Annotated in this window: 203 protein-coding genes, 9 tRNA genes, 3 rRNA genes, 1 other RNA gene, 5 pseudogenes and 1 other annotated feature (2 of these 222 cut by a window edge); of the genes and pseudogenes, 119 read left to right on the top strand and 102 right to left on the bottom strand. The window is 56.9% G+C overall.

Annotated features, from left to right (window positions below):
* The 3 genes from BFV67_RS17725 to BFV67_RS17715 form a co-directional block, all read right to left on the bottom strand.
* A tRNA-Met gene (locus BFV67_RS17725) sits at positions 1–10 on the bottom strand; it reaches 67 nt to the left of the window's first position.
* A gap of 44 nt (positions 11–54) precedes the next feature.
* Positions 55–131: transfer RNA gene (locus BFV67_RS17720), tRNA-Met, on the bottom strand.
* Positions 132–175: 44 nt separating this feature from the next.
* Positions 176–252, bottom strand: a tRNA-Met gene (locus BFV67_RS17715).
* Between the two features lie 208 nt (positions 253–460).
* On the opposite strand from BFV67_RS17715, the gene mltA reads away from it, so the two are divergent.
* Positions 461–1,558: a murein transglycosylase A gene (gene mltA / locus BFV67_RS17710; RefSeq protein ID WP_069598742.1), complete on the top strand. Its 1,098-nt coding sequence runs from the start codon at positions 461–463 to the stop codon at positions 1,556–1,558.
* Between the two features lie 75 nt (positions 1,559–1,633).
* Entirely contained in the window at positions 1,634–2,440 is an 807-nt protein-coding gene (gene tcdA / locus BFV67_RS17705; protein WP_008499651.1) for a tRNA cyclic N6-threonylcarbamoyladenosine(37) synthase TcdA, read from the top strand.
* Here tcdA and csdE read toward each other — a convergent pair.
* Complete coding sequence (csdE, locus tag BFV67_RS17700; RefSeq protein ID WP_069598741.1) at positions 2,431–2,877, bottom strand: cysteine desulfurase sulfur acceptor subunit CsdE; 447 nt, start codon at positions 2,875–2,877, stop codon at positions 2,431–2,433. The two genes, tcdA and csdE, sit on opposite strands and share 10 nt — an antisense overlap.
* On the bottom strand, positions 2,877–4,082 hold the full coding sequence (csdA, locus tag BFV67_RS17695; protein WP_069598740.1) for a cysteine desulfurase CsdA: 1,206 nt from the start codon (positions 4,080–4,082) through the stop codon (positions 2,877–2,879). Before csdA ends, csdE begins: the two co-directional genes overlap by 1 nt.
* Before the next feature lie 192 nt (positions 4,083–4,274).
* Between csdA and BFV67_RS17690 the strand changes: the two genes are divergently transcribed.
* The 4 genes and pseudogenes from BFV67_RS17690 (at position 4,275) to rlmM (ending at position 7,296) form a co-directional block, all read left to right on the top strand.
* Positions 4,275–4,502, top strand: a complete 228-nt coding sequence (locus tag BFV67_RS17690; RefSeq protein WP_008499648.1) for a YgdI/YgdR family lipoprotein — start codon at positions 4,275–4,277, stop codon at positions 4,500–4,502.
* 349 nt (positions 4,503–4,851) lie between these two features.
* A pseudogene (gene gcvA / locus BFV67_RS17685) lies at positions 4,852–5,768 on the top strand (glycine cleavage system transcriptional regulator GcvA).
* Between the two features lie 39 nt (positions 5,769–5,807).
* Positions 5,808–6,203: a DUF423 domain-containing protein gene (locus tag BFV67_RS17680; protein WP_008499646.1), complete on the top strand. Its 396-nt coding sequence runs from the start codon at positions 5,808–5,810 to the stop codon at positions 6,201–6,203.
* Positions 6,196–7,296 carry a 23S rRNA (cytidine(2498)-2'-O)-methyltransferase RlmM gene (rlmM, locus tag BFV67_RS17675; RefSeq protein ID WP_023344824.1) on the top strand — a complete coding sequence of 367 codons (1,101 nt, stop codon included), beginning with the start codon at positions 6,196–6,198 and terminating at the stop codon, positions 7,294–7,296. Before BFV67_RS17680 ends, rlmM begins: the two co-directional genes overlap by 8 nt.
* A 63-nt stretch (positions 7,297–7,359) precedes the next feature.
* Here rlmM and xni read toward each other — a convergent pair whose 3' ends face one another.
* The 5 genes from xni to queF all read right to left on the bottom strand — a co-directional run bounded on the left by xni (position 7,360) and on the right by queF (position 13,795).
* Positions 7,360–8,115 carry a flap endonuclease Xni gene (gene xni / locus BFV67_RS17670; RefSeq protein ID WP_021241892.1) on the bottom strand — a complete coding sequence of 252 codons (756 nt, stop codon included), beginning with the start codon at positions 8,113–8,115 and terminating at the stop codon, positions 7,360–7,362.
* A gap of 112 nt (positions 8,116–8,227) precedes the next feature.
* Positions 8,228–9,595 carry an L-serine ammonia-lyase II gene (gene sdaB / locus BFV67_RS17665; protein WP_069598738.1) on the bottom strand — a complete coding sequence of 456 codons (1,368 nt, stop codon included), beginning with the start codon at positions 9,593–9,595 and terminating at the stop codon, positions 8,228–8,230.
* 65 nt (positions 9,596–9,660) lie between these two features.
* Entirely contained in the window at positions 9,661–10,956 is a 1,296-nt protein-coding gene (locus BFV67_RS17660; RefSeq protein ID WP_008499642.1) for an HAAAP family serine/threonine permease, read from the bottom strand.
* Positions 10,957–11,471: 515 nt separating this feature from the next.
* The gene (gene ppnN, locus BFV67_RS17655; protein WP_008499641.1) at positions 11,472–12,836 is read right to left on the bottom strand and encodes a nucleotide 5'-monophosphate nucleosidase PpnN; all 1,365 of its coding nucleotides are present in this window, start codon (positions 12,834–12,836) and stop codon (positions 11,472–11,474) included.
* Positions 12,837–12,952: 116 nt separating this feature from the next.
* Positions 12,953–13,795: an NADPH-dependent 7-cyano-7-deazaguanine reductase QueF gene (gene queF / locus BFV67_RS17650; protein ID WP_021241894.1), complete on the bottom strand. Its 843-nt coding sequence runs from the start codon at positions 13,793–13,795 to the stop codon at positions 12,953–12,955.
* A 69-nt stretch (positions 13,796–13,864) separates the two neighbouring features.
* Between queF and syd the strand changes: the two genes are divergently transcribed.
* The 8 genes from syd (at position 13,865) to BFV67_RS17610 (ending at position 22,219) form a co-directional block, all read left to right on the top strand.
* Positions 13,865–14,410, top strand: a complete 546-nt coding sequence (gene syd, locus BFV67_RS17645; RefSeq protein ID WP_069598737.1) for a SecY-interacting protein — start codon at positions 13,865–13,867, stop codon at positions 14,408–14,410.
* 632 nt (positions 14,411–15,042) lie between these two features.
* Complete coding sequence (locus BFV67_RS17640) at positions 15,043–15,372, top strand: YqcC family protein (RefSeq protein ID WP_046091902.1); 330 nt, start codon at positions 15,043–15,045, stop codon at positions 15,370–15,372.
* Positions 15,369–16,145: a tRNA pseudouridine(65) synthase TruC gene (truC, locus tag BFV67_RS17635; protein WP_023344820.1), complete on the top strand. Its 777-nt coding sequence runs from the start codon at positions 15,369–15,371 to the stop codon at positions 16,143–16,145. Before BFV67_RS17640 ends, truC begins: the two co-directional genes overlap by 4 nt.
* A gap of 24 nt (positions 16,146–16,169) precedes the next feature.
* A complete protein-coding gene (locus BFV67_RS17630; RefSeq protein WP_008499636.1) occupies positions 16,170–16,619 on the top strand; it encodes a flavodoxin in 450 nt (149 codons plus the stop codon).
* A gap of 334 nt (positions 16,620–16,953) precedes the next feature.
* Entirely contained in the window at positions 16,954–18,309 is a 1,356-nt protein-coding gene (gene gudP / locus BFV67_RS17625) for a galactarate/glucarate/glycerate transporter GudP (RefSeq protein ID WP_008499635.1), read from the top strand.
* Positions 18,309–19,649, top strand: a complete 1,341-nt coding sequence (locus tag BFV67_RS17620; protein WP_069598736.1) for an enolase C-terminal domain-like protein — start codon at positions 18,309–18,311, stop codon at positions 19,647–19,649. Before gudP ends, BFV67_RS17620 begins: the two co-directional genes overlap by 1 nt.
* Positions 19,650–19,664: 15 nt before the next feature.
* Positions 19,665–21,002, top strand: a complete 1,338-nt coding sequence (gudD, locus tag BFV67_RS17615) for a glucarate dehydratase (RefSeq protein WP_069598735.1) — start codon at positions 19,665–19,667, stop codon at positions 21,000–21,002.
* Positions 21,003–21,079: 77 nt separating this feature from the next.
* Complete coding sequence (locus BFV67_RS17610; RefSeq protein WP_025912402.1) at positions 21,080–22,219, top strand: glycerate kinase; 1,140 nt, start codon at positions 21,080–21,082, stop codon at positions 22,217–22,219.
* 89 nt (positions 22,220–22,308) lie between these two features.
* On the opposite strand, the gene barA is transcribed toward BFV67_RS17610, so the two are convergent.
* Positions 22,309–25,068 (bottom strand): two-component sensor histidine kinase BarA, encoded by a 2,760-nt coding sequence (gene barA / locus BFV67_RS17605; RefSeq protein ID WP_021241900.1) that lies wholly within the window; start codon positions 25,066–25,068, stop codon positions 22,309–22,311.
* Positions 25,069–25,125: 57 nt separating this feature from the next.
* On the opposite strand from barA, the gene rlmD reads away from it, so the two are divergent.
* From rlmD to eno, 5 genes are all read left to right on the top strand, one after another.
* Entirely contained in the window at positions 25,126–26,424 is a 1,299-nt protein-coding gene (gene rlmD / locus BFV67_RS17600; protein ID WP_039265525.1) for a 23S rRNA (uracil(1939)-C(5))-methyltransferase RlmD, read from the top strand.
* Positions 26,425–26,475: 51 nt separating this feature from the next.
* Complete coding sequence (relA, locus tag BFV67_RS17595) at positions 26,476–28,707, top strand: GTP diphosphokinase (protein WP_008499628.1); 2,232 nt, start codon at positions 26,476–26,478, stop codon at positions 28,705–28,707.
* Between the two features lie 66 nt (positions 28,708–28,773).
* Positions 28,774–29,565: a nucleoside triphosphate pyrophosphohydrolase gene (gene mazG / locus BFV67_RS17590; protein ID WP_008499627.1), complete on the top strand. Its 792-nt coding sequence runs from the start codon at positions 28,774–28,776 to the stop codon at positions 29,563–29,565.
* A 223-nt stretch (positions 29,566–29,788) separates the two neighbouring features.
* Positions 29,789–31,426, top strand: coding sequence for a glutamine hydrolyzing CTP synthase (gene pyrG / locus BFV67_RS17585; protein ID WP_008499626.1), 1,638 nt, complete (start codon positions 29,789–29,791; stop codon positions 31,424–31,426).
* Positions 31,427–31,508: 82 nt separating this feature from the next.
* The gene (eno, locus tag BFV67_RS17580; protein WP_003862715.1) at positions 31,509–32,807 is read left to right on the top strand and encodes a phosphopyruvate hydratase; all 1,299 of its coding nucleotides are present in this window, start codon (positions 31,509–31,511) and stop codon (positions 32,805–32,807) included.
* Between the two features lie 53 nt (positions 32,808–32,860).
* On the opposite strand, the gene BFV67_RS17575 is transcribed toward eno, so the two are convergent.
* Together BFV67_RS17575 and BFV67_RS17570 are read right to left on the bottom strand one after the other, a co-directional pair.
* Positions 32,861–33,970, bottom strand: coding sequence for an SDR family oxidoreductase (locus BFV67_RS17575; protein WP_032653198.1), 1,110 nt, complete (start codon positions 33,968–33,970; stop codon positions 32,861–32,863).
* 358 nt (positions 33,971–34,328) lie between these two features.
* A complete protein-coding gene (locus BFV67_RS17570) occupies positions 34,329–35,153 on the bottom strand; it encodes a MurR/RpiR family transcriptional regulator (RefSeq protein ID WP_069598734.1) in 825 nt (274 codons plus the stop codon).
* Between the two features lie 164 nt (positions 35,154–35,317).
* Here BFV67_RS17570 and BFV67_RS17565 point away from each other — a divergent pair, with 164 nt between their 5' ends.
* The 3 genes from BFV67_RS17565 to queE all read left to right on the top strand — a co-directional run bounded on the left by BFV67_RS17565 (position 35,318) and on the right by queE (position 38,310).
* Complete coding sequence (locus BFV67_RS17565; protein ID WP_023294452.1) at positions 35,318–36,877, top strand: PTS transporter subunit EIIC; 1,560 nt, start codon at positions 35,318–35,320, stop codon at positions 36,875–36,877.
* Complete coding sequence (locus BFV67_RS17560) at positions 36,877–37,566, top strand: N-acetylmannosamine-6-phosphate 2-epimerase (RefSeq protein ID WP_039024132.1); 690 nt, start codon at positions 36,877–36,879, stop codon at positions 37,564–37,566. Before BFV67_RS17565 ends, BFV67_RS17560 begins: the two co-directional genes overlap by 1 nt.
* 72 nt (positions 37,567–37,638) lie before the next feature.
* Entirely contained in the window at positions 37,639–38,310 is a 672-nt protein-coding gene (gene queE, locus BFV67_RS17555) for a 7-carboxy-7-deazaguanine synthase QueE (RefSeq protein ID WP_021241905.1), read from the top strand.
* Positions 38,311–38,398: 88 nt separating this feature from the next.
* On the opposite strand, the gene queD is transcribed toward queE, so the two are convergent.
* Complete coding sequence (gene queD, locus BFV67_RS17550) at positions 38,399–38,761, bottom strand: 6-carboxytetrahydropterin synthase QueD (protein WP_023294450.1); 363 nt, start codon at positions 38,759–38,761, stop codon at positions 38,399–38,401.
* A gap of 306 nt (positions 38,762–39,067) precedes the next feature.
* On the opposite strand from queD, the gene cysJ reads away from it, so the two are divergent.
* Genes cysJ through cysH form a run of 3 tightly spaced genes read left to right on the top strand, consistent with a single transcriptional unit; the run spans position 39,068 to position 43,335 of the window.
* Positions 39,068–40,873, top strand: coding sequence for an NADPH-dependent assimilatory sulfite reductase flavoprotein subunit (cysJ, locus tag BFV67_RS17545; protein WP_044597721.1), 1,806 nt, complete (start codon positions 39,068–39,070; stop codon positions 40,871–40,873).
* Positions 40,873–42,585, top strand: coding sequence for an assimilatory sulfite reductase (NADPH) hemoprotein subunit (gene cysI / locus BFV67_RS17540; RefSeq protein WP_008499617.1), 1,713 nt, complete (start codon positions 40,873–40,875; stop codon positions 42,583–42,585). Before cysJ ends, cysI begins: the two co-directional genes overlap by 1 nt.
* Positions 42,586–42,600: 15 nt before the next feature.
* Positions 42,601–43,335 (top strand): phosphoadenosine phosphosulfate reductase, encoded by a 735-nt coding sequence (gene cysH / locus BFV67_RS17535; RefSeq protein WP_008499616.1) that lies wholly within the window; start codon positions 42,601–42,603, stop codon positions 43,333–43,335.
* Positions 43,336–43,413: 78 nt separating this feature from the next.
* On the opposite strand, the gene BFV67_RS17530 is transcribed toward cysH, so the two are convergent.
* Positions 43,414–44,547 (bottom strand): integrase core domain-containing protein, encoded by a 1,134-nt coding sequence (locus BFV67_RS17530; RefSeq protein ID WP_235610606.1) that lies wholly within the window; start codon positions 44,545–44,547, stop codon positions 43,414–43,416.
* Between the two features lie 183 nt (positions 44,548–44,730).
* Entirely contained in the window at positions 44,731–45,774 is a 1,044-nt protein-coding gene (locus tag BFV67_RS17525; protein WP_008499615.1) for an aminopeptidase, read from the bottom strand.
* Between the two features lie 237 nt (positions 45,775–46,011).
* Between BFV67_RS17525 and cysG the strand changes: the two genes are divergently transcribed.
* The 13 genes from cysG (at position 46,012) to rpoS (ending at position 57,100) form a co-directional block, all read left to right on the top strand.
* Positions 46,012–47,370, top strand: a complete 1,359-nt coding sequence (cysG, locus tag BFV67_RS17520) for a siroheme synthase CysG (protein ID WP_025912399.1) — start codon at positions 46,012–46,014, stop codon at positions 47,368–47,370.
* Between the two features lie 9 nt (positions 47,371–47,379).
* Positions 47,380–48,288: a sulfate adenylyltransferase subunit CysD gene (gene cysD, locus BFV67_RS17515; RefSeq protein ID WP_006811770.1), complete on the top strand. Its 909-nt coding sequence runs from the start codon at positions 47,380–47,382 to the stop codon at positions 48,286–48,288.
* 9 nt (positions 48,289–48,297) lie between these two features.
* On the top strand, positions 48,298–49,722 hold the full coding sequence (gene cysN, locus BFV67_RS17510; RefSeq protein ID WP_023344812.1) for a sulfate adenylyltransferase subunit CysN: 1,425 nt from the start codon (positions 48,298–48,300) through the stop codon (positions 49,720–49,722).
* Complete coding sequence (cysC, locus tag BFV67_RS17505) at positions 49,722–50,327, top strand: adenylyl-sulfate kinase (protein ID WP_021241908.1); 606 nt, start codon at positions 49,722–49,724, stop codon at positions 50,325–50,327. Before cysN ends, cysC begins: the two co-directional genes overlap by 1 nt.
* Before the next feature lie 58 nt (positions 50,328–50,385).
* Positions 50,386–50,712, top strand: coding sequence for a DUF3561 family protein (locus BFV67_RS17500; protein WP_008499610.1), 327 nt, complete (start codon positions 50,386–50,388; stop codon positions 50,710–50,712).
* A gap of 166 nt (positions 50,713–50,878) precedes the next feature.
* A complete protein-coding gene (gene ftsB, locus BFV67_RS17495; RefSeq protein WP_008499609.1) occupies positions 50,879–51,190 on the top strand; it encodes a cell division protein FtsB in 312 nt (103 codons plus the stop codon).
* 19 nt (positions 51,191–51,209) lie between these two features.
* Positions 51,210–51,920: a 2-C-methyl-D-erythritol 4-phosphate cytidylyltransferase gene (gene ispD / locus BFV67_RS17490; protein WP_023616744.1), complete on the top strand. Its 711-nt coding sequence runs from the start codon at positions 51,210–51,212 to the stop codon at positions 51,918–51,920.
* Complete coding sequence (ispF, locus tag BFV67_RS17485) at positions 51,920–52,399, top strand: 2-C-methyl-D-erythritol 2,4-cyclodiphosphate synthase (RefSeq protein ID WP_008499607.1); 480 nt, start codon at positions 51,920–51,922, stop codon at positions 52,397–52,399. Before ispD ends, ispF begins: the two co-directional genes overlap by 1 nt.
* Positions 52,396–53,445, top strand: a complete 1,050-nt coding sequence (gene truD, locus BFV67_RS17480) for a tRNA pseudouridine(13) synthase TruD (protein ID WP_063453298.1) — start codon at positions 52,396–52,398, stop codon at positions 53,443–53,445. The genes ispF and truD overlap by 4 nt, the downstream gene beginning before the upstream one ends.
* Positions 53,426–54,187, top strand: coding sequence for a 5'/3'-nucleotidase SurE (surE, locus tag BFV67_RS17475; RefSeq protein WP_021241911.1), 762 nt, complete (start codon positions 53,426–53,428; stop codon positions 54,185–54,187). Before truD ends, surE begins: the two co-directional genes overlap by 20 nt.
* Positions 54,181–54,807: a protein-L-isoaspartate(D-aspartate) O-methyltransferase gene (locus BFV67_RS17470; protein ID WP_008499604.1), complete on the top strand. Its 627-nt coding sequence runs from the start codon at positions 54,181–54,183 to the stop codon at positions 54,805–54,807. The genes surE and BFV67_RS17470 overlap by 7 nt, the downstream gene beginning before the upstream one ends.
* Positions 54,808–54,923: 116 nt before the next feature.
* Positions 54,924–56,048, top strand: coding sequence for a murein hydrolase activator NlpD (gene nlpD / locus BFV67_RS17465; protein WP_023325976.1), 1,125 nt, complete (start codon positions 54,924–54,926; stop codon positions 56,046–56,048).
* A 59-nt stretch (positions 56,049–56,107) separates the two neighbouring features.
* Positions 56,108–57,100, top strand: a complete 993-nt coding sequence (gene rpoS / locus BFV67_RS17460) for an RNA polymerase sigma factor RpoS (RefSeq protein ID WP_008499600.1) — start codon at positions 56,108–56,110, stop codon at positions 57,098–57,100.
* 52 nt (positions 57,101–57,152) lie between these two features.
* Here the strand turns inward: rpoS and BFV67_RS17455 are convergent, their stop codons facing one another.
* Complete coding sequence (locus tag BFV67_RS17455; RefSeq protein ID WP_032675421.1) at positions 57,153–57,533, bottom strand: DUF4440 domain-containing protein; 381 nt, start codon at positions 57,531–57,533, stop codon at positions 57,153–57,155.
* Complete coding sequence (locus tag BFV67_RS17450) at positions 57,530–58,732, bottom strand: MFS transporter (RefSeq protein ID WP_069598733.1); 1,203 nt, start codon at positions 58,730–58,732, stop codon at positions 57,530–57,532. The genes BFV67_RS17455 and BFV67_RS17450 overlap by 4 nt, the downstream gene beginning before the upstream one ends.
* Before the next feature lie 108 nt (positions 58,733–58,840).
* On the opposite strand from BFV67_RS17450, the gene BFV67_RS17445 reads away from it, so the two are divergent.
* A complete protein-coding gene (locus BFV67_RS17445; protein WP_039024141.1) occupies positions 58,841–59,728 on the top strand; it encodes a LysR family transcriptional regulator in 888 nt (295 codons plus the stop codon).
* On the opposite strand, the gene BFV67_RS17440 is transcribed toward BFV67_RS17445, so the two are convergent.
* Positions 59,725–60,132 (bottom strand): MarR family winged helix-turn-helix transcriptional regulator, encoded by a 408-nt coding sequence (locus BFV67_RS17440; RefSeq protein WP_008499596.1) that lies wholly within the window; start codon positions 60,130–60,132, stop codon positions 59,725–59,727. The genes BFV67_RS17445 and BFV67_RS17440 overlap by 4 nt on opposite strands.
* Before the next feature lie 172 nt (positions 60,133–60,304).
* Here BFV67_RS17440 and BFV67_RS17435 point away from each other — a divergent pair, with 172 nt between their 5' ends.
* From BFV67_RS17435 to BFV67_RS17425, 3 genes are read left to right on the top strand one after another with little or no spacing between them, the layout of a single operon-like run.
* Positions 60,305–60,907 (top strand): non-oxidative hydroxyarylic acid decarboxylases subunit B, encoded by a 603-nt coding sequence (locus tag BFV67_RS17435; RefSeq protein ID WP_008499595.1) that lies wholly within the window; start codon positions 60,305–60,307, stop codon positions 60,905–60,907.
* Positions 60,897–62,324: a non-oxidative hydroxyarylic acid decarboxylases subunit C gene (locus tag BFV67_RS17430; RefSeq protein WP_069598732.1), complete on the top strand. Its 1,428-nt coding sequence runs from the start codon at positions 60,897–60,899 to the stop codon at positions 62,322–62,324. Before BFV67_RS17435 ends, BFV67_RS17430 begins: the two co-directional genes overlap by 11 nt.
* Before the next feature lie 10 nt (positions 62,325–62,334).
* Positions 62,335–62,556 carry a non-oxidative hydroxyarylic acid decarboxylases subunit D gene (locus BFV67_RS17425; protein WP_003862116.1) on the top strand — a complete coding sequence of 74 codons (222 nt, stop codon included), beginning with the start codon at positions 62,335–62,337 and terminating at the stop codon, positions 62,554–62,556.
* Between the two features lie 138 nt (positions 62,557–62,694).
* Here the strand turns inward: BFV67_RS17425 and mutS are convergent, their stop codons facing one another.
* Both mutS and BFV67_RS17415 read right to left on the bottom strand, forming a co-directional pair.
* The gene (mutS, locus tag BFV67_RS17420) at positions 62,695–65,256 is read right to left on the bottom strand and encodes a DNA mismatch repair protein MutS (protein ID WP_069598731.1); all 2,562 of its coding nucleotides are present in this window, start codon (positions 65,254–65,256) and stop codon (positions 62,695–62,697) included.
* Positions 65,257–65,369: 113 nt separating this feature from the next.
* Positions 65,370–65,600: a SymE family type I addiction module toxin gene (locus BFV67_RS17415; protein WP_044597727.1), complete on the bottom strand. Its 231-nt coding sequence runs from the start codon at positions 65,598–65,600 to the stop codon at positions 65,370–65,372.
* Between the two features lie 175 nt (positions 65,601–65,775).
* Here BFV67_RS17415 and BFV67_RS17410 point away from each other — a divergent pair, with 175 nt between their 5' ends.
* Positions 65,776–66,120 (top strand): nitrous oxide-stimulated promoter family protein, encoded by a 345-nt coding sequence (locus tag BFV67_RS17410; protein ID WP_008499590.1) that lies wholly within the window; start codon positions 65,776–65,778, stop codon positions 66,118–66,120.
* Between the two features lie 5 nt (positions 66,121–66,125).
* Here the strand turns inward: BFV67_RS17410 and BFV67_RS17405 are convergent, their stop codons facing one another.
* The 10 genes from BFV67_RS17405 to hypA all read right to left on the bottom strand — a co-directional run bounded on the left by BFV67_RS17405 (position 66,126) and on the right by hypA (position 76,060).
* Entirely contained in the window at positions 66,126–67,346 is a 1,221-nt protein-coding gene (locus BFV67_RS17405) for an MDR family MFS transporter (protein ID WP_008499589.1), read from the bottom strand.
* 16 nt (positions 67,347–67,362) lie between these two features.
* On the bottom strand, positions 67,363–68,124 hold the full coding sequence (gene eitC / locus BFV67_RS17400) for a siderophore ABC transporter ATP-binding protein EitC (protein WP_008499588.1): 762 nt from the start codon (positions 68,122–68,124) through the stop codon (positions 67,363–67,365).
* Positions 68,124–69,161, bottom strand: a complete 1,038-nt coding sequence (locus tag BFV67_RS17395; protein ID WP_069598730.1) for a FecCD family ABC transporter permease — start codon at positions 69,159–69,161, stop codon at positions 68,124–68,126. Before BFV67_RS17395 ends, eitC begins: the two co-directional genes overlap by 1 nt.
* A complete protein-coding gene (eitA, locus tag BFV67_RS17390; protein WP_023344804.1) occupies positions 69,161–70,159 on the bottom strand; it encodes a siderophore ABC transporter substrate-binding protein EitA in 999 nt (332 codons plus the stop codon). Before eitA ends, BFV67_RS17395 begins: the two co-directional genes overlap by 1 nt.
* A 152-nt stretch (positions 70,160–70,311) precedes the next feature.
* Entirely contained in the window at positions 70,312–72,384 is a 2,073-nt protein-coding gene (flhA, locus tag BFV67_RS17385; RefSeq protein ID WP_069598729.1) for a formate hydrogenlyase transcriptional activator FlhA, read from the bottom strand.
* A gap of 64 nt (positions 72,385–72,448) precedes the next feature.
* Positions 72,449–73,459 carry a hydrogenase expression/formation protein HypE gene (gene hypE / locus BFV67_RS17380; protein ID WP_045418277.1) on the bottom strand — a complete coding sequence of 337 codons (1,011 nt, stop codon included), beginning with the start codon at positions 73,457–73,459 and terminating at the stop codon, positions 72,449–72,451.
* Positions 73,456–74,577 carry a hydrogenase formation protein HypD gene (gene hypD, locus BFV67_RS17375; protein WP_063418087.1) on the bottom strand — a complete coding sequence of 374 codons (1,122 nt, stop codon included), beginning with the start codon at positions 74,575–74,577 and terminating at the stop codon, positions 73,456–73,458. Before hypD ends, hypE begins: the two co-directional genes overlap by 4 nt.
* A gap of 2 nt (positions 74,578–74,579) precedes the next feature.
* Positions 74,580–74,852 (bottom strand): HypC/HybG/HupF family hydrogenase formation chaperone, encoded by a 273-nt coding sequence (locus BFV67_RS17370; RefSeq protein WP_008499582.1) that lies wholly within the window; start codon positions 74,850–74,852, stop codon positions 74,580–74,582.
* The gene (gene hypB, locus BFV67_RS17365) at positions 74,843–75,706 is read right to left on the bottom strand and encodes a hydrogenase nickel incorporation protein HypB (RefSeq protein ID WP_039265545.1); all 864 of its coding nucleotides are present in this window, start codon (positions 75,704–75,706) and stop codon (positions 74,843–74,845) included. The genes BFV67_RS17370 and hypB overlap by 10 nt, the downstream gene beginning before the upstream one ends.
* Before the next feature lie 3 nt (positions 75,707–75,709).
* The gene (gene hypA / locus BFV67_RS17360; protein WP_008499580.1) at positions 75,710–76,060 is read right to left on the bottom strand and encodes a hydrogenase maturation nickel metallochaperone HypA; all 351 of its coding nucleotides are present in this window, start codon (positions 76,058–76,060) and stop codon (positions 75,710–75,712) included.
* Positions 76,061–76,270: 210 nt separating this feature from the next.
* Here hypA and hycA point away from each other — a divergent pair, with 210 nt between their 5' ends.
* The 9 genes from hycA (at position 76,271) to hycI (ending at position 84,050) form a co-directional block, all read left to right on the top strand.
* On the top strand, positions 76,271–76,735 hold the full coding sequence (gene hycA, locus BFV67_RS17355) for a formate hydrogenlyase regulator HycA (RefSeq protein ID WP_008499579.1): 465 nt from the start codon (positions 76,271–76,273) through the stop codon (positions 76,733–76,735).
* Between the two features lie 71 nt (positions 76,736–76,806).
* Positions 76,807–77,415, top strand: a complete 609-nt coding sequence (locus BFV67_RS17350; protein WP_023294427.1) for a 4Fe-4S dicluster domain-containing protein — start codon at positions 76,807–76,809, stop codon at positions 77,413–77,415.
* Positions 77,412–79,226: a formate hydrogenlyase subunit 3 gene (hycC, locus tag BFV67_RS17345; protein ID WP_063436626.1), complete on the top strand. Its 1,815-nt coding sequence runs from the start codon at positions 77,412–77,414 to the stop codon at positions 79,224–79,226. The genes BFV67_RS17350 and hycC overlap by 4 nt, the downstream gene beginning before the upstream one ends.
* Before the next feature lies 1 nt (position 79,227).
* Positions 79,228–80,151: a respiratory chain complex I subunit 1 family protein gene (locus BFV67_RS17340; protein ID WP_023294425.1), complete on the top strand. Its 924-nt coding sequence runs from the start codon at positions 79,228–79,230 to the stop codon at positions 80,149–80,151.
* Positions 80,152–80,166: 15 nt separating this feature from the next.
* On the top strand, positions 80,167–81,876 hold the full coding sequence (gene hycE / locus BFV67_RS17335; protein WP_025912384.1) for a formate hydrogenlyase subunit HycE: 1,710 nt from the start codon (positions 80,167–80,169) through the stop codon (positions 81,874–81,876).
* A 9-nt stretch (positions 81,877–81,885) separates the two neighbouring features.
* The gene (locus tag BFV67_RS17330; protein ID WP_008499573.1) at positions 81,886–82,428 is read left to right on the top strand and encodes a formate hydrogenlyase complex iron-sulfur subunit; all 543 of its coding nucleotides are present in this window, start codon (positions 81,886–81,888) and stop codon (positions 82,426–82,428) included.
* Entirely contained in the window at positions 82,428–83,195 is a 768-nt protein-coding gene (locus BFV67_RS17325; protein WP_069598728.1) for an NADH-quinone oxidoreductase subunit B family protein, read from the top strand. Before BFV67_RS17330 ends, BFV67_RS17325 begins: the two co-directional genes overlap by 1 nt.
* Positions 83,192–83,602, top strand: coding sequence for a formate hydrogenlyase maturation HycH family protein (locus BFV67_RS17320; protein ID WP_023294422.1), 411 nt, complete (start codon positions 83,192–83,194; stop codon positions 83,600–83,602). Before BFV67_RS17325 ends, BFV67_RS17320 begins: the two co-directional genes overlap by 4 nt.
* Positions 83,595–84,050 carry a hydrogenase maturation peptidase HycI gene (gene hycI, locus BFV67_RS17315; RefSeq protein ID WP_069598727.1) on the top strand — a complete coding sequence of 152 codons (456 nt, stop codon included), beginning with the start codon at positions 83,595–83,597 and terminating at the stop codon, positions 84,048–84,050. The genes BFV67_RS17320 and hycI overlap by 8 nt, the downstream gene beginning before the upstream one ends.
* Positions 84,051–84,131: 81 nt before the next feature.
* On the opposite strand, the gene BFV67_RS17310 is transcribed toward hycI, so the two are convergent.
* On the bottom strand, positions 84,132–85,556 hold the full coding sequence (locus tag BFV67_RS17310; RefSeq protein ID WP_069598726.1) for a 6-phospho-beta-glucosidase: 1,425 nt from the start codon (positions 85,554–85,556) through the stop codon (positions 84,132–84,134).
* Positions 85,557–85,574: 18 nt separating this feature from the next.
* Positions 85,575–87,026, bottom strand: coding sequence for a PTS cellobiose/arbutin/salicin transporter subunit IIBC (ascF, locus tag BFV67_RS17305; protein WP_008499568.1), 1,452 nt, complete (start codon positions 87,024–87,026; stop codon positions 85,575–85,577).
* Positions 87,027–87,239: 213 nt separating this feature from the next.
* On the opposite strand from ascF, the gene BFV67_RS17300 reads away from it, so the two are divergent.
* The 4 genes from BFV67_RS17300 (at position 87,240) to BFV67_RS17285 (ending at position 92,179) form a co-directional block, all read left to right on the top strand.
* A complete protein-coding gene (locus BFV67_RS17300; protein ID WP_023325960.1) occupies positions 87,240–88,253 on the top strand; it encodes a LacI family DNA-binding transcriptional regulator in 1,014 nt (337 codons plus the stop codon).
* Positions 88,254–88,387: 134 nt separating this feature from the next.
* A complete protein-coding gene (gene hydN / locus BFV67_RS17295) occupies positions 88,388–88,933 on the top strand; it encodes an electron transport protein HydN (protein WP_008499565.1) in 546 nt (181 codons plus the stop codon).
* Between the two features lie 5 nt (positions 88,934–88,938).
* Positions 88,939–91,179 (top strand): carbamoyltransferase HypF, encoded by a 2,241-nt coding sequence (gene hypF, locus BFV67_RS17290; protein WP_069598725.1) that lies wholly within the window; start codon positions 88,939–88,941, stop codon positions 91,177–91,179.
* A complete protein-coding gene (locus BFV67_RS17285; RefSeq protein WP_021241944.1) occupies positions 91,157–92,179 on the top strand; it encodes a HoxN/HupN/NixA family nickel/cobalt transporter in 1,023 nt (340 codons plus the stop codon). The genes hypF and BFV67_RS17285 overlap by 23 nt, the downstream gene beginning before the upstream one ends.
* An 81-nt stretch (positions 92,180–92,260) precedes the next feature.
* Here BFV67_RS17285 and norW read toward each other — a convergent pair whose 3' ends face one another.
* Both norW and norV read right to left on the bottom strand, forming a co-directional pair.
* Entirely contained in the window at positions 92,261–93,394 is a 1,134-nt protein-coding gene (norW, locus tag BFV67_RS17280; protein WP_069598724.1) for an NADH:flavorubredoxin reductase NorW, read from the bottom strand.
* Positions 93,391–94,833 (bottom strand): anaerobic nitric oxide reductase flavorubredoxin, encoded by a 1,443-nt coding sequence (gene norV, locus BFV67_RS17275; RefSeq protein ID WP_069598723.1) that lies wholly within the window; start codon positions 94,831–94,833, stop codon positions 93,391–93,393. The genes norW and norV overlap by 4 nt, the downstream gene beginning before the upstream one ends.
* Before the next feature lie 188 nt (positions 94,834–95,021).
* Between norV and norR the strand changes: the two genes are divergently transcribed.
* A complete protein-coding gene (gene norR, locus BFV67_RS17270) occupies positions 95,022–96,536 on the top strand; it encodes a nitric oxide reductase transcriptional regulator NorR (protein ID WP_069598722.1) in 1,515 nt (504 codons plus the stop codon).
* On the opposite strand, the gene gutQ is transcribed toward norR, so the two are convergent.
* The 7 genes from gutQ to srlA all read right to left on the bottom strand — a co-directional run bounded on the left by gutQ (position 96,533) and on the right by srlA (position 101,468).
* Entirely contained in the window at positions 96,533–97,498 is a 966-nt protein-coding gene (gutQ, locus tag BFV67_RS17265; RefSeq protein ID WP_048962866.1) for an arabinose-5-phosphate isomerase GutQ, read from the bottom strand. The two genes, norR and gutQ, sit on opposite strands and share 4 nt — an antisense overlap.
* The gene (gene srlR, locus BFV67_RS17260; protein WP_008499558.1) at positions 97,491–98,264 is read right to left on the bottom strand and encodes a glucitol operon DNA-binding transcriptional repressor SrlR; all 774 of its coding nucleotides are present in this window, start codon (positions 98,262–98,264) and stop codon (positions 97,491–97,493) included. Before srlR ends, gutQ begins: the two co-directional genes overlap by 8 nt.
* A 63-nt stretch (positions 98,265–98,327) precedes the next feature.
* Entirely contained in the window at positions 98,328–98,687 is a 360-nt protein-coding gene (gutM, locus tag BFV67_RS17255) for a transcriptional regulator GutM (protein ID WP_032653148.1), read from the bottom strand.
* 92 nt (positions 98,688–98,779) lie between these two features.
* The gene (gene srlD, locus BFV67_RS17250; RefSeq protein WP_044597742.1) at positions 98,780–99,559 is read right to left on the bottom strand and encodes a sorbitol-6-phosphate dehydrogenase; all 780 of its coding nucleotides are present in this window, start codon (positions 99,557–99,559) and stop codon (positions 98,780–98,782) included.
* 14 nt (positions 99,560–99,573) lie between these two features.
* Complete coding sequence (gene srlB / locus BFV67_RS17245; protein WP_008499554.1) at positions 99,574–99,936, bottom strand: PTS glucitol/sorbitol transporter subunit IIA; 363 nt, start codon at positions 99,934–99,936, stop codon at positions 99,574–99,576.
* A gap of 12 nt (positions 99,937–99,948) precedes the next feature.
* Entirely contained in the window at positions 99,949–100,908 is a 960-nt protein-coding gene (srlE, locus tag BFV67_RS17240; protein ID WP_059363625.1) for a PTS glucitol/sorbitol transporter subunit IIB, read from the bottom strand.
* Positions 100,905–101,468 (bottom strand): PTS glucitol/sorbitol transporter subunit IIC, encoded by a 564-nt coding sequence (gene srlA / locus BFV67_RS17235; RefSeq protein WP_003862164.1) that lies wholly within the window; start codon positions 101,466–101,468, stop codon positions 100,905–100,907. Before srlA ends, srlE begins: the two co-directional genes overlap by 4 nt.
* Positions 101,469–101,719: 251 nt before the next feature.
* On the opposite strand from srlA, the gene mltB reads away from it, so the two are divergent.
* From mltB to BFV67_RS17140, 19 genes are all read left to right on the top strand, one after another.
* Positions 101,720–102,820 (top strand): lytic murein transglycosylase B, encoded by a 1,101-nt coding sequence (gene mltB, locus BFV67_RS17230; protein WP_008499552.1) that lies wholly within the window; start codon positions 101,720–101,722, stop codon positions 102,818–102,820.
* A 300-nt stretch (positions 102,821–103,120) separates the two neighbouring features.
* Positions 103,121–103,774, top strand: a complete 654-nt coding sequence (locus BFV67_RS17225) for a metal ABC transporter ATP-binding protein (RefSeq protein WP_069598721.1) — start codon at positions 103,121–103,123, stop codon at positions 103,772–103,774.
* Positions 103,771–104,631 carry a metal ABC transporter permease gene (locus BFV67_RS17220; protein WP_021241951.1) on the top strand — a complete coding sequence of 287 codons (861 nt, stop codon included), beginning with the start codon at positions 103,771–103,773 and terminating at the stop codon, positions 104,629–104,631. The genes BFV67_RS17225 and BFV67_RS17220 overlap by 4 nt, the downstream gene beginning before the upstream one ends.
* Before the next feature lie 14 nt (positions 104,632–104,645).
* Positions 104,646–105,530 (top strand): metal ABC transporter substrate-binding protein, encoded by an 885-nt coding sequence (locus BFV67_RS17215; protein ID WP_069598720.1) that lies wholly within the window; start codon positions 104,646–104,648, stop codon positions 105,528–105,530.
* 130 nt (positions 105,531–105,660) lie between these two features.
* Positions 105,661–106,158: a nicotinamide-nucleotide amidase gene (gene pncC / locus BFV67_RS17210; RefSeq protein WP_008499547.1), complete on the top strand. Its 498-nt coding sequence runs from the start codon at positions 105,661–105,663 to the stop codon at positions 106,156–106,158.
* Positions 106,159–106,247: 89 nt separating this feature from the next.
* Entirely contained in the window at positions 106,248–107,306 is a 1,059-nt protein-coding gene (gene recA / locus BFV67_RS17205; protein WP_008499546.1) for a recombinase RecA, read from the top strand.
* A gap of 68 nt (positions 107,307–107,374) precedes the next feature.
* Positions 107,375–107,875, top strand: a complete 501-nt coding sequence (gene recX, locus BFV67_RS17200; RefSeq protein WP_021241953.1) for a recombination regulator RecX — start codon at positions 107,375–107,377, stop codon at positions 107,873–107,875.
* A 131-nt stretch (positions 107,876–108,006) separates the two neighbouring features.
* Positions 108,007–110,634 carry an alanine--tRNA ligase gene (gene alaS / locus BFV67_RS17195; RefSeq protein WP_023325950.1) on the top strand — a complete coding sequence of 876 codons (2,628 nt, stop codon included), beginning with the start codon at positions 108,007–108,009 and terminating at the stop codon, positions 110,632–110,634.
* Positions 110,635–110,875: 241 nt separating this feature from the next.
* Complete coding sequence (gene csrA, locus BFV67_RS17190; RefSeq protein WP_000906486.1) at positions 110,876–111,061, top strand: carbon storage regulator CsrA; 186 nt, start codon at positions 110,876–110,878, stop codon at positions 111,059–111,061.
* 342 nt (positions 111,062–111,403) lie between these two features.
* Positions 111,404–111,496: transfer RNA gene (locus BFV67_RS17185), tRNA-Ser, on the top strand.
* Positions 111,497–111,500: 4 nt separating this feature from the next.
* Positions 111,501–111,577: transfer RNA gene (locus BFV67_RS17180), tRNA-Arg, on the top strand.
* A gap of 64 nt (positions 111,578–111,641) precedes the next feature.
* Positions 111,642–111,718 (top strand) — tRNA-Arg (locus BFV67_RS17175).
* A 29-nt stretch (positions 111,719–111,747) separates the two neighbouring features.
* Positions 111,748–111,824, top strand: a tRNA-Arg gene (locus tag BFV67_RS17170).
* Positions 111,825–111,888: 64 nt separating this feature from the next.
* Positions 111,889–111,965: transfer RNA gene (locus BFV67_RS17165), tRNA-Arg, on the top strand.
* A gap of 125 nt (positions 111,966–112,090) precedes the next feature.
* Complete coding sequence (gene yqaB, locus BFV67_RS17160) at positions 112,091–112,657, top strand: fructose-1-phosphate/6-phosphogluconate phosphatase (RefSeq protein WP_008499542.1); 567 nt, start codon at positions 112,091–112,093, stop codon at positions 112,655–112,657.
* Positions 112,654–113,082, top strand: a complete 429-nt coding sequence (locus BFV67_RS17155; protein ID WP_021241956.1) for a YqaA family protein — start codon at positions 112,654–112,656, stop codon at positions 113,080–113,082. Before yqaB ends, BFV67_RS17155 begins: the two co-directional genes overlap by 4 nt.
* Before the next feature lie 83 nt (positions 113,083–113,165).
* Positions 113,166–114,710, top strand: coding sequence for a glutamate--cysteine ligase (gene gshA, locus BFV67_RS17150; protein ID WP_069598719.1), 1,545 nt, complete (start codon positions 113,166–113,168; stop codon positions 114,708–114,710).
* Between the two features lie 153 nt (positions 114,711–114,863).
* Positions 114,864–115,379: an S-ribosylhomocysteine lyase gene (gene luxS / locus BFV67_RS17145; protein ID WP_008499539.1), complete on the top strand. Its 516-nt coding sequence runs from the start codon at positions 114,864–114,866 to the stop codon at positions 115,377–115,379.
* 64 nt (positions 115,380–115,443) lie between these two features.
* Positions 115,444–116,208, top strand: coding sequence for an AraC family transcriptional regulator (locus tag BFV67_RS17140; RefSeq protein ID WP_069598718.1), 765 nt, complete (start codon positions 115,444–115,446; stop codon positions 116,206–116,208).
* Here BFV67_RS17140 and leuA read toward each other — a convergent pair.
* From leuA to BFV67_RS17075, 13 genes are all read right to left on the bottom strand, one after another.
* Entirely contained in the window at positions 116,195–117,850 is a 1,656-nt protein-coding gene (leuA, locus tag BFV67_RS17135) for a 2-isopropylmalate synthase (protein WP_039265555.1), read from the bottom strand. The genes BFV67_RS17140 and leuA overlap by 14 nt on opposite strands.
* A 195-nt stretch (positions 117,851–118,045) precedes the next feature.
* Positions 118,046–119,593, bottom strand: coding sequence for a multidrug efflux MFS transporter permease subunit EmrB (gene emrB, locus BFV67_RS17130; RefSeq protein WP_008502580.1), 1,548 nt, complete (start codon positions 119,591–119,593; stop codon positions 118,046–118,048).
* Positions 119,594–119,609: 16 nt separating this feature from the next.
* On the bottom strand, positions 119,610–120,782 hold the full coding sequence (gene emrA, locus BFV67_RS17125; RefSeq protein WP_021241959.1) for a multidrug efflux MFS transporter periplasmic adaptor subunit EmrA: 1,173 nt from the start codon (positions 120,780–120,782) through the stop codon (positions 119,610–119,612).
* A gap of 128 nt (positions 120,783–120,910) precedes the next feature.
* Entirely contained in the window at positions 120,911–121,441 is a 531-nt protein-coding gene (gene mprA, locus BFV67_RS17120; protein WP_008502578.1) for a transcriptional repressor MprA, read from the bottom strand.
* A gap of 314 nt (positions 121,442–121,755) precedes the next feature.
* Positions 121,756–122,940, bottom strand: coding sequence for an MFS transporter (locus tag BFV67_RS17115; RefSeq protein ID WP_008502577.1), 1,185 nt, complete (start codon positions 122,938–122,940; stop codon positions 121,756–121,758).
* Between the two features lie 184 nt (positions 122,941–123,124).
* Positions 123,125–124,120 carry a glycine betaine/L-proline ABC transporter substrate-binding protein ProX gene (proX, locus tag BFV67_RS17110; RefSeq protein ID WP_021241961.1) on the bottom strand — a complete coding sequence of 332 codons (996 nt, stop codon included), beginning with the start codon at positions 124,118–124,120 and terminating at the stop codon, positions 123,125–123,127.
* A gap of 9 nt (positions 124,121–124,129) precedes the next feature.
* Positions 124,130–125,194, bottom strand: coding sequence for a glycine betaine/L-proline ABC transporter permease ProW (proW, locus tag BFV67_RS17105; RefSeq protein WP_069598717.1), 1,065 nt, complete (start codon positions 125,192–125,194; stop codon positions 124,130–124,132).
* The gene (gene proV, locus BFV67_RS17100) at positions 125,187–126,389 is read right to left on the bottom strand and encodes a glycine betaine/L-proline ABC transporter ATP-binding protein ProV (protein ID WP_069598716.1); all 1,203 of its coding nucleotides are present in this window, start codon (positions 126,387–126,389) and stop codon (positions 125,187–125,189) included. Before proV ends, proW begins: the two co-directional genes overlap by 8 nt.
* A gap of 330 nt (positions 126,390–126,719) precedes the next feature.
* Positions 126,720–127,679, bottom strand: coding sequence for a class 1b ribonucleoside-diphosphate reductase subunit beta (gene nrdF / locus BFV67_RS17095; protein ID WP_069598715.1), 960 nt, complete (start codon positions 127,677–127,679; stop codon positions 126,720–126,722).
* A gap of 9 nt (positions 127,680–127,688) precedes the next feature.
* Positions 127,689–129,833 (bottom strand): class 1b ribonucleoside-diphosphate reductase subunit alpha, encoded by a 2,145-nt coding sequence (gene nrdE, locus BFV67_RS17090; protein WP_045336633.1) that lies wholly within the window; start codon positions 129,831–129,833, stop codon positions 127,689–127,691.
* Positions 129,806–130,216, bottom strand: a complete 411-nt coding sequence (gene nrdI, locus BFV67_RS17085; RefSeq protein WP_023617657.1) for a class Ib ribonucleoside-diphosphate reductase assembly flavoprotein NrdI — start codon at positions 130,214–130,216, stop codon at positions 129,806–129,808. The genes nrdE and nrdI overlap by 28 nt, the downstream gene beginning before the upstream one ends.
* Positions 130,213–130,452, bottom strand: coding sequence for a glutaredoxin-like protein NrdH (gene nrdH, locus BFV67_RS17080; RefSeq protein WP_008502570.1), 240 nt, complete (start codon positions 130,450–130,452; stop codon positions 130,213–130,215). Before nrdH ends, nrdI begins: the two co-directional genes overlap by 4 nt.
* A gap of 243 nt (positions 130,453–130,695) precedes the next feature.
* Positions 130,696–131,022, bottom strand: coding sequence for an ElaB/YgaM/YqjD family protein (locus BFV67_RS17075; RefSeq protein ID WP_008502569.1), 327 nt, complete (start codon positions 131,020–131,022; stop codon positions 130,696–130,698).
* A 160-nt stretch (positions 131,023–131,182) separates the two neighbouring features.
* On the opposite strand from BFV67_RS17075, the gene BFV67_RS17070 reads away from it, so the two are divergent.
* Entirely contained in the window at positions 131,183–131,527 is a 345-nt protein-coding gene (locus tag BFV67_RS17070; protein ID WP_008502568.1) for a DUF2002 family protein, read from the top strand.
* A 32-nt stretch (positions 131,528–131,559) separates the two neighbouring features.
* On the opposite strand, the gene alaE is transcribed toward BFV67_RS17070, so the two are convergent.
* Positions 131,560–132,009 carry an L-alanine exporter AlaE gene (alaE, locus tag BFV67_RS17065; protein ID WP_023294397.1) on the bottom strand — a complete coding sequence of 150 codons (450 nt, stop codon included), beginning with the start codon at positions 132,007–132,009 and terminating at the stop codon, positions 131,560–131,562.
* Between the two features lie 494 nt (positions 132,010–132,503).
* On the opposite strand from alaE, the gene stpA reads away from it, so the two are divergent.
* Positions 132,504–132,908: a DNA-binding protein StpA gene (gene stpA, locus BFV67_RS17060; protein ID WP_008502566.1), complete on the top strand. Its 405-nt coding sequence runs from the start codon at positions 132,504–132,506 to the stop codon at positions 132,906–132,908.
* 38 nt (positions 132,909–132,946) lie between these two features.
* Here the strand turns inward: stpA and BFV67_RS17055 are convergent, their stop codons facing one another.
* From BFV67_RS17055 to BFV67_RS17045, 3 genes are all read right to left on the bottom strand, one after another.
* Positions 132,947–133,126, bottom strand: coding sequence for a hypothetical protein (locus BFV67_RS17055; protein WP_008502565.1), 180 nt, complete (start codon positions 133,124–133,126; stop codon positions 132,947–132,949).
* A gap of 79 nt (positions 133,127–133,205) precedes the next feature.
* Positions 133,206–133,727 (bottom strand): rhodanese family protein, encoded by a 522-nt coding sequence (locus BFV67_RS17050; protein WP_021241967.1) that lies wholly within the window; start codon positions 133,725–133,727, stop codon positions 133,206–133,208.
* A gap of 9 nt (positions 133,728–133,736) precedes the next feature.
* A complete protein-coding gene (locus tag BFV67_RS17045; protein ID WP_008502563.1) occupies positions 133,737–134,036 on the bottom strand; it encodes an ArsR/SmtB family transcription factor in 300 nt (99 codons plus the stop codon).
* A gap of 181 nt (positions 134,037–134,217) precedes the next feature.
* Here BFV67_RS17045 and BFV67_RS17040 point away from each other — a divergent pair, with 181 nt between their 5' ends.
* Complete coding sequence (locus BFV67_RS17040; RefSeq protein ID WP_008502562.1) at positions 134,218–134,376, top strand: YqaE/Pmp3 family membrane protein; 159 nt, start codon at positions 134,218–134,220, stop codon at positions 134,374–134,376.
* On the opposite strand, the gene BFV67_RS17035 is transcribed toward BFV67_RS17040, so the two are convergent.
* Positions 134,373–135,302: a LysR substrate-binding domain-containing protein gene (locus tag BFV67_RS17035; RefSeq protein ID WP_008502561.1), complete on the bottom strand. Its 930-nt coding sequence runs from the start codon at positions 135,300–135,302 to the stop codon at positions 134,373–134,375. The genes BFV67_RS17040 and BFV67_RS17035 overlap by 4 nt on opposite strands.
* 319 nt (positions 135,303–135,621) lie before the next feature.
* Here BFV67_RS17035 and BFV67_RS17030 point away from each other — a divergent pair, with 319 nt between their 5' ends.
* From BFV67_RS17030 to BFV67_RS17000, 7 genes are all read left to right on the top strand, one after another.
* Entirely contained in the window at positions 135,622–136,227 is a 606-nt protein-coding gene (locus tag BFV67_RS17030; RefSeq protein ID WP_008502560.1) for an ankyrin repeat domain-containing protein, read from the top strand.
* 108 nt (positions 136,228–136,335) lie between these two features.
* Positions 136,336–137,877 (top strand): acyl-CoA synthetase FdrA, encoded by a 1,542-nt coding sequence (gene fdrA / locus BFV67_RS17025; RefSeq protein WP_069598714.1) that lies wholly within the window; start codon positions 136,336–136,338, stop codon positions 137,875–137,877.
* On the top strand, positions 137,877–139,292 hold the full coding sequence (locus BFV67_RS17020; RefSeq protein WP_069598713.1) for a YlbE family protein: 1,416 nt from the start codon (positions 137,877–137,879) through the stop codon (positions 139,290–139,292). The genes fdrA and BFV67_RS17020 overlap by 1 nt, the downstream gene beginning before the upstream one ends.
* Before the next feature lie 11 nt (positions 139,293–139,303).
* On the top strand, positions 139,304–140,857 hold the full coding sequence (locus BFV67_RS17015; RefSeq protein WP_008502557.1) for a hypothetical protein: 1,554 nt from the start codon (positions 139,304–139,306) through the stop codon (positions 140,855–140,857).
* Positions 140,854–141,810, top strand: a complete 957-nt coding sequence (locus BFV67_RS17010) for a carbamate kinase family protein (protein WP_069598712.1) — start codon at positions 140,854–140,856, stop codon at positions 141,808–141,810. The genes BFV67_RS17015 and BFV67_RS17010 overlap by 4 nt, the downstream gene beginning before the upstream one ends.
* A 1-nt stretch (position 141,811) precedes the next feature.
* On the top strand, positions 141,812–143,191 hold the full coding sequence (locus tag BFV67_RS17005; protein WP_065101547.1) for an amidohydrolase family protein: 1,380 nt from the start codon (positions 141,812–141,814) through the stop codon (positions 143,189–143,191).
* 126 nt (positions 143,192–143,317) lie between these two features.
* Positions 143,318–144,052 carry a class I SAM-dependent methyltransferase gene (locus tag BFV67_RS17000; protein ID WP_069598711.1) on the top strand — a complete coding sequence of 245 codons (735 nt, stop codon included), beginning with the start codon at positions 143,318–143,320 and terminating at the stop codon, positions 144,050–144,052.
* Here the strand turns inward: BFV67_RS17000 and BFV67_RS16995 are convergent.
* On the bottom strand, positions 144,046–144,648 hold the full coding sequence (locus BFV67_RS16995; protein ID WP_044597759.1) for a short chain dehydrogenase: 603 nt from the start codon (positions 144,646–144,648) through the stop codon (positions 144,046–144,048). The genes BFV67_RS17000 and BFV67_RS16995 overlap by 7 nt on opposite strands.
* 97 nt (positions 144,649–144,745) lie before the next feature.
* Here BFV67_RS16995 and BFV67_RS16990 point away from each other — a divergent pair, with 97 nt between their 5' ends.
* The 3 genes from BFV67_RS16990 (at position 144,746) to BFV67_RS16980 (ending at position 147,429) form a co-directional block, all read left to right on the top strand.
* On the top strand, positions 144,746–145,633 hold the full coding sequence (locus BFV67_RS16990) for a LysR family transcriptional regulator (RefSeq protein ID WP_063452664.1): 888 nt from the start codon (positions 144,746–144,748) through the stop codon (positions 145,631–145,633).
* A gap of 19 nt (positions 145,634–145,652) precedes the next feature.
* Positions 145,653–146,834, top strand: a complete 1,182-nt coding sequence (locus BFV67_RS16985; RefSeq protein WP_069598710.1) for an aminotransferase-like domain-containing protein — start codon at positions 145,653–145,655, stop codon at positions 146,832–146,834.
* A gap of 85 nt (positions 146,835–146,919) precedes the next feature.
* On the top strand, positions 146,920–147,429 hold the full coding sequence (locus BFV67_RS16980) for a DUF6622 family protein (RefSeq protein WP_069598709.1): 510 nt from the start codon (positions 146,920–146,922) through the stop codon (positions 147,427–147,429).
* Between the two features lie 83 nt (positions 147,430–147,512).
* Here BFV67_RS16980 and BFV67_RS16975 read toward each other — a convergent pair whose 3' ends face one another.
* The 4 genes from BFV67_RS16975 to BFV67_RS16960 form a co-directional block, all read right to left on the bottom strand.
* Entirely contained in the window at positions 147,513–148,682 is a 1,170-nt protein-coding gene (locus tag BFV67_RS16975) for a beta-barrel domain-containing protein (protein ID WP_157888834.1), read from the bottom strand.
* A 10-nt stretch (positions 148,683–148,692) separates the two neighbouring features.
* Positions 148,693–150,885 (bottom strand): type I secretion system permease/ATPase, encoded by a 2,193-nt coding sequence (locus tag BFV67_RS16970; protein ID WP_069598707.1) that lies wholly within the window; start codon positions 150,883–150,885, stop codon positions 148,693–148,695.
* Positions 150,882–152,285, bottom strand: coding sequence for a TolC family outer membrane protein (locus BFV67_RS16965; protein ID WP_069598706.1), 1,404 nt, complete (start codon positions 152,283–152,285; stop codon positions 150,882–150,884). Before BFV67_RS16965 ends, BFV67_RS16970 begins: the two co-directional genes overlap by 4 nt.
* A gap of 80 nt (positions 152,286–152,365) precedes the next feature.
* The gene (locus BFV67_RS16960; protein WP_069598705.1) at positions 152,366–162,430 is read right to left on the bottom strand and encodes a BapA/Bap/LapF family large adhesin; all 10,065 of its coding nucleotides are present in this window, start codon (positions 162,428–162,430) and stop codon (positions 152,366–152,368) included.
* 758 nt (positions 162,431–163,188) lie between these two features.
* Between BFV67_RS16960 and BFV67_RS16955 the strand changes: the two genes are divergently transcribed.
* The 3 genes from BFV67_RS16955 to BFV67_RS16945 are packed head-to-tail and all read left to right on the top strand — an operon-like array spanning position 163,189 to position 165,041.
* Positions 163,189–163,716: a tetratricopeptide repeat protein gene (locus tag BFV67_RS16955; RefSeq protein ID WP_008502544.1), complete on the top strand. Its 528-nt coding sequence runs from the start codon at positions 163,189–163,191 to the stop codon at positions 163,714–163,716.
* Positions 163,697–164,236 (top strand): RNA polymerase sigma factor, encoded by a 540-nt coding sequence (locus BFV67_RS16950; RefSeq protein WP_069598704.1) that lies wholly within the window; start codon positions 163,697–163,699, stop codon positions 164,234–164,236. The genes BFV67_RS16955 and BFV67_RS16950 overlap by 20 nt, the downstream gene beginning before the upstream one ends.
* Before the next feature lie 13 nt (positions 164,237–164,249).
* The gene (locus BFV67_RS16945) at positions 164,250–165,041 is read left to right on the top strand and encodes an anti-sigma factor family protein (protein ID WP_069598703.1); all 792 of its coding nucleotides are present in this window, start codon (positions 164,250–164,252) and stop codon (positions 165,039–165,041) included.
* On the opposite strand, the gene BFV67_RS16940 is transcribed toward BFV67_RS16945, so the two are convergent.
* Positions 165,033–165,593, bottom strand: a complete 561-nt coding sequence (locus BFV67_RS16940) for a YceI family protein (RefSeq protein ID WP_069598702.1) — start codon at positions 165,591–165,593, stop codon at positions 165,033–165,035. The genes BFV67_RS16945 and BFV67_RS16940 overlap by 9 nt on opposite strands.
* 105 nt (positions 165,594–165,698) lie before the next feature.
* The gene (locus BFV67_RS16935) at positions 165,699–166,055 is read right to left on the bottom strand and encodes a hypothetical protein (RefSeq protein WP_008502540.1); all 357 of its coding nucleotides are present in this window, start codon (positions 166,053–166,055) and stop codon (positions 165,699–165,701) included.
* Between the two features lie 386 nt (positions 166,056–166,441).
* On the opposite strand from BFV67_RS16935, the pseudogene BFV67_RS23485 reads away from it, so the two are divergent.
* The 3 genes and pseudogenes from BFV67_RS23485 to BFV67_RS16920 form a co-directional block, all read left to right on the top strand.
* Positions 166,442–166,639 (top strand): annotated as a pseudogene (locus BFV67_RS23485) (nucleotidyltransferase domain-containing protein); the annotation flags it as partial.
* Between the two features lie 157 nt (positions 166,640–166,796).
* On the top strand, positions 166,797–167,573 hold the full coding sequence (locus BFV67_RS16925) for an isocitrate lyase/PEP mutase family protein (RefSeq protein ID WP_069598700.1): 777 nt from the start codon (positions 166,797–166,799) through the stop codon (positions 167,571–167,573).
* Positions 167,557–168,603, top strand: coding sequence for a bifunctional transcriptional activator/DNA repair enzyme AdaA (locus BFV67_RS16920; RefSeq protein ID WP_069598699.1), 1,047 nt, complete (start codon positions 167,557–167,559; stop codon positions 168,601–168,603). Before BFV67_RS16925 ends, BFV67_RS16920 begins: the two co-directional genes overlap by 17 nt.
* 1,005 nt (positions 168,604–169,608) lie before the next feature.
* Here the strand turns inward: BFV67_RS16920 and BFV67_RS24280 are convergent.
* From BFV67_RS24280 to BFV67_RS16870, 12 genes and pseudogenes are all read right to left on the bottom strand, one after another.
* Positions 169,609–170,295, bottom strand: a complete 687-nt coding sequence (locus BFV67_RS24280; protein WP_126307388.1) for an HNH endonuclease — start codon at positions 170,293–170,295, stop codon at positions 169,609–169,611.
* Entirely contained in the window at positions 170,292–171,398 is a 1,107-nt protein-coding gene (locus tag BFV67_RS16915) for an AAA family ATPase (RefSeq protein ID WP_071965107.1), read from the bottom strand. Before BFV67_RS16915 ends, BFV67_RS24280 begins: the two co-directional genes overlap by 4 nt.
* A 489-nt stretch (positions 171,399–171,887) precedes the next feature.
* The gene (locus tag BFV67_RS16910) at positions 171,888–173,195 is read right to left on the bottom strand and encodes an McrC family protein (protein ID WP_069598697.1); all 1,308 of its coding nucleotides are present in this window, start codon (positions 173,193–173,195) and stop codon (positions 171,888–171,890) included.
* Positions 173,192–175,348 carry an AAA family ATPase gene (locus BFV67_RS16905; protein WP_069598696.1) on the bottom strand — a complete coding sequence of 719 codons (2,157 nt, stop codon included), beginning with the start codon at positions 175,346–175,348 and terminating at the stop codon, positions 173,192–173,194. The genes BFV67_RS16910 and BFV67_RS16905 overlap by 4 nt, the downstream gene beginning before the upstream one ends.
* Positions 175,349–175,933: 585 nt before the next feature.
* A pseudogene (locus BFV67_RS24275) lies at positions 175,934–176,287 on the bottom strand (SgrR family transcriptional regulator); the annotation flags it as partial.
* Positions 176,287–176,499, bottom strand: a pseudogene (locus BFV67_RS24670) (S-type pyocin domain-containing protein); the annotation flags it as partial. The pseudogenes BFV67_RS24275 and BFV67_RS24670, both read right to left, overlap by 1 nt.
* A 63-nt stretch (positions 176,500–176,562) precedes the next feature.
* A complete protein-coding gene (locus BFV67_RS16895) occupies positions 176,563–176,892 on the bottom strand; it encodes a hypothetical protein (protein ID WP_069598694.1) in 330 nt (109 codons plus the stop codon).
* Positions 176,889–180,371 carry a type VI secretion system tip protein VgrG gene (gene vgrG, locus BFV67_RS24665; RefSeq protein ID WP_167352774.1) on the bottom strand — a complete coding sequence of 1,161 codons (3,483 nt, stop codon included), beginning with the start codon at positions 180,369–180,371 and terminating at the stop codon, positions 176,889–176,891. Before vgrG ends, BFV67_RS16895 begins: the two co-directional genes overlap by 4 nt.
* A gap of 533 nt (positions 180,372–180,904) precedes the next feature.
* A pseudogene (locus tag BFV67_RS16885) lies at positions 180,905–182,978 on the bottom strand (DUF927 domain-containing protein).
* Positions 182,979–183,013: 35 nt separating this feature from the next.
* Positions 183,014–183,229: an AlpA family transcriptional regulator gene (locus BFV67_RS16880; RefSeq protein WP_069598693.1), complete on the bottom strand. Its 216-nt coding sequence runs from the start codon at positions 183,227–183,229 to the stop codon at positions 183,014–183,016.
* A 334-nt stretch (positions 183,230–183,563) separates the two neighbouring features.
* Entirely contained in the window at positions 183,564–183,926 is a 363-nt protein-coding gene (locus tag BFV67_RS16875; protein WP_224110749.1) for a helix-hairpin-helix domain-containing protein, read from the bottom strand.
* 229 nt (positions 183,927–184,155) lie between these two features.
* A complete protein-coding gene (locus BFV67_RS16870; RefSeq protein ID WP_069598692.1) occupies positions 184,156–184,704 on the bottom strand; it encodes a hypothetical protein in 549 nt (182 codons plus the stop codon).
* A 451-nt stretch (positions 184,705–185,155) separates the two neighbouring features.
* Here BFV67_RS16870 and BFV67_RS16865 point away from each other — a divergent pair, with 451 nt between their 5' ends.
* A complete protein-coding gene (locus BFV67_RS16865) occupies positions 185,156–186,328 on the top strand; it encodes a hypothetical protein (RefSeq protein WP_000362947.1) in 1,173 nt (390 codons plus the stop codon).
* 349 nt (positions 186,329–186,677) lie between these two features.
* On the opposite strand, the gene BFV67_RS16860 is transcribed toward BFV67_RS16865, so the two are convergent.
* The 4 genes from BFV67_RS16860 to smpB form a co-directional block, all read right to left on the bottom strand.
* Positions 186,678–187,322: a hypothetical protein gene (locus BFV67_RS16860; RefSeq protein WP_069598691.1), complete on the bottom strand. Its 645-nt coding sequence runs from the start codon at positions 187,320–187,322 to the stop codon at positions 186,678–186,680.
* 1 nt (position 187,323) lies between these two features.
* Positions 187,324–188,571, bottom strand: a complete 1,248-nt coding sequence (locus BFV67_RS16855) for an integrase domain-containing protein (RefSeq protein ID WP_069598690.1) — start codon at positions 188,569–188,571, stop codon at positions 187,324–187,326.
* Positions 188,572–188,737: 166 nt separating this feature from the next.
* Positions 188,738–189,101, bottom strand: a transfer-messenger RNA (tmRNA) gene (gene ssrA, locus BFV67_RS16850).
* Between the two features lie 89 nt (positions 189,102–189,190).
* Positions 189,191–189,673 (bottom strand): SsrA-binding protein SmpB, encoded by a 483-nt coding sequence (smpB, locus tag BFV67_RS16845; protein WP_008502505.1) that lies wholly within the window; start codon positions 189,671–189,673, stop codon positions 189,191–189,193.
* A 156-nt stretch (positions 189,674–189,829) separates the two neighbouring features.
* Here smpB and BFV67_RS16840 point away from each other — a divergent pair, with 156 nt between their 5' ends.
* Positions 189,830–190,267, top strand: a complete 438-nt coding sequence (locus BFV67_RS16840) for a type II toxin-antitoxin system RatA family toxin (protein ID WP_008502504.1) — start codon at positions 189,830–189,832, stop codon at positions 190,265–190,267.
* Entirely contained in the window at positions 190,257–190,544 is a 288-nt protein-coding gene (locus tag BFV67_RS16835; protein WP_008502503.1) for an RnfH family protein, read from the top strand. The genes BFV67_RS16840 and BFV67_RS16835 overlap by 11 nt, the downstream gene beginning before the upstream one ends.
* A 108-nt stretch (positions 190,545–190,652) precedes the next feature.
* Here BFV67_RS16835 and bamE read toward each other — a convergent pair whose 3' ends face one another.
* The 3 genes from bamE to nadK all read right to left on the bottom strand — a co-directional run bounded on the left by bamE (position 190,653) and on the right by nadK (position 193,755).
* Positions 190,653–190,991 carry an outer membrane protein assembly factor BamE gene (gene bamE / locus BFV67_RS16830; protein WP_008502502.1) on the bottom strand — a complete coding sequence of 113 codons (339 nt, stop codon included), beginning with the start codon at positions 190,989–190,991 and terminating at the stop codon, positions 190,653–190,655.
* Between the two features lie 138 nt (positions 190,992–191,129).
* The gene (gene recN, locus BFV67_RS16825) at positions 191,130–192,791 is read right to left on the bottom strand and encodes a DNA repair protein RecN (RefSeq protein WP_023325902.1); all 1,662 of its coding nucleotides are present in this window, start codon (positions 192,789–192,791) and stop codon (positions 191,130–191,132) included.
* An 85-nt stretch (positions 192,792–192,876) separates the two neighbouring features.
* Positions 192,877–193,755 (bottom strand): NAD(+) kinase, encoded by an 879-nt coding sequence (gene nadK, locus BFV67_RS16820; protein ID WP_008502500.1) that lies wholly within the window; start codon positions 193,753–193,755, stop codon positions 192,877–192,879.
* A gap of 122 nt (positions 193,756–193,877) precedes the next feature.
* Between nadK and grpE the strand changes: the two genes are divergently transcribed.
* Positions 193,878–194,471, top strand: coding sequence for a nucleotide exchange factor GrpE (grpE, locus tag BFV67_RS16810; RefSeq protein WP_008502499.1), 594 nt, complete (start codon positions 193,878–193,880; stop codon positions 194,469–194,471).
* 52 nt (positions 194,472–194,523) lie between these two features.
* Here grpE and BFV67_RS16805 read toward each other — a convergent pair whose 3' ends face one another.
* Entirely contained in the window at positions 194,524–195,810 is a 1,287-nt protein-coding gene (locus BFV67_RS16805; RefSeq protein ID WP_025759264.1) for an HlyC/CorC family transporter, read from the bottom strand.
* A gap of 18 nt (positions 195,811–195,828) precedes the next feature.
* Complete coding sequence (locus BFV67_RS16800) at positions 195,829–196,620, bottom strand: cytochrome C assembly family protein (RefSeq protein ID WP_032623031.1); 792 nt, start codon at positions 196,618–196,620, stop codon at positions 195,829–195,831.
* A gap of 166 nt (positions 196,621–196,786) precedes the next feature.
* On the opposite strand from BFV67_RS16800, the gene ffh reads away from it, so the two are divergent.
* The 7 genes from ffh (at position 196,787) to BFV67_RS16765 (ending at position 202,202) form a co-directional block, all read left to right on the top strand.
* A complete protein-coding gene (gene ffh, locus BFV67_RS16795) occupies positions 196,787–198,148 on the top strand; it encodes a signal recognition particle protein (RefSeq protein WP_014884878.1) in 1,362 nt (453 codons plus the stop codon).
* Between the two features lie 116 nt (positions 198,149–198,264).
* A complete protein-coding gene (rpsP, locus tag BFV67_RS16790; RefSeq protein ID WP_003863133.1) occupies positions 198,265–198,513 on the top strand; it encodes a 30S ribosomal protein S16 in 249 nt (82 codons plus the stop codon).
* Between the two features lie 15 nt (positions 198,514–198,528).
* Positions 198,529–199,068, top strand: a complete 540-nt coding sequence (rimM, locus tag BFV67_RS16785; RefSeq protein WP_021241995.1) for a ribosome maturation factor RimM — start codon at positions 198,529–198,531, stop codon at positions 199,066–199,068.
* 31 nt (positions 199,069–199,099) lie between these two features.
* On the top strand, positions 199,100–199,867 hold the full coding sequence (gene trmD, locus BFV67_RS16780; RefSeq protein ID WP_008502493.1) for a tRNA (guanosine(37)-N1)-methyltransferase TrmD: 768 nt from the start codon (positions 199,100–199,102) through the stop codon (positions 199,865–199,867).
* 43 nt (positions 199,868–199,910) lie between these two features.
* A complete protein-coding gene (rplS, locus tag BFV67_RS16775) occupies positions 199,911–200,258 on the top strand; it encodes a 50S ribosomal protein L19 (RefSeq protein WP_002914145.1) in 348 nt (115 codons plus the stop codon).
* Positions 200,259–200,390: 132 nt separating this feature from the next.
* Positions 200,391–200,795: a DUF2946 domain-containing protein gene (locus BFV67_RS16770; protein WP_039025344.1), complete on the top strand. Its 405-nt coding sequence runs from the start codon at positions 200,391–200,393 to the stop codon at positions 200,793–200,795.
* Positions 200,796–200,831: 36 nt separating this feature from the next.
* Positions 200,832–202,202 (top strand): PepSY-associated TM helix domain-containing protein, encoded by a 1,371-nt coding sequence (locus tag BFV67_RS16765; protein ID WP_069598689.1) that lies wholly within the window; start codon positions 200,832–200,834, stop codon positions 202,200–202,202.
* Between the two features lie 2 nt (positions 202,203–202,204).
* Here BFV67_RS16765 and BFV67_RS16760 read toward each other — a convergent pair whose 3' ends face one another.
* The 4 genes from BFV67_RS16760 to BFV67_RS16745 all read right to left on the bottom strand — a co-directional run bounded on the left by BFV67_RS16760 (position 202,205) and on the right by BFV67_RS16745 (position 204,980).
* The gene (locus BFV67_RS16760; protein ID WP_008502478.1) at positions 202,205–202,690 is read right to left on the bottom strand and encodes an OmpA family protein; all 486 of its coding nucleotides are present in this window, start codon (positions 202,688–202,690) and stop codon (positions 202,205–202,207) included.
* Between the two features lie 12 nt (positions 202,691–202,702).
* Complete coding sequence (gene dgcN, locus BFV67_RS16755) at positions 202,703–203,923, bottom strand: diguanylate cyclase DgcN/YfiN (RefSeq protein WP_021241998.1); 1,221 nt, start codon at positions 203,921–203,923, stop codon at positions 202,703–202,705.
* Positions 203,916–204,467 carry a regulatory sequestration protein YfiR gene (yfiR, locus tag BFV67_RS16750; protein WP_021241999.1) on the bottom strand — a complete coding sequence of 184 codons (552 nt, stop codon included), beginning with the start codon at positions 204,465–204,467 and terminating at the stop codon, positions 203,916–203,918. The genes dgcN and yfiR overlap by 8 nt, the downstream gene beginning before the upstream one ends.
* 138 nt (positions 204,468–204,605) lie before the next feature.
* Complete coding sequence (locus BFV67_RS16745) at positions 204,606–204,980, bottom strand: DUF2799 domain-containing protein (RefSeq protein WP_008502475.1); 375 nt, start codon at positions 204,978–204,980, stop codon at positions 204,606–204,608.
* Positions 204,981–205,194: 214 nt separating this feature from the next.
* Between BFV67_RS16745 and aroF the strand changes: the two genes are divergently transcribed.
* From aroF to BFV67_RS16730, 3 genes are read left to right on the top strand one after another with little or no spacing between them, the layout of a single operon-like run.
* Entirely contained in the window at positions 205,195–206,265 is a 1,071-nt protein-coding gene (gene aroF / locus BFV67_RS16740; protein WP_069598688.1) for a 3-deoxy-7-phosphoheptulonate synthase AroF, read from the top strand.
* A gap of 10 nt (positions 206,266–206,275) precedes the next feature.
* Positions 206,276–207,397, top strand: a complete 1,122-nt coding sequence (gene tyrA, locus BFV67_RS16735; RefSeq protein WP_008502473.1) for a bifunctional chorismate mutase/prephenate dehydrogenase — start codon at positions 206,276–206,278, stop codon at positions 207,395–207,397.
* A gap of 60 nt (positions 207,398–207,457) precedes the next feature.
* Positions 207,458–208,330 carry an SMP-30/gluconolactonase/LRE family protein gene (locus tag BFV67_RS16730; RefSeq protein WP_069598687.1) on the top strand — a complete coding sequence of 291 codons (873 nt, stop codon included), beginning with the start codon at positions 207,458–207,460 and terminating at the stop codon, positions 208,328–208,330.
* On the opposite strand, the gene pheA is transcribed toward BFV67_RS16730, so the two are convergent.
* From pheA to bamD, 4 genes are all read right to left on the bottom strand, one after another.
* Positions 208,327–209,487 (bottom strand): bifunctional chorismate mutase/prephenate dehydratase, encoded by a 1,161-nt coding sequence (gene pheA, locus BFV67_RS16725; protein ID WP_021242003.1) that lies wholly within the window; start codon positions 209,485–209,487, stop codon positions 208,327–208,329. The two genes, BFV67_RS16730 and pheA, sit on opposite strands and share 4 nt — an antisense overlap.
* Before the next feature lie 30 nt (positions 209,488–209,517).
* Positions 209,518–209,643: a sequence feature (Phe leader region), on the bottom strand.
* Positions 209,595–209,642, bottom strand: coding sequence for a pheA operon leader peptide PheL (gene pheL, locus BFV67_RS24260; RefSeq protein ID WP_100249759.1), 48 nt, complete (start codon positions 209,640–209,642; stop codon positions 209,595–209,597). It overlaps the preceding feature by 48 nt.
* A gap of 110 nt (positions 209,644–209,753) precedes the next feature.
* Complete coding sequence (gene raiA / locus BFV67_RS16720; RefSeq protein WP_008502470.1) at positions 209,754–210,095, bottom strand: ribosome-associated translation inhibitor RaiA; 342 nt, start codon at positions 210,093–210,095, stop codon at positions 209,754–209,756.
* 268 nt (positions 210,096–210,363) lie between these two features.
* A complete protein-coding gene (gene bamD, locus BFV67_RS16715) occupies positions 210,364–211,101 on the bottom strand; it encodes an outer membrane protein assembly factor BamD (protein WP_008502469.1) in 738 nt (245 codons plus the stop codon).
* Between the two features lie 131 nt (positions 211,102–211,232).
* Here bamD and rluD point away from each other — a divergent pair, with 131 nt between their 5' ends.
* The 8 genes from rluD to BFV67_RS16670 all read left to right on the top strand — a co-directional run bounded on the left by rluD (position 211,233) and on the right by BFV67_RS16670 (position 222,544).
* Positions 211,233–212,213 carry a 23S rRNA pseudouridine(1911/1915/1917) synthase RluD gene (rluD, locus tag BFV67_RS16710; protein WP_008502468.1) on the top strand — a complete coding sequence of 327 codons (981 nt, stop codon included), beginning with the start codon at positions 211,233–211,235 and terminating at the stop codon, positions 212,211–212,213.
* On the top strand, positions 212,210–212,941 hold the full coding sequence (gene yfiH, locus BFV67_RS16705) for a purine nucleoside phosphorylase YfiH (protein ID WP_069598686.1): 732 nt from the start codon (positions 212,210–212,212) through the stop codon (positions 212,939–212,941). Before rluD ends, yfiH begins: the two co-directional genes overlap by 4 nt.
* Positions 212,942–213,070: 129 nt before the next feature.
* The gene (gene clpB / locus BFV67_RS16700) at positions 213,071–215,644 is read left to right on the top strand and encodes an ATP-dependent chaperone ClpB (RefSeq protein ID WP_069598685.1); all 2,574 of its coding nucleotides are present in this window, start codon (positions 213,071–213,073) and stop codon (positions 215,642–215,644) included.
* Between the two features lie 427 nt (positions 215,645–216,071).
* Positions 216,072–217,613: ribosomal RNA gene (locus BFV67_RS16690) — 16S ribosomal RNA — on the top strand.
* A gap of 85 nt (positions 217,614–217,698) precedes the next feature.
* Positions 217,699–217,774: transfer RNA gene (locus BFV67_RS16685), tRNA-Glu, on the top strand.
* 182 nt (positions 217,775–217,956) lie between these two features.
* Positions 217,957–220,861 (top strand): 23S ribosomal RNA (locus BFV67_RS16680).
* A gap of 65 nt (positions 220,862–220,926) precedes the next feature.
* Positions 220,927–221,042 (top strand): 5S ribosomal RNA (rrf, locus tag BFV67_RS16675).
* Together the 16S, 23S and 5S rRNA genes with 1 tRNA gene alongside form the textbook arrangement of a ribosomal RNA operon.
* 206 nt (positions 221,043–221,248) lie before the next feature.
* The gene (locus BFV67_RS16670; protein WP_008502198.1) at positions 221,249–222,544 is read left to right on the top strand and encodes an MFS transporter; all 1,296 of its coding nucleotides are present in this window, start codon (positions 221,249–221,251) and stop codon (positions 222,542–222,544) included.
* Here BFV67_RS16670 and BFV67_RS16665 read toward each other — a convergent pair.
* The 5 genes from BFV67_RS16665 to trxC all read right to left on the bottom strand — a co-directional run bounded on the left by BFV67_RS16665 (position 222,541) and on the right by trxC (position 228,262).
* A complete protein-coding gene (locus tag BFV67_RS16665) occupies positions 222,541–222,864 on the bottom strand; it encodes a YfiM family lipoprotein (RefSeq protein WP_008502197.1) in 324 nt (107 codons plus the stop codon). The two genes, BFV67_RS16670 and BFV67_RS16665, sit on opposite strands and share 4 nt — an antisense overlap.
* A gap of 45 nt (positions 222,865–222,909) precedes the next feature.
* Complete coding sequence (pssA, locus tag BFV67_RS16660; RefSeq protein ID WP_023294337.1) at positions 222,910–224,265, bottom strand: CDP-diacylglycerol--serine O-phosphatidyltransferase; 1,356 nt, start codon at positions 224,263–224,265, stop codon at positions 222,910–222,912.
* Between the two features lie 110 nt (positions 224,266–224,375).
* The gene (locus tag BFV67_RS16655) at positions 224,376–227,039 is read right to left on the bottom strand and encodes a bifunctional acetate--CoA ligase family protein/GNAT family N-acetyltransferase (RefSeq protein WP_069598684.1); all 2,664 of its coding nucleotides are present in this window, start codon (positions 227,037–227,039) and stop codon (positions 224,376–224,378) included.
* Between the two features lie 35 nt (positions 227,040–227,074).
* On the bottom strand, positions 227,075–227,773 hold the full coding sequence (gene tapT, locus BFV67_RS16650; RefSeq protein WP_023325890.1) for a tRNA-uridine aminocarboxypropyltransferase: 699 nt from the start codon (positions 227,771–227,773) through the stop codon (positions 227,075–227,077).
* 69 nt (positions 227,774–227,842) lie between these two features.
* Positions 227,843–228,262, bottom strand: a complete 420-nt coding sequence (gene trxC / locus BFV67_RS16645; RefSeq protein WP_021241886.1) for a thioredoxin TrxC — start codon at positions 228,260–228,262, stop codon at positions 227,843–227,845.
* A 204-nt stretch (positions 228,263–228,466) separates the two neighbouring features.
* Here trxC and BFV67_RS16640 point away from each other — a divergent pair, with 204 nt between their 5' ends.
* Positions 228,467–229,567 (top strand): tRNA/rRNA methyltransferase, encoded by a 1,101-nt coding sequence (locus tag BFV67_RS16640; protein WP_008502192.1) that lies wholly within the window; start codon positions 228,467–228,469, stop codon positions 229,565–229,567.
* 40 nt (positions 229,568–229,607) lie between these two features.
* Here BFV67_RS16640 and ung read toward each other — a convergent pair whose 3' ends face one another.
* Entirely contained in the window at positions 229,608–230,297 is a 690-nt protein-coding gene (gene ung / locus BFV67_RS16635) for a uracil-DNA glycosylase (protein WP_032675353.1), read from the bottom strand.
* A gap of 314 nt (positions 230,298–230,611) precedes the next feature.
* Here ung and grcA point away from each other — a divergent pair, with 314 nt between their 5' ends.
* Positions 230,612–230,686: the beginning of an autonomous glycyl radical cofactor GrcA gene (grcA, locus tag BFV67_RS16630; RefSeq protein WP_008502190.1), read on the top strand. The gene runs 309 nt beyond the window's last position; only the first 75 of its 384 coding nucleotides appear in the window; the start codon lies at positions 230,612–230,614; its stop codon lies off the right edge, out of view.

The following is a 230,686-nucleotide window of genomic DNA, read 5'->3' as shown; positions in this document are numbered from 1 at the left end:
CCACCCCGCGTCCGTCTTTCTACTCTCGCAGAAACTTACTTCTTCAAATTTGATTGGTTGCGGGGGCCGGATTTGAACCGACGACCTTCGGGTTATGAGCCCGACGAGCTACCAGGCTGCTCCACCCCGCGTCCGTCTTTCTACAGTCGTAGAAGATACTTCATCAAATTTTAATTGGTTGCGGGGGCCGGATTTGAACCGACGACCTTCGGGTTATGAGCCCGACGAGCTACCAGGCTGCTCCACCCCGCGTCCGTGGATGCGCACTATACTCGGATAGACTTGTGATGCAACCCCTTTTTCACATTTATCATGATTTTGTATGCAAATTGAACGACATGGCGCGGTTTGGACTATTTTTTGCGCAAAATTTGCCAAAGGGCATGCGATCGCATTTCATTAGCCCTGGCGGTTTGTTATCTTCATCACGCGGAAATGGGCAACTTAAAGACGAGACAGAATGAAAGGACGTTGGGCGAAGTATCTGATGGCGGGCGCAATGGTAGCGATTCTTGCGGCCTGTTCTTCCAAACCGACCGATCGCGGTCAACAGTATAAAGACGGGAAGTTATCCCAGCCTTTCTCTTTAGTTAATCAGCCTGATGCGGTCGGCGCACCGATCAATGCCGGTGATTTCTCCGAGCAGGTCTACCAGATCCGCAACGCGTCACCGCGTCTGTACAGCGCACAGAACAACGTTTATAGCGCGGTGCAGGACTGGCTGCGCGCGGGCGGCGATACGCGCAACATGCGCCAGTTTGGTATCGACGCCTGGCAGATGGAAGGGGCCGATAACTACGGCAACGTTCAGTTTACCGGCTACTACACCCCGGTTATCCAGGCGCGACACACGCGTCAGGGAGAGTTCCAGTACCCTATCTACCGTATGCCGCCAAAACGCGGCCGTCTGCCGTCGCGCGCTGAGATCTACGCCGGTGCGCTAAGCGAAAACTACGTTCTTGCTTACAGCAACTCCCTGATGGACAACTTCATCATGGACGTTCAGGGCAGCGGCTATATTGATTTTGGCGACGGCTCGCCGCTTAACTTCTTCAGCTATTCCGGTAAAAACGGCCACGCCTATCGCAGTATTGGCAAGGTGCTGATCGACCGCGGCGAAGTGAAGAAAGAAGACATGTCGATGCAGGCGATCCGCGAGTGGGGCGAAAAGCACAGCGAAGCCGAGGTGCGTGAGCTGCTGGAGCAGAACCCGTCGTTTGTCTTCTTTAAACCGCAAAACTTCGCGCCGGTGAAAGGGGCGAGCTCGGTACCGCTGATTGGCCGTGCGTCGGTGGCATCGGATCGTTCGATTATTCCTGCGGGCACCACGCTGCTGGCTGAGGTCCCGTTACTGGACAACAACGGCAAGTTCAACGGCCAGTATGAGCTGCGTCTGATGGTGGCGCTGGACGTTGGCGGCGCGATCAAAGGGCAGCACTTCGATATCTATCAGGGCATTGGCCCGGATGCAGGCCACCGCGCAGGCTGGTATAACCACTACGGACGCGTGTGGGTGCTTAAGGCGGCACCGGGTGCCGGAAACGTATTCAGCGGCTGATTGTGGTATTCTGAGCGCAATACGGATTACTGTTCAGGGTGAGGAGAACCTCACCCTTTTTACATCTGAGGTGTTATGTCTGTGGTAATCAGCGATGCCTGGCGCCAGCGTTTTGGCGGCACGGCACGTCTCTATGGTGAAAAAGCCCTGCAGCTGTTTGCGGATGCGCACGTCTGCGTCGTGGGCATTGGTGGTGTGGGGTCGTGGGCCGCAGAAGCGCTGGCGAGAACCGGTATTGGCGCAATCACGCTGATTGATATGGATGACGTGTGCGTCACCAACACCAACCGTCAAATTCACGCCCTGCGTGATAGCGTCGGCCTGGCAAAATCGGAGGTCATGGCGGAACGTATCCGCCTGATTAACCCGGAATGTCGGGTCACGGTGATTGATGATTTTGTGACGGCAGATAACGTCGCCGAATACATGAGCAAAGGCTACAGCTATGTGATTGACGCCATCGACAGCGTGCGTCCAAAAGCGGCGCTGATCGCCTACTGTCGTCGTTACAAGGTTCCCCTGGTGACGACCGGCGGCGCGGGCGGGCAAATCGACCCTACGCAGATTCAGGTGGCCGATCTGGCGAAAACCATTCAGGATCCACTGGCCGCCAAGCTGCGTGAACGCCTGAAGAGCGACTTCAACGTGGTGAAGAACAGCAAGGGCAAGCTGGGCGTAGACTGCGTGTTCTCGACCGAAGCGCTGGTCTACCCGCAGGCCGATGGTTCCGTGTGTGCGATGAAAAGCACGGCGGAAGGGCCAAAAAGAATGGATTGCGCCTCAGGCTTTGGCGCGGCCACCATGGTGACCGCTTCCTTCGGCTTTGTGGCGGTGTCTCACGCCCTGAAGAAGATGATGGCGAAGGCGGAACGTCAGGCCTGAGCCTGACGAGCGGCGTCCAGTACCGCCTCGTTGAGTGCGATCAACCCCTGACCGCGCGAGGCGCTGAGCTGCGCGCGCAGCCCCAGCTCATCAAATAACCCCAGCGGCGAATGCGCCAGCAGTTCCGCCGCGCTTTTCCCTTCCACTGCGGTCAACAATACGGCCAACAGGCCCCGGACGATGCGGCCTTCGCTGTCGCCGAAGAAGTGCAGCTTCTCACCGGAAACGCTCACGCCCAGCCAGACGCGATTTTCACAGCCTGCAATCTCTTTCGCCTGCGCCTTGAGATCGTCAGAGAGGGTCGGTAACTGCTTACCGAGAAGAATCAGCTGGCGATATTTATCTTCCCACTGTGAAAGCGGGGCAAAGGTCTGTTTTAACGTCTCTTCAGTGATGACGGTGCCAAACGGATGTCCGGCTAAAGCAGCGTGAGTCATTAATCCACCAGTATTTCAAGCGCGCGGTCAACGGCAGCGACCAGCGCGTCAACATCGCTTTGTGTGTTATAGGGCGCGAACGAGGCGCGCAGCGTGCCGCTCACGCCGAGCGCCGCCAGCAGCGGCTGCGCGCAGTGCTGCCCGGCGCGCAGGGCGATGCCATACCCCGCCAGCAGCGTCACCATGTCGCTGTGATGCACGCCCACAAAATCAAAGGCGAGCAGGCTTGAGTCCTGAACGCGGAACGAGCGGAAACCCGGGCGCTTTTTCAGTTCTTCCTCTGCCAGCGTCGCCAGCCCCCGGCTCCAGCTTTCAGCCTGCACAACGTCTGTTTCTGCCAGCCACTCCAGCGCCGCGCTTAGGCCAATCACACCCGCCACGTTCGGCGTACCGGCCTCCAGGCGATAGGGAACATCCTGCGTTTTGAAGCCATCGAACGACACTTCAGCGATCATCTTACCGCCCCCGAGCCACGGGGTCATTTTTGCCAGAAGTTCCGGCTTGCCGTACAACACCCCAATACCGGTTGGCCCGTAGAGCTTATGTCCTGAGAAGGCATAGAAGTCGATATCCAGCGCCTGCACGTCGGCGGGGAAATGCACCACGCCCTGCGCACCGTCAACCATCACCACCATACCGTTGGCATGCGCGATGCGAATCGCCTGAGCCAGGTCCGGGCAACCACCGGTGACGTTAGACATCTGTCCAAGCGCCAGAATGCGGCTGCGAGGGGTAATCAACTCGGGGAGACGGGCCACATCGGGCAGAAGGTCTGCGCCCAGCGGAAGCTTCACCACGCGTGCACCCGTTTGTTCGGCCACCATCAGCCACGGCACCAGGTTGGCGTGATGTTCCGCCTCGCTGACGACGATCTCATCGCCCGGCTGAAGCAGCGGGCGCGCGTAGCACTGGGCCACCATATTGATGGCCTCGGTGGTGCCGCGCGTCCAGACGATATTTTTCCCGCTTTCGGCATTGATCAGGTGCGCCACGCGATCGCGTGCGGATTCGTAGCGCGCGGTTAATCGCTGCGCCTCGGCAAACTGGCTGCGATGCACGTTCCCGGCGCTCAGGCTGTAAAACTGCTGCGTGGCGTCAATGACCGCCTGTGGCTTAAGGGCGGTGGCGGCACTGTCCAGATAAATACCGGCATCGGCCAGCGCCGGAAACTGTGCGCGGAACTGCGCAGGACTGAAAGCGTTCATGGGATTCCTCATTTCAATATCACGATCGTCGCGCAATTTCCGCGGCAGGGCAAGGAGGTTGATATCTATCAGAATTGTCTGCTTATCCTCATGACCCCAAAAAAGCAGGTTATGCTAAATAGTGTTAGGCGGATGTTTTAGCCTGTTATAAATCGAGGTTTGAATAGCATTAATTGCTAAAGGAGAATAATCATGAATAAGACAGCTGCAATCATCTCTGCCTGTGCGTTTACTTTTGCCCTGAGCGCCTGTTCCGGTAACAACTACGTGATGCACACCAACGATGGTCGTTCCATCGTTTCGGAAGGGAAACCGACAACCGATAACGATACCGGGATGATTTCGTACAAAGATGCTAACGGGAACAAGCAGCAGATCAACCGCACGGACGTGAAAGAGATGAAAGAGATCGAGCATTAACCGATCGCAGGCGAAAAAAAAGCACCGCAAGTTGGCGGTGCTACATTAATCACTATGGACAGACAGGGTAAATGTACAGGAAGTGAAAAATTGGTAGCGTTGCTACCGTGGTCTGAATCGCAGACCAATTGCAAACACAACAACACAACATCACAACCGTAAGCCAAAAGCCCTTCAGAACACGCATTCCGAAAAAAGCTCTTCGTTCCGGCTCAGGAAGTGCCGCCACTATAGGTATTTGCTGGTAGTTCCTCAACGGACAAATTATAATGGCTCAGATAAAAAAAACTAATAGGTTAAACGTTGTTTCCTATTTGTTAAATTCCTTTAACATCTAAGCCATATAACCATGTCAAAGCGATTGCCCCCCTCAACGCATTACGTGTTTTTGATGCAGCAGCACGTCACCTGAGCTTCACCCGCGCAGCCGATGAGCTTTTTGTGACACAGGCCGCAGTAAGTCACCAAATCAAGTCTCTGGAGGATTTTCTGGGCCTTAAGCTGTTTCGTCGACGCAACCGCTCGTTGCTGTTGACCGAAGAGGGGCAGAGCTATTTTCAGGATATTAAAGAGATTTTTTCGCAGCTTACTGAAGCCACGCGTAAGCTACAGGCCCGCAGTGCAAAAGGTGCTCTGACTGTCAGTTTATTGCCCAGTTTTGCCATTCAGTGGCTGGTGCCAAGACTCTCAAGCTTTAACTCAGCTTATCCGGGGATAGACGTTCGAATCCAGGCCGTGGATCGTCAGGAAGACAAGCTGGCCGATGACGTGGACGTCGCGATTTTTTATGGGCGCGGTAACTGGCCGGGCTTGCGTGTTGAGAAATTATACGCAGAATATCTCCTGCCGGTCTGTTCCCCTCTGCTGTTAACGGGCGACAAAGCGCTGAAGTCTCCCGCTGACCTGGCGCAGCATACGCTTTTGCATGATGCCTCTCGACGCGACTGGCAAACTTATACCCGTCAATTAGGTCTTACACATATAAACGTGCAGCAGGGACCCATCTTTAGCCACAGTGCGATGGTGTTACAGGCTGCCATTCACGGGCAGGGCGTGGCGTTGGCGAACAACGTCATGGCGCAGTCCGAAATAGAGGCAGGTCGCCTGGTCTGCCCTTTTAATGATGTACTGGTCAGCAAGAATGCGTTTTATCTGGTTTGTCATGACAGTCAGGCAGAACTGGGTAAAATAGCCGCCTTCCGGCAGTGGATACTGGCGAAAGCGGCAAGCGAGCAAGAAAAATTCCGCTTCAGGTATGAACAATAACGTTTGTGTGCCGGGCACGCATCAATTCAGGACTTAAACATGACCAGCCGATTCATGCTGATTTTTGCCGCGGTGAGTGGCTTTATTTTTGTTGCACTGGGCGCCTTTGGCGCACATGTCTTAAGCAAGTCGTTGGGCGCTGTAGAGATGGGCTGGATCCAGACCGGCCTTGAATATCAGGCGTTCCATACGCTGGCAATCTTTGGGCTGGCGGTGGCGATGCAGCGCCGTATCAGCATCTGGTTTTACTGGAGCAGCGTCTTTCTGGCGCTGGGTACGGTGCTTTTCAGCGGCAGCCTTTACTGTCTGGCACTTTCGCATTTACGCCTGTGGGCGTTTGTTACACCTGTCGGTGGCGTCAGCTTCCTGGCGGGTTGGGTATTAATGTTTATCGGAGCTATCCGTCTGAAACGCAAGGGCGTTGTTCATGAATAAGGTTGTTTTATATTGTCGCCCGGGGTTTGAGAAAGAGTGCGCCGCGGAAATTACCGATAAAGCGGCGAAGCGCGAAATCTTCGGCTTCGCCCGCGTAAAAGAAAACGCGGGCTATGTGGTATTCGAATGCTATCAGCCTGAAGATGCGGATAAGCTGGCGCGCGAGCTGCCGTTCAGCTCGCTGATTTTTGCGCGCCAGATGTTTGTCGCGGGTGAGCTGCTCAAAGACCTTCCCCCGGAAGACCGCATCACGCCAATCGTGGGCATGCTGCAGGGCGTGGTGGAGAAGGGCGGCGATCTGCGCGTTGAAGTGGCGGATACCAACGAAAGTAAAGAGCTGATGAAGTTCTGCCGTAAGTTCACCGTTCCGCTGCGCGCGGCGCTGCGTGAGGCGGGCGTGCTGACGAACTACGAAACGCCGAAGCGTCCGGTGGTGCATATCTTCTTTATTGCACCGGGCTGCTGCTATACGGGCTACTCGTACACCACCAACAACTCTCCTTTCTTTATGGGCATCCCGCGTTTGCGCTTCCCGGCCGATGCGCCAAGCCGTTCTACGCTGAAGCTGGAAGAGGCGTTCCACGTCTTTATCCCGGCGGATGAGTGGGATGAGCGTCTGGCAAACGGCATGTACGCTGTCGATCTCGGCGCGTGCCCGGGCGGCTGGACCTATCAGCTGGTGAAACGCAACATGTGGGTATCGTCCGTTGATAACGGCCCAATGGCGCAAAGCCTGATGGACACCGGACAGGTCACCTGGCTGCGTGAAGACGGTTTCCGCTATCGCCCGAACCGCAACAACATCTCATGGATGGTGTGCGACATGGTTGAGAAACCGGCGAAAGTGGCCGCGCTGATGGCCTCCTGGCTGGTGAACGGCTGGTGTCGCGAGACCATTTTCAACCTCAAGCTGCCGATGAAAAAGCGCTATGAGGAGGTGTCGCAAAACCTGGCCTACATTCAGGAGCAACTGGACGAGCACGGGATTAACGTGGAGATCCAGGCGCGTCAGCTGTATCACGACCGCGAAGAGGTGACGGTGCATATTCGTCGCTGGTGGGCGGCCGTAGGCGGGCGTCGCGACGAGCGATAGCACGTACTTTGTTTTGCCCGGTGGCGCTGCGCTTACCGGGCCTACAAAAACCCTGTAGTCGTTTTAACGTTCTAAGCGCAATTGCTGTAAATTCCCGTCCAGCTGTAAATCCGTCTGTAGCGTTGCGATTTCCCGGCAGATAAACGCCATCTCTTTATGCGCCTCCAGCTTCTTGCGCCATTTTTCGGGCACCTCGTCCAGACGGGCGTAAATGCCCTCCAGACTCTGAAAATCGGTCAGCAACTGCGCGGCGCTCTTCGGCCCAATACCGGCCACGCCCGGAACTTTAGAGCTGCTGATGCCTGCCAGACCCCAGTAATCCGGCAATTGCTCAGGCGATACGCCAAACTCGCTGGCGATGAACGGCGCGTCCAGCCAGCGTTTTTGGAAATAGTCGCGAATACGGATAGTGGGGGAAAGCAGCTGGCAGTAGCCTTTGTCCGTTGAAACGATCGTAGCCTGATGCCCGGCACTCGCCACCTTTACGGCCAGGGTGGCCGCGAGATCGTCGGCTTCATTTCCCTGTGCGCCCCAGCAGGGGACGCCCCGCTGTTCAAATGCGGCGCGCAGCATGGGTAATTCGGCGTGAAGATCGTCCGGCATCGGTGCGCGTCCGGCTTTGTAGTCGGGCAGACGCTGGTGCCGCCAGCCCGTGTTGCGGGCTTCGTCATCAAAAACCGCGACCGCATGGGTGGGTTCACTGTGGCGGATAAGCTGTTCCAGCGCGTGCAGGCAGGTGTCTTTACAGGGCGTCCCCTGTACCGCATGGATACGGCGAATCAGGTTAAGTGCATCGACGATAAGTAAATGAACGGCCACAGATAATCTCCCTTCTATCTAATGCGTGAAGGGTAACACTGTCAGCAGCGTGAAACTATGAATGGTGGGGAAAACAGGAAGAAGCCTCGCAAAACGAGGCTTCCTGAGAGGCTTAATCGCAGGTTACGATCTTCATCGCCAGGCCACCGCGAGAGGTTTCGCGGTATTTGGCGTTCATATCTTTACCGGTTTCGTACATGGTCTCGATAACCTTATCGAGACAGACGCGCGGTTCGCTGGTGCGGCGCAGCGCCATACGCGCCGCGTTTACCGCCTTCACGGAGGCAATCGCGTTACGCTCGATGCACGGAACCTGTACCTGTCCGGCAACCGGATCGCAGGTCAGCCCCAGGTTGTGTTCCATGCCGATTTCCGCAGCGATGCACACCTGCGCCGGGCTTGCGCCCAACAGCTCCGCCAGACCTGCCGCCGCCATGGAGCACGCCACGCCGACTTCACCCTGACAGCCCACTTCCGCACCGGAAATGGAGGCGTTCATCTTATACAGCGAACCAATCGCACTGGCGACCAGCAGATAGCGTGCCAGCGAGTTCGCGTTCACTTCACGGATAAACTTGTCGTAGTACGCCAGTACGGCCGGAACGATGCCGCAGGCACCGTTGGTCGGCGCGGTGACCACACGGCCCCCTGCGGCATTTTCTTCGTTTACCGCCAGGGCGAACATGTTGATCCAGTCCACCACGGCCATTGGGTCCGTAGTCGTTTTGTCGGTGCTCACCAGCATACGGCGCAGCGCTGCCGCACGACGCGGTACGCGAAGCTTGCCCGGCAGAACGCCTTCGGTGGTGATCCCGCGCTCAATACCGCCGCGCATCACTTCCCAGACGTTAGCGAAGTGCTGTTCCAGCTCCTCTTTGCTGTGCAGCGCCAGCTCGTTTTTCATCATCAGACCGGAGAGGGAAAGGCCCGTCTCCTGGCAGTGGCGCTGGAGGTCTGCCGCCGTTTTGTACGGATACGGCACCTCGACAGAAGAGGTACTGGTTTGACCAAAGTGGTCTTCGTCGACGATAAAACCGCCGCCGATAGAGTAGTAAGTCTGGCTGTATACCGCTTTGTCGCCGGCCAGCGCGGTAATGCGCATGCCGTTTTCGTGTAGCGACAGGTTGTCCGCATGGAAATTCATGCAATGGTCAACCGGGAATTCAACCTCATGCTCGCCGTTCGCCAGCAGCAGGCGCCCGTGGGTGTTCACGTCTTGGATAAAGCCAGGGATCGCATCAATATCAACGGTATCCGGCAGGTTTCCCGCCAGGCCCATGATAATGGCGATATCGGTGTGGTGGCCTTTCCCGGTCAGGGAAAGCGAGCCGTATACATCGACAACCACGCGGGTGATGTCGTGCAGGATGCCGCGTGCAATCAAGTCATCCATGAACTGCTTACCGGCTTTCATCGGTCCGACGGTGTGAGAGCTGGAAGGACCAATACCGATTTTGAAGATATCGAATACGCTAATCATGATGCGTCCATTGCTTTCAGTCAGAGAGGAGGGAGTGCGCCGTCCGGGGACGGCGCGGGTGAGAATCAGAACATGGTGTACAGGGAGTAGAAGATCGCAGAGATAGCGATAAGCCCCATGATAACCACAAAGACGTTGCTGACATGACCGCTGTACTTACGCATAGCCGGGACTTTCTGAATCGCGTACATCGGCATCAGGAACAGAATCATCGCGATGACCGGGCCGCCCAGGGTTTCAATCATGCCCAGGATGCTTGGGTTCAGCGTCGCTACCGCCCAGGTGGTGAGCAGCATGAACAGTGCAGTGATTTTGTTCAGCTTGTTGATTTCAATGCTCTTGCCTTTACCGCGCAGAGATTTAATCACCATACCGTTGAAGCCTTCACGTGCGCCGAGGTAGTGGCCCAGGAAGGATTTGGTGATGGCGATCATCGCGATGATCGGTGCCATCCACGCAATCAGCGGTGCGTTAAAGTGGTTCGCCAGGTAAGACAGAATTGAGATGTTCTGCTCTTTCGCTGCCGCCAGGTCCGCCGGGGAGAGGCTCAGTACGCAGCTGAAGACGAAGAACATAACGGTCAGCACCATCATGATGTGAGCGCGTGCCAGGATGCTGGAGCACTTCTTCTCTGCGCCATTACCGTACTCTTCACGTTTCGCCACGGCGAAAGAGGAGATGATTGGGGAGTGGTTGAAGGAGAAGACCATTACCGGGATCGCCAGCCACAGGGTCATCAGCAGGCCGTTACCGGTTGCAGACGCGCTGCTCAGGGACAGGGTTTCCAGCGCTGCGCCGTTCCACTGTGGGATCAGGTAGCAGGCCAGCAGCATCAGTGCGGCCACAAACGGGAACACCAGCACGCTCATCGCTTTCACAATCATCTGCTCACCGAAGCGCACGATGGTCATCATGCCGACAATCAGGATCAGAGACAGGATGGCACGCGGTGGCGGCGTCATGTGCAGCTGGTGCAGCATGAAGCTTTCAACGGTGTTGGTGATCGCCACGCTGTAAACCAGCAGGATAGGGTAAATCGCAAAGAAGTAGAGCAGGGTAATCAGTTTACCTGCGCCCACGCCGAAATGCTCTTCAACCACTTCAGTGATGTCTTCGCCCGGGTTTTTACCGGACAGCACGAAGCGGGTCAGACCGCGGTGTGCAAAGAAGGTCATCGGGAAAGCAATGATAGCCATAATGATCAGCGGAATCAGACCGCCGACGCCTGCGTTGATAGGAAGGAACAGTACACCAGCGCCGATTGCCGTGCCGTAAAGGCCAAGCATCCACATGGTATCCGTTTTGCGCCAACCACTTCGGGATTCAATCGAAGCAACGGTGCTGGTTTGAGTGGTTTCCATCTGTATCTCCTGGAGGAAGCAAATTGTCAGGTTTTTAGTCAAATCCGATGAAAAAGTGCCTGACGGTAATATGAAATTCGTTCAGTGACGGTTTTTTAATAATTTTCGCCCGTAACTATTGGCGGGCGGAAAGATACATTCTCGTTATGAATCTATCAGTGATCGCGATCCCAAATGCAATAATCCACTTATGATGTGGGCATCTTTAGACCATTTATCTGTTAAAAAAACATCAAAGAGAATTTACGCGCGCGAAGGCTACCACCAACGACATGTGCGCTGAAAGACTGGCCCTTGATATAGGTGTCTTTCGCTGTAAAGAAATGGGTTTTTAGTATTTTCTGGCAGGTAATTTGGATTAAGGCTGATAATTTACGGTTGAAAGATATAGGTAATCGTTTGCGTTTGTGGCGATTTTGTAAAAGATATAAGTGATGCCTATGAATTACATCAGGAATAAAAAAAGCCGGAACGCGCGACAGGGCGACCCGGCTTTGATGAGATGCCGCTAAGCGTTATGTGCAGATTTCGTAGCAAGGAATATAGGCGGAGCCCGGCAGCTTCATGCGGTGCTGGGCGACAAAGCCCTGCAGCATGTCATCCATGCGGCGCATCATCTCCGGGTCGCCGTGGATCTTGTACGGACCGTACTGCTCAATGGCGCGGATACCGACCTCTTTGACGTTGCCCGCCACAATCCCGGAGAAGGCGCGACGCAGATCGGCGGCCAGGACTTCCACCGGCTGATCCGGGTAGAGTTTCAGGTTCGCCATGTTCTCGTGTGAAGGCTCGAACGGGATCTGCAGATCCGGCGCAATGCGGATTGACCAGTTAAAGCTGTAGGCATCCCCGGTATCGCGACGGTTCTCCTTCACCAGCGGCATCGCTTTTTTCATCTGGCGCGCCACTTCCGCAGCATCGTCGATGATGATGCGATAGTGACGACGCGCGGCTTCACCCAGCGTGTGTACGATAAACTCGTCCAGCACGCGGAAGTAGTCGGCGCTCTCTTTCGGCCCGGTCAGGATCAGCGGCAGGACCTGATCTTTGTTGGCCGGGTTCATCAGAATACCCAGCAGATAGAGCAGCTCTTCCGCTGTCCCCACGCCGCCCGGGAAGATGATGATGCCGTGGGCGATACGAACAAACGCTTCAAGACGTTTTTCGATATCCGGCATGATAATCAGCTCGTTAACCAGCGGGTTAGGTGGCTCAGCGGCGATGATGGACGGCTCGGTCATGCCGATAAACCGTCCCTCTTTGTAGCGTTGCTGCGCGTGACCCACTGCGGCACCTTTCATTGGCGCTTCCATCGCACCCGGACCACATCCGGTACAGATATTCAGCTCGCGCAGGCCAAGCTGGGTGCCCACCCGACGCGCATAAAGGTATTCGGTTTCGTTAATGGAGTGACCGCCCCAGCAGACGACCATGTTCGGCGCTTCACCCACGTGCAGGGCACGGGCGTTGCGCAAAATAGAGAACACCAGGTTGGTGATATGGACCGAGCTTTCCAGGTCGAGATGCTGGAAACGGCCTGCGTTGTGGATCTGCCCGTTAACAAACAGGATGTCACGCAGCACGGCAAACAGGTTAGCCTGAAGTGAACGGATGATGCGTCCGTCGACAAACGCCTCTTCCGGCGGGTTGATGACTTCAAGCTTCACGCCGCGCTCGCGGCGCAGCACGTTGATATCAAAGCTTTCGAAGCGGGACAGCAGTTCTTTACTGTTATCTGTCAGGCTTCCGGAGTTCAGAACGGCAAGTGAACAGTTACGAAACAGTTGATAAAGATCGCTGCTGGCCGTGCGTTTAAGCATGTCCACTTCCAGCTGCGACAACATATCCATTGAGCCAAGCGGGCTAATATGTGTAATCAAGTGAGCTCCTTACGGGACGATTATCGTCTTTCCCTGTTGATTACAATAGCCCTGCCGCGTGACGTTTCACAACCTAAAGCGCGGAAGATACCGCGCATATTGTGAAAATATTTTTATTACTGACGCACCAGCCGGCCCGTCGCCGGGACAAAATCGGTATTGGTGCGCCACGGGTTGATGTCCAGGCCGCCGCGGCGGGTGTAGCGCGCGTAAACGCTCAATTTTTCCGGCTGACAGAAGCGTTGGATATCGCTAAAGATGCGCTCCACGCACTGCTCGTGGAATTCATTGTGATGGCGGAACGACACCAGATAGCGCAGCAGCTTTTCCCGATCAATTTTCGGGCCGCGGTACTGGATCTGCACCGAGCCCCAGTCCGGCTGGTGGGTAATCAGGCAGTTGGATTTCAGCAGATGGCTCACCAGCGTCTCTTCAACCACCTTGCCGCTCGCCGCGTTTTCGAGGTAATCGGCGCTGAATTCATAATTCTCCACCTCGATATCCTGATCGTCGATGCAGGTCCCGTTGAAGTGGGCGACTGGCTGGCCTTCCAGCTCGTGCAGGCGATACAGTGAAACGCTCACCTTTCCCTGCGCGCAGGCGCTTAAATCACGTTCCAGGGTGTGCTGAACGTCGTCCCAGCTGTTGAATTTGGTCTGGTTAAAACTGTTGAGATAGAGCTTAAAGCTTTTGGACTCGACGAGATTCACGCTGGCATAGTCCAGCTCAACGTGTCCCACCGCCACCTGCGGCAGGCCGCGCGCGTTGAGCCACGAGAGTTCGTACAGCGTCCAGATATCGCCACCCACGAACGGCAGCGCGTCCGCGTGCAGTCCCAGAGGGTCGCGGTTCAGGCTACGCGGCACGCCCTGCAGCAGGCTTGCATCGTAGGTATCGCGGTAATCGGTCGATTTACCCAGCGTTAAGCCGGTTAACGCCTGATGATTTTCGTAAGACATGTTTCATAGCCACTTTACAGGTACACTTATGGCCTGAGTTTATCCTGTCTGACAAGAAGAGAGAAATCGGTGGACATCGAAACTGCAAATGCCCTCACTACCTTCACGACCCGCTACTGCGACGTATGGCATGAAAAGCAGGGCACGTGGCCGCAAAGTGCTGATTTATATGGCGTCCCTTCGCCGTGCATTATCTCTTCGCTTGAGGATTACGTGATCTGGCAGCCGAAGCCGAATAACGGTGAGCAGAATGTAAATGCGGTTGAACGGGCAATGGACATTGTGGTACAACCAGCGGTTCATGCGTTTTATGCCACGCAGTTTGCAGGGGATATGCCCGCGCGCTTTGCGGACATGACGCTGACGCTGTTGCAGACCTGGAGCGAAGACGATCTGCAGCGTGTTCAGGAAAACCTGATTGGTCATCTGGTCACGCAAAAGCGCCTTAAGCTTTCTCCGACGCTCTTTATTGCCACGCTGGACAGCGAGCTGGACGTTATCTCCGTCTGTAACCTGTCAGGCGAAGTGATTAAAGAGACTATCGGTACCCGCAATCGCGAGACTCTCGCCCCTTCTCTTGCGGATTTCCTCACCCGACTTGAGCCCCTTCTGTAATCCATGCTGCTACAGCGCGTGTGAGAGATCTCTTACAAGGTTTGTGAGAGATCGCTGGAACATTCAGTATTACCTCATTAAATTCAGATTAATATCACTCTATTTTTCAACGAATTAGTTGTTCCTCCTATTATTTTTAGGGAGTCCCCGCGTCTTACAACTCTGGCTGAGTGGGTTGTAAGACGAAGCGGAATAGCGGATTCTATCTCCGTCGACAGGAAGCCGACACGAGAAACGAACATCAGGATGATGGCGTTTCTCACACAGGACTCGTCAGGATGGCGCAGCAGGAAGGCTTCTGGATGAAGCGAAGTGGATAACGCAGGATGCGTAAGGGACACCTCCAGGAAGGAGAACGAGAGCCGATCAGGATGGTCGGTGGGTCAGGAAGGCCAGGACGTTTCAGGATGAAACAAACACGTCAGGAAGATGTGTGCAGGATGCGAAAGGTAGACGGATGACCAGGCCTTCGGGCTTCAGGAAAAGTTGTCACGGATGAGCAGGGAGCACGAATTGTAGCTGGAATGCTGCGGAACGAACCGGGAGCACTGTTTTTACAGTGCTCCCTTTTTTTATTTCTGCCTTTCGCAATGCTATGCTGCGCGCCGTTCACATTTTCAGTTGAGGTTACTATGACGCAACACGATAGCGTTCGTGCTCAGTTGCACGCCATCGAAGCCCTTTTGCGCCAACATCAGCTGTGGCAGGAGACCGCGCCGCAGCCAGAAGCGTTCACCAGCACCCAGCCTTTCTGCCTGGATACGCTGGCCCCTTTCGAGTGGCTGCAGTGGGTGTTAATTCCGCGCATGCACGCCCTGCTTGAGGGGGGGCACCCCTTACCGCAGGCGTTTGCTGTCTCTCCCTATTATGAAATGGCGCTCGACGCGACGCACCCTGCGCGCGACGTCATGCTGGTCGAACTGGAAAAGCTGGATGCCCTGTTTGCCGGTGAAGATGCATGACGCTTGAGATCCTCTATCAGGACGAGTGGCTGGTGGCGGTGAATAAACCGTCAGGCTGGCTGGTGCACCGCAGCTGGCTGGATCGCGACGAGAAAGTGGTGGTGATGCAGACCGTTCGCGACCAGATTGGTCAGCATGTGTTTACCGCCCATCGCCTCGACAGGCCGACCTCCGGCGTGCTGCTGATGGGGCTTTCCAGCGAAGCTGGCCGTCTGCTGGCGCAGCAGTTCGAACAGCACCAGATCCAGAAGCGCTACCACGCGATCGTGCGTGGCTGGCTGACCGAGTCCGCCACCCTGGATTATCCGCTGGTGGAGGAGCTGGACAAAATCGGCGATAAATTTGCCCGGGATGACAAAGGCCCGCAGCCGGCCGTGACCGATTATCGCGGCATGGCAACCACGGAAATGCCGGTAGCCACCAGCAAATTTCCGACCACACGCTACAGCCTGGTTGAGCTTCTGCCGAAAACCGGGCGCAAGCACCAGCTGCGACGCCATCTGGCGCATCTGCGCCACCCGATTATTGGCGACAGCAAACACGGTGATTTGCGCCAGAACCGCAGCGCGGCCGAACACTTTGGCTGCCATCGTCTGATGTTACACGCAAGCGAGCTGAGCCTGACGCACCCGTTTACCGGCGAGCCGCTGACTCTCCGCGCGGGGCTGGACGACGTCTGGATGCAGGCGCTGTCACAGTTTGGCTGGCTGGGACAACTCCCCGAAAATGAAAGGGTTGAGTTTGTATCGGGCAACGTTCAGGATGAAGAGTAAGCGCATTCACTATGGGAAAATAGCATGGCTGAAGTAGGCATTTTTGTCGGCACAATGTACGGCAACTCGCTGCTGGTTGCGGAAGAGGCGGAGGCGATTCTGGCAAGCCAGGGCCATAAAGCCACGGTCTATGAAGACCCGGAGCTGGCGGACTGGGAAAAGTATAAAGATAAATACATTCTGGTGGTGACCTCCACCACCGGGCAGGGCGATCTGCCGGACAGCATCGTGCCGCTGTTCCAGGGCATTAAAGACCAGCTTGGCTATCAGCCAGACGTTCGCTACGGCATCATCGCCCTCGGCGACAGCGCTTACGCCAACTTCTGCGGCGGCGGCAAGCAGTTCGATGCGCTGTTGCAGGAGCAGAGCGCCCAGCGCGTCGGCGAGATGCTGCTGATTGATGCGGGTGAGCACCCGGAGCCAGAAAGCGAATCAAACCCGTGGGTGGAGAACTGGGCCTCACTTCTTAAATAACACTCTGCCCGGCGGCGCTTCGCTTGCGCGGGCCTACGGGTTTTCCAGGCCGGGTCAGGCGTAGCCGCCACCCGGCATTACACTTCGCACCAAACGCCATTTCCGTGAACCACCTTCCACTCCTCTGGGCTTATGCCCTAAACAACCTCCCTCACGCCCTTTAATACTGTGTTTTTGCACGGTGAGGTGAAGAGGCACTCCTTCATATACTTTTCCGGTCACGATAAAACGGCTTCAGGCCGTACCAAAACGACAAAAACCAATCTCATTCTGCTTACCCTACCGGTGCTGTACAGAATGAACCAGGCGAAAGCTATGTTTCAGGAGTGCAACAATGAGTTCATTAAGCCACGCAGCGAGCAGCGCTGAAAAGCGCACCAATGCCCGCTACTGGATAGTGGTGATGCTGTTTATCGTCACGTCCTTTAACTATGGTGACCGCGCCACGCTGTCGATTGCCGGCTCGGAAATGGCAAAAGATATCGGCCTTGATCCCGTGGGCATGGGTTACGTTTTCTCCGCCTTCTCGTGGGCCTACGTCATCGGGCAAATTCCTGGCGGCTGGCTGCTCGACCGCTTTGGCTCGAAACGGGTCTACTTCTGGTCCATCTTTATCTGGTCTGCCTTTACCCTGCTGCAGGGCTTCGTCGATATCTTCAGCGGCTTCGGCATTATCGTCGCGCTCTTCACGCTGCGCTTCCTGGTGGGCTTAGCGGAAGCGCCTTCCTTCCCGGGCAACAGCCGCATTGTGGCGGCCTGGTTCCCGGCGCAGGAGAGGGGAACAGCGGTGGCGATTTTCAACTCCGCACAGTACTTCGCGACGGTGATCTTTGCGCCCATTATGGGCTGGCTAACCCATGAGGTGGGCTGGTCGCACGTGTTCTTCTTTATGGGCGGACTCGGGATCGTCATTAGCTTTATCTGGCTGAAAGTGATCCACGAACCCAACCTGCACCCTGGCGTAAACAAAAAAGAGCTGGAGTACATCGCTGAAGGCGGCGCGCTGATCAACATGGATCAGAAATCCTCGACGGCGAAAGTGCCGTTCAGCCAGAAATGGGCGCAGATCAGGCAGCTTGTCGGATCGCGTATGATGATCGGGATCTATCTGGGCCAGTACTGTATCAACGCCTTGACCTACTTTTTCATCACCTGGTTCCCGGTGTACCTCGTGCAGGCACGCGGCATGTCGATTCTGAAAGCGGGGTTTGTTGCCTCGGTCCCGGCCATCTGTGGCTTCGTGGGGGGCGTGCTCGGCGGGGTGATTTCCGACTGGCTGATGCGCCGCACGGGTTCACTGAACATCGCGCGTAAAACGCCCATCGTGCTCGGCATGCTGCTCTCCATGACCATGGTGTTCTGTAACTACGTCAATGCCGAGTGGATGATTATCGGCTTTATGGCGATGGCCTTCTTCGGCAAAGGCATTGGCGCGCTGGGCTGGGCGGTAATGGCGGATACGGCCCCGAAAGAGATCAGCGGCCTGAGCGGCGGTCTGTTCAACATGTTCGGCAACATCTCCGGGATTGTGACGCCCATCGCTATCGGCTACATCGTCGGTACCACCGGCTCGTTCAACGGTGCGCTAATCTACGTGGGTGTGCATGCGCTGGTGGCGGTCCTGAGTTATCTGGTGCTGGTGGGAGATATCAAACGCGTCGAACTTAAACCTGTTGCGGAGCGTGGCTGATGACAACGCAATCAAGCCCTATCGTCACCGAGATGAAGGTCATCCCGGTGGCCGGGCAGGACAGCATGCTGCTCAATATTGGCGGCGCGCATAACGCCTGGTTTACCCGTAATATCGTCGTGCTAAAAGACAGCGCAGGGAATACCGGCGTGGGCGAGGCCCCTGGCGGAGAGGTGATTTACCAGACGCTGGTCGATGCCATTCCGCTGGTGGTGGGGCAGGAGATTGCCCGTCTGAACAGGGTGGTTCAGCGGGTGCATAAGGGCAACCAGTCGGCAGACTTTGAGACGTTCGGTAACGGTGCCTGGACGTTTGAACTGCGCGTCAATGCGGTCGCCGCGCTGGAAGCGGCTCTGCTTGATTTACTGGGTAAGGCGCTCAATGTCCCGGCCTGCGAACTGCTGGGGCCCGGCAAACAGCGCGATGCGGTCACCGTGCTGGGCTATCTGTTCTACATTGGCGATCGCAATAAAACCGATCTCCCCTATCTGGCTCGATCCACGGGCGAACACGACTGGTATCGCCTGCGCCACCAGGAAGCGCTCTCCTGCGACGCGGTGGTGCGGCTGGCCGAGGCGGCGCAGGATCGCTACGGCTTTAAGGATTTCAAGCTGAAGGGCGGCGTGCTGCCCGGCGAGCAGGAGATTGAAACGGTCCGGGCGCTGAAAAAACGCTTTGCGGATGCTCGGATCACCGTCGATCCCAACGGCGCATGGCTGCTGGATGAAGCGATTAGCCTGTGCAAAGGGCTGGGCGATGTCCTGACCTATGCGGAAGACCCCTGCGGCGCGGAACAGGGCTTTTCGGGCCGCGAAGTGATGGCCGAGTTCCGTCGCGCCACCGGGCTGCCGGTGGCGACCAATATGATCGCCACCAACTGGCGCGAAATGGGCCATGCGGTGATGCTCAACGCCGTCGACATTCCGCTGGCGGACCCGCACTTCTGGACGCTCTCAGGCGCGGTCCGCGTGGCGCAGCTGTGCGATGACTGGGGACTCACCTGGGGCTGTCATTCGAACAATCACTTTGATATTTCGCTGGCGATGTTTACCCACGTTGGCGCCGCTGCGCCGGGTAACCCGACCGCCATCGACACGCACTGGATTTGGCAGGAAGGCGAAGCCCGCCTGACGAAAAATCCGCTGGAAATCATCAATGGCAAGATTGCCGTACCGGATGCGCCGGGCCTGGGCGTGGAGCTGGACTGGGATCGGATCCATAAAGCCCATGAGGCGTATAAAAAATTGCCGGGCGGCGCGCGTAACGACGCGGGCCCGATGCAGTACCTTATTCCCGGCTGGACATTTGACCGTAAGCGCCCTGTTTTCGGACGTCACTGATAAAAGGATTACACGATGAGTACTTTTACGACCCCTGTCGTCACCGCCATGCAGATCGTTCCGGTTGCGGGCCATGACAGCATGCTGATGAACCTGAGCGGCGCGCACGCGCCATTCTTTACCCGCAATATTGTCATCATCAAAGACAATTCCGGCCATACGGGCGTGGGCGAAATTCCGGGCGGGGAGAAGATCCGCCAGACGCTGGAAGATGCCATTCCGCTGGTCGTGGGCAAAACGCTGGGTGAGTACAAAAATGTCCTGAACACCGTGCGCAACACCTTTGCCGATCGCGATGCCGGGGGCCGGGGTCTGCAGACCTTCGATCTGCGCACCACTATCCACGTGGTGACAGGCATTGAAGCCGCGATGCTGGATCTGCTGGGCCAGCATCTGGGCGTTAACGTTGCGTCGCTGCTGGGCGAGGGGCAGCAGCGTAGCGAAGTGGAAATGCTGGGCTATCTGTTCTTTGTCGGCGACCGCAAGCTGACGCCACTGCCGTATCAGAGCCAGCCGGATGAACAATGCGACTGGTACCGGCTTCGCCACGACGAGGCAATGACCCCGGATGCGGTGGTGCGCCTGGCGGAAGCGGCATACGAAAAATATGGCTTCAACGATTTCAAACTGAAGGGCGGCGTGCTGGCCGGGGAAGAAGAGGCGGAAGCCGTCACCGCGCTGGCAAAACGTTTCCCGCAGGCGCGCGTGACGCTCGATCCGAACGGGGCCTGGTCTCTCAATGAAGCGATTGCGATCGGCAAGCAGCTGAAAGGCGTGCTGGCCTACGCGGAGGACCCGTGCGGGGCTGAGCAAGGCTTCTCTGGCCGTGAAGTGATGGCGGAATTCCGTCGCGCTACGGGGCTGCCGACCGCGACCAATATGATTGCGACCGACTGGCGTCAGATGGGACACACCTTATCCCTCCAGTCAGTCGATATTCCGCTGGCTGACCCGCACTTCTGGACGATGCAGGGGTCGGTTCGCGTGGCGCAGATGTGCCATGAGTTTGGCCTGACCTGGGGTTCGCACTCCAACAACCACTTCGATATCTCGCTGGCGATGTTCACGCACGTCGCCGCCGCTGCGCCGGGCACGATCACTGCTATCGACACCCACTGGATCTGGCAGGAAGGTAATCAGCGTCTTACTAAGCAGCCGTTTGAGATCAAAGGTGGCATGGTGCAGGTGCCTTCTACGCCGGGGCTTGGGGTTGAGCTGGATATGGATCAGGTCATGAAGGCCCATGAGCTGTATCAGAAACACGGTCTGGGCGCGCGCGACGATGCGATGGCGATGCAGTATCTCATCCCTGACTGGACATTCGACAATAAACGCCCGTGCATGGTACGATAAACGCATTGGGACCGCTCCCATGAGCGGTCTTTTACGTGGTGTATGCTTAACGTAACGACTATGCGTAAGGATGGCTTATGAAAATTGTTATCGCACCGGACTCGTATAAGGAAAGTTTGAGTGCGCTTGAGGTTGCGACAGCGATAGAACGTGGTTTTCGCGAGATCTTTCCCGAGGCGGTTTACGTGAAGCTGCCGGTCGCGGACGGTGGCGAAGGGACGGTTGAGGCGATGATCGCGGCAACGCAGGGAAGCATTGTGCATGTTCCGGTGACCGGCCCGCTGGGCGAGCGCGTGGAGGGGTTCTATGGCTTGTCCGGAGATAAGCAGAGCGCCTTTATTGAAATGGCGGCGGCAAGCGGCCTGGAGCGGGTTGCGCCTTCGCAGCGTAATCCGCTGAAAACCACCTCCTGGGGCACGGGCGAACTGATTCGTCACGCGCTGGATGTGGGCGTTAAGCATATTATTATTGGCATTGGCGGCAGCGCTACCAACGACGGCGGCGCAGGGATGGTGCAGGCGCTGGGGGCGAAGCTGCTGGACGACAATGAACAGCCTCTTGGGCAGGGCGGGGGCGAGCTGGGAAAACTCGCGCGTATCGACCTGAGCGGGCTGGACAAGCGTCTGGCGGAATGCCGGATTGAGGTGGCCTGCGATGTAACCAATCCGCTTACCGGGAACGATGGCGCGTCAGCCGTATTCGGCCCGCAGAAGGGCGCCACACCCGAGATGATCGTCACCCTGGACAACGCGCTTGCGCACTATGCAAGCGTGATTGCCCGGGACCTGGATATCGACGTGCTGAACCTTGCTGGCGGCGGCGCGGCGGGGGGCATGGGCGCGGCGCTCTACGCCTTTTGCGGCGCGCAGCTGCGCCAGGGCATTGAGATCGTGACCGATGCGCTACACCTGGCCGATCAGGTGGCCGATGCGGATCTGGTGATCACGGGGGAAGGCCGCATTGACAGCCAGACGATCCACGGCAAAGTCCCGGTGGGGGTGGCAAAGGTGGCAAAACGCTTTAACAAACCCGTTATTGGCATTGCAGGCAGCCTGACGGCGGACGTTGGCGTGGTACACGATCACGGCATTGATGCCGTGTTTAGCGTGATCTACACCATCTGCACGCTGGAAGACGCGCTGGAAAATGCCGGCGAGAACGTCAGGATGGCCGCAAGGAATATCGCGGCGGTGCTGAAAGTGGGGCAGGCATTTTAGCTGTGATTGCCGGGTGGCGGCTTCGCCTTACCCGGCCTACGTTAGTGCACCTGTAGGCCCGGCAAGCGTAGCGCCACCGGGCTTTTACCTCAGCTCCCCAACACCTTCATCGCTTCGCGCGTCACGTTATCCATTTCATCCAGCAGCTCCAGGAACTCCGGTTCAAGCTCCGATTCCGGCGTGCCCGCACGCAGCTGCTGCTCCAGCAACTGACAGAGGTTTTTCAGCCGCGGTACGCCGCTGTACCCGCAGCTGCCGTGCAGCTTGTGGATTGCGTCCAGCAGATCTTCCGGGTTTTCACCCACCAGCTGCTCTTCCACCTTGTTGCGAATTTCCGGCAGAAACGCGACCAGCATTTGCAGCATGTCGCGGGCCAAATCGGGTTTACCTGCCGCCTGGCGCAGCGCGAGCTGCCAGTCAAAGGTGGCGTTCTGATTAACGCTTATCTCAGCCTGCTCGCTGGAAACCGTGTACGTTCCGCCAATATGACCCGGCTTGTAGCGCAACAGCAGGCTATGAAGTTTCTCTTCATCGATGGGCTTTGCCAGATAGTCATTCATCCCGGCGCTCAGCAGCTTCTCCTTCTGGCCCGCCATCGCGTGCGCGGTGACAGCAATAACCGGCGTTTGCTGCTGATGCGGCAACTGGTGGATCAGCTCGCAGGCCCGGATGCCGTCCATGCCCGGCATCTGAATATCCATCAGGATTAAATCGAACTGCATCTGCTTAGCCTGTTCAACCGCCTGCGCGCCGCTGGTGCATAGCTCCACATGCTGAACCTGGTCCTCAAGCAATGCGCCAATGAGCTTCAGGTTGGCCGGATTATCATCCACCGCCATCACGCTCATCGGCAATTTTTGCTCATCGTTAATCAGCGGAAGGGCATGCTGGCTAAGACGGCAATATTCCGTGAGGGCTGGCAGCAAACGGGTTGCGGTCAGTGGTTTCAAAAGGCACGCGGCCGCGCCGTCGTTTTTCAGTTCTTCCGCGTTGAGCTGCCCATGGCACGGCAGCGCCAGCAGCAGGTAGTCGGTCATCGACGCGGCTTTCGCCAGGCGCTCCTGCTGCATGGTCAACTCGCCGGTGAAGGTGACCGGAATGCCCATCAGCAGAATATCGTAATGCTCTACGGCAAGCGCCGAGAAGGTGGGGCTGTAGACCACCTCCAGCGGCGTGGTGCTTAAGATGTCGAGCGTACACTGCGCCGCCGCAGCGTTAGGTTCAACGTAGGCCAGACGCTTGCCTTTCAGGCAGTCCGTCACCGGGCCATCGGTCAGCACGTTCGGATTAAGGTCCAGATTAATGTGGAACCAGAAGGTTGAACCGCGGTTTGGCTGGCTGTGGAAAGAGATATCGCCGCCCATCTCGTTCACCAGGCGCTGGGTGATCACCAGCCCCAGACCGGTACCGCCATGACGGCGGGAGATGCTGGCGTCCGCCTGACGGAACGCCTGGAACAGACGCGACTGGTCGCGCTCCGGAATGCCGATGCCGGTATCGCGGATCTGGACTTCAATCTGGACCTTATTGCTGCTGATGGAGCGTTTCTCTACCAGGATGTCGATATTACCGCTTTCGGTGAACTTAATGGCATTCCCGACAAGGTTAGTTATGACCTGCTGCAGGCGCAGCGGATCGCCAATAACGTTATCCGGCACGTCGTTTTTAATGTTAAGCGTCAGCTCCAGGCCTTTGTCGTGCGACGAGTGCGCGAGCAGCGTCACCACTTCATCCAGCGTGCTGCGCAGCGGGAAGGGGATACTCTCGAGGATCAGCTTGCCCGCTTCCAGCTTGGAGAAGTCCAGCACGTCGTTAATGATCGCCAGCAGGTTGTTGGCCGAACGTTCAATGGTGTGCAGGTGATCCCGCTGAGTGGGGTTGAGCTCGCTTTTCAGGGTCAGACGGGTAAAGCCGATCACGCCATTGAGCGGCGTGCGCAGCTCGTGCGACATATTGGCAAGGAATTCCGATTTAATACGCGCCGCTTCCTGAGCGCGCTTTTTCGCCAGATCCAGCTCAACGTTCTGGATCTCCATCTGCTCCAGCGTTTCGCGCAGGTCGGACGTCGCCTGGTCAACGTTGTGCTGCATCTCTTCGTGATAGGCCGCCAGCGACATCGCCATCGAGTTGATGCCGTTTTTCAGCATGTCCAGCTCGCCCAGCATAAACCCTTCCACACGGCTGTCGAGCTGTCCCCGGCGAATGCGGTCAACCGTGTTAACCATGTTGCGGATGGGGCCCGTCACGTCGCGCATCAGGCGCCAGCCGAAGATCAGCGCAATGCCGATGCAGAACAGCATCATCACGCCAGAGATGAAGATCTCTTTGTACTGCTGTAGCCGGACCGACTTGAGATCCAGCTCCAGCGCCACATATCCCAGCATATTATTGCTGGATTTGGCGTCGGACTGTGCAGACTCATCGGGGGAATAGCTTTCCGACACGATCGGCGTGCGCAGGATCATGATATCGCCGCGCCGCAATACGGTGAGGTGGCGCGGGAACGGCGTACCGTCCGGGATTTTCAGTGCTGCCGGATCGAGATGAAAGTTTGAGGTCACAAACAGGCGGTTATGTTCGTCGTAAACGGAAATGGCGCGTACGATGTCCGAGTGGCGGCGGTGGAGTACGCTGATTAACTGCCCAATGGATTCGCGGTTTTGCAGGTTCATGCCGTACTCGCTGGAGACGGCAAGCGGTTCGATAATGCTGGCGCCTGCATCTTCCAGCTGTCGCTGCAAATCGTTATAGCGGTGCACCACAAAGAAGATACTCAGCAGCAAACCGATGAGAACGGTGGGGGCGAGGATCAAAATCATCATGCGCGCGCGCAGGCTGTAGTTGGTCATGGCGTTCCGTTATGGGACAATTAAGATAATTATGGTTATGTGAGAAAAATCTCTGCGATGGCGCAATTCTACTCTGCAAAGCGACGCGTGACGACGCGTCAAATCATCACTGTTGAGGCCACGGAACTCGATCCGTTTGGCCAGGGAGTGGCACGTCACAATGGTAAGGCTCTGTTTATAACAGGTTTACTGCCAGCAGAACGAGCAGAAATTACGCTAACGGAAGATAAACGCCAGTTTGCGCGCGGGCAGGTTAAGCGTCGCTTCAACGATAGCCCGGAGCGTGTGGCACCCCGCTGTCCCCATTTTGGCGTGTGCGGCGGCTGCCAGCAACAGCATGCGAGCACAGAATTACAGCAAAAAAGCAAAAGCAACGCGCTGGCGCGTCTGCTTAAACATGACGTTAACGAAATTGTTGCCGATGAGCCCTGGGGCTATCGTCGTCGCGCGCGCCTGAGCCTCAGCTATCAGCCAAAAACGGAGCGGCTGGAGATGGGGTTTCGCAAGGCCGGCTCCAGCGACATCGTTGACGTGAAGCGGTGCCCCATTTTGGTGCCCCATCTTGAGGCATTGCTTCCGGAAGTGCGCATCTGCCTCTCCGGGCTGGACGGCGTACGCCATCTTGGGCACGTCGAACTGGTCATGGCAAACAATGGCCCGCTGATGGTGCTGCGTCATACCGCGCCGTTGTCGAAGAAAGATCGCGAAAAACTGGAACGCTTTTCGCATTCCCACGACCTGGCGCTTTTCCTGGCACCACAAAGCGAGATACTTGAACAGGTTACCGGTGAGGCGCCCTGGTATGCGTCAAACGGGCTACGCTTAACGTTCAGCCCGCGGGATTTCATTCAGGTTAATGATGGCGTTAATCAGCAGATGGTGGCGAAAGCGCTGGCGTGGCTGGACGTTCAGAAAAGCGACCGGGTGCTCGATCTGTTCTGCGGAATGGGCAACTTCACGCTGCCGCTGGCGCAAGAAGCGGCCAGCGTCGTCGGCGTGGAAGGCGTTGAGGCGCTGGTGGCGAAAGGGCAGGAGAACGCGCGGCAGAACGGCTTGCAAAATGTGACATTCTTTCATCAAAATCTTGAGGACGATGTCACCCAACAGCCGTGGGCAAAGCAGGGCTTCGATAAAATTTTGCTCGACCCGGCGCGTGCCGGTGCCCCGGGCGTGATGGCACATATTATTAAACTCGCGCCAAAGCGTGTGGTCTATGTTTCCTGTAACCCGGCAACGCTTGCCCGGGACAGCGAGGCACTGCTCAGCGCGGGTTACCAGATTCAGCGTCTGGCAATGCTGGACATGTTCCCGCACACTGGGCATCTGGAATCGATGGTGTTGTTCGAGCACATCTAATTTGTTTGGCTTGTCGACTTCGACAGGCCCTGGTCCCTAAAGGAGAGGACAATGGTTGCGGTAAGAAGTGCACATCTCAATAAAGCTGGGGAGTTTGACCCACAAAAATGGATCGCAAGTCTGGGAATTTCCAGCCAGCAGTCGTGTGAACGCTTAACCGAAACCTGGGCCTATTGTCTGCGCACCACGCAGGGGCATCCCGACGCCGATCTTCTCCTGTGGCGCGGCGTGGAGATGGTTGAAATCCTGTCCATGCTGAACATGGACATCGAAACGCTGCAGGCCGCGCTGCTCTTCCCCCTCGCGGATGCGGACGTGGTCAGCGAAGACGTGCTGCGCGACAGCGTCGGAAAATCCGTCGTCGCGCTGATCCACGGCGTGCGCGATATGGCAGCCATTCGTCAGCTCAAAGCCGCGCATACGGATTCCGTCTCCTCAGAGCAGGTCGATAACGTTCGCCGGATGCTGCTGGCCATGGTGGATGATTTCCGCTGCGTGGTCATCAAGCTGGCCGAGCGTATTGCCCATCTGCGAGAGGTGAAGGATGCGCCGGAAGACGAGCGCGTGCTGGCTGCCAAAGAGTGTACAAACATCTATGCGCCGCTGGCGAACCGGCTGGGGATTGGTCAGCTGAAGTGGGAGCTGGAAGATTACTGCTTCCGCTATCTGCACCCGGCGGAATACAAACGGATTGCCAAACTCCTGCACGAGCGACGCATCGACCGCGAGCACTATATCGAGGAGTTTGTCGGCGGCCTGCGCCAGGCGATGAAAGAAGAGAACGTGCGCGCCGAAGTCTACGGTCGACCAAAGCACATCTACAGCATCTGGCGCAAAATGCAGAAGAAACACCTCGCCTTTGACGAGCTGTTTGACGTGCGCGCCGTGCGTATCGTGGCGGAGCGTCTGCAGGACTGCTACGCCGCGCTGGGGATAGTGCACACGCACTTCCGTCATCTGCCCGATGAGTTTGACGACTATGTCGCCAACCCCAAACCGAACGGCTATCAGTCAATCCATACCGTGGTGCTTGGCCCTGGCGGTAAAACGGTCGAGATTCAGATCCGCACCAAACAGATGCACGAGGACGCCGAGCTGGGCGTTGCCGCGCACTGGAAATACAAAGAAGGCACGTCCGGCGGGGCGCGTTCAGGCCACGAAGACCGCATTGCCTGGCTGCGTAAGCTGATTGCGTGGCAGGAAGAGATGGCCGATTCCGGCGAGATGCTCGACGAAGTGCGCAGCCAGGTCTTTGACGATCGCGTCTACGTCTTTACCCCGAAAGGGGACGTTGTCGACCTGCCGGCCGGCTCTACGCCGCTCGATTTTGCCTACCACATCCATAGCGATGTGGGGCACCGCTGCATCGGGGCGAAAATTGGCGGGCGTATCGTACCGTTCACCTATCAGCTGCAGATGGGCGACCAGATTGAAATCATTACCCAGAAGCAGCCGAACCCGAGCCGGGACTGGCTTAACCCGAACCTGGGGTATGTCACCACCAGCCGCGGGCGCTCGAAGATTCACGCCTGGTTCCGTAAACAGGATCGAGACAAGAATATCCTTGCCGGTCGCCAGATCCTTGACGACGAGCTGGAGCATATCGGGATCAGCCTGAAAGAGGCGGAGAAATTCCTGCTGCCGCGCTACAACTTCAACGAGCTTGATGAGCTGTTAGCGGCGATTGGCGGCGGTGATATTCGTCTGAACCAGATGGTGAACTTCCTGCAGGCGCAGTTCAATAAGCCAAGCGCGGAAGAGCAGGACGCGGCGGCGCTGAAGCAGCTGCAGCAGAAAACCTACGCGCCGCAGCAGCGCAGCAAAGACAACGGCCGCGTGGTGGTCGAAGGTGTCGGTAACCTGATGCACCACATTGCCCGCTGCTGTCAGCCAATTCCAGGCGACGATATCGTCGGCTTTATCACCCAGGGGCGCGGGATCTCGATCCACCGCTCCGACTGCGACCAGCTTGCCGAGCTGCAGTCCCATGCGCCGGAGCGCATCGTGGAAGCGGTCTGGGGCGAGAGCTACTCCGCCGGCTACTCGCTGGTGGTGCGCGTCACTGCCAACGACCGCAGCGGCCTGCTGCGCGACATCACGACCATTCTCGCCAACGAGAAGGTCAACGTGCTGGGCGTCGCCAGCCGCAGCGATACCCGCGAGCAGCTTGCCACCATCGATATGACCATCGAAATCTATAACCTGCAGGTGCTGGGCCGCGTGCTCGGCAAGCTGAACCAGGTGCCGGATGTGATTGACGCGCGTCGTCTGCACGGCGGCTAAACATCCTCTTCCGTAGGCCGGGTAAGGCAACGCCGCCACCCGGCATTTTTTCATCAGGACAGTATTATGACTCAAATCGACCGCCTGCTCGGCATCATGAAACGCCTGCGCGACCCGGAAAACGGCTGCCCGTGGGACAAAGAGCAGACTTTCGCCACCATCGCCCCGTACACCCTTGAAGAGACCTACGAGGTGCTGGACGCCATTTCCCGTGAAGATTTTGACGACCTGCGCGGCGAGCTGGGCGATCTGCTGTTCCAGGTGGTGTTCTACGCGCAGATGGCGCAGGAAGAGGGGCGCTTTAACTTTGACGATATCTGCGCTGCCATCAGCGACAAGCTTGAGCGCCGTCATCCCCATATTTTCGGTGACGCTACCGCAGGAACCAGCACCGAAGTCCTGGCCCGCTGGGAGCAGATCAAGAGCGCCGAGCGGGCAGAAAAATCCCAGCACTCCGCGCTGGACGACATTCCGCTGAGCCTGCCCGCGCTGATGCGCGCGCACAAAATCCAGAAACGCTGCTCCGCCGTGGGGTTTGACTGGACCTCACTCGGCCCGGTGCTGGATAAAGTGCACGAAGAGATTGACGAGGTGATGCACGAAGCGCAGCAGGCGGTGGTGGATGAAGCAAAGCTTGAGGAAGAGATGGGCGATCTGCTGTTTGCGACCGTCAACCTTTCTCGCCACCTGGGTGTAAAAGCGGAAACGGCGCTGCAAAAAGCCAATCTTAAGTTCGAACGCCGCTTTCGCGAAGTGGAGCGGATTGTCGCCTCGCGAGGCCTGGAAATGAGCGGTATTGACCTCGACGCGATGGAAGAAGTCTGGCAGGAAGTAAAGCGCCAGGAATCTGATCTCTAACGAAATTTTGCGATCAAGCGCAATTTGTGTGATTTTTTAAATGACAAGCGCTTGATTTGCGTCAAAAACATTTACCCAAAAGGGGCTATTTTCTCACTCCTTATGTTTGTCATGGCCTGGAATGGAGACGGAGAATGAAAGTTTGTGGCGCTCGCCGTGTTCGGGTATACTACTTTCCCGTCCTGGTTATTCCATCGTTTCACCCTAACTTCTCAGGTTCAGCATGACAACGAACTATATTTTTGTGACCGGCGGGGTCGTATCCTCTCTGGGTAAAGGCATTGCCGCAGCCTCCCTCGCAGCCATTCTTGAAGCCCGTGGCCTCAATGTGACCATGATGAAACTGGATCCGTACATCAACGTCGATCCTGGCACCATGAGCCCAACCCAACACGGGGAAGTGTTCGTTACTGAAGACGGCGCTGAAACCGATCTGGATCTTGGCCACTACGAGCGTTTCATTCGTACCAAAATGACCCGTCGTAATAACTTCACGACTGGCCGCATCTACTCTGACGTTCTGCGTAAAGAGCGCCGTGGTGACTATCTGGGCGCGACCGTGCAGGTTATCCCACACATCACTAACGCCATCAAAGAGCGTGTCCTTGCCGGTGGCGAAGGGCATGACGTTGTGCTGGTTGAAATCGGCGGTACCGTGGGTGATATCGAATCCCTGCCGTTCCTCGAAGCGATTCGTCAGCTGGCGGTAGACATTGGTCGTGAACACGCGCTGTTCATGCACCTGACGCTGGTGCCTTACATGGCGGCGGCAGGTGAAGTGAAAACCAAACCGACCCAGCACTCTGTTAAAGAGCTGCTCTCCATTGGTATTCAGCCTGACATCCTGGTTTGCCGTTCCGATCGCGCCATTCCGGCGAACGAACGTGCGAAAATTGCATTGTTCTGTAACGTGCCTGAAAAAGCCGTTATTTCAATGAAAGATGTCGATTCCATTTATAAAATCCCGGGCCTGTTGAAATCACAGGGTCTGGACGATTATATTTGTAAACGATTCAGCTTGAACTGTCCGGAAGCAAACCTGTCTGAATGGGAACAGGTTATTTACGAAGAAGCCAACCCGGCAGGCGAAGTGACTATCGGTATGGTCGGCAAGTACATTGAGCTGCCGGATGCCTATAAGTCCGTGATCGAAGCGCTGAAACACGGTGGTCTGAAGAACCGTGTCTCCGTGAACATCAAGCTGATTGATTCGCAGGATGTTGAAACGCGTGGCGTTGAAATCCTGAAAGATCTGGATGCTATCCTTATCCCTGGCGGCTTCGGCTATCGTGGTGTAGAAGGCAAGATCGCCACCGCGCGTTATGCGCGTGAAAACAATATTCCATACCTCGGCATCTGTCTGGGTATGCAGGTTGCGCTGATCGAATTTGCGCGCAACGTAGCGGGAATGGAAAACGCGAACTCTACGGAATTTGTGCCAGACTGTAAGTACCCTGTTGTGGCGCTTATCACTGAATGGCGTGATGAAGACGGTAACGTCGAAGTCCGTACCGAGAAGAGCGATCTGGGTGGCACTATGCGTCTTGGCGCACAGGCCTGCCAGCTGACTGACGATAGCGTGGTTCGCAAGCTGTACGGCGAGCCGGTCATCACCGAGCGCCATCGTCACCGCTATGAAGTCAACAACATGCTGTTGAAACAAATTGAAGCTGCGGGTCTGCGTGTTGCGGGCCGCTCCGGGGATGATCAGTTAGTCGAGATCATCGAAGTGCCAAACCATCCGTGGTTTGTCGCCTGCCAGTTCCACCCGGAATTTACTTCAACGCCACGTGACGGGCATCCGCTGTTTGCAGGCTTCGTAAAAGCCGCCAGCGACTACCAGAAGCGTCAGGCGAAGTAAAAAAAGTTAGAACGGCAACGCGTACCTTTGGTACGCGTTGTTTGTCTGGAGTTTTAGTTTAACTTGTACTGAGGAAAATCTAATGTCCAAAATCGTTAAAGTCATCGGTCGTGAAATCATCGACTCCCGTGGTAACCCGACCGTTGAAGCCGAAGTTCATCTGGAAGGTGGTTTCGTCGGTATGGCAGCTGCTCCATCAGGTGCTTCTACCGGTTCCCGCGAAGCGCTGGAACTGCGTGATGGCGACAAATCCCGTTTCATGGGCAAAGGCGTACTGAAAGCGGTTGGCGCTGTTAACGGTCCTATTGCTCAGGCTATCGTTGGCAAAGATGCCAAAGATCAGGCTGGCATCGACAAGATCATGATCGATCTGGACGGTACTGAAAACAAATCTAACTTCGGTGCGAACGCAATCCTGGCCGTTTCCCTGGCGAACGCCAAAGCGGCTGCGGCGGCTAAAGGTATGCCACTGTTCGAGCACATCGCTGAACTGAACGGCACCCCAGGCAAATACTCCATGCCTGTACCAATGATGAACATCATCAACGGTGGTGAGCACGCAGACAACAACGTTGATATTCAGGAATTCATGATTCAGCCTGTTGGCGCGAAATCCCTGAAAGAAGCAGTACGTATGGGTTCTGAAGTGTTCCACAACCTGGCTAAAGTTCTGAAAGCTAAAGGTATGAACACGGCTGTGGGTGACGAAGGTGGCTATGCGCCAAACCTGGGTTCTAACGCAGAAGCACTGGCTGTTATCGCAGAAGCGGTAAAAGCAGCGGGCTACGAGCTGGGCAAAGACATCACCCTGGCGATGGACTGTGCAGCATCTGAATTCTACAAAGACGGTAAATACGTTCTGGCTGGCGAAGGCAACAAAGCGTTCACCTCCGAAGAGTTCACTCACTTCCTGGAAGACCTGACCAAACAGTACCCAATCGTGTCTATCGAAGACGGTCTGGACGAGTCTGACTGGGCTGGCTTCGCATACCAGACTAAAGTACTGGGCGACAAAATCCAGCTGGTGGGTGACGACCTGTTCGTAACCAACACCAAGATCCTGAAAGAAGGTATCGAGAAAGGCATCGTTAACTCCATCCTGATCAAATTCAACCAGATCGGTTCCCTGACCGAAACGCTGGCTGCGATCAAAATGGCGAAAGACGCTGGCTACACCGCGGTTATCTCTCACCGTTCTGGCGAAACTGAAGACGCGACCATTGCTGACCTGGCTGTGGGTACCGCTGCTGGCCAGATCAAAACGGGTTCTATGAGCCGTTCTGACCGTGTTGCTAAATACAACCAGCTGATTCGTATCGAAGAAGCGCTGGGCGAAAAAGCACCATACAACGGTCGTAAAGAGATCAAAGGCCAGGCGTAATCGCCTAAGCCTTAACATGAAAATGCCAGTCGAATGACTGGCATTTTTTTTGGCTATTTAAAATCGACCGCCATTTGCTCGGGAATGGTCAGCCCCCGGGTGGTTTGCACGCAGCGGGCAATATAATCCGTAAACCGGGGTGGCTTCGGCATCCCCATGCTCAGCAGCTTATCGTTGCTGAATCGCACGTTAAGCGTGGCAAACGCACCGTATAACCGCATGGCTCTCAGCATCAGACGTTCGTTGCACGGGCCAAAAATCGTTTTCAGTTCACGGCGCATTCTGACCAGCGTTTCGTAGCTGACCTGTGCGTACTTATCGCCGACGGGTGCTTTCTCCAGCGCCTGCGCCATCGCATTATCAATATCCGCAAAGCGAACGCTGTTCTCTTCTCCGGCCGAAATGTGTACCACTTCCCCCGGACGCGCGTTGCTGTTGAGCAGCATTAACAGCGCGTCGGCACAATAATCCACCGGGACAACGTCGATCCGGTCCTCCATCGAGCACATAAACTTCTGCAGCATCAGGCCCATGCTGAAGACCCAGAAAATACTGCTCGAGGGCGTGCAGCCGTGGCGTGTATGGCCGACAACGATGGACGGACGCGCGATGAGCAGCGGCAGGTTCGGACATTCCTGGCGCATCAGCTGTTCGATGGTTGACTTCGAAAACGTGTATTCCACCAGGTGTTCAGCATTCTCTCTGAATTCGGCGCTTTCGGCGACCAGGGAATCCTGCTCCGGCGTACATGACATTGCCGTGCCCACGTGGAGGAAGCGTTGTAGCGTTGAAACCTGCTCCATGCGGCGCGCCAGTGCCAGCGTTCCTTCCACGTTGACCTTCCAGATGAGCGGGTTGTTACCAAATGAGGCAACAGCTGCACAGTTCACGACATGCGTGACCTGGTCCAGACGCGGATCGTTCAGGAAGGCTTCAGGCTGGCTGAGATCGCCAATGAGGATATTGTCCACGCTCAGAGTGGCCAGTTTGTTCTCAGGAACGTTGAACTTGCGCATGTTCTCCAGCACGCGCTCCAGCCCGCTCTGCGGATCGCTGGCACGCGCGAGCAAAAGCAGTTTTACGGATTGATCGCTGGTCAGAATTTTTTCCAGTACTGCACCGCCCAGAAACCCCGTCACGCCTGTAATCATTAACATCTTCATTAATACCGTCTCATTATGATTGATGAGGCGGATTTTAGGCGTGCAAAAGTAAACGGCATTTAAATAATAAAACGCCGAAATAGACAGCATCTTAAGCTTATTTTAAGGAAAGGAATTCAGGTGGAGATATTGGACATTACAGGCAGGGTGAAAATTCAATTTATTAAAATGAATATTTCAACGTGATGATTTTAAAGTTCTTTTTGTGGTGCTCATCGGATGGTGAACTTAATTCGAAATGTAATAAATATAATACTTTGTTACACCAAACATTTACCGGATAAATGATTTAAACACCACTTAACTTAAATCAGGCGACATTAAGCGCAGGCTATTTTATTTAGCCTGCGAAGGGTTTTTAGAGTAACAGAGGAAGCGTGGCGCTGGCCGTTTGCTGGCTAACGTCGCCGTAACGGCCATCCAGCGCAATCATGGACGTGGTCAGCAGTTCGACCAGCAGCATGACCCCAACTTTGGCATTGAGCGCGCCCGCGCTAAGCGGCCCCTCTGGCTTGGCGGCCACCAGCTGCATGTCGCTCAGGGACGCCAGCGGGCTACGAGGCGTATTGCTGAGTGCCAGAACCTTAGCGCCGCGCTTGCGGGCAAGCTTCACCACGTGGAGTAGATCCCGCGTTGAGCCGGAACTGGAGATAGCCACCACCAGGGTTTCTGACGAAAGCGTTGTCGCATTCATTGCCGCGCGGTGCATATCGCTAAACAGCTGTGCGGGTTTGCCCAGCCGCAACAGCTTGTAGTGCAGATACTCCCCGAGGATCGCGCTGGCCGCAACGCCATAAATCTGCACCGACTGCGCCTGATGCAGCGCCAGCGCGGCCTTTTCAAGCAGCGTGCGGTCAAGGAGCCTGGCGGTGTCCTGCAAAGCCTGCACCGACTCATCCACGACGTTATCAATCTCATCCCCCGCCTGACGCGCGGGCTGGCCCTGCTGAATATCCAGCGCAAGCGCCATTTTAAATTCGTTATAGCCCTTGCAGCCCAGCGTGCGGCAAAGACGCGTCACGCTGGCCTCGCTGGTGTGGCTCTCGCGCGCCAGTTCGGTGATCGTCAGGTAGAGCACCCGGGCAGGATCGCTGAGAACAAACTCACCGAGTTTTTGTTGTGTTGGGCTGTACCCGGAAGCCTCCTGGCGTAGCTTCAGCAGCAGGTTTTCATGGTCTGACATGCTCGATCCTTAATGCGTTTCTCTGCGACTAGTGTGGCGGAAAGCGGGGGAAGGATGCCAGTCATTTCGAAAAAGTATGATCGTCGTCCTGGTTTTTGATGATAATTTTCACTATTTAAAATTAATATGGTAAAAATTTTCATCTATTAATGGGGGATGAAAAAATGATGCAAATATTCAGTGGGGCTTCTTCAGGGGGATGGTTTGAAAAAGCGCAGCGCTTTGGCAAATCCTTTATGTTGCCGATTGCCGTGCTGCCTGCGGCGGGTCTGCTGCTGGGGATAGGCGGCGCGCTATCGAATCCCAACACGCTGGCAGCCTATCCGTTTTTAGACGTGAGCTGGCTGCAGGCCATTTTCACCATCATGAGCAGCGCAGGATCCATCGTGTTTGCGAACCTCTCGGTGCTGTTTGCCGTTGGGGTGGCCGTCGGGCTGGCAAAAAGCGATAAGGGCACGGCGGGGCTGGCGGCGTTACTCGCGTTTCTGGTGATGAATGCCACCATCAACGCGCTACTGATCCTCACCGGCAAACTGGCGCATGAGAACCCGGGCGCGGTGGGGCAGGGCATGACGCTGGGTATTCAGACGCTGGAAACCGGCGTCTTTGGCGGCGTGGTGATTGGGCTGGTAACCTGCGCGCTCCATCATCGGTTTAACAAGATTGCACTTCCGCAGTTCCTGGGCTTTTTTGGCGGCTCGCGCTTTGTTCCTATCATCAGCTCGCTGGCGGCGATACTCGTCGGTGCGCTCATGACCGTGGTCTGGCCGCATTTCCAGAAGCTGATTTTTGGTCTCGGCGGGCTGGTGGATGCGACCGGCTATCTGGGCACTTTGCTGTACGGCTTCATTTTACGCATGCTGGGTCCGTTCGGTCTGCACCACATCTTCTATCTGCCTTTCTGGACCACCGCGCTTGGCGGGAGTGAAATCGTCAACGGACACCTCGTGGAAGGCACGCAGCGGATCTTCTTCGCTCAGCTGGCTGACCCGAACACGCAACATTTCTATGAGGGCACGTCACGCTTCATGTCCGGGCGCTTTATTACGATGATGTTTGGCCTGCTCGGGGCGTGCCTGGCGATGTACCACACGGCAAAACCCGAGAACAAAAAACGCGTTGCCGGGCTGCTGCTTTCTGCGGCGTTAACCTCGTTCCTGACCGGGATTACCGAGCCTATCGAATTCTCGTTCCTGTTTATTGCGCCGGTGCTCTACGTCATCCATGCGCTGTTTGACGGGCTGGCATTCATGCTCGCGCACATGCTGCATATCACCATCGGGCAAACCTTCTCCGGCGGTTTCATCGACTTCGTGCTGTTCGGCATTTTGCAGGGAGAAGCCAAAACCAACTGGATGTTCGTTCCGCTGGTCGGCGTACCGTGGTTCTTCCTTTACTACTTTACCTTCCGCTATCTGATTAACCGCTTTGATTTCGCGACGCCAGGTCGGGAAAAGGAGGCAATGGCTGATGAGGTCAGTCTGCCGCAAAACGAACGCGCAGCCGCGGTGATCGCCGGATTAGGCGGAAAAGAGAATCTGGACGAGGTGGACTGCTGCGCCACGCGTCTTCGCGTCACGGTTAAAGACGGCAGCAAAGTGAATGAGTCGGCACTGAAAGCCACCGGGGCGCGCGGCGTTATCGTGCGCGGCAACGGCGTTCAGGTCATTTATGGCCCGCACGTCACGATTATCAAAAACGAAGTGGAAGAGATCTTATCGTAATGAAAACTGTACTGGATAACCTGAAGGGAAAACTGGTCGTCTCCTGTCAGGCGCTGGAAAATGAACCGCTGCACAGCCCGTTTATTATGTCGCGCATGGCGCTGGCTGCGGCACAGGGCGGGGCTGCCGCCATTCGCGCCAACAGCGTGGTGGATATCGAGGCCATCAGGCAGCAGGTGTCTTTGCCCGTCATCGGCATCATCAAACGGGATTATCCCGAAAGCGAGGTGTTTATCACCGCGACAATGAAAGAAGTGGATGAGCTCATGAGCGTCTCGCCGGACATCATTGCGCTTGATGCGACGGCGCGGCCACGTCCCGGCGGAGAATCTCTGGAAACGCTGGTCTCGCGCATCCGCGCACGTTATCCCGCGGTGCTGCTGATGGCGGATATCTCCTCCGTGGAGGAAGCCGTGACGGCGCAGGCGCTGGGCTTCGACTGCGTCGGCACCACGCTTTACGGCTACACGGCGGAAACGGCGGGTCATACGTTGCCTGACAACGACTGCGCGTTCCTGAAGGCGGTGCTGGCGGCCGTGACGGTGCCCGTGGTTGCCGAAGGCAACGTGGATACCCCCGAGCGTGCGGCCAGGTGTCTGGCGCTGGGCGCGCATACGGTGGTGGTCGGCGGCGCGATCACCCGTCCGCAGCAAATCACGGAACGGTTTATGGCGGCGATTGGCGCGTAAAGCACCGATGGAGCATGACCATCCGGCGGGGATCTGCGATACTTATCGTTTATCCCCTTTACTGAGATGACTATGCAGTACCCGATTAACGAGATGTTCCAGACCCTGCAAGGCGAGGGTTACTTTACCGGCGTTCCCGCTATTTTCATTCGTTTACAGGGATGCCCGGTTGGCTGTGCCTGGTGTGACACCAAACATACGTGGGATAAGCTCGCAGATCGGGAAGTGTCGCTGTTTAGCATTCTGGCGAAAACCAAAGAGAGCGATAAGTGGGGGGCAGGCAGTGCCGAAGATCTGCTCGCCATCATTGGCCGTCAGGGCTGGACAGCGCGTCACGTGGTGATCACCGGCGGTGAACCCTGCATCCACGATCTGACGCCGCTGACCGAGCTGCTCGAAAAGAACGGCTACAGCTGCCAGATCGAAACCAGCGGCACCCATGAAGTGCGCTGCTCGCACACCACCTGGGTGACGGTATCGCCAAAAGTGAATATGCGCGGCGGGTATGACGTGCTGTCTCAGGCGCTGGAGCGCGCGGATGAGATTAAGCACCCGGTAGGGCGCGTGCGTGATATCGAAGCGCTGGATGAACTGCTGGCCACGCTGACGGACGAAAAGCAGCGGGTCATTGCCCTACAGCCTATCAGCCAGAAAGACGATGCAACGCGCCTGTGCATTGAAACCTGTATTGCGCGCAACTGGCGCCTGTCGATGCAGACGCACAAGTATCTGAATATCGCCTGAAAAAAAGCCCGGTGGCGCGAGCGCTTACCGGGCCTGGGTTTCGAGGCTTTTGTAGGCCGGGTAAGGCGAAGCCGCCACCCGGCAAGCATCACTCGCCGCGATAGATGCAGCCCGCGGTGCAGGTCTCTTTGATCATCACCGCGCTCAGCAGCGGTACCCGCGGTTTCATCTGATCCCAAATCCATTTTGCCAGCACCTCGCTGGTCGGGTTTTCAAGGCCCGGGATCTCATTCAGGTAGTAGTGATCCAGACGATCGTAGGTCGGCTTAAACGCCGCCTTCAGCTCGGCAAAATCCATGATCCAACCGGTATGCGGATCAACTTCACCGGTGATCTCAAGACGCACCATGAACGAATGCCCGTGCAGACGGCCACATTTATGCCCTTCAGGGACATGCGGAAGGTGGTGGGCGGCTTCGAAGGTGAAATCTTTAAACAGTGTGGTGGACATGATCGCTCTCAGTAATGCGGAAAAAACCGCCGCATAGTACCGGAAAGCACAATTTTTAGCATTAACTAAAACGGCTCTGAGCGGCAACCGCCTCGTATACGGGGTGTTTGTCGCTATTTGTTCTTATATTTCAAATAATTATTTAATCGGTTTTATCGCTAAGCATGACAACCAAAACAGGTTAGTCCATTTGGTTATTTATTATTTCCATCCCTTCTTTAATTGTTATTATCCTCGCCGTTAACCTTATCTTCAGTTTGGATTTATTCGCTTAAAGTCCGCTTGGCTACTGGAACATAACGACGCATGACAACACAGGCCCCACCTTCAAACTTGCTTCCCCTGAACCCGGAGCAGCTGGCGCGCCTTCAGGCTGCCACCTCTGATTTTTCTCCCACTCAGCTTGCCTGGGTCTCCGGTTATTTCTGGGGAATGCTCAATCAGCAGCCTGGCGCTGTGGCGGGTGCACCGGCCACGGCCGTAGAAATTCCGTCCATTACCCTGATTTCCGCCTCGCAGACGGGTAACGCCCGTCGCGTGGCCGAAGCGCTGCGTGACGACCTGCTGGCCGCCAGGCTGAACGTGAACCTGGTCAACGCCGGGGATTATAAATTTAAGCAAATCGCGTCAGAAAAACTGCTGGTGGTGGTGGCTTCTACGCAGGGTGAAGGTGAACCCGCAGAAGAAGCGGTGGCGCTGCATAAGTTCCTGTTCTCGAAAAAAGCGCCGAAGCTGGATGGCACGGCGTTTGCCGTCTTTGGCCTGGGCGATACCTCCTATGAATTCTTCTGCCAGTCCGGCAAAGACTTCGACAGCAGGCTGGCGGAGCTGGGCGCAGAGCGCCTGCTGGACCGCGTTGACGCAGATGTCGAATACCAGACCGCCGCCGCTGAATGGCGTGCCCGCATCGTCGACGTGCTAAAAGCGCGCGTGCCGAAAGAGACGTCAGCCCAGGCCGCGTTCACCGCGACGGGTGCTGTTAACGACATCCACACCAGCCCGTACACCAAAGAGGCGCCGCTGGCGGCGAGCCTGTCGGTGAACCAGAAAATTACCGGCCGCGATTCCGAAAAAGACGTTCGCCATATCGAAATCGATCTCGGCGACTCGGGCCTGCGCTATCAGCCTGGCGATGCGCTGGGCGTCTGGTATCAGAACGATCCGGCGCTGGTGAAAGAGCTGGTTGAGCTGCTGTGGCTGAAAGGCGACGAGCCCGTCACCGTTGACGGCAAAACGCAGCCGCTTTCTGAAGCGCTGCAGTGGCATTTTGAGCTGACGGTGAATACCCCGAATATCGTCGAAAATTATGCCACCTTAACGCGCAGCGAATCCCTGCTGCCGCTGGTGGGCGACAAGGCGAAGCTGCAGCATTACGCCGCGACGACGCCGATTGTCGATATGGTGCGCTTCTCTCCGGCTCAGCTGGATGCCGATGCGCTGATCGGCCTGCTGCGTCCGCTGACCCCACGCCTGTACTCCATTGCCTCGTCTCAGGCCGAGGTGGAGAGCGAAGTGCATATCACCGTCGGCGTGGTGCGCTACGACATCGAAGGCCGCGCCCGTACGGGTGGGGCATCGGGCTTCCTGGCAGACCGCGTGGAAGAAGAGGGCGAAGTGCGCGTCTTTATCGAGCACAACGACAACTTCCGCCTGCCTGCAAACCCGGAAACGCCGGTCATCATGATTGGCCCGGGCACCGGCATTGCGCCGTTCCGCGCCTTCATGCAGCAGCGTGCGGCGGATGGCGCACCGGGTAAAAACTGGCTGTTCTTCGGCAACCCGCACTTTACGGAAGATTTCCTCTACCAGGTGGAGTGGCAGCGCTATGTGAAAGAAGGCGTACTGACCCGCATCGATCTGGCCTGGTCCCGCGACCAGAAAGAAAAAGTATACGTACAAGACAAACTGCGCGAACAGGGCGCAGAGCTGTGGCGCTGGATCAATGACGGTGCCCACATTTATGTCTGCGGCGACGCCAATCGCATGGCGAAAGACGTTGAACAGACTTTGCTGGAAGTGATTGCCGAATTCGGCGGTATGGATGCCGAAGCGGCGGATGAATTTTTAAGTGAGCTGCGCGTTGAGCGCCGTTATCAGCGAGATGTCTACTAATGAGCGAAAAACATCCAGGGCCACTGGTGGTCGAAGGTAAACTGACAGACGCCGAGCGCATGAAGCTGGAAAGCAACTATCTGCGTGGCACCATTGCTGAAGATCTGAATGACGGTCTCACCGGCGGTTTCAAAGGCGACAACTTCCTGCTGATCCGTTTCCACGGCATGTACCAGCAGGACGACCGCGACATCCGCGCCGAGCGTGCAGAGCAGAAGCTGGAGCCGCGTCACGCGATGCTGCTGCGCTGCCGTCTGCCGGGTGGGGTGATTACCACCAAACAGTGGCAGGCGATCGACAAGTTTGCCGGTGAAAACACGATCTACGGCAGCATCCGTCTGACCAACCGTCAGACCTTCCAGTTCCACGGCATTCTGAAGAAGAACGTCAAGCCGGTGCACCAGATGCTGCACTCCGTTGGGCTGGACGCGCTGGCGACCGCCAACGACATGAACCGTAACGTGCTCTGCACCTCGAACCCGTATGAGTCCGAGCTGCATGCCGAAGCGTACGAGTGGGCGAAGAAGATCTCCGAGCACCTGCTGCCGCGCACCCGCGCCTATGCGGAGATCTGGCTCGATCAGGAAAAAGTCGCGACTACGGACGAAGAACCGATCCTCGGCCAGACCTACCTGCCGCGTAAGTTTAAAACCACGGTAGTGATCCCGCCGCAGAACGATATCGACCTGCACGCCAACGACATGAACTTCGTGGCGATTGCCGAAAACGGCAAGCTGGTCGGCTTTAACCTGCTGGTGGGCGGCGGCCTGTCCATCGAACACGGTAACAAGAAAACCTACGCCCGTACCGCGAGCGAGTTCGGCTTCCTGCCGCTGGAGCACACGCTGGCCGTGGCGGAAGCGGTGGTGACGACCCAGCGCGACTGGGGTAACCGTACCGACCGTAAAAACGCGAAAACCAAATATACCCTGGAGCGCGTGGGCGTGGAGACGTTCAAAGCGGAAGTGGAGCGTCGCGCGGGCATCAAGTTTGAGCCGATCCGCCCTTACGAATTCACCGGTCGCGGCGATCGCATTGGCTGGGTGAAGGGTATCGACAATAAATGGCACCTGACGCTGTTTATCGAAAACGGCCGTATTCTGGATTATCCGGGGCGTCCGCTGAAAACCGGCCTGCTGGAAATTGCGAAGATCCATAAGGGCGAGTTCCGCATCACCGCTAACCAGAACCTGATCATTGCCGGCGTGCCGGAAAGCCAGAAGGCGAAGATCGAGAAGCTGGCGCGCGAACATGGGTTGATGGATGCGGTGAAGCCGCAGCGTGAAAACTCAATGGCCTGCGTGTCGTTCCCGACCTGTCCGCTGGCGATGGCGGAAGCGGAACGTTTCCTGCCGTCATTCACTGACAAGGTAGAAGCGATTCTGGAAAAACACGGCATTCCGGACGAGCATATTGTTATGCGCGTGACGGGCTGCCCGAACGGCTGCGGTCGCGCGATGCTGGCCGAACTGGGGCTGGTGGGGAAAGCGCCGGGTCGCTACAACCTGCACCTGGGCGGTAACCGTATCGGCACGCGCATTCCGCGTATGTTCCGCGAGAACATCACCGAGCCGGAAATTCTTGATTCCATCGACGAGCTTGTCGGGCGCTGGGCGAAAGAGCGCGAAGCGGGTGAAGGCTTCGGCGACTTTACGGTGCGTGCGGGCATCATTCGCCCGGTGCTCGATCCCGCCAGGGATTTCTGGGAGTAAACACGAGAGGTAATTATGTCCGTACTCGATCTAAACGCCCTTAATGACCTGCCAAAAGTCGAACGCATTCTGGCGCTGGCAGAAACCAATGCCCACCTTGAAAAGCTGGACGCCGAAGGGCGCGTGGCGTGGGCCCTGGAAAACCTGCCGGGAGAGTATGTGCTCTCGTCGAGCTTTGGTATTCAGGCGGCGGTCAGCCTGCATCTGGTGAATCAGATCCGTCCGGACATTCCGGTGATCCTCACCGATACCGGCTACCTGTTCCCGGAGACCTACCAGTTTATTGACGAGCTGACGGACAAGCTCAGGCTGAACCTCAAAGTTTACCGCGCGACGGAAAGCGCGGCCTGGCAGGAGGCGCGCTACGGCAAGCTGTGGGAGCAGGGCGTTGAGGGCATTGAGAAATACAATGAGATCAACAAGGTCGAGCCGATGAACCGGGCGCTGAAAGAGCTTAATGCCCAGACGTGGTTCGCGGGCCTGCGCCGTGAGCAGTCCGGCAGCCGGGCAACCTTACCGGTGCTGGCGGTGCAGCGCGGGGTGTTTAAAGTGCTGCCGATTATCGACTGGGATAACCGGACGGTGTACCAGTACCTGCAAAAGCACGGGCTGAAATACCATCCGCTGTGGGACCAGGGCTATCTGTCGGTGGGCGATACCCACACCACGCGTAAGTGGGAACCGGGCATGGCGGAAGAAGAGACGCGATTCTTCGGGCTGAAGCGCGAGTGCGGGTTGCACGAAGGGTGATAACCTTTTTGCCCGGTGGCGCTGCTGTATGACCGGATACATAGGTGACAGATCAGACCGGGAACATAGGTAACACTTTTAGTCTATCCGCACCACACTCTGGGTTTTTCGGTCGTAGTACGCAAGCGTTATTCCGTTGAAGATGATGGCCTCCAGGCCATCATCCTGTTCTTCCAGCATGATGTACTCATCAGTCAGCGCTTCACTCAGGAACACCGTCCCCTTTTTCCCCATATAGAGTGTCCCCCTCGATTTCACCCTGTAGACCGTTCCTCCTGACGGATAGGCATAGTCAGGAACACGGCCATCCCACTGTCGCTTCGAGGGGTGCCACACCGTTCCGGGCGTTGCACCCGCCAGGGCTTCATGCGGTCTTTCGTAGTTAAATTCTTCCCGGTAGTCACTGAACCACCGCTGTTGTTCTTCCATCGTCATGAAGGTGTTCCCCTGCGCCAGCGCACTTTTCAGGGAACGGTGCATGCGTTCGTGCCGCCCGTTCTCTTCGGGATGGCCCCGCCGGATACGCTCCGGTCTGACGCCCAGCTTTATCAGCCAGACGGCAAGGCGACTTAACCCGGCGATACCCGTCCCTGCGAAGGGCTGACCATTATCGGTTCTCAGAACGTCCGGCAGACCGTACTCCAGGAACGCCTCCGTCAGACAGTGCCTGACGAAGGGCTCGCTCTCACGGTCTGTTCCACGGCAGCTCAGCAGATACCGGCTGTGGTTGTCGGTCAGGGTAAAGGGATGACAGTACTCTCTGCTCAGCAGCCTGAACTTGCCTTTAAAATCAGCGCTCCAGACCTGATTGTTTTCACTGATGCTGGTCAGGGGCCGGCGATTCCCCGGCGTTCTGCGCTTTCTCTTTCTGTCAGGTACCAGGCCTTCACGCTTGAGGATATCGCCGACAGTGCTGGCAGCAGGAACGGTAAAATCGACGTGATGATTGAGGAGCCACATCCGCAGTTTTTTCGGGCCCCAGTCAGGGTGTTTCTGACGCAGGGCAGTCAGGTGTCCGACGACCTCATCAGGAACCGTCCGGGAGTGAGAGCATGGTGCGCGCGACCGGTCAGAGAGAGAGGACAGGTCAGAAGGGTCAAAACGCTGAAGCCATTTGTAGCCGGTTTTGCGGCTGATACCAAAAAGACGGCAAAGAGCGGAGAAGGAGTCCGTACCTTCATGGCAGGCACGGATAAAATCAAGGCGTTGCATAGGTCGGGTCTCAGTCCAGGGCATAGCGAGTCTCCTCTTCTATGCCAGTTATAACTGTTACCCATGTATCCGGTCTAAAGTGTTACCCATGTTTCCGGTTCATACCCTGCGCTTACCGGGCCTACTAAGGCTCGTTCCATATGTAGGCCCGGTAAGGCGTAGCCGCCACCGGGCTTAACGGCCTCAGGCTTTCCCCGCTTTCGCCAGCTCCTTCACCAGCGGCAGCATCACCTTCACCACATCACGACTGCGGTGCTCAATCCGCTGCGGCAGCGCGCGATCGATGTGCTGCTGATTGTCCAGCATCACGTTGTGCCAGCTCGTCCCGTCCGGGAAGGCCTTCGATTTAGCCCGCTGCTGGTAGCCATCTTTTTTGCCCAGCGCCCAGTTCGTCGCTTCCACGTACAGCACCGGAATGCCCGCCTTATCGAACACTTCCCCGTCGTTGCAGCAGCCTGTGCCTCGCGGATAATCCGGGTTACCGCCAGGGTTGCTGGTGGCATAAACCCCATGGCTGCGGGCTATCGCCAGCGCCCGGTCGCGCGTCAGTTTCCGCACGGTACCCGGCGTACTCTGCCCGCTGTTGAAATAGAGCTTGTCGCCGACGATCAGGTTGTCGAGGTTGATCACCAGCAGCGTATTTTTCTTCTCCTCAGCGCTCATGCGCTTAAGGAGATTCTCAGCGCCGAGTTTGCCCTCTTCCTCACCGCTGGTGGCAACAAAACGAATGCCATATTGGGTGGGAATATCTTTCATCCGCTCGGCCAGTTCGAGCATCACACCCAGGCCTGCGGCATTGTCGTCCATGCCCTGCAGCGTCAGCCCGCCAAGATTGTTATCCGTATCGGCGTCACTCATCGGGGCGTAGGTATCAAGGTGCGCCATAATGATAATTTGCTCTTTTGCACTGCCTTCGTGGGCCGCAATCACCGTACTGCCGGTCACGTTATGCCAGTTTTTCGTTTTATTGCGTGAGGTATAGACGTAGCGGCTGTGAAACGATCGGATATCGCTCTGGTAACCCATGTCGGCAAACTGCTGGCGAAGATAGTCCGCGGAGAGCATTTCCGCAGGCGAGCCGGTCATGCGGCCAGGGAAAACGGTGGCAATATGCCGCGCCTGCATAGTGGCGATTTCACCATAAGGTTGGTTTTTTGCCTGGGCAGGAAGAATAAAGCAAACGCCGAGCGCCAGGGCAGCAATACGGTGGCGCGTTGCGGAAAACATAGTGAGTCCTTAAAAACAGAGCAAAATAATAACCCGCCTAGTATGAAACTGTGATCGTCCATACACAATTTGAATCGTTCTTAAATGCCCGAAATGTCGCGCGTTAAGCACTTTTTGGTATTAGCTTTTTCACAGCGTTATTCCATTGAGTAACTACTCATTCCAATTCGTAATTTCATTCGGTCTAAGCCGCCCCCTATAGTCCCTCTATTCCTCGTTGTTAGTGAGTTGTTGCCTGTGGACTATCTGCCCTTATTTGCTGCGATTAAAGAGAAACCGGTGCTGGTGGTTGGCACGGGTGAAATCGCCGATCGCAAAATCGCGTTTCTGCAGCGCGCAGGGGCCCAGGTAAAAGTCGTTGAAGAGGCGGATTTCGACGAGTCACAAATCGACAGCGTCGTGCTGGTAATTGCGGCGACCGACGATCGTGAACTGAACCAGCGGATCTCCGACGCCGCTCAGGCCCGTTACCGCCTGGTGAACGTGGTGGACGACCAGCCTTTATGCTCGTTTATTTTCCCGTCGATCGTTGACCGTTCGCCGCTGCTGGTGGCGATCTCCTCCGGCGGTACCGCACCGGTGCTGGCGCGCGTGCTGCGGGAAAAAATCGAAGCGCTGCTGCCGACCAGCCTCGGGCGCATGGCGGAGAAAGCCAGCTACTGGCGCAACCATCTGAAAACCCGCCTGACCAGCGTGACGGAGCGCCGTCGCTTCTGGGAACGCGTGTTTCGCGGCCGCTTTGCCAGCCTGATGCATGCCGGTAATGAGACAGCGGCGCAGAAAATCCTCGAGGACGAACTGGATAACCCCGGCAGTACGGGCGGGGAGATCATTCTGGTGGGCGCGGGGCCGGGCGATGCCGGGCTCCTGACGCTGCGCGGCCTGCAGGTGCTGCAGGATGCGGACGTGGTGTTCTACGACCACCTGGTCACCGACGGCGTGCGCGAGCTGATCCGTCGCGACGCGGAGCAAATCTGCGTCGGCAAACGGGCGGGCGAACACTCGGTGCCGCAGCACGACACCAACCAGATGCTAATTGACGCCGCGAAAGCGGGCAAAACCGTGGTGCGCCTGAAGGGGGGCGATCCGTTCATTTTCGGTCGCGGCGGCGAAGAGCTGCAGGCGGCAGCCGAAGCGGGCGTTCCGTTCCAGGTGGTGCCCGGCATCACGGCGGCTTCTGCGGTAACGGCCTACGCCGGTATCCCGTTGACCCACCGCGATTACGCCCAGAGCGTCACCTTTGTGACCGGCCACTACAAGGCGGACAGCACGCCGTTCGACTGGTCGCATCTCGCCCAGAGCCGCCAGACGCTGGCGATATACATGGGCACGATGAAGGCGGCGGACATCAGCGAACAGCTTATTCAGCACGGTCGCGAGGCGACGACCCCCGTCGCCGTCATTTCTCGCGGCACGCGCGTCGATCAGCATGTTGCTGTCGGCACACTTCAAGACCTTGCAACCCTGGCGAAAGACGCCCCGATGCCCGCCCTGATCGTGGTGGGGGAAGTGGTGCAGCTGCACAGCACGCTCGCCTGGTTTCAGCACACAACCGATACAGAAGGCTTTGGTTCTTCTGTTGTAAATTTGGCTTAAGGAACGGTTATGGACCAAAAACGTCTTACACACCTGCGGCAGCTCGAAGCGGAAAGTATCCATATTATCCGCGAAGTGGCCGCCGAGTTTTCTAACCCGGTGATGATGTACTCCATCGGTAAAGATTCCAGCGTCATGCTGCATCTGGCGCGTAAAGCGTTTTATCCGGGCACGCTGCCGTTCCCGCTGCTGCACGTGGACACCGGCTGGAAATTCCGCGAGATGTACGAGTTCCGCGACCGTACCGCGAAAGCCTACGGCTGCGAGCTGCTGGTGCATAAAAACCCGGAAGGGGTGGCGATGGGCATTAACCCGTTCGTGCACGGCAGCGCCAAACACACCGATATCATGAAAACCGAAGGGCTGAAGCAGGCGCTGAACAAATACGGTTTTGATGCGGCCTTCGGCGGCGCGCGTCGTGACGAAGAGAAATCCCGCGCCAAAGAGCGTATCTACTCCTTCCGCGACCGCTTCCACCGCTGGGACCCCAAAAACCAGCGTCCGGAGCTGTGGCACAACTACAACGGTCAGATCAACAAAGGCGAAAGCATCCGCGTCTTCCCGCTCTCCAACTGGACCGAGCTGGATATCTGGCAGTACATCTATCTGGAAAACATCGAGATCGTTCCGCTGTACCTGGCCGCCGAGCGCCCGGTGCTGGAGCGCGACGGCATGCTGATGATGATCGATGACGATCGCATCGACCTGCAGCCGGGCGAAGTGATCAAAAAACAGATGGTCCGTTTCCGCACCCTCGGCTGCTGGCCGCTGACCGGCGCGGTGGAGTCCAGTGCGCAGACGCTGCCGGAGATCATCGAAGAGATGCTGGTGTCGACCACCAGCGAGCGACAGGGGCGCGTGATTGACCGCGACCAGGCAGGCTCCATGGAGCTGAAGAAACGTCAGGGTTATTTCTAAGGAGCCGCCATGAACACCACTATTGCTCAACAAATTGCCAAAGAAGGCGGTGTGGAAGCGTATCTGCATGCGCAACAACACAAAAGCCTGCTGCGTTTTCTGACCTGCGGCAGCGTGGATGACGGGAAAAGCACCCTGATTGGCCGCCTGCTGCACGATACGCGCCAGATTTACGAAGATCAGCTCTCCTCCCTGCATAACGACAGTAAGCGTCACGGTACCCAGGGCGAAAAGCTGGATCTGGCGCTGCTGGTTGACGGCCTGCAGGCGGAGCGCGAGCAGGGCATCACCATCGATGTGGCCTACCGCTATTTCTCTACCGAGAAGCGCAAATTTATTATTGCCGACACCCCGGGGCACGAACAGTACACCCGCAATATGGCGACCGGCGCGTCGACCTGTGACCTGGCGATCCTGCTGATCGACGCCCGTAAAGGCGTGCTGGATCAGACCCGTCGCCACAGCTTTATCTCCACGCTGCTGGGGATCAAACACCTGGTGGTGGCGGTCAACAAGATGGATCTGGTGAACTTCAGCGAAGAGAAGTTCGAGGAGATCCGCCAGAGCTACCTGACCTTTGCCGAACAGCTGCCGGGCAACCTGGATATCCGCTTTGTGCCGCTCTCGGCGCTGGAAGGGGATAACGTCGCCTCCCAGAGCGCGAACATGCCGTGGTACAGCGGCCCGACGCTGCTGGAGGTGCTGGAGACGGTTGAAATTCAGCGCGTGGTCGACACTCAGCCGATGCGCTTCCCGGTGCAATACGTGAACCGTCCTAACCTCGATTTCCGCGGTTTCTCCGGCACCCTTGCGTCAGGCTCCGTAAAGGTCGGTCAGCGCGTCAAGGTGCTGCCATCCGGCGTGGAATCGACCATTGCGCGTATCGTCACCTTTGACGGTGACCTGCAGGACGCAGGCGCCGGTGAAGCGGTTACGCTGGTGCTGAAAGACGAGATTGATATCAGCCGGGGCGATCTGCTGGTGGATGCCCAGGAAACGCTGGCCGCCGTGCAGGGGGCTTCCGTGGATGTGGTGTGGATGGCGGAGCAACCGCTGACGCCGGGCCAGAGCTACGACATCAAAATCGCCGGCAAGAAGACCCGCGCCCGCGTGGACGGTATTCAGTTCCAGGTGGACATCAACAACCTGACCCAGCGCGAGGTCACCGAGCTGCCGCTGAACGGTATTGGTCTGGTCGATCTGACCTTTGACGAACCGCTGGTGCTGGATCCGTATCAGCAAAATCCGGTGACGGGCGGGCTTATCTTTATTGACCGCCTGACGAACGTCACCGTCGGCGCGGGGATGGTCCGTGAGCCAAACGAACAGGCGTCCGCGGCTTCAGAATTCAGCGCCTTTGAGCTGGAACTGAACGCGCTGGTGCGTAAGCACTTCCCGCACTGGGGCGCGCGCGATCTGCTGGGAGGCAAGTAATGGCTGCCCATGATGAGAACGTCGTCTGGCATCCTCATCCGGTCACCGTCGCCCAGCGCGAACAGCTCCACGGTCACCGAGGAGTTGTGCTGTGGTTTACCGGGCTGTCCGGCTCGGGTAAATCGACGGTGGCGGGCGCGCTGGAAGAGGCATTGCATCAGCAGGGCGTAAGCACGTACCTGCTGGATGGCGACAACGTGCGCCATGGCCTGTGCAGCGATTTAGGGTTCAGCGACGACGACCGCAAAGAGAACATCCGCCGGGTCGGGGAGGTCGCCAGCCTGATGGCCGACGCCGGGCTGGTGGTGCTGACCGCATTTATCTCTCCACACCGCGCCGAGCGCCAGATGGTGCGCGAACGGGTCGGTCAGGATCGCTTTATCGAAGTGTTTGTGGATACGCCGCTGGAGGTTTGCGAAGCGCGCGACCCGAAAGGGCTGTACAAAAAAGCGCGTGCCGGAGAATTGCGCAACTTCACCGGCATTGACGCGGTATACGAAGCGCCTGAATCGCCAGAAATTCACCTGGAGGGTCAACAATTGGTAACAAATTTAGTAAGCCAATTATTAGACCTGCTCAGACGGGACGATATTATCAGATCCTGAGACGGTATCGTTCGGGAGCTGTCTTCCCGAACGATGAGTCACGGTCACAGGACTAGCTATGCGCAACAGTGAACATTACATCACCACCACCGGGTCGGAGCCGCTTGCGACCGACGACGAAACGACCTGGTCATTTCCTGGGGCCATCATTGGCTTCGTCTCATGGTTGCTGGCGCTGGGTATCCCGTTTCTTATCTACGGCGGCAACACGCTGTTCTTCTTTCTCTACACCTGGCCTTTCTTTCTGGCGCTGATGCCCGTGGCGGTTGTCGTCGGCATTGCGCTTCACTCGCTGCTCAACGGGAAGCTCCTGTACAGTACCGTGGTCACGATTGTGACGGTGGTGCTGATGTTTGGTCTGTTATTTTTGTGGCTCATGGGCTAACTTCAGCCATAATTCAAACCGTAACCAACTGTGTAACGATATTGAGCAGGACGATTCTGCGGAAAAAATGTGGTACATTTGCCCGCGATGTTGCGGCATCTCTGTTACCCCGGCGTAGTGCTCTGGGGAAGTCTTGGGATGATGATGCCGTTTTTCAGGGGGCAGGATGGGTAAACTAACGCTGCTGTTGCTGGCTTTGCTAATCTGGCTGCAATATTCGCTGTGGTTCGGTAAGAACGGACTGCACGACTATAGCCGGGTGAGCGATGACGTCGCGGCTCAGCAGGCAACAAACGCCAAACTTAAGGCGCGAAACGATCAACTCTTCGCTGAAATTGATGACCTCAATGGCGGGCAAGAGGCGATTGAGGAACGCGCACGCAATGAACTCAGTATGACTAAGCCGGGCGAAACCTTTTATCGTCTGGTTCCGGATGCGTCTAAACGCAATCAGGGCTCAGCACAAAACAATCGATAATCAGGCCCAGGATTACGACATGGCAGTAACTTTTTCGGACGTATGCGCCGTGGTGCCGGCCGCAGGTTTTGGCCGGCGCATGCAGACAGAATGTCCCAAGCAATACCTCTCTATTGGCGATAAAACGATCCTCGAGCACGCCGTGGCGGCGCTGCTGGCGCACCCGCGGGTGACGCGGGCGATCATCGCTATCAGCCCCGGCGATGCGCGCTTCGCGCAGCTCCCGCTGGCAAATCATCCACAGATTACCGTTGTCGATGGCGGTGCCGAGCGCGCCGATTCCGTGCTGGCAGGCATTCAGGCGGCCGGTAACGCGCCGTGGGTGCTGGTCCATGACGCGGCGCGTCCGTGCCTGCATCAGGACGATCTCGCTCGTCTGCTGGCATTGAGCGAAACCAGTAAAGTGGGCGGCATTCTGGCCGCCCCCGTGCGCGACACCATGAAGCGTGCCGAGCCGGGTAAACGGGCTATCGCCCACACCGTCGATCGCGTCGATCTCTGGCACGCGCTGACGCCGCAATTTTTCCCCCGCGAATTACTCCACGACTGCTTAACGCGCGCGCTTAACGAAGGTGCGACCATCACGGACGAAGCCTCTGCGCTGGAGTACTGCGGTTTCCACCCTGAGCTTGTTGAAGGACGTGCTGATAATATTAAAGTGACGCGTCCGGAAGATTTACAGCTCGCGGAATTTTATCTTACCCGTTCGACCCATCAGGAGAAGGCATAATGCGAATTGGACACGGTTTTGATGTACACGCCTTTGGCGGAGAAGGCCCAATTATCATTGGCGGCGTGCGCATTCCTTATGAAAAAGGGCTGCTGGCGCATTCTGATGGCGACGTGGCGCTGCATGCGCTGACCGACGCGCTGCTGGGCGCGGCCGCACTGGGTGATATCGGCAAGCTATTCCCGGACACCGACCCGGCGTTTAAAGGGGCGGACAGCCGTGAACTGCTGCGCGAAGCGTGGCGCCGCATCCAGGCGAAAGGCTACACCCTTGGTAACGTCGACGTGACGATTATCGCTCAGGCCCCAAAAATGCTGCCGCACATTCCGCAGATGCGCGTATTTATTGCAGAAGATCTGGGCTGCCACATGGACGACGTGAACGTCAAAGCGACGACGACCGAGAAGCTGGGCTTTACCGGTCGCGGCGAAGGGATTGCCTGTGAAGCCGTGGCGCTGCTGGTGAAGGCGAGCAAATGACAGACTTTGACAACCTGACATACCTGCACGGTAAACCGCAGGGGAACGGGGTGCTGAAAGCCAGCCCTGAAGATTTCCTCGTGGTGGAGGATCTGGGCTTTGAGCCGGATGGCGAAGGCGAACATATCCTGGTGCGAATTCTGAAAAATGGCTGCAATACCCGCTTTGTGGCCGACGCGCTGGCAAAATTCCTCAAAATTCATGCCCGCGAGGTGAGCTTTGCCGGGCAGAAAGATAAACACGCCGTCACGGAACAGTGGCTCTGCGCGCGCGTTCCCGGCAATGCGATGCCTGATTTAAGCAAATTTGAGCTTGAGGGCTGTAAGGTACTGGAATATGCCCGCCACAAGCGCAAACTGCGTCTGGGCGCGTTAAAAGGCAACGCGTTTACGCTGGTGCTGCGCGAAGTGACTGACCGTGAAGACGTTGAAAAACGCCTGAATGCCATCAGCGACCGCGGCGTACCGAACTACTTTGGCGCGCAGCGCTTTGGCATCGGCGGCAGCAACCTGCAGGGCGCACTGCGCTGGGCGCAAAGCGACGCGCCGGTGCGTGACAGGAATAAACGCAGTTTTTGGTTGTCGGCGGCCCGCAGTGCGTTGTTTAATCAGATTGTGAGCGAAAGGCTGAAAAAACCGGACGCGAATCAAGTTGTTGTTGGCGATGCGCTACAATTAGCGGGACGCGGAAGCTGGTTTGTGGCAACGGCCGAAGAGATGGCCGATGTCCAGTCGCGCGTGGACGCAAAAGGGCTGCTGATCACCGCCGCGTTGCCCGGTACGGGCGACTGGGGAACACAGGGCGACGCGCTGGCCGCCGAGCAGTCAGCCGTGGCGGATGCGCCAGAATTGCAGTCCTTGCTGGTGCGGGAAAAAGTCGACGCGGCACGCCGCGCGATGCTGCTCTATCCGCAGCAGTTAAGCTGGAACTGGTGGGATGACGTAACCGTCGAGTTACGCTTCTGGCTGCCGGCAGGCAGCTTTGCCACCAGTGTTGTCAGGGAACTTATCAACACCTCGGGTGATTATGCGAATATTGCTGAGTAACGATGACGGGATCCACGCGCCAGGCATTCAGACCCTGGCGAAACACCTCCGTGAGTTTGCGGATGTGCAGGTTGTGGCGCCCGATCGTAACCGCAGTGGAGCGTCTAACTCGCTGACGCTGGAGTCGTCGCTTCGCACCTTTACCTTTGAAAATGGCGATATTGCCGTACAGATGGGCACGCCAACCGACTGTGTTTTTCTGGGCGTGAACGCGCTGATGCGGCCGCGTCCGGATATCGTCGTCTCCGGCATTAACGCCGGGCCTAACCTCGGCGATGACGTGATTTACTCCGGCACCGTGGCGGCCGCAATGGAAGGCCGCCATCTGGGATTCCCGGCGCTGGCGGTCTCGTTGAACGGCTACACGCACTACGACACCGCCGCCGCGGTGACCTGTTCGATCCTGCGGGCGCTCGGCCGCGAGCCGTTGCGTACCGGACGCATCCTCAACATCAACGTGCCGGATCTTCCTCTCGATGAAATTAAAGGCATCCGCGTCACCCGTTGCGGGAGTCGACATCCTGCCGATCAGGTGATCCCGCAGCAGGATCCGCGCGGCAACACGCTTTACTGGATCGGCCCTCCCGGCGATAAGTGCGATGCGGGTCCGGATACCGACTTTGCCGCCGTGGAGGAAGGCTATGTTTCGGTTACCCCGCTGCACGTAGATTTAACCGCGTATAGCGCGCATGATGTGGTGTCGGGCTGGCTGGATCGCGCAGGAGTGAACGCGCAATGGTAAACAAACGTGTACAAACTCTTCTGGAACAACTACGCGCGCAGGGGATCCGCGACGAGCACGTGCTTGAAGCGCTCGCCCTGGTTCCGCGTGAGAAATTTGTAGACGAGGCGTTTGAACACAAAGCGTGGGAAAACGTGGCGCTGCCCATCGGGCAGGGCCAGACGATTTCGCAGCCTTACATGGTGGCTCGCATGACGGAGCTGCTGGAGCTGACGCCCGACTCCCGCGTGCTGGAGATTGGCACCGGGTCGGGGTATCAGACCGCGATCCTGGCGCATCTCGTTCATCACGTATGCTCCGTTGAGCGGATTAAAGGTTTACAGTGGCAGGCGCGTCGTCGCCTGAAACAACTTGATTTACATAATGTTTCGACACGACACGGTGATGGATGGCAGGGTTGGAAGGCTCGCGCCCCGTTTGACGCGATCATCGTGACGGCGGCCCCGCCTGAAATTCCAGCTGCCCTGTTGTCGCAGCTGGATGAGGGGGGCATTCTGGTTTTGCCTGTCGGGGACGAGCAGCAGCTGTTGAAGCGCGTTCGTCGGCGCGGCGGCGAGTTTATTATCGACACCGTGGAAGCCGTGCGCTTTGTGCCTCTGGTGAAGGGGGAGTTGGCCTGAGACTCGGAATTATCCAGGGTTATTAAGGCAAATTCAGCGTATGGTGTGGCGCGAAAGATTCGTGCCATCACGGTAAATTTTAAGTCACTGGTAGTTAACACATTCCTGGGGGATAAATGAGCGCGGGAAGCCCAAAATTCACCATCAGCCGTGTTGCGGCATTATCACTGGTTTCGCTCTGGCTGGCAGGCTGTACAAGTTCTAACAACGCCCCTGCGCCCGTCAGTTCCGTCGGCGGAAACAGCGGCTCCGGTAACACGTCCAGCGGAATGTTAATCACGCCGCCACCTAAAATGGGGACAGCTGCGCCGCAGCAAACACCACAAATTCAGCCTGTGCAACATCCTGTTACACAGCCAATGCAGGTTCAGCCAGTTGAACAGCCTGTTCAGACCCAAAACGGCCGCATAGTCTATAACCGCCAGTATGGGAACATTCCGAAAGGCAGCTACACCGGTGGCAGCACCTATACCGTGAAACGCGGCGATACGCTGTTCTACATTGCGTGGATCACCGGGAACGATTTCCGTGACCTCGCGCAGCGCAACAACGTCCAGGCCCCATATGCTCTGGAAGTCGGGCAAACGCTCCAGGTGGGCAACGCGACGGGTACGCCGCTTACGCCTGGCAACACGGTTTCAGCGGCCGATGTGACGGCTCAAAATAACAGCGTTAAGCCTGCACAAAAATCCACCACGGTGGTTGCTTCACAACCTGTAATTACGTATTCTGAGGATTCAGGTGATCAGACTGCTAACAAAATGTTGCCGAATAATAAAGGGACTGCGACTGCTGTCACAGCACCGGTTACGGCACCTGTGGTTAGCTCTACTGAACCGACTGCCAGCAGTATGACCTCCAGTTCGCCGATTTCTGCATGGCGCTGGCCGACTGACGGCAAGGTTATCGAGAACTTCTCTTCCTCCGAAGGGGGAAATAAAGGGATCGATATCGCAGGGAGTAAAGGACAGGCTATCATCGCGACCGCAGATGGACGCGTTGTGTATGCCGGTAACGCTCTGCGCGGTTACGGTAATCTTATCATCATCAAACACAACGATGATTACCTGAGTGCCTACGCCCATAACGACACAATGCTGGTCCGGGAACAACAAGAAGTTAAGGCGGGGCAAAAAATCGCTACCATGGGTAGCACCGGAACCAGTTCTACACGCTTGCATTTTGAAATTCGTTACAAGGGGAAATCCGTAAACCCGCTGCAGTACTTGCCGCAGCGATAATTTGACGGGGCATGCCAGCCAGGGTGTCTCGTTCAGGGATCACGGGTAGGAGCCACCTTATGAGTCAGAATACGCTGAAAGTTCATGATTTAAATGAAGACGCGGAATTTGATGAGAACGGAGTAGAGGCTTTTGACGAAAAAGCCTTAGTAGAAGAGGAACCCAGTGATAACGATTTGGCTGAAGAAGAGCTGTTATCGCAGGGCGCCACACAGCGTGTACTGGACGCGACTCAGCTTTACCTTGGGGAGATTGGTTACTCCCCACTGCTAACGGCCGAAGAAGAAGTCTATTTCGCACGTCGTGCTTTGCGTGGTGATGTTGCCTCGCGTCGTCGCATGATTGAAAGTAACCTGCGACTGGTCGTGAAAATTGCCCGCCGTTACGGCAATCGTGGTCTGGCTCTGCTGGATCTGATTGAAGAGGGCAACTTAGGTCTCATCCGCGCAGTTGAGAAGTTTGACCCGGAACGCGGGTTCCGTTTCTCAACCTACGCGACCTGGTGGATTCGTCAGACCATCGAACGGGCTATTATGAACCAGACCCGTACGATTCGCCTGCCGATTCACATCGTCAAAGAGTTGAACGTGTATCTGCGTACCGCGCGCGAGTTGTCCCATAAGCTGGACCACGAGCCAAGCGCAGAAGAAATTGCCGAACAACTCGATAAACCGGTTGATGACGTAAGCCGTATGCTGCGTCTCAACGAGCGCATTACCTCCGTTGACACCCCGCTGGGTGGCGACTCCGAAAAAGCGCTGCTGGACATCCTGGCCGATGAAAAAGACAACGGTCCGGAAGACACCACGCAGGACGATGACATGAAGCAGAGCATCGTTAAATGGCTGTTCGAACTGAACGCCAAACAGCGTGAAGTGCTGGCGCGTCGTTTCGGTTTACTGGGGTATGAAGCTGCGACACTGGAAGACGTCGGCCGCGAAATTGGCCTGACCCGTGAACGTGTTCGTCAGATTCAGGTTGAAGGTCTGCGTCGCCTGCGTGAAATCCTGCAGGGGCAAGGTCTGAATATCGAAGCGCTGTTCCGCGAATAAGCAACCTTTCGTCAAAAAAGGCCCGTCGTGAGACGGGCCTTTTTCTTTTGTGTTACGGCTGCGTCGCCGTCTCGTGCAGCAGACGCCAGGTTATTTTGTCACCTTCCTGATTAAGCACCGCGGTTGACCAGCGCACGTTAACGGGCAGGTCTGGCCGGGTTTGCGTCTCCCGGTAGTGAAGCACTGCACCCCGTTCGCCGCTCTGGATCGTGGTTAATTCGTCAATGACGATTTTCAGCCCGGGACGGCTTCCGCGCTGTTTTTCCAGAAAACTGGCCAGGCCGTTATAGTCGACCTGCACACCGCCCGGCGGGATCATCAGAAAATCGCGACGGAAACGGGCGAGCAGCGCGTCGGCCTCGCCTTCACCTTTGCCTAACCATGCTTCAAGCGCAATGTGGAGGTCGATAATGTCGTGTTCGAAAGGCGTCATGAATTCTCCTGTCGCAGCGGGTTTAGCACCTGCGTATTGTTAAGACGAAAAACGTACGGTACAGGCAGCAAGGTCATGCCTGCGGCAAAAATAAACATCCCGTGCCAGGCGGCGTGTGGCGTCAGCCACGCCTGCGCCAGGTTCAGCACCTGCGCCAGCAGCAGGGCACCGGCAAAAAAGCTCAATTGACGATTGAGATTCCACAGCGCGCTGGCATCCGGCATCTCGTCCCGGCGCGTTGTCAGAAACGCGCTGCTCTGAGCCGTGCTGCTGCACAGGCTTCCCCCGGCGCCCATCAGGGCAAACGCGACGGCAGGCAACAGCGTAGCCGAACTGACGTTAATCAAAAGCAGAATGCCCGTCGCCTGCAACAGGCAGCCGATGACAATCAGGGGGCGGGGGCCGATACGGTTAAAATAACGTCCCGTTGCCGTGATGGCGATAAACGATACCACAGACCACGGCAGCATGAGCATGCCCGTAGCGGCGGGACTCATGTTCGCCACGTTCTGAAGATAAAACATGCCCGTGACGTTCACCCCAATAAATACGCCAGGAACGCAGATATACACAAGCATGGAAAAACGCAAAAGCGGGTCCGCGAGCAAGGTCAGGTTTAGCAGTCTGGCCGCGTTCATCGCAGGCATTTCGTGTTTAAGCCACAGGCAGGCCAGAACAAAGGTCACGATAGCCACCGGGAGCGTGGCGAAAAATATCCATCGCCAGCCTAGCGTCTGTACCAGCAGTCCCCCGATAGCCGGGGAGCAGGCCGGGGCAAGCAGCGCAACCAGCATGACCGCCGAAGAGAGCTTCGCACGCTCCTGAGGCCTGAACTGTTGCCAGGTCAGCGCCTGTCCGACGGGGATCAGTAAGCCTCCTCCCGCGCCCTGAAGCACTCGCCAGGCGATCAGACTTTCAAGCGTTGCAGACAGGCCCGCCGCTGCGGAGGCTGCGCTGAACAGAAAAAGCGAGAGCAGGATGACGCGCTTTGGCCCGATGCGGCGCGAGAGCAGGCTGCTGAACGGGATCGCCAGCGTCAGGCCGGCAATGTAGCCGTTACTGACCCAGGCAAGGGCAGAAGGCGTGCTGTTAAAGGCGTGAGCCATCGCCGGAAAGGCGACGCTGGCAATAAACATGTTGATCAAATCAAGAAAAAAGCCCAGCAGATAGACAACGGCAACTTGGCTGCGATACGTCATGGTGGATCCTCCGGTGAGGTGGCGTATCGTATCGGCTCGGGCATCACGGATAAACCTGACAAAGCGCGATATACTGTCAAAAATATTTTGACAGTAAAGGGCGTGATGATGATTAACCTGCAGCGGACGCAGATGTTTATCGCGGTGGCCGACACCGGCAGTTTTACGGCCGCCGCCGAGGCAATGGGGCTGACAAAAGCGGTGGTTAGCTTTAATATCCGCCAGCTTGAAGATGAGCTGGGCGTTACGCTGCTGCTGCGCTCCACCCGCCGCCTGACGCTAACCGAGGCGGGCGTGCTTTTTCATCAGCGCAGCGTGGCGCTTCTGAAGGAGGCCGAACGGCTGCAGGATGATGTCCGCGCGAACCATGCGGGGCTCACCGGCGAGCTGCGTATCACGACCACGCCTGAATATGGCGCCCGGGTCGTGGTGCCGCTGCTGGCCAGGTTTAGCCAGCAGCACACGGATCTTCGCGTCCGACATGTTTCGTCGTCACTGCACGCAGACCTTATCTCGGAGCGCTTTGACGTGGCCATCCGGCTGGGAACGCTTGTTGATTCGCGCAACCACGCCGCGCTGATTTCTCACTTTTCTATTCTCCCCGTCGCGACGCCCGAGTGGCTTGCGAGAAACCCGATCGAATCGCTTGCGCAGCTGGCGCAGGCCGACTGGATTATCCACGAGCGCTTAGCCTCGCCGCTGCGCTGGCAGGTGAAAGATGCCCGCGGTGCGCCTGACATGCTGGAGATAAAAAAGGCGCCGCGTTTGTTTGCCGACAGCGCTCAGGCCCTTATGGCTTTTGCGCTCGCAGGCGGTGGGGTGGCGTTACTGCCGGAATGGCTGGTGCGCGATGCGCTTGATGCGGGAACGCTGGTGACGATTTTACCGGAGTATACCTTTGCGCGGCAGGGGATTTATGCGGTCTATCCTGATGCCCGGCATGTGCCCGCAAAAGTGCGCACCTTTATCGATTTTATGCGCACCAGCGTGAGTTAATCGTGCATCATCTTTTTGATGAGCGCAGAGAACTGCTCCCGCTCGGCCTTGTTAAGGCGTCCTAAAAAGGCCTCATCAACCTCATTGCCTACCGGCTTACAGTCTGCAAGCAGGGCCTCACCTTCTGGCGTGAGGAAGACAAAGCGACGGCGCTTATCCGCAGGGTCGTGCTCGCGTTTGACCAGCCCGCGCGCCTCCATGCGGCTCAGCATTTCCGCCAGGGTCGCTTTCGTGCTGACCGCGACTTCAGTCAATGCCACCTGTTCAATGCCCGGATGCTCGGCAATCGAGCGCATCACCGCATACTGCGGCTTGGTCAGTTCCGGCAGGGCATGTTGCCACTTCGCGGTATGCTGTTGAAAAAGCTGACGTAACAGGTGGAACGCCTCTTGTCTTAGTTCCATGAACACTCCGACAGAAAAAATCACCCCCTATGATAGCCGCTAAAGTCCAGGATGATAATGCGGCATTTTTTAGCATTTTGTGTGATCGTGTACGAACGATCTTGTCAGAAAAACAATCCGGGAGTAGTTTACCTACAATGTTCGCACACGAACAAATTGATTGAGGTGATGAATGAGATTGATCGTGGGAATGACGGGGGCGACGGGTGCTCCGCTGGGCGTGGCGCTGCTGCAGGCGCTGCGGGAAATGCCGGAAGTAGAGACGCATCTGGTGATGTCGAAGTGGGCAAAAACCACCATTGAGCTGGAAACGCCTTACACCGCCCAGGACGTTGCTGCCCTGGCTGACGTCGTCCACAGCCCGGCTGACCAGGCCGCCACCATCTCCTCCGGCTCGTTTCGTACCGACGGCATGATCGTCATTCCCTGCAGCATGAAAACGCTGGCCGGGATCCGCGCGGGCTATGCCGAAGGGCTGGTGGGCCGTGCGGCGGATGTGGTGCTGAAAGAGGGGCGTAAGCTGGTACTGGTGCCCCGTGAAACGCCGCTCAGCACCATTCATCTGGAGAACATGCTGGCGCTCTCCCGCATGGGCGTGGCGATGGTGCCGCCCATGCCTGCGTACTACAACCACCCGCAAACCGCCGATGACATTACCCAGCATATTGTGACCCGCGTGCTCGACCAGTTTGGCCTGGAGCATAAAAAGGCGCGTCGCTGGAACGGGTTGCGGGAGGCGAAACATTTTTCACAGGAGAATAAAGATGGCATTTGATGATCTGAGAAGCTTCCTGCAGGCGCTCGATGAGCAAGGGCAACTGCTGAAAATTGAGGAAGAGGTAAACGCCGAGCCGGATCTGGCGGCGGCAGCCAACGCGACCGGCCGCATCGGTGACGGCGCGCCCGCGCTGTGGTTCGACAATATTCGCGGCTTTACCGATGCCCGCGTGGTGATGAACACCATCGGCTCCTGGCAAAATCACGCTATTTCGATGGGGCTGCCTGCGAACACGCCGGTGAAAAAGCAGATCGACGAGTTTATTCGCCGCTGGGATAAATTCCCGATTGCGCCAGAGCGCCGCGCCAACCCGGCCTGGGCGCAGAATACGGTGGACGGTGAAGACATTAACCTGTTCGACATCCTGCCGCTGTTCCGCCTGAACGACGGGGACGGTGGTTTTTATCTCGACAAAGCGTGCGTTGTCTCGCGCGATCCGCTCGACCCGGATAACTTCGGCAAGCAGAACGTTGGCATCTACCGCATGGAAGTGAAGGGCAAGCGCAAGCTCGGCCTGCAGCCGGTGCCGATGCACGATATCGCCCTGCATCTGCACAAAGCGGAAGAGCGCGGCGAAGACCTGCCGATTGCGATTACGCTGGGCAACGACCCGATCATCACCCTGATGGGCGCGACGCCGCTGAAATACGATCAGTCGGAATATGAAATGGCCGGTGCGCTCCGTGAAAGCCCGTACCCGATTGCCACCGCGCCGCTGACCGGCTTCGACGTGCCGTGGGGTTCTGAAGTGATCCTGGAAGGGGTGATTGAAGGCCGTAAGCGCGAAATTGAAGGGCCGTTCGGCGAGTTTACCGGACACTATTCCGGTGGCCGTAACATGACGGTGGTCCGTATCGACAAAGTTTCTTACCGCAGCAAACCGATCTTCGAATCCCTTTACCTCGGCATGCCGTGGACCGAGATTGATTATCTGATGGGGCCAGCCACCTGCGTGCCGCTCTACCAGCAGCTGAAAGCGGAGTTCCCGGAAGTGCAGGCGGTAAACGCGATGTACACCCACGGTCTGCTGGCGATCATCTCCACCAAAAAGCGTTACGGCGGCTTCGCCCGCGCGGTTGGCTTGCGCGCCATGACCACGCCGCACGGCCTGGGATACGTGAAGATGGTGATCATGGTGGATGAGGATGTCGACCCGTTCAACCTTCCGCAGGTGATGTGGGCGCTGTCATCGAAGGTCAACCCAGCAGGCGATCTTGTGCAGCTGCCGAACATGTCGGTGCTTGAACTCGATCCGGGATCCAGTCCGGCGGGCATTACCGACAAACTGATTATTGATGCGACCACGCCTGTCGCACCGGACACCCGGGGCCACTATAGCCAGCCGGTTCAGGATCTGCCTGAAACCAAAGCCTGGGCTGAAAAACTGACCGCGATGCTGGCTGCACGCCAATAAGGAGGAAAAGATGATTTGTCCACGTTGTGCCGATGAGCATATTGAAGTGATGGCGACGTCACCGGTGAAAGGGGTCTGGACCGTTTACCAGTGCCAGCATTGTCTGTATACCTGGCGCGATACCGAACCGCTGCGTCGTACCAGCCGCGAGCACTACCCGGAAGCGTTCCGCATGACGCAGAAGGATATTGACGAGGCGCCGCAGGTGCCGACAATCCCGCCGCTGCTCTAAAAAAAAGCCCGGTGGCGCTGCGCTTACCGGGCGATAACGTCGTGCGGTCTGTTTTGCCGGGTGCGGCTTCGCCTTACCCGGCCTACAAAACTCGTAGGCCCGGTAAGCGCAGCGCCACCGGGCAAAGACCGCAGAAAACTAAACCAGACTCTTCAACCGATAAATCCACTCCAGCGCCTGACGCGGCGTCAGGGAATCCGGATCGAGATTCTCCAGCGCTTCCACAGCAGGCGATGTCTCTTCCGCTGGCACCAGCAGCGACATCTGCGTACCATCGATCTGCGTCGCCGCCGCATTCGGTGACAGGCTTTCCAGCTCACGCAGTTTCTGACGCGCGCGCTTGATCACCTCTTTCGGTACACCGGCCAGCGCCGCAACGGCCAGACCATAGCTCTTGCTTGCCGCGCCATCCTGCACCGTGTGCATAAAGGCGATGGTGTCGCCGTGCTCCAGCGCATCAAGGTGGACGTTAGCCACGCCTTCCATTTTCTCCGGCAACTGCGTCAACTCGAAGTAGTGGGTGGCGAACAGCGTCATGGCCTTGATTTTATTCGCGAGGCTTTCCGCACAGGCCCAGGCCAGCGACAGACCATCGTAGGTTGACGTTCCGCGTCCGACTTCGTCCATCAGCACCAGGCTGTGCTCCGTCGCGTTATGCAGAATGTTAGCCGTTTCAGTCATTTCGACCATGAAGGTTGAGCGGCCGCTCGCCAGATCGTCCGCAGCCCCGACGCGGGTAAAGATACGGTCGATGGGGCCAATCTCCACGTTTTGCGCCGGAACGTAGCTGCCGATATAGGCAAGCAGGGCAATCAGCGCCGTCTGACGCATATAGGTACTCTTACCGCCCATGTTCGGACCGGTAATGATCAGCATTCTTCGCTGCGGCGACAGGCTCAGCGGGTTGGCGATGAACGGTTCGTTCAGCACCCGCTCGACCACCGGGTGACGGCCTTCGGTAATGCGAATGCCGGGCTTGTCGGTAAAGGTCGGGCAGGTGTAGTTCAGCGTTTCCGCGCGTTCGGCCAGGTTCACCAGCACGTCCAGTTCCGCCAGCGCGCTGGCGCTCAGCTGCAGGTCGGCCAGGTATGGCATCAGCATGTCAAACAGCTCTTCATAGAGCTGTTTTTCCAGCGCCAACGCTTTGCCTTTCGAGGTGAGAACTTTGTCCTCGTACTCTTTCAGCTCGGGAATGATGTAGCGTTCAGCGTTTTTCAACGTCTGGCGGCGCACGTAGTGAATCGGCGCCAGATGGCTCTGCCCGCGGCTGATTTGAATGTAGTAACCGTGAACCGCGTTATACCCCACCTTCAGGGTGTCGAGACCAAGACGCTCGCGCTCGCGGATCTCCAGCTTATCAAGGTAGTCCGTCGCGCCGTCGGCCAGCGCGCGCCATTCGTCCAGCTCCTCGTTGTAGCCCGGGGCAATCACGCCGCCATCACGCACGAGAACCGGAGGCGCATCAATAATGGCGCGTTCAAGCAGCTCGCGGAGTTCGGTAAATTCGCCCATGGTTTCGCGGAGTTTCTGTACCGGCGCGCTGTCAACGTCGCTCAGCTGCGCACGCAGTTCCGGCAGCTGCTGGAAAGCATGACGCATCCGCGCAAGATCGCGCGGTCGCGCCGTGCGCAGCGCCAGACGGGCCAGGATACGTTCCAGATCGCCCACCTGACGCAGGACCGGCTGCAGCTCGGTATAGCGATCCTGCAGGGCGGCAATCGTCTGCTGACGGCAAACCAGCGTAGCGGTATCGCGAATCGGCATATGCAGCCAGCGTTTCAGCATACGGCTGCCCATTGGCGTTACCGTATTGTCGAGGACCGACGCGAGCGTATTTTCTACGCCGCCCGCCAGGTTCTGGGTGATCTCCAGGTTACGGCGCGTGGCGGCATCCATGATGATGCTGTCCTGCTGGCGCTCCATGGTGATAGAGCGGATATGCGGCAGGGCGGTGCGCTGGGTATCTTTTACGTACTGCAGGAGGCAACCAGCCGCGCACAGCCCGCGCGGGGCATTTTCAACGCCAAAGCCAATCAGATCGCGGGTGCCAAACTGCAGATTCAGCTGCTGGCGCGCGGTATCAATTTCGAATTCCCAGAGCGGACGGCGGCGCAGCCCGCGACGACCTTCAATCAGCGCCATTTCGGCGAAATCTTCGGCGTAGAGCAGTTCTGCCGGGTTGGTGCGCTGCAGTTCGGCAGCCATCGTTTCACGATCGGCCGGTTCACTCAGACGAAAACGCCCGGAACTGATGTCCAGCGTCGCGTAGCCAAAGCCTTTGCCGTCCTGCCATAGCGCGGCCAGCAGGTTATCCTGGCGCTCCTGAAGCAGGGCTTCATCACTGATGGTGCCCGGCGTGACGATGCGCACGACCTTGCGCTCAACCGGACCTTTTGAGGTCGCGGGATCGCCGATCTGTTCGCAGATGGCAACAGACTCACCCTGATTCACCAGTTTCGCCAGGTAGTTTTCTACCGCGTGGTGCGGAATACCGGCCATTGGAATGGGTTCACCAGCCGATGCGCCCCGTTTGGTCAGCGAGATGTCGAGCAGCTGCGATGCGCGTTTGGCATCGTCATAAAACAGCTCGTAAAAATCGCCCATACGATAGAACAGCAGGATTTCCGGATGCTGTGCCTTCAGCTTCAGATACTGCTGCATCATCGGCGTATGTGCGTCGAAATTGTCGAGTGTGCTCATGGAGTTATGATGTCCATTTCTTTGAATATAAACCGTTTTGAGCGGCTCAGTGGCCGTTTGTTCCTTCTATTGTCGCATGAAAAAAAGGTACGGCGCAGAAAAATGTCGCCGCTTTACGAGGCATCTTCCGGCATGAGCTCAATGACGATTTTTCCATGCTCCACACCCACTCGCACCCGGGAGTGGGTGGTAAACCCTGCCTTTTCAAGCCAGTCACCTTTTAAGCTCAGCGCCGCATGCACGCTGTAGCGCTTCGGTATCTTGGTATTGCGGTCTTCATGGCGCTTTCTGAAATATCCCACTGTTAAATGGCGATAGGGTTTGTTGATAGCGAGTTCTTGCATAGGGTCTCCCGACAACACGGATAAAAGTCATTACTAATGCCTGTATAAAATACCAGTGATGGTTGGGCCTTGCAGGGCTAAAACTGGAATCAGGCTTCAGAAAACGACATGCAATAACTGAAATCCCGCATTGAAAGGTGTATTATTTTTGCACTTTATTGTTCGGTAAGTCGCTATGTCCGGTAAACGAATTTCACGCGAAAAAGAGACCATCGCGAAAATGATCGCGCTGTATCAGAAGCAGTGTCCTCAGGCCTCTGTGGAAGAGGGGCACTATCAGGCGCTAAATGCCTATGCCGATAAGCGTCTGGATAAATGCGTTTTCGGGGAGGAAAAGCCCGCCTGTAAACAGTGTCCGGTCCACTGCTACCAGCCTGCAAAACGCGAAGAGATGAAGCAGATTATGCGCTGGGCAGGCCCGCGAATGCTCTGGCGTCACCCCATTCTGACCGTCCGCCATCTGATGGATGACCGTCGTCCCGTACCGGAACTGCCGGAAAAGTATCGTCCGAAAAAGTGACCGGTTCAGCTTCTGAGCGGGCGGCAAATCACGTTAAGGGCCAGCGCGCTGCAGAGCGGGAAGAGGGCCAGCAGCAGCCAGGGGAGCATCGCCTGCGTTGAGGGCACCAGCGCGCGATCCAGCAGGCTGCCAAACAGCAAATTTCCGGCCAGTACCGCAATGCCTCCGGCGGTGGCGAGTGCGCCGTAGTGCGCCCCCAGCGTGGACTCCTCGGCAAACCGGGGGACCAGGTCCTTAGCTGAGGGTACCAGCAGCATCTGTCCCAGCGTCAACAGCGTCACGAAACAGACCGACGGCAGCAGGCGCAGCCAGCCCTCAGGCGGTGCCGTCGGCGCAAACATTGCCACGCTTGCAAAGGCGGCGGAGAGGAATAAAAAGCCCACCGGCAGGATCCTCACCGCGCCCACGCGCCGGGCGAAACGCGCCAGCGGCAGCTGTAAAGCAACAATCAGTACAGAGGCCAGCATAAAAAGCGGGCCGAGATCTTTCTCGTTACCGCCGGCGCGCTGGATCTCTACCGGCAGCGCCAGATAGAGCTGGTTATAGCTTAAAAGCCACGAGCTATAGGCAATGATAAAGGCGACAAAGCGGGGCTGGCGGAACGTCGTCCACCAGGGAACGAGCTTTAGCGTCCGCGCGGCGTGGCGTGACGCGGGCAGGCAAAAGTAGAGAACCACCAGCGCAACGAGAAAGACTCCAGCGCCCGCCAGCGCCACCTGGCGAAAGCCCAGGCCGGTGAGCAGGGCGCCGGCAACCGGGCCCAGTACCGCACCGAGTTCCCCGCAGACTGCAAAGAGCGCGAACCACTCCGCCCGGCTTCGTTTACCTTTCGCCTCGCTGTGCGTGCCCGCTTTCGCCAGCAATGCCTCAATAGAGGGAGAAAACAGCGCGCCGCCCACCCCCGTCAGGCACGCGCCCAGAATAATCGGCCACAGCGATTCTCCAAGCGCCAGCAGCAGATACCCCGCGACGCGAATAATGCACCCGCTCAGGATAACGATTTTCGCGCCAAACCGGTCCGAGAGCGCGCCGCCGACGATAAACATCCCCTGCTGAGAGAACGTGCGCAGGCCGAGGATCAGCCCGATCAGCCCGCCGGAGAGCAGCATATCGTCGCGCAGGAATATCGCCAGGAAGGGGACAACGGCGTAAAAGCCGATGTTAAAAACAAACTGGCTACCCAGTAAAACGGGCGGCCAGAGCGTGGTGGCAGGGCGAAGGGGCATCGTTGGTCACTCGCCCCTAAACGATAAAGTGAATGTGTTTTTTGCCATGGAACGGCGAGATCTCGATTTTGGTTTTGACCCGGAAGACGTCCCAGAGCAACGACTCGGACAGGATGTCCTGCGGTGTCCCCGTCGCCACAATTTGCCCTTTCTGCATCACAATCAGCGAGTCGCAGAACATCGAGGCGTGGTTGAGATCGTGGATAGCGACAATGCTGGTGACCGGTAATTCGCTGATCAACTGCATCAACTGCATCTGATGATGAATGTCCAGGTGGTTTGTTGGTTCATCCAGCAGGATTTCCGTCGGGGTCTGGGCCAGCGCGCGGGCAATGTGGACGCGCTGGCGCTCACCGCCGGAGAGGCTCAGCCACCCCTGGTCGCTTTTATCCAGCATATCCACGCGCTGCAGAGCGGCGGTGACGGTTTCGTCATCGTGCGTGCTCCAGTTGGAAAAGGCGGAGTGGTGCGGAATCCGCCCGAGTTTGACCACGTCGCGCACGCGCATGTTGGCGTCAGTCATGCCGTGCTGCTCCACGAAGGCGACCCGGCGGGCCAGCTGCTTTTTGGCAATACGAGAGATGTCCTGGCCGTCCAGCGTCACACAGCCCGCATCCGGGCGACGCAGCCCCGCGAGGATACGTAAAAGAGACGATTTACCGCAGCCGTTAGGGCCAAGCAGTCCTACCGTTTCGCCCCGGGAAACCTTCAGCGAGACGTCATTAACGATGACTTTTTTGCCGACCTTCCAGGTAATATTTTCAGCGCAGATGCTCATCACTTATTCCTTGAGCGGTAGATAATCACGGCAAAGAACGGAACGCCAACCAGCGCGGTGACCACGCCGACGGGCAGGCTTTGCGGCGCAATCAGCATGCGTGAGGCAATGTCTGCCAGCACCATCAGGATCGCGCCTGCCAGCGCGCTGGCAATCAGCAGCGTGCGGTGCAGCGGCCCGAACAGGAAACGCATGACGTGCGGCACCACCAGCCCGACAAAGCCGATTGACCCCGCCATGCTGACGATGGTTGCGGTAATCAGCGCGGTGGTGGTAAAGAGCGCCAGGCGCACCCAGGGGACTGCAATGCCCAGCGACGCCGCGGCGTCATCGCCGAACGTAAAGGCATCCAGCGCCCGGGAATAGTAGAGGCACACGGCTAACCCAATCAGCACCACGACCAGTGCCAGCTGGAATTCAGGCCAGCGTACGCCGCTGAAGCTGCCCAGCAGCCAGAACATCACGTCGCGCGCCTGCTGGGCACTGGCGGAGGTGCTAATGGTGTAGGCGGTAATGGCGTTAAAAAGCTGTGAGGCGGCGACGCCTGCCAGAATCGTACGTTCATTCCCGCCGCGCGCCCCGTTCGTCAGAAACGCGACAAACGCAAACGCGGCGAACGCCCCGGCAAAGGCTCCGGCAGAGAGCGACACCGCACCGGTGCCGATCCCCAATACGACGACAGAAACCGCCCCGGTCGATGCGCCCGCGGACACGCCGAGCACGTAGGGTTCCGCCAGCGCGTTCTTCAGCAGGCTCTGCAATACGGCCCCGCAGATGGCCAGACCTGCGCCGCAGCAGGCCGCCACCAGCGCGCGGCTCAGGCGGAAGTCCCAGATCACGCTCTCATAGATGCGAGTGAGCGGAACATCGGTGAGCCCCATTTTATTGCTGATGGCGAAAAACACGTTATCCAGCGGGATGGACAGCTCGCCGACGCTGACGCTCAGCGCGATAACCAGAAATAGCAGGACAAAGGCGAGCAAACACGAGGTCGTCAGAACCAGGCTCTGCCTGGCCTGAAGGACAGCGGTGGTCATCAGTGCAGCCCCAGTTTTCTGAGCTGTTCGCCAACCTGCTCAGCCCCGTAAATCGTGCGAATTGTCGGGTTCATGGCCTGACCGTCCATCACCACGATATGGCCTTTTTTCACCGCGTCCAGCTGGCTGACGGCCGGATCGCTTTTCAGGAATTTGATTTTCTCTTCCGCGTTATCCAGCGCCCAGCGGTTGCGATCCAGGCTCGAGACCACAATCACATCCGGATTGGCGGCAATAATGCTTTCCCAGCCCACGGTTGGCCATTCGGTCTCTGAGGTGATGGCGTTATGCCCGCCCATCAGGCTGGCGATAAACCCGGAGGGGCTATTTTTACCGCCTACGTAGGCGTCCGCAGAGGGGGAGGAGCTGGAGAACCAGAAAACAAACGATAGGTCTTTTTTGTTCTTGCCGAATTCCTTACGCAAGTCAGCCTCACGTTTTTTGAAATCGGCAATCACGGCCTGACCGCGGTCTTCAACGTTAAAGATTTTGGCGAAATCCTCAATCTCCTGATAGAGATACGTCATATCCCACAGTTTCTGGCGGCTGCCGTACATATCGCCGGTGGCTTTTTTGGTCGCACACATGCCCGGGGACACGTAGCTGTTCACGCCCAGGGTCATCAGATCGTCGCGTTTTGCGACCTTGCTTTCTGGCCCCAGCAGCAGCGGTGACTGCGCGGGGACAAAGTCGGGATTTTGCGCAAGCACGGATTCAAGGGTAGGGATTTCGACCGTCAGGGTTTTGATTTTTGCGTTCTGGTCCGCCAGCTGCGGCAGCACTTTCGTCGGCCAGAAGGCGCTGGCCTTCACCTTATCTTCCAGCCCCAGCAGGAGCAGAATTTCGACGGTATTCTGACCCAGAGCCACGACGCGTTCCGGCGCTTTGGTGAATGTCTCTTTATAGCCACAGTTTTCAATCGTCAGAGGATATGTGGTTGCCAGAGCAGAACTGACCGACGCAACCGCCAGGCCTAACGCGCAGATGACCTTCTTCATGAAACGCTACCCTTGATTAATATTATTATTGATGCAAATGAAACTCATTATTAAGGCGGAATTTTATACAGAGGAAACGATTTTGTGTCAATGAGGGACAATTGCGCAGGGTAACGAAAGGCGGTGCCAGAAAAACACCGCCGGATTGGGGCTTAAACCAGGCTCTCTTTGTCGAGCCCGAGACGCTTCATGCGCGACAGCAGGGTAGTGCGTTTTAACCCTAAACGCTGGGCGGCACCTTTTGGCCCGGCGACCACGCCGTTGGTCTCTTTGAGTACGCGCATAATGAGCTGATATTCATCTTCTCCCTCTTTCGCCGTCTCGGCGGCGGGTACGGTCACGTCAGGCAGCGTCACTTCAGGCAGGGAGAGCTGCAGCACATTGCCGCGCGTCAGCAGCACCGCACGCTCGATGACGTTTTCCAGCTCGCGCACGTTGCCGGGCCACTCCATCGATGAAAGGGTACGTAACGTCTCGGCAGGAATGCTGTCGATGTTTCGCCCCATCCGACGCGCGATCTTGGCGGTAAACGCTTTGACCAGCAGGGGAATATCTTCCGGGCGCTCGCGCAGCGGCGGCAGGAAGATCGGGAAGACGTTCAGGCGATAGTAGAGATCGCTGCGAAACTCGCGGTCGGCGACCATTTTTTTCAGGTCGCGGTTGGTGGCGGCAATCAGCCGCACGTCAGTCTGGATAAGCTTGTTGCTGCCAAGACGTTCAAACTCCTGCTCCTGCAGAACACGCAGCAGTTTCGGCTGTAGCTCCAGCGGCATATCGCCCACTTCGTCGAGAAACAGCGAGCTCTTGTCCGCCAGCTCAAAACGGCCCAGCCGCTGGCTGCTGGCCCCGGTGAATGCACCGCGCTCGTGGCCGAACAGGTCGCTTTCCAGCAGGCCTGCAGGCATCGCCGCGCAGTTCATCTTCACCATCCGACGGCTGTTGCGGTTGCTCAGGTTGTGGATGGCCCGGGCAATCAGCTCTTTACCCGTACCGGTTTCGCCCAGGATCAGCACCGTGCTGTCGCTTTGCGCCACCATCTCAACCTGCTTGAGCACGCTGTACATGGCGTCGCTGCGCCCGATGATTTCACCAAACTCGCTGTCCACGTTGTTGAGCTGTTCGGTCAGGGCCAGGTTCTCATCCACCAGCCGCTCTTTCAGGCGGTGGATCTCCTGATAGGCGAGGGCGTTATCCAGCGCGATGGAGATACGCTCGGCGATCTGGCGCAGCAGCTTCAGGTTGGCGGTGGTAAACACGGCTTCATCACACTGCGCCAGCTTCAGCACCCCCAGCATGGTGTTGCCGGACATCAGGGGAAGCAGGCACAGGGTCTGTATCTTGTTGCCCCAGGTGTTAAACAGCATCCGCTCGTACGGTGCCACCGGGTCCTGCTCGCTCAGGTTGAGCAGCAGGATCTCTTTGCTCTTAAACACCCGCTCAGACAGGGTGCCCGCTTCGTCCACTTCGCTCTGCTCGTGCGCCGGGTTGGCTTCATCCAGATAATGCGTGGAGTAGATGTTCAGCTTGCCCTTGCGATGGCCGCGCAGCGCGATACTGATGGCATCGATTTTGAAATAGTGGTGGATCTCTTTCGACACTTCGCTGACCAGCTCGTCCATATCAAGGCGCGACAGCACGGCGTTGGTGATGGCAACCAGAATGCGGAAGTTGTCGCGCTCGCGGCTCAGCAGGTCGTAATCCACGTTATTGGTCACGCGGCTTTGGATCTGCTCCGCGACGACGGCCACAATCTGGGTAAAGGTGTGCAGACGCTCGTATTCCGCCTCGCTCCAGGGCTGGTCGGTCGTGCGAATAAACTCGCAGCCACCAAAAATATGGCCCTCCGCCGCCAGCGGCAGCATGCTGTAGTGGCCGAACGGCTGGTAGAGGTTGCTCTCCGCGAGCCGCGGCCACGCCGTGCGGAACTCCTCAAAGTTGCAGTGCAGCGCTTCCGGACGGGAGAGAATACGGCGCACCGGGCCATGCGCGAGATACGTTTCGTCTTCGTACTCAAACGTTTTGCCATTATCGCGCGTTGAATAGTAGCTCGCGCGGTGCGTTCCGCTATGCCACAGTACAATCGCCGCGCTGTCGGCCAGCGCTGATTGCCTGACCAGCCGCGTCAGGGCATCGCTCAGCGCGCCGAGATCGGGCTGCTGTAAAAGTGTGCGCGTGATATCAAACAGGCCCTGCTGTCCAAGATCGCTCATCGGTGTATACGGCATTATTGCTTTCCAATAGAAACTGGCAAAAAAGAGACATTCAGTGCTGACCGCTTATGGCGCGGCTCTAGCAAATTCGGGGTAACGGTTCCGCGTGCGGCAGGTCCAGCGTGCGCTTCACGCCGTAAAGTCCGGTCAGGCGCACCCCCTTGCGCTCAACCACTTCGCCAATGATGGCGGCCTCTTTCCCTAATGGATGCGCGCGCAGCTCTGCAAGAACGGCTTCCGCCGCCGCGCGTTCCACGCCGATCACCAGCTTGCCTTCGTTAGCAAAGTTCAGTGGGTCAAGTCCCAATAGTTCGCACAGCCCGCGCACGGCAGCTTTTACAGGCAGGCCACGCTCGGTCAGTTCAATTCCGCACCCGCTGCTTGCGGCGAATTCGTGAACCACCGCATTCACCCCGCCACGGGTGGCATCACGCAAGGCCTTCACGCCGGGAATAGCACACAGCGTCTGAATCAGCGGGGTGAGCACCGCGCAGTCGCTGCGCAGTTCACCGTCCAGCCCTAAGCCTTCGCGCAGGTTAAGGATAGTCGCTCCGTGGCAGCCCAGCGTGCCGGTTACCAGCAGCACGTCGCCCGCGCTAAGCCGCTGTGCGCCCCAGTGAATGTTGGCGGGGATAGCCCCCATTCCGGCGGTGTTGATAAACAGCTTATCGGCCGCACCGCGCTGGACCACTTTGGTGTCCCCGGTGACGATAGCGATACCCGCCTCGCGCGCGGTGTGTGCCATGCTGTTCACCACCGCCGTGAGCGTCTCCATCGGCAGACCCTCTTCGAGGATGAATCCGCAGGAGAGGTAGCGGGGAATGGCGCCGCTGACGGCCACGTCGTTGGCCGTGCCGCAGACGGCGAGCTTGCCGATATCGCCGCCGGGAAAGAACAGCGGATCGATGACATAGCTGTCGGTGGAGAAGGCCAGCCGGTCACCTTGGGCGGTAAGGGTGGCGAGGTCAATGCGCGCCTGGTCTTCCTGCTCGTCGAGCCAGGGGTTGTTAAAGGCCTCCATGAACAGCCGGTTAATCAGCTGCTGCATCGCCTGTCCACCGCTTCCGTGCGCCATTTCCACCGTGTTCATGCTTCACACTCCTGGTTGCGATATTGATACCACGCGGCGCATGCCCCTTCGGAGGAGACCATCAGCGCGCCAAACGCCGTTTGCGGGTTACAGGTATTGCCAAACAACGGACACTGATGCGGTTTGCATTTGCCGGTGAGCACCTCGCCACAGCGGGCCCGGGGATCGTCGCAAACCTGCTGCGGCTGCGGGCGGAAATGCGCTTCGGCGTCGAACGCGCGATAGGCTGGCGTCAGGCGCACGCCGGATTCGGCAATCAGCCCCAGTCCTCGCCACTCGCTGTCGCCTTCGACGCTGAACACCTCCGCAATGGCACGCTGAGCCCGTTCATTGCCGGCATCCGGTACCACGCGGCGGTACTGGTTTTCAACCGCGCTCAGGGCCGCTATTTTCTGCTCAACCAGCATGGTGACACCTTGCAGTAGATCAAGTGGTTCGAAACCAGCCACCACTAACGGACGATTGTACTGTTCAGCGATAAAACCGTAGGCGTCTGTGCCAATCACCATGCTGACGTGGCCCGGTGCCAGAAAGGCGTCAATGCCGTTGCCTGGCGCTTCCAGCAGGCTGCGCAGGGTGGGGATAAGCGTAATGTGCTGGCAGAAGAAGAAAAAGTTATCGACGCCGCGCGCTTTCGCCTGCTGCAGCGTGATGGCCGTCGCGGGCATGGTGGTTTCAAACCCCAGGCCAAAAAATACCACCTTGCGCGCGGGGTTATCCGCTGCCAGCGTCAGGGCATCCATCGGCGAATAGACGATCCGGATGTCGGCCCCGCGCGCTTTCGCCTGCAGCAGCGAGCCGTTTTTCCCCGGCACGCGCATCGCGTCGCCAAAGGTGCAGAATATGACGTCGGGCTGGCTGGCAATCTCGATACAGCTGTCGATGCGTCCCATTGGCAGCACGCAGACCGGGCAGCCGGGGCCGTGGATAAACTCAATGTTCTCCGGCAGCAGCTGGTCGAGGCCAAATTTGAAGATCGCGTGCGTGTGCCCGCCGCACACCTCCATGATCCGCAGCGGCCTTTCTTTGGTGTAGTCCAGCCGCGCCGCGCGCGTTTTGAGGTGTCCGATAAGCTGCAGCACCTGCTCCGGCGCGCGGTATTCATCAACGTAACGCATGATTACCGCTCCTCGCCGTACAGCAGCGCGCCGACGTCCGGCTCCACGTCGAACATGTTTTGCAACGCATCCAGCGTGTCGCGGGCTTCCGCTTCGTTAATCACGCTCATGGCAAACCCCACGTGGACCAGCACCCACTGGCCGAGACGCGACGCGCCCGTTTCATCGGTGCTGCCCACCAGCGTCAGGTCGACGTCGCGCAGGATGCCGCAGACCTCGACTTTGGCCTGATTACCGTTGAGGGAATGGATTTGTCCCGGTACGCCTATGCACATCGTTCGTTCTCCAGCCAGCGTAACCAGCCGTCCATGCCGTCGCCGCGCGTGGCGGAGACCATCATGATCTCAATCTCCGGGTTCACTTCGCGGGCATACGCCAGGCACTTATCCACGTCGAAATTCAGGTACGGCAGCAGGTCGACTTTGTTCAGCAGCATCAGGGATGCCGCGGCGAACATGTGGGGGTATTTCAGCGGCTTGTCTTCGCCCTCGGTCACCGAAAGCACCGCCACCTTGTGTCGTTCACCCAGATCGAAGCTCGCCGGGCAGACCAGGTTGCCGACGTTTTCAATAAACAGGATGCCGTTATCCGCCAGCGGCAGGCGCGGGGCGGCGTCGGCAATCATCTGCGCATCCAGGTGGCAGCCTTTGCCGGTGTTAACCTGAATTGCCGGGGTGCCGGTTTCGCGGATGCGCGCCGCGTCGTTTACCGTTTGCTGGTCGCCCTCGATCACCGCGCAGGAGACGCGCCCGTTGAGGCGTTTGAGCGTTTCGGTCAGCAGCGTGGTTTTACCGGATCCGGGGCTGGAGACCAGGTTCAGCGCCAGCTGTTTGCGGGTGGCAAAGCGGGCGCGGTTGCGGGCGGCGATCTGGTTATTTTTGTCCAGCACGTTGATTTCCACGTCCAGCATCTGGCGCTGGCTCATGCCCGGCGCGTGGGTACCCGCTTCGCCGTGGCCGTAATGCAGGTCGCCCGCGTCGGAACGCTGCGGCGCAAAGGTAATGCCGGTCAGGGCTGCCGCAGGGCGCGGGGCAGGGGAAAAGGGCGCGGAGCGAAACGCGGAGTGGGGGCGGTGCTCATCCCCTTCTATATACAGGTTGCCTTCGGCGCAACCGCAGGTACTACACATACTTTACTCCTTCTCGATTTCGAGGCGTTGGATCTGCATGCCGTCATCCGCCACGATGCGCAGCCCGGTGCTCTGACACTGCGGACAGCGCTGTACCTTTGATGAGAGCAGGGTGACGTATTGCTGACACTGTTCGCACCAGCACTCCGCCTGCTGCTCCTCAATATGCAGTTCGCAGCCTTCCGCCAGCGTGCCGCGGCACACCAGCTCAAAACAGAAGGTCAGGGCGCTGGTCTCGACGCAGGAAAACGCCCCGACCTTCAGCCAGACGCCGGTGACGCGTTTCGCGTGGTTTTGCACAGCCTGCTGTTCGATAAGTTCCAGAGCCCGCTGGCAGAGGGTGATTTCGTGCATGACGCCTCCTCAATGAATTGCCCCGGTAATGCAATAACAGTGCCAGCTTGATTTTTGTTAAGGCGTGTCGATGTCACCGCTGTCGAAATGACACGTCGACACCGCGATATTGACAGCGAATTTTTAATTAAATCCATTGAAAATCATAAGCATAAAAACTGGCATGGAATCTGCTTAACAGCCGCTATCTCCATTAAACGGATACCTTTTATGACTATTTGGGAAATCAGCGAAAAAGCGGAATACATCGCGCAGCGTCATCAGCAGTTACAGGACCAGTGGCACCTTTACTGCAACTCTCTGGTTCAGGGCATTACCTTGTCGAAAGCGCGTCTTCACCACGCGATGAGCTGTGCGGCGCAGGGCGATATGCGCTTTGTCCTCTTCGGCCATTTCATCATCAATGTCACCCTGGCGGATAACTTCAACAGCCACACCATCGAGTACTACCTCGAGACAAAAGACGGTGAAAAACAGTGTATTGCAAAGGCGCAGCTGATGGCTGACGGCATGGTGGACGGCCACGTCAGCAACCGCGATCGCCAGCAGGTACTGGAGCACTATCTGGAAAAAATCGCCCCGGTTTATAACGGCCTGTACACCGCCGTTGAACACGATCTCCCGGTCAACCTGAAGCAGCTGATGGACGGAAATACCTCAGCGAACGTGGCCTGACCCCCCGTGTGTCGAGAAGTGTCGACAAGACAGTTTTTCGTCAAAAATGACTATCACCAGAGGATAACCCGGTGAACCGTTTTGTAATTGCTGACTCGACGGTCTGTATTGGCTGTCGAACCTGTGAGGCGGCGTGTTCGGAAACGCATCGCCTGCATGGGCTACAGTCCATGCCGCGCCTGCACGTCATGCGTAATGAAAAAGAGTCTGCCCCGCAGCTCTGCCATCACTGTGAAGATGCCCCCTGCGCGGGTGTCTGTCCCGTGAACGCCATCACCCGCGTGGATGGCGCAGTCCAGCTGAACGAAAGCCTGTGCGTAAGCTGCAAGCTGTGCGGCATTGCCTGCCCGTTCGGTGCGATTGAATTCTCCGGCAGCCGCCCGCTGCATATTCCGGCCAATGCCAACTCGCCTAAAGCCCCGCCCGCGCCTCCGGCGCCTGCACGCGTCAGCACGCTGCTGGACTGGGTGCCCGGCATCCGCGCCGTGGCGGTGAAGTGCGACCTGTGCAGCTTCGATGAACAGGGCCCGGCCTGCGTGCGCACCTGTCCAACCAAAGCGCTGATTCTGGTGAACATTCGCGACATCGCCCGCACCAGCAAGCGCAAGCGCGAGCTGACCATTAATACCGACGTCGGCGATCTTTCGCTTCTGCAGGCGCTCAACGAGGGGGTGAAATGAACGCGATTACGATGATTACCAGCGCCGTGGCGTACTTTGCCGCTGCCGCCGTGCTGGCGTGGCTTCTGTCATTCCATAAAACCCTGAGCGGCTGGATCGCCGGGATCGGCGGGGCGGTCGGCAGCCTGATGACGCTGGCGGCGGGTGGGGTTGTCCTGCTCGGCGGGCAGTCCGCAGAGGCCGTGATGCCGCTGATTCGCCACACCGTTGCGATTACGCCGCTGAACGCCATCTGGCTGGTGACCTTTGGCCTGTGCGGGCTGTTTATCAGCCTGTTCAATATCGACTGGCACCGCCATCCGCACGCCAAAGCCAACGGCCTGCTGGTGAACCTGCTGATGGCGACGGCGGTCTGCACCGTGATCGCCAGCAACCTCGGCGCGCTGGTGGTGATGGCGGAGATCATGGCGCTGTGCGGCGTGTTCCTGACCGGCTGCAGCGCCTCCGGGAAAGTGTGGTTTGCGCTGGGACGCCTCGGGACGCTGCTGCTGGCGCTGGCCTGCTGGCGGGTGTGGCAGCGTTTCGGCACGCTGGAGTTCGCTGCGCTTAACGGGCATCCGCTGGGCAATGACGTCTGGCTGCTGGGCGTGATCGGCTTTGGCCTGCTGGCCGGGATTATCCCGCTGCACGGCTGGGTGCCGCAGGCGCATGCGAATGCCTCCGCGCCCGCTGCCGCGCTGTTTTCTGTGGTGGTGATGAAGGTCGGTCTGTTCGGGATTCTGGCGATGACGCTGACCGGCGGCCAGCCGCCGCTGTGGTGGGGCGTGGTGCTGCTGATTGCGGGCATGATCACCGCCTTCATCGGCGGCCTCTACGCGCTGATGGAGCACAATATCCAGCGTCTTCTGGCGTACCACACGCTGGAGAATATCGGCATCATCCTGCTCGGCATGGGCGCGGGCGTGACCGGGCTGGCGCTGAATCAACCGGCGCTGATTGCCGCCGGCTTTATCGGCGGTCTGTATCACCTGATCAACCACAGCCTGTTTAAAAGCACCCTGTTCCTCGGGGCGGGCAGCGTCTGGTTCCGCACCGGCCATCGGGATATCGAAAAGCTCGGTGGGATTGGCAAAAAAATGCCGGTGATTTCGCTGGCGATGCTGGTCGGGCTGATGGCGATGGCCGCGCTGCCGCCGCTGAACGGCTTTGCCGGGGAGTGGGTGATCTATCAGTCCTTCTTCGCCCTCGGTCAGAGCGAGGCGTTTATCGCCCGCCTGCTGGGGCCGCTGCTGGCGGTCGGGCTGGCGATTACCGGGGCGCTGGCCGTGATGTGCATGGCGAAAGTCTATGGCGTGACCTTCCTCGGCGCGCCGCGCACCCGCGAAGCGGAAAACGCCTGCTGCGCACCGTTGTTGATGGGGGTGAGCGTGGTCGCGCTGGCGCTGTGCTGCATTGCGGGCGGGGTTGCCGCGCCGTGGCTGCTGCCGCTGCTGGGCCACGCCATTCCGCTGCCGCTTGAGACGGCGCACACCGTCGTTTCCCAGCCGATGATTGCACTGCTGCTGATTGCCGCGCCGCTGCTGCCGTTCGTGCTGATGCTGTTCTTCAAACGCGACCGGCTCACCTCCCGCTCGCGCGGTGCCGCGTGGGCCTGCGGTTATGAACACGAACAGTCGATGGTCATCACCGCCCACGGTTTTGCTATGCCGGTGAAAGAGAACTTCGCCGCCGTGCTGAAGCTGCGCCACTGGCTGAACCCGGTGGGCTGGGTACCCGGCTGGCAGAACGCTGCCGCGCCCGCGCTGTTCCGCCGTCTGGCGTTGATCGAGCTGGCGGTGCTGGTAGTGATTGTGATTTCACGAGGAGCCTGACATGAGTCTGTTACTGGCAATTCTTCAGGCGCTGGTGCTGTTCGCCGCCGCGCCGCTGCTGTCGGGCATCACGCGCGTGGCGCGTGCCCGGATGCACAACCGTCGTGGGCCTGGCGTACTGCAGGAGTACCGCGATCTCTTCAAGCTGCTTTCTCGCCAGAGCGTGGCCCCGGATGCCGCAGGCTGGGTCTTCCGCCTGACGCCGTTTGTGATGGTGGGCGTGATGCTCACCGTCGCCACCGCGCTGCCGGTGGTGACGGTGGCTTCGCCGCTGCCCGTGCTTGGCGATCTGATTACGCTTATCTACCTCTTCGCCATCGCCCGCTTCTTCTTTGCGATTGCGGGCCTGGACACCGGTAGCCCGTTTACCGGCATCGGTGCCAGCCGCGAGGCGATGCTCGGCGTGCTGGTTGAGCCGATCCTGCTGCTGGGGCTGTGGGTCGCCGCGCAGGTTGCGGGTTCCACGCACATCAGCTTTATCACCGACACCGTTTATCACTGGCCAGTTGCCCGCTCCCTTCCGCTGGTGCTGGCGCTGTGCGCCTGCGCGTTCGCCACGTTTATCGAGATGGGCAAGCTGCCGTTCGATCTGGCCGAAGCCGAGCAGGAGCTGCAGGAAGGGCCGCTCACCGAATACAGCGGCTACGGCTTTGCGGTGCTGAAGTGGGGCATCAGCCTCAAACAGCTGGTGGTGCTGCAGATGTTTGTTGGCGTCTTCTTCCCGTGGGGGCAGATGACGCACTTCTCCGCGGGTGGACTGCTGCTGGCCGTCGTGGTTGCCGCCCTCAAGCTGCTGGTCGGCGTGCTGGTGATTGCCCTGTTCGAAAACAGTATGGCGCGCCTGCGTTTTGTGGAAACGTCCCGCATCACCTGGGCCGGGTTTGGTTTTGCATTTTTAGCGTTCGTCTCCTTGCTGGTGGCGTGATTAAAGAGAGTATTTATGTCTGAAGAAAAGAAAGGTCAGCAGTATCTCGCCGCGTTGCATCAGGCTTTCCCGGGCGTGGTGCTGGAGGAGTCCTGGCAAACCAAAGACCAGATCACCGTCACCATTAAGGTGAACTATCTGCCGGAAGTGGTGGAGTTTCTCTACTACCAGCAGGGCGGCTGGCTGTCGGTGCTGTTCGGTAACGACGAGCGCCAGCTGTGCGGCAGTTACGCGGTGTACTACGTGATGTCGATGGAGCAGGGCGAGAAGTGCTGGATCACCGTGCGCGTCGAGGTCGACCCGAATAAACCGGAATACCCGTCCGTCACGCCGCGCGTGCCCGCCGCCGTCTGGGGCGAGCGTGAAGTGCGCGATATGTATGGCCTGGTGCCGGTTGGCCTGCCGGACGAGCGCCGTCTGGTGCTGCCGGACGACTGGCCTGACGAACTCTATCCGCTGCGTAAGGACAGCATGGACTACCGCCAGCGCCCGGCGCCGACCACCGACAGCGAAACCTACGAGTTCATCAACGAGCTGGGCAGCAAGAAGAATAACGTGGTGCCGATCGGCCCGCTGCACGTCACCTCTGACGAGCCGGGCCACTTCCGCCTGTTCGTTGACGGCGAAAACATTATCGACGCCGACTACCGCCTGTTCTACGTCCACCGCGGCATGGAAAAACTGGCGGAGACCCGCATGGGCTACAACGAAGTGACGTTTCTTTCTGACCGCGTGTGCGGCATCTGCGGCTTCGCCCACAGCACCGCCTACACCACCTCGGTAGAGAACGGCATGGGGATCGTGGTGCCGGAACGCGCGCAGATGATCCGCGCCATCCTGCTGGAGGTGGAGCGCCTGCACTCGCACCTGCTGAACCTCGGCCTGGCCTGCCACTTCGTCGGCTTTGACTCCGGGTTTATGCAGTTCTTCCGCGTGCGCGAAGCGTCGATGAAGATGGCGGAGATCCTCACCGGGGCGCGCAAAACCTACGGCCTGAACCTGATCGGCGGGATCCGCCGCGACCTGCTGAAAAACGACATGATCCAGACCCGCCAGCTGGCGCAGCAGATGCGCCGCGACGTGCAGGAGCTGGTGGATATGCTGCTCAGCACGCCCAACATCGAGCAGCGCACCGTGGGCATCGGCCGTCTTGACCCGGAAATCGCCCGCGACTTCAGCAACGTCGGCCCGATGGTGCGCGCCAGCGGCCACGCCCGCGACACCCGCGCCGATCACCCGTTCGTCGGCTACGGCCTGCTGCCGATGACCGTGCACAGCGAGCAGGGCTGCGACGTCATTTCCCGCCTGAAGGTGCGCATCAACGAGGTGTTCACCGCGCTGAACATGATCGACTTTGGTCTGGACAACCTGCCGGGCGGCCCGCTGATGGTGGAGGGCTTCACCTACATTCCAAACCGCTTTGCCCTCGGCTTTGCCGAAGCGCCGCGCGGGGACGACATCCACTGGAGCATGACCGGCGACAACCAGAAGCTCTACCGCTGGCGCTGCCGTGCGGCGACCTACGCCAACTGGCCAACCCTGCGCTATATGCTGCGCGGCAACACGGTCTCCGACGCGCCGCTGATCATCGGCAGCCTCGACCCGTGCTACTCCTGCACCGACCGCATGACCGTTGTGGACGTGCGCAAGAAGAAAAGCCAGGTGGTGCCGTACAAAGAGCTTGAGCGCTACAGCATCGAGCGTAAGAACTCGCCGCTGAAATAAGGATTCGTCATGTTTACCTTTATCAAAAAAGTGATCAAAACCGGCACGCAGACCAGCCGCTATCCGCTGGAGCCGATGCCGGTCGACAAAAACTTTCGCGGCAAGCCGGAGCACAACCCGCAGCAGTGCATCGGCTGCGCGGCCTGCGTCAACGCCTGCCCGTCGAACGCCTTAACGGTGGAAACGGATCTCAAAACCGGCGAGCTGGCCTGGCAGTTTAACCTTGGACGCTGCATCTTCTGCGGCCGCTGCGAGGAAGTCTGCCCGACGGTCGCCATTCGCCTGTCGCAGGAGTACGAGCTGGCGGTGTGGAAGAAAGAGGATTTCCTGCAGCAGTCGCGCTTTGACCTGTGCCACTGCCGGGTCTGCCAGCGCCCGTTCGCCGTGCAAAAAGAGATCGATTACGCCATCGCGCTGCTGCAGCACAACGGCGACGCGCGCGCGGAACACCACCGCGAAAGCTTCGAAACCTGTCCGGCGTGCAAGCGACAGAAGTGCCTGCTGCCGTCCGACCGCATTGATATCACCCGCCACATGAGAGAGGCCAGCTGATGGAAAACCTACTGGGCCCGCGCGACGCAAACGGCATTCCGGTGCCGATGACGGTGGATGAATCCATCGCCAGCATGAAGGCGTCGCTGCTGAAAAAAATCAAACGCTCGGCCTACGTCTACCGCGTGGACTGCGGCGGCTGCAACGGCTGCGAGATTGAGATCTTCGCTACGCTGTCGCCGCTGTTTGACGCGGAGCGCTTCGGCATCAAGGTGGTGCCGTCCCCGCGTCATGCGGACATCCTGCTGTTCACCGGGGCCGTCACCCGCGCCATGCGCTCGCCCGCGCTGCGCGCCTGGCAGTCCGCGCCGGACCCGAAAATCTGCATCTCGTACGGCGCCTGCGGCAACAGCGGCGGCATCTTCCATGACCTCTACTGCGTCTGGGGCGGCACCGACAAAATCGTGCCGGTGGACGTCTACATCCCGGGCTGCCCGCCGACGCCCGCCTCCACGCTGTACGGCTTCGCGATGGCGCTCGGCCTGCTGGAGCAGAAAATCCACGCCCGCGAGCCGGGCGAACTCGACAACCAGCCGGCCGCCATTCTGCACCCGGACATGGTGCAGCCGCTGCGGGTGAAGGTTGACCGCACGGCGCGCAGGCTGGCGGGGTACCGCTACGGGCGCCAGATTGCCGATGACTATCTGCGCCTGCTGAGCCAGGGTGACCACCAGGTCGCACGCTGGCTGGAGGCGGAAAACGATCCGCGCCTCAATGAGATTGTGGCGAACCTGAACAGCATCGTCGATGAGGCGCGTATCCGATGAGTGAAACGGTGGTGTTCAGCCAGCTGAGCCGTAAGTTTATTGATGAGAACGATGCCACGCCGGATGCGGCGCAGCAGGTGGTCTATTACAGCCTGGCGATTGGGCATCACCTCGGGGTGATTGACTGCCTGGAGGCCGCGCTGAGCTGCCCCTGGCCGGAATACCTGGCGTGGATTGCCACGCTGGAGGAGGGCAGTACGGCGCGGCGCAAAATGGAAGGCGTGCCGAAGTACGGTGAGATCGTGATCGATGCGAACCACATTGCCATGCTCGCAAACGCCTTTGACGCGGCGCTGGGCAGACAAACCCCGGAGCAGCAGGCGTGGAGCAAAACGCTGCTCGGCATGCTGCATGATATTCATCAGGAGAGCGCCATCTACCTGATGGTGAGGAGATTACGTGACTGACGTTTTACTGTGTGTCGGCAACAGCATGATGGGCGATGACGGCGCGGGTCCGCTGCTCGCAGAGATGTGTGCCGCCAACCCGCAGGGCGACTGGGTGGTGATTGACGGCGGCAGCGCGCCGGAAAACGACGTGGTGGCCATCCGCGAGCTGCGCCCGGACAGGCTGTTAATCGTCGATGCCACCGATATGGGGCTCAACCCCGGCGAGATCCGCCTGATTGACCCGGACGATATCGCCGAGATGTTTATGATGACCACCCACAATATGCCGCTGAACTACCTCGTGGATCAGATCAAAGGTGACGTGGGCGAGGTGCTGTTTTTGGGCATTCAGCCGGATATTGTCGGGTTTTATTACCCGATGACGCCGCCGGTGAAAGAGGCGGTGGAGATGGTGTATTCACGGCTAGCGGGATGGGTTGGGAACGGAGGGTTTTCTCAGCTCTGAGCAGCGCCCGGTGGCGCTACGCTTACCGTGCCTACGGTTTTGTAGGCCGGGTAAGGCGAAGCCGCCACCCGGCAAAACAGGCTACGCCAGATCCGCCCCGTTACTCGCAATCACCTTCTTATACCATCCGAACGATTTCTTGCGTTTCCGCTCCAGCGTGCCGTTCCCGGCGTCGTCGCGGTCGACGTACACAAACCCGTAGCGTTTGCTCATCTCCCCCGTCGAGGCCGAGACCAGGTCAATGCAGCCCCAGGTGGTGTAGCCCATCAGCGGTACGCCGTCCTCAATCGCGTCGCCCATCGCGCGGATGTGCTCGCGCAGGTAGCTGATGCGGTAGTCGTCGTTGATCTCGCCGTTTTCATCGATGACGTCCTTCGCGCCGAGGCCGTTTTCCACCAGGAACAGCGGCTTCTGGTAGCGGTCGTACATCATGTTCATGGTGATGCGCAGGCCGAGCGGGTCGATGCCCCAGCCCCATTCGCTTACCTGGATGTGCGGGTTGCGCAGGGACTTCACGATGTTCGCCGCGCTGGTGTTGCCCGCGTTCATGTCCGCCGAGGCGCAGCGCGAGGCGTAGTAGCTAAACGAGACAAAATCGACGGTATTTTTCAGCAGTTCGTCATCGCCCGGGTCTTTCACAATCACCACGCCTTTCTCGCGGAACACGCGGGCAGAATAGGCCGGATAGCGGCCGCGCGCCTGCACGTCGATAAAGAACAGGTTCTCGCGGTCTTTTTCCAGCGCCATCCACACGTCTTCCGGCTTGCAGGAGTAGGGGTAGAAGTTACCGCCCGCCAGCATGCAGCCGACCTGGTTTTCCGGGTTTACCTCGTGGGCAATTTTGGTCGCCAGCGCGCTCGCCACCAGCTCGTGGTGCGCGGCCTGGTATTTCACCTGGTCTTCGTTTTCGCCTTCCTCAAACACCAGTCCCGCCCCGGAGAACGGGCTGTGCAGCATGATGTTGATTTCGTTGAAGGTCAGCCAGTATTTCACCAGCCCGTTAAATTCTTCAAAGCAGGTGCGGGCGTAGCGGGCGAAGAAATCGACCATCTTGCGGTTGCGCCAGGAGCCGTACTCCGTCACCAGGTGCATCGGCACGTCAAAGTGGCAGAGGGTCACCAGCGGCTCGATGTTGTACTTTTTACACTCCTCGAACACCGCGCGGTAGAAGGCAATGCCCTCTTTATTTGGCAGCGGCTCGTCGCCGTTCGGATAGAGGCGGCTCCAGGCGATCGAGGTGCGGAACACCGTAAAGCCCATCTCCGCCATCAGGGCGATGTCCTCTTTATAGCGATGGTAAAAATCAATCGCCTCGTGGCTCGGGTAGAATTCGTCGTCACGCAGCGAAAAACGCTTTTCCTTACCGAGCTTCACTGCCAGGCGATTCGCGCCGTGGGGGATCATATCGACCGTCGTCAGCCCTTTGCCGCCTTCACGGTAAGCCCCTTCGCTCTGGTTGGCGGCAAGCGCGCCGCCCCATAAAAATCCTTGTGGAAAAACAGACATTCTTACCTCGCTTTCAATTTATGCTTTTGCTGCGTTGTTCTGTACCGGTGCGGTCTGCAGGGCGCGCGCTTTTTCAGCCTCGTCTTCGACCGGAATATCCTCAAAGCCCAGTATCAAAGTCAGAATAAACGACAGCACCACTGCCAGACCCATCACGCCAAACACCCAGACGATGGTCATTGGGTTGGCCGGGTCGAAGAACTGCACGCTGGTGAACAGCCCCGGTGCCGCCATCGAATGGCTGGCAAGACCGGCTATGCCCGCCACCGCGCCGCAGATAAAGCCGCTGATCAGGCTGGCAATCAGCGGGCGTTTCAGACGGATCGCGACGCCGTACAGGGCCGGTTCAGAGATCCCCGCCATGATGGCGGAGGCCGCCGCCGCCAGCGCCGTCTGGCGCAGCTCCGGGTTTTTCGTTTTCCACGCCACCGCCAGCGACGAACCGCCGAGCGACAGGTTGGCGCCAATTTCCGACGGCATCACCATCCCTTCCTTGCCCGTTTCGGCAATGGTCTGAATGATGGTCGGCGTAAAGACGCGGTGCATCCCGGTCATCACCAGCAGCGGCCACAATGCGCCCATGATCGCCACGGAGAGCCAGCCCAGGTAGCCGTGAATGGTGTAGACCAGCGCGGAGATGGCGCTACCGATCCAGATCCCCAGCGGGCCAATCAGCACGATGGCGAGCGGGGCGGCAATCAGCACGATCAGCATCGGCTTGAGGAAGTTTTTCGTCACCGCCGGGGTGATGCGATCCACCCAGCGTTCGATGTACGACAGGCACCAGGTCATCACCAGCGCGGGGATGACGGTGTAGGTGTATTTCACCGCCGTCACCGGGATAAAGGCGAACTCAACGTGCTCGCCCTGCGCGGCTTTCGCCATCAGCTCGATAAAGCTCGGGTGCACCAGCACGCCCGCAATGGCTATCGCCAGCGACATGTTGGTTTTGAATTTCACCGCCGCCGAGGCCGCCACCATCAGCGGCAGGAAGAAGAACGCGCCGTCGCCGATGACGGTCAAAATGGTGAGCGTCGGTGCGCCTTTGGGCAGCACGCCGGTCATCTCGAGGATCATCGCCAGCAGCTTGACCATCGAGCCGCCGATGATCGCCGGGATCAGCGGGGACATGGTGCCGATCAGCGCGTCGAGGATCCCGGCGCCAATGCGGCGTAACGTCAGCTTTTGCGGGCCTTCCGGCACCGCGGGCTGCAGGTCAGCGGGCAGCAGGCTTACCACCTCGCGGTACGCCTGAGAGACGGTATTGCCAATAATCACCTGGCACTGGTTGTCGTTACGCACCACGCCGAGCACGCCGCTGATGCTTTTCAGGCGCGCGGCGTCGGTGAGGGTTTCGTCTTTCAGAACGAAACGCAGTCGCGTCATGCAGTGGGTGACGGCGACGATGTTCTCTTTGCCGCCCAGCGCGCTGATAACGTCGTTCGCCAGCGCAGCGTAATTTTTGGCCATCGGATGTGATCCTGTTATCGTTGTGTGAAATGTAGGAAACCGGTTCCACATAATCATCATGAGTTTTTATGAATGAAACAAGATAGCTTTTTGACCATTTTTTCGTTTCGTGATGAATGTCGCAATGAGGTGCCAAAAGCGTGATGTCGCCGCTGCGACAATTTTTCTGCAGTGCAGTACACTGCCCGCATGAGTTTCGGATGGAAAAAAAACATGACCACGATGCTGGAAGTGGCGAAGCGGGCAGGCGTTTCGAAAGCGACGGTGTCCCGGGTGCTGTCGGGTAATGGCTACGTCAGCCAGGAGACCAAAGACCGGGTGTTTCAGGCCATTGAAGAGAGCGGCTATCGCCCAAATTTGCTGGCGCGCAACCTGGCGACCAAACGCACCCAGACGCTGGGCCTGGTGGTGACGAACACCCTTTATCACGGCGTCTACTTTAGCGAACTTCTGTTTCACGCCGCGCGCATGACCGAAGAGAAAGGGCGACAGCTGATCCTCGCGGACGGCAAGCACAGCGCCGATGAGGAGCGCGAGGCGATCCAGTATCTGCTGGATATGCGCTGCGACGCGGTGATCATCTATCCGCGTTTTCTGAGCGTGGATGAGATGGATGCGATCGTCGAGAAGTGCGAGCAGCCCATTATGGTGCTCAACCGCCGCCTGCGGAAAAACAGCAGCCACAGCGTCTGGTCCGATCATAAAGCCTCCAGCCAGGACGCGGTGTCACAGCTGATTGCGAAAGGGCATCGGGAGATCGCCTTTATCACCGGCTCGATGGATTCCCCCACCGGGGTCGAGCGTCTCTCCGGCTACAAGGACGCGCTGGCGCAGCACGGTATTCCGCTGCGCGAGGGGCTGATCGCGCAGGGGAAGTGGAACCCCGCCAGCGGCGCGGCGGCGGTGTCCGACCTGCTTGCGCGCGGTGAGCGCTTTACGGCGCTGGTGGCGAGCAATGACGATATGGCCATCGGTGCCCTGAAGCAGCTGCACGACAGCGGCGTGGCCACGCCGGACGCGGTGTCGGTGATCGGTTTCGACGATGTGGCCATCGCGCCCTACATCGTGCCGTCGCTCTCCAGCGTACGCATCCCGGTAACGGAGATGATTCAGGAGACCATCAGCCGCCTGATCTTCATGCTCGACGGCGGCGAGTTTAAATATCAGCAAACCTTCTCCGGCGAGCTTGTCCTGCGCGACTCGGTTATTGACGGCCCACACCGCTGATGTCGACAGCTGTCATCGTCATAAGTGACGATGACAGCGCCGCTGCGATTTTTAAAGTTCTATAAAATCAATGTGTTAATTATTGGCACGGTTTATGAATATCTCCGCGCATAACTGTAATGCTGGAGAAGCAGATGAACCGTTTTATTATGGCCGATGCCAGTAAGTGTATTGGTTGCCGTACCTGTGAAGTGGCGTGCGTGGTTTCCCATCAGGCGGAGCAGGACTGTGCGTCGCTCACCCCTGACACCTTCCTGCCGCGCATCCACGTCATCAAAGGCGTGAATATCTCCACCGCCGCCATCTGTCGCCAGTGCGAAGACGCTCCGTGCGCGAACGTCTGCCCGAACGGGGCGATTAAACGCGAGAAAGGCTTTGTGCACGTGATGCAGGAGCGCTGCATTGGCTGCAAAACCTGCGTGGTTGCCTGCCCGTATGGCGCGATGGAGGTGGTGGTCCGTCCGGTGGTGCGCAACAGCGGCATGGGGCTGAGCGTGCGGGCGGAGAAAGCCGAAGCCAACAAGTGCGACCTGTGCTACCACCGTGAGGCCGGCCCGGCCTGTATGGAAGCCTGCCCGACGCACGCGCTGGTCTGCGTGGATCGCGACAAGCTTGAGCAGATGAGCGCCGAAAAGCGCCGTCGCGCGGCGTTCGACACCTCGTCATCACTGCTGTTCTGAACCGTATGAGCAGCAACGGCGTTCAGCTGCGGGTGCGCGGCAAGGTGCAGGGCGTGGGGTTTCGTCCCTTCGTCTGGCAGCTGGCGCAGGCGCTTCAGCTGACCGGTGACGTCTGCAATGACGGAGAGGGCGTGCTGGTGCGCCTCGCGGGTAATGGGGGGGCCTTTACCGCGAGGCTGCATCAGGACTGCCCGCCGCTGGCACGCATTGATCGCGTGGAAACGCAGCCGTTTACCTGGGCGCACGTGCCGGAGGACTTTACCATCCGCCACAGCGCAGGCGGGACGATGGACACCCAGATTGTCCCCGATGCCGCGACCTGCCCGGCGTGTCTGGCTGAGATGTGCGACCCACGCGAACGCCGCTATCGCTATCCGTTTATCAACTGCACCCACTGCGGGCCGCGGTTTACCATTATCCGCGCGATGCCCTATGACCGTCCGGCCACGGCAATGGCGCCGTTCCCGCTCTGCGGGCCGTGTGAAGCAGAGTACCGTAATCCTGCCGACCGCCGTTTTCACGCCCAGCCGGTCGCCTGCCCGGACTGCGGACCCGCGCTGGCGTGGCGTGCGGGCGACATGACCGCTGAACGCGAGGCTGCGCTGCGCGCGGCGGTAGCGATGCTGAAAAGCGGCGGTATTGTCGCGGTTAAAGGTCTGGGCGGCTTTCACCTTGTCTGCGATGCGCGTAACCCGCAGGCGGTCGCGACGCTTCGGGCACGCAAGCAGCGCCCGTCGAAGCCGCTGGCGGTAATGATCCCACATGCGGATGACCTGCCGGAGACGGTTCAGGCGCTGCTACGCTCACCCGCCGCACCCATTGTGCTCACGCCAAAAGCCTGGCTGCCCGCGCTCCCGGAAGGTATCGCGCCCGGTCTGGATACCGTGGGCATCATGCTTCCTGCGAACCCGCTGCAGCATCTTCTGATGATGGACAGTCAGCGCCCGCTGGTGATGACCTCCGGCAACCTCAGCGGCAGACCGCCTGCCGTCACCAACCGCCAGGCGCTGGATGAGCTCAGCGGCATCGCGGACGGCTTCCTGCTGCATAACCGCGATATCCTGCAGCGGATGGACGATTCGGTGATGGATCGGGACGGTGCGATGCTGCGCCGCGCGCGCGGCTTTGTGCCCGATGCCATCACGTTGCCTGCCGGGTTCGACAATATCCCCGCCATGCTGTGCACCGGGGCGGAGATGAAAAACACCTTCTGCCTGGTGCGTGGGAACCAGGCGGTGCTGAGCCAGCATTTTGGCGATCTCGGTGACGAGGGTGTGGAAGCGCAGTGGCGTTCCGCGCTGTCGGTGATGCAGGACATTTACGCCTTTCAGCCGACGCGCGTGGTGTGCGATGCCCATCCTGGATACCGCGCTCGCCAGTGGGCGCAGGCGCAGGCGTTGCCCCTTGAAGAGGTACACCACCATCACGCTCACGCGGCGGCGTGCATGGCCGAAAACGGCTGGCCGCGCGAGGGCGGAGACGTTATCGCCCTGACGTTGGACGGGATCGGCATGGGGGAAAACGGCGCGCTGTGGGGGGGAGAGTGCTTGCGGGTCAGCTATCTCGACTATGCGCATCTGGGTGGCCTGCCTGCCGTTGCGCTGCCGGGTGGCGATCTGGCGGCGCGGCAGCCGTGGCGCAATCTGCTCGCCCACTGCCTGGCGTTTGTGCCCGAATGGCAGCAACATCCGGAAACCCATGCGGTTCAGCGCCAGAACTGGCCGCTGCTGGCGACGGCGATCCAGCGTGGCCTCAACGCGCCGCGGGCCTCGTCCTGCGGTCGCCTGTTTGATGCAGTCGCCTGCGCGCTGGGTATCGAAACGCAATCCTGGGAAGGTGAGGCCGCCTGCCGGCTGGAAGCCCTGGCATCGCAGTGCGCGGGTGTCGACCATCCGGTGACGCTGGACGCGGATAATCTCGCGCTTTTCTGGCAGCAGTGGCTGAGCTGGCAGGCGGAGCCCTGCGCGCGCGCCTGGGCGTTTCACGACGCGCTGGCAAAAGGGCTGGCGCAGCTCGCCGCGTTTCACGCCCGGCGCCTGTCGCTGTCGACAATCTGCCTCAGCGGTGGGGTATTGCACAACCGTCTGCTGCGCGCGCGTCTGCGTCATTATCTTTCTGACTTTACGCTTCTTTTTCCTTCGCGCCTGCCCGCAGGTGATGGAGCGATCTCCTTCGGGCAGGCGGTGGTCGCCGCTGCCCGGTCATGTTTACAAAGGACTAAAAATGTTACGACTGTTACGCAATGAACCTCGCGCCGCGCTTCTGCTGCTGGCTCTGGTAATGGCAAACCTGCTGGCCTGGGGATGGGCATGGCACACCTTTAGCGGCAGCACGGCGCTGATGGCGGCAAGCCTGCTGGCGTGGTGCTACGGGCTGCGTCACGCGGTGGACGCTGACCACATTGCCGCCATTGATACCGTGACGCGTAAGATGATGCAGCAGGGCAAACGCCCGTCCGGCGTGGGGGCGTGGTTCTCGCTGGGCCACTCCACCATCGTGGTGCTGGCCTCCATTGCCATCGCCGCTACCGCCACGGCGTTTCAGAAGAACATGGCGTGGTTCCACGAAACCGGCAGCCTGATTGGCACCGCCGTTTCCGCGACCTTCCTGCTGGCGATGGCGCTGGTGAATATGGTGATCCTGCGCGGCGTCTGGCGCAGTTTTCAGGCGCTAAAACGCGGCAGGCCGGTGCAGGACGACATCACGCTACCGGCTCAGGGCGGGGTGATGAACTGGCTGTTCGGCAAGACCTTCCGCCTCGTCAATAAAAGCTGGCAGATGTACCTGGTCGGTTTCCTGTTCGGTCTCGGCTTTGATACGGCCACCGAGATCGGCGTGCTGGGGATCTCTGCCGCCAGCGCGTCCAGCGGAATGTCGGTGTGGTCAATCATGATCTTCCCGGCACTCTTCGCCAGCGGCATGGCGCTGGTGGATACCCTCGACAACCTGCTGATGGTGGGCGCCTACGGCTGGGCGTTTAACAAACCGCAGCGCAAGCTTTACTACAACATGACCATCACCGGCACCTCCGTGGTGGTGGCGCTGTTTATCGGCGGGCTGGAAGCGCTGGGTCTGCTGATGGATAAATTTGCCCTCAGCGGCGGCCTCTGGGATCTGATTGGCGCGGTAAACGACAATCTGGGCAACGCCGGGTTTGTCGTTGTGGGTCTGTTTGTCGCCTGCTGGCTGATCTCCATGGCGAATTACCGCTGGCGCGGCTACGACGCGCTGGTGGTACGTTCCTGAACGACCCAGTCCGGTGGCGCTCCGCTTGCACGGGTCTGCATGTAGGCCGGGTAAGCGGAGCGCCACCCGGCAACAGGAGGGTTAAGCAGGGAGCGATTTCAGCAGGGCGAAGGCCTCCTTCATCCTGTCCTCACTGACGACAAAGGCGCGCATCTGACCGTCGGTATCGGTGCCGCGCGCCACCATGCCCTGCGGCGAAAGGGCAATCTGCCAGTCCAGATCCTGACGCTGCGTTTCACCTGCGAGATGCAGCGGCAATTCCGGCGTTTTCACTTTGACCAGCATGGCGGGTAATTTCACCGGGGCGTTGCCGCCGAGCAGGTTTTTCGCCAGGCACATGGCGCTTAACTGAATCGGTTGCAGGAACGGCAGCACCTGGCCGTTAATTTCCGCGCAGTCGCCCAGGGCATACATGTCCGGCTGGGTGGTTTGCAGGTAGCTGTTAACCTTCACGCCGCGGTTGATTTCGGCGCCTGCGCGGTGCGCCAGCGCCGTTTCCGGGCGCAACCCCGTCGCCGCAATCACCACATCCACCTCCACGCTGCGGCTGCGGTCGAGCGTCACACGTATGCCGCTGCCGGTTTTGCTCAGGCTCTGCAGCTGCGATTTCAGCAGCAGATGCACGCCCATGTCGGTCAGACGATGCTGTAAGCGACTGCTTACTTCCGCGGGCATCAGCGCTGACAGAATGCTCGCCGCGTGGTCGATCAGGGTGACGGATTTTCCCGCCCGGCAGAAGTCCATCGCCAGCTCGGTGCCGATCAGCCCGCCGCCGACAATCATCACCCGCGTGGCGTCGCGAAGCTCCGTTTCGCTGGCCTGATACGCCTGCTGGCTGTTGAGCGTGACCATCAGCTCGCGGCCCTCAACCGGCGGCACAAACGCGGAGGCACCCGTGGTCAGCACCAGCTTGTCGTACTGCCAGGTTTTATCTTTCGCTTTCACCAGACGGGCGTTGGCGTCGATATCGGTGACCCAGGTGTACGGAAACAGACGCAGGTTAAACTGTTCTGCGAACGCCCCCGCCGTCTGGCGGGTGAGATCGTCTGCGCGCTGGTTCTGGCTAATGACGTGGCTTAAATCAGGCTTGTTGTACTCGTCCATGCTGTCGGCGGCGATCAGCGTCAGCGGCACGTTAGCGTCCTGCTTGCGGATATTTTTCACCAGCTGGCGGGCGGCAAAGCCCGAGCCGATAATGACGATACCGTGGCTCATTTTGCCTCCGTTGCCAGTTCATCAAAGACGTCTTTCCCGAGGGAACATTCCGGGCAGAGGAAGGTGTCCGGCACCTCACTCCACGGCGTGCCCGGGGCGACATCCTGCAGCGGCTCGCCCCGTTCCGGGTCGTAAATCCACTGGCACACGCTGCACTGCATGCAAGGACCGAGGTCGGCAGCGGCGGCTTCAGCTACGGCTTCCGGCGCAACCGCCGTGGCGGGGGCGGTTTCCGGCAGCGGTGCGAGCGCCCACTGACGGGCAATGTCGCGGCCGTACTGGCGGCAGATTTCCAGGGCGTCGATATCCGGCCGCCATTTAGCCTTCAGGCTCATCGACATCTCAAACCCTGCATCCTGTAAACGGGTGGAAAGGCGGTCGACCGCGCCGCCGCTCCAGCCGTGGGAGCCAAAGGCGCTGGCGCGCTTGTTGCGAAAGCGCAGGCCGGTCATCTCTTCGACCAGGCCGGCAATCTTCGGCATCATCACGTTGTTCATGGTGGACGTACCCACCAGCACCCCTTTTGAGCGGAAAACGTTGGTGAGGATCTCGTTTTTATCGCTGCGCGCCACGTTGAAGATTTTCACCGCCACGTTCGGGTCCACTTCGTTGATGCCTTGGGCAATGGCGTCCGCCATCATGCGGGTGTTGTTGGACATGGTGTCGTAGAAGATCGTGATGCGATCTTCCTGATAATCCGCCGCCCACTTCAGGTACAGCTCCACGATCTGGGTGGGGTTTTCACGCCACACCACGCCGTGGGAGGTGGCAATCATCTCCACCGGCAGGTTAAAGCCGAGGATCTCGGTGATTTTAGGCGTCACCAGGCGGCTGAACGGGGTGAGGATGTTGGCGTAGTAGCGCTGGCACTGTTCGAACAGCTCGGTCTGATCCACCTCGTCGTTGAACAGACGTTCATCGCAGTAGTGCTGGCCAAAGGCGTCGTTGCTGAACAGCACCGCGTCGCCGGTCATGTAGGTCATCATGCTGTCCGGCCAGTGCAGCATCGGCGTTTCCACGAAGATCAGCTGCTTGCCGTTGCCGATATCCAGCGCGTCGCCCGTTTTCACGGTGTGGAAGTTCCACTCCGGATGGTGGTGGTGGCCGTTGATCGAGTCGATGGCGTTGGTGGTGCAGTAGATCGGAGTGTCCGGAATATACGACATCAGCTCGGTCAGGGCCCCGGCGTGATCCTCCTCCGCGTGGTTGATGATGATGTAGTCGATGTCGTTCAGATCGATTTCGCCGCGCAGGTTCTGCACGAACTCGCGGCTGAACTTGTGATCGACGGTATCGATCAGCACATTTTTACCTTCACGAATGAGATAGCTGTTGTAGCTGCTGCCGCGCAGCGTTTTATATTCCGTCCCGTGGAAATCGCGCACTTCCCAGTCACGTTGACCCACCCAATGAATGTTATTTTTAACCAGAATAGACATAGCAAACCTCAGCGTAATATCGCGTTTTTCAAATAGGATGGTTTGCTTATATCAAGCCGCGTGCCAACTTTTAAGATATTGATTTTTATAACTTAATGCTTTGATGATTCGAAAGGGGTAGTCATTATGACTATTAAAAACAGTGTCACTGTGACAACATGCACTGTCAAAATGACAGCGAGGCAGAGATGAGCTTTTCCGTAGACGTGCTGGCGAAAATCGCCATTGAACTGCAAACCGGTATTGGTCATCAGGACCGCTTCCAGCGGCTGATCTCCACGCTGCGCCACGTGCTGGCGTGCGACGCCTCGGCGCTGCTGCGCTACGAAGGACGGCAGTTTATTCCGCTGGCCATCGACGGCCTGGCGAAGGACGTGCTCGGGCGGCGCTTTACCCTTGAAGGCCATCCGCGTCTGGAAACTATCGCCCGCGCGGGTGACGTGGTGCGTTTCCCGGCGGACAGCGACTTGCCCGACCCGTACGACGGGCTGATTCCAGGCCAGGAGAGCCTGAAGGTGCACGCCTGTATCGGCCTGCCGCTGTTTGCCGGGCAGAATCTGATTGGGGCGCTGACCCTCGACGGCCTGTCGCCGGACCAGTTCGATACCTTCAGCGATGAGGAGCTTCGCCTGATTGCCGCCCTGGCCGCCGGGGCGCTGAACAATGCGCTGCTGATTGAACAGCTGGAGAGTCAGAATATTTCTCCCGGCAGCCCGGCGGCGTTTGAGCAGGTGACGCACACGGAGATGATTGGCCTCTCGCCGGGCATGGCGCAGCTCAAAAAAGAGATTGAGATTGTTGCCGCGTCCGATTTGAACGTGCTGATCTTCGGGGAGACCGGCACCGGCAAGGAGCTGGTGGCGAAGTCGATTCACGAAGCGTCGCCGCGCGCGGTCAATCCGCTGGTGTACCTCAACTGCGCCGCGCTGCCGGAAAGCGTGGCGGAAAGCGAATTGTTTGGCCACGTCAAAGGGGCGTTTACCGGCGCCATCAGCAACCGCAGCGGCAAGTTCGAAATGGCCGATAACGGCACGCTGTTTCTGGATGAAATTGGCGAGCTCTCTCTGTCGCTCCAGGCCAAACTCCTGCGCGTATTGCAGTACGGCGATATCCAGCGCGTGGGGGACGACCGCAGTCACAGAGTGGACGTTCGCGTGCTGGCGGCGACGAACCGCGACCTGCGTGAAGCGGTGCTTGCCGGGCAGTTCCGCGCCGACCTGTTCCACCGCCTGAGCGTGTTTCCGCTTACCGTGCCGCCGCTGCGCGAGCGCGGGGACGACGTGGTGCTGCTGGCGGGCTATTTCTGCGAACAGTGCCGTCTCAGGATGGGGCTTTCCCGCGTGGTGTTAAGCCCGGGGGCGAGGGCGCATCTGCTGAGCTACGGCTGGCCGGGCAACGTGCGCGAGCTGGAACACGCGATTCACCGCGCGGTGGTGCTGGCGCGAGCGACGCGTTCGGGTGATGAAGTGGTTATACATGCCCGGCATTTTGCGCAGCATGATGAAACCGCACCGACGATTGCCCATGCAGCTCCGGAGATAACGAGCGAAAACCTGCGTGACGCGACAGAGGCGTTTCAGCGTCAGATGATTACCCGCGCGCTGGAGCAGAATAACCGCAACTGGGCGGCGTGCGCCCGGGCGCTGGAGATGGACGTCGCCAACCTGCACCGGCTGGCGAAGCGTCTCGGGCTGAAGGGTTAGATAATCCCGGCCTGATAGAAATCCTGCAGGTTGATGGCACCGCACAGCCTGCCGGTGTCATCCACCACCGGTGCGGCGGTGATTTTGCGCTTCATCAGCACCTCTTTGGCTTCAATGGCGCGGCTCTCGGCGTTCAGCGTCAGCCCGCCCTGGGTCATGGCGTCCGACACGTCTGTTTCCAGCTTACCGCCGCCCACCAGCCAGCGGCGCAGGTCGCCGTCGGTGAACACGCCTTTGACGTATCCGTCGTCATCGCACACCGCCACCAGCCCCAGACCGGTACGGCTCAGCTCCAGCATCGCGTCCATGACGCTGGTATTGAGTTTGACCTGTGGAATCGCATCGTCAGTGCGCATCAGGTGGTGGACCTTGTTGAGCAGGCGCGCCCCGAGCGCCCCCGCCGGATGCGAGCGGGCGAAATCTTCTTCGTTAAACCCGCGCGCCTGCATTACCGCCATCGCCAGCGCGTCGCCCATCATCAGGGTATTCACGGTGCTGGAGGTGGGGGCGAGGTGCATCGGACAGGCTTCACGCTCAACGGAAATATCCAGCGTTGCCTTGGCGGCCAGCGCCAGGGGCGAGCGGGATTTCCCGGTCATCGCCAGCAGGGCGACCGATTTTTCCTGCAGGCGCGGAATAATGAGATCCAGCTCTTTCGCCGAACCGGAGTAGGAGATAAACAGCATCACATCGCGGCTCTCAATCATTCCCAGATCGCCGTGCAGCGCTTCGGCAGGGTGCACGAAGAAGGCCGGGGTGCCGGTGCTGGCCAGCGTCGCGGCAATCTTTTTGCCGATATGGCCGGATTTACCGATGCCCGCCACGATCACTTTGCCTTCGCAGTGGATAATGGTGTTGGCCGCGCGGACAAAATCCTCGCCCAGACGTTCCGGCAGGCGGCTGGCTTCCTGCAGCTCCAGCATTAGCGTCTGGCGGCCCGTTTCTAACAGAAAATCACTCATCTCTCTCTCCGGTTACGATCACGTCGATGCCTTTCTCTTCCAGCGCTTTTTTGAACGCCGGGTCGATACCCGCGTCGGTAATCAGCTTGTCGACGCTCTCCAGGCTACAGACAATGTTGGGGCTTTTACGGCCAAACTTCGACGAGTCCGCCATCAGAATCACTTCCCGCGCGGCGTTGCACATCGCTTTACTGACGCTGAACACCTCGTTGAAGGTGGTGACGCCCGCGTTCAGGTCGATGCCGTCGGTGCCCATGAACAGTTTATCAAAGCTGAAGTGGTCGAAGGCGTTCTCCGCCAGCTGCCCGTGGAACGACGCGGATTTTTTACGGAAGGTGCCGCCGGGCATCAGGATGGTCTGCTCGCAGTCGTTCTCCGACAGGGCGTTGACGATGTGCAGGCTGTTGGTCATCACCGTGATGTTGTTAAAGCGGCTGAGCAGGGGGATCATCTGCAGGACGGTACTGCCTGCATCCAGAATGATCGAGTCGCCATCGTGGATAAATTTTACGGCGGCTTCGGCAATCAGCGCTTTCTGGTGGGTATTGATCAGCGTTTTGTGGTCGATAGGCGGGTCCGCTTCGTCTTTATTGAGCACCACGCCGCCGTAGGTTCGAATGACGGCGCCAGAGTTTTCGAGCAATACGAGGTCCTTGCGTATCGTCGTGCCGGTGGTGTCAAAGTAGTGGGCCAGATCCTCTACCGAGCATTTTCCCTGCTTTTGCAGATGCTCAAGAATGGCCGCCTGCCGCTGACGAGGTTTCATAGGCGCTTCGTTCCTTAGGTTGCGAAATGATAATTTCGCAAGTCTATATCTTTCACAACGAAATTATCCATGTTTCAGATTAAGCGCTAATGATAGTGCATTCTGACAAAGTGGATCATGGGGAAAGATCACATCGGGCTGCAATTCCTGCAGCGAAATGCCGTTGATTGCCTGGATTTTCACCGGACGGGCAAAGACGGTCATGCCACGCATGATGAGGGAATCGCAGACCTTATTGTTTTCATCCAGCGCAACAGCCACGACGACCCGCGGCTTGAAACGTCCACCGGAACGCCCGACGCCCACGCGGCCTTTCTGGCACAGGGCGTCAAACGCGCGGTTAAACCGATGGATTTGCCAGCCGCCAAACGCCATCTGGCAGATCCAGGCGAGGGCGGCGACGGTAATGAGTGCGGTGACCATATCGGCTCCTTTAATTGCCGGGTGGCGGCTGCGCCTTACCCGGCCTACGGGGATTGTAGCCCCGGTAAGCGCAGCGCCACCGGGGAATGAACTCAGAACATCACCTGCCCACCGGTGACGTTAATCGACTGTCCGGTGCAGTACGAGGCTTTCGGGCTGGCGTAAAACAGCAGCATGTTCAGCACGTCCTGGTAATCGCACCCGCGCTTGAGCGGCACTTTATCGATGTAGTACTGCTCCACTTCTTCCGTTTTAATGCCGAGCTTGGTGGCGTACTGCGGCAGCAGGGACTGGAACATCGGCGATTTCAGCAGATTGCCCAGCATCAGCGAGTGGACGGTAATGCCGTATTCGGCCAGATCCAGCGCCAGAGACTGCGTCAGTCCCACGCCGCCAAACTTCGCCGCGCTGTAGCCGGAGTTGTGCTTGCTGCCCACTTTCCCCGATTTTGAGTTGATCTGAATGATGCGCCCCTGAATGCCGTCGCGGATCATCAGACGGGAAAACTCGCGGGCGCAGAGGAAATAGCCCACCAGATTGACCTGCAGCGAGCGGTCAAAATCCCCCAGCTCGAAGTCGCTGATAAAGGCCGCTTTCGCAATACCGGCGCTGTAAACCAGCAGGTCGGTACGCCCAAAAATGTCGTCCACGCCGCGGGCGAGCGCCATCACGCTCTGCTCGCTGGTGGCGTCGGCGCCAAACCCGTACGCCATTCCTTCGCCAAACTCGGTGTTGATGGTGTCCGCCACGCGGGCGGCCTTTTCACTCTGAATATCCACTACCGCCACGCGGTAACCCTCAGCGGCAAGCCCACGGCAGAGGAACTCGCCTAAGGTTTGTCCCCCACCAATGACAACGGCAACCTGACTCATGTCTATCTCCTTAATTACGCAACAAATTTTAACGTGCAGCCTGGGGTAACGGCCTGCGGAACCGGGCCCGCTACGTGAACCGTGCCGGGATATTCCGCCTGCGGCTGGCCGTCGAAACGCAGGGTGATGTGGCCCAGCTCGCGCAGGTTTTGTTCAGCGACGTCGCCGACGGCGGTCACGGCATAGCGCGCCTCGCCCAGCTCCAGCTGGCTCCCGGCCTTTAGCTCACCGTTCAGCTCGCCGTGGCAGTGGATGAAGCAAAACTCTTCGATATCCGCAGGCGCCCCTTCGCGAAAGGTGATCAGCATCTGGTCGCTCAGCGCATCCGCCGCGCTCTGGCCGATGCGGGTAATGGTGGTCTGGTAAATCACGGTCATGGCAGGAACCTCTTATTGATAAATAAAGCCGGAGACAAACCAGGCAATCAGCACCGTCGGCGCGCCCGTCAGGAAGCGGCTGACCAGCACGGACGGCACGCCCACGCGCACGGTGTCCTGGCGTGCTTCCGCCAGCGACAGCCCCACGGGGATAAAGTCGCACGCTGCCTGGGCGTTAATGGCAAACAGGGCGGGCAGGGCGAGGTGCGGGGGAATGTTCCCCAGACCAATCTGCACGCCAATTAGCACGCCGATGACCTGAGCAATCACCGCGCCCGGGCCGAGGAACGGCGACAGCAGCGGGAAGGAGCAGATCAGCGCCAGCGTCACCAGCCCAAGCGGGTGGCTGGCGAGCGGGGCGAGGCCATGGGCAATCCAGTCGCCCAGGCCGGAGGCCATGATGATGCCGATCAGCGCCGAGACGAACGCCATAAACGGCAGGATGGTCTTCAGCACCGTGTCGATGGTGTCGCGCCCGGACTGGAACAGCACCGCCACGGCGGACCCCATCCCCATCCCGACCTTTGCCAGCAGGCCGTCGCTCTGCTCGGTAATTTTCTTGCTGGTGTCGTACTCGCGCGGGGCCGCTTTTTGCGGCGCAGACGTCCCCTTCACCAGGGTGATGTTGTCTTCCTTCACGCCTGAGACATAAATGTCTTCGAGGATGTACTGCGCCAGCGGGCCGGATTTCCCGGTGGAGTGAATATTTACCGTCGGAATGCGGCGCTTCGGATAGATGCCGCAGCGCAGCGTGCCGCCGCAGTCGATCACCGCCACGCCAATTTCCGCTTCCGGCGGTTCGCCTTCCTTGAAGCCATCGACCGCTTCCCAGCCGGTCAGATCGCGCAACGTGTCGACGATCGCCGGGCGCGTGCCCGCGGTGATGTACACAATCTTTTTGCCTTCGGTGGCGTCGAACTCCAGCGGGCCGCCCCAGCCGCCCTTGCCTTTCTCAATGCGGATCCGGTTCATGCTGTGGCTCCTGAAAGATGGACTTTCTGTTCAAGCTGGATGCCCATTTTTTTCTCAAAAATGGCGGTGGTGAGGTCGGTCACCCAGCCGCGGAAGAAGTTGGTCACCAGACCGACCAGCAGGTAGCTCACCGCCAGCGGGCCGAGCGGCAGGCCAAGCGTGGTCAGGCCGCTGGCGATCCCGAGATAAACGAACAGTTCGCCGGGGTTGATGTGTGGGAACAGGCCGTTCATGGAATGGCAGCTGTAGGAGGCGGCGGCGTAATAGCTCGGCTTGTACTTCTCTGGCATAAAGCGGCCGAGGCTTAAGGTCATCGGGTTGCAGAACACGAAGGTGCCGATAAAGGGCAGTATCAGGTAGCGGGACAGCGGGTTTCCGGCGCAGCGCTGGGCGAAGCGCTCAATGCGCTGCTGGCCGATAAAGTTAATCAGCGCGTTCATGATCACCAGCAGGCTGATCAGCAGGGGCAGGATCCCGGTCACCATGCCGGTGAACACTTCTCCGCCTTTCTGAAACAGCCCGATGAACCACTCGGCGCCGTGGGTGATGGTTTCTATCATTCTTCTCTCCTGTAGGGCGTTTGTTTTTGTCTATCTGTGGCTAATAATAATCACTTTGAAAGGTTTTAAAGTGTTAGTTAGATCTCACAATGAAAGAAAAATGGATTATTTTGAAAGATAATTGACGTCGTGAATGATTTTCGGGGGAAAAAAGCACGGATTTGCGTTGGGGAGGTGCGTACCGCTTCCTTGAGGTGTTGCGGATGCTTTACCATACTGGGTTCTTATCGAACCCGTTAAATGGATGTCTCATGTTCAAGCGTCGTTATGCAGCGCTGTTGCCTGCGCTTATTCTGCTGTCTGCCTGTAGTAGCAAACCTAAGACCGAAGCCGTTCAGCAAACGGCGGGTGCGCCTTCCGGAGGATTCCTGCTGGAGCCGCAGCACAATATGATGCAGATGGGCGGCGACTTCGCGAATAACCCGGCGGCCGAGCAGTTCATCGATAAAATGGTGAGCAAGCACGGCTTTGACAGACAGCAGCTGCACGAAATTTTGTCTCAGGCCAAGCGTCTGGACTACGTGCTGCGCCTGATGGACAGACAGGCGCCGACGGCCCAGGTGCCGAGCGGGCCAAACGGGGCGTGGCTGCGCTATCGCAAACAGTTCATTACCCCGGACAACGTGCAAAACGGCGTGGCGTTCTGGAATCAGTATGAAGATGCGCTTAACCGCGCGTGGCAGGTGTACGGCGTGCCGCCTGAAATTATCGTCGGGATTATCGGCGTGGAAACCCGCTGGGGCCGCGTGATGGGCAAAACCCGCATTCTGGATGCGCTGGCGACGCTCTCCTTTAACTACCCGCGCCGCGCGGAGTATTTCTCTTCCGAGCTGGAAACCTTCCTGCTGATGGCGCGCAACGAACAGGACGATCCGCTCGATCTGAAAGGGTCGTTTGCCGGCGCGATGGGCTACGGCCAGTTTATGCCGTCCTCCTATAAACAGTATGCCGTCGACTTTAACGGCGATGGCCATATCAATCTGTGGGATCCGGTGGATGCCATCGGCAGCGTGGCGAACTACTTCAAGGCGCACGGCTGGGTGCCGGGCGGCCAGGTGGCGGTGCAGGCGAACGGTCAGGCGCCGGGGCTGGAAAACGGCTTCAAAACCAACTACAGCATTTCGCAGCTGTCCGCGGCAGGCCTAACGCCAACGCAGCCGCTGGGCAATGCACAGCAGGCGAGTCTGCTGCGTCTCGATGTCGGAACGGGCTATCAGTACTGGTACGGGCTGCCGAACTTCTACACCATCACCCGCTATAACCACAGCACCCACTATGCGATGGCCGTGTGGCAGCTGGGGCTGGCGGTATCGCAGGCCCGCGTGCCGGCGGCGTCACCGTTTAGTCAGTAAGTTACCCCGACGGGTAGGCCGGGTAAGGCAACGCCGCCACCCGGCCTGGCTGCGCGCACGGTGCGGCCTGTTGCCCTCTCCCATAGGAGAGGGCGTTTTGCAGAAACATTTCGCCACACTCCCTTTTCAACCCTGCCATTTACATCCTAATCACCTTTCATTATTGTTATGTTATAACATTTAAATTGGTGCCGAGATGTCAACGTCCCTTTTCTCTCTTTCTGCGCCGGTTCGGCTTTTGCTGGCGCTGGTGCTTATCGTCTTTCTCGGCCTGGCCGTGCGCTGGGCGGTGGCATTGCCATGATCGTGATGAATGAACTGGTTGCGGGTTACGACCACCAGCCCGTCACGCGCGCGCTTTCGGGCGTCATTGAACGCGGCAGCATGACCGCCATTGTTGGGGCCAACGGCTGCGGCAAATCCACGCTGCTGAAAACGCTCGCCGGTTTTATCCCACCCGTAAGCGGCGGTTTTCGCTGGCAGGGGAAGCGCCCGGTGATTGGCTGGCTGGCACAGCGTCACGCGATGGAGGCGCAGTTTCCGCTGACCGTGCGCGATGTCGTCAGCATGGGCTGCTGGCCGGGCATTTCGCTGCTTTCCGGGTTTCGTCGCGAAACGCGGTTGCGTATTGCCAGCGCGCTTGAGCGGGTCGGGCTGGAATCCATGGCATCATCCACCATCGATGAGCTCTCCGGCGGCCAGTTCCAGCGCATGCTGTTTGCCCGCGTCCTGGTACAGCAGGCGCCGCTGGTGATGCTGGACGAGCCCTTTACCGGCATCGATGAAGCCACCTGTAACGTGCTGATGGATGTGATGCTGGAGATGTATATGCAGGGGCAAACGCTGCTCGCGGTACTGCACGACAGCGAGCGCGTGTCGCGCCACTTCCCGCAGACGTTGCGGCTGGATGCTGACGTGCCTCAGTGGAAAACCGAGCGGGTGAGGGTGGCATGATCTGGCACACATTCTTCCAGCCGTTCATCGAGTACGGCTTTATGCGCCGCGCGCTGGTGGTTTGCCTGGCGCTTTCTATCAGCACCACCGCGCTCGGCGTATTCCTCCAGCTGCGCCGGATGAGCCTGATGGGCGATGCCCTTTCTCACGCTATTTTGCCGGGCGTCGCCGTGGGATACCTGCTCAGCGGCCTGTCGCTGCTGGCAATGAGTATCGGCGGTTTTGTCGCGGGCATTACCGTGGCGCTGCTGGCCGGTCTGGTCAGCCGACGCACGCCGCTTAAGGAAGATGCCAGCTTTGCCGGATTTTATCTTGGCTCACTGGCGCTGGGGGTCACGCTGGTATCGCTTCGTGGGTCGAATGTCGATCTGCTGCATCTGCTGTTTGGCTCCATCCTCGCCGTGGACAACGACGCCGCGCTGTTTGTCACGGGCGTGTGCATGTTCACTCTCATCGTGCTGGCGATGTTTTATCGCGGCCTGGTTACCGAAGCGTTTGACACCGCCTGGCTACAGGTGAACGCCCGCTGGCTGCCCGGCCTGCTGCACGGACTGTTTCTGGCGCTGCTGGTTCTTAACCTGGTGGCCGGTTTTCAGGTGCTCGGCACGCTGATGGCCGTCGGTCTGATGATGCTGCCAGCCGTGGCGGCACGCTGCTGGGTACGCACGCTACCGGCGTTACTCCTGATGGCGGGCATCAGCGGTATTGTCTGCGCATGGCTGGGGTTGAGCCTCTCCTGGGCGATGAGTCTCCCGGCCGGGCCATCCATCGTGCTCACCGCCAGCGCGCTGTTCTTTATTTCCATTTTATTGGGTACGCGAAGCAGGCTCGCTGGCAGTCTGCGGGCGTATTTTTAACGCAAGGGGAAACGATGAAACGTACAGGACTAGTAGTGGCAGTGGCGCTCGCGCTGGGGATGATGTCGCAGGGCGTGATGGCGCAAACGCTGAATGTGGTCACCAGCTTCTCGATACTGGGGGATATCACCCAGGAGGTGGGCGGCGATCATGTGAAGGTGACGACGCTGGTGGGGCCGGACGGCGATCCGCATACCTTCGAACCGTCGCCGAAGGACAGCGCGGCGCTGAGCAAGGCCGATGTGGTGGTGGTGAACGGTCTGGGGCTGGAGGGCTGGCTTGACCGCCTGGTGAAAGCCTCCGGGTTCAAAGGGCAACTGGTCATCGCCTCAACAGGCGTGAAAACGCACACGCTTGAGGAAGATGGAAAGACCGTGACCGATCCGCACGCGTGGAACAGCGCGGCGAACGGGGCGTTATATGCACAAAATATTCTGAACGGGCTGGTGAAAGCCGATCCGCAGGACAAAGCCGCGCTGGAAGCCTCCGGTAAACCCTATATCACGCAGCTCAACCAGCTGGATAGCTGGGCCAAAACGCGCTTTAGCCAGATCCCGCAGGCGAAGCGCAAGGTGCTGACCAGCCATGACGCCTTCGGCTATTTCAGCCGCGCTTATGGCGTAACCTTCATGGCACCTCAAGGACTCTCTTCAGAGAGCGAGACCAGCGCGGCGCAGGTTGCTGAGATCATCAATCAGATCAAAGCCGACGGCGTAAAAACCTGGTTTATGGAAAACCAGCTCGATCCGCGTCTGGTGAAGCAGATTGCCTCGGCGACGGGCGCGCAGCCAGGGGGAGAACTTTACCCGGAGGCCTTGTCGGCAAAAGGCGGCGTGGCAGACACCTACGTCAAGGCGTTCCGCCACAATGTGAATACCCTCGCCGACAGCATGAAATAACCTCTTCCACGGCCGGTGCGTTTGCACCGGCTTTTTTCTGAAGCCCCCTCGTAAAACCTGAAGCGCATCCCCACATCTGACGAGAAAGTGCTATCTTGTGCAGCACGTTTTTCTGATGCCTGGAGCGAGAATGACTGACCATGAATTGATGCAGCTTAGCGAGATCGTTGGCCTGGCGCTTAAGCAGCGTGGGGCGACAATGACCACCGCGGAATCCTGCACCGGCGGCTGGGTGGCGAAAGTGATTACCGATATTGCCGGCAGTTCCGCCTGGTTTGAACGCGGTTTTGTGACCTACAGTAACGAAGCTAAGGCACAAATGATTGGCGTGCGTGAAGCTACGCTGGAACAGCATGGCGCGGTCAGCGAACCGGTGGTCATTGAAATGGCCATTGGCGCGCTCAAGGCGGCGCGGGCAGATTACGCGATTTCCATTAGCGGCATCGCGGGGCCGGACGGCGGCAGCGACGTGAAGCCTGTTGGCACCGTCTGGTTTGGGTTTGCCACGTCTAAAGGGGAAGGGATCACCCGCCGGGAGTGCTTCAGCGGCGATCGCGAAAGCGTGCGCCGTCAGGCAACGGAATATGCGTTAAAAACGCTCTGGCAACAATTTCTACAAAACACTTGATACTGTATGACCATACAGTATAATTGCACCAACAGAACAGAAATCCACGGTGAAGCACAGTCGCTTCTCCCGGCATGACAGGAGTAATAATGGCTATCGACGAAAACAAACAGAAAGCGTTGGCGGCAGCACTGGGCCAGATCGAAAAGCAATTCGGTAAAGGCTCCATCATGCGCCTGGGTGAAGACCGTACCATGGATGTGGAAACGATCTCCACCGGTTCGCTTTCTCTGGATATCGCGCTGGGCGCGGGCGGCCTGCCAATGGGCCGTATCGTAGAGATCTACGGGCCAGAATCCTCCGGTAAAACTACCCTGACGCTGCAGGTGATTGCTGCGGCACAGCGCGAAGGTAAAACCTGTGCGTTCATCGATGCCGAGCACGCGCTGGATCCTGTTTATGCGCGTAAGCTGGGCGTGGACATCGACAACCTGCTGTGTTCTCAGCCGGACACCGGTGAACAGGCCCTGGAAATTTGTGACGCGCTGGCGCGCTCCGGTGCGGTTGACGTTATCGTTGTTGACTCCGTTGCCGCACTGACGCCAAAAGCCGAAATCGAAGGTGAAATCGGCGACTCTCACATGGGCCTCGCGGCACGTATGATGAGCCAGGCGATGCGTAAGCTGGCCGGTAACCTGAAGCAGTCCAACACGCTGCTGATCTTCATCAACCAGATCCGTATGAAAATTGGTGTGATGTTCGGTAACCCGGAAACCACAACCGGTGGTAACGCCCTGAAATTCTACGCGTCTGTCCGTCTGGATATCCGCCGTATCGGTGCGGTGAAAGAGGGTGAAAACGTCGTCGGTAGCGAAACCCGCGTGAAGGTGGTGAAGAACAAAATTGCTGCACCGTTCAAACAGGCTGAGTTCCAGATCCTCTACGGTGAAGGGATCAACTTCTACGGTGAACTGGTTGACCTGGGCGTGAAAGAGAAGCTGATTGAAAAAGCGGGCGCCTGGTACAGCTACAACGGTGACAAGATTGGTCAGGGTAAAGCGAATGCTATCTCCTGGCTGAAAGAGAACCCGGCTGCGGCGAAAGAGATTGAGAAGAAGGTGCGCGAGCTTCTGCTGAACAACCAGGACTCCAAACCTGATTTCGTAGTCGATGCTGCGGATGCTGAAGAAACCAACGAAGACTTTTAAGTCTCTCGTGTAAAGATGAAGGGCTGCTGATGCGGCCCTTTTTGCATTTCTGATTCTACAGGTTTTTTATGAGTGAACCGACATCACGCCGACCCGCCTACGCGCGCTTGCTGGATCGTGCGGTGCGCATCCTGGCCGTACGTGACCACAGTGAGCAGGAGCTGCGGCGGAAGCTGTCGGCTCCGGTGATGAGTAAAAACGGGCCGGAAGAGATTGATGCCACGGCGGAAGACTACGACCGCGTGGTGGCCTGGTGCTATGAGCATCATTACCTGGACGACGATCGCTTTGCTTCCCGCTTTCTCGCCAGCCGCGGCCGCAAGGGGTACGGTCCTGCGCGCATCCGGCAGGAGCTGAACCAGAAAGGGGTGGCCCGGGAGTCCATCGAAAAAGCGATGCGCGAATGCGATACGGACTGGTGCGAGCTGGCAAAAGAGCAGGCGATTCGCAAGTACGGCGAACCGCTGCCGCGTGAATTTTCAGAAAAAGTCAAAATCCAGCGCTTTTTGCTCTACCGCGGCTTTCTGATGGAAGATATTCAGGATATCTGGCGTAATTTTGCCGATTGAACGCATGCGGGATTTTACTTCCCACTAAAGAAAACTTATCTTATTCCCACTTTTTCCAGTAGCTGGTCTGTCCAACGGTTTATCGAAACAGGCTGGCTACGACATTTCGTTAGCTTGATTTCAGGATAATTATGAGCAAGAGCACCGCTGAGATCCGTCAGGCGTTTCTCGATTTTTTCCATAGTAAGGGACACCAGGTTGTTGCCAGCAGCTCCCTGGTACCGAACAACGATCCGACTCTGCTGTTTACCAACGCCGGGATGAACCAGTTCAAGGATGTGTTCCTTGGTCTCGACAAGCGTAATTATTCCCGCGCCACAACCTCACAGCGTTGCGTGCGTGCGGGCGGTAAACACAACGACCTGGAAAACGTCGGTTACACCGCGCGTCACCACACCTTCTTCGAAATGCTGGGTAACTTCAGCTTCGGCGACTACTTCAAACACGATGCCATCCAGTATGCGTGGGAACTGCTGACCGGTGAAAACTGGTTCAACCTGCCGAAAGAGCGTCTGTGGGTTACCGTCTATGAAACCGATGACGAAGCCTACGAAATCTGGGAAAAAGAGGTCGGTATCCCGCGCGAGCGTATCATTCGCATCGGTGATAACAAAGGCGCGCCATACGCGTCTGACAACTTCTGGCAGATGGGTGACACCGGTCCTTGCGGTCCGTGCACCGAGATCTTCTACGATCACGGCGACCACATCTGGGGTGGCCCTCCAGGCAGCCCGGAAGAAGACGGCGATCGCTACATTGAGATCTGGAATATCGTCTTCATGCAGTTCAACCGTCAGGCCGACGGTACCATGGAGCCGCTGCCGAAGCCTTCCGTTGATACCGGTATGGGTCTGGAGCGTATTGCCGCGGTACTGCAGCACGTTAACTCCAACTATGAGATTGACCTGTTCAGCACCCTGATCAAAGCCGTTGCGGAAGTGACCGGCGCGACCGACCTGAACAACAAATCGCTGCGCGTTATCGCGGACCACATTCGTTCCTGCGCGTTCCTGATTGCCGACGGCGTTATCCCGTCGAATGAAAACCGTGGCTACGTGCTGCGTCGTATCATTCGTCGTGCCATCCGTCACGGCAACATGCTGGGCGCGAAGGACACCTTCTTCTATAAACTCGTTGGGCCACTGATTGGCGTGATGGGGTCAGCCGGTGACGAGCTGAAACGCCAGCAGGCGCAGGTTGAGCAGGTTCTGAAAACCGAAGAAGAGCAGTTTGCCCGCACGCTGGAGCGCGGTCTGGCGCTGCTGGACGAAGAGCTGGCGAAGCTTAAGGGCGACACCCTGGACGGCGAAACCGCTTTCCGCCTGTACGACACCTACGGCTTCCCGGTTGACCTGACGGCGGACGTTTGCCGCGAGCGTAACATTAAAGTTGACGAAGCGGGCTTCGAAGCCGCGATGGAAGAGCAGCGCCGTCGTGCGCGCGAGTCCAGCGGTTTCGGTGCAGACTATAACGCGATGATCCGCGTTGATAGCGCGTCTGAATTCAAAGGCTATGAGGCGCTGGAACTGACCGGCAAAGTGACCGCCCTGTTTGTTGACGGCAAAGCCGTGGACAGCATCAGCGCAGGTCAGGAAGCCGTAGTCATTCTGGACAAAACGCCGTTCTACGCCGAATCCGGCGGCCAGGTTGGCGATAAAGGCGAGCTGAAGGGCAATGGTTTCAGCTTCAGCGTCAGCGACACCCAGAAATACGGTCAGGCGATTGGTCACCAGGGCAAACTGGTTTCCGGTTCTCTGAAAGTGGGCGAGGGCGTCCAGGCTAACGTTGATGAGGCTCGCCGCGCGCGCATTCGTCTGAACCACTCGGCAACCCACCTGATGCACGCTGCCCTGCGCGACGTGCTCGGTACCCACGTTGCACAGAAAGGTTCTCTGGTTAACGACAAAGTGCTGCGCTTCGACTTCTCGCATTTTGAAGCGATGAAGCCGTCTGAAATCCGCGCGGTGGAAGATCTGGTGAACGCGCAGATCCGTCGTAACCTACCAATCGAGACCCACATCATGGATCTTGAGGATGCGAAGAAAAAAGGTGCGATGGCGCTGTTTGGCGAGAAATACGACGAACGTGTTCGCGTGCTGAGCATGGGCGACTTCTCTACCGAACTGTGCGGCGGTACACACGCCTCGCGCACCGGTGACATCGGCCTGTTCCGCATCGTTTCCGAGTCGGGAACGGCGGCGGGCGTGCGTCGTATTGAAGCGGTGACCGGTGAAGGCGCGATTGCCAGCCTGCATGCGCAGAGCGATCAGCTGCACGACATCGCGCAGCTGCTGAAAGGCGATAGCCAGAACCTGGGCGAGAAAGTGCGCGTTGCGCTGGAACGCACGCGTCAGCTGGAAAAAGAGCTGCAGCAGCTGAAAGAGCAGGCTGCGGCGCAGGAGAGTGCAAACCTCTCCAGCAAGGCTGTAGACATTAAGGGCGTCAAACTGCTGGTCAGCGATCTGGCGGGCGTTGAGCCTAAGATGCTGCGTACTATGGTCGACGATCTCAAGAACCAGCTTGGTTCTACCGTTATCGTGCTGGCGACAGTGGCAGAAGGTAAGGTTTCTCTGATTGCGGGCGTCTCTAAGGATGTGACTGACCGCGTAAAAGCAGGGGAACTGATTGGCATGGTCGCTCAGCAGGTGGGCGGCAAGGGTGGCGGTCGTCCGGACATGGCGCAAGCCGGTGGTACGGATGCGGCGGCACTTCCTGCGGCATTAGCCAGCGTTGAAAGCTGGGTAAGCGCGAAACTGTAATAACTACAAAGCACAAGCAGACGCCATAGCGGTAACGTTATGGCGTCTTGTTCACTGTGCTATCGATAACGATAAAGTCAGGTTGAGTTTGTGTATATCGGCTAAACTTACGTTTAACAGAATGTGATGCCGTGACTGCTTACACTTTACGTGTTTGTCATCGCTTACTTTTTGGCGTTATATGATGGATAATGCCGGGATACAAGAGACCCGACTCTTTTAATCTTTCAAGGAGCAAAGAATGCTGATTCTGACTCGTCGAGTTGGTGAGACCCTCATGATTGGGGATGAGGTCACCGTGACAGTTTTAGGGGTAAAGGGTAACCAGGTACGTATTGGTGTTAACGCTCCTAAAGAAGTATCTGTCCACCGTGAAGAGATCTACCAGCGTATCCAGGCTGAAAAATCCCAGCAGTCCAGTTACTGATATTGTCGCGTCTCGCTGTCGGGCGAGACGCAACCCTCCCGCTATTTTTCCTGCGCAAAGTTACCGTTTAATTTCAATCGCTCTCTTTTTGACCACTCCGCTACCCTTATCTCGTCCCAACACTGTTCTTTCCGCATCAGTTTTCTGCGAAGATGCCTGCAAAATCCGCTTATAAAACACCCTCTTTGCGGCTTTTACATGCGAATTGCGTGTGATTTGTGCAAACGATAAAAGCTTTTGGAAAATTGTTTGACTTATAAGTCCCAGAAAGTAATATATGCGCCACGCAGCGACGAGAAGCTCTTAACGAGTTACTCGAAGCACTCGAAAGAGGCGTTGTGTGGTGAGGTGGCCGAGAGGCTGAAGGCGCTCCCCTGCTAAGGGAGTATGCGGTCAAAAGCTGCATCCGGGGTTCGAATCCCCGCCTCACCGCCATTTTGCATCCGTAGCTCAGCTGGATAGAGTACTCGGCTACGAACCGAGCGGTCGGAGGTTCGAATCCTCCCGGATGCACCATCTATTACTTCATATTGCTTTAGAAGTGATATGAATATCGAGCAGTACAGTAGTAAATCCCGATGCATCCGTAGCTCAGCTGGATAGAGTACTCGGCTACGAACCGAGCGGTCGGAGGTTCGAATCCTCCCGGATGCACCATTTACTATTTCTGAAAGCAGTACCCTGATGCATCCGTAGCTCAGCTGGATAGAGTACTCGGCTACGAACCGAGCGGTCGGAGGTTCGAATCCTCCCGGATGCACCATCTATTACTTCATATTGCTTTAGAAGTGATATGAATATCGAGCAGTACAGTAGTAAATCCCGATGCATCCGTAGCTCAGCTGGATAGAGTACTCGGCTACGAACCGAGCGGTCGGAGGTTCGAATCCTCCCGGATGCACCATCTCTTCTGCCTTTCCCTTCGATGTTTAGTTATTAATCACTCTCGTTGTTATCATTTCGCAATCAGCGACAAAAACCACCATTTACGATAAAGTAATGCTTTGTTAATCGGTTAGCGAGAGCACGATGTACGCACAGTATGACGGTTTGATCTTCGATATGGATGGTACCCTCCTGGACACCGAACCCACGCATCGTCAAGCCTGGACCGACGTCCTGGGCCGCTACGGCATGCGTTTCGACCTTCAGGCGATGATCGCCCTCAACGGCTCCCCCACCTGGCGTATTGCGCAGGCCGTGATTGAACTGAATCAGGCCGATCTCGACCCGCACCTGCTCGCGCGCGAAAAAACCGATGCGGTAAAAGCCATGCTTTTAGATACCGTACGTCCTCTGCCGCTGATTGATGTGGTAAAAGAGTGGCACGGGCGTCGCCCGATGTCGGTGGGGACGGGCAGCGAAAGCGCGATTGCAGAAGCCTTGCTCAATCATCTTGGCCTGCGCCACTATTTTTCTGCCGTGGTCGCCGCCGATCATGTTAAACGTCACAAGCCCGCACCGGACACCTTCCTGCTTTGCGCAGAATTAATGGGCGTCCCGGCGGCAAAGTGCGTCGTGTTTGAAGATGCCGATTTTGGGATCCAGGCCGCGCGTGATGCCGGAATGGATGCGGTGGATGTACGCTTACTGTGAGTGACGCGCTGTCACTTGCCTCATTATTCGCCAGCAGTTTTCTCAGCGCCACGCTGTTACCGGGCAATTCGGAAGTGGTGCTGGTGGCGATGCTGTTGTCCGGCGTGAGTCAGCCCTGGCTGCTTGTAGTAATAGCAACAATGGGTAATAGCCTTGGAGGGCTGACTAACGTTATTCTTGGGCGTTTCTTTCCGCTGCGCGAAAAATCGCGCTGGCAGGAAAAGGCAGTCGGCTGGCTAAAACGCTATGGCGCTGCCACGCTGTTATTAAGCTGGATGCCTGTAATAGGCGATTTACTGTGTCTGCTGGCGGGATGGATGCGCATCTCCTGGGGACCGGTGCTCTTTTTTTTGTGCCTTGGCAAGGCGTTGCGCTATGTTCTCGTGGCGTGGGCAACACTACAGGGTATGACGTGGTGGCACTAATTGGTGGAATGAATACGCGACCTTCAATCGTCAACCATTACAATTATGCTGAGTAACATTACTTTGACAGGCGGGAGGTCAATTTGATCCCGGACGTATCTCAGGCGCTGGCCTGGCTGGAAAACCACCCTCAGGCATTGAAGGGTATTCAGCGTGGTCTTGAGCGTGAAACGCTGCGCGTTAACGCGGACGGCAGTTTAGCGACGACGGGTCACCCGAAGGCGTTAGGCTCGGCGCTGACACATAAATGGATCACAACCGATTTCGCTGAAGCGCTGCTGGAGTTCATCACCCCAGTAGAGGGTGATATTGATCATATGCTGACGATTATGCGCGATATCCATCGCTACACCGCGCGCAATCTCGGCGATGAGCGTATGTGGCCCCTCAGCATGCCGTGCTATATCGAGCAGGGCCAGGAGATTGAGCTGGCGCAGTACGGCACGTCAAACATTGGTCGGCTGAAAACGCTCTACCGTGAGGGGCTGAAGAATCGCTACGGCGCGTTGATGCAGACCATCTCTGGCGTGCACTACAACTTCTCGCTGCCAATGGCGTTCTGGCAGGCGAAATGCGGTGAAACGGATAAAGACGCGATCTCTGAAGGCTACTTCCGCCTGATCCGCAACTACTACCGTTTCGGCTGGGTGATCCCGTATCTGTTTGGTGCCTCCCCGGCGATCTGTTCTTCGTTCCTGCAGGGGAAACCGACGACGCTGCCGTTCGAGAAGACCGACTGCGGAATGTACTATCTTCCGTACGCCACCTCTCTGCGTCTGAGCGATCTCGGCTATACCAATAAATCGCAAAGCAATCTCGGTATTACGTTTAACGAATTGCACGAATATGTGGCAGGATTGAAGCGGGCGATCAAAACCCCGTCGGAAGAGTACGAAAAAATCGGCCTCGAAAAAGACGGTAAGCGCCTGCAGATCAACAGCAATGTCCTGCAGATTGAAAACGAGCTGTATGCGCCAATTCGTCCTAAGCGCGTGACGCGCAGCGGCGAAACCCCGTCGGATGCGCTGCAGCGCGGCGGGATCGAATACATTGAAGTGCGCTCGCTGGATATCAACCCGTTCTCACCGATTGGCGTTGATGAACAGCAGATTCGCTTCCTGGATCTGTTTATGGTCTGGTGCGTGCTGGCGGATGCGCCGGAAATGAGTTCAGACGAATTGCTCTGCACCCGTACAAACTGGAACCGCGTGATTCTGGAAGGGCGTAAACCGGGCCTGACGCTGGGTATCGGCTGCGAAACGGCACAGTTCCCGCTGACGAAAGTCGGCAAAGATCTGTTCCGTGACCTGAAGCGTGTTGCCCGGACGATGGACAGCATCGACGGCGGCGACGCGTATCAACAGATTTGCGACCAACTGGTGGAATGCTTTGATAACCCGGAACTGACGTTCTCAGCACGCATTCTGCGTTCTATGATTGATCAGGGCATTGGTGGTACGGGGCGTTCACTCTCGGCGGAGTACCGTGAAATGCTGATCCAGGAGCCGTTAGAAATCCTGAGCGAAGCAGATTTTGTCGCGGAACGCGAAGCGTCCGTTGTGCGTCAGAAAGAGGTTGAAGCGGCGGATACCGAGTCGTTTGAGGCGTTTCTGGCGAAGCAGGCTTAAGCAGAAAAGAAAAAGGCCACATCGCTGTGGCCAAAATATACATCTCTGAATTCAGGGATGATGATAACAAATGCGCGTCTTTCATATACTCAGACGCGCATTCTGTAGAAGAGTTCAGTTTATTTTAAAAAAAATCACTATCGGAGGTGACGTATGCCGTTATTAGATAGCTTTACTGTCGACCATACCCGTATGGAAGCACCTGCAGTCCGCGTGGCGAAGACCATGCACACCCCGCACGGCGACACGATCACCGTCTTCGATCTGCGTTTCTGCGTGCCAAACAAAGAAGTGATGCCGGAGAAAGGCATTCATACGCTGGAACACCTGTTCGCTGGCTTCATGCGTGACCACCTGAACGGCAACGGCGTTGAGATCATCGATATCTCTCCGATGGGCTGCCGTACCGGTTTCTACATGAGCCTGATTGGTCAGCCTGAAGAGAAACGTGTTGCAGATGCCTGGAAAGCGGCCATGGAAGACGTGCTGAAGGTGAAAGAGCAGAACCAGATCCCTGAGCTGAACGTTTACCAGTGCGGCACCTATCAGATGCACTCTCTGGAAGAAGCGCAGGAGATCGCGCGCCACATCATCGAACGCGACGTTCGCGTGAACAGCAACGAAGAGCTGGCCCTGCCGAAAGAAAAACTGCAGGAACTGCACATCTAGTATTGTGCCTGTGGATGCCCGGTGGCGCTTCGCTTGCCGGGCCTACATTGTGCTGGTGCCTCCTTTGACCACAACCTTAACCTTCTCCTTTACCCACCGTCCTCTCGTTCCGTTTGCCCATGATTACGTTCATGGTGACAGCGAACCCTGGCACAAGCACGACTGCGCGCAGCTGCTGCACACCCTGAGCGGCGTGGTAAGGGTGGATACCGTATCGGGCTGTTGGGTTGTGCCTCCCGGTCGCGGCGTCTGGCTGCCTGCGGGCACGCAGCATTCCCTGCGCATTACCGGCAACGTGGCGGCGCGAACGTTGTTTATCGATCCGCTGGCGCGGGCCGATCTTCCCGCCACCTGCCAGATCGTCCAGATCGCGCCGCTGCTGCGCGAGCTGATCCTCGTCTCCCTTGCGTTGCCTGAATCGTACTCACCCGGAAGCCGGGATGAACGCGTCTATGAGCTGATTCTCGATGAAATCCGCACTATGCCGGTGCTGCCGTTTCACCTGCCGGAGCCGGAAAGCGAGGCGCTACGTCGCCTGTGTCTGCAAATCCGGCAAAACCCGGGGGAAAGCTGGAGCAGCGCGCAGGCTGCGAGCCTGATGAACATGAGCGAACGCACGCTGAACCGTCATTTTCAACAGCAGACGGGTTTAAGCTACGGCGAGTGGTTGAGAAGGGCGCGTCTGCTGGAAGCCTTAGTGCGGCTGGCGCAGGGCCAGCCGGTATTGCGCGTGGCGCTGGATCTGGGGTACGGCAGCCACAGCGCCTTTACGGCCATGTTCCGTCGGGTGATGGGCGTCTCCCCCAGCGATTACTTTAAGAACGACTGACGGCGTTAAAGAGCGCCTGAAGCGACGCGCGCGCCACGTCGCTATCAATGCCCACGCCCCAGCGGCTGCTGCCGTCCTGGAACAGGCAGCGAATGTAGGCCACCGAGCGGCTGTCGCTGCGCTCGCCTAACGTATGCTCGTGATAGTCCTTAATCACAAACGGCGCGTTGACCCAGCGGCTCAGGCCGTGAGCGGCGGCGGAGAGCAGACCGTTGCCGTGACCTTCCAGCTGGCGCGTTCCTCCCTGTGTGGCGACGCTGGCCGTCAAACGCAGCTGGCCGTCCTGCTGGCTGTCGCTGCGGTAGGATTGCAGCGCATACTGCGGCGTGGCCACCAGACCGTAGCGGGTGCGAAACAGCTGCCACAGCGCATTTTGCGTCATCTCTTTTCCGTGACGGTCGGTTTCCTGCTGCACGTGCTGGCTGAAATCCTGCTGCAGGGCGCGGGGCAGTTTCAGACCATGATTCTGTTCGATCAGCCACGCGCTGCCGCTTTTCCCTGACTGGCTGTTCACGCGGATCACCGCTTCGTAGGTGCAGCCGATATCCTGGGGATCGACGGGCAGGTAAGGCATCTCCCAGCGATCGCCAGGCCTGCGGGCATCAAAACCTTTTTTGATTGCGTCCTGGTGCGAGCCGGAGAAGGCGGTATAGGCCAGCCGTCCTGCCCACGGATGGCGCGGGTGCACCGGCAGCTGATTGCAGGTTTCCACCACTTCCACCACCCGGTTCATATCGCTAAAGTCCAGAGTCGGGCTGATACCCTGGCTGTAGAGGTTCATCGCCAGCGTCACCAGGCAGACGTTGCCCGTGCGCTCGCCGTTACCGAACAGACAGCCCTCCACGCGGTCAGCCCCCGCCATTACGGCCAGCTCCGCGCAGGCGACGCCGGTACCGCGGTCGTTATGCGGATGCACGCTGATGCAAACATCGCGGCGGCGGCTGAAGTGGCGACAGAAGTACTCGATCTGGTCGGCATAGACGTTCGGCGTGCTGACTTCGACGGTGGCGGGTAAGTTGATCACCATCGGGCGTTCGTCGCAAGGCTGCCAGATCTCCGCCACGGCTTCACAAATCTCCAGCGCAAATTCCGGCTCGGTAAAGCAGAAGGTTTCCGGAGAGTATTCGTACTGCCAGCGGGTGTCGGGATTTTCTTCACACAGCTGACGAATAAGCCGCGTGGCACGCGTCGCCAGCTCAACGATCTGCGCTTTCTCCATGCCGAATACCAGGCGGCGGAACAGCGGAGCGGTGGCGTTATACAGATGCACGGTCGCCTGCTTCGCGCCGCGCAGGGATTCAAAAGTGCGATGGATGAGATCTTCCCGTGCCTGAGTGAGCACCTGAATCGTCACGTCATCCGGGATGCGGTTCTCTTCAATCAGCTGGCGAACGAAATTGAAATCCGTCTGCGAGGCGGAAGGAAAGGCAACTTCAATCTCTTTAAACCCGCAGCTTAACAGCAGGTCCCAGAACTGCAGCTTGCGCGTGCTGTCCATCGGTTCGGCCAGAGCCTGGTTGCCGTCGCGCAGGTCGGTCGAGAGCCAGCGCGGCGCGCGGGTGATGCGTTGCTCCGGCCAGCGACGGTCGGGCAGGGAAAGGGTGGGAAAGGGTTGGTACTTGTCGGCGGGTGTGTTCAGCATGATGCGCTCCTGTTGTCTTTTCACTATCGTGAATCGATTTCAGGCGCGCTGCTTTATCGGCACTGACAATGGCTGTCGCGTTCTGGACACGGTGGCAATGGTTGCCCGGTGGCGCTGCGCTTACCGGGCCTACGGAAGTGTCAGTTATCGTAGGCCGGGTAAGGCGTAACCGCCACCCGGCAACCCGCGCACAAACTAGTGCGCGCCGCCACCGCCGCCACCGGCACCAAACGGCGGTCTGGCAAACCACACCAGCCCCAGCAGGACGATAAAGATCCCTGCCGATATCCAGAAAATCTCGTTGGCCGAGATAATCAGCCCCTGATTGGTGATCTGCTGGGCAATCCAGCCGGACGCCTGCTGCTCCGTCATCCCCATTCCCTGCAGCTGACTGTACATCTGCTGTGCGTTAGGGTTGAACGGGTTCACCGCTTCGGTCAGCTGCGCGTGGTGCATTGATTCGCGGTTTGTCCACAGGGTGGTGGTGATCGACGTCCCGATGGAGCCCGCCAGCGTACGGGTGAAGTTCGACAGGCTCGACGCGGCCGCCAGACGCTCGGGCGGCAGGCCAGAGAGCGTGATGGTGGTCAGCGGCATAAAGAAGCACGCCACCGCAAAGCCCTGAATGAACTGCGGCCACGCCGAGGCGCCAAAGTCCATTCCCGGCTCAAAGGTATACGCACGCCAGTAGAAGCACACCGCGTACATGATGAAGCTGAACGTCACCAGCCGACGCATGTCGAGCTTATGGGCGAAGCGGCCAATAATCGGCGACAGCAGGACCGGGATCACCCCGACAGGTGCCGACGCCAGACCCGCCCAGGTGGCGGTATAGCCATACACCTCCTGCAACAGCTGCGGCAGCAGAACAATCGCGCCGAAGTAGAGCATATAGGCGAGGCTGATACACAGGCAGCCGATGGTGAAGTTTCGCGACTTAAAGAGCGAGAGATCGACGATCGGGTTGTCGTCCGTCAGCTCCCAGACAATCAGGAAGCTTATCGACACCACCGCGACAATGGTCAGGATGATGATCTCCTGCGAGTTGAACCAGTCGAGCTCTTTACCGCGGTCGAGCATGATCTGCAGACTGCCGATACCCAGGATCAGCAGCGCCAGCCCGATGCTGTCGATACGCCGTTGTTCGGTGCGCGTCTCTCGTCCCCGCAGCGACTGCAGCGTCATCAATACCACGACGGCGCCAATCGGTACGTTGATGAAGAAGATCCAACCCCAGTGGTAGTTATCGCTGATGTACCCGCCCAGAATCGGTCCGCAGATAGGCGCGACGATAACGGTCATCGACCAGAGCGCCAGCGCGACGGAACGTTTTGCGGGAGGGTAGTTGCTCAGCAGCAAACTCTGGGAGAGCGGGATCAGCGGCCCCGCGACAATCCCCTGAATGACGCGGAAGAAAATCAGCATCGTCAGGCTGCTGGACATGCCGCACGCCCACGAGGCCAGAACAAACGCCACCGTGGACCAGAGGAACAGCTTCACCTCACCGACGCGCTTTGCCAGCCAGCCGGTGATCGGAATGGAGATGGCGTTTGCCACCCCAAACGAGGTAATGACCCAGGTCCCCTGGCTCAGCGACGAGCCAAGGTTACCGGCGATGGTCGGGATCGCCACGTTTGCGATGGTGGAGTCCAGCACCTGCATGAATGTCGCCAGCGACAGCGCGATGGTCATAATGACCAGCTGCGCGCCTTCCAGCGGTTTTTGCGGCTTTTGCTGTTGCATAACGCTCACCTTCGGATTAACCGGCGTTTGCCTTCACGATGTCATCGATCAGCTTGTTGACCGGATCGAGGCTAATTTCACGGGCGTTACTTTCATAAACCGGGCTGCTACGCACCTGGCTTGCAAGGATCTGACCGTCGCGGTTGGCGGTGTCAACCGTCACCAGCGTGGAGAGGCCGATACGCAGCGGGTGATCCGCCAGCTGTTTGGCATCCAGTTCGATACGCACGGGCAGACGCTGTACGACTTTGATCCAGTTACCGGTGGCGTTCTGCGCAGGCAGCAGGGAGAAGGCGCTGCCGGTCCCCATATCCAGACCCACCACTTTGCCGGTGTACTTCACGTCATCGCCATAGATGTCGCTGACAACCGTTGCGGTCTGGCCGATACGCATATGCGCAAGCTGCGTCTCTTTAAAGTTGGCATCGACCCACAGGTTGTCCGCCGGCACAACCGCCATCAGCGGCGTGGTTGGGCTGATCTGCGCCCCTGGCTGGACGGAACGACGGGAGACATAGCCGGTCATTGGGCTGACGATTTTAGTACGCTGCAGGGCAAGCCACGCGTTGCGGACTTCAGTCGCTGCCTGCTGAACGGCAGGCTGGTTTTCCAGGCTGGTGCCCAGCACCATCGCCTGGTTGGCGTTGTACTGCTGAATGGCCACGTCCAGCTGTGCCTGAGCGCTGGCGACGGCGTCGCGGGCGTGCTGCAGCTCTTCACGGCCAATCAGGTTGGCGGTGCCGAGCGGCACGCGGCGGTTCAGATCGCTCTGTGCCTGCGCGAGTGCGGTTTTCTGCACGTCGATGTTGGCCTGCAGCTGTTTGCTGTTGATCATCAGCTGGCGGGTCTGACGAACGCTGGAGGCCAGCGCGGTCTGCGCTTTTTCAAACGCCTGCTGGGCGTCGGTTGGATCGAGAGTCACCAACACATCGCCTTTTTGCACAAAGTCGGTATTGTCAGCCCAGACTTTCGTCACGCTGCCCGACACCTGCGCCATAATTTGTACCTGGTTCCCTGCCACGTACGCGTCGTCAGTCTCTTCAGCATGACGCAGTACTAAAAACCAATAGATCCCATATGCCACGGCAATAATGATAAAGAGCAAGGTCAACAGAAGAAGGGCGCTCTTACGTTTGCCTTTCTTGTTGGCCGGTTGCTGCGGGGTAGTGCTCTCCGCATTTGCGCTCATTGTTGTTCTCCACGATCTTCTTATTTTCACATCGGCTGAGCCGACCTGTTGTCAGAAAGGCCAGCAGTGTGACGTGCTGGCCTGTCGGTTTTCTTTTATAAATCTGGATTGTTGAGCGTGTCGTCGCGTTAGCGCAGCGCCTCAAGAACGGCGCCTTCTTCATCCATCTGGTCCAGACGGGTGAGCAGCTTGCGAGTGATGTGCTCAAGCTGGTCGCGCTCGGCGGTGCTGAGAGCGGACCAGAGTTTGTGCAGGCAATTGTGCTGAGGTGGCAGCACCTCGCGCAGGAATTCGTGACCTTTATCGGTCAGTTGCAGATGCAGGCAGCGGCGATCGTTATCGCTTTCACGGCGCTCAATCCAGCCGCGCTTTTCCAGCTCATCGGCAATTCGGGTGGCGTTGGTGCGGGAGGAGCCCAGCGCGCAGCTCAGCTCAGAAGGCTGAATGCTGTGGTTTTCCTGAGACTCCAGCGTGATCAACGCCATAAACAATGTCTCGTTAATCCCTTGAGCTTTCAGCATTTTATTGCGGTTTTCCAGTAGCTTACCCTGCATGTGCATGCACAGGCGAGTCAGCAGGATTTCCTGATACGGGAAGTCCTCATGGCGACTGGCGCGGAATTTAAGCATTTGTTCAATGGGCGTAAACGAACTATCCATTTGGGCATAACCTCATTAATTACAGCCGATATAGTAACGACAGTGACAAATAATGTAAATGAATTATTTGTGCGGTTATATCCGCCAAATTAATGTCACCATCAGAAAGCGCCGGGTAAGTCCGTGACCCGGTGAGCACAGAAAGCGTAGGGGATGAACCCGCTGAAGAGAGGATGTGAGGACGGGGGTCTGAACTATTCATGCCGATTGTAAATATGTCACCCACATTAAAATTTCTGGGATAAATGATTACGTTTACATTAACAGAGTGAGGGGCCCCTTTACACCCTAAGGGGCCCAAAGCAATGTAAAACTTAGTGAATTGCCTCCTGGCGATGGTAGCCGCGCCACCATACAAGCAGGTTAATCGTGGCGACGATGGCGCCAATTGCACATACCCCTGACCAGCCAGCATGCTGCCACGCCGAGGCGGAAATGAGCGAGCCCGCCGCGCCGCCAATAAAGTAGCTGGTCATGTACCCGGCCGTCAGGCGGTTACGCGCCTCTGGCTTCACGCGATAGATGACGGTCTGATTGGTAATGTGAACGCCCTGCACGGTGAGATCGAGTACCAGGATACCGACGATCAGCGCCAGCACCGAGACGTGCCCATACCAGATTGCCGCCCAGGAGAGCAGAAGTAACACCAGCCCCGCGGAGGTGGTCAGGTGGGATTTGCCCTTGTCGGCCAGCCCGCCTGCGGGGCGCGCGCCCAGTGCGCCTGCGGCACCGGCCAGGCCGAACAGGCCAATCACCCCTTCGGAATAATTAAACGGCGGCGCGGCCAGCAGAAACGCCATTGACGTCCAGAGAATGCTGAAGTTGGCGAAGGTGAAGCAGCCCAGCAGGGCGCGGGTGCGCAGAAGTTTATCCTGGGTGAACAGGCTGAAAACGGAGGCCAGCAGCTGCGGGTAATTCAGGTGATTTTCCTGCTTTACTTTTGGCAGCCCGCGCCACAGCGCCAGCGCCATGACGACCATCAATACGCTCGCCACCCAGTATACGGTGCGCCAGCCGCCGAGGCTTGCCAGCAGCCCGGCGACGGTACGCGCCAGCAAAATCCCCAGCAGCAGGCCGCTCATGATGGTGCCCACCACCTTGCCACGTTTTTCCGGTGAGGCGAGGGTCGCGGCGAGCGGCACCAGGATTTGCGCCACCACGGAGAACAGCCCCGTCAGCGCGGTACCGATAATCATCATCGTCAGCGACTGGCTGCTGGCGGTGATCAGCATCCCGCCGGCGGCCAGAAGCGTCATGGAGACGATCAGCATCCGGCGTTCAAACATATCGCCGAGCGGCACCAGGAACAGCAGCCCGGCGGCATAGCCGAGCTGGGCGGCGGTGACGATAAAGCCTGCGGAACTGGCGGAGAGATTGAACGCGCGGGCGATGGTGTCGAGAAGAGGCTGCGCGTAATAGTTGCTGGCGACGGCCAGACCCGTTGCCACGGACATTAAAAGGATGAGTGCGGGGCTAAGCCCTTGAGTGGTTTTTGTCATTAGTTTCAGGAATCGTTAGTGAAGTGATTATTTTTCCGGAAACCATAATAGCCAATGATTGTGAATGTGGGGGGATTGTTACGTGCTGGATTGTGCGGTTTAGGTTGGGTGCGGTCTGATCCCCTCACCCCGGTCCTCTCCCAGTGTACGGTCCGGGGAGAGGGTTAGGGTGAGGGAAAAGGTTTTACTTCTGCGCCGCCAGCGCCGCTTTCACCCAGCCGTCAAACTGCTGCTGGTGGGCCTTGATCCAGCCGTCGACGTGGCCTTTAACATCCGCCTCAGACGATTTGCCCGCGTGCATCATCGCGTTCTGGGCGTTGATGTCCGCCAGCGGCAGCTTCATCACCGAGAACAGCTTCGCCGCGGCCGGGTTTTTCTCCGCCCAGGCTTTGTTCGCCACGATATGCATGGTGTTCACCGGGAAGCCGTAGTTCATGCCGTTCGGCAGTTTGGTGTCGATATCTTTCTGCTCGCCCGGCAGGGAGGAGAACGGCACCTGCAGCCACACCACGTCTTTACCCGGCTTCAGCACGTCGCTCACCCAGTACGGCGTCCAGGTGTAGTAGATCACCGGTTTACCCTCTTTGAAGCGGGCAATGGTGTCGGCCATCATCGCTGAATAGTTGCCGTGGCTCACGTCGACCGTTTTCGCCAGATCGAACGCCTTGTTCTGGTGGTTAATCACCGCTTCGCAGCCCCAGCCCGGCGAGCAGCCCATCATGTCGGCCTTGCCGTCACCGTTGGTGTCAAACAGTCTGGCGATCTTCGGATCCTTCAGCTGTTCGATGTTGGTGATGTGGTACTGGTCGGCGGTTTTCTTGTCGATCAGGTACCCCTGCGCCGCGCCGGTGACAAAGGTGCCTTCACGGTAGAATTTCTTATCGCCACCGGCGGCGGCATACATATCGTCATGCAGCGGCTGCCAGTTTACGGCGGTAAAGGTGGCGTCACCGGAGGCAATCGAGGTGTAGCCCACGTTGTAATCCACTTCGCTCGGCGTGTTAACCGTATAGCCCAGTTTTTCCAGCGCGCGGCTGACCAGCAGGGTCTGGAAGCTCTCTTCCGAAATAGTGCTCTGCACCGGCTGCACGGTAATGCCTTTGCCCGGCAGGTCAGCTGCGAACGTGCTGGTGGAGACAAGGGTGGCAAACGCTGTGGCAAAAAGTACGTTATGTCGCATCGTTGTTCCTTATTTTCTAAAGGGGCGGGTGAGTAACCCAACAGGGCCGGTGGAATACCAGCGACGGTTGCCGTGACTGCGTGAATCGCGACCGACGGCCTGGGTCAGGCGGTCAAGAATAATGGCGAGGATCACAATCCCGACGCCGCCGACGGTAGCCAGCCCCATGTCGAGACGGCCAATGCCGCGCAGCACCATCTGACCGAGACCGCCAACGGCGATCATCGAGGCAATCACCACCATCGACAGGGCCAGCATCAGCGTCTGGTTCACGCCCGCCATGATGGTCGGCATCGCCAGCGGGAGCTGAACCTTAAACAGCATCTGGCGCGGGCTGGCGCCGAACGAGCGTGACGCTTCGATCAGGTCCGCAGGCACCTGATTGATCCCGAGAATGGTCAGACGAATAATCGGCGGCAGGGCAAAGATAATGGTGACCACCACGCCCGGCACGTTGCCGATGCCGAACAGCATCACGATAGGCACCAGATAGACGAACGCCGGGGTGGTCTGCATTGCATCCAGCAGCGGGCGAATAATCTTCGCGGCCCGCGGGCTGCGCGCCAGCCAGATCCCCATCGGCAGGCCGATGACGATGCAGAAGAGCAGGGCGGTCAGCACCAGCGCCAGGGTGATCATCGCCTGCGACCAGGCCCCAATCGCGCCGATGGCAATCAGCGAAATCAGCGTGGCGACACCCATCCCGGCGCTGCCAAACTGCCAGGCGATCAGGGAGAACAGGATAATCGCCACCGGTGCCGGCATGCCCAGCATCAGCTGCTGGAAGCCGTTCAGGATGTAATCCACCGGGATGCGGATCCCCTGGAAAACCGGGCGGAAGTGCGTGACCACCCAGTCGATCCCCTCCGTGACCCAGCTGTCCAGCGGGATCAGCGTCTTGTGGAACGGATCCATAATATTGAAGTGCTCTGGCGCAGGCGCGGGTGCGCTGTTCAGCCAGTCTGCCGCACCGCCACCGTCGGCGGGTGCTGGCGTGGAACCCCACGCGTCGGCGGATTGCGCTGCGTTGTCCGCCGCTTCAGTGGTGCCCCACGGGTTAGTTTGATCAGCCATTATTTGCCCCCTCGCGATCTAAAGCCTGCAGCAGCATCCGTTTGGAGATGATGCCGACGTACTGTTGTTCCTCACCCACGACCGGTACGGCGCAAGGCGCCTGCCCCACGTGAGAGAGCAACTCGCTGAGCGGCGTTTCGGCGTCCACGGCAAGCGGAGCGTCAATTAACGCCGCATCGATGCCCTGGTTTTCGCTGAGCGCGGTTTTCAGAGAATCGATGGAGACAACGCCGACAAATTTATTGCCGCGTTCAACCAGATAACCGTATTCACGGTCTTCGTCCTGCAGGAGCTTCAGCGCGGAGCGCGGGCCGAAGCCAGGCGTTTTACGGATAATGCCGTTTGGCGTTCGACGGGCAATATCTTTGGCGCTAAAGACCTGGCTAATATCCACGCCGCGGAAGAAGGTGCGCACATAATCATTTGCCGGATTATTGAGAATTTCATCCGGCGTGCCGACCTGCACCACTTCACCATTTTGCATAATGGCAATACGGTCGCCAATACGCATGGCTTCATCCAAATCGTGGGAAATAAAGACAATGGTCCGCTGATGTTTCGCCTGTAATTTTACCAGCTCATCCTGCATTTCGGTGCGAATTAACGGATCGAGGGCAGAGAAGGCTTCGTCCATTAATAAAATGTCTGGATTAATGGCTAATGCGCGGGCTAATCCCACGCGCTGACGCATACCGCCGGAAAGTTCATCCGGGTACGCATGCGCATAATTTTCCAGCCCAACCTGACGCAGGGCATCAAGGGCTTTTTCCTGACGTTCCTGCGCGGGTGTACCGGCTAATTCCATGCCGAAAGCGGTATTATCCAGCACCGTCATATGTGGCATCAGCGCGAATGACTGGAATACCATCGCAATTTTCTTTCTGCGCACCTCGCGAAGCTCGGTGTCTGATATTCTGGCGATATCCACGCCGTCAATCAGCACCTGTCCGCGGGTGGGTTCAATCAGGCGATTGAGAAGGCGAACCATAGTGGATTTACCCGAACCGGATAATCCCATGATGACAAAAATCTCGCCTTCTTCAATGGCCAGACTGGCGTCTTTAACGCCAAGCGATAGCCCGGTTTTTTCCAGAATTTGCTCTTTCGAAAGGCCTTTCTCAATATATTTGAATGCGCGCTGAGGATGCTCGCCAAATACTTTATAAAGATTTTTCACTTCTAATTTAATTGCCATGCAATAGAGAGTGTCCTGTTATTTGTTTATGTCGATATGATTACCATGGTAAATTGTTAACGGGCATAACCCTAACATACTGAGAATCTGAGACAACCCTGGGTTTGCTTATGACGTAAATTTTCAGGGAGGCGAAACGGCTGAATTTCCCATGAGTAAAGGGCTGAGCGGGATTTGAATTTTTCTCAATTTTTTGCTGCGGCATCGGGGAATTTCGCCTGAATCGGGTGATTCAGGCGAATAGGGCGCGGAAATGACAGTGTAGTTGTTTTGTAAATATTGGAGAGGAAATTGTTGGGTTTATATTAAATTAACGAACGTTAACGTTCATTAAAAATCCCAGTCCTCATCCTCGGTTTCCACCGCTTTGCCCATCACGTACGACGAACCCGAGCCGGAGAAGAAATCGTGGTTTTCGTCGGCGTTGGGCGACAGCGCGGAGAGAATCGCCGGGTTAACCTCCGCCATCTCTGGCGGGAACAGCGCGTCGTAGCCGAGATTCATCAGCGCCTTGTTGGCGTTGTAGCAGAGGAAGGCTTTCACGTCCTCCTCCCAGCCGGTGCCGGCGTACAGTTCCTCGGTATAGCTCAGCTCGTTGTCGTACAGATCCATCAGCAAATCGAGCGCAAACCCTTTGAGCTCCTCGCGCTCCGCGTCGCTGACCTTTTCCAGCCCTTTCTGATATTTATAGCCAATGTAATACCCGTGTACCGCTTCATCCCGAATGATAAGCCGGATCAAATCGGCGGTGTTGGTCAGCTTGCCCCGGCTCGACCAGTACATGGGCAGCCAGAAGCCAGAATAGAACAGGAATGATTCCAGAAACACGCTGGCGATCTTCTTCTTCAGCGGCTCGTCGGCCCGATAATACGTCAGTACCAGCTCCGCCTTTCTTTGTAACGACTCGCTCGCTTCGCTCCAGGCGTAGGCCGCGTCCACGTCTTTGGTCTGGCACAGCGTGGAGAAAATCGAGCTGTAGGAGCGGGCGTGCACCGCCTCCATAAAGCTGATGTTCGACATCACCGCCTCTTCGTGCGGCGTCAGCGCGTCACCCATCAGAGCCGGTGCGCCAACGGTATTCTGAATGGTGTCCAGCAGCGTCAGGCCGGTAAAGACGCGGATCGTTAGCTGCTGCTCGGCGTGGCTCAGGGTTTGCCAGGCCGGAATATCGTTGGAGAGCGGGACCTTTTCCGGCAGCCAGAAGTTGCTGGTCAGGCGGTTCCACACTTCCAGATCTTTCTCGTCCTGGATCTTGTTCCAGTTAACGGCGCTCACGCGTGACAGTTTCATCCTTTCTCCTTACAGCGCGCAGGACACGCAGCCTTCGATTTCGGTGCCTTCCAGCGCAAGCTGGCGCAGGCGAATGTAGTAGAGCGTCTTGATACCTTTCTTCCAGGCGTAGATCTGCGCTTTGTTGATGTCCCGCGTGGTGGCGGTATCCGGGAAGAACAGCGTCAGCGACAGCCCCTGATCCACGTGTTTCGTCGCCTCGGCGTAGGTATCGATGATTTTTTCCGGGCCAATCTCGTATGCGTCCTGATACAGCGCCAGGTTCTCGTTGGTCATAAACGGCGCAGGGTAGTAAACGCGTCCGGTTTTGCCTTCTTTGCGAATTTCAATCTTCGACACGATCGGGTGAATGCTCGACGTGGCGTGATTGATGTAGGAGATCGAACCGGTTGGCGGCACCGCCTGCAGGTTCTGGTTGTAGATGCCGTAGCGCATCACGTCATCACGCAACTGCTGCCACATCTCGCGCGTGGGCAGAACGATCCCGGCGCGGGCAAACAGCTCCCTTACTCGCGCCGTTTTCGGCTGCCAGTCGCCTTCAAGATACGGGCTGAAATACTCTCCGCTGGCGTAGCGCGACTGTTCAAAGCCCGCGAAACGCTGGTTGCGCTCGCGCGCCAGCATCATCGAGGTATGCAGCGCGTGCCAGGTGACGGTGTAAAAATAGAGGTTGGTGAAGTCCAGCCCTTCCGGGCTGCCGTAGGCGATGCCTTCCCGCGCCAGGTAGCCGTGCAGGTTCATCTGCCCAAGGCCAATGGCGTGCGACGCGGCGTTGCCCGCCTCGATGGACGGCACGCTGCGGATGTGGCTCATGTCCGACACCGCCGTCAGCCCGCGAATGGCGGTCTCCACCGTGCGGCCAAAGTCGGGGGAATCCATGGTGTGGGCGATATTCAGCGACCCGAGGTTGCAGGAGATGTCTTTGCCGATCTCCGCGTAGTCCAGATTCTCGTCATAGCGGGAGGCACTGTTGACCTGTAAAATCTCCGAGCACAGGTTGCTCATGTTGATGCGCCCGGCAATCGGGTTTGCGCGGTTCACCGTGTCCTCGTACATGATGTACGGATAGCCGGACTCAAACTGAATTTCGGCAAGCGTCTGGAAGAAATCGCGGGCGTTGATGGTTTTTTTGCGGATGCGATCGTCGGCCAGCAGCTCGTCGTACAGCTCGCTTATCGCCACGTCGCCAAAGGCTTTGCCGTAAATCCGCTCAACGTCATACGGCGAGAAGAGCGCCATGTCGGCATTCTCTTTAGCCAGCTTAAAGGTGATATCCGGGATCACCACGCCCAGCGACAGGGTTTTGATGCGGATTTTTTCGTCGGCGTTTTCGCGCTTGGTATCGAGGAAACGCAGAATGTCGGGGTGGTGCGCGTGCAGATAAACCGCGCCCGCGCCCTGACGCGCGCCAAGCTGGTTGGCGTAGGAGAAGGCATCTTCCAGCATCTTCATGACCGGGATCACGCCGGAGGACTGGTTTTCGATGCGCTTAATCGGCGCGCCCGCTTCACGCAGGTTCGAGAGCAGAAACGCCACGCCGCCGCCGCGTTTGGAGAGCTGCAGCGCCGAGTTCACCGCGCGGCCTATCGACTCCATATTATCTTCAATGCGCAGCAGGAAGCAGGAGACCAGCTCGCCGCGCTGGGCTTTTCCGCAGTTAAGGAACGTTGGCGTGGCGGGCTGGAAGCGGCCGGAGAGGATCTCGTCGGTGAGCTGTTGCGCCAGCGCTTCATCGCCCTGCGCCAGAGTCAGCGCGACCATCACCACGCGATCTTCAAAGCTTTCTAAGTAGCGCTTACCGTCGAAGGTCTTCAGGGTGTAGCTGGTGTAGAACTTCCACGCGCCAAGGAACGTCTGGAAACGAAAGCCGCTGGCGTGGGCGCGTTCAAACAGCTTCACGACGAAGGCGCGTGCGTAGCGGGTGAGGACGCGGGCGTCGTAGTAACCTTCGTTAACCAGGTGGTCGAGACGTTCATCCTGGCTCGCGAAGGTCACGCTGTTGGGCCGCACGTGGGCGGCAAAAAAGGCGTCCACCGCCTCACGGTCTTTATCAAACTGAATGCGTCCCTCCCGGTCATAGAGGTTAAGCATCGCGTTTAATGCGTGGTAATCCGGCGTCGCCTGTATTACCCGTTCTGCGGTTGTCGTTGCCAAAATTCGTTCACTCCTTTACGCACGTTTTCGACGTCCTGCTGCGTCCCCATCAGCTCAAAGCGATAGAGATACGGCACGCCGCATTTTTGAGAGATGACATCTCCGGCGCGGCCAAAGGCATCGCCGAAATTGCGATTGCCCGCCGCGATCACGCCTCGGATTAGCCCGCGGTTATGCGGATCGTTCAGAAAGCGGATCACCTGACGAGGCACTGCGCCCGCCGTACCGCCGCCGCCGTAGCTGGGCACCACCAGAATGTACGGTTCTTCTACCCGGATGCGCTCCCGCTCGTTGAGGGGAATGCGCACCGCAGGCAGCCCGACGCGCTCCATAAAACGGAGCGTGTTTTCCGAGCTGCTGGAGAAGAAGACCAGCCCACTCATGCCCGTGCGGCCTGCGCGGCGATGCGGTTGATCATGTCCGGACGGAAGCCAGACCAGCTGGTCTCCCCGGCCACCACCACCGGAAGCTGACGGAAACCCTGCGCGCGAAGGGTATCGGCGGCCTCGGGCTGCTGGTCAATATTCACCATCTCAAACGCCACGCCGCGGCTTTCCATCGCCCGTTTGGTCGCGTGGCACTGAACACAATCGTTACGAGTGTAAATAATAATGCTCATGATTCGTATTTCCATTTAAAATGAGAGAGCGGCGCGAATCATCGCGTCAGGTTGTGTGTATCTTGCTAAAAGGAATACTAGATGTAGTTGTATTAAGTTTCAACCATACAAGATATGGGAAATTTAGATTGATGATGCCCTGATGATGAGCACAGCGGGGCAGGGGGTGTTGTACGGGTTTTTCAGGCTTGCGGGCATTAAAAAGCCCCGGCGCCAGCGGCGACCGGGGCTAATGGCTCGCGCTTACTTACGCAGGCTAAGCAGAGCGCCGACGAAGATCCCCACTGCCGCTACCGTGCCGAGCGTGCAGAGCGGTTTTTCGCGCACGAAGGTCGTTGCGCAGCTGACGGCATCGCAGGCAGCCTGTGTGGTACGCGTGCGGCCATTTAGGCGTGCGCGGGTTTCACGGAGCAGAGACTGAGCCTTACGTTTTGCGGCATCCGCTTCGTCCTTCGCGTCACTTCCCCAGGATTTCAGCACCTCTTCCAGCGTGTCTGCTAATTGGCTGACATCATTACGAATATCCTGAGCGTCGTCGTTAATATCGTTTCGGTTCGGTCTGTTAAACATACGATCCTCCGTAATTTTGTGTTCCCGTTCAGTTTAGTTCAGAAATTTAATATCTGAAGCGCATCACGCGATATCCGCCAGTTTATGGACTATTCTGAAAGCCCTGCTAATGCTGAATACTGTAAGGTTGCCGGGCAGGAAAAGATAACGAGGAAAAGATATGTATTTACGACCTGACGAGGTGGCACGCGTTCTTGAAAAAGAGGGATTCACCATGGATGAGGTGACGCCAAAAGCGTATGGATATCGCCGTGGCGAGAATTATGTTTACGTTAATCGTGAAGCAAGAATGGGACGTACCGCTCTCATTATTCACCCGACGCTGAAAGACAGAAGTCTGTCATTTGCTGAGCCTGCCTCGGATATTAAAACCTGCGATCATTATCAGCAATTTCCGCTCTATTTAGGCGGAGAGACGCATGAGCATTATGGTATTCCGCATGGTTTCAGCTCGCGTATGGCGCTGGAACGGTTTTTGAAGGGACTGTTTGGCGACGTACAGTAAATTTGCGACTGGCCTGCGCCAGTCGCTTCACATCACGCTTTAGCCTGGCTGTACTGGCTGACCTTAAACAGGCGGCGACAGTAGTCGAGGAAATAGCCATACACCGCCCCCATCAGCATTGAAATCACAATATTCGAACTGACCGCCGCCGCGATCTGGTGCCAGTCCGCGCCCACCGTCAACAGAATGGCCACGTAAACCGGCGACTGGAACGTCACATAGGCCAGAACGTCTGCCAGGTTTTTCACCCAGCCTGCGGGGCTGACACGCCGCGCGAAGCGCATGACGGCATCGCGGTATAAACCGTAAGGCCAGGCAATAATAATATTGACCGGAATCGCCACCAGACGAGAAGAAAGTGACTGCTCGAAGGACATTCCGGAGAGGAATATTTCGATCAGCATGTTCACAACGGAACAGTAGACAACCATCGCGAAAGTATCCGCCACAGCATGGCGAAGGCGTGATTGCGGTGAGAACATGTCTGAACTCCTTGAGAAGAACACAAAAGAAACGATTTTCCCGAAGCGGCTAGTGCTTTAGGTTGGTTTGTTTGACGTGTATAGCGTATATCTCTACGTTTGAAGTAACAACTAGTGATTAATTTTTATTTAATCGCGTTTTGTCCACAAAATTCTCTAAAATTGATGGTTTTTTGTTCGCTTCGTTATAATCTGTCTCGTGCGATGGTTTTTGGTTTTAAATCATTAGCTTAACTATCTTGATGTTGAAAGGTGAGTCAGTGCTTTTGTTGGTAGCGCAGAATGCTGAAATTTTGATTAAGGTTGACCCTTTATATTGCAGTGATGATTGAATCCCTGCGTATCGCTCAGACGTTATAAGATAATATTAACGGCGACAGTTAAACATATTTACGCTATTGGCAGGGCCAGCCCGCGGGTAGATATTTCAGCGGAAATGAATTATTCTGTCGGTGATTTATCTATTTACCCTAAACAAAAGGTTTTCAAATAATATGTCTTTGACGTTACAGAATCTTAATAATATCCGAACTCTGCGCGCCATGGCACGCGAATTATCCCTGGACGTTCTTGAGGAAATGCTGGAAAAAGTCAGGGTCGTTGCTGAAGAGAAACGTAGTGAGCTGGCGGAATTAGAGCAGCAGAGAGCCGAGCAGCAGGAGAAAATTAATGCTCTGCTGGAGCGGATGAAAGCCGATGGTATTTCACCGACCGATCTGCTGGGCTCTGAACTGGCGCAGACGGGTAAATCCACGAAAAAGCGTAAGCCGCGTGAAGCGAAATACCGCTTTATTGACCAGAACGGTGAAGAGAAAACGTGGACCGGCCAGGGCCGTACGCCGAAGCCTATTGCCAGCGCGCTGGCAGAGGGGAAATCACTGGATGATTTTCTGATCTAATGCGTGAACCGGGCGGAACATACCGCCCGGCACTCTTTTCAGCAGACGCCGAAATCACCGTCTTCGGTATACGGCGCCAGCTCGGCGGCTTTCAGGGTATATTTCTCGCCTTGTTCATTGCTGGCCTGTACCGCCACCACGCTTTCACCGTTCACTTCGAGCACTTTCAGCTTCGGGCCGCCTTTACGCGGTTGTACATAATCACCGACAGAAAACATATTACCTCCTCATCGTTTTAGCGATCTTCACCTTAGCCCACGTATGACACCGGGTACAGCGTATTTCACCGATTACTGCTTATGAGGTACGCCGGTTCCAGGGCATCACCTTCAGCAGCCGCGCCATGCCGCAAAAACCGGTCACACCGGCGAACAGCAGCCCGGCCCCCACGAAGCCGCTGAGCAGGAAAAAGCCGTCTGAGACGCTATAGCCCAGCACTACGCCGCAGAGAATGAGCAGCCCGGCAGCAATTTGCACCTGACGCATCAGCGGCAGCGGCTGGGTTTTGTCTTCGACTGTCTGCAGACCCGCCTGCTTCCAGCCCTGAATGCCTCCTTCGACCACAAATGCCTGAGCGGGGGCGGCAGCCTGCGCAAGGCGATCGGCATTGCCTGAGGTGCGGGCGCCAGACTGGCAGTGAAAAATCACCGTTTCGCCCGCCTGCGTTTTAAGTCCGCCGGGTAAGGTATCCAGCGGCACGGACTGCGCGGCGGGAATATGCTCGCGGGCGTACTCGTCGGCATCACGAATATCAATCAGTTTTGCGCCATCGGCGATGCGGGCATTGGCCTCGCGCGGCGAAAGAAGGGGAAGTGACATGGCGGCTCCTTACGGGCAATAAAGGGTTTTCAGGGTGCTGATAAGCTGATGCACCGCGTCGTTTTTAATGAAATAGAGAATGCGCTGCGCCTCGCGGGTGCTGGCGATCAGGCCTTCCTCACGCATGCGCGCCAGATGCTGCGACGTGGCGGAAGGACTCAGGCCCGTCGCGCGGGCCAGCTCCCCCGCGCTGGTGCCGGGGGCGCCGCACAGCGTGCAGAGGATCAGCAGCCGACGCGGGTTGCTCATCGCTTTTAAAAGCGTTGCGGCCTGCTCTGCGCTGGCCTGAAGCTGTTCAAGTTCAGTCATAGTACTTTAGCATTTACTTAATTAAGGTAATGCTAAAGTAATTGTGCGCGTTACGCCAGCGTCAAAAGCGTAAAAGAGGGTAAACGCGGAGCAGGGAACTGGCGCAGACAGGTAAACTGGCTATGCTTAGAAAGGGTTCTCTCTATTATTTTCAATGGATTAGCTTGCACGGAGTGTTAATATGGGTTTTTGGCGTATTGTTTTTACCATCCTGCTGCCGCCGCTGGGCGTGCTGTTGGGCAAAGGGCTTGGCTGGGCGTTTATCATCAACATTCTTCTGACGCTGCTGGGCTACTTCCCCGGCCTCATACACGCGTTTTGGGTACAGAGCAAAAGCTAAGCGCGCCACAGTAAATCGCTATAGATATCGGTCAGCACCCCCGCTGGACCAAACTGCTGTTTGATCCAGCGCGTGACCTGGCCTGTCGCGGCATGCTGCGTGGCGAGCAGCATGCGCGAGTCCTGACGCGGGTTATTGATACGCCGCGTCACCAGCAGCCCGTCTTCCACCGCGTCCCGCGCCATATACTCCGGTAAAAAACCTATCCCTTCGCCCAGGATCTGACACTGGCATTTGGTATTAAAGTCCGGCACCAGAATCGCCTCCTGACCGTGCAGCAGCCAGCCCACCTTCTTGTTAATGGTGTGTGCGGTATCTTCCACCATGATGTTGGGATACAGGCGCAGCTGGCTCTCCGCTATCGGTTCCGGAACGAACGCCAGCGGATGCGCCGGCGCAATGGCAAACACCCAGCGGATGGCGCCGATCTCGGTGTAGTCAATTCCGCCGCCGTCGAGCAGCGTGTCCGGCGCGCCAATGGCGATATTGGCCTGGTTGTTGATGATCGAATCCCACACGCCGTTATAGACCTCCGTGGTGACGGTGATCTGGCAGGTAGGAAACTGCTTTTTCAGCACCTGGAGCAGCCGCGCGGTATGGCGCGGCGTATATAACAGCTGGTTGATACAGATGCGCACCCGCGCCTCGATGCCCTGTGAAATGGTATCAATCCCGCGCTTGATGGCGTGGAAGTCGTTAAGCAGGTCGGTGGCTTTGCGGTAAAAGTAGAACCCGGACTCGGTCAGCTCAATGCTGCGCGTGTTACGCACAAACAGCACCACGTCCAGCCCGGTTTCCATCCGCTTGATGGTGTAACTGATGGCCGAGGTGGTGACCCCCAGCTCGGCAGCCGCCTTGCTGAAGCTGCCGAAGCGTGCGGCGGTGGTGAAGGCCAGCAGGTTCTCTTCGGTAAAGATGGAATTCATATCACAGCTTCCTCAGTCATCAGTTTTGAACATATTTTAACAACGCCTTTACAACACATTTGAAGCCGATCACAGTTCTGACTCTTTACGCAGAGCCCCGTCATGCAAGGCTTTTTCAACCATAAGGATAATGCAGCCTGAGGCGCTAAAAAGCGGTTAAACATAAGAAAAAGGTTGCACGGACGCACGTTTTATCCCGACTGTTGAATTTATCTCAACAATGAATTCACTGTCGATGAATCATTTTTAAGCGGATTCTTTTATGACCAGGCTGTTGCTATTCTCGGGTCAAGAGCAATAAAACATCGGGAGTCTGAATATGTCTGCAACTGAACTGGTTACGGAATTTCTGCTGGCGGCAGAAGAGGGAAATAGCGATGCGCTAAAAGCCTGTCTGGAAAAAGGCGTGGATATTAACGCCACTAACCGCCAGAAAAGAACCGCCGTTACGATTGCCAGCCTGAAAAAACACTATTCCTGCGTGGCGTTATTAATTGCCGCCGGGGCAGATATTGATAAACAGGACCAGACCTGTTTTAACCCCTTCCTGATCAGCTGCCTGACGAACGATTTAACCCTCCTGCGGCTGGTATTACCCGCGAATCCGGATCTCGACCGCCTTACCCGCTTCGGCGGCGTGGGCATTACCCCTGCCAGTGAAAAAGGGCACGTGGAGATCGTGCGCGAGCTGCTGGAAAAAACCGACATTAACGTTAACCACACCAACTTTGTCGGCTGGACGCCGCTGCTGGAAGCCATCGTGTTAAACGACGGCGGTGCGAAACAGCAAGAGATTGTGAAGCTGCTGCTGGATCACGGCGCGAACCCGCACATGACCGACAAATACGGCAAAACCCCGCTCGAACTGGCGCGGGAGAAAGGCTTCACTGAGATTGCCGACCTGCTGCTGGCGGCGGGCGCGTAAAACGACCGGTCAGCCCGTTCCGGCTGGCCGCTAATTTAAAAAAGCATTTTTACCGACGTGCATTTTGCACGACGGCGGCCTCCTTTTATCCGTAAACAGGTGCAAATAATGCCAACGAAAATCGTGATTAAAAAGAATACGTATTATGACTCCGTGTCATTAATGTCCGTTTCCACCAAAGCCAATAAATTGCCGGGCGTCGAGCAGGCCTTTGTCGCCATGGCGACGGAGATGAATAAGGGCGTATTAAAAAACCTCGGGCTGTTAACGCCGGAATTAAATGAGGCGAAAAACGGCGACCTGATGATCGTCATTAAAGGCGATGCGGCAAATGATGAAACCCTGGCGGCCATCGAAGCGCTGTTTACGCGTAAAGAGAGCGCGGGCTCCCATGAAGCACGCTACGCGACGATTGCCAGCGCCAAAAAACATCGCCCGGAGAGCAACCTCGCGGTGATTTCCGTCAACGGCACCTTCGCTGCCCGCGAAGCGCGCCAGGCGCTGGAACACGATCTCAACGTGATGCTCTTCTCCGATAACGTGTCGCTCGACGACGAGCTGGCGCTGAAGCAGCTGGCGCATAAGAAAGGGCTGCTGATGATGGGGCCGGACTGCGGCACCGCCATCATCAACGGCGCGGGATTGTGCTTCGCCAACGCGGTGCGTCGCGGGCCGATTGGCATCGTCGGCGCGTCCGGCACAGGCAGCCAGGAGCTGAGCGTGCGCATCCATGAATTCGGCGGTGGTGTGTCGCAGCTGATTGGCACCGGCGGGCGCGATCTTAGCGAGAAGATCGGCGGCCTGATGATGCTCGACGCCATCGACATGCTGGAAGCCGACGAGGGCACAGAGGTGATTGCGCTGATCTCCAAGCCGCCTGCGCCCGCAGTTGCCGAAAAAGTGCTGGCCCGCGCGCGCGCCTGCCGCAAGCCCGTCATTGTCTGTTTCCTTGGTCGCAATGAGCCGCCCGCCGATGAAGACGGACTGCAGTTTGCGCGCGGCACCAAAGAGGCGGCGCTGAAGGCCGTTCTGCTTACCGGCATCAAAAAAGAGTCCCTCGATCTGCACCCGCTCAACTGGCCATTGATCGAAGAGGTGCGCGCCCGCCTGACCCCGCAGCAGAAGTACATTCGCGGCCTGTTCTGCGGCGGCACCCTGTGCGACGAGGCGATGTTTGCGGCGCTTGCGAAATTCGACGACGTCTACAGCAACATCCAGCCGGATCCGGCTAAGCGCCTGAGCGACATAAGCGTCAGTAAAGCCCATACCTTCCTCGACTTTGGCGACGATGAGTTCACCAACGGCAAGCCGCACCCGATGATCGACCCGACCAACCGCATCAGCCGCCTGCTGCAGGAGGCGCGCGATCCGGAAGTGGGCGTCATCGTGATGGACTTCGTGCTGGGCTTCGGCGCGCACGAAGATCCGGTAGGGGTGATGATCGAAGCGATCAAAGAGGCGCAGGCCATCGCGAAAGCCGATAACCGTCCGCTTGAGATCCTCGGCTACGTGCTCGGCACCGACCAGGATCCGCAGTCGCTGGCGCAGCAGTGCCAGCGGCTGACCGACGCAGGCGTCATCTGGGCCAGCAGCAGCACCAATACCGGATTACTGGCACGCGAATTTGTCTGCAAAGGGGAGAACGCATAATGACCACCTTATTCAACCAGCCGCTGAACGTCATTAACGTCGGCATTGCGATGTTCAGCGACGATCTTAAAAAGCAGCACGTACCCGTGACCCCGCTCGACTGGACGCCGCCGGGGCAGGGCAATATGCAGGTGGTGGAAGCGCTCGACCAGCTGGCGAAAAAACCGCTGGCGGAGAAGATTGCCGCCGCTAACCAAATCGCCCTCGAGCGCATTATTCAGTCCCATCCGGTGCTGGTGGGCTATGACCAGGCGATTAACGTTGTGCCGGGGATGACCCGCACCACCATTCTGCACGCCGGTCCGCCAGTCTCCTGGGAAAACATGTGCGGCGCGATGAAAGGCGCGGTCACCGGCGCGCTGGTGTTTGAAGGTCTGGCGACGGATCTGGAGGATGCGGCCAGGCTTGCCGCCTCCGGGGAGATCGCCTTCTCGCCGTGCCACGAGCACGACTGCGTGGGCTCCATGGCGGGCGTCACCTCTGCGTCGATGTTTATGCACATCGTGGAGAACAAAACCTACGGCAACCGCGCCTTCACCAACCTCAGCGAGCAGATGGCGAAGATCCTGCGCATGGGCGCCAACGACCAGAGCGTCATCGATCGCCTGAACTGGATGCGCGACGTGCTCGGCCCGATGCTGCGCGACGCGATGAAGATTATCGGCGAAATCGACCTGCGCCTGATGCTGGCCCAGGCGCTGCACATGGGCGACGAGTGCCACAACCGCAACAATGCGGGCACCACGCTGCTGATCCAGGCGCTGACCCCGGGGCTGATCCAGGCGGGCTACCCGGTTGAGCAGCAGCGCGAGGTATTCGAGTTTGTCGCCAGCAGCGACTACTTCTCCGGCCCGACGTGGATGGCGATGTGTAAAGCCGCGCTGGACGCCGCCCACGGCATTGAATACAGCACCGTGGTTACCACCATGGCGCGTAACGGCTACGAGTTCGGCCTGCGCGTTTCCGGCCTGCCGGGGCAGTGGTTCACCGGCCCGGCGCAGCAGGTGATTGGCCCGATGTTCGCGGGCTATAAGCCGGAGGATTCCGGGCTGGACATCGGCGACAGCGCGATCACCGAAACCTACGGCATCGGCGGCTTTGCGATGGCGACGGCACCGGCAATCGTGGCGCTGGTGGGCGGCACGGTGGAGGAAGCCATCGACTTCTCCCGTCAGATGCGCGAAATCACCCTTGGCGAAAACCCGAACGTCACCATTCCGCTGCTCTCCTTTATGGGGATCCCGACCGCCATCGACATCACGAAGGTCGCGGGCAGCGGCATTCTGCCGGTCATCAATACCGCCATTGCCCACAAAGACGCGGGCATCGGCATGATAGGGGCGGGCATCGTTCACCCGCCGTTTAGCTGTTTTGAAAAGGCGCTGTTGACCTTCCGCGATCGCTACTTTTTATAAGGCCTGCATCCATGAAAAACATGAAACTGGAGTGGAAAAGAGGTGACTGGGCGGCGTATTTCGGGTTGATGACCAACAACCTGACCAATCTGCTGACCATGATGGGGTTGCTCATTTTTGTCGTCGGCATCCCGAAGGAGATTGTTTATGGACGCATTGCGCCAGCCTTCGGGCTGGCGGTATTGGCCGCGAGTATTTGCTATGCGTGGTTCGGCATGCAGATGGCGCGCCAGACCGGGCGTACGGACGTCACCGCGCTGCCGTCCGGCCCCAGCGCGCCGTCCATTTTTACCGTGACCTTCCTGGTGCTGATGCCGGTCTATCAGCAAACGGGCGATGCGGAGTTCGCGATTCAGATTGGCCTGGTGTGGTGCTTTGTTGAGGCGATGATCCTGGCGGGCGGTTCGTTCCTCGGTGAAACCATCCGCAAGATGATCCCGCGCACCGTGCTGCTGTCGTGCCTCTCCGGCCTGGGCCTGCTGCTGCTGGCGATGAACCCGATGCTGCAGGCGTTCGAAGCACCCACCGTGTCGTTTATCGTGCTGCTGCTGATCTTCATCAACTGGTTCGGTAAAAAGCCGATTTTCGCCAAAATCCCGACCGGTCTGCTGTTGCTGATTGCCGGTACGGCCCTGGCGTGGATCTCCGGCCTGCAGAGCCCGGAAGCGATCAAAGCGTCCATGTCATCGTTCGGCTTTAACCCGCCGCAGGTGCACGTGGAAGGTTTCCTGCAGGGCTTGCCGCACGCGCTGCCGTATCTGGCCTCTGCCGTACCGCTGGGGCTGGCGAACTACATCTTTGACCTGGAGAACATCGAAAGTGCCCACGCGGCGGGGGATGAATACCCGACGCGTAAAGTCATGCTGGCGAACGGTCTGGCCTCCATGCTCGGCTGCCTGATGGGCAACCCGTTCCCGGTGACGGTCTACGTCGGCCATCCCGGCTGGAAAGCGATGGGCGCCAGCATCGGCTACACCCTGGCTTCCGGTGTGACCATGTTCATCGTGCCGCTGTTCGGGCTCGGGGCGTTTATGCTCGCCATCATTCCGATGACCGCCATCGTACCGATTCTGGTGTTTATCGGCGTGGTCACCGCCAATCAGGTGGTGAGGGAGACGCCGAAAGTGGAAGTGCCGGTGATCTTCATCTGCCTGTTCCCGTGGATCGCCAACTGGGCGCTGACCATGATGAACAGCGTGATGGGGGCGGCGGGCACCAATGCCGCCAAAATCGGTACCGACGTGCTGCACAGCAAAGGGATCTACTACGAAGGACTCGTCCATCTGGGGAACGGGGCACCGCTCGCCAGTATGCTCTGGGGCTGTATCGCCATTTTCGCCATCATCAATAAACCGCTGCGCGGCGCCGTGGCCGCCGCGGGCGGGGCACTGCTGGCGCTGTTCGGGGTGATCCACGCGCCGGTGGTGGGCTTTGCCGAAGGCAGTTCGCTGATGTTCGTCACCGCGTATCTGATGATGGGCGGCATGTTTGTGGTGAAGCATTTTCTCGACAGCCGGGAAGTGACGAGCGCTGCGTCGGGTACTGTTGCGAAGGAACACGTATGAAAGAGCTTATGGTCGTTGCCATCGGCGGCAACAGCATTATCAAAGACAACGCCAGCCAGTCGATTGAACATCAGGCGCAGGCGGTTAAAGCGGTGGCAGAGTCGGTGCTCGAAATGCTGGCCTCCGACTATGACATCGTGCTCACCCACGGCAACGGTCCGCAGGTGGGGCTGGATCTGCGCCGCGCCGAAATCGCCCACGAGCGGGAAGGGCTCCCGCTGACCCCGCTGGCAAACTGCGTGGCGGACACCCAGGGCGGCATCGGCTACCTCATTCAGCAGGCGCTGAACAACCGCCTTGCCGCGCGCGGGGAGCAAAAAGCGGTCACGGTCGTCACGCAGGTGGAGGTGGATAAAAACGATCCCGGTTTCACGCACCCCACGAAGCCGATCGGCGCGTTCTTCAGCGAGACGCAGCGCGACGAACTGCAGCGCGCGCACCCGGGCTGGCACTTTGTTGAGGATTCGGGCCGGGGCTACCGTCGCGTGGTGGCCTCCCCGCAGCCGCTGCGCATCGTTGAGGCCGACGCCATCAAGACGCTGACGCAAAAAGGCTTTGTGGTGATTGGCGCGGGCGGCGGCGGTATTCCGGTGGTGCGCACTGAGCAGGGCGATTACCAGAGCGTCGACGCGGTGATTGATAAAGATCTCTCCACCGCGCTGCTGGCGCGCGAGATCCGCGCCGACGTGCTGGTGATCACCACCGGGGTTGAAAAAGTGTGCATCCACTTTGGCAAGCCGAACCAGCAGGCGCTGGACACGGTGAGCGTGGCGCAGATGACGCGTTACAAAGACGAGGGCCATTTCCCGGCGGGCAGCATGCTGCCCAAAATCGTCGCCTCGCTGGCATTTTTACACCACGGCGGCAAGCGCGTGATCATCACCTCGCCGGACTGCCTGCCCGCCGCGCTGCGCGGGGAAACCGGTACCCATATTGTGAATGAAGGAAGATAAGATGAGTGAAAATAAAAGCCGCCGTGAATTCATCAGCCAGAGCGGCAAAATGGTGACCGCCTGCGCGCTGTTTGGCGCGACCGGTTCCGTCGCGTATGCTGCCGACTCCGCAAAACCAACCTGCGAGACGGGTAAACCGATGACCATCACCGCGAAACATTACTATCTTGACAACGTGCTGCTCGAAGCCGGGTTTAATTTTGACGGCAGCGTGGCGACGAGCACCCGCACCGAGCTGAAAACGCTGGAGATCAAAGACGGGAAAATTGTCGCCCTGCGCGATAACGGCAGCCACGCCGACGCGACCCTGCCGCACTACGACGCGGGTAAAAAGCTGATGCTTCCGGCGATGCGCGACATGCACATTCACCTGGATAAAACCTTCTACGGCGGCCCGTGGCGTTCCCTCAACCGCCCGGCGGGCACCACCATTCAGGATATGATCCGCCTGGAACAGAAGCTGCTGCCTGAGCTGCAGCCCTACACCCAGGAGCGTGCGGAAAAGCTGATCGACCTGATCCAGTCAAAAGGCTCCACCCTCGCCCGCAGCCATTGCAATATTGAGCCGACCTCCGGCCTGAAGAATCTCGAAAACCTGCAGGCGGTGCTGGCGCGCCGCAAGCCCGGATTTGACTGCGAGATCGTGGCGTTTCCACAGCACGGGCTGCTGCTGTCGAATTCCGAAAAGCTGATGCGCGAAGCGATGCAGGCCGGGGCGCACTACGTGGGCGGGCTGGACCCGACCAACGTCGACGGCGCGATGGAGAAATCTCTCGATCTGATGTTCCAGATTGCGCTGGACTACGACAAAGGGGTGGACATTCACCTGCACGAAACCAGCCCGGCGGGCGTGGCGGCGGTGAATTACATGGTCGAAACGGTGGAGAAAACCCCGCAACTGAAGGGCAAGCTGACCATCAGCCACGCCTTCGCGCTGGCGACGCTCAACGAGCAGCAGGTGGATGAGATTGCTACCCGCATGGCGGCGCAGCAGGTGACCATCGCCTCCACCGTGCCGATTGGCACCCTGCATATGCCGCTGAAGCAGCTGCGCGATAAAGGCGTGTTTGTGATGACCGGCACCGACAGCGTAATCGACCACTGGTCGCCGTACGGTCTGGGGGACATGCTGGAAAAAGCGAATCTCTACGCCCAGCTCTACATCCGCCCGAACGAGCAGACGCTCTCCCGCGCATTAGGTATCGCGACCGGTGACGTGCTGCCGCTGAACGACAAAGGCGAACGCGTGTGGCCGAAAGCGCAGGACGACGCCAGCTTTGTGCTGGTGGACGCCTCCTGTTCCGCCGAAGCCGTGGCGCGCATCTCCCCGCGCACCGCGACGTTCCATAAGGGCAATCTGGTCTGGGGTACGGTGGGCTAAAAGCGAGCCGGGTGGCGGCTTCGCCTTACCCGGCCTACTGAAACCCTCAAATCGTAGGCCGGGTAAGCGCAGCGCCACCCGGCAATGTTTTATACTGGCAGTCACATTATTAAAGAGGGATCTGCCATGGCACAAAACATCTACGACAACCCGGCGTTTTTCGAAGGCTACGCCCGGCTTCCGCGCTCGGTGCAGGGGCTGGACGGTGCGCCGGAGTGGCCCGCGCTTAAGGCCATGCTGCCCGATTTAACCGGCAAATCGGTTGTCGATCTCGGCTGCGGCTACGGCTGGTTCTGCCGCGCCGCGCGCGAACTGGGCGCCTCTGAGGTCACGGGCGTTGATATCTCCGAAAAGATGCTCGCCCGCGCAGCGGAGCTTACGGTGGACCCAAAGATTCACTATCAGCGGAGCGATCTGGACGCTCTCAAGCTCGACGAAAGCAGCCTCGACCTCGTCTACAGCTCGCTGGCGCTGCACTACCTTCCGGAACTGGACACGTTATTTGCCAGGGTTCAGCGCGCGCTCAAGCCCGGCGGCAGCCTGGTCTTTTCCATGGAGCACCCGATTTACACCTGCGCCTCGCGTCAGGGCTGGCTGACCGATGATAACGGCGAGCGGTTCTGGGGCGTGAATCATTATCAGGACGAAGGCCAGCGCGTCAGCAACTGGCTGGCGGACGGGGTGATCAAATATCACCGCACGCTGGGCACCACGCTTAACGCACTGATTAAGGCCGGATTAACGATAAGCAACGTCAACGAATGGGGGCCAACGCAGGCGCAGATTGACGCCTGGCCCGCGCTGGCCGAAGAGGCGGAGCGCCCGATGCTGGTGCTGATCGTCGCCCGCAAGGCTCAGTAGCCGACCTTGTACACCCGCCCGGTCTGCACGCCTTCCACGCTGCGACGATAGGCTTGCGCCACCGTGGCGGCAGGCACGCTTTCGAAGCCCGGGAAGAAGCCATCGTAGGTGTCGACCGATTCGGTGAGCACCGTTGGGCTAATCAGGTTGATGCGGATCCCGCGCGGCAGTTCGCAGGCTGCGGCGCGAACAAACCCTTCCAGCGCCGCGTTCACCGTGGTGGCATTTACCCCCTGCGCAATCGGCTCGTGCGCCACGATCCCGCTTATCAACGTAATCGAGCCGCCTTCGTTCAGGTAGTGCTGGCCGGTCAGCGCCAGACGCACCTGCCCGAGCAGCTTATCCTGCAGGCCCTGGTTGAAGTCACTGTCCTTCATGGTCGCGAGCGGGCCGAAGTAGAGGCCGCCGCTGGCGGACACAATGGCATCCACCGGGCCGATTTTCTCAAACAGCGCCTGAACGCTCGCCTGCGAGGTGATATCTACCTGCTCGTCGCCCTGCGTGCGGCCCACGCGGATGATCTCGTGGCGACGACTCAGCTCATCCGTTACCGCACGACCGACCGTACCGCTGGCACCAATAATGACGATTTTCATAGCCGACTCCTTATGTTGTGAGCCTTCATTCTTTAATAAATTAAAAGTCGGATAAACTGGGCTAAAGTTAGAAGATTGCTAACCAGAGGTTTGTAATATGGATAAGCTTCGCAGCATGGAGACGTTTATTGCCGTGGTGGAAAGCGGCAGCTTCACCGGCGCGGCGGCGCGGCTGGAGATGTCGGCGGTGATGGTGGGCAAATACGTTGCGCTGCTGGAAGCACAGCTGGGCACCCGACTGCTGGAGCGTAACACGCGCCGCCAGAGCCTGACGGATGCCGGACGCGTCTATTTTGAAGAAGCCCGACGGGTTCTGGAGCAGGTGTCGATTGCCGAAAGCGCGGTTGAACGGCTGCGCGCCACGCCGTCAGGCACCCTGCGCGTCACGGCGCCTACGTCGTTTGGCGGCTGTGCGATCGCCCCGCTGACGGCAACCTTTTTGCAGCGCTACCCGGAGGTACGCATCGAGCTGGATCTGACTAACCGGATGGTCGATCTGGTGGAAGAGGGCGTCGATCTGGCCATTCGCATTGGCGACATTCGTAATGACGATCTGGTGGCGAAATACCTGTGCCCCTACAACATGGTGATCTGTGCCGCGCCGGACTATTTAGCGCAACACGGCACGCCGCAAACGCCAGACGATCTGGTGGATCACCTCTGTCTTTCGCACACGGTGTGGACCGCGCGCAACGAGTGGCGGCTGCCGGGCGTGGAAGGGGAGGTGCGCTGGAAGCGCGATGCCGTTTTACGATGCAATGACGGCTATGGCTTACGCATGGCGGCGCGCGCGGGGGCGGGGCTGTTGCTGCAGCCGGAGGTGCTGGTGGCGGAAGAGCTGGCAAGCGGCAGGCTGGTTCGGGTAATGGAACCGTTCACGCCCGCGCCGAGGCCGGTGCATTTACTGTGGCGTCAGGATTTGCGGCCGCTGCCTAAGCTGACGGAATTTATTGCCCATATTCTGCTAAGATTGGGCACAATATAAAAAAGAAGGTAATCAAAGAATGTCTGCAAACAAACTCGCCCGCAGCGCGCAGGGCCTGCAATCCTCTGCCATCCGTGAATTATTAAAACATAGCAAAATGGCGGGCGTGATTTCGCTGGGTGGGGGTATCCCAAACCCGGACCTGTTCGATCGCGAAGGGCTGAAAATTGCCTCTGATGCCGTCTTATCGCAGCATTTTGGGGAAGCATTCCAGTATGGCCTGACGGAAGGCGTGCCGGGGCTGCGCGAGGAAATTAAACGCATCTGCGAGGGGCGCGGCATCACCTGTAAGGCCGATGATGTCGTCATTACCTCCGGCTCTCAACAATCTCTGGACGTGCTGGCGCGCGCGTTAATGAATCCGGGCGATACGGTTGTCGTTGAGCGTCCAACCTATCTTGCTGCGCTGCAGGTCTTTGGCCTGGCGCAGGCCAACTTTGAATCCGTCGGCACCGACGGTGACGGCATGAAGGTCGATGAACTTGAGGCGTTGGTGGCAAAGAAAACCATCAAAGCGGTCTATATCGTTCCAAGCTTTGGTAACCCAGGTGGCGTTACGCTGTCTGAGGCGCGCCGTAAACAGCTGGTGGCACTCTCGAAGCGCTATGACTTCGTGATTATCGAAGACGATCCGTACAGCGAAATTAACTATACCGATGACGTCTTCCGCCCGTTAATTGCCCATGCCAAAGATATCGGCAACGAAGAGAACGTGGTGTATACCTCCACCTTCTCTAAAATCCTCGCGCCGGGTACCCGCGTGGGCTGGGTGGTGGTACCGGAGTGGCTGAAGCGCGCGGTGGTGAACCTTAAGCAAACCACCGATCTGCACACCAGCACGCTGTCGCAGCTGATGACATACGAGTACCTGAAGACCGGCCGTTTGGCCGATCAGATTAAAACGATCCGCGAGGCCTATCGCCAGAAATACCGGACGTTCGCCACGGAGCTGGAAGCCGAGTTGGGCGAGGTGATGTCGTTCCACAAGCCGAAGGGGGGCATGTTCCTGTGGGCGAAAATGAACAACGGCATGAACACTACCCGCTGGCTGGAAAAAACCTTAAGTAACGGCGTAGTCTTTGTACCGGGCGAATTTTTCTACTGCAACGAGCCGGACCAGACAACGCTGCGCATGTCATTCGTCACCCCAACGGATGAGCAGCTGATAGAAGCGGTTCGACGCCTGAAAAAATCGCTGTAAAAGACCTGCGCATAGCGGTGGTTTTGCCGTTATGCGCAATACGCGTTCAGGGCGGCACGGGCCGCAATCGTCCATGGAGATCTCCATGTTTGAATTTCTGATCGGTGTTGTGACGCACACGCCCGTCTGGGTGTGGTTGCTGTTTATCTTCCTTATCTCCCGCGGCCTTAAAGCCCGACGGCCCGCCACCGTGACGCTGGAGCGGCTTGCCATTATTCCGGGCATCTTTCTTATCTGGGATATTTACGATCTGATAGTCTATCGCACGCTGACTCCCGGGACTGTTGCATTGTGGACGGCGGGGATCCTTGCCGGTGCCGCGCTGGGGTATGTCCTGATTAAGCAGGCTGTGATTACCCGCGCAGAGGCGCCGCGCAGCCTTTACCGCCAGGCCGACTACACCGCGCTGCCGTTTATGATGCTGGCGTTCGGGGTGAAGTATGTGCTGGGCGTGATGAGCGCGGTCTCTCCCCAGACGATGCAGCAGCCCGCCATGAGCGCGCTGGCGATCGTCTCCGGCGGCCTGTTTGCCGGCGTCTTTATCGGGAAATTTGCGCGCTATGTTGGAGTGTATGTCGCCAGGGTTCCGGTCTGATGCCCTCACCCCAACCCTCTCCCGCAGGGAGAGGGAGAAAACCATGTAGGCCGGGTAAGGCGCAGCCGCCACCCGGCGATTGACTACCGCTCCCTCAGCGCCTCTTTCGCCCGGTTGAACGGTTTAATCATGTAATCCAGCACCGTTTTCTCGCCGGTTTTAATATCCACCGTCGCAATCATCCCCGGCACAATTGAGAAATGCCTGCCCGCCTTATTGACCAGGTAATCCTGGCTGGTGCGGATAAACACCCGGTAATAAAACACCTCCGGCTTGGCCTCATCCTGAATGGTGTCCGGGGAAATGGTCTCGACCACACCGTGCAGCCCGCCGTAAATGGCGTAGTCGTAGGCGGTGATTTTGACCAGCGCCTCCTGGTTCGGGTGGATAAAAGCGATATCACGCGGCGAGAGGCGGGTTTCGATCAGCAGGTGATCGTCCACCGGCACGATCTCCATCAGCTCGCCGTTGGGCGGGATCACCCCGCCGATGGTGGTGACCTTGATGTTTTTGACGATCCCGCGCACCGGCGATTTCACCGTCAGGCGCGTGACGGAATCCTGACGGCCCTTGAGGATCGCCGACACCATATCCACCTCCGCGTTGGCTTTCGAGAGCGCCTCGCGGGCCTGGACGTAATACTGCGAACGCACGTCGGTGAGCTTCAGCTCCAGATCGCTTTTCTGCCGCTGCAGGCGCAGCACCTCCACGTGGCTGGCGGCCCCTGTCTTTACCAGCCGCTGGGTAATGGCCAGCTCTTTGTTAGCCAGATCTAACGCGGCGCGAAGCTCCCGCTGGGTATCCTCCAGCTGCGCGCGGCGCGAGTTGTACAGCCGGGTTTCGTCGGCAATCAGATCCGGCCATTTCGCCAGCGAAGGCGGGAACTTCAGCGGCAGATCGTTTACCTCGGCGTACAGGCGGGCGCTGGAGGCCAGCGAGGCGCGGTAGCGCGCCGCGCTTTCGCCGACGTTTGACTCGGAACGGGTCGGATCAAGCCGCGCCAGCACCTGCCCGGACTGCACCTGATCGCCCTCGTGGACGTTCAGCTCGGTGAGGATCCCCCCGTCCAGCGACTGTAAAACCTGCTCGCGCGAGCTGGGGATCACTTTCCCCGATCCGGTTGACACCTCATCCAGCACGCCAAACCACGCCCAGACGCCCAGCACCACAAACATCAGCAGCGAGAAGATCACGATCCGACGCGCGCCGGTGTAGCCGCTTTCGGAGTCGAGGGCGTTATCCAGATCGTCCATTGCCGCCACGTCACGCTGACTGATTTTCATTTTTCCACTCCCGTCCGGTTGCTGCCTGTTGCTGCTGCATGCGGCTGTTGCTCAGCGCCTGGGCTTTTGGCGCGTCCATCACCAGCATGCCCTCTTTCAACACCACGACGCGCTCCACCAGCTCCAGCACCGGTACGCGATGGGTGGCGACGATCAGGGTGCGGTGCCCGAGCCAGTCGCCCAGACGCTGGATGAATTCCCGCTCGGTGTGCTCGTCCAGCGAGGCGGTGGGTTCATCCATCAGCACGATATTCGGATCGCGCAGGAGCATGCGCGCCAGCAGAATCGACTGGCGCTGCCCGCCGGAGAGTCCCACGCCGTTTTCCATGATCGGGTAGTCCAGCCCCTTGGGCAGCTTCTGCACGAAGCCCGCCGCGCCGGTCAGCTCCAGCGCCTCGAAGATCTCTTCGTCGGTGGCGCGCGGCATGCCGAGGGTGATGTTCTCGCGCAGGGTGCCGTAAAACAGCCGCGCGTTCTGGGTCATAAAGCCGACGTTGCGCCGCACGTCCGCCACGTCGAGATGCGGCAGGCTGAAGCCGTCGAGCCGCAGCTCGCCCGCCGCCAGGTCCATCCCGCCCGCCATCGCCTGCAGCAGGGTCGATTTGCCCGCGCCGTTGCGCCCGAGGATTGCCACTTTCTCACCCGGCACGATCTCCAGGCGGTTAATGCGCAGCGCCATGCGCGGATCGTCCGGCTGATAGCGGAACTGCGCCTGCTCGAAGAGGTAGTGGCCGCGCAGTACGTCCTGGCGGATCGGCGTCTCCTCGCGCTGGTTTTCGGTGGGAAGCTGCATGATGCTGTCCAGCCCCTCTTTTGCCGCTTTGACCTGCTGCCAGCGGGCCAGCACGCCGCACAGCGTCGCCATCGGGGCGATCATGCGGGAGGCCAGCATCGACGCGGCGACCACCGAGCCGGTGGTCAGGGTACCGTCGATCACCATCGGCGCGCCGACCACAATCACGGCGGCGTAAACCAGGCTCTGGATGGTCATCCCCCAGCTGATCAGGTTCTGCGTCAGCTCGCGGGTGCGCAGGCCGGATTCGGCGGTGATCTGGATATAGCTGTTCCACTGCTGCAAAAAGCGGTTTTCCGCCTGCATCAGCTTGATGTCCTCCAGCCCCTGCACGCTCTCCACCAGCACCGCGTTGCGCAGGGTTGATTCATGGGCCGACTGCTTTGCCAGCTCCGCCAGCTTCTTCTGCAGCAGCAGGCCGGGCAGGACCATGATCACCGCCGCGACCGGGGCGATCCACGCCAGCTGCGGGGCGATGATCGCCAGTACCACCACGAACAGGAGAAAGAAGGGCAGGTCGACAATCGTCGAGATGGTGGACGAGGTGACCATCTCGCGGATCTGCTCCAGCTCGCGCAGCTGTGAGATAAAGCTCCCGGTGGATCGGGGAATCGCGCTGTTGCGCAGCCGCAGCGCGTGGCCGAAGACGCGATCCGAGACGCGCATATCCGAGCGCTTGCCGAGCAGATCCATAATGTGGCCGCGCGCCACGCGCAGCACGAAGCCAAACAGGGTGGCGATCAGCACCCCGATGGTCAGGACGTACAGCGTCGGGTAGGACTGGGCGGGGATCACCCGGTCATACACCTGCATGGAAAAGACGATCCCGGAAAGCGACAGCACGTTGATAAACAGCGCGGCGAGCATCACCCAGCTGTAGGGGCGGAGATCGCGCATCACCAGCCGGTAGAGCCAGTCCGGGCGATATTTTGAGATATAGGCATCCACGCGGCTGTCCTTCAGCGCGGCGAGTGGCCGCAGGGCAATGACGTGGCGTATGGCGGGCAGCATGGCCGTCATCGACAGCCGGTTAGTGTAGGTCTGGTCGTCGAAGAAGCTGACTTCCAGCGTGTCATCGCCGTCGAAGTGCTCGATCGCCCCGACCCGGCCGTCATTCAGCGCCACCACCACCGGCAGACGCCAGCTGTTGATTGACTGCTGGTCAGCGGTGAGCAGCTGAAACGACAGCCCCGCTTCACGGGCGAGCTGGGTGAGGGCGGGCACCATCGGTTTGCCTTTCAGCCACGGTGCGCCTGCGATCAGCGCGCCGGGCGAGCAGGCGACGCGGTAGCGGGTGGCGATAAAGCCAAAGGCCTGTGCCCACTGGGCCAGGGCCGCATCCGTCATGCTTTCACCTTGCGGGATATCACGCTGCTTCATGGCTGGATCTCCACGGTCTGGATGGTGCGGTTATCAAGGTCGAACGCATGACGCAATTGCCCGGTGTTATACAGGCAGTTGAGCTGTAGCTGGTGCAGCTGACCAACGGTCTGCTGCTGGGTGAAGCGCGCCTGATAAACCTCCTGTTCGGCGTTGAGCACGTCGAGCAGGGGGCGCGAGCCGAGGTCCAGATACTGCTGCTGGTACAGTTCGCGGGTGCGGGCGCTGAGCGCCTCCTGGCGACCCTGAATTTGCAGCGTGCTTTGCAGGCTCATCACCTGGCTGCGGGCTTCCAGCAGTTTCTGGCGAACGTCAAGGCGCGTGCGCTGAATGGTGGACTGTGCCGCCTCCACCGCATGTCCGGCGGCGTTACGCCGGGCGGTGAGGCCGCCGCCCTGATAGAGCGGCATCTGCACTTTCACCCAGGCGGAATACTGGGTGCGATCCCGCGTGTCGCTGCCCGCGTAGCGATCGTTCATGTAGTGGCGGACCTCCGGCTCCAGCGAGACGGTGGGCGTCATCTGCGCGTCGGCGTAGTCGAGGTTAGCCTGGGCGACGTTAGCCTGCGCCCAGGCGGCGAGTACCGCGGGAACCAGGCGGTCGTCCGGCTCGGCGACATCGCAGCTGCGGGCCAGCTTTTGCGGAAAGTCGTTGCTGATCGCGTTCAGGCTGTTCCAGCCGAGAAAGCTCATCAGCGTCGCGCGGGCGCTCTCCAGGCTGGCCTGGTACTGCATCAGCTGGGCGCGCGCGCCTTCGATACGGGCATTGGTCTGCACCACGTCAGAGAGCGACGTAGCCCCCTCGTCGTTACGCTGGCGGGTCAGCGTGCCGATGGAGGAAAGAGCCTCAAGCTGCTCTTTGGCGGTGTCGACCATCTGCTGCCAGGTCTGCACCTGTACCATGGCGACGGCGGTATCGTGGGCGATGGTGTCGATACTCACCAGCACGTTGGCCTGCTGCTGCGCAACGCCAGCGCTCTCGGCGCGCACCTGGCTGGCCACTTTGCCGAAGTCATAGAGCATTTGAGAGAGAGAAAGCACCAGCGACGGCGTAAAGCCGTTCTGGTCGCCGTCGTGGGAATACCCGTTGTCCACGCCGGCATTAATCTGCGGATAGTATTTTGATTTTGCGACGTCCACCTCTTCGCTCTGCTGGTAGAGTTTGCCCACGGCTTCGCTGATGGCCGGATGCCACGTGACGGCACGGTTGACGGCCTCGCCAAGCTGTAATGAACCGGGCGCTGCGTTGCCCGCCACCGGGGCCACGCGACCGTTGAGCGAGGGGAGTTCCTGCGTTTCGCGAAGCTGTCCGGTATTGATGGTTGCCGCCGGATTTGCGCAGAAAGCGGGCACAGATATCAGGCAGCACGAGAGCCACCAGTAAGGCATCTTCATTCCCATGTCATGTCCCTAATAAAAAAGTACAGCTTTATTATTAATGCCCGGGCGCTGTGCGCCCGGGTCATCTGTTGCAGGTGCTATCAGGTAATGATGTGTTGCTGGTTAACAAGCTCGTCGTACGTGGTCTGAACGTTATCAAGCGTAACGAGTGCAGTATTAGTGTAGGTGGACCCTGCACCATCACGGTCGATGGAGATCACAGTGTTGCTACCGCTTTGTGTGACATGGATATAATTCCCCAACGAGGCGGTATTACCGTCCCAGCCCACCAGCAGATCGCCAATGTCGATCTTGTCTCCCTGCGCCAGCGAGAACCCGGTCCAGTGATCGCCTCCGGCGCTGCTGACGTTACCCGCCGTGGCATTCCCCACCGTACTGTTCAGCACCTGGTAAATCAGCGTATCGCCGTAGGCCGTACCGGTGATGGCGTCGTTATGCTCAGAGCTGATGAACTGCGGCGCCATATTGATGGTCAGCGTGGCGCTGTCCGTTCTTCCGGCAGAGTCGGTCAGGGTGTAGTTGAAGGTCTCCTTCGACGTCATGGTTGAGAGCGATACCCCGCTGTTGAGGGTATAGGTGTAATGGCCGTCTGCGCCGATCGCCAGGATGCCGTAGTGGCCGACAATGTTCACCGTTGCGCTGCCGGTATACGGATCCAGCGTGGTGGTCACGCCGTTGTAGCCGGTCACGCTCAGACGGGTATCCACCGAGTGGAGCTGATCCAGCACGCCGCCAGAGTCGGTGCCGTCAAAGATATTGCCGTTGACGGTGTGGCTGCCGGTGACGTCGAAATTACTCAGCGAGTAGGTGGTGCCGTTTACGCTTGGCGTGATGGTGATGGTCCCGACGCTGAGCCCCGGTACGCTACCGGTAAAGCTCAGCGTATAGGTCCCGGCGTTGAGATCCAGCCCGGTCAGCGGGACGTCGATACTGCCGCCCAGCAGCGAGGCGCCGCTGAAGGAGCCGCTGCGGATCGCGCCGTTGGCATCGCTAATCGTCCAGTTCACCGTCAGCCCGCCCAGCGCCAGCAGCGAGGCCACGCTAAAGTGCAGCGACGCGTTGTGCAGCGCGGTGTTCGGGTCGACCACGAAGGTTCCGCTGCCGCTGCCCTGGGTTGATGAGAACAGGGCCGTCGTCCAGCTGGCGACGCCCACGGTGGTATCCGAGTAGACCGACGTGTGGTGCACCGAGGTAAGGTCCATCGTGGCGCTGACATCGTTGACCGCATTCATTGCCTGCGCGGTTGGGGTGATGTTGAGCGATGCCGTATCCTTCGAGCCGTCAGGCGCGGTAACGGTGTAGACGAACGTATCCGGCGTGCTGATATGGTCCGCGCCCACGCCGCTCCTCAGGGTGTAGGTGTACTGACCGGACGCATTGATGGTCAGCGTGCCGTATTCCCCCTGAATGGTGGTGGTGCCGCTGCTGTTGACCGTCACGCCGTTCACTTCGGTAACCAGCGTGCCCGCTGGAACCGGGTCATTCGCCAGCACGTCGCCGGTGGTCGTTTCGCTGATACTCGCCACGCTGTAGACATGGTCCTGCAGGACGCTCAGCGTGTAGGCCGTCAGGGCGGTGATCCCGGACGCGGTATTCAGCAGGAACAGGTACTCCCCGGCAGGCAGGTTCAGCGTCAGCTGCGGTGACGTGCCACCCAGCAGCGGCGCGCGCAGCCAGCCCGACTCGACGCGAACCTGCTCGAAGGTCTGGGTCGCATTGTTGAACTTATAGACGTACAGATCGAACACCGATGCCAGCGCCACGCCGCCCACGGAGGCCTGGATGGTCATGGTGCGGGTCGTCCCTTCCTCCACGTTGTAAATAATCGGGTTGGTCAGGTCGTCCAGCAGGTTAAGCCCCAGCGTGCTGCCGAGATTAATGCCCACCAGGGTAAAACCGTTCTGAGACGAGGCGCCGTTATTCACCTCACTCACGGTGGTGTCAAAGGTCAGCGAGGCCGTGTCGTCCACTGCCACAATGCCGTTGATGACCGTACCGGCACCCAGAGACAGCACCAGGTTTGCCGACGCGCTGACGCCGTTATGGGTGATGGTGTAGGTGAAGCTCTCCGTCCGGCCAACGACCGCGGCGCTGGTATCAGTCAGGTTGTAGGTATAGCTGCCGTCGCGGTTGATGGTCAGCGTACCGTATTTGCCCTGGATCACCGTGCCGTCGGCGTTCACGCTGGTGGTCACGCCCTGCGCGTTAGTGACCGTGGAGATAGTGGTGCCGGCCGGCGCATTGTCGCTGCCGGCGGTCGGGTCCGTATCGAGGATCACGTTGCCGTTGAGGCTGGTATCGCCCGTGACCGTACCCGGACCGGTCTCTTTCACCGCCACGTCGAGGCTGGTGTAGGAGCCGGTCGCCAGCAGGTTGGTGTTATAGCTGAGTACGCGGTAGTTGCCGTCGGCCAGCCCGGTCAGGTTCAGCGAGACGCCGGTGGCGCCGAGGGTCAGGAGATCGGCAAACTGCGGCTGGCCGGTATCCACCACGGTTGTCCAGACACCGTTGACGTAGTGCTGCACCACCAGCTCAAGGGTATTGAGCAGAGAGAGCACCGCCCCCGTGGCATTGGCGTTTACCACGATGTCCGCACTGCCGCCGTTGCCCACCGTGAAGTTCACCTGCGCGGTGTCATTACCGATCAGCGTCAGGACGTTGCCCACGGCGCCGACCAGCAGGAAGCCGTAGTCGCTGTACTGGCTGTTGGTCACGGTCGCCGTGGTGCTGAGGTTCAGCTCCTCAACGTTATTGCTGGCGGAGAGCGGCACCACCGGCGCAAGGGCAGAGCCCGGCAGGGAGGTGTTGCCTGCGACGTCGGTCGCGGTGATCTGCAGCATCTGGCCTTCGATCTGTTTGTTAATGAAGGTGTAGCTGTAGGTGCCGTTGCTGCCCGCAATGGCGGTCACCGTTGAACCGTCCGCAAGGCGGATAGTGACGGTGCTGCCCGCCTCCGCGCTCCCGGTCAGGATGCTACCGTCGGCGTTGAAGTTGCCGGTCGGCGCCGTTGGCGCGGTCGTATCGACGATAATCGTCGTCACGGCTGACGCCACGCTGGTGTTGCCCGCCGCATCGGTGGCCGTAGCGGTAAAGTTATGCGTGCCCTGCGTCAACGTGGTGGTGGTTTGTGGCAGGGTCCAGTTGCCGCTGCCATCGGCGGTGACCGTGCCCACCAGCGTGATGCCGTCGTAGATCCGGACCGTGGCATTCGCTTCGGCAGTCCCGCTCAGCGTTGGTCGGGTGTCGTTAGTCGGGTTCGTACCGGTCACGGGCCCGGTGACGCTGCCGACATCATCAATGACCGAACTGATGACCGGCGCGGCTGGCGGAAGGGTATCGACGTTAATGACATATCCGGCGGTGGGGGCGCTGGCGTTGCCCACCGCATCGGTGGCGGTGAAGGTCAACGTGTGCGCGCCGTTGCTCAGCGCCGGAGATGGCGTAAAGCTCCACGCGCCGCCGGTCGCCGTCACGCTGCCGATCTGTACGCCGTTATCAAAGATTTTCACCGTGGCTCCCGCTTCCGCCGTACCGCTGAGGGTCGGCTGCGCGTCGTTGGTGAACCCACCGTTGGCAACCGGCGTCGCCGCATTGCCCACGTCATCCAGAATGCTGGTCAGCACCGGCAGCGCAGGCGGCGTGGTGTCGACGGTGAGGCTGAAGCTGGTGGACGACACGCTGGTATTGCCTGCCGCATCCGTGGCCTGCGCGGTAAAGCTGTGCGGACCACTCGCCAGCGTGGTGGTGAGCACGATGCTCCAGCTGCCGCTGCCGTCCGCGGTGCCCGTGCCGACCAGGGTGGTGCCTTCATAGATCTTCACGGTGGCAAACGGTTCGCTGGTTCCAACAAGCCGAGGTACGGTGTCGTCGGTTGTCTGCCCGGACGTGAGCGGGCCGGTGATGCTGCCCACGTCGTCGATTGCCTGGCTGATAACCGGCGCGTTCGGTGCCGCGGTATCAACAATCAGGGTAAAGCCCGGCGAGGTCGGGCTGACGTTGCCCGCTGCATCGGTGACCGTGGCGGTCCAGGTATGGCTGCCGTTGCCCAGCGGCGCTGATGGCGTAAAGCTCCATGCGCCGGTGCCGTCCGCCTGCACGGTACCGACCGGCTGTCCGTTTTCATACACGGTAACCGTGGCGTTGGCGGTCGCGGTGCCGTTCAGCGTCGGTGTGGTGTCGTCGGTGCTCTGCCCGGAAGAGAGCGGGGTTTGAATACTGCCCACGTTGTCACCCGCGGTCGAGATGACCGGCGCTAACGGCACGCCCGTATCGACCGTCAGGTTAAACGGTGCCGTTGTGGCGCCGGTGTTGCCTGCCGCATCGGTCGCGTTAAAGGTGATGGCGTGTGGACCTTCGGCCAGATCGCTGCCCGGGGTGAAGCTCCAGTTGCCCTGGGCATTGACCACCGCCGTGCCAATTTCGTTGCCATCAACGAGCACGTGCACGGTAGAACCCACTTCGCCCGTGCCGCTGAAGGTCGGACGCGCGTCGTTGGTGCTGTTACCCGACGTGAGCGTCCCGGTGACCGGACCGACATCGTCAACCACGCTGGTGACTACCGGTACACCAGGGGCTGCGGTATCCACGGTAAAGGTGAAGACCGATGAGTTGGCCGAGGCGTTGCCTGCAGTATCCGTTGCATACGCGCGCAGGGCGTAGCTGCCGTCGCCCAGCGGCGTGGTTGGGGTAAAGGACCAGTTCCCGTTTACGTCAACGGTTGCAGTACCAATCTGCGTGCCGTTATTCATGATGTGGATAGTGCTGCCCGCCAGCCCGGTGCCGCTGATGGTTGGGGTGCTGTCGTTGGTTACCTGGCCGCTGGTGAGGTTACCCTGGACGCCGCCAGAGACGTCGTCGTTCACATTATCCAGCGTCGGAACCGTCGGAGCAGTCAGGTCAACCACCACGCTCCAGGGGGCGGAGACCGCGCTGAGGTTGCCCTGCGGGTCGGTCGCCCGGACGGTGAAGCTGTGCGAGCCTTCGCCGAGGGCGGTATCAGGAGTAAACGTCCAGGTACCCGTGTTGTCAGCCGTGACCACGGCAATCTGGGTGCCGCCGTCGAAAAGGGTCACCACGCTGTTTGCGTCCGCTGTCCCTGTAAGGGTTGGCGTGGCGTCGTTGGTGAGCTCGCCGCTGACCACCGTGGTGGCGGCATTGCCCACATTATCCGTGACGTTGGTGATGACCGGCGTGGCGGAAACGGAATCCACCACGACGGTGAAGCCCGCCGAAGGACCGCTCTGGTTCCCCGCCGGATCGGTCTCGCGGATGGTCAGGACGTGATTGCCCTCTGCCAGGACAGGCGTGGTGTAGCTCCAGGTGCCGGTATTGCCGATTACCACACTGTCCAGCAGCACGCCGTTGTTGTAGATCGAGATGGTATCGCCCACCGCGCCGGTGCCGGTGAGCGTCGGCTGGTTGTCGTTGGTGGTCTGGCCGCTGGTCAGCGGGCCGGTGCCCGGGCCGACGTCGTCAATCACGGCGCCGATGGTCGGCGTGCCCGGCGCGGTAAGGTCAACGGTGACGCTGGCCGCCGGAGAGCGGCCGCTGGTCTGGCCGTTAAGGGTCGCGGTCACCTCAAAGGTGTGCAGCCCCTCGCCAAGCGCGGCTGGGGTATAGCTCCAGTTGCCGCTGCCGTCGGCAGTGACCGTCGAGACGGGCGTCACGCCACCGTCCAGGTAGATAGCGATCTGGCTTCCCGCCTGAGCCGTACCGGTGAGGGTTGGGGTGGTGTCGTTGGTCGTTTTGCCTTTCACGTCGCCAATGATTGGGTCGACGTCATCGTTGATCGCCGTGATGACGGGTACATCAGGAAGATTCGGCTCCGTGCCGGTGACGGTGTAATTCGCAACGGGACTTTCATGCCCGGCAGCATCTGTCGCGGTCACGGTCAGGGTCGCGCCATCCTGCTGAGCGGGGCTGACAGCGATGGAGAAGTTACCGCCGGTGGCAACCCCGGTACCAATGACGTTGCCATTACTGTCTTTCACCGTGATAAGGCTTCCCGCTTCGGCACTACCGGTTAGTGGCGTACCTTCTGGTGCCAGGTTCAGATTGTCAGGGGCGTCCGGGGTGAGGGTGTCCACCGTCACGTTCAGCGGGGCTGAACTTCCTGAAGCGTTACCCGCAGGATCGGTAGCGGAGACAGTGAAGGTATGCGGACCCTCTGAGAGCGTTGTGCCTGCGGTCCAGCTCCAGCTGCCGTCCGGCTGGATCGTGATCGGCACACCTGACGCGGTACCGTCGACGGAGACGATAACGGTGGTGCCGGGCTCGCCGGTCCCGGTTAGGGTCGGCGTGCCGTCGCGGGTGTAGAGCACGTTGTTGGTGAGCTGGCTGTCTGAGACGGCATTAATTTGCGGTATCCCGGGCGCAACGGTATCGAGCGTGACGGTAAAGACCGAACTCGGCGAGCTAAGGTTGCCCGCTGCGTCCACGCCCGCTACGGTAATGTTCAGCGGGCCGTCCGTTTGCGCTGGAAGCGTCAGGCTCCATTCTCCGTTCACCACCACGACACGGCCCAATTCGACACCGTTGTTGTAGACGATCACCGTCTCACCGTTAACCCCGGTTCCGCCCACTGTCGGCGTGGTATCTGTGATAAAGCCACCATCAGGCGCACCGTCCACTGCACTAATCACCGGTGTATCCGGCGCCTGGGTATCCACGATGATCGTAATCGCTGACGACGGGTCAGAGACGTTGCCCGCTTCATCGGTGGCGGTGGCAGTATAGGTGTGGCTGCCCTCGGCAATGTCGCTGCCGGGACGCCAGCTCCAGTTGCCGTTGCTGTCTACCGTGACGGTGCCCACAACGGTCGGTGTACCGTTAACGGTGTCAGTGATGTTGATAACGTCGTTCGGCGTACCGGTGCCGCTCAGCACCGGGCGCGGATCGTTGGTGGTGCCGCCATTGGGGACGGGGCCGGTGATCTGGGTGACGCTGTCGGTGACGATCGGTGCCGCAGGCGTAGCCGGCGCCTCGGTATCAATGGTGATGGTGACCGGCTGCGACGGGGCGCTTTCGTTGCCCGTGCCGTCCACGTTGGTGACGGTCAGGGTGATGTCATAGGTGCCGCCAGCCAGGGGGGATGGCGGCGTCCAGGTCCAGTTGCCGGTATTGTCCACGACCGCGTCGCCGATTTTGACGCCGCTGTCGTAGATCGTCACGGTATCACCCGGATTGCCGGTACCGCTCAGGGTCGGCGTGGTGTCGCGGGTGGTTTCGCCTGGATTCAGCGGCGTTGCTGTGCCGTCAGGATTGACGGTAATGGCCGGGATATCCGGCGTGGCAGGCGCAACGGTATCCACCGTCAGTTCAAATGGCGTTGAGAGGGTGGTATTGCCCGCGGCGTCCGTGGCGTGCACCGTCAGGGAATGTGGACCGTCGGTGAGCGGGGTCACGGGCGTGAAGCTCCAGCCGCCGCTGCCGTTGAGGGTGGCGGTGCCGAGCAGAGTCGTGCCGTCATAGACGGTGATCACCGTGTCTGCCGGGGCGGTGCCCTGCAGCAGGGGGCGAGTGTCATCCGTGGTATCGCCGCTGTTGAGCGAACCCAGTACGCCGCCGACGTCGTCGGTCACGGTGGTGATGGTGGCCGCCGCTGGCGCAGTGATATCGACGTTCAGGGTGAAGTCGTCTGACGGCTGGCTGGTGTTACCCGCCGCGTCGGTGGCGACGACGCTAAAGGTATGAGGACCTTCGTCAAGCGGCGTGGGAAGGGTATAGGTCCAGGTGCCGCTGCCGTCGATCGGGATCGTAATAAGATCGGCACCATCCAGGCGAATGGTAACGGTTGAGCCCGGTTCAGCCGTGCCGTTGAGCGTTGGCGTGGTGTCGTTGGTGCTGTCGCCAGAATTGAGCGCGCCGAGGCGCTCCGGCACATCATCCAGCACCTGGGTAATGACCGGCGCCGCAGGCGCGACGCTGTCAACCGTCAGAGTCCAGGTGTTGGAGACGGGGCCGGGGTTACCTGCCGCATCGGTCGCGACGGCGGTCAGAGCATGGGGGCCTTCACCGATTGGGGAGGAAGGGGTAAAGCTCCATACGCCGAGGCCATTGGCAACGGTTGTACCAATTTCAACACCGTCCACGCGCAGGCTGATCGTCGCGTTTGCTTCAGCGGTACCGCTGAGCGTCGGGGTGGCGTCGTTGGTGGTCCCGTTCACGTCGATCGCGCCGGTCTGCCCTGGAATATCGTTTACAACCTGTAAAATCACCGGGGCGCCAGGTGCCGTCCCGTCAACGTTAATTGTCCACGTGTTTGATATCCCGCTCGGGTTACCGGCGGGATCCGTCGCCTTCGCGGTCAGCACCCAGGTGCCGTCGGTCAGCGGTGTGGGCGGCGTAAAGCTCCACTGGCCGGAGGAGGGAACAACCACCGTACCGAGGGCATCGCTGCCGTTATAAATCGTGATGGTCGAACCTGCCTCGCCCGTGCCGTTCACGGTCGGTGCCCGGTCGTTGGTCAGCCCATTCTGGGCCACCGGGCCGGTGGTGGCCTGCACGTCATCAATCACCGACAGGATGACCGGGGTCTGCGGCGGGGTAATGTCCGGTGCCGCCGCGGAGGTGGTCGGACTGGTGTTGCCCGCCGTGTCGGTGGCGTCAGCGGTCAGGATTTCGCCGTTGATCCTCGGCGGGCTCAGCGTCAGGCTGAAGTTCCCCTGACTATCAACAACCACTGTGCCAAGGGTGAAATCGCCTTCACGGATGGTCACCGTGCTGCCTGCTTCTCCAATGCCGCTGATGGTGCCGCCATCATTCGACACCACGAGGTTTCCTGGGGCCGACGGCGGCGTGGTGTCCACGGTAAAGATGATAGGCTCAGAGGCCGTACTCTGGTTTCCGGCGGCATCGGTTTCAGTGACGGTGATCGAGTGCGTTCCGTCCGGGAGCGGGCCCCCAGGGGTAACGCTCCATGTACCGTTAGGCAGCACCGTCGTTGTGCCAATCGCCACGCCGTTATCGTAAATGGTGATGGTTCCACCGGGTTCGCCCGTTCCCGCCAGGATCGGCTGCGAGGCATCGGTAGGCACGCCCGACGTGATTGTTCCTCGGATAAGGCCCGTATCGTCGAGCAGCACAATCGCGGTGGGCGCTGTCGGAGGGGTGAGATCGACGGTGAGGGTGAACACCGGTGAGGCTGGCCCGGTGTTGCCGGCGGCGTCGGTTGCCCGTACGGTAATCTGGTGGGTGCTTTCATTCAGGTCGATGGACGGGGTGAATGTCCATGTGCCATTGCTGGCGACGACCGCAGTGCCAATGGCTATTCCGCCGTCATAAATCGTCACGGTGGATCCCGCTTCGGCGGTGCCGGTGAGCTGCGGCCGCCGATCGTTGGTGCTGCCGCCGTTGGTCACCGTCCCCGTCTGAGGGGCGATATCGTCGATTACGCTGCCAATCGTGGGTGCATCGGGTGCGGTGAGATCCGGTGCGGTGACGCTTGAACCCTGGCTGATATTTCCGGCGTTATCCGTTGCGGTGGCTGTTACCTGCTCGCCGTTGGTCAACGGTGTCCCGAGGGAGACGCTAAAATTGCCGTCGCTGCCCGTTTTTCCTGTGCCAATGACGTTGCCGTTCGCGTCTTTCAACGTGATGGTACTGCCGGGTTCGGCGGAACCGGTGACGGTTTTACCGTCTGAGGAGAACTTAAGGCCGGAAGGTGCATTTGGTGCAGTCGTATCCGGATCGGCCGAATTGTTACTGCTGCCACCACCGCCGCCACCGCCGCCGCTACTTGCCGCGGCCGCGATGCCCCCTGCAGCGGCAATACCACCCAGGGCCCATGGCCAGATGGCGGCGCCACCAGCGTCACTTCCTGACGCCGCAAGCAGCACGTCCGTGGACGCGATAGATTCGTACGTGGCGGCCCCGGTCGGATCTTCAATCCACCATAATGCGCCGTTGCTGTCCTGCAGAACCAGCTGGCTCACGCCCTGCGCGTCCGCCACATAGAAGTTTTTAAGGGTGATCACCTCGCCGGAGTGCAATGTCACCAGCAGGTCGTTACCGCTTCGCGCGAAATGTGAGACGCTCGCTCGCTCGACGTGAAGCTCAACGACAGAGGAATGGTTCAGCGTAACCTGTGTACCTTCCAGGGTCGTTTCTACGCCAGTAAGTTTTGAAATAACAGAGATTTGGCTCATTTTGTTATTACTCCAGCAGAAGTGTCATGAACGGCGAGCAAGACGAGCCATCTCTGCTGAAGGTAAAGGGCGCCCCCGGCGCAGTTGCTGTTATAAAACAGCGCTCACCGTAGATTTCAGCGCGCACGATGCCCGCCATGCGTCAGAGTGGCAACATCAGAGCGAATCTAATGACTTATGAAAAAACCGTTTAATGGGTGTTTTGTATTTTATAAAACCCTGTAATTAATAGAGGAATTGGTTTCTGGAATATAAAAATGATATAGACAGAAAATGAGGGTTGTGCAAATTAAGCTTTGGTAAATAAAGATGGAAACAATGAGTGGGGCATTAATGGATTGCTCTTTTTTATAATTGTTGTTTTTTATATCATTGTTTTTAATGCCTTTTTTGTTTTATTTTGTGGTGCTGTTATTTAACGTTTACGTCCCGGTATGATAATTGGTAGGGAGCATTTTAAATATCATGTCAAACGTTATTATTTAAGCGCGCTTAATGTGTGTTTAAGTTAGGGTAACGTTTTTGATGTAAGATATATTATGTCACTTAGGTAATGAAATATATTCTTGTACAGGGTTAAAACTCTGCTAATAGGCGCAAGGAATAATAACGAGAAAACAAAAAATAACCTGGTTTATTACCTTTACAACTGAAGTGCAGGCAGGGTTTTAGGACAGAAAAAAATTCACCGAAGAATGAATAAAAATCCTCACCCGGACGTTTACTGACGTCACACCCCACTCACCCTGGAGTTTTATATGCGCACAACCTCGTTTCGTTTGATCCCGGTGCTGATTTTTTCTCTGCTGTCTCCACTGGCGCTGGCCATGGGCAATAATAGTACCGAGAGCAAAACGCCTGATTGTCCTTCCGGACAGGTGTATGACAGCGCCACGCAGAAATGCGTGCCGGACAAGAGCAGCAGCCTCAGCGACCAGGACAAAACCAACTACGCGTACCATCTCGCGAAGAAAGGCGAGTACCAGGCGGCGCTGAACCTGCTGGATTCGCTGAAAAATGGCAACACGGCTGAAGCGTGGAACTATCGCGGGTTCGCCACGCGCAAACTGGGCCGAACGGACGAAGGGATTGGCTATTACCAGCGCGCGCTGGCTATCGCCCCGGATTACGCCAAAGCCCGGGAGTATCTCGGTGAAGCGTGGATGGTGAAAGGACGCCCGGACCTCGCGAAAGAACAGCTGAAGGTCATTGCCGGAATCTGTGGCCAGTCCTGCGAGGAGTACCGTGACCTGCAGGCTGCCATTAATGGACATCCGGAATCCTGATCTTCTCGTGGAGGGAAAACCCATCGCAACCCGTGAGGTTCGTCAACAGCTTGCCGCACACCTGCCGCGCCTCTGGCGCTATGGGCTGGTGCTGTCGCGAAACAGGGATATCGCCGAAGAGCTGGTTCAGTCCACCTGCGTGCGTGCGCTTGAAAGAAGCAGCCAGTATACGCCTGGCACGCGCATCGACAGGTGGCTGTTCGCGATCCTGCACTCCATCTGGATCTCTGAGCTTCGGGCACGACACGTTCGCCAGGGGCAGGGATTTGTCCCCAGCGACGAGCTGCTGGCACCCGACACCCGCGAACAGGATGAGACGCGCCTGCATTACCTGAAGGTGATGCAGCGCGTTAATGCGCTGCCCGAAGCCCAGCGCAACGCGGTATTTTTGGTTTATGTCGAAGGCTTTACCTACCAGGAGGCGGCGGAGACCCTGGCGGTGCCGATTGGTACCGTGATGAGCCGGCTGGCGACGGCGCGGGCTCGGCTTGCCAGATCCGCTGACGCACTCCCCCGGTAAAGGAGAAACGCTCTTGAACGCGCACCGTTTTGCACCGCCCTATAACGACGACGCCATCGTGGCCTGGATAGATGGCGAGATGTGCCGCGCCGACGCGCAGTTATTTGAAGAACAGTTAAAATGTGACGAACGCCTCGCCGGGCGAACCGACGAACTGATGAAAAGCAGCCAGGATTACGCCGGGGCGTTTGCCTCCCTGCTGGATGATGCGCCTCTTGAGAGGATGCAGGCGCGTCTCGCGGCACTTCCCGACCCGCAGGTCTCGACGGCGGCTGGCGTCAGCCGACGGGCGCTGATCGCCGCCTCGGCCAGCTTTTTGCTGGTGGGTTCCGGGCTGGGGTATCTGCTGCGTCGCTCAGCTGCGCCTGCGGATGAGAACGCCCATATCCGCGACCTCGAAGCGCAATATATGTCCCTGTACAGCGTCGAGACGCTGCTGGATATGGACAGCGCAACGCCGGTTCTGCAGCGCGGGCTGGAACGGGCCGCGCAGGACATCGGCATGACGCTAAACCTGTCGCAGCTTACCCTGCAGGGGGCAGAGCTTAAAATGGTGCGCATGCTGCGCTATGAAACGACGTCTATCGCGCAGATAGCCTGGATCAACGCCGACTACGGCCCGATGGCCCTCTGTATTTCGCCTGTTGATGAGAAGACGACGGTCTCGCTCCAACAGGAGCAGCGGCACAGCATGAACCTGGCGTGGTGGCAGGAGGCGGGCTATCAATTTGTCCTGATTGGCCGCAACCCGCCGTCTCACCTGCGGGGAAACGCTGAGCGGCTACAGCGCGTGATCTCAGGATGACGGCACCTTGTTAGTCTGTATCGCAATGGCGATGGCAATACGATCGTCCACGACCAGGGCAAACTTATCCATCCCGTAGGACGCGCGTGATATCGCGGTGGTGGCATCCAGGGTGAGGGCCTGCGCATGCGGGTCTTTCACCGCGGCCTCCAGGATCACCGGCCGGGCAATGTTTCGAACGGTCAGCGTGCCGAACACCCTGAACCGTCCGGCGCCCTGGTCGACCACGCGAGAGCTGATGAACTCGATGGTCGGGTAGTGCTCCGCATCAAAAAACATGTCGCTTTTTAATTGCCAGGTGAGCAGCTTGTTTGAGGCCACCAGGGTTGCTACGGGAATGGTGACGTGGATGTGGTCGTCAACGTCGTTATCCGGATTGAGCGTTACGGCACCCGTCACGCCGCTGAACGTCGCCCAGGAGAGGATGCCGCCGAAGGCGTGCCACGAGAGCCGAATGGCGGTGTTTTCGGTGTCGATAAGGTAGCTTTTCGGGGCAGCATGCAGGGAAGGGCATAACAGCAGAACGGTCAGAAAGGCCAAAAGGCGATACATAGTGGTTTCTCCGATAAGTGCGCACTGCGTAAACGCCTGAGGTGCTAATTATATTCGAAGAAATAAAAAAGGCCGCAATCGCGACCTTTTCGTGAGGATAATTAATTACTCAGTGACTTTCTTTTCCAGCTCGCTGGCACCTTCTTTGGTTTTGTTCCAGCCTTTCTCCGCGCCTTCTTTGGTGGCATCCCACCCTTTCTCGGTGCCTTCTTTGGTTTTATGCCAGGCTTTCTGGGAATCTTCGCTGACCTTGCTGCCAAAGCTTTCGCTTTTACCTTCCGCAGCATGCTTCTGTTTCAGCTTCAGCTCTTCACCTTTGTTCTGCTCTTCGTGCAGTTTTTGCTTCGCCTCGTTGGCGTTTGCGTTCGCCGCCGCGACGGTATCGTCAGTTGCATGTGTGGTCGCAGCAAATACTGGGGAAGCCAGCAGAACGGCAGATAATGCGATAATTGTTTTTTTCATAATATCCTCATTTAACGTTATCGGTTATGAGCGTGGTTCAGCATGGCACAGGCGAAACGGGATGGCTTTAGGAAAAAACTGTAATGAGATCAACATGCCCTGATGAGAGGTATTTAGCCTGAGGATTATCCAAAGGATAAAACGCCTATTTCCGCGAGGGCGGCGAGTGTCAGGAGAATGAATATTATGACGGTTATGGGTCTGTACATGATGGGGTTCCTTCCGGGTTGAGCGGCTATTCCGTAGCGCTGGGTAGGGGTGTTTTTTTATTCTCCATAGGGGGAGGGGCGGTGTCGTTGATGTTGGTCAAAGGGAGAGGGTAGCTTTTCAAGCGAGAAGATGAATGAGCTCTGTCAGGGCTGGACGTAGTGATTGTGGTGGAATGATCGCAGATTCACTCCCTTCTCGCTGGCGGCTCGCTTGTTCATGGCGGGTTTGATAAATACTCCGTTCTCGATTATGTCGTTGTGGTAGACCCTCTCTACTATGACGAAATCACGGCTCAGCGTATTGTGTTCGCCGGAACACTGGGTCACCTGCTCCATGCTTTCACCGGGGAACATGTGGGAGAGCCTCGTCTGCTTAGCCATGCTGAAAGCCGGAGCCTGGGCCTGAAAGGTTTTGGTCTGTTCCGCCCCCATGTTCAGACGACGTTTGCTAAAAAATGGTCGTCTGAATTTCGGTTGTGAGGTTTTTCCTGAATGCTTAGATTCATTTTCAATCTATCGAGAGGATGTGAATATGAACTTTGCAGAACGCCACTATCAGCATGTGCCTCTTCTTATCGCCAACGTCTGGGATGCCGCCAGTGCTGTCGCTGCGCAAAAAGCAGGCTACCAGGTTCTTGGAACGTCCAGTGCAGCTATAGCGTCCACACTGGGATATGACGACGGGCAGGGAGTGCCGTTTGATGAGCTATTTTATATGGTCACCCGGATCCGGGCTGCCAGCAACCTGCCATTGAGCGTTGACATGGAAGCAGGGTATGGTGATTCAGCCGAAGAGATAGCAGACAATCTGCGGCGCCTTGCTCAGACAGGCGTCGCAGGCGTTAACCTTGAAGACAGCCGAGTCATAAACGGGGTTCGTCAGCTTGACGATGCCTCTGATTTTTCCCGTAACTTGAGAACAGTGTGCGATACGCTGAGAAGCGAAAATTATAGCCTGTTCCTGAACATCCGGACTGATACTTACCTGCTCGGGCATGAAGACGCGTTGCAGGAGACAATATTACGGGGTCAACGCTATAAAGCTGCAGGTGCTGACGGCCTTTTTGTTCCCTGCCTCACGTCAGAGAAAGACATCAGCCTCATTGCAGAGGCAACGGGATTGCCTTTGAATGTCATGTGTATGCCCGATCTTCCGTCATTCGACAGGTTGAAACGGGCAGGGGTAAGCCGCATTTCAATGGGCAATTTTGTTCATTCAGCGATGCAGTCAACGCTGACCGATGTCATGCATGCGATCCGATCTCGTCAGACGTTTGAAGGACTTTTTGGTGATGAAAATAACCGATAAAAATCTGTGTGATATCTGGTATCAGGCATTACTTGAACGTGCTTCAGACTACACTGGCGTGTTTTTTGTAGGCGTCAAAACCACGGGCGTATTCTGCATTTCGGTATGCCGGGCGCGAAAGCCCAAGCGCGAAAATGTCGAATTTTATAAAGATGCCAAATCTGCCCTGGCGGACGGCTTTCGTCCCTGTAAGGTCTGCAGACCTGCGGAAAATGCGCACAGCGCGCCATTATTCGTTGAGCAGGCGCTTGCGCTTGTCAGGCGCGATATCAAATCCCGTGTAGCAGACGCGGAGCTTCGTCAGCATGGCATCAGCCCGGAGCGGGTAAGGCGCTGGTTTCTGCAACATCACGGCATCACTTTTCAGGCTTTCCAGCGAATGCAGCGGGTCAACGTTGCCCTGCAGGAGCTGAAAAGTGGACGAGCGGCGACTGACGTTGCGCTGGACAATGGCTATGAATCGCTTAGCGGCTTTGGTTATACCTACAAGCGGCTTACTGGCGCAGCGCCGACTCAGGCAACCCAGGTTATTGTCATTCACCGGTTTACCACGACGCTTGGACCGATGTTTGTCTGCGCGACAGACCGGGGAGTCTGTCTGCTGGAGTTTACCGATCGCCGGATGTTAGAAACAGAATTCCGCGATATTCAGCGTTTATTTAACGCCAGAATCGTCACCGGCGAAAACAGCCATACCCGGCAGACAGTAAAAGAAATCGGCGAGTATTTTGCCGGAACGCGCCGACAGTTCGATCTCGCTTTAGATGCTCCAGGCAGTGATTTTCAACAATCCGTCTGGCATGCGTTGCGTGCTGTTCCCTATGGACTGACCTCACACTATCAGGCCATTTCACTACGGCTTAATAAGCCCAATGCTGTGCGCGCCGTCGCTGCAGCTAATGGTGCCAACCGGATTGCGATTGTGATCCCCTGTCACAGGATAATTGGAAAAGATGGTGCGATGACAGGTTATGGAGGGGGGATTTCACGCAAAGAATGGCTTATTGAGCATGAGAGAAATTATGTTTAATGGCGTGACATGTTGAGGGCAATAAAAAGCCCGCAGGGCTTGCACCGTGCGGGCTCTTAGGACTTCATCGGATGACTCTGGTAATCACCGATGGGGCTGGCGTCCTTGTAATTGGTGGGGGAGGTGGTTGAGTTTTTTAGGGATTTTGATTTTTTGCGTGAAGGGGAAGGCGCAAAAAGAGTGGCGATGGTGTTGATATGGAGGGGTTTTTTGTAAATAATTGATTTTCAGTGTGATTATTGGGGGCTGGGTTTTGCATGTTGGTTGAGGCTTTGGTGGAAGTTGTAGGCTTGTCGTTCGTTTCAGTCCGCTTTGCGCCATTTGCAGCTGTTCTTCTCCACGTATTACTGGACTAACTTCAGTTAGCATCATATTCATGCGCTTTAATTTCAATTTTACTAATGGTTTATTATAGTTCTAGTGAAAGATATAATTATAAAATATATTTCTGTTATGGTGTAACTTTACGGAAAGATAATTACTTTTCAAAATGAAAATTTAGTTGAGCATTTCATAACATAAAGACGTAGTATTGATGGTAACTTGGTTAATTTAGCAGTAAATACTGGTTTTGGTTGCGTAATAGCTTTATTAGGTGTATTTATTAATGCAAGAGTGTAACCTTTGAAGAGTCGAAAATCTTACTTCTAGGCTTAACAGAAATATCTCTCGCGTTAAGTGGTTACAGTGATTATTTAAAAGCAATGCGACGAAGTTATTATTGTGGTAAAGCTGATATTAATGAATAAGATAAGGAGTAAATAAGAACTAAGTTACTTCTCAAAGATAAGTTCTGTTTAATGTTTTTCGAAGAAATTGTAAAGAAGTAAATAACAAAACACCCTAAATAGTAGAATCATGGACTGTATGAACACAACTTAGAGGTCTCACTCAGAACAGTCATCACACTATTCTAGTTATGACGACTGTACGGATAAGGAGTTTATGTTCTAGCTTAAGAAATTATTATTTAAGCTATACTGATTTAGTTGCCGTGCTTTTAATTTAAGTATTTGTCACTAGCGATTGTAGCAAATTATTGACAGCATCTGATGGCATACTACCTTTTGATTGTATGAATTGGCTAAGTTTTTGTGCCGCCTGAGCGACGACTGGATTTGCTGTTGATCTTACCTCAAACTCACTAACTTTCTGCAATAACATACTGCAAAGTTTTTTCCCTTGTGAAGTTTTACCTATGTAAGCACGAAAGTGTAGGTGATTAGTCTGTACTACCAGTCGATCAATGTGTTGAGAAAAAATATGATGGCGTGGATGATAACATACCCAGGTGCTGGTGTGTTGCCGATATCCGTTTCCAATAGATACAGGCAGGGCATAATAATCGTGTGCAGATTTAATCATATTACATGTCATACATACTCGAACGAGATTCTCTTCAACAAAGGTGAATTGTGGATAGATTGAGCTCGGTAATATATGATCAATATTCGAATTGCTATTATGAAATATTCTATCTTGACAATAGCCACAACGATTTGAAAGCCCATGCACATAGTCCGTAATGGCGTTGTAGACTCGTCTTCCTACGGGACCATCGTTATATAACTTCGACCATAACTTAGTTGTTCCATTACGCGATTTATCATAATAATCGATAGCCTTATTAGTTGCTTCTTTTATTTTTTTTGCTTGCGAATATGATTTACGAACTTCCCTCAGAAGTTTCATTCGGTCTCTCCCTGAAGGTTATTGGTCACCCCTGAATGTTTAGACATCGCAATCAAGTCCTTGATAGCCATATCGAAGTCATCAAGTGTTCGCTTAATATCATCACTGTCCTTTTCTGTATGAGATGCAAGTTTAAGCTTTCTTTTGAATTCCTCAACGGATGCAAGCGTTGATTTTTCTGTTCTATTATAATTTCCTCTGGTAATGTTTTCAGCAGTTAAATCGTCAATAGTTTTTGTTACGATAGCAGCAAGTTCTTCGAATATATATTTATTGTCAGGAGGCAGTGTGTTGAAGTTTTTATATAGAATTCGTTCGACATTGAATTCATTATCTATTATTTTAGATAATTCTCCATTAAATAAATTATAACAATCGGCGCCCATTTGTAACGCACTTGAAATTATTACCGGTGAATGAGTGGCGATGTAACAATTGACATCATTTTTTAAAGATAATAAAGGATGAAAAAGCTCTGGCCACTTCACTTGCCACTCTACGTGCAAGCTTACTTCTGGCTCGTCGATGAAATAGCATACCCCTCCTTTAATTGATGTAACTATTTTTAACGCAGTTGTAATGATGTACTGCTCACCGGAACTTAAATCGGAAAAGGGATATGGCGTATCATTTTTGTAAAAAACAGCTTCAAAAGGGCGTTCTTTAGTTTCAAGCATCTCTTTATTTAACGCTGCAAAATCATTTGTTAATTCTTGTGTGTCAAATGGCTGTGTTTTTGAAAATTTTGTTTTTCTGTAACTGATGCCAAATTTACCTTCGAACCCTATTTCTTTAAGAAATTTCATTAATGCTGGGCATAAATCTGTGTCTAATATGGCAAGATAAAGCAATACAGCATTTGCTGCTAGAGTGCCGTTATGAGTACCGTTCCCGACAGTTCTGTTTCCCAGGTAACGATATGAACCATTGGCCGTTTTCTTAATCTGAGATCTAAACTTGAATTTGTCTGATACACCAGAAGCGATCACTACAACATCACGACTTTCTGAGAGTCGTTCTGCATTTTCTTCTAGCGCTCGACTCTTTCCTGAACCATTGTTACCAATAATATAAGTAAATCTATTGTTTCCAGAAAATTCCATGCTTTCACCAGATATGGTTAATTGGATAAATTAAATGAGGTGAAGATAATATTCTCAAACCCTCTCGAGGTTGATATAATCCTTGCTTAGTTGAGTATTTTACAATCAATGGCACTGGCATGTCCAGTTAATATATTATCAATGTGGGTTTATATCCGATAATTATCGCTATTTGACTGTAACTTGCTTTTTCAATGTACATACTATTTCAAAATATGACTATTTTAAATGATCGGTAAAATATTTTCAGCTAGTGGTTATTTTCATAAAGTCCTTTTTGCGACCTGACACTTACTTGGATGCATAGATGATCAGAAAAAATGACATATTGGTTGATAGGCTTGCGCTCCTCGTTAATAGCAGACCAGCCTTGCTTTCTATCCGCTTCGTGCCAATAGTCTATTAAACCGCATTAAAGTGATCATGTAAGTTTGAGCCTAAATCATGGATTGAGGTTATTGAGAGGTGTAACGGTCTCGCCTTTTCACCTCACTGCGTGTTGATGCCGAGAAGGTTAATTAACTGCCCGACAATCTTGTCCTCATCGAGAATCAGATCCACACTAGCCACCTGTAATTGTTCCTTGCCTGCTAGAATCCTATAGCCTGCATTCAGAGGTTGCGTTCCCAGACCTGCATGATGTGGATAGAGAAGCATAACTTGTGGGCAGTGATAAATCCGTGCATAGGCCATCATCTGGTAGACATCAGCCTGCGATATGCCATGCCTGGCATCTTCGGGATGACACCCAATACGCTTCCATTTAGTGTCTATGATCATAACAATCTGATGGTCCCGCTCGATAAGCAGATCCGGTCGGGTCTGGAAGCGTGGTTTGCCTTCTTTTACGTCCTCGATCAGACAGTATAATCTGCCTGCCTGTGCACGAACCGTCCATTCCGTACCGCGTACAGCACGCTTCGCCAGCGCCGCTATATATGCCTCGAACAGGTCGTTCATTGGGAAAAGCAGTGTAATCCCGTTCTGCGCTCGTTTATCGTGGTGTGTAGCTTGCCAGTCGCGTCGCAGGAGAAGACGTGCCAGATTGTAGAGGGCTTCCCAGCGATGATTGGTTCGGTCGATCCGTACCTGTGACCACGGCAGATGACTGAAAGGGACGTCGCTAACACCCGCTAACAGGATGCGCAATTCATTCAGACGACGGAGCGTATCAGCAGCGCGGGCATAATGGTGAAGCAGAACTACACACGCCTTCATAATTCGAAGTAGGGCGGTATCAGCCGACAGTTCGTCGTAACGACAGGCGAGACGGTCGGGGCGGACGGCAAGCGTAGTGAATTGTCGTTTGATATTGAGCCTTCCGCGCAATGAGGGCAAATCGTCTTCCTGTGCCAAATAGGTGCGCGGTAATCCCCGATGTACTTCAGATAAGAGTCGCTCGGCGAACAAGCGGATGAGTATCTCTAGCAAGCTTTCAGCTTGTCTCGCCATTGTTGCAGCCTGTCCATTGCCGAGTTTAAGGCCGAGGGCGACATCAAGCATACGTATCAGGCGACTGCGTATTGTGGCGTCCGGTTCTATCGTCTCGTCGTCGAATTTGGGCAGGATCTCAAGGCTACATCCCGGAGCGGCAATGACCCCAACCATTTGCCCGGCAATAATTTTGTTATGGCGATCGATTAAGATATTGGTACCGTGCTGATTTGCAAGCGGATGCTCGCGCGCCGCCGTAAGCAGCGCGTTAGCCTGCAGGCGGGTAAAAGCATGAGGAGCGTTTATGCTGCTTTCAGTGTTCACACAAACACCACCCCATTCGCGAACCGTGAGGTGCGTCATTCTTTCGATTCACCAGCCACCTCAAGAGCGGTGACATTTAACGTTCTGGTTTTGCCTATCAGTCGATCAAAGGCGTCATTTCTGAACGGTGCACGTACCGACCAGCTTGATAATAATTCCCCCTCTATTCCGGGTGGTGGTAAAATCTGCTCTTCCTGCATAAAACCATCGCCCAGCACTGCCGCGATTCGGCTCCAGTCCTCGAAGAAATACTCTTGTAACAGCGGTATGACCTTATTGCGCACTGCATCTTCAACTTGTGCCCTGGATTCACAATTGATAAAGAAGGCGTGTCCAATGCGATATTCCCGGCCTATAAGATATTCAATTCGCTGGTTGATTATGGTAAGAACGGCTTTGAGATCGATCCCCTCTACTTCACTTAGCAGGGTCGCGTCGGGAGCCATTTCCCGGAAGTTGAATCGCCGCCTTAATGCTGTGTCGAGCAATGCGATGGATCGATCGGCGGTATTCATGGTGCCTATGATATGAAGGTTGGCGGGGATGCCAAAATCTTTCTTTTTCGAATAAGGCAGAGTTACGGTGAGTGCATCAGGCATTCCAAGACGTTTATCCGGCTCAATTAACGTAATCAGTTCACCGAACACTTTCGAGATATTTGCCCGGTTGATCTCATCAATAATGAGGACGAATTGTTCTGGTTGTCCTTTAACATCGGAACTATTATCCAGATTCTCTGTACTCGAGAGCAGTCTGCCTAGCGCCGGGATATTCACACGACTGGTGGCAATGGAATAGAGCGTCCGCATGGTGAAGTTACCATCGATAATTGTATCGAGTGGCAGTGGTTCATCAAGGGTCAGTAGCCAGCGAACTGGACGGCGGTGGGCATAGTAACCTTCGGCTTCAGGAACGAAATAGTAATCACCAGTTATTTCAGCGATAGCGCGAAACGCAGTGTTCCCGTAAGGGACAATCACGATATCACCAGGCTTCATTTCGCAACGGAAGGGATAGGTTTGCGTCCAGTTACTAGGCGTCAGATTCCCTGGATTTTGCTTGATCCATTCATCATGAATCGCGTTGAACGATGAGAATCTATCCGCGCTCCAGTCTATGGTCCCACCCCAACCCAGAGCAATATAACCATTGTCGCGGGCATCTTCATACACATCGTCTTCGGTGCCAATTGTCCCTTGCCCCATTTTCCAGAAGCGTTTCTGGGATAGTTGCAGTGCCGAGGCATCTGTCTGTGCACGGGGTTGTGTTCTGGCCTGATCGGCAAGGGCACAAATTTCTCTGAAGAGCCCCGGCGTAGGCATGAGTCTGAATCCAGCAGACGAAGACTCATCTTCACCGATTTCTGGACGAAGGCCCTCAACGAAGGTTTCGTAGTCATAGCTCTGGTGGAATGTGACGAAAGAGATTCTCTTTTCTGCCATCAGTTCGTTATAGCGCGCCATCAGGGCCGCACGCCCATCTTTTGAGTTCGGATAGGCATCTTTACCATCGCAGAGCGCTACGGCTTCCCTTGCCGTGTGATAGGTCTTTCCGGTACCTGGAGGACCGTAAAAAATAAGGTTAGTCGGAGTTGGTTTAGTCTGGGCCACCAGTTCGCTTCCTTCCGTAAGGATGAACGTATATTTCCGGGTTGTGCTCTTTTTAGGTCCTTCCGTCACCGGAGGGGGAACATCCGCTAGTTCCTGAAATTTTTGACCATCAAGAGCCTGACAGATGTTCGGCCATCCCTTGTCGAGACCCATTTCAGTATTCAGAGGACCAACTACCAGGGTGACACTTGCGTCACCTCGCTCTCTGGCTGGGGTGATGTAGTTTTCAAGGACATAATCCCGAATTTCGTCGGCCTGAGAGTCATCACCGCTCAGGAAGCGTCCATATTGTCCGAGCCAGCTATTCCAGTTGGACAATCGGTTAAGCGGTTGCTCTGATTCAGGCATTAGCAACCGATAGTCATCGCCGTTATCTTTGGCATCACGGCGAATCTCTTTGATCCGCTGTCGCAATTGCGCAAATCCATCCGCCTTGTAGGCTGCATCCAGATCTGCATGAGGAGAACCAAGTGCTGCGAGATTTTTTTCTATAGTTTTGACAGCATAAATACGGGAATTGAGGCCTGCTTGCGTTTTGGCGCCTTTGCTCTTCAACCATTCCTGAAATTCAACTTCGAGCATTTCCGATGCCCTCTCATTTTCGTTAACTTACTGATAGCTATCATTGTGGATGATGGAAGGGGCAGTACTGCAACTCTTCGCTACAGATTGTCAATAATATTAATCTTCCGTGCTGATTGTCTCGCTTGCGGGGCGAAGAGTTTGACCAACCTGACATAGCAGACAGGTATCATCCTCGAATGTCATGGTCCCTCAGGAGTGCAGCCCAAGCGCTGTGTCGCTTACCGTAAACATAGCACTATGGATGCCTCGGTCAAGGTATGTTTTTTCATAATTTTTTGATAAAAAACAATAATAGTTATTATGTAATGATTTGAACCTTTATGAGCCTTTCCATAAATCGTCATGTCCAAAGCTATGTAGCAGCTGAAGGTAAGGACATTGAGAATGTGCATTTTAGCTTCGTCTAAAGGACGTTCTGAATGTAGGTATCGGTAGACAGTAAAGGATGTTGCGGATGGATTTGCCCATACAGATGACCAAACGTTCCTCCACCCCAAATCCTGCACTTCTCTCCCTTATCCTTAAAGGCCTTTAAAGGCTCTTTAGCGAGCTTTTGCGGGCGTAGCATTATTCGAGCCAAAGTTAGCTAAAATCCGGCCATCCCAGCGTATTTAAATCCCGCCAGGTAAATGACTTCTCGGTCGCAAATTCCATCCAGTGATGCAGCAAAGGAATGACATATCGCTGGTGGGTCATCTCATGGAAAAAGGCGGCAATGGTGGCGAATGCCAGTTCATCGTCGCTGTTCAGAATGGTCGGCAGCAGGGCGTTCAGGTTTCGTCGCTGGGCTTCAGGCAAGCGCGTAAACAGCGCGGTGGACGCCAGCCATTCCAGAAACGCAGGAACCGAAAGGGTATCGAGCATAAAATTGCTGAGCCAGATATCCGCAGGCGCGCGCGGCTGGCTGTTAAAGTTGTCAAATGCGTCGATCCGTATTCACCCGTATGAACGCCGTAGAACCGCATGTTGCCCTGTTCATCCTGCCGCCAGAAGAACCTCACCCGGGTTGTCGCTTTCGCCCCTGCAAGTGCTTTCTGCCGCAGTTCTTCCTCGTACCAGAACTCATCTCGTCCGGGGACATTGCCGCTATCTTCACCCGCTGACGGGATATATAGCGCAAACACCATCGCACCCACATTCGAATTTCTTAGTTATCTACATACCCCTTAATAGGATCTTGAAAATAGAAATATTAGCGCCATACAATTTTGCTATGATGATGGGCAGTTAATTAAAGCATCATTAACTTTCTCAATTAGTTCATTTTTATCCCAACTTGATGATGCTTTGAACGCTGGTTCATCCCAGTTCTCATCGGATATAACCTGAATAATAAATTCTCCATCTTCCTCAAATGCTGGATACCAACCAATATCGATAATATTCCCATTGATAAATGTTAACTGAAATAGATCTTCGTCAAGTTTATTCGCTTGCTCAAATATACTTTTAGTAAAGTCCAGGCTTGAAAGCTCATCATAAATATTCGCTACATTGTCCAGTTGCTGAACTTCACCTAGAATTCGATAGTATTTTTTCATTTTATTAGTTTCCCAGCCTCTTGAGGCCCTATTGGATGAGAGTGGATAGTTCCTTGCGATTCCTTAGTTACTACCCAATTGGTTTCTTTACCTTTGTATGCGCCTTGCACGCTATCGAATTCTTTGATCTTCCAATTCTGACCATTTGTAGTGGGGGTGCCATTCTCCCAAACATCATGATCTATAGACTCAATATTAACTTCTGGCTTAAATTTAGCTGGGCCAGACTTTGTGTTTTTTACTACTTCATTCCAGGATTTATTTTTAGGTGGATAGTGCTTGTAACCATGAGTATAAGATGTTTTGACCTCATTGAGATAAACATAAATCGGCTTAATACCGGAATCAGCAGGAAATACCAGAATATAATCGTTAAGATCGCGCTCTTCCGGCACCGGGAATGGTGGTGTCGTATATTCGTCCTTGCCGTCTGGTATTGGGGTAACCAGTATTGTCGCCTGGTCGATGGGGCTGATGTTGCTGCCCGTATGCGATGGAATGTCGCCGTTTTCCGGCCTTTCCGGTGTCCAGGTTATCAACGGGCCATCAACACCGTGAGCAGGGGTGAACTCATAGCGATTATTTTTTTCAACCCACTTCATTTCAGCCGTGCGCACACCTTCATACGGCGTGCCTTCACCCGTATGGATGCCGTAGACCCGCATGTTACCTTGTTCATCCTGCCGCCAGAAGAACCTCACGCGGGTCGTGGCTTTTGCTCCAGTCAGCGCTTTCTGCCGCAGCTCTTCTTGGCACCAGAATTCATCTCGCCCTGGAACATTGGCGCTGCCTTCACCCGCAGAAGGGACATACAGCGCAGACATCATCGCACCTACATACGGAATACTGCGGGCTGCTCCCAGTGTGCCGGTTAAGGACCACTCTCCCCATACTTGCGTCATGACGCCAGTTGCCGCCCCCAGTACAAGCGGTGCGGCAGATGCTTCTGCGGGGGCTTTTTCGCTCCCGGCATCGGACTTGCTTTTTTTGGCTGACTGGGCATGTTGAACGACGCCTTCATCTTCTACATGAGCATGCTGATGACCGTACCCACAGCAGTCATCTTCAACCGATTGGGCAAAAATCGTCATCTGGCCGAAGTTTTCTACAGGCTCGTCGGTGGTACCGGCATCGGTGCAGCCTTTCTCTTTCAGGCAGGATTTCGCATAAACCGGCGTCACCCAGGGAGTCAGCGTTTCGGGATTAAATTCCCGCATGGTAGCCGGAGGAGGGAGCGGGGAGGTATTCAGAGGTAAAGCGCTTCGTGCAGCAGCCATCGTCCTTTTCACTCTGCGCATATACGTCGCTGTCGTGCCATACTCAATCTTCCCCGCCTCCAGCCGCAGGTAGCTCCCGCCGCCAATCAGCGTGATGCGTTTCTTTCCGGCAAACGAGATGTCACTCGCTGAACTCATCGTCAGCTTCTTCTCCGCAAACAGCCTCATATTGCCGTTCTGCGCCAGCGCCTCCACGGCACCCTCCCCGGATTTCAGGTTCAGTTGTCCGGTGCGGGCAAACAGTCCGAGTTTCTCTCCGGCGAGGGCGGTCATGTTACCCATGACGCCAGTGCTGATGTCCCCGCCCGCACTGATGGCGACGTTTTTGCTGGCAGCCAGTTGCAGATGTTCGCCGCTGGTCAGCGCCATTCCTGCCGGGGCCGACATCAGCAGCGCCTCGTTCAGCGGCTTCAGCCGCTGTTCAAACATCCGTATCTGGCTGTCCACGTCCGCTTTCAGCGCCAGCGCCTGCTCCGCCGCGATTTCCAGCTGCTGCAGCTGCTGGTTGAGCCGGTCGATTTCCTTCAGCGCAGCGCTCATATCCAGCACTTCACCCTGCGCCTTTGCCTGCGTATCCGCACTGACAAACAGCCCCTTTCCGGCGCGGATAACGCCGTGCTCATCGGTGCGCAGTTCCGTACCTGTGCCGCGCAGTTTGTCCTGCACATCCACCAGATGCCCGGTATTCAACTGCGTTGCGCCATATGGCGTCGTCAGCGCGATATGCTCCTCACCGCGGCGGTCCTCCATCCGCAGCTCATTTTCAGCGGCGGTGCGCAGAATGTTCTGGCTGCGGTTGTCGCGATTAACGATGTCGGGATGTTCAGAATCGTGCAGGGCGTGGGAGATGTACGGCAGGTCGATATCGCCGTTGCTGTACGCCATTGCCACTTCGCTCCCGTCGGTGAGCGGGGTGTGCCAGCCGTATGTATCACCAGAGCACGGCTTCGCCATCCGCAACCACAGATACGCGTAGCCCGGTTCGCTCTCTTCCCGGTCAAAGTCCAGCCTGACCCGGTAGCGTCCGTACTCATCCAGGTGGGCGTAAATGTCGTTCTTTTCCCGGCTTTCAATCCGGGCCGGAAGCGTGCCGTGGATTTCCGGTCGCGGCATTTCCGCCGGACGGAAACAGTAACGCTCGGTGTAGGGCATGCCCCAGACCGACACATGCAGGCGGGAATCGCGCCCACCCCGGAAGGTCACCAGCGTGAGGATAACGCCTTCCTTCATGGCTGTAATAACATCGCCCTGAGGCTCCAGCACCTGTCCGGGCGCAAGGTGTGAGGCGTTGCTGAACAGGTGAATGCGGGCCGATTTATTGAGTTCCCGCTCGTGATGAAGTCGGGCATAAAACGCGCCGGACTCGGTTTCCGGCTCTGGGTCGTTGTCGTCGCCTGCTTCCCGGTACGGCTCTTTGTAGCGGTAGTGTTCGCCCGTCGTCACCTCACCACTGCGTACGCTGATCACCGCATCCATCGGCGTGGTGGCGGTGCGGTAGTTGTAATCCCGCGTGGCGACGGTGGCGGTGACTACCCTGTGCCAGGTCCGCACATCCCAGACCGATTCTGCCGCACCGTCAAACAGCCCCGATGGCTCGCGGTACGGCAGGCGCACGTCAAACCGGTAGTTAAGCTGGCTGTCGGCAAATATGTACACATCCAGCTCACGGGTGTTATCCATCTCCGTACGCCAGTAAATCCCCACCTCAGACAGGATGCGCTGAATGAACTGCAAATCCGTTTCCTGCCACTGGGTGATCAGTTCACGCGCCGGGTAACTGTGCTCCAGCCTGAATTCAAAATCAGGGCCTTCCAGGCCGTGTTTGCGCAGCACCTGCTCCACCACCTCCGGCACGGACTGGTTCTGCCAGACGGCGCACTGCCGGGTGTATTTCAGGAGCGCCAGCCGGGAACTGAGCGTGAGCCGGTAGTGGGACTGGTCTGCGGAGATGGAAAGCCATTCCAGGCGGGTCACCATGCCGTGAACATTTTTGCCGCTACGCATCCGGAAAGAGGCGTATTTCATCAGCACCTGTTCCGGGAGAATGTTCGCCTGTTGAGTGGTGAACTCAATATCCCACTTAAACGGTTCGCTCAGCGCCTCCCTGCCGCGAAAGCGCAGAACATCCGCCTTCACTGGACTGTCATTAATATCCAGAAAGTAACGGGTCTGTCCGTCAAAAAGCGCTGACCAGTTATCCATAACAAGACCTTATTTAGATTAGGGACAATCTATCGTGCGATGGTCACAGAAGAAAAGGGAGATGTAAATGCCTTTTATGGACAAATAATGTGAAGTGAGGAGACGGTGGTAAAGGGGAGGCTACCAGTATTATTCAGTGGGTTAATCTGTATTTATCATTTACCAGACTGCATGGGTTTTAACATTCTACCTACTGGCTGGCACCGCCCGGATTTTTATCCTTTAAGGGCAAGCCCGTTCCCCTTATTCTCCCTTCCTTTCATCCTTTGCCTTTGCAGTTCCTTTTCGCCATTTTCATTCCTTGTGTTTTTGAGGTGGGACAAGTGGTACAACCTCGCCAGCCGTGGCTTTGCGCTGTACCACCTGAAAAATGCCAGCCTGAAAAGTGGGACAGAATCAGTAACGGCTGTCCCACCCTGTACCACTTTTTTAAACCAGATTATCTAAAGTGGGACGCTGTAACCCGCGCCAGCTCTACGTGTACCACTTGTCCCACCCTGTACCACCTTTTTTTAAAACACGCGAGACTGCACTCAGACACTGAGGATGCGGGAGGTAAGGCGGTAGACCCTGGCTTTGCCGATCTCTGGCTGGCGAACCTGCGACTGGTATTTCCCGTCGCTGCCGGGCAGCAGGCATTCCGCTTCCAGACATAACCTGGCCGCTCTGGCGGGGCTGAATCCCCGGCACATTTCCCGCCAGCCCTCCGGCAGAATGTGAAACAGTGTGTGTTCCTCGCCCGTCAGCGGATCTTTTTCCACCCGGCGAAAGCCCACCATATTCAGCGGGCGGTCCGGGCCATCCCACGAGGCAAAACGGCTGTACTGGTGCGCGGTGATGAACCGCTTGATCTGCGCCAGCACGCCTTCATCCTCCTGGTTGGCGATATGGCCGCGCTCGTTCAGCCAGGCGTGCAGGCAGATCTGGATCGCCTCATACGCCGTGCCTTGCTGCCAGCCCGTGATACCCTGCAGCGTCGCCATCTCTCCGGCCACCGCCAGCAGGGCAAAACGGGCCACGATGCGCTGCACCTGGTTTCCGGCATTATCCGGCATCAGGGCGGTCTGTTAGCGGCGAAGTAACTCTCTCGCCAGCGTGGTGCTGGCGTCCAGGTCGCTGGTGAGGAAGGCCAGCCAGGCACGAAAGGCGGTGCCGTGGAAACGGGCCACCCGGTCGCAGAGGGCATCGGCGAACTGCTGGCCGCTGGCAAACCCGTGCAACTGCTCAAACGCACCATGCTGTCCGGTGTCGCTGGGGATTTGTACCATGCGCACGTCCATCCCTGCGTAGAGATGCTCCCCGGCGCGTTCGGTATGTTCCGCCAGCGACAATTCCCCGGTGGAGAACAGCAGCAGCGTCCAGTGCCTGCGGTTATGCACTTCGCCATCGGTACGTGCACGCCCCTTGCCATGGCCGTTCGCCAGCATATAGGCAATCATCCCGGCTTCACGCGGGTCAACTTCGCGCAGTTCATCGAGCGGCAGCAGGGCATCATTGTGTCGGCTGGCAATTCCTTCCAGCGCATTCCCGGTGGCCCGCCAGGAGTGCCAGTAGTCCGTGCCGCCACACACGGAGGCGGCCACCTTCATCACCGTGGTTTTACCGTCAGTGGACTCACCGCGCAGATGAAAACCTCCGCCGCCCGATCCGGTCAGGCGCAGCAGCGGGGCGGCGAGCGCACAGCAGACGGCAAAGACCAGACGCGAGTTGCCTGCACAGAGCGCAGCGACCTGCTCCTGCCACTCCGCCAGCGTACCGGCCTGCGCAAAGCCGCCGGTAAGATAGTGGCTGCCCTGAAGGATGACATTGTCGCCATTGGGACCGATAACCTCATCCGGCAGCACGTACACCCCGCAATGCCAGCCGGTTTTCTCCACGCAGGTGACCCGGCGTCCGGGGAGTGACCGCGAGATGTACTCGCACAGCAGGCTGCGCAGGGCAGGGCGGGTGGAGATATAGGTCAGGCCGTTCTCCAGCAGGATGCGCCGCAACTCCTCACAGTTGCCGCTGAGCATTGCCATCGGCATGGCTCAGCGCCGCAACTGCCCGGTGGTGGTGTGCCATTCCAGTAGGCGTCCATAGCTGCCGTCATGGCTGTCGCAGGTGATGGCGGTGACGCGCAGAGGGGAACAGATGCGCTGGGGCTGGACGTCGCTTTCCCCGTCGCGTCGCTCGGTCAGCTTGTCAAACCACAGTGCTTCTTCATCGAGGCGGAAGTTATCCGGCAGGATGTCGGAAGGCCTTTCCTGCCGCAGGCGTGCAAGCTGCCCGGTCCAGTTCTCCAGCAACTCACCCACCGTCAGGGCTCATCAGCCGGGCCATCTGTACACCCACGTGCGCCAGTTTTACGGCGATTTTCATCAGGTCTTCTTCGCGGATATCGCCGGTGCGAAGTACCCGGACATAGAGCGTGTCGGGTCTGATTATGGTCAGGTTGGCCAGATCGGCCAGTTCATCTGGTCCGAGTACCACAGGGGGAACATCATCTTCCCGGTCAGGATCTTTTCGCCAGGCGCGTGAGGTCTCCCATGCCAGGCTTCCGGCAAGGATCACCACTTCGAGCGTGCGGTCCGGAGACTGCTTACAGAGAAAGGGGGCGTGTTTCATGATGAGGTATCGGTCGGCTCATCCCTGAGCGTGGATTAACGGATGGCGGTACGGCGCTGTTGCCACTGGCGGATTTCAGCGGCATCGAAAACCACCAGTCGGGAAGAGAGGTGGACGGGGCGGGGAAAGTCGGTGTTTTTAATCAGGCGGTAAACTGACGATTCGCTCATCGCCAGAAACTGGACCACCTGCCGCATACGCACGTTGCCGCTTTCGGGAAAAGCATCGTTACTGTCTGCACTGGTTTTCATGATTGCACCTCACGGGACGGGAACAGAGTGTCGGAGCGGTTATAGCGCGGAACGATGAGGGGAGGTATAGGCCCGGATAAAAAAGTGGAGTCCGGATAGAAAATCATTAGTCCGGGAAGATATTATTTCCCATCAGGACTAATGATTTTTCGATAACAAATTGAAAATGCAAATGTTGTATTTTATCCCCATCCTGTGGGAGTCAGATATGTTTAGGCCTACGGATGGCAATGCACGAGTACAAACATGTTACAACAGGTGTTGCTGTCTCACCGTTAACTGTCATCGGCTACGTTGCATAGATAAAAGGCCGGGCACAGCCTTGGTGTTAATTCTATCCATGGCGCACCTTCAATCCACCTTCTGTTTGTAACTCGTTAAGAGCCGACACATTGAGCGGATGACGGAAGAAGTTATACGTATTGACAGCTACTGCCTCATTAAGAAGGTTATAACTCATCAGAGAATCTATGCTGGCACCATACAAGGCCTCAAGATTACTGAATCTTTTAGCTAGTAACCAGGCTTCTTCTTCTTCCACACCATAGATACCGCAGGCAAAAAGTAACTCTCCGAGTTGTACATCTTTGGCCTGCTCTATCCCTCTGCATATGATGGAAGCCAGTTTAGGCCCAGATTGATCAAGCCCAGTTAGTTTGCCTGCTGTCATCGAGAACATGTCCAGTGGCTTTTGCACATAGCATTTCTCGACAAGTTGTTTGAGCATGGTCTGGCCTAATTGGTGTATATGGACGCCACGAGGCTCAAAGAAGCGCCAGCAAGCGGAGTAGGGACTTCCTGAATTTAGAAGCCCATAAGTGTTTTTAGTACACGTAAGATGGATGCTCATGTGATAACTCGATGATTTCATCTGGATATAGTTACTAAAAAGGCACTCCGCCAAAAATTTGGAATGCCTCCTACTGTTATATGTCTAAATCGTACCAGTCATTATCGACATTTGAATTAACAGAGGTCAATTCCAGACTATTTTCTACGAGGCTCCATACATTGTCGCGAAGAAGTAGCTCCATTTTCGCAACAATTTCAAAGGACGAACCAGAGAAAGGGCGTTCAGAATCTTGTTCACCCTGATAATCAAATATGACTTGGACGACCAGAATGCCTCGCTTTGGGTCGTAATTTATGCTTGTTGCCTCCAGATTCTCTATGCTAAAACCATAGGCGTTTGTTTCCGCTATGTCGCCGGAGAGCATATCTTCCACCTCGCGGTCTATGGCATAAAAAATCTCATCGCGATAAATCACATCCTCTTGAGTATCTTCGCCTATTGCAGCGAAAACCAGCCGTTGTTCTAGCGGGGCACGTTTTGCGACTTCGGACAGCTCATGGTAGCTGGTGAATTTCGCGTCACGGGCAACGATTTCGAGTGCTTTGGAAAGCTTAATTTTCTGAATGCGAGCCAGCTTTTTAGCGCGCGTTTTAAGAATGCTTAGGTATGAATAGTCAGACATGGCTGTACCTCCAATAAAGTAACGCTTTGGATACCGATAGCCTGCTAACCGGGCAGCGTCATAATGGATGGCGGCCAAGTATTTGGTATACTTCTGAACGATGGGCTATTGCTTTGCGAGACAGGCGCCAGGTGACCATCACCACCTAGATTCATCCTATCTAAGTCATAGTTTCGCGTCAAATTTGTGTTCGCATATTTTCTTTGTGCTATTAGTGCTTGAGGTTCCCTCTTTATAGCGCAGTCGTAGGTATTTAGGCTAACTTAGAGAAGTTCATCTGTTCAGACATGATTCATGCGGCTATTTTTCGGTGTAAATAAATTTAATGAGGAAAATATAAAAGAGGTTTTTCTGATGTAGAATACCGCATTACAATTTGAAGCATATGTTCGACAATCAGCGCAGTAAAATACACATGTTTAGTTTTACAAAGTGTTTATAGAGGTAAATAATGGATCTCTTCTCAACAAAAATAGCTAGAAATAAACTAAATCACAATTTTAAAACAATCTACACAGATCCTAAACTTGCTCCTGTTAGGGCGGTGATCCAATCATGGGGACGCGGATTACTGGAACGCAGTGGTGAACAAACTAAATTTATTAACGAATTTCAGACTACCTTTAATTCTTCTATGTGGGAATTATATCTAAATGAGATGTTTATTCGTTTGGGGTATTCGGTTGACTATACAAAAGACAGTCCTGATTTTTGTGTTAGCACGCCATTAGGTTATAAATTTAACGTAGAGGCTATGGTCTCTGACAAGCCCCATAAACCGCCAGTCAGTGAAATTTTCAGTGAAGCTAAGTTTAAGCATCAATCTACGCTAAAACTTCTTGGGAAAATTAAAGATAAGCGCGATCTCTTTACCGGAATTAATGGTAAGAAGTTCCCATACTCAACAATGGAACATGTAATCGGTAAGCCTTTTGTGTTAGCATTGGCCCCATTTGATTCAGATCTATCTTTAACCCAGAATAATACAATCATTAACCGGGTATTGTTTGGCATTGAAGAACCTACGATGAGAGATTTAGTAAATGGTAGGCAAAGAAGGGTTTTATCGATTAAAAAAAATGAAGACACTGAAATACCTTTAGGTATTTTTACAAATGACTCATACAAAGAAATCAGTGCTATCGTGTTTTCAACGACAGGTACTTTTGGTAAGGCTATCGTTCAGAGTCGGGTCGATCGATATGTCCGATATACGAGATTCCGAGCTCTTGATGTGAATGTTTTTATTGCCAATGAAGGTATGAAGAACGAAGGTTCTCATACGAGAAAACTTGGTCCTGACCATTATGTTACTACGAAGCGACAATTCTACAACAATGAGGTTGTTGGCGCGGATATTGTAATGTGCCGAACAAGGGACTACAAGGAAACTCATTTTGATGGTTTGCATGTGTATTATAATCCCTATGCAAGCGTGCCTTTAGACAAAAACGTTTTCTTTCCCCCAGAAATAACGCATAATTTTTATGACATAGAAAATGACATACCTGACCAGCGCCATCCTGATGGTGCATTAGTGTCACGACAGGTATTTGAAATATCTAAAGTCTGTCGAAGACATATAATTAATAACTGGTTCCCAGAACAGTCTAAGGTTCTCTAAGTCGGTCTGGAGAACTTTTTAAGGATATGTAACATACACCGTCAGTGCTGGTATCACACAAGACTTATGGTGTGTGGAAAGGTGCATTCGCTGGAAGCTTATGCTTTAGTCAGTAAAACGGCTCTGGCTCTGCCAGAGCAGAGTAGGTGATTGATCAAAAATCACTTTAACGTTGTGCTGGGGCGAACTGTCAGATAATTAAATGGCGAACCTTGTCTTTAATTCGAAGAGTTTCAACAGTTAAGCAAGAGATTGTCTGTTCACATTCTTTCGAGGGGTATTACCGATTAATTTCACATTCCATAGGGAAAGTGGCACTGTGTTCACGTGCGATCTGCAGTGTTATTACCTAAACTTCCTTCTCCCTTCCCATCTTCAAAACCTCATAAAACGTCCCTCGCCCAAGCCCGTCTGACGGCAATTCCCGCTCCTGCGCTAGCGCTCTCAGCTTTCGAAGTATCCTATCCGAAGCCGGTTTATCAGACGTCCCATAACGCCCGTCAGTCTCCTCAACCAGAAGCTGAACCAGTAGCCAGCAGAGCCTGGCAGTATTCTCCCGCGCTTTGTCGCGTTTATGCATCCCACGCTGGGAAGGTTGTGCTGAAGTAGTGAGATCTGGTAGCGCGTCGTCACCGAACGTCTTCAGCCACTTGCGGCCACGGCTGTTGCGTGACAGTTTCATCACCGCCTTCAGGCTGCGGGCCTTAATTTCTGGCGGCGTCAGTTCGTCATCAATAAGCCGCCATGCCAGCGCGAACATCTCATCGGCATAGAACATGCGTTTGTTCGCCGGGGCGCTGACCATGCCCGTTGCTTTGATGGTGCGGCTGATGGCGTCGTGCAGGATACGGTAATTTTCCTGATGTTCTTCCGGCAGGGCATTTGCTGGTTGGGAAGCATCGAGGCCGAGAAGCAGAAGGGCGAGATGCCGCGCTTCCAGCAGCGGCATATCACATTCCCGTTCAAACAGATTCTGACGAATGGGACTGGACACATTATTCTCCTTCCACGATCTGCAGTGGTTCTTCTGCACCGAGCAGCGCCTGCCGTCTGGCGGCATCAACGTAGTTTCCCCACCACTGCATCAGCGGTCGCCTTTGTTCCAGGTAGTCGCTGCGGTTGTAGGCTGCTTCGATCTCGTCTTCTTTCTGGTGCGCCAGTGCAGATTCCAGTACTTCACGAGGAAAATGGCCTGCTCCCGCCGTTCTGGCGATGCTGCGCATGCCGTGGGCGACCAGCTCACCGCCGAACCCCATACGGATAAGCGCGGCGTTAGCGGTCTGCTGGTGCATATGCTCCAGCGGTTTGCGGATGCTGGGGAAAACCCACGGGCGATGGCGGCTGACGGGTTCCATAACCTGAAGAACGCGCAGCGCCTGTTTGCTGAGCGGCACCGTGTGCGAACGGTTCATCTTCATAAAGGTGTCAGGGATGCGCCATTCCGCTTTTTTCATGTCGATGTCGCACCAGCGGGCGCTGACGGCTTCGCCGGGGCGAACCCAGGTCAGTAGCTCCCATTCGATAAGGCAGCGGGTTTCTTTGCGGATAGAGGCATTCTGTAGCGCCAGCATCAGCCTGCCCAGCTCGCTGGGGTGGAGGGCGGGCATGTTCTGCTTTTTCGGTTTTTTGAAGCGGGCGACCAGGTTGTCAGCCGGATTGAACTCGATGAGCTCTTCGGAGATGGCGAAGCGGAAGATTTCATTAAGCCGTGAAATGACTCGTCGCAGTGTTTCGAGGATGCCTTGTTCTTCCAGAGGTGTGAGGTGCTCCTTGAGCATCTTCGGGCGGATCTCGGTGACGGGCGTGTTACCCAGAGAAGGGAAGACGTGCATCTCCAACGAGCGCCAGATATCTTTGGCGTGATCTTCGCTAAGATCGCTGGTCCGTTTCTTCTCTTTGAGCCACTGTTCCGCAACTTTTTCCAGCGTGCATTCATTCTGGATGCGTTTTTCTTCAGCTATCCCTGCTAAGTGTTGACGGGGATCGATGCCCTGCCAGAGCAGTCGTCTGTATTTCGTGCGAGTTTCGCGAGCCATGGCCAGTGTAACGACCGGGTAAGGGCCAAGGCTGGTTTTGGTGCGCTTTTTGGTGACGGGATGATAATACTCGAAATGCCAGGCCTTCCTCCCTGAAGTCTTAACCAGCAAGTACAGGCCTTCACCGTCCCGTAGCTCATAATCCGTGCTACGGGGCTTCGCGCCAGCGATCTCCACATTTGTTAAGGGTTTCAGTTGCTTAGGCATGTTCTAGCACCACGCTTTTTTAGCCCCACGATACCGTGGTGCTAAACATGGTGCCAAAAGGTCAAGATTCATACAGAGATCATGACCACACATGCAACAAAGAAGCCTGCAACTCGTTGAAGTTACAGGCTTTTTTAAAGTTCATGATGCATCATGAATGAATGTTTGGTGGAGCTGGCGGGAGTTGAACCCGCGTCCGAAATTTCTACATCCTCGGTACTACATGCTTAGTTTGTCTTTACATTCGCACGCCAGCTGCGGACAGACACGCCACTAACGAACTAGCCTGATTAGTTTTAACGCTTCAACCCCAGGCAGGGCTTCCACGCGATCTCTTTTGGGTTTGACCTCTCTTTGATCCCCGTCTTAAGAGCGGAAGCTAGGGAGAGAGGGCTCAGAGCAGGTTATTAAGCTGCTAAAGCGTAGTTTTCGTCGTTTGCGACTATTTTTTTGCGGCTTTTAACGAGGCAAACCGCCCCTCGGCATGCACCTTGGGTTTCGCAAATCCCGTCGAATCCAGAATCAGCCCCAATAGTGTTGAACTGAGTATACCAGATTTCACTTCCTGGATACCAGCCCGGAACGCTAACTTATTGAATAGTACAATAAGTGTGCAGAATCAACGTCCTGCGTTTTTCATAATGCGCGCTTTGTCCAGCTGCCACTCGCGCTCTTTCAGGTCAGTACGTTTGTCGTGCTGTTTTTTACCCTTCGCGACGCCAACTTTTACTTTGCACCAGGCGTTTTTCCAGTACAGCGACAGGGCGACCACGGTGAAACCTTCGCGGTTGATGCGTCCGTAGAGGGATTCCAGCTCACGCTTGTTCAGCAGCAATTTACGCGTGCGTGTAGGGTCACACACATAGTGTGAAGAGGCGACGGTCAGCGGCGTAAAGTTCGCGCCGAACAGGAAGGCTTCGCCATCTTTCAGGATTACGTAGCTATCGCCAATGTTGGCTTTCCCGGCGCGCAGCGATTTTACTTCCCAGCCCTGCAACGCAAGGCCAGCTTCGAATTCTTCTTCAATGAAATACTCGTGGCGAGCACGCTTGTTGAGCGCAATGGTCGCCGAGCCTGGTTTATGTGCTTTTTTCTTCGTCATAAGTGTCGTAAAGCCGTCGGTAATCTGATTTCAAAAAGTCACCTCATTGCGTCCTGTGAGGTCTAACGCGCTATCTTAGCACGAGATGAGGCTTAGCGTTTTTTTAACAGGTGATAAATGTTATTATTTGTCCGTTGTGTGACCATGGGAAATGCTATGCCTCAGATTAGCCGTACTGCGCTTGTGCCTTACAGCGCGGAACAAATGTATCAGTTAGTGAACGATGTTCAGTCTTATCCAGAATTTATTCCGGGATGCACCGGGAGCCGCGTTCTGGAATCCGGCCCGACGCAGATGACCGCGGCGGTGGATGTCTCCAAAGCGGGGATCAGCAAGACGTTCACCACCCGTAATACGCTGACGAACAATCAGAGTATTTTGATGCATCTGGTGGATGGTCCGTTCAAAACCCTGATGGGAGGCTGGAAGTTTACGCCGCTGAGCGCTGACGCCTGCCGCATTGAGTTCCATCTGGACTTCGAGTTTACCAATAAGCTGATTGAGCTGGCGTTTGGCCGCATCTTTAAAGAGCTGGCATCGAATATGGTTCAGGCGTTCACCACCCGCGCCAAAGAGGTTTACAGTGTCGCATAAGATTGCTGTAGAAGTGGTTTATGCGCTGCCGGAGAAGCAGTATCTGCAGCGCGTGACGCTGGAGGAGGGGGCGACCGTTGAGGCGGCCATCCGTGCTTCCGGCATCCTTGAGCTTCGCAGCGATATCGACCTGGCGAAGAACAAGGTCGGGATTTACAGCCGTCCGGTGAAGCTGGGCGATGTGCTGAAAGAGGGCGACCGGGTGGAGATTTATCGTCCGCTGATTGCCGACCCGAAAGAGCTGCGTCGCCAACGCGCGGAGAAGGCCAGTAAGTAGCGCTTTCTTCCCCGGTGGCGCTGCGCTTACCGGGGCTACGATTCTTCGTAAGAACTCAGATACAAAAAAGGTGCTCAATGAGCACCTTTTTGCATTTCTGACACCGGATTATTTAGTCAGGGCAGGCTTGTTGTCGATGTTGGTCAACACACCGGCGCTGCTGAAGGTCAGCGTCAGGGTCTGCTGGGTCGCATCTTCATGGCCCGGCTTCTGACGGAATACATAGAACCAGGTGTTAGTGCCGAACGGATCGGACATCATCGGGGTTCCCAGTGCATAAGCGACCTGCTGTTGTGTCATCCCCACGCGGATTTTGGACACATCGTTAGGGGTAAGGTAGTTCCCCTGGTTGATGTCAGGACGGTAAACCACTTTCTCCAGAGTGGAACAGCCTGCGGTCAACATCAGAAGAACCGCTGCGGCAGCGGTCAGCATTTTACAACGCATAGTGATTTGATTCCTTTTCGGGCCCGAGCAGAACGCGGCTCATATGTAATATGCCGATGATAATAGACCTTGCCCCACTTTGAAACCGGTCTGGCGGCGTTTTTGTTGTTCTGTATGACCCTGAGATCCCGAAAAAGTTTATGCCGCCAGCAGTTCTTTCGCGTTCGCGAGTGTGTTACGCGTGACTTCGCTGCCGCCGAGCAGGCGTGCCAGCTCCTGCAGACGCGCACGTTTATCCAGCGGCTTCATGTGCGTTTCGGTCATTTCACCGTCGGTTTCTTTGCTGACGATAAAGTGATGATGGCCACAGCCCGCGACCTGCGGCAGGTGGGTGACACACATCACCTGCGTGGATTCGCCGAGCTGGCGCAGCAGTTTACCCACCACCGCCGCCGTCGGGCCGCTGATGCCGACATCCACTTCATCGAAAATTAGCGCCGGGGTGTCCATTTTACGCGCGGTGATCACCTGAATCGCCAGCGCAATACGCGACAGTTCACCGCCTGAGGCCACTTTGGAGATCGCCTGCAGCGGCTGCCCCGGGTTGGTGGTGACGCGGAATTCGATGCGATCCGCACCTTCCGCCGTCAGGTGGTTCTCTTCAAAGCGAACGTCAATGGTGAAGACGCCGTGCGGCATCGCCAGCGTGTGCATGCTGTCGGTAATGTGCTGGCTTAACTCCTGAGCATAGTGCTGACGAATTTCATGCAGCTTTTGCGCTGTCGCCAGCGCCTGTTCATGGTGCAGGCTCACCGCCAGAGAGAGGGTCTCCTGCGAGTCAGCCTGATCGTCAAGCTGCTGCTGCTCGTCCAGCAGAGACTGATAGTAGCCCGGCAGCTCTTCCGGCGTAACGTGGTGCTTGCGCGCCAGCGAGATTTGACGGGAGATACGCTGCTCCAGCTCAAACAGACGGTTCGGGTCGAGATCCAGACGCTCACAGTAGTGGCGAAGTTCGTCACCGGCTTCAGAGATCTGAATGGCCGCCTCTTCCAGCATATCCAGGACGCCAGACAGTTTGCTGTCCATGCCGACCAGTTCGGTAAGCAGCTGACGGACGTTATACAGCTGGCTCTGCAGGTTCACGTCTTCGCCATCCGCCAGCAGGTTGAGCGCATTCTGGCTGGTTGAGAGCAAGTGACCGCTGTTCGCCAGGCGCTTGTACTCTTCGTCGATTTGCTCAAACTCACCCGGCTGCGGGTTGAATTCGTTCAGCTCTTTGAGCTGGTATTCCAGCAGCTCCGCACGGGCGGCGCGCTCCTGGCTTTGCTGCTGGTGTTGAGCGAGCTCGCGGCAGCTCTGATGCCACTGGCGATAGTGCTCTGCCATAAGCTGAGTAAGCGCGTACTCACCCGCATAACCATCCAGCAGCGCTTTCTGCTGTTCGGGTTTAACGAGTTGCTGATGCGCGTGCTGACCGTGGATCTGGATAAGCAGCTGGCCGAGTTCACGGAGCTGGGAGAGCGGGACCGCCGTGCCGTTGATAAAGCCGCGTGAGCGACCGTCGCTGCTAATAACGCGGCGAAGTAAACACTCACGTCCATCTTCAAGCTGATTCTGCTCCAGCCAGCGCTGGGCGGCAGGGGTGTCTTTCAGGGAGAAACGGGCGCACAGGTCGGCACGGTTTGCGCCCATGCGCACCATGTCGCCCTCGGCGCGGCCGCCAAGGCACAAGCCGAGGGCATCAATGGCAATGGATTTACCCGCACCGGTTTCCCCGGTGATCGCCGTCATGCCGCTGTGGAAATCGATCTCAAGCTCACGAACAATGGCAAAGTTGCTGATGGTCAGTTGTGCCAGCATAATTGTTTTCCTGTATGAAAAACCATAACTGTGTTTTCATACAGTATAAACTGGTTTTATATACAGTAAAGTCCTGGATGCAAAATCAGAACAATTTTTTTGACCAGCCAAGCTTCGAGCTTAATGTGTTGAAATAGCTGTAATCTTTTGGATGTATCAAATTCAGGTGGTAATCACACCGGCGAATAAGCACATCTTCACCTTCCTGGATAGGCAGCGCTATCTGGCTGTCGCAGCTGATCTCCAGGTCGTTACGGCGGTGCGAGAAGCGCAGACGGATCGTGCTGTCGCCGTTGATCACCAGCGGGCGGGCGGAGAGCGTGTGCGGGAACATCGGCACCAGGGTAATGGCATCCAGCGAGGGCGTCAGGATCGGGCCGCCGGCAGAAAGCGAGTAGGCGGTTGAGCCGGTCGGGGTGGAGATAATCAGCCCGTCAGAACGCTGGGAGAAGGCAAAGATCTCGTCGATATAGACTTCGAACTCGATCATGTGCGCCACTTTGCCAGGGTGAAGGACAACCTCGTTAATGGCGGTGCTGATGCGTTTCTGGCAGTCCTGCTGGCACACCTGCGCTTCCAGTAAAAAGCGTTTTTCACTGATATAGTGGCCTTCCAGCACGTCGGCCAGTTGCTGCTGCGCATTGTCCGGGTCGAGGTCGGTTAAAAAACCGAGATTGCCACGGTTGATGCCGATGACCTTGATGTCATAACGCGCCAGCGTGCGGGCCGCGCCGAGCATGTTGCCGTCGCCGCCCACCACCACGGCGAGATCGGCCTGTTGGCCAATTTCCGCCAGCGTGCCGGTTTTGACGCTCTTCAGCTGCAGTTCCTGGGCAATCTGCTGCTCGACCATCACTTCATAGCCTTTGCTACACAACCAGCGATACAACATTTCATGTGTCGTTAGTGCGGTAGGGTGACGCGGATGCCCGACGATCCCAATACACCTGAAATGATTATTCATTTTCTGGAGGTCCTTGTGCCTGATGAATGATGACAATCTGTCTTGTTCCCTTGAATCCCGGAAACTGATCCCCATAATAAGCGAAGTTAGCGAGATGAATGCAGAAAAACGCGGAGAAATTCATGAGTAGTAAAGAACAGAAAACGCCTGAGGGGCAAGCCCCTGAAGAAATTATCACGGAACAGCACGATGAAGTTGAGGCTGTAGAGCCAGACGCATCTGCTGAGCAGGTGGACCCGCGCGATGAAAAAATTGCGAATCTGGAAGCCCAGCTGGTAGAAGCTCAGAATCGCGAACGCGACAGTGTTCTGCGCATCAAGGCGGAAATGGAAAACCTGCGTCGTCGTACCGAGCAGGACGTTGAGAAGGCGCATAAATTTGCGCTGGAGAAATTCGTCAACGAACTGCTGCCGGTGATCGATAGCCTCGATCGTGCGCTGGAAGTGGCTGACAAAGCGAATCCGGACAACGCCGCAATGATCGAAGGTATCGAACTGACGCTGAAATCCATGCTCGACGTAGTGCGTAAGTTTGGCGTGGAAGTGATTGCCGATACCGACGTTCCGCTGGATCCAAACGTTCACCAGGCCATTGCGATGGTTGAATCTGAAGAGATTGAAGCCGGTAAAGTGCTGGGCGTGATGCAGAAAGGCTATACCCTGAACGGCCGTACCATCCGCGCTGCGATGGTGACCGTGGCGAAAGCGAAAGCGTAATTCGCTATCCATAGTGCCGGGTAGCGGCGTTCGCCTTACCCGGCCTACAACCTTACTCCGCGATACTTTCGCGCAGGGGTTTAACGGGCAGGACTTTCACCTGCTTGATCATATTGTCCTGCACGTCCAGGATATCAATATCGTACTGCTCGATGCGCACCCGCGTGCCCGCCGCCGGGATCTCTTCCAGCGCTTCCAGAATCATCCCGTTAATGGTGCGAGCCTCATCTTCCGGCAAATGCCAGTTAAAGGCTTTGTTGAGTTCACGAATGTTCGCGCTTCCGTCAATCAGCACTGAGCCGTCGTTTTGCGGGGTGACCTCTTCCGCGAGGGAAGGCGACATGGAGGTGGTAAAGTCCCCGACAATCTCTTCCAGAATATCTTCGACCGTCACCAGCCCCTGGATATCGCCGTACTCATTGACCACCAGGCCGACCTTCTTCTTGTTGCGCTGGAATTTCACCAGCTGCGTGCTGAGCGGTGTTCCTTCCGGCACGTAATAAATTTCGTCGGCGGCGCGCAGCATCACCTCTTTGGTGAACTCTTTTTTCTCGGTCATCAGACGGTAGGCTTCGCGCACGCGCAGCATGCTGATGGCGTCATCCAGCGAGTCGCGGTACAGCACAATGCGCCCGTGCGGAGAGTGCGTCAGCTGGCGAACGATGGCTTTCCAGTCGTCATTGATGTCGATACCGACGATTTCGTTACGCGGCACCATGATGTCGTTCACGCTCACCTTTTCCAGATCGAGAACCGACAGGAGCATGTCCTGATTGCGCCGGGAGATCTGCGAGCGGGATTCGTTCACGATGGTGCGCAGCTCCTCTTTGCTGAGCGCGCTGCTGATGGTGACGTCGGCTTTGATTCCCACCATCCGCATCAGGACGCGCGTCACCATGTTCAGCAGCCAGACCAGCGGCATCATCAGGATCTGCAGCGGTGCCAGCAGGAAGCTGCTCGGATAGGCGACCTTTTCAGGGTAAAGCGCGGCGATGGTTTTTGGCAGCACTTCGGCAAACACCAGTACCACGAACGTCAGCACGCCGGTGGCAATTGCGACCCCGGCGTTGCCGTACAGGCGCATCCCTACGATGGTGCCGAGCGCAGAGGCCAGAATGTTGACGAGGTTGTTGCCGATGAGCACCAGGCTAATCAGGCGATCCGGCTTGCGGAGCAGTTTTTCAACGCGGCGAGCGGCGCGGTTACCCTGTTTAGCACGATGACGTAACCGGTAGCGGTTCAGGGTCATCATGCCGGTTTCCGAGCCGGAGAAATAGGCGGAGATGACCACCATGACGATCAGGATAACGATCAGCGTGGTGGTTGAGATGTGTTCCAGGGGGAACTCCTTTGTTTCTTAGCCAGCAAATTGCTGTATGAAGCGGCTGCCAAAATAGGCAAGGGTGAGAATGCCCGCACCCGCGACGTTGAACCAGACCACGCGACGACCGCGCCAGCCTTCATGATAATGGCCCCATAACAGGACAATATAGACAAACCACGCGATGATGGAGAGCACCGCTTTATCGATATTCTCCACGCTGAACAGGTTCTTCATGTAAAACAGCCCGGTGCAGAGCGTGAGCGTCAGCAGCACCACGCCCACCTGGGTGATGTGGAACATCTTACGCTCAATCACCATCAGCGGCGGCATTTCATGGTTAAACGCCAGTTTTTTGTTTTTCAGCTGGTAGTCAATCCAGGCGAGCTGCATGGCATAAAGCGCGGCGATGATCAGCGTCGCGTAGGCAAAGAGCGACAGGCCGATATGCACCAGCATCCCCGGCGTCGCCTCCAGATGCGTAATGAACTCATTAGGCATAAAGGTGGCGAGGGCGAGATTGATCAGCGCGAAGGTGTAGACAATCGGCAGCAGCAGCCAGCCGCGATTTTTAGACGCGACGATGGTCATTACCGTACAGATCATCAGGCTGACCAGCGAGCCGACGTTCAGCACGCTCAGGTTTTGCACGCTGCCATCGCCGGGGATAATGCGTGATTCCAGCGCAAAGGCGTGGCTAATCAGTGCGATCACCGCCGAAAGAATAGCCATGCGCCGCCAGCCGCTGTTTTTTTGCAGCAGTCCGGGAATAATCAGCGCGAGGCTGACAGAGTAGGCAACAAGGGCGATCAGTGCGAAAACAGGCATATAGGCATCGACAGTTGTCTTAATAAGAAAGAGAAGCAGTATAACGTTACGTGACGCCTGCTCCAACCGTTGCATAACAACAAAGGCGCCTTCATGTTATACTCCGGCAAAATTCTGTGTATGTGTCGCTCATGGCGGCCCAACGTTTCTACTCAGGCGAGAGACAATGTTTGATAATTTAACCGATCGTTTGTCGCGCACGCTGCGCAACATCAGCGGCCGCGGACGCCTTACTGAAGAGAACATCAAGGAAACGCTGCGCGAAGTGCGCATGGCGCTGCTGGAAGCAGACGTCGCGTTGCCGGTTGTTCGTGATTTTATCAACCGCGTGAAAGAGAAGGCGGTTGGTCATGAAGTTAACAAGAGCCTGACCCCGGGTCAGGAGTTCGTCAAAATCGTTCGTAACGAACTGGTTTCGGCGATGGGCGAAGAGAACCAGGTGCTTAACCTGGCCGCTCAGCCACCGGCCGTGGTGCTGATGGCGGGCCTGCAGGGTGCGGGTAAAACCACCAGCGTCGGTAAGCTGGGTAAGTTCCTGCGCGAAAAGCACAAGAAGAAAGTGCTGGTGGTCTCTGCGGACGTCTATCGCCCGGCGGCGATCAAGCAGCTGGAGACCCTGGCAGAGCAGGTCGGCGTGGATTTCTTCCCGTCCGACGTGGCGCAGAAGCCTGTCGACATCGTTAACGCCGCGCTGAAAGAGGCGAAGCTGAAATTCTACGACGTGCTGCTGGTGGATACCGCCGGTCGTCTGCACGTTGACGAAGCGATGATGGACGAGATCAAGCAGGTGCATGCCTCTATCAACCCGGTAGAGACCCTGTTTGTCGTCGACGCCATGACCGGTCAGGATGCGGCGAATACCGCGAAAGCGTTTAACGAAGCGCTGCCGTTAACCGGCGTGGTGCTGACCAAAGTGGACGGTGACGCCCGCGGCGGTGCGGCCCTCTCCATTCGTCACATCACCGGTAAGCCGATCAAGTTCCTCGGCGTCGGTGAGAAAACCGAAGCGCTGGAGCCGTTCCACCCGGATCGTATTGCCTCCCGTATCCTCGGCATGGGCGACGTGCTGTCGCTGATCGAAGATATCGAGAGCAAGGTTGACCGCGCGCAGGCCGAGAAGCTGGCCAGCAAGCTGAAAAAAGGGGACGGTTTCGATCTGACTGACTTCCTTGAGCAGCTGCGTCAGATGAAAAACATGGGCGGCATGGCCAGCCTGATGGGCAAACTGCCGGGCATGGGCCAGATCCCTGACAACGTGAAAGCGCAGATGGATGACAAGGTGCTGGTGCGTATGGAGGCGATCATCAACTCGATGACCCTTAAAGAGCGCGCTAACCCGGACATCATCAAAGGTTCCCGTAAACGCCGTATCGCAGCCGGTTGCGGCATGCAGGTGCAGGACGTTAACCGCCTTCTGAAACAGTTCGACGACATGCAGCGCATGATGAAGAAAATGAAGAAAGGCGGCATGGCGAAGATGATGCGCGGCATGAAAGGGATGATGCCTCCCGGTTTTCCAGGGCGTTAATCGCTTTTGAGATTGCTTTTTGCCCGAAAATGAGTAAAATTTTCGGGCTTTTAATATGACACCCGGGCTCCGTTCCTCGATGGGGCCCGGTTGTTTTATTCACACAAGAGGATGTTATGGTAACTATTCGTTTAGCACGTCACGGCGCTAAAAAGCGTCCGTTCTACCAGGTTGTTGTGACTGACAGCCGTAATGCACGCAACGGTCGCTTCATCGAGCGCGTTGGTTTCTTCAACCCACTGGCCGCTGGCGCAGAAGAAGAAACTCGTCTGGATCTGGATCGTATCGCTCACTGGGTTGGCCAGGGCGCTACTGTTTCCGATCGCGTTGCTACGCTGATCAAAGCAGCAAACAAAGCAGCTTAATCTGTCACGGTGGTCATGATGAGCAATAAAGCACCTGTTGAACCGATCGTATTGGGAAAAATGGGTTCTTGCTACGGTATCCGTGGTTGGCTCAGAGTGTTTTCCTCCACTGAAGACGCTGATAGCATTTTTAATTACCAGCCCTGGTTTATCCAGAAAGGCGGTAAGTGGGAAGAGGTCGAGCTGGAAAGCTGGCGTCACCACAATCAGGACATCATCATCAAGCTGAAAGGCGTTGACGATCGTGATGCCGCGAATGCGCTGACTAATTGTGAAATTGTCGTGGATTCGTCGCAGTTGCCACAGCTGGAAGAGGGCGACTACTACTGGAAAGACCTTATGGGTTGCCAGGTAGTCACTACTGAAGGCTACAGCCTGGGGAAAGTCATCGATATGATGGAAACCGGGTCAAATGACGTTCTCGTCATTAAGGCAAACCTGAAAGATGCATTTGGCATCAAGGAGCGGTTGGTTCCGTTCCTCGATGGACAGGTTATCAAGAAAGTCGATCTCACTACTCAAACCATTGAAGTAGATTGGGATCCTGGTTTTTAAATTCTCCGGATAAACGGTAAAAGACGGCGCTATGTGGATTGGCATAATTAGCCTGTTTCCTGAAATGTTCCGCGCGATTACCGATTACGGGGTAACTGGCCGGGCAGTAAAGAATGGCCTGCTGAGCATCCAGAGCTGGAGTCCGCGTGACTTTACTCATGACCGGCACCGTACCGTGGACGATCGTCCTTACGGCGGCGGACCGGGGATGCTAATGATGGTGCAACCCTTACGGGACGCCATTCACACAGCAAAAGCCGCGGCAGGTGAAGGCGCAAAGGTGATTTATCTGTCACCTCAGGGACGCAAGCTTGATCAAGCGGGCGTCAGCGAACTGGCGACGAATCAAAAGCTGATTCTGGTCTGTGGTCGCTACGAAGGGATAGATGAGCGTGTAATTCAAACCGAGATTGACGAAGAATGGTCTATCGGCGATTACGTTCTCAGCGGTGGTGAGTTACCCGCAATGACGCTGATTGACTCCGTCGCCCGGTTCATTCCGGGAGTACTGGGCCATGAAGCTTCGGCAACGGAAGATTCCTTTGCCGATGGGTTGCTGGACTGTCCACACTATACCCGTCCTGAAGTGTTAGAAGGGATGGAAGTCCCGGCAGTGTTACTGTCAGGAAACCATGCCGAGATACGTCGCTGGCGTTTGAAGCAGTCGCTGGGCCGAACCTGGCTTAGAAGACCTGAACTTCTGGAAAACCTGGCTCTGACTGAAGAGCAAGCAAAGTTGCTGGCCGAGTTCAAAACTGAACACGCGCAACAGCAGCATGAACATGATGGGAATGCGTAATACGCTCCCGAATATCAGTTTACCCAGGATAAGAGATTAAATTATGAGCAACATTATTAAGCAACTTGAACAAGAGCAGATGAAGCAGGACGTACCTTCCTTCCGTCCAGGTGACACCGTGGAAGTGAAAGTATGGGTTGTTGAAGGTTCCAAAAAACGTCTGCAGGCATTCGAGGGCGTGGTTATCGCTATTCGTAACCGCGGTCTGCACTCTGCATTCACTGTTCGTAAAATTTCCAACGGCGAAGGCGTTGAGCGTGTCTTCCAGACTCACTCTCCGGTAGTTGACAGCATTGCTGTTAAACGTCGTGGTGCTGTACGTAAAGCTAAACTGTACTACCTGCGTGAGCGTACTGGTAAGTCTGCTCGTATTAAAGAGCGTCTGAACTAAGATTCGCTTAAGCGACATCCTGTTAGAAAGGGCTGGCCGAAAGGCTGGCCCTTTTTTTATCCCATCGCACCTCTCGCGTTAACCCTTTTGTCATAAATCATTTACAATGCTTGCCTCTTGTATGGAGGGGAAGTGGATAACATACTGCATCAGAATAGCTGGAAACGCGCAGCGGCATTGACCGCGCTGTTTGCGATCCTGCTGATCGTGGTAGCACCCCTGATCTCCGTCTCATTGCAGAAAGATCCCATGAGCGCCATGCCGGGCATGCATCATGACATGAGCATGATGTCGATGGACGAGCATCACGGCGATATGCCACACACGATGCCCGTCGACCATGCGGAAGCGTGCGGCTACTGCGTGCTGTTAGCGCATGTCCCTGGCGTGATGCTGGCGCTCATCGTCCTGCTCAGCGTGGTGCTGCAGAGGCTTCGCGTTAAGCCGCCGCGTCAGGCGGTCAAGCACTGGCACTTTTTCCCCTGGCTTTACCCTGATACCCGCGCGCCGCCGCGGCAGTCTGCTTTTTCCCTTTAAAAATATCGATAACTTTTTGCCTTAAAAAGGAAAAGTATGACTACCTGCACCTCGCGCGCGGCATGGGGAAACCTGCTGCGTCGCCTTCATTTCTACGTTGGGCTGTTTGTCGGCCCGTTTATCTTCTTCGCCGCGCTAACCGGGACGCTGTATGTGGCGACCCCACAGCTGGAAAACGCACTCTACCGGCACGCGCTCCACACGGATTCTATAGGCGAGCCACTGCCTCTGGCGGAACAAATCGCCGTGGCGGAAAAAACCGTTGGATCAGATTTACGTTTGCACGCCGTTCGTCCGGGGCTGGTTGAGGGCGAAACCACCCGCGTGATGTTCGCTGACCCGAAACTTGGGCCATCGGAGAACCGGGCTATCTTTATCGATCCGGTAAGCCTGACGGTGCTGGGAGATCTGACGGTATACGGCACCAGCGGGATTTTACCCCTGCGTCAGACCATTGATTACCTGCATACTTCCCTGATGCTGGGCGACGTTGGGCGCCTCTACAGCGAGCTTGCGGCCTCGTGGATGTGGGTTGCCGCGCTGGGCGGTATTGCCCTGTGGTGTTATACCCGACCCAAACGACGGATCAACAATCGCTTCCAGAACCGGCGTCGGGTACACGTGACGCTGGGCTGGAGCCTGCTGGGTGGAATGCTGCTGTTCTCCGCAACCGGCCTGACCTGGTCCCAGTGGGCTGGCGGAAACGTGGATAAGCTGCGTGCAGAGATGAACTGGCTCACCCCGCAGGTGAACACGACGCTATCCGGCCAACATGAGGTCATGGATGAACATGCCGAACACCGCGGTCATCACGGTGGAATGGTGATGCCCGATATGGCGATGGATTTGACGCAGTTTGACGGCGTGTTAAGCGCGGCGCGTAACGCGGGTATTGATGCCGGCAAGCTGGAGATCCGCCCGGCGAAAACGAGGGATCGCGCCTGGACCGTGACGGAAATCGATCGCAGCTGGCCAACTCAGGTGGACGCCGTGGCGGTTGATCCTCATACGATGCAGGTTCTGGACAGGACCCGATTCGAGGATTTTCCGCTAATGGCAAAACTGACCCGCTGGGGCGTGGATTTCCATATGGGGATCTTATTCGGCCTCGCAAATCAGCTGCTGCTGGTTGCGTTCGGCCTTGCCCTGTGCGTGCTCATTATCTGGGGATACCGGATGTGGTGGATGCGTCGTCCGGCGCAATCGGCTGTGAGTCCGGTACAGACGCTTTGCCAGAGCTGGCTTGCCTTGTCAGTGTGGGGAAGAGGCGTTACGGTGTTAATCAGCGTACTGTTGGGGCTGGCCCTGCCGGTCATGGGCGTGAGTCTGGCGCTGTTTGTTCTGGTGGACTGGCTGCGCTGGCGAGCGGCAACCAGGGTGACGCTCGCCGAATCATCCGCTAAATAGCCTTATGGCGTGCTGATTACCACTGCGACGCGGCGGTTTTCAGCGCGCCCTTGTGAGGTACTGTTGCTCGCAACCGGGTATTTTTGACCTAATCCCCGCGTGGTGAGATTGCTGCGCGGGATGTTTGCCCCCTTCGCCCAGGCATCGGCCACGGCGTTAGCGCGTTTTAACGAGAGCGCTTCGTTGTAGCTCTCTTCCCCGTAGTTATCCGTGTGACCGTCCATTCGCGCGTGGGTCAGGCCGGTTTCCGCCAGGCGAGAGGCCATGGACTGGATCTGCGTTTCACTCTCCGATCGCAGCCTGGCGTCATTTTTATCAAACAGGATGGTGTCCGACATCCCAAGCGACCAGTCACCGTTCAGTTCGTTAAAACCGTAAGACTTCATCGCCGCAATTTGCTCAGGAGTGAATTTGCCTTCCGGCGGCGACTGGCAGCCTGCCAGAACCAGTGAGGCCAGTACTAAGGGCGCGAAGTAACGTTTTAACATAGTGTATCCTTTCTAACTTATTGTTTTCGTACGCTGGTTTTTAACCTGGTACATGTTGCGGTCAGCCCTCTCCAGTAATGCTTCCACGGAAGTATTTTCCCACGCCAGAGCAAAGCCAATGCTGAGTGACATCGATGCTTTTTGTCCGTTATGAAGATCAAACGGACGGATAAACTGCTGCGAAAGCGCAGCACAAATATGTTGAACCTCAAGCTCAGAGTGCACGCCGTACAGCACCATGGCAAATTCGTCACCGCCAAGGCGGTAGGACTGATGACGTTTGTCGCCAAACTCCATCATTCTGCTGGCGACTTCGATCAGCACGCAGTCTCCTGCCGCGTGTCCCCAGGTGTCGTTAATAAACTTAAAATTATCACCGTCGAGGAAGAGCAGGGCCGAGTTGGTTCTGGCTGAAGGGTCATTCATTAATGCCGCAATGCTGTTACGAAACGCTGCGCGGTTGGCAAGACCGGTAAGCGGGTCGTGCATGGCGGTCCGCAACAGCTGGGCATTTTTCGCCTGAAGCTTCAGCTGCCACTCTTCCATTTCATCCAGAAGACTATTGAAGTCTTCGCCAAACTGGTGAAATTCTTCGATACGGCCGTCTTTCACCCGGCGGGAGAAATTTCGGTTCGTGCGCACGTCATGCACGACGTCGGTAATGTTCTGCAGGGCCGTGACCATTCCACGATGCAAAGACTGGGTAATGACGAGCGCGACCACGGCGGCAAAGAGAATGCAGCCGGTCAGTACGGCAAACGACGTCCAGATGAAATGACTGATCAGACTGTCACGCGCGGTAAGGCGGATTTCGCCGATCGTTAAGCCGTTATGCATGATGGGCTGCGCAACCGGTACGGGGAAAAGCCAGCGGCTGACCAGCGCGCCCAGCGTGTCGTTGTTATCTTCCGGGTTCCAGGACCAGTAGGCGAACCGCTTTTTATGCGCATTAATCACCTCCGCCGCGGCAAACTGCCCCTGTTTGCCCAGGGCGGCAAGCGTTTCGTTGGCCGCCAGCGAGTCGTTGAAAACCAGCGAGGCTTCCAGGCTGTGGCTCATTGTGGCGCCGGTTAATTCGAGATTCTTTTGCGCGTATTGTTTTAACGTCACAACGGAAGCAAAACAGAGCAACAGCCATATTAACGTCATCGTGATAATGACGCTTATCATGCTGTTTCGCCTCAACGTTCTTTTAAACGTCGGACGTGGCGTTGAAGTGAAATCTTTATCCATGCTGCTTATTCCGTGCCAGCATTAATACATCCGGATTGACTCTTACGCCACTGCGCGTCAATGCATCCAGGTTGACGGAGAACCGGACCTGGCCGCGATCGATCATCAGGCAAAAGGCACTGCCAATTACACATTCCGGATTTTGCTCTGAGATTAATAGCAATGCTCTGCCCTGATATTGGCTTATTAATTCAAGTTGTTTTGCCGGTGATTCAGACCCGAAATAAATCGCATCGCACGTCGCGGCCAGGGCTTCCCGATCGTTATGTACAATAGCGGGAGTATAGGGTAACTCGTTGTGCCCTTCGTCGCCGCTAAGCGCGTGCGTATAGTGAGAAGTGGCATAGATGCAGAGTTTAGGTTGCCCGGATAGTGACGGCCATCGCGTATAGCTCACAATGCCTGAGACTATCGAGCGTACCGATTTATCCGTTTCCGTGAGCGTGCCTGCCGTCGCTGGGCCCACCATAATGAACAGCATTAACACCAGAGTGAGTCGGAAAAAAGAGATCAAGAATAAATTTCTCACCAGAATCCGCCACATCGCTCTGGAAATAGATGTCCTTAAGAGTTGCGGGCAGAATACCATTGTTTGTCAGAGCCGTCATTATGTCAGAAATAGCCTCAGGTCAACCTAAGCTAAATCCTACTGTTGTTTATTTTCCGGTGGTTAAAAGCAGACTTAATTGAGTCTGCTGGAGCGCATACTTTCATCCATCCCTTTTTGCCATGACGCACGTAGTTTTGCCGCGTTTTCAGCAGTATCGCAACTGGCAGGGAAAGATTTGCCCGCTAATCCCCAGGCGTGAATAAACCCTTCTTCGCAGACTCTCTTCTGACCATCGGCATAGCCGCGAAGATATTCACTACGATCAACGTGGGTGTCGTTAAAACTATCGGCCAGGGTCTGGTTATCTTTAACCGGCAGGCCATTCATGGCGTCTTCTTTACCGGCATCAAACCAGGATGGACTGGTCCAGTCGGGCTGGAAGGTATAAGGATTGATCTGGCAGCCCGTTAAAAACAGCGACAACAGCGTGAGAGCAATTGAACGCATAGCCATTCTCCTTTTTACTTCAGCATAGCCTGGCTTAAGAAAGTATGTCTGTAATTTAAACTTTACGTTTTTGACGGCTGATTTTTGCAATAAATTGGCTGCTGTAAATTAATGTGTACGTATTTTGGATTGAAATGTTTACTTTTTATGGTATCGTGGTTTCACCTCATTGAGGAAAACAACTATCGCAAACGAGCTTTACAGGATCGCCATCATGCAAAAAGACGCGCTGAACAACGTACATATCACTGACGAACAGGTTTTAATTACTCCGGATCAGCTGAAAGCAGAATTTCCGCTGAGCGTCGCGCAGGAGGCTCAGATTGAGCACTCGCGCCAGACCATTTCTGACATCATCGCCGGCCGCGATCCGCGCCTGCTGGTGGTGTGTGGTCCTTGCTCTATTCACGATCCTGAAACCGCCATTGAGTACGCTCGTCGATTTAAAGCATTAGCGGAGGAGGTCAGCGATAGCCTCTACCTGGTGATGCGCGTCTATTTTGAGAAGCCACGTACTACCGTTGGCTGGAAAGGGTTGATTAACGATCCGCACATGGATGGCTCGTTTGATGTGGAAGCAGGCCTGAAGATTGCGCGTCGCCTGCTGGTGGAACTGGTCAGCATGGGGCTGCCGCTGGCAACCGAAGCGCTGGATCCGAACAGCCCGCAATACCTTGGCGATCTGTTCAGCTGGTCCGCGATTGGCGCGCGTACCACGGAATCGCAAACCCACCGCGAGATGGCGTCTGGCCTGTCGATGCCGGTTGGTTTTAAAAACGGTACCGATGGCAGCCTGGCGACGGCGATCAACGCAATGCGCGCGGCTGCCATGCCGCACCGTTTCGTCGGTATCAACCAGGCGGGCCAGGTCTGCCTCCTGCAAACGCAGGGCAACCCGGACGGGCACGTGATCCTGCGCGGCGGGAAAACCCCGAACTACAGCCCGGCGGACGTGGCGCAGTGTGAAAAAGAGATGGAGCAGGCGGGACTGCGCCCGGCACTGATGGTAGATTGCAGTCATGGTAATTCGAATAAAGATTACCGTCGTCAGCCTGCGGTTGCGGAATCCGTGGTCGCCCAGATCAAAGATGGCAACCGTTCGATTATCGGTCTGATGATTGAGAGCAATATTCATGAAGGCAATCAATCATCTGAACAACCGCGCAGTGCCATGAAGCACGGCGTCTCCGTGACGGATGCCTGCATCAGCTGGGAGACCACCGATGCACTGCTGCGTGAGATTCATAAAGATTTAAGCGGCCAGCTGGCGACGCGTCTGGCTTAAGAGGGTAGTTATGGTTGCTGAATTGACCGCACTGCGCGATCAAATTGATGAAGTGGATAAGGCGCTGCTGGATCTGCTGGCGCGCCGCATGGCGCTGGTTGCCGAAGTCGGTGAGGTGAAAAGCAAATACGGCCTGCCGATTTACGTCCCGGAGCGCGAAGCCTCTATGCTCGCCTCCCGTCGCAAAGAGGCGCAGGCGCTGGGCGTTTCGCCGGACTTGATTGAGGATGTTCTGCGTCGCGTGATGCGAGAGTCCTATTCTAGTGAAAACGACAAGGGCTTCAAAACCCTCTGTCCGACCCTGCGTCCGGTGGTGATTGTCGGCGGGGCAGGACAGATGGGGCGCCTGTTTGAAAAAATGCTGACGCTTTCTGGCTATCAGGTGCGCATTCTGGAAAAAGAGGACTGGGCGCAGGCGCCGGAGCTCATGAAAGATGCCGGGATGGTTATCGTCAGCGTGCCGATCCACGTGACGGAGCAGATCGTCGGGAAGCTTCCTCCTTTACCGAAAGACTGTATCCTGGTGGATCTGGCCTCCGTCAAAAATGGTCCGCTGCAGGCAATGCTGGCTGCGCATACCGGGCCGGTGCTGGGTCTGCACCCGATGTTTGGTCCGGACAGCGGCAGCCTGGCTAAGCAGGTGGTGGTTTACTGCGACGGTCGTCAGCCGGAAGCCTATCAGTGGTTCCTGGAACAGATTCAGGTATGGGGCGCGCGACTGCACCGCATCAGCGCGGTTGAGCACGACCAGAACATGGCGTTCATTCAGGCGCTGCGCCACTTTGCCACGTTTGCCTACGGCCTGCATCTGGCGGAAGAGAACGTGCAGCTTGAACAGCTGCTGGCGCTCTCTTCACCTATCTATCGTCTGGAACTGGCGATGGTCGGGCGTCTGTTCGCGCAGGATCCGCAGCTGTACGCGGACATTATTATGTCTTCCGAAAACAACCTGGCACTGATCAAGCGCTACTATCAGCGCTTTGGGGAAGCCATTACGCTGCTTGAGCACGGAGACAAGCAGGCGTTTATCGATAGCTTCCGCAAGGTCGAGCACTGGTTTGGCGATTATGCGCAGCGTTTCCAGAATGAGAGCCGGACGTTGTTGCGCCAGGCAAATGACAGTCGCCAGTAATGCGATGATGTATATACTGAAAGCCAGCAATGCTGGCTTTTTTCATTTTGGGGAACTGTCATGGCTGAACCGCAGCTGCTGTTGAATTACACCGGGCATTTGCCTGAATGCCCGACGTGGAGCGCCGAAGAGCAGGCGCTCTACTGGGTCGATATTCTGGAAGGCGAGATCCACCGCTACCATCTGCCGACGGCGGAACACACCGTACTCTCTTTCCACGAGGAGGTGGGGTGTTTCGCGCTGCGTGAGCAGGGTGGTTTTATCGTTGCGATGCGAACGGGTATCTGGCTGACCGATAAACACGGCCTGCTGCGCCGCAAGGTGTGTGATAACCCCTCTAACCCGCAGCTGGCGCGTTTTAACGATGGAGGCACCGACCATCTGGGCCGGTTCTATGCGGGCACGTTCTGGGGGCCGGGAGATTACAACGGCGCCCTGCTGATGCGCATCGACAACGACCTGACGCCGAAGGTGATCCAGTGCGATATCCACGGGCATAACGGCCTGGCGTTTAGCCCGGATAAGCAGTGGATGTTTACCTCAGACACGCCAAACGGTGTGATCTACCGTACCCCGCTTGATGAGCAGGGCGAACCGGGTAAGCGAGAGGTGTTTCGTCAGTTTAAAGAGGGCGAAGGGATACCCGACGGCGCGGCTATGGATGTGGAAGGCTGCTACTGGAGCGCGCTGTTTGACGGCTGGCGCATCGCGCGTTTTTCACCGCTAGGGGAGCAGCTGGAAGAGTATCGCATGCCGGTGCGTTGCCCGACGATGGTCTGCTTTGGCGGCGATGACATGAAAACGCTGTTTATTACCACCACGCGGGAGAATATGGAGGCGGAGGAGGTGGCGAAATATCCGCTTTCCGGGGCCATCTTCTCCCTGCCGGTGAGCGTGGCAGGGATGAAGAAAAGCCGTTTTATCGAACGTTAGATTGGATCGACCGGGACGACGTTTTCGCTCGGATAGCAGCCCAGCACTTTCATAGAGCGGGTGATTTCGCCCAGCTCGCGCAGGGCTTTCTGCATGGAAGCAGACTCCAGGTTGGCCTGGATATCAAGATAGAACATCTCTTCCCACGGGTTACCGTGGATTGGGCGCGATTCCAGCCGGGTCATGATCAGGTTGTGATTACGCAGTACCAGCAGAGCTTCAACCAGCGCACCGGCCTGTTGGCCGGTGGCCATCAGCAGCGTGGTCTTGGCCGGTACCTGGTCAGACACATTGATTGCCTTGCGGGCCAGCACCACGAAGCGGGTAATATTTTGCGTCTGGTTCGCCAGGTTGCGTTCCAGCACCTGTAAACCATACAGCGCGCCGCCCGCTTCGCTGCCGAGCGCCGCGACGGTGGGGGAGTTCGCCTGGGCCACTTTTTCCATCGCCGCCGAGGTGCTTTCGGTGTACTCAATTTTCCAGTTCGGATAACGGTTCAGGAACTGGCTGCACTGCTGGAACGGCTGCGGGTGGCTGTAGACCGTTTCGATCGTGTTCAGGTCCGTTGAACCGGAGACCAGCACGCAATGATCGATAGGGATCGTCAGCTCGCCGACCAGCGACAGGCTGGTGTGCTGCAGCAAATCGTAGACGTCGTTGATGGCGCCGGAGCTGGTGTTTTCAATCGGCACCACGGCGTAATCCGCCTGGCCGGTCTCGACCTGGTTAAAAATGTCGGCAAACTTCGCGCAGCCGCTTTCAATAAATTCTTCGAAATGGCGAGCGGCATACTGACGCGCGGCCAGGTGAGAATAGGAGCCCTTTGGCCCGAGGAAAGCGATACGCGCAGAGTGCGGATTGGTTTTATTGAGATGCTGCTGGAGTAGTGCTTGCTGGGTCAGAACGGAGTCTTCGATGATGAGCTGGAACAGCCGGGTGATGTAGTGGGCATCGAGATGATGCGCTTTGCCGAGCTGAATGAGACGTTCCAGCAGATCCCGCTCGCGGTCGATATCACGGACCGGACGATGGGAGTCCAGCTTGGCTTTACCCACTTCAACGGCAAGGGCGCGGCGTTCGGCCAGCAGCGCCAGCAGTTTCTCATCCAGCGCGCTGATTTTTACGCGCAGATCCAGTAACGGGTTTTCCGGTGTCATAGTGTTGCCTGTCTCATCTTATCGTTATCAATAAAAAAGGCCCCCCGGTGTGGGAGGCCTTGTTGTTCGTCTTCGCATTCTTTATCACACGACGAAACGCCTCCCGTTCAGGGGAAGGTAAAAAAGAATGCGAAGAAGAACGGCGTAAGTTTCATAAAGTCATCCTGTGAGTGATACCGTTAAAGTACCCGTACTGTTTTCACCCTGTCAATAAAAAACAAAAAACGCGCCCGAAGGCGCGTTGGCGGTACACTCAATTTAAAGGATTACTCTTCTTCAACTTCTTCCGCGAAGCTGGCGTCTTTCACCGACGTTGTGGCGCGACGGGCTTCACCTTTGTGTTGCACTTTATTGAGCTGCCGTTCCAGCTTGTTGATCAAATCGTTAATTGCGGTGTACATATCCTCATGTTTTGCGCTGGCGACCAGATGGCCGTTTGGAGTATTGATAGTTGCGTCAGCGATGAAACCCTGCGGCTCCTTGGACAGGATGATATGTGGATTAATCAAATGTGTTTGCCATTTATCCAGTTTGGCGAGACGGTCTGCGACGTGCTGGCGAATTGCCGGAGTAATTTCCATTTGTTTACTGGTAATGTTCATTGTCATAAATTTTACCTCTTGTCTTTCCGTCTTGGTGATTCCAGCATACCCGACCTAATGTCAAAATGTGTGATTTAGATCACGTTATTTTGTCGGTTTTTGTCAGGGAATCTTTTTTGTGAGGCAGGGCAGGAAGAGGTGAGATTTACCTTGTAGAAGGCAAAAATTGAGGCCATAGTTGACTGGATGTGTTGAGGCTAACGCGCTTCAGCGACGCTCAGAAACGAATAAAAAAACGGCAGCCTTCGGGCTGCCGTTTTGCATTGAGGCAAAATCAGGTGTTGCTGCTGTTCGCGGCGATGATTTTCGCCACTTTTTCAGCCTGAGCGGTCATCTGCATCTGACGGTAAGCATTTTCCATCAGCTTCAGGCCGTCGCGCGTAGCCTGAGTATCCGGGTAATCACGCAGCATACCTTCTACGCGGTTAACCACGGCAACCCATGCGCCACGGCGGGTATAGTAGTCCGCCACGGAGTATTCATATTTCGCCAGACGATCTTTCAGGAACACCAGACGCTTGGTGGCGTCGGTCACGTACTGGCTGTTTGGATAGCCGCGCACCAGTTTAGAGAAGTCATTGAAGGCATCACGCGCATGCTGCGGGTCACGGTCGGAACGATCCACGCCGAAGAAGCCCTGCAGCGCACTGTCGTCCAGCGCCATGTTGGTGAGCCCGCGCATGTACATCACGTAGTCGATGTTAGGATGAGTCGGGTTCAGACGCATGAAACGATCGATGGTTGCCTGAGCCAGCGGCAGATCGGCATTTTTATAGTATGCGTAGATGAGATCTAACTGTACCTGCTGCGAATACGGACCAAATGGATAGCGATTATCCAACGCTTCCAGTTGCGTTATCGCCTGTTTCCAGTTACCGTCCTGCAACTTTTGTTGTGCAGTCGCATAGATTTCATTCGGCGGATTGTCAGGGACCTGTTCATTTGAACCGGAGCAGCCCACCAAAGCCAGGCTCAACGTGGCCGCTGCCACCAGATATTTCATGCGCGTCATGACGTTTTGACTTTCCTCAAATGTTTGTCCGGGAGAAACTCTGTTCCTGCTCCCGATTAAGACCAGCTACAATAGCACACTATATTAAACGGCAAAGCCGTAAAACCCAACGTTAAACGAAGAAGCAGTTTATGGCACAACGAGTAGAACTCACCGCAACAGTCTCCGAAAATCAGCTCGGTCAACGCTTAGATCAGGCTTTGGCCGAATTGTTCCCTGATTATTCGCGTTCACGCATAAAAGAATGGATCCTTGACCAGCGCGTGATGGTAAACGGCAAGATCTGGGACAAACCAAAAGAGAAAGTGTTAGGTGGGGAAGCTGTCGCCATCAATGCTGAAATCGAAGAGGAAATTCGCTTCGAGCCGCAGGATATCCCACTGGACATCGTCTATGAAGATGATGACATTCTGGTGATCAACAAGCCGCGCGACCTGGTTGTTCATCCGGGCGCGGGAAACCCTGACGGTACGGTACTTAACGCACTTCTCCATTACTATCCGCCGATCGCGGATGTCCCGCGCGCGGGCATCGTGCACCGTCTGGATAAAGACACTACCGGTCTGATGGTGGTGGCGAAGACCGTTCCTGCTCAGACCCGTCTGGTGGAGTCGCTGCAGCTGCGCGAAATCACCCGTGAATATGAAGCGGTAGCCATTGGACATATGACTTCTGGCGGGACGGTGGAAGAGCCCATTAGCCGTCACCCGACCAAGCGTACCCATATGTCGGTGCATCCGATGGGTAAACCGGCGGTGACGCATTACCGCATTATGGAGCACTTCCGTATTCATACGCGCCTGCGTCTGCGTCTGGAGACCGGACGTACTCACCAGATCCGCGTGCATATGGCCCACATTACCCATCCGCTGGTGGGGGATCAGGTCTACGGTGGTCGTCCGCGTCCGCCTAAAGGCGCGTCGGATGAGTTCATCAGCGTATTGCGTAAATTCGATCGTCAGGCGCTGCACGCGACCATGCTGCGTCTTTATCACCCTATCACCGGTATTCAGATGGAGTGGCATGCGCCTATCCCGCAGGATATGGTGGACCTTATTGATGCCATGCGTGCTGATTTCGAAGAACATAAGGATCAAGTGGACTGGTTATGACCAAACTGATTGTCCCGGACTGGCCATTGCCTGCCGGCGTGGCTGCCTGCAGTTCAACCCGCACTGGCGGTGTGAGCCAGGGCGCGTGGGCGTCGTTGAACCTCGGCGCACACTGTGGCGATAACCTGGAACACGTGGAAGAGAACCGCAGGCGTCTGTTTGCAGCGGGGAACCTGCCGTCGAAACCGGTCTGGCTGGAACAGGTTCATGGCAAGGCGGTGCTGAAGCTGACGGGAGAGCCCTATGCTTCCAAACGCGCTGATGCCTCTTACAGCAATACGCCGGGAACCGTTTGTGCCGTAATGACCGCCGATTGTCTGCCAGTGCTGTTCTGCAACCGTGCAGGCACCGAGGTGGCTGCAGCGCACGCGGGCTGGCGTGGACTGTGTGAAGGCGTGCTGGAAGAAACCGTCGCCTGCTTTAAGGATGAGCCCGCCAATATTATGGCCTGGCTTGGCCCGGCCATTGGTCCTCGCGCTTTTGAAGTGGGGCCGGAGGTTCGCGAAGCCTTTATGGATAAAGATCCGCAAGCGGTGGACGCCTTCCTGCCTTCGGGGGATAAATATCTGGCCGATATTTATCAGCTTGCTCGTCAGCGCCTGAACCGCGTCGGCATAACGCAGATCTTCGGCGGCGATCGCTGTACATTCACCGAAAAGGGTGATTTTTTCTCTTATCGCCGCGACAAGACGACGGGCCGTATGGCAAGTTTCATTTGGCTGATATAACCTAAAGAATCAAGACGATCCGGCACGTGCCGTTTTCTTTTCACATAATTCAGGTCATTAACCTTGAATAATTGAGGGATGACCTCATTTAATCTCCAGTAGCAAATTTGACCTGTTATGGGAGGAGTTATGCGTCTGGATCGTCTTACTAATAAATTCCAGCTTGCTCTCGCCGATGCCCAGTCCCTCGCACTGGGGCACGACAACCAATTTATCGACCCTCTTCATTTAATGAGCGCCTTGTTGAATCAGGAAGGGGGATCGGTACGTCCGTTATTAACGTCCGCTGGCATTAATGCTGGCCAGTTACGCACCGCTATCGATCAGGCGCTGAGCCGTTTACCGCAGGTCGAAGGGACCGGCGGCGACGTTCAGCCGTCGCAGGATCTGGTGCGCGTCCTGAACCTTTGCGACAAGCTGGCGCAAAAACGTGGGGACAATTTTATTTCGTCAGAGCTGTTTGTTCTGGCGGCGCTTGAATCACGCGGTACCTTGACCGACCTGCTGAAATCTGCCGGTGCGACCACCGCCAATGTGACTCAGGCGATTGAGAACATGCGCGGAGGTGAAAGCGTGAACGATCAGGGAGCCGAAGACCAACGTCAGGCTTTGAAGAAATTTACGGTCGATCTGACCGAGCGTGCTGAACAGGGCAAACTTGACCCGGTGATCGGCCGTGATGAAGAAATCCGCCGTACCATTCAGGTACTGCAACGTCGTACCAAGAACAACCCGGTACTGATAGGTGAACCGGGTGTCGGTAAAACCGCCATCGTTGAAGGGCTGGCGCAGCGTATTGTGAACGGTGAAGTGCCGGAAGGCCTGAAAGGCCGCCGCGTACTGGCGCTGGACATGGGCGCGCTGGTGGCCGGTGCGAAATACCGCGGTGAGTTTGAAGAGCGTCTGAAAGGCGTGCTGAACGATCTGGCGAAACAGGAAGGTAACGTCATCCTGTTTATCGACGAGCTGCACACCATGGTCGGTGCCGGTAAGGCAGACGGCGCAATGGATGCCGGGAACATGCTGAAACCTGCACTGGCGCGCGGTGAACTTCACTGCGTCGGTGCCACCACGCTGGATGAGTACCGTCAGTACATTGAGAAAGATGCTGCGCTGGAACGTCGTTTCCAGAAAGTGTTTGTTGCCGAGCCAAGCGTTGAAGATACCATCGCCATCCTGCGTGGTCTGAAAGAGCGCTATGAACTGCACCACCATGTGCAGATCACTGACCCGGCCATCGTTGCGGCGGCGACGCTTTCGCATCGTTATATTGCTGACCGTCAGCTGCCGGATAAAGCGATCGACCTGATTGATGAAGCGGCGTCGAGCATTCGTATGCAGATTGACTCGAAGCCGGAAGAGCTGGACCGACTCGACCGTCGCATCATTCAGCTCAAGCTGGAACAGCAGGCGCTGAAGAAAGAGTCTGATGAAGCCAGTAAGAAACGTCTCGATATGCTCAATGAAGAGCTGGACGATAAAGAGCGCCAGTATTCTGAGCTTGAAGAAGAGTGGAAAGCCGAGAAAGCCTCCCTTTCCGGTACGCAGACCATTAAAGCTGAACTCGAACAGGCAAAAATTGCCATTGAGCAGGCTCGACGCGTGGGCGACCTGGCGCGGATGTCAGAGCTGCAGTATGGCAAAATCCCTGAGCTGGAAAAACAGCTTGAGATTGCGACGCAGTCAGAAGGAAAAACGATGCGTCTGTTACGTAATAAAGTGACGGATGCCGAGATTGCGGAAGTGCTTGCCCGCTGGACCGGTATTCCGGTGGCGCGCATGCTGGAAGGCGAGCGTGAAAAACTGCTGCGCATGGAGAACGATCTCCACAATCGCGTGATTGGCCAGAACGAAGCGGTTGAAGCGGTTTCGAATGCTATTCGTCGTAGCCGTGCAGGGCTGTCCGATCCGAACCGTCCGATTGGTTCATTCCTGTTCCTGGGGCCGACGGGTGTCGGTAAAACCGAGCTGTGCAAAGCGCTGGCTAACTTTATGTTCGACAGCGACGATGCGATGGTGCGTATCGACATGTCCGAGTTTATGGAGAAACACTCCGTCTCGCGTCTGGTCGGGGCGCCTCCTGGATATGTGGGTTATGAAGAAGGTGGGTACCTGACAGAAGCGGTGCGTCGTCGTCCTTATTCCGTCATCCTGCTGGATGAAGTGGAGAAAGCGCATCCGGATGTGTTCAACATTCTGCTTCAGGTGCTGGACGATGGTCGTCTGACCGACGGGCAGGGGAGAACGGTCGACTTCCGTAATACGGTTGTCATTATGACGTCGAACCTGGGTTCCGATTTGATTCAGGAACGTTTCGGTGAACTGGACTACAGCCACATGAAGGATCTGGTGCTGGGTGTGGTAAGCCATAACTTCCGTCCGGAGTTCATCAACCGTATTGATGAAGTGGTGGTATTCCATCCTCTGGGTGAGAAACACATCGCGTCGATTGCGCAGATTCAGCTGCAGCGTCTGTACAAACGTCTGGAAGAGCGTGGATACGAAATTCACATCTCCGACGATGCGCTGAAACTGCTGAGTAAGAATGGTTACGATCCGGTGTACGGTGCGCGTCCATTGAAACGTGCTATCCAGCAGCAGATCGAAAACCCGCTGGCGCAGCAGATCCTCTCCGGGGAACTGGTTCCTGGTAAAATTATCCGTCTGGAAGCCAACGACGATCGCATTGTGGCAGTGCAGTAAGTCACAAAACGCAAAAACGAGCCGCTTGCGGCTCGTTTTTGTTTAAAAACCAGGCGAAAATTGAGGTCTGGAGTGAGGTTTGCCTGGAAAGTGAGCAGTCAGTAAATAATTTTCACTTTATCCTTGCAGGTTCGGAATTACTCCCTATAATGCGCCTCCACTGACACGGAACAACGGCACACACGCCGCCGGGTCAGCAGAGAATAGCGAAAATAAACGCTTGACTCTGAAGCGGGAAAGCGTAATATGCACACCCCGCGCCGCAGCGAAAACGAAGCGGCACTGCTCTTTAACAATTTATCAGACAATCTGTGTGGGCACTCAAAGTGACATGGATTCTTAATGTCTTCGGACAATAAATGAATACCAAGTCTCTGAGTGAACATACGTAATTCATTACGAAGTTTAATTCACGAGCATCAAACTTAAATTGAAGAGTTTGATCATGGCTCAGATTGAACGCTGGCGGCAGGCCTAACACATGCAAGTCGAGCGGCAGCGGAAAGTAGCTTGCTACTTTGCCGGCGAGCGGCGGACGGGTGAGTAATGTCTGGGAAACTGCCTGATGGAGGGGGATAACTACTGGAAACGGTAGCTAATACCGCATAACGTCGCAAGACCAAAGAGGGGGACCTTCGGGCCTCTTGCCATCAGATGTGCCCAGATGGGATTAGCTAGTAGGTGGGGTAACGGCTCACCTAGGCGACGATCCCTAGCTGGTCTGAGAGGATGACCAGCCACACTGGAACTGAGACACGGTCCAGACTCCTACGGGAGGCAGCAGTGGGGAATATTGCACAATGGGCGCAAGCCTGATGCAGCCATGCCGCGTGTATGAAGAAGGCCTTCGGGTTGTAAAGTACTTTCAGCGGGGAGGAAGGCGTTGAGGTTAATAACCTCAGCGATTGACGTTACCCGCAGAAGAAGCACCGGCTAACTCCGTGCCAGCAGCCGCGGTAATACGGAGGGTGCAAGCGTTAATCGGAATTACTGGGCGTAAAGCGCACGCAGGCGGTCTGTCAAGTCGGATGTGAAATCCCCGGGCTCAACCTGGGAACTGCATTCGAAACTGGCAGGCTAGAGTCTTGTAGAGGGGGGTAGAATTCCAGGTGTAGCGGTGAAATGCGTAGAGATCTGGAGGAATACCGGTGGCGAAGGCGGCCCCCTGGACAAAGACTGACGCTCAGGTGCGAAAGCGTGGGGAGCAAACAGGATTAGATACCCTGGTAGTCCACGCCGTAAACGATGTCGACTTGGAGGTTGTGCCCTTGAGGCGTGGCTTCCGGAGCTAACGCGTTAAGTCGACCGCCTGGGGAGTACGGCCGCAAGGTTAAAACTCAAATGAATTGACGGGGGCCCGCACAAGCGGTGGAGCATGTGGTTTAATTCGATGCAACGCGAAGAACCTTACCTACTCTTGACATCCAGAGAACTTTCCAGAGATGGATTGGTGCCTTCGGGAACTCTGAGACAGGTGCTGCATGGCTGTCGTCAGCTCGTGTTGTGAAATGTTGGGTTAAGTCCCGCAACGAGCGCAACCCTTATCCTTTGTTGCCAGCGGTCCGGCCGGGAACTCAAAGGAGACTGCCAGTGATAAACTGGAGGAAGGTGGGGATGACGTCAAGTCATCATGGCCCTTACGAGTAGGGCTACACACGTGCTACAATGGCGCATACAAAGAGAAGCGACCTCGCGAGAGCAAGCGGACCTCATAAAGTGCGTCGTAGTCCGGATTGGAGTCTGCAACTCGACTCCATGAAGTCGGAATCGCTAGTAATCGTAGATCAGAATGCTACGGTGAATACGTTCCCGGGCCTTGTACACACCGCCCGTCACACCATGGGAGTGGGTTGCAAAAGAAGTAGGTAGCTTAACCTTCGGGAGGGCGCTTACCACTTTGTGATTCATGACTGGGGTGAAGTCGTAACAAGGTAACCGTAGGGGAACCTGCGGTTGGATCACCTCCTTACCTTAAAGAACCTGCCTTTGTAGTGCTCACACAGATTGTCTGATGAAAAGTAAATAGCAAGGCGTCTTGCGATTGAGACTTCAGTGTCCCCTTCGTCTAGAGGCCCAGGACACCGCCCTTTCACGGCGGTAACAGGGGTTCGAATCCCCTAGGGGACGCCACTTGCTGGTTCGTGAGTGAAAGTCACCTGCCGTCATATCTCAAAACTGACTTGCGAGTCACGTTTGAGATATTTGCTCTTTAAAAATCTGGATCAAGCTGAAAATTGAAACGACACATCTTAATGGTGTGTTCGAGTCTCTCAAATTTTCGCAATCAGAAGTGAAACATCTTCGGGTTGTGAGGTTAAGCGACTAAGCGTACACGGTGGATGCCCTGGCAGTCAGAGGCGATGAAGGACGTGCTAATCTGCGAAAAGCGCCGGCGAGGTGATATGAACCTTTGACCCGGCGATGTCCGAATGGGGAAACCCAGTGTGTTCCGACACACTATCGTTAACTGAATACATAGGTTAACGAGGCGAACCGGGGGAACTGAAACATCTAAGTACCCCGAGGAAAAGAAATCAACCGAGATTCCCCCAGTAGCGGCGAGCGAACGGGGAGCAGCCCAGAGTCTGAATCAGCTTGTGTGTTAGTGGAAGCGTCTGGAAAGTCGCACGGTACAGGGTGACAGTCCCGTACACGAAAGCACACAGGTTGTGAACTCAAAGAGTAGGGCGGGACACGTGGTATCCTGTCTGAATATGGGGGGACCATCCTCCAAGGCTAAATACTCCTGACTGACCGATAGTGAACCAGTACCGTGAGGGAAAGGCGAAAAGAACCCCGGCGAGGGGAGTGAAATAGAACCTGAAACCGTGTACGTACAAGCAGTGGGAGCACCTTCGTGGTGTGACTGCGTACCTTTTGTATAATGGGTCAGCGACTTATATTCTGTAGCAAGGTTAACCGTATAGGGGAGCCGAAGGGAAACCGAGTCTTAACTGGGCGTTAAGTTGCAGGGTATAGACCCGAAACCCGGTGATCTAGCCATGGGCAGGTTGAAGGTTGGGTAACACTAACTGGAGGACCGAACCGACTAATGTTGAAAAATTAGCGGATGACTTGTGGCTGGGGGTGAAAGGCCAATCAAACCGGGAGATAGCTGGTTCTCCCCGAAAGCTATTTAGGTAGCGCCTCGTGAACTCATCTTCGGGGGTAGAGCACTGTTTCGGCTAGGGGGCCATCCCGGCTTACCAACCCGATGCAAACTACGAATACCGAAGAATGTTATCACGGGAGACACACGGCGGGTGCTAACGTCCGTCGTGAAGAGGGAAACAACCCAGACCGCCAGCTAAGGTCCCAAAGTCATGGTTAAGTGGGAAACGATGTGGGAAGGCACAGACAGCCAGGATGTTGGCTTAGAAGCAGCCATCATTTAAAGAAAGCGTAATAGCTCACTGGTCGAGTCGGCCTGCGCGGAAGATGTAACGGGGCTAAACCATGCACCGAAGCTGCGGCAGCGACACTATGTGTTGTTGGGTAGGGGAGCGTTCTGTAAGCCGTTGAAGGTGGCCTGTGAGGGTTGCTGGAGGTATCAGAAGTGCGAATGCTGACATAAGTAACGATAAAGCGGGTGAAAAGCCCGCTCGCCGGAAGACCAAGGGTTCCTGTCCAACGTTAATCGGGGCAGGGTGAGTCGACCCCTAAGGCGAGGCCGAAAGGCGTAGTCGATGGGAAACAGGTTAATATTCCTGTACTTGGTGTTACTGCGAAGGGGGGACGGAGAAGGCTATGTTAGCCGGGCGACGGTTGTCCCGGTTTAAGCATGTAGGCGGAACGATTAGGTAAATCCGGTCGTTTTTTAACGCTGAGGTGTGATGACGAGGCACTACGGTGCTGAAGTAACAAATGCCCTGCTTCCAGGAAAAGCCTCTAAGCATCAGGTAACATCAAATCGTACCCCAAACCGACACAGGTGGTCAGGTAGAGAATACCAAGGCGCTTGAGAGAACTCGGGTGAAGGAACTAGGCAAAATGGTGCCGTAACTTCGGGAGAAGGCACGCTGATATGTAGGTGAAGCCCCTGCGGGTGGAGCTGAAATCAGTCGAAGATACCAGCTGGCTGCAACTGTTTATTAAAAACACAGCACTGTGCAAACACGAAAGTGGACGTATACGGTGTGACGCCTGCCCGGTGCCGGAAGGTTAATTGATGGGGTTAGCGGCAACGCGAAGCTCTTGATCGAAGCCCCGGTAAACGGCGGCCGTAACTATAACGGTCCTAAGGTAGCGAAATTCCTTGTCGGGTAAGTTCCGACCTGCACGAATGGCGTAATGATGGCCAGGCTGTCTCCACCCGAGACTCAGTGAAATTGAACTCGCTGTGAAGATGCAGTGTACCCGCGGCAAGACGGAAAGACCCCGTGAACCTTTACTATAGCTTGACACTGAACACTGGTCCTTGATGTGTAGGATAGGTGGGAGGCTTTGAAGTGTGGACGCCAGTCTGCATGGAGCCGTCCTTGAAATACCACCCTTTAATGGCTGGTGTTCTAACGTAGACCCGTAATCCGGGTTGCGGACAGTGTCTGGTGGGTAGTTTGACTGGGGCGGTCTCCTCCCAAAGAGTAACGGAGGAGCACGAAGGTTAGCTAATCCTGGTCGGACATCAGGAGGTTAGTGCAATGGCATAAGCTAGCTTGACTGCGAGAGTGACGGCTCGAGCAGGTGCGAAAGCAGGTCATAGTGATCCGGTGGTTCTGAATGGAAGGGCCATCGCTCAACGGATAAAAGGTACTCCGGGGATAACAGGCTGATACCGCCCAAGAGTTCATATCGACGGCGGTGTTTGGCACCTCGATGTCGGCTCATCACATCCTGGGGCTGAAGTAGGTCCCAAGGGTATGGCTGTTCGCCATTTAAAGTGGTACGCGAGCTGGGTTTAGAACGTCGTGAGACAGTTCGGTCCCTATCTGCCGTGGGCGCTGGAGAATTGAGGGGGGCTGCTCCTAGTACGAGAGGACCGGAGTGGACGCATCACTGGTGTTCGGGTTGTCATGCCAATGGCACTGCCCGGTAGCTAAATGCGGAAAAGATAAGTGCTGAAAGCATCTAAGCACGAAACTTGCCCCGAGATGAGTTCTCCCTGAGACTTTAAGTCTCCTGAAGGAACGTTGAAGACGACGACGTTGATAGGTCGGGTGTGTAAGCGCAGCGATGCGTTGAGCTAACCGATACTAATGAACCGTGAGGCTTAACCTTACAACGCCGAAGATGTTTTGGCGAAGAGACAGATTTTCAGCTTTGATACAGATTAACAGAATTTGCCTGGCGGCTTTAGCGCGGTGGTCCCACCTGACCCCATGCCGAACTCAGAAGTGAAACGCCGTAGCGCCGATGGTAGTGTGGGGTCTCCCCATGTGAGAGTAGGGAACTGCCAGGCATCAATTAGAAGAACCCCGTACCGGAAGGTGCGGGGTTTTTTGCTTTTATCTCCATCCTGGCCTTTCTCTTAATCCCTTATCCTGCTAATGGAATGTGTGATCCCTGTCGCAATGTTATTTATAACAAAATTATAACATTTCATTTACGAGGTTATTGAGCCTTCTGGCTCAATACGCCGCAGTTTATGGCAGGAGCATAATCACAATGACAGAAAGCATGACATCACACGGGACGCTGGCTCACAGTGATACCCGAAGAAGGGTATGGGCAATCATCAGCGCCTCTTCAGGGAATCTGGTTGAATGGTTCGACTTTTACGTCTACTCATTCTGTTCACTCTACTTCGCACATATTTTCTTCCCATCCGGCAACACCACTACACAGCTGCTACAAACGGCTGGGGTTTTTGCCGCAGGATTTTTAATGCGACCCATCGGGGGCTGGCTGTTCGGCCGTATTGCGGATCGTCGAGGGCGTAAGGCCTCGATGCTGATCTCGGTGTGTATGATGTGCTTTGGCTCGCTGGTGATCGCCTGCTTACCGGGATATGAATCGATTGGCACCTGGGCACCGGCGCTACTTTTGCTGGCCCGCTTATTTCAGGGATTATCGGTGGGCGGTGAATACGGTACCAGTGCGACCTACATGAGCGAAATTGCACTGGAAGGCCGTAAAGGTTTTTACGCCTCATTCCAGTACGTCACACTGATTGGCGGTCAACTGCTGGCCATTCTTGTGGTGGTGATCCTGCAGCAGATTTTGACGGACGAACAACTTCATGCCTGGGGATGGCGAATTCCTTTCGCAATGGGGGCAGTGCTGGCGATTGTCGCACTTTGGCTACGCCGTCAGTTAGATGAAACCTCTCAGAAAGAGGTCCGGATGCTGAAGGAGGCGGGAACATTCAAAGGGTTATGGCGTAACCGCAAAGCTTTCCTGATGGTGCTGGGCTTCACTGCGGGCGGCTCTCTCAGTTTTTATACTTTCACCACCTATATGCAAAAGTACCTGGTGAATACCACCGGCATGCACGCCAACGTCGCCAGTGTGGTCATGACCGCGGCGCTGTTTGTCTTTATGCTCATACAGCCGATCGTCGGTGCGCTCTCGGACAAAATTGGCCGACGTACCTCAATGCTCATTTTTGGCGGATTATCGGCATTATGTACCGTTCCCATTCTGACAGCGCTTCAGCATGTCTCTTCACCGTATGCCGCCTTTGCGCTGGTTATGGTGGCGATGGTGATTGTCAGTTTCTATACCTCCATCAGTGGGATACTGAAAGCCGAGATGTTCCCGGCGCAGGTCCGCGCGTTAGGGGTAGGGCTCTCTTATGCGGTAGCCAACGCGGTGTTTGGCGGATCGGCGGAGTACGTCGCGCTGTCGCTTAAATCATGGGGAAGCGAAACGACATTCTTCTGGTACGTAACGGGAATGGGGGCACTGGCGTTTGTTGTCTCCCTGATGCTGCATCGCAAAGGGAAAGGCATTCGACTTTAATAGCGCGCCATCTGCCATACGGCATAACCGGTCGTTGCGCCGGCGACATCCCAGGCGAAATCTTTCCAGCTCCAGCCGCTCCCTGCGGGGCGGCTATCCCACAGTTCTTTTGATGCCCCAAGACCTACTGAGAACATCAACCCGATCGCCGCGCTACGATCCCGGCTGTATCCCTGGTGCTGGGCATATTCATTACCGGCTGCGGACAACATCGCGGAAGCGAGGAAATGCTGTGCTTTGTCCTGTCCGGACCAGCTATCGTTAGCCATATGGCTACAGCCACTCAGGAAGAGCACACTCAGTACCAGAGGAATACGCATCAACGGGCTCCATAAAAAAGCCCTGCGGGTGACAGGGCCTGGATATTACAGAATACGGCTGATAAGTCGGTCGATACGGATACGACGTAAGCGGCGAATAAGCTTGCGAACTTTTACCGGATAATCGGCAATACTCTGCAGTTCGCGGTAGTGATTCACCACGGTCGTATGGGTGCGAATCAGCTCCAGCTCGCGCTCACGTTGGGCGGCTAACTCATGCTGCGGGTCATGAATCAGGATAGCGTTTTCCAGATCCAGTCGCCATGCGCGCGGGTTCAGGTTGTTACCTGTCAGCAGCATCCACTCATCGTCGACCCACATGCCTTTGAGATGGTAACTATTGTCTTCATCTTTCCAGAGACGCACAACCAGCTGGTCAGTGTTGACGTAATACTGTAAGCGGCTCAGGAAACGACGCAGGTTAATCTCATAGAGATAAGGCAGCGCACCAATGATTTTGAACGGCTGATCTTCGGGAATGAAGAAGTCATTTGCCGTTTTATCACCCACGATGATTTCCACTTTTTTACCCTCGCGCAGCAGCTGAATGATATTACGCACCAGCACGGCAGGAAGATTGAAGTATGGCGTGCAGATAGTCAGTTTCTGCTCCGCACACGGCATCAGATGGAAGATCGTTTTGTTCAGCAGGCTTGATTTGCCGAGCCCTACCAGCGGGGTAACGGATAACTCTTCGTTGTTCGCATCGCCCTGGAAATGATAGACCGCATCGCGCAGCTCCTGGCGGAAGGCGCGAACATCGTTTTTGATCTCCGGGCTTTTAGGGCGCTCGGGATCGTCAAGACGATTAACGCCACGGCCATGAACCAGATTTTTATCAACCCAGTTGAACATGATATCGGCCATCTGCGGATTACGGATCAGATGGTAGCGGTCATAGCGATATTTATCGAGCTGATGAAGGTAGACATCATTGAGGCTGGCGCCGCTGTAAAGCACGCTGTCATCAATGATGAACCCCTTGAAATGAAGAACGCCGAGCGCTTCACGGGTATTCACCGGGACGCCATAAACAGGCACGTCAACGCCAGGATTTTCCTGCGCCGTGCGGCAATACCAGTCAGCATTGGTGTTTGATGCGGCAGCGCCAATACGGCCACGCTGGGCGCGATGCCAGTCTACCAGCACGCGAACATCCAGTTCCGGACGCTGACGTTTGGCTTCATAGAGCGCGTTCAGGATCGCGCGCCCGCCTTCATCCTGTTCAAGATACAGTGCCACAATGCAAATGCGTCGCGTGGCGCTGGCAATCTTTTCCAGAAGCGTCTCCCGAAAATGAGCGGGAGCGTAAAAGAACTCTACATCATCAACTGACTGAGAAATCTTCGGTAGTTGAGCAAGGTGTTGTTGATGTTTATTACGCTTAAATTTTGACAACATCACAGTGCGTTTCTTCTCTGTTCATTGAAGGGTTGTCTGTACTATGCAAACAACATAAGCGGACAATGATACCACCAGTCCCGTCCAAAGTGGGTAACATTTCCAGTAGCTTACTCGCGTTTGTCTGCTGATGTCAGACTGAGGGATAAGGCAACAATACCTTCGTCCAGCTGAATATCAACGTCAAACCCAAGTTTTCGCGCCAGGGTCACCATACCGCGATTGTTAGGCATAGTAATGCCATTAAGGCGTAACAATCCGTGATCTCGCGTATAACTGATGAGTTTTTCCAGCAGTCGTCTTCCCAGGCCCAGACCTTTAAGATCGGAGCGTACCAGCACGGCAAACTCCGCATCGACGTTATCCGGGTCAGAAATCGCACGCGTGACGCCGAGGATCTCATCATCCTTATCGGCGCGACGAACGGCAACAAACGCCATTTCTCGATCGTAGTCGATCTGGGTCATATTGGCTAAATCATCGTGGGTAAATTCGTTGATTTCGCTAAAATAGCGATAATAAAGATCCTCTTTCGTGACCTGAGAGATAAAGGCCCGCAGCTGGGGCTCATCTTCCGGCAGAATAGGGCGGAACAGGGCGCGTTCCCCATTTTTCATCTCAACCCACTCCTCCAGCTGCAGGGGGTACGGGCGGATCGCCAGACGGCTCTCGCTGTCTCCTTCGAATGGCGCGATATCCAGGGTCACGTCCAGTGCCGTAAACTCATTGCCGGAGGCGAGCAGCGGATGAATGTCCAGCCGCTGGATCTCGGCACAATCCACAATCAGGTTAGAGACCTGTACCAGGAGCTGACTTAGCCCGGCAATATCAAGCGGACGTAGCGCGCTCCGGCCGCGGATCTTTTTGCTTTTAATCGCCTGGATGATCAGATAACGCGCCAGGTTCATGTTCAGCGGCGGTAGCGCCACCACGGCCTGCTCCTCCGGGCGCCACTCCACGCCGCCTTCACCCAGCATGATGAGTGGGCCGAAGACGGGATCGTGTTCGACCACCACGCGTAACTCCTGAGCGCCTGCGCGGTTAGCCATGCTTTGCACCAGCAAGCCGTGGATCCTTGCCTGCGGCCAGGCCATTTTGACCCGATCGAAGATGGCATCGGCTGCCTGCTGCACCTCTGCCGCCGTCCGCAGGTAGAGCATCACCCCCTGAACGTCAGACTTATGCGGGATATCCGGCGAACGCAGCTTCAGGGCAACCGGATAGCCAATCTGCTCGGCAATATGCACGGCCTCAGCGCTGTCGCTGGCGATCCAGGTCGGCAGGGTCTGCATCCCGTAGCTGCCCAGAATGGGCTGGACCTCATGCGTATCCAGCGACGTCGCGCCTTCTTCAATCGCCTGCTGCAACAGCCGGTGAACGTCAACGGTATTGGCCGTCAAATTCCCGGGCAACGCCGGCGTCTCGCGGAGCTGTTTCTGGTTGCGGCGATATTCCACCATATGCATAAACGCGGTTATGGTGCCTTCCGGCGTGCGGTAGGTTGGCAGTCCGGCTTCGCTGAACAGGCGTCGAGCCTCCTGCGAAGAAAACTCACCGCACCAGTTGGTGAGCAGGGTGACATATTTGCCTCGCGGATGATTGCGCACGGCATCAATGAGCGCGCGCGCGCTTTCGCTGCCCGGCGCGACCGCGCTGGGGGAGTGGATAATCATCAGCGCGTCGAAATCCTGGCTATCCAGCAAAATGGAAATGGCCCTGATATAGCGGTCGCTACTGGCGTCATCGCGTAAATCAAGCGGATTGCCGGGCGTCACGCTGGTCGGAAGCGCATCTTTCAGGCGCTGCAGCGTCTCTTCACTCAGCGTGGCCAGCTTGCCGAAGCGCCGCCACAGCTCATCAAGGGCGAGTGCAGCAGGGGCGGCGCCGTTACTGACAATCATTAACTTCTCGCCGCGCAACGGGCGCATATGGCTTAACGTTTCAACGGCGGAAAAAAGCTCGTGCGTATCCTGCACCCGCAGCAACCCCGCGCGCTGGATGGCGGCGTCCCAGGCGGGATCCATGCCGGAATGCGAATGCAGCAGACGCTGAGCCGCAGGACTGCGGCCGCTTTTGATTACCAGGATCGGCTTATTGCGCGACGCGCTTCGCGATGCCGAGACGAAACGGCGCGCGTCGCTGAGGTGCTCAAGATAAAGCAGAATCGCACTGGTTTTACCGTCGCGCGCCAGAAAATCCAGCAGCTCATCAACGTCGATATCCAGACTGTCGCCGAGAGCAATGAAGTAGGAGAATCCCATTTCACGCTGCTGCGCCCAGTCGAGGATGGTGTTCGATACCGCAGCCGACTGCGAGATAAACGCGAGCTTGCCTTTGCGGATCGGAACCGGAGAGAAGCTGGCATTTAAGCCCTGCCAGGGGGCGAGCAGGCCGAGACTGTTTGGCCCAAGAATGCGCATTTGATAGCGGCTGGCGCAGGCCAGAAGCTCGGCTTTCTGTTCAGGCGGAGACGAGAGAATAATGCAGGTTTTACAGCCTTTCTTGCCGAGCGATTCCAGCAGCTCCGGATTCCGTTTCGCGTTTGTACACAGTACGGCCAGATCCGGTACGAAAGGCAGGCTCTGTACATCAGGCCATGCAAGCACTCCCTGAACTGCCTTATACGCGGGCGTGACGGGCATGACGGGTCCATTAAATCCTCCGGCCAGCAGGTTGCGCATCATCAGATAGCCAGCACGATCCGGTTTCATTGATGCGCCGATGACGGCAATGGATTTAGGACGAAGTAGCGCTTCTAACCCTCGCTGGCTCATGCAGGCCTCCTGTGAATGCAAGCGACCTGATGATTTTAAACGCTTTCAGTCTCGGCTGCTGTGACGCTGCCCTTATGAACGGTTTTTCCTGCCAGATAGCGTTCCCGGAAACAGGAGAAATGGTTGCCCAGGGCGCCAGCCGCAGCGGTATCACCCGCCAGATCCAGAAGCGCAATGGCCACTTCGGCGGTGCAGTATTGCCCGTCAGCATGCGCTTCACGCAGGCGGTAGGCGGAGACGCGGGAAAGATCGACAGAAATCACCGGCAGTGCGTCGAGATAAGGGCTTTTGCGAAACATTTTTCGCGCTTCGGTCCAGGTGCCGTCCAGCATAATAAACAACGGCGGTTTACCGGATGGCGGCGTCGAAAGCACCTGGCGATCGACACCTGCATATGACGCAGGGAAAACGACCATCGGCTGATAGTCCGGGTTTGCCACTAAGTCGAGCAGGGCCTGAGGGGGCTCCGTGCGGGACCACTGAAACGCCGCGGTATCCGGCAGAATATCGGCAATCAGGCGACCAGTATTGCTGGGCTTCATCGGCTCGGTATCAAACATGACCAGACAAAAACGGCTCTGTGCCGAACTCGGGGTCAGCGTCTCGCACAGGCAAACCTTCAGCGGCAGCAGGCAACGCTGACAGCGGCGAATACGGTTTCCGCGCGCGAGGAACGGACGGGTGGCGCGCGCAAGGCGTTCGGCGCGTAATTGAAGAACAGCGTTATCAGTCATGGGCGAAATGCAGGAAAAACCCTATTTTCGCAGAGGCGGGAACGGGGCACAAGATGTGCCCCGTGAATGTTACAGTGATTCGTTAAGCCAGCTATCAAACGGGGCTTTAGGCACCGCACCGTTGAGCATGTCGACCACTTCACCCTTTTTGAAAATCATAATCGTCGGGATGCTGCGAATGCGAAAACGGGCGCTCAGTTCAGGTTCAGCTTCAGTATTGACCTTAACGAAACGTATTTTCCCGCTGCGTTCTTCGGCCACGTCTTCGAAGATCGGCGCGAAGCTTCGGCATGGGCCACACCAGGGCGCCCAGAAATCCACTACGACAGGCAGATCGTCCTTGAGGAGTTTGTCCAGCGTAGCACCCGTCGCGTTAATGACATCGCCATCAAACAATTCATGGCCACAACGTCCGCATTTCGCACCATCTTCAATCCGATCGTCCGGAATGCGGTTAAGAGCCTGACAGTTGGCACATACGGTATTCATAACTAACCTCTGATAGAGCCGTGGGACAGCGGCAAGACGCCGATAATGTTTCTAATATGTTACATATTATCAATGAGCCTGTTTGAAACAACAATGCGTTTTATTCAATGAGAACAATAGTCACAGGCTTTTGTACGAAATTATGGCTATGCGCTGGCACATCGGGTAATCTGCGCGCTTCGCGCAGCGCTGGTGGAGAAAAGCATGAACGACGAAATGAAAAATAAAAGCGGCAAGGTCAAAGTGATGTATGTCCGCAGTGATGATGACTCTGATAAACGCACCCAAAATCCGCGTACCGGAAAAGGTGGCGGGCGTCCGGCGTCTTCTCGTGCAGACGGTGGCCGTCGCCCCGCCCGCGATGACAGAAACAACCGCGGTGATGACCGCAAACGTGATGACCGCAAGCGTGACGATCGCAAACGCGATGACCGTCCGCGGGATGACTTCTCACGTGATAACGCCTCCCCGTGGCGCACCGTTTCTCGTGCACCTGGCGACGAAACGCCAGAAAAGGCCGATCACGGCGGTATCAGCGGTAAAAGCTTTATCGACCCGGAAGTGCTGCGCCGTCAGCGTGCGGAAGAGACCCGCGTGTATGGCGAGAACGCCTGCCAGGCGCTGTTCCAGAGCCGTCCTGAATGTATCGTCCGCGCCTGGTTTATTCAGAGCGTAACCCCGCGCTTTAAAGAAGCGCTGCGCTGGATGGCGGCAAACCGCAAAGCCTACCACGTGGTTGATGATGCCGAGCTGACCAAAGCATCCGGTACCGAGCACCACGGCGGCGTCTGCTTCCTGATCAAAAAACGTAACGGAACGACCGTTCAGCAGTGGGTCAGTCAGGCGGATGCCGATGACTGCGTGCTGGCGCTGGAAGATGTGGGCAACCCGCATAACCTGGGCGCAATGATGCGTAGCTGCGCGCACTTTGGCGTGAAAGGCGTGCTGCTGCAGGATGCCGCGCTGCTGGAATCCGGCGCTGCGATCCGTACTGCGGAAGGCGGAGCCGAGCACGTACAGCCGATCACCGGCGATAGCGTGCTGGATGCCCTTGAGCAGTTCCGTAAAGCGGGTTATTCCATCGTGACCACCTCGAGCCATGCCGGTACGCCGTTGTTTAAAGCGACGCTGCCACGCAAGATGGTGCTGGTGCTGGGTCAGGAACGCGATGGTCTGTCTGATGCGGCGCTCTCCAGTGCGGATCTGAGCGTCTCAATCGATGGGACAGGCAATGTGGAAAGTCTGAACGTATCCGTTGCAACCGGCGTACTGCTGGCCGAATGGTGGCGTCAGAATAAGGCATAAGCCTCTTCATGTGCCGGGCCTGACCCGGCACATTCAAATACTACTCGCTCTCAGCCGGTAACACAGGCATCCAGTCAATTGGCGTTTCGCCACGTTTTTCCAGCCATTCGTTCGCCAGAACAAAATGATTACTGCCAAAGAAACCGCGATGTGCAGACAGCGGTGACGGGTGCGGCGCTTTCAACACGTGATGACGCTGGCGGTCAATAATCGCCCCTTTCTTCTGCGCATGCGATCCCCAGAGTAAAAACACGACCCCTTCACGGTGTTCGTTGATCAGGCTGATGACTTTATCGGTGAACGTCTCCCAGCCCAGGCTGGCATGCGAGTGCGCCTGGCCGGCCCGTACGGTGAGTACCGTGTTCAATAACAGCACGCCCTGGCGCGCCCAGCTTTCCAGGTAGCCGTGGCTTGGTCGGGTAAACCCGGGCACGGTTCCTTCAAGCTCTTTATACATATTGAGCAGAGAAGGGGGGATCGCCACGCCCGGACGTACGGAAAACGCCAGCCCATGCGCCTGGCCCGGACCGTGATAGGGATCCTGGCCCAGAATGACCACTTTCACATCGCTCAACTCGGTGTAGCGAAAGGCGTTGAACACATCTTTCTGCGGCGGGTAAATCGTCTGTCCGGACTGACGCTCAGCCGCAACGGTGTTGAGCGTATTGATAAAATAGGGCTGCTGCTTTTCTTCTGCCAGCACGTCATGCCAGGTTAAAGGTGTCGTCATCTCGCTCTCCTGCGAATCTCAATCTCTGACTAGCTTACCTGCTAAAGCCCGGTGAGCAAAATTCCACGCCGAAATGTGCGCTAAGTAGCTAAATTTATGTTGAAAATGTGCAGGATAAATTGAATTGGTAAGGTCATAAAATTGATCTAAAGCAATAAATTCAAACCACACTCTTTATGTGGTTGGCATTTTTATTGATTTAAATCAATAAATCGCCGGGGTGTGAATGATATATATACACACAAGAAACAATGGTTTTACCAATTGGCCGCGAGAGGCCGACATCAGTTAATGTAGCCTAAGGGAGGCAACACATGATTACAGGTATCCAGATTACTAAAGCTGCAAATGACGATCTGCTCAACTCTTTCTGGCTGCTGGACAGCGAG

The sequence above is a fragment of the Enterobacter roggenkampii genome, from assembly GCF_001729805.1.
GTDB classification, from domain to species: domain Bacteria; phylum Pseudomonadota; class Gammaproteobacteria; order Enterobacterales; family Enterobacteriaceae; genus Enterobacter; species Enterobacter roggenkampii.
Note: the sequence above shows the minus strand (reverse complement) of the source record. Positions and strands in the feature narration are given on the sequence as shown.

Bases quoted from the DNA above. Each gene is read 5' to 3' on its own strand.
- pyrG (WP_008499626.1), top strand. From the start codon at position 29,789: ATGACAACGAACTATATTTTTGTGACCGGCGGGGTCGTATCCTCTCTG.
- BFV67_RS17405 (WP_008499589.1), bottom strand. From the start codon at position 67,346: ATGCCCCTTCGCCCTGCCACCACGCTCTGGCCGCCCGTTTTACTGGGT.
- BFV67_RS17115 (WP_008502577.1), bottom strand. From the start codon at position 122,940: ATGACAAAAACCACTCAAGGGCTTAGCCCCGCACTCATCCTTTTAATG.
- hycA (WP_008499579.1), top strand. From the start codon at position 76,271: ATGACTATTTGGGAAATCAGCGAAAAAGCGGAATACATCGCGCAGCGT.
- BFV67_RS17055 (WP_008502565.1), bottom strand. From the start codon at position 133,126: ATGTTTTCTGTCGGTGATTATGTACAACCGCGTAAAGGCGGCCCGAAG.
- csdA (WP_069598740.1), bottom strand. From the start codon at position 4,082: ATGAACGCTTTCAGTCCTGCGCAGTTCCGCGCACAGTTTCCGGCGCTG.
- ispF (WP_008499607.1), top strand. From the start codon at position 51,920: ATGCGAATTGGACACGGTTTTGATGTACACGCCTTTGGCGGAGAAGGC.
- BFV67_RS17425 (WP_003862116.1), top strand. From the start codon at position 62,335: ATGATTTGTCCACGTTGTGCCGATGAGCATATTGAAGTGATGGCGACG.
- sdaB (WP_069598738.1), bottom strand. From the start codon at position 9,595: ATGATTAGCGTATTCGATATCTTCAAAATCGGTATTGGTCCTTCCAGC.
- cysN (WP_023344812.1), top strand. From the start codon at position 48,298: ATGAACACCACTATTGCTCAACAAATTGCCAAAGAAGGCGGTGTGGAA.
- BFV67_RS17285 (WP_021241944.1), top strand. From the start codon at position 91,157: ATGTTACGACTGTTACGCAATGAACCTCGCGCCGCGCTTCTGCTGCTG.
- stpA (WP_008502566.1), top strand. From the start codon at position 132,504: ATGTCTTTGACGTTACAGAATCTTAATAATATCCGAACTCTGCGCGCC.
- BFV67_RS17570 (WP_069598734.1), bottom strand. From the start codon at position 35,153: ATGTCAGACCATGAAAACCTGCTGCTGAAGCTACGCCAGGAGGCTTCC.
- BFV67_RS17320 (WP_023294422.1), top strand. From the start codon at position 83,192: ATGAGTGAAACGGTGGTGTTCAGCCAGCTGAGCCGTAAGTTTATTGAT.
- alaS (WP_023325950.1), top strand. From the start codon at position 108,007: ATGAGCAAGAGCACCGCTGAGATCCGTCAGGCGTTTCTCGATTTTTTC.
- nadK (WP_008502500.1), bottom strand. From the start codon at position 193,755: ATGAATAATCATTTCAGGTGTATTGGGATCGTCGGGCATCCGCGTCAC.
- yqaB (WP_008499542.1), top strand. From the start codon at position 112,091: ATGTACGCACAGTATGACGGTTTGATCTTCGATATGGATGGTACCCTC.
- BFV67_RS17015 (WP_008502557.1), top strand. From the start codon at position 139,304: ATGAAAAACATGAAACTGGAGTGGAAAAGAGGTGACTGGGCGGCGTAT.
- ascF (WP_008499568.1), bottom strand. From the start codon at position 87,026: ATGGCCAAAAATTACGCTGCGCTGGCGAACGACGTTATCAGCGCGCTG.
- BFV67_RS17000 (WP_069598711.1), top strand. From the start codon at position 143,318: ATGGCACAAAACATCTACGACAACCCGGCGTTTTTCGAAGGCTACGCC.
- BFV67_RS16870 (WP_069598692.1), bottom strand. From the start codon at position 184,704: ATGTCTGACTATTCATACCTAAGCATTCTTAAAACGCGCGCTAAAAAG.
- BFV67_RS16800 (WP_032623031.1), bottom strand. From the start codon at position 196,620: ATGCCTGTTTTCGCACTGATCGCCCTTGTTGCCTACTCTGTCAGCCTC.
- BFV67_RS17680 (WP_008499646.1), top strand. From the start codon at position 5,808: ATGACCAGCCGATTCATGCTGATTTTTGCCGCGGTGAGTGGCTTTATT.
- nrdH (WP_008502570.1), bottom strand. From the start codon at position 130,452: ATGAGCATTATTATTTACACTCGTAACGATTGTGTTCAGTGCCACGCG.
- cysI (WP_008499617.1), top strand. From the start codon at position 40,873: ATGAGCGAAAAACATCCAGGGCCACTGGTGGTCGAAGGTAAACTGACA.
- yfiR (WP_021241999.1), bottom strand. From the start codon at position 204,467: ATGTGGCGGATTCTGGTGAGAAATTTATTCTTGATCTCTTTTTTCCGA.
- proW (WP_069598717.1), bottom strand. From the start codon at position 125,194: ATGGCTGATCAAACTAACCCGTGGGGCACCACTGAAGCGGCGGACAAC.
- BFV67_RS17215 (WP_069598720.1), top strand. From the start codon at position 104,646: ATGAAACGTACAGGACTAGTAGTGGCAGTGGCGCTCGCGCTGGGGATG.
- BFV67_RS17690 (WP_008499648.1), top strand. From the start codon at position 4,275: ATGAATAAGACAGCTGCAATCATCTCTGCCTGTGCGTTTACTTTTGCC.
- cysD (WP_006811770.1), top strand. From the start codon at position 47,380: ATGGACCAAAAACGTCTTACACACCTGCGGCAGCTCGAAGCGGAAAGT.
- BFV67_RS17225 (WP_069598721.1), top strand. From the start codon at position 103,121: ATGATCGTGATGAATGAACTGGTTGCGGGTTACGACCACCAGCCCGTC.
- bamD (WP_008502469.1), bottom strand. From the start codon at position 211,101: ATGACGCGCATGAAATATCTGGTGGCAGCGGCCACGTTGAGCCTGGCT.
- BFV67_RS17470 (WP_008499604.1), top strand. From the start codon at position 54,181: ATGGTAAACAAACGTGTACAAACTCTTCTGGAACAACTACGCGCGCAG.
- norR (WP_069598722.1), top strand. From the start codon at position 95,022: ATGAGCTTTTCCGTAGACGTGCTGGCGAAAATCGCCATTGAACTGCAA.
- BFV67_RS17020 (WP_069598713.1), top strand. From the start codon at position 137,877: ATGACCACCTTATTCAACCAGCCGCTGAACGTCATTAACGTCGGCATT.
- vgrG (WP_167352774.1), bottom strand. From the start codon at position 180,371: ATGGATAACTGGTCAGCGCTTTTTGACGGACAGACCCGTTACTTTCTG.
- BFV67_RS17410 (WP_008499590.1), top strand. From the start codon at position 65,776: ATGTCCGGTAAACGAATTTCACGCGAAAAAGAGACCATCGCGAAAATG.
- BFV67_RS17575 (WP_032653198.1), bottom strand. From the start codon at position 33,970: ATGAAGATGTTAATGATTACAGGCGTGACGGGGTTTCTGGGCGGTGCA.
- emrA (WP_021241959.1), bottom strand. From the start codon at position 120,782: ATGAGCGCAAATGCGGAGAGCACTACCCCGCAGCAACCGGCCAACAAG.
- hypE (WP_045418277.1), bottom strand. From the start codon at position 73,459: ATGAACACGGTGGAAATGGCGCACGGAAGCGGTGGACAGGCGATGCAG.
- BFV67_RS17005 (WP_065101547.1), top strand. From the start codon at position 141,812: ATGAGTGAAAATAAAAGCCGCCGTGAATTCATCAGCCAGAGCGGCAAA.
- srlR (WP_008499558.1), bottom strand. From the start codon at position 98,264: ATGAAACCTCGTCAGCGGCAGGCGGCCATTCTTGAGCATCTGCAAAAG.
- tyrA (WP_008502473.1), top strand. From the start codon at position 206,276: ATGGTTGCTGAATTGACCGCACTGCGCGATCAAATTGATGAAGTGGAT.
- gudP (WP_008499635.1), top strand. From the start codon at position 16,954: ATGAGTTCATTAAGCCACGCAGCGAGCAGCGCTGAAAAGCGCACCAAT.
- tapT (WP_023325890.1), bottom strand. From the start codon at position 227,773: ATGACTGATAACGCTGTTCTTCAATTACGCGCCGAACGCCTTGCGCGC.
- hydN (WP_008499565.1), top strand. From the start codon at position 88,388: ATGAACCGTTTTATTATGGCCGATGCCAGTAAGTGTATTGGTTGCCGT.
- BFV67_RS17435 (WP_008499595.1), top strand. From the start codon at position 60,305: ATGAGATTGATCGTGGGAATGACGGGGGCGACGGGTGCTCCGCTGGGC.
- BFV67_RS17445 (WP_039024141.1), top strand. From the start codon at position 58,841: ATGATTAACCTGCAGCGGACGCAGATGTTTATCGCGGTGGCCGACACC.
- queD (WP_023294450.1), bottom strand. From the start codon at position 38,761: ATGTCCACCACACTGTTTAAAGATTTCACCTTCGAAGCCGCCCACCAC.
- rluD (WP_008502468.1), top strand. From the start codon at position 211,233: ATGGCACAACGAGTAGAACTCACCGCAACAGTCTCCGAAAATCAGCTC.
- hycE (WP_025912384.1), top strand. From the start codon at position 80,167: ATGTCTGAAGAAAAGAAAGGTCAGCAGTATCTCGCCGCGTTGCATCAG.
- BFV67_RS16985 (WP_069598710.1), top strand. From the start codon at position 145,653: ATGTCTGCAAACAAACTCGCCCGCAGCGCGCAGGGCCTGCAATCCTCT.
- recX (WP_021241953.1), top strand. From the start codon at position 107,375: ATGAGTGAACCGACATCACGCCGACCCGCCTACGCGCGCTTGCTGGAT.
- ftsB (WP_008499609.1), top strand. From the start codon at position 50,879: ATGGGTAAACTAACGCTGCTGTTGCTGGCTTTGCTAATCTGGCTGCAA.
- BFV67_RS16840 (WP_008502504.1), top strand. From the start codon at position 189,830: ATGCCTCAGATTAGCCGTACTGCGCTTGTGCCTTACAGCGCGGAACAA.
- cysC (WP_021241908.1), top strand. From the start codon at position 49,722: ATGGCTGCCCATGATGAGAACGTCGTCTGGCATCCTCATCCGGTCACC.
- BFV67_RS17530 (WP_235610606.1), bottom strand. From the start codon at position 44,547: ATGCAACGCCTTGATTTTATCCGTGCCTGCCATGAAGGTACGGACTCC.
- bamE (WP_008502502.1), bottom strand. From the start codon at position 190,991: ATGCGTTGTAAAATGCTGACCGCTGCCGCAGCGGTTCTTCTGATGTTG.
- queE (WP_021241905.1), top strand. From the start codon at position 37,639: ATGCAGTACCCGATTAACGAGATGTTCCAGACCCTGCAAGGCGAGGGT.
- BFV67_RS16880 (WP_069598693.1), bottom strand. From the start codon at position 183,229: ATGAAAACCAGTGCAGACAGTAACGATGCTTTTCCCGAAAGCGGCAAC.
- BFV67_RS17620 (WP_069598736.1), top strand. From the start codon at position 18,309: ATGACAACGCAATCAAGCCCTATCGTCACCGAGATGAAGGTCATCCCG.
- norV (WP_069598723.1), bottom strand. From the start codon at position 94,833: ATGTCTATTCTGGTTAAAAATAACATTCATTGGGTGGGTCAACGTGAC.
- ffh (WP_014884878.1), top strand. From the start codon at position 196,787: ATGTTTGATAATTTAACCGATCGTTTGTCGCGCACGCTGCGCAACATC.
- emrB (WP_008502580.1), bottom strand. From the start codon at position 119,593: ATGCAACAGCAAAAGCCGCAAAAACCGCTGGAAGGCGCGCAGCTGGTC.
- barA (WP_021241900.1), bottom strand. From the start codon at position 25,068: ATGACCAACTACAGCCTGCGCGCGCGCATGATGATTTTGATCCTCGCC.
- nrdI (WP_023617657.1), bottom strand. From the start codon at position 130,216: ATGAGTGGGCTGGTCTTCTTCTCCAGCAGCTCGGAAAACACGCTCCGT.
- csdE (WP_069598741.1), bottom strand. From the start codon at position 2,877: ATGACTCACGCTGCTTTAGCCGGACATCCGTTTGGCACCGTCATCACT.
- BFV67_RS16905 (WP_069598696.1), bottom strand. From the start codon at position 175,348: ATGCTCGAAGTTGAATTTCAGGAATGGTTGAAGAGCAAAGGCGCCAAA.
- BFV67_RS16970 (WP_069598707.1), bottom strand. From the start codon at position 150,885: ATGAAGCAGCGTGATATCCCGCAAGGTGAAAGCATGACGGATGCGGCC.
- dgcN (WP_021241998.1), bottom strand. From the start codon at position 203,923: ATGGATAAAGATTTCACTTCAACGCCACGTCCGACGTTTAAAAGAACG.
- proV (WP_069598716.1), bottom strand. From the start codon at position 126,389: ATGGCAATTAAATTAGAAGTGAAAAATCTTTATAAAGTATTTGGCGAG.
- gutM (WP_032653148.1), bottom strand. From the start codon at position 98,687: ATGGTCACCGCACTCATTACCGTCGCCGCCCTCGCCTGGATCTGCCAG.
- BFV67_RS16855 (WP_069598690.1), bottom strand. From the start codon at position 188,571: ATGCCTAAGCAACTGAAACCCTTAACAAATGTGGAGATCGCTGGCGCG.
- mltA (WP_069598742.1), top strand. From the start codon at position 461: ATGAAAGGACGTTGGGCGAAGTATCTGATGGCGGGCGCAATGGTAGCG.
- hypA (WP_008499580.1), bottom strand. From the start codon at position 76,060: ATGCACGAAATCACCCTCTGCCAGCGGGCTCTGGAACTTATCGAACAG.
- norW (WP_069598724.1), bottom strand. From the start codon at position 93,394: ATGAGCCACGGTATCGTCATTATCGGCTCGGGCTTTGCCGCCCGCCAG.
- hypB (WP_039265545.1), bottom strand. From the start codon at position 75,706: ATGTGTAGTACCTGCGGTTGCGCCGAAGGCAACCTGTATATAGAAGGG.
- BFV67_RS17370 (WP_008499582.1), bottom strand. From the start codon at position 74,852: ATGTGCATAGGCGTACCGGGACAAATCCATTCCCTCAACGGTAATCAG.
- BFV67_RS16730 (WP_069598687.1), top strand. From the start codon at position 207,458: ATGGCTGAACCGCAGCTGCTGTTGAATTACACCGGGCATTTGCCTGAA.
- BFV67_RS16895 (WP_069598694.1), bottom strand. From the start codon at position 176,892: ATGAAAAAATACTATCGAATTCTAGGTGAAGTTCAGCAACTGGACAAT.
- srlD (WP_044597742.1), bottom strand. From the start codon at position 99,559: ATGAGTCAGGTTGCCGTTGTCATTGGTGGGGGACAAACCTTAGGCGAG.
- csrA (WP_000906486.1), top strand. From the start codon at position 110,876: ATGCTGATTCTGACTCGTCGAGTTGGTGAGACCCTCATGATTGGGGAT.
- BFV67_RS17040 (WP_008502562.1), top strand. From the start codon at position 134,218: ATGGGTTTTTGGCGTATTGTTTTTACCATCCTGCTGCCGCCGCTGGGC.
- BFV67_RS16920 (WP_069598699.1), top strand. From the start codon at position 167,557: ATGAAAATAACCGATAAAAATCTGTGTGATATCTGGTATCAGGCATTA.
- BFV67_RS17300 (WP_023325960.1), top strand. From the start codon at position 87,240: ATGACCACGATGCTGGAAGTGGCGAAGCGGGCAGGCGTTTCGAAAGCG.
- BFV67_RS17310 (WP_069598726.1), bottom strand. From the start codon at position 85,556: ATGTCTGTTTTTCCACAAGGATTTTTATGGGGCGGCGCGCTTGCCGCC.
- BFV67_RS16765 (WP_069598689.1), top strand. From the start codon at position 200,832: ATGACTACCTGCACCTCGCGCGCGGCATGGGGAAACCTGCTGCGTCGC.
- surE (WP_021241911.1), top strand. From the start codon at position 53,426: ATGCGAATATTGCTGAGTAACGATGACGGGATCCACGCGCCAGGCATT.
- relA (WP_008499628.1), top strand. From the start codon at position 26,476: ATGGTTGCGGTAAGAAGTGCACATCTCAATAAAGCTGGGGAGTTTGAC.
- ispD (WP_023616744.1), top strand. From the start codon at position 51,210: ATGGCAGTAACTTTTTCGGACGTATGCGCCGTGGTGCCGGCCGCAGGT.
- hypD (WP_063418087.1), bottom strand. From the start codon at position 74,577: ATGCGTTACGTTGATGAATACCGCGCGCCGGAGCAGGTGCTGCAGCTT.
- cysJ (WP_044597721.1), top strand. From the start codon at position 39,068: ATGACAACACAGGCCCCACCTTCAAACTTGCTTCCCCTGAACCCGGAG.
- srlA (WP_003862164.1), bottom strand. From the start codon at position 101,468: ATGATAGAAACCATCACCCACGGCGCCGAGTGGTTCATCGGGCTGTTT.
- smpB (WP_008502505.1), bottom strand. From the start codon at position 189,673: ATGACGAAGAAAAAAGCACATAAACCAGGCTCGGCGACCATTGCGCTC.
- BFV67_RS16955 (WP_008502544.1), top strand. From the start codon at position 163,189: ATGCGCACAACCTCGTTTCGTTTGATCCCGGTGCTGATTTTTTCTCTG.
- alaE (WP_023294397.1), bottom strand. From the start codon at position 132,009: ATGTTCTCACCGCAATCACGCCTTCGCCATGCTGTGGCGGATACTTTC.
- BFV67_RS16745 (WP_008502475.1), bottom strand. From the start codon at position 204,980: ATGCGTTCAATTGCTCTCACGCTGTTGTCGCTGTTTTTAACGGGCTGC.
- BFV67_RS17075 (WP_008502569.1), bottom strand. From the start codon at position 131,022: ATGTTTAACAGACCGAACCGAAACGATATTAACGACGACGCTCAGGAT.
- BFV67_RS17415 (WP_044597727.1), bottom strand. From the start codon at position 65,600: ATGCAAGAACTCGCTATCAACAAACCCTATCGCCATTTAACAGTGGGA.
- rlmD (WP_039265525.1), top strand. From the start codon at position 25,126: ATGGCGCAATTCTACTCTGCAAAGCGACGCGTGACGACGCGTCAAATC.
- BFV67_RS24280 (WP_126307388.1), bottom strand. From the start codon at position 170,295: ATGAAACTTCTGAGGGAAGTTCGTAAATCATATTCGCAAGCAAAAAAA.
- BFV67_RS16940 (WP_069598702.1), bottom strand. From the start codon at position 165,593: ATGTATCGCCTTTTGGCCTTTCTGACCGTTCTGCTGTTATGCCCTTCC.
- mltB (WP_008499552.1), top strand. From the start codon at position 101,720: ATGTTCAAGCGTCGTTATGCAGCGCTGTTGCCTGCGCTTATTCTGCTG.
- gutQ (WP_048962866.1), bottom strand. From the start codon at position 97,498: ATGAGTGATTTTCTGTTAGAAACGGGCCGCCAGACGCTAATGCTGGAG.
- BFV67_RS16865 (WP_000362947.1), top strand. From the start codon at position 185,156: ATGGATCTCTTCTCAACAAAAATAGCTAGAAATAAACTAAATCACAAT.
- tcdA (WP_008499651.1), top strand. From the start codon at position 1,634: ATGTCTGTGGTAATCAGCGATGCCTGGCGCCAGCGTTTTGGCGGCACG.
- BFV67_RS17220 (WP_021241951.1), top strand. From the start codon at position 103,771: ATGATCTGGCACACATTCTTCCAGCCGTTCATCGAGTACGGCTTTATG.
- BFV67_RS16960 (WP_069598705.1), bottom strand. From the start codon at position 162,430: ATGAGCCAAATCTCTGTTATTTCAAAACTTACTGGCGTAGAAACGACC.
- truD (WP_063453298.1), top strand. From the start codon at position 52,396: ATGACAGACTTTGACAACCTGACATACCTGCACGGTAAACCGCAGGGG.
- trxC (WP_021241886.1), bottom strand. From the start codon at position 228,262: ATGAATACCGTATGTGCCAACTGTCAGGCTCTTAACCGCATTCCGGAC.
- yfiH (WP_069598686.1), top strand. From the start codon at position 212,210: ATGACCAAACTGATTGTCCCGGACTGGCCATTGCCTGCCGGCGTGGCT.
- recN (WP_023325902.1), bottom strand. From the start codon at position 192,791: ATGCTGGCACAACTGACCATCAGCAACTTTGCCATTGTTCGTGAGCTT.
- eno (WP_003862715.1), top strand. From the start codon at position 31,509: ATGTCCAAAATCGTTAAAGTCATCGGTCGTGAAATCATCGACTCCCGT.
- rpoS (WP_008499600.1), top strand. From the start codon at position 56,108: ATGAGTCAGAATACGCTGAAAGTTCATGATTTAAATGAAGACGCGGAA.
- mprA (WP_008502578.1), bottom strand. From the start codon at position 121,441: ATGGATAGTTCGTTTACGCCCATTGAACAAATGCTTAAATTCCGCGCC.
- BFV67_RS16640 (WP_008502192.1), top strand. From the start codon at position 228,467: ATGAACGACGAAATGAAAAATAAAAGCGGCAAGGTCAAAGTGATGTAT.
- BFV67_RS17640 (WP_046091902.1), top strand. From the start codon at position 15,043: ATGACGCAACACGATAGCGTTCGTGCTCAGTTGCACGCCATCGAAGCC.
- BFV67_RS16665 (WP_008502197.1), bottom strand. From the start codon at position 222,864: ATGCGTATTCCTCTGGTACTGAGTGTGCTCTTCCTGAGTGGCTGTAGC.
- queF (WP_021241894.1), bottom strand. From the start codon at position 13,795: ATGTCTTACGAAAATCATCAGGCGTTAACCGGCTTAACGCTGGGTAAA.
- BFV67_RS17660 (WP_008499642.1), bottom strand. From the start codon at position 10,956: ATGGAAACCACTCAAACCAGCACCGTTGCTTCGATTGAATCCCGAAGT.
- BFV67_RS17450 (WP_069598733.1), bottom strand. From the start codon at position 58,732: ATGACGTATCGCAGCCAAGTTGCCGTTGTCTATCTGCTGGGCTTTTTT.
- BFV67_RS16950 (WP_069598704.1), top strand. From the start codon at position 163,697: ATGGACATCCGGAATCCTGATCTTCTCGTGGAGGGAAAACCCATCGCA.
- grpE (WP_008502499.1), top strand. From the start codon at position 193,878: ATGAGTAGTAAAGAACAGAAAACGCCTGAGGGGCAAGCCCCTGAAGAA.
- BFV67_RS16925 (WP_069598700.1), top strand. From the start codon at position 166,797: ATGAACTTTGCAGAACGCCACTATCAGCATGTGCCTCTTCTTATCGCC.
- BFV67_RS17045 (WP_008502563.1), bottom strand. From the start codon at position 134,036: ATGACTGAACTTGAACAGCTTCAGGCCAGCGCAGAGCAGGCCGCAACG.
- BFV67_RS16670 (WP_008502198.1), top strand. From the start codon at position 221,249: ATGACAGAAAGCATGACATCACACGGGACGCTGGCTCACAGTGATACC.
- luxS (WP_008499539.1), top strand. From the start codon at position 114,864: ATGCCGTTATTAGATAGCTTTACTGTCGACCATACCCGTATGGAAGCA.
- BFV67_RS17455 (WP_032675421.1), bottom strand. From the start codon at position 57,533: ATGACGCCTTTCGAACACGACATTATCGACCTCCACATTGCGCTTGAA.
- BFV67_RS16935 (WP_008502540.1), bottom strand. From the start codon at position 166,055: ATGAAAAAAACAATTATCGCATTATCTGCCGTTCTGCTGGCTTCCCCA.
- rimM (WP_021241995.1), top strand. From the start codon at position 198,529: ATGATGAGCAATAAAGCACCTGTTGAACCGATCGTATTGGGAAAAATG.
- BFV67_RS16760 (WP_008502478.1), bottom strand. From the start codon at position 202,690: ATGTTAAAACGTTACTTCGCGCCCTTAGTACTGGCCTCACTGGTTCTG.
- nlpD (WP_023325976.1), top strand. From the start codon at position 54,924: ATGAGCGCGGGAAGCCCAAAATTCACCATCAGCCGTGTTGCGGCATTA.
- proX (WP_021241961.1), bottom strand. From the start codon at position 124,120: ATGCGACATAACGTACTTTTTGCCACAGCGTTTGCCACCCTTGTCTCC.
- BFV67_RS16915 (WP_071965107.1), bottom strand. From the start codon at position 171,398: ATGGAATTTTCTGGAAACAATAGATTTACTTATATTATTGGTAACAAT.
- srlB (WP_008499554.1), bottom strand. From the start codon at position 99,936: ATGACCGTGATTTACCAGACCACCATTACCCGCATCGGCCAGAGCGCG.
- BFV67_RS16655 (WP_069598684.1), bottom strand. From the start codon at position 227,039: ATGAGCCAGCGAGGGTTAGAAGCGCTACTTCGTCCTAAATCCATTGCC.
- pheA (WP_021242003.1), bottom strand. From the start codon at position 209,487: ATGACACCGGAAAACCCGTTACTGGATCTGCGCGTAAAAATCAGCGCG.
- BFV67_RS17430 (WP_069598732.1), top strand. From the start codon at position 60,897: ATGGCATTTGATGATCTGAGAAGCTTCCTGCAGGCGCTCGATGAGCAA.
- eitC (WP_008499588.1), bottom strand. From the start codon at position 68,124: ATGAGCATCTGCGCTGAAAATATTACCTGGAAGGTCGGCAAAAAAGTC.
- BFV67_RS16990 (WP_063452664.1), top strand. From the start codon at position 144,746: ATGGATAAGCTTCGCAGCATGGAGACGTTTATTGCCGTGGTGGAAAGC.
- eitA (WP_023344804.1), bottom strand. From the start codon at position 70,159: ATGAAGAAGGTCATCTGCGCGTTAGGCCTGGCGGTTGCGTCGGTCAGT.
- BFV67_RS16965 (WP_069598706.1), bottom strand. From the start codon at position 152,285: ATGGGAATGAAGATGCCTTACTGGTGGCTCTCGTGCTGCCTGATATCT.
- flhA (WP_069598729.1), bottom strand. From the start codon at position 72,384: ATGCCGTATACACCGATGAGCGATCTTGGACAGCAGGGCCTGTTTGAT.
- cysH (WP_008499616.1), top strand. From the start codon at position 42,601: ATGTCCGTACTCGATCTAAACGCCCTTAATGACCTGCCAAAAGTCGAA.
- BFV67_RS16980 (WP_069598709.1), top strand. From the start codon at position 146,920: ATGTTTGAATTTCTGATCGGTGTTGTGACGCACACGCCCGTCTGGGTG.
- BFV67_RS16975 (WP_157888834.1), bottom strand. From the start codon at position 148,682: ATGGACGATCTGGATAACGCCCTCGACTCCGAAAGCGGCTACACCGGC.
- hycC (WP_063436626.1), top strand. From the start codon at position 77,412: ATGAACGCGATTACGATGATTACCAGCGCCGTGGCGTACTTTGCCGCT.
- ung (WP_032675353.1), bottom strand. From the start codon at position 230,297: ATGACGACACCTTTAACCTGGCATGACGTGCTGGCAGAAGAAAAGCAG.
- BFV67_RS17440 (WP_008499596.1), bottom strand. From the start codon at position 60,132: ATGGAACTAAGACAAGAGGCGTTCCACCTGTTACGTCAGCTTTTTCAA.
- clpB (WP_069598685.1), top strand. From the start codon at position 213,071: ATGCGTCTGGATCGTCTTACTAATAAATTCCAGCTTGCTCTCGCCGAT.
- fdrA (WP_069598714.1), top strand. From the start codon at position 136,336: ATGCCAACGAAAATCGTGATTAAAAAGAATACGTATTATGACTCCGTG.
- gudD (WP_069598735.1), top strand. From the start codon at position 19,665: ATGAGTACTTTTACGACCCCTGTCGTCACCGCCATGCAGATCGTTCCG.
- rpsP (WP_003863133.1), top strand. From the start codon at position 198,265: ATGGTAACTATTCGTTTAGCACGTCACGGCGCTAAAAAGCGTCCGTTC.
- pssA (WP_023294337.1), bottom strand. From the start codon at position 224,265: ATGTTGTCAAAATTTAAGCGTAATAAACATCAACAACACCTTGCTCAA.
- truC (WP_023344820.1), top strand. From the start codon at position 15,369: ATGACGCTTGAGATCCTCTATCAGGACGAGTGGCTGGTGGCGGTGAAT.
- aroF (WP_069598688.1), top strand. From the start codon at position 205,195: ATGCAAAAAGACGCGCTGAACAACGTACATATCACTGACGAACAGGTT.
- rplS (WP_002914145.1), top strand. From the start codon at position 199,911: ATGAGCAACATTATTAAGCAACTTGAACAAGAGCAGATGAAGCAGGAC.
- mutS (WP_069598731.1), bottom strand. From the start codon at position 65,256: ATGAGCACACTCGACAATTTCGACGCACATACGCCGATGATGCAGCAG.
- BFV67_RS17030 (WP_008502560.1), top strand. From the start codon at position 135,622: ATGTCTGCAACTGAACTGGTTACGGAATTTCTGCTGGCGGCAGAAGAG.
- hypF (WP_069598725.1), top strand. From the start codon at position 88,939: ATGAGCAGCAACGGCGTTCAGCTGCGGGTGCGCGGCAAGGTGCAGGGC.
- BFV67_RS17565 (WP_023294452.1), top strand. From the start codon at position 35,318: ATGATGCAAATATTCAGTGGGGCTTCTTCAGGGGGATGGTTTGAAAAA.
- nrdF (WP_069598715.1), bottom strand. From the start codon at position 127,679: ATGAAACTGTCACGCGTGAGCGCCGTTAACTGGAACAAGATCCAGGAC.
- trmD (WP_008502493.1), top strand. From the start codon at position 199,100: ATGTGGATTGGCATAATTAGCCTGTTTCCTGAAATGTTCCGCGCGATT.
- BFV67_RS16995 (WP_044597759.1), bottom strand. From the start codon at position 144,648: ATGAAAATCGTCATTATTGGTGCCAGCGGTACGGTCGGTCGTGCGGTA.
- BFV67_RS17395 (WP_069598730.1), bottom strand. From the start codon at position 69,161: ATGACCACCGCTGTCCTTCAGGCCAGGCAGAGCCTGGTTCTGACGACC.
- BFV67_RS17500 (WP_008499610.1), top strand. From the start codon at position 50,386: ATGCGCAACAGTGAACATTACATCACCACCACCGGGTCGGAGCCGCTT.
- BFV67_RS17050 (WP_021241967.1), bottom strand. From the start codon at position 133,727: ATGTCACTTCCCCTTCTTTCGCCGCGCGAGGCCAATGCCCGCATCGCC.
- recA (WP_008499546.1), top strand. From the start codon at position 106,248: ATGGCTATCGACGAAAACAAACAGAAAGCGTTGGCGGCAGCACTGGGC.
- leuA (WP_039265555.1), bottom strand. From the start codon at position 117,850: ATGCTGAACACACCCGCCGACAAGTACCAACCCTTTCCCACCCTTTCC.
- BFV67_RS17070 (WP_008502568.1), top strand. From the start codon at position 131,183: ATGTATTTACGACCTGACGAGGTGGCACGCGTTCTTGAAAAAGAGGGA.
- rlmM (WP_023344824.1), top strand. From the start codon at position 6,196: ATGAATAAGGTTGTTTTATATTGTCGCCCGGGGTTTGAGAAAGAGTGC.
- BFV67_RS17035 (WP_008502561.1), bottom strand. From the start codon at position 135,302: ATGAATTCCATCTTTACCGAAGAGAACCTGCTGGCCTTCACCACCGCC.
- srlE (WP_059363625.1), bottom strand. From the start codon at position 100,908: ATGAACCGGATCCGCATTGAGAAAGGCAAGGGCGGCTGGGGCGGCCCG.
- BFV67_RS17010 (WP_069598712.1), top strand. From the start codon at position 140,854: ATGAAAGAGCTTATGGTCGTTGCCATCGGCGGCAACAGCATTATCAAA.
- BFV67_RS17610 (WP_025912402.1), top strand. From the start codon at position 21,080: ATGAAAATTGTTATCGCACCGGACTCGTATAAGGAAAGTTTGAGTGCG.
- mazG (WP_008499627.1), top strand. From the start codon at position 28,774: ATGACTCAAATCGACCGCCTGCTCGGCATCATGAAACGCCTGCGCGAC.
- BFV67_RS17525 (WP_008499615.1), bottom strand. From the start codon at position 45,774: ATGTTTTCCGCAACGCGCCACCGTATTGCTGCCCTGGCGCTCGGCGTT.
- BFV67_RS17630 (WP_008499636.1), top strand. From the start codon at position 16,170: ATGGCTGAAGTAGGCATTTTTGTCGGCACAATGTACGGCAACTCGCTG.
- BFV67_RS17340 (WP_023294425.1), top strand. From the start codon at position 79,228: ATGAGTCTGTTACTGGCAATTCTTCAGGCGCTGGTGCTGTTCGCCGCC.
- BFV67_RS16910 (WP_069598697.1), bottom strand. From the start codon at position 173,195: ATGACGCACCTCACGGTTCGCGAATGGGGTGGTGTTTGTGTGAACACT.
- BFV67_RS17560 (WP_039024132.1), top strand. From the start codon at position 36,877: ATGAAAACTGTACTGGATAACCTGAAGGGAAAACTGGTCGTCTCCTGT.
- BFV67_RS17330 (WP_008499573.1), top strand. From the start codon at position 81,886: ATGTTTACCTTTATCAAAAAAGTGATCAAAACCGGCACGCAGACCAGC.
- BFV67_RS17325 (WP_069598728.1), top strand. From the start codon at position 82,428: ATGGAAAACCTACTGGGCCCGCGCGACGCAAACGGCATTCCGGTGCCG.
- raiA (WP_008502470.1), bottom strand. From the start codon at position 210,095: ATGACAATGAACATTACCAGTAAACAAATGGAAATTACTCCGGCAATT.
- pncC (WP_008499547.1), top strand. From the start codon at position 105,661: ATGACTGACCATGAATTGATGCAGCTTAGCGAGATCGTTGGCCTGGCG.